This window comes from Sphingobium sp. TomMM35A (assembly GCF_054771735.1).
On the sequence record NZ_BSRC01000002.1, the window covers coordinates 397,838 to 628,523 of the forward strand.

At 62.3% G+C, this 230,686-nt stretch carries 202 protein-coding genes, 1 riboswitch and 1 other annotated feature (2 of these 204 cut by a window edge); of the genes, 92 read left to right on the plus strand and 110 right to left on the minus strand.

The window, feature by feature from the left end; translation table 11 throughout:
• The 5 genes in view from ACYU8T_RS14935 to ACYU8T_RS14955 are tightly spaced (at most 15 nt apart) and all read left to right on the plus strand, a layout consistent with a single transcriptional unit that may run on beyond the window.
• Positions 1-388: the end of an SDR family oxidoreductase gene (locus ACYU8T_RS14935; RefSeq protein ID WP_461160091.1), read on the plus strand. The gene continues 404 nt to the left of window position 1, outside the view; the window shows 388 of its 792 coding nt (coding positions 405-792); its start codon lies off the left edge, out of view; the stop codon is at positions 386-388.
• Positions 389-393: 5 nt separating this feature from the next.
• Complete coding sequence (locus tag ACYU8T_RS14940; protein WP_461160092.1) at positions 394-855, plus strand: MaoC family dehydratase; 462 nt, start codon at positions 394-396, stop codon at positions 853-855.
• A 3-nt stretch (positions 856-858) separates the two neighbouring features.
• Positions 859-1,299 carry a nuclear transport factor 2 family protein gene (locus ACYU8T_RS14945; protein ID WP_461160093.1) on the plus strand — a complete coding sequence of 147 codons (441 nt, stop codon included), beginning with the start codon at positions 859-861 and terminating at the stop codon, positions 1,297-1,299.
• 15 nt (positions 1,300-1,314) lie between these two features.
• Complete coding sequence (locus ACYU8T_RS14950) at positions 1,315-2,517, plus strand: acetyl-CoA C-acyltransferase (protein WP_461160094.1); 1,203 nt, start codon at positions 1,315-1,317, stop codon at positions 2,515-2,517.
• A 3-nt stretch (positions 2,518-2,520) separates the two neighbouring features.
• Positions 2,521-3,693, plus strand: a complete 1,173-nt coding sequence (locus ACYU8T_RS14955; RefSeq protein WP_461160095.1) for an acyl-CoA dehydrogenase family protein — start codon at positions 2,521-2,523, stop codon at positions 3,691-3,693.
• 130 nt (positions 3,694-3,823) lie between these two features.
• Here ACYU8T_RS14955 and ACYU8T_RS14960 read toward each other — a convergent pair whose 3' ends face one another.
• The 4 genes from ACYU8T_RS14960 to cofH all read right to left on the minus strand — a co-directional run bounded on the left by ACYU8T_RS14960 (position 3,824) and on the right by cofH (position 9,612).
• Positions 3,824-5,065: a CaiB/BaiF CoA transferase family protein gene (locus tag ACYU8T_RS14960; RefSeq protein ID WP_461160096.1), complete on the minus strand. Its 1,242-nt coding sequence runs from the start codon at positions 5,063-5,065 to the stop codon at positions 3,824-3,826.
• Positions 5,066-5,221: 156 nt separating this feature from the next.
• Complete coding sequence (locus ACYU8T_RS14965; RefSeq protein ID WP_461160097.1) at positions 5,222-6,334, minus strand: helix-turn-helix transcriptional regulator; 1,113 nt, start codon at positions 6,332-6,334, stop codon at positions 5,222-5,224.
• 51 nt (positions 6,335-6,385) lie between these two features.
• Positions 6,386-7,231 (minus strand): HpcH/HpaI aldolase/citrate lyase family protein, encoded by an 846-nt coding sequence (locus ACYU8T_RS14970; protein WP_461160398.1) that lies wholly within the window; start codon positions 7,229-7,231, stop codon positions 6,386-6,388.
• Positions 7,232-7,302: 71 nt separating this feature from the next.
• The gene (gene cofH, locus ACYU8T_RS14975) at positions 7,303-9,612 is read right to left on the minus strand and encodes a 5-amino-6-(D-ribitylamino)uracil--L-tyrosine 4-hydroxyphenyl transferase CofH (protein WP_461160098.1); all 2,310 of its coding nucleotides are present in this window, start codon (positions 9,610-9,612) and stop codon (positions 7,303-7,305) included.
• 245 nt (positions 9,613-9,857) lie between these two features.
• Here cofH and lptB point away from each other — a divergent pair, with 245 nt between their 5' ends.
• Positions 9,858-10,643, plus strand: coding sequence for an LPS export ABC transporter ATP-binding protein (gene lptB / locus ACYU8T_RS14980; RefSeq protein ID WP_201516397.1), 786 nt, complete (start codon positions 9,858-9,860; stop codon positions 10,641-10,643).
• Positions 10,644-10,694: 51 nt separating this feature from the next.
• Positions 10,695-12,203 (plus strand): RNA polymerase factor sigma-54, encoded by a 1,509-nt coding sequence (gene rpoN, locus ACYU8T_RS14985; protein WP_461160099.1) that lies wholly within the window; start codon positions 10,695-10,697, stop codon positions 12,201-12,203.
• Positions 12,204-12,231: 28 nt separating this feature from the next.
• Here the strand turns inward: rpoN and ACYU8T_RS14990 are convergent, their stop codons facing one another.
• Together ACYU8T_RS14990 and mgtE are read right to left on the minus strand one after the other, a co-directional pair.
• Entirely contained in the window at positions 12,232-12,630 is a 399-nt protein-coding gene (locus ACYU8T_RS14990; protein ID WP_097093289.1) for a DUF1489 family protein, read from the minus strand.
• Positions 12,631-12,670: 40 nt separating this feature from the next.
• Positions 12,671-14,119: a magnesium transporter gene (gene mgtE / locus ACYU8T_RS14995; RefSeq protein WP_247233836.1), complete on the minus strand. Its 1,449-nt coding sequence runs from the start codon at positions 14,117-14,119 to the stop codon at positions 12,671-12,673.
• Positions 14,120-14,276: 157 nt separating this feature from the next.
• Here mgtE and ACYU8T_RS15000 point away from each other — a divergent pair, with 157 nt between their 5' ends.
• On the plus strand, positions 14,277-14,729 hold the full coding sequence (locus tag ACYU8T_RS15000) for a peptidylprolyl isomerase (protein ID WP_247233838.1): 453 nt from the start codon (positions 14,277-14,279) through the stop codon (positions 14,727-14,729).
• 112 nt (positions 14,730-14,841) lie between these two features.
• On the opposite strand, the gene ACYU8T_RS15005 is transcribed toward ACYU8T_RS15000, so the two are convergent.
• The 3 genes from ACYU8T_RS15005 to ppc form a co-directional block, all read right to left on the minus strand.
• Positions 14,842-15,498, minus strand: coding sequence for a hypothetical protein (locus tag ACYU8T_RS15005; RefSeq protein ID WP_247233840.1), 657 nt, complete (start codon positions 15,496-15,498; stop codon positions 14,842-14,844).
• Positions 15,498-16,058 (minus strand): hypothetical protein, encoded by a 561-nt coding sequence (locus ACYU8T_RS15010; protein ID WP_461160100.1) that lies wholly within the window; start codon positions 16,056-16,058, stop codon positions 15,498-15,500. Before ACYU8T_RS15010 ends, ACYU8T_RS15005 begins: the two co-directional genes overlap by 1 nt.
• A gap of 254 nt (positions 16,059-16,312) precedes the next feature.
• Positions 16,313-19,009, minus strand: coding sequence for a phosphoenolpyruvate carboxylase (gene ppc / locus ACYU8T_RS15015; RefSeq protein WP_461160101.1), 2,697 nt, complete (start codon positions 19,007-19,009; stop codon positions 16,313-16,315).
• A gap of 218 nt (positions 19,010-19,227) precedes the next feature.
• On the opposite strand from ppc, the gene ACYU8T_RS15020 reads away from it, so the two are divergent.
• The 4 genes from ACYU8T_RS15020 to chrA all read left to right on the plus strand — a co-directional run bounded on the left by ACYU8T_RS15020 (position 19,228) and on the right by chrA (position 23,790).
• The gene (locus tag ACYU8T_RS15020; protein ID WP_097093285.1) at positions 19,228-20,682 is read left to right on the plus strand and encodes a helicase HerA domain-containing protein; all 1,455 of its coding nucleotides are present in this window, start codon (positions 19,228-19,230) and stop codon (positions 20,680-20,682) included.
• The gene (locus tag ACYU8T_RS15025; RefSeq protein WP_461160102.1) at positions 20,679-21,140 is read left to right on the plus strand and encodes a low molecular weight protein-tyrosine-phosphatase; all 462 of its coding nucleotides are present in this window, start codon (positions 20,679-20,681) and stop codon (positions 21,138-21,140) included. Before ACYU8T_RS15020 ends, ACYU8T_RS15025 begins: the two co-directional genes overlap by 4 nt.
• A 317-nt stretch (positions 21,141-21,457) precedes the next feature.
• Positions 21,458-22,393 (plus strand): chromate resistance protein ChrB domain-containing protein, encoded by a 936-nt coding sequence (locus ACYU8T_RS15030; RefSeq protein ID WP_461160103.1) that lies wholly within the window; start codon positions 21,458-21,460, stop codon positions 22,391-22,393.
• Positions 22,390-23,790 (plus strand): chromate efflux transporter, encoded by a 1,401-nt coding sequence (gene chrA, locus ACYU8T_RS15035; protein WP_461160104.1) that lies wholly within the window; start codon positions 22,390-22,392, stop codon positions 23,788-23,790. The genes ACYU8T_RS15030 and chrA overlap by 4 nt, the downstream gene beginning before the upstream one ends.
• Before the next feature lie 128 nt (positions 23,791-23,918).
• On the opposite strand, the gene ACYU8T_RS15040 is transcribed toward chrA, so the two are convergent.
• Positions 23,919-26,015, minus strand: coding sequence for a malate synthase G (locus tag ACYU8T_RS15040; protein ID WP_461160105.1), 2,097 nt, complete (start codon positions 26,013-26,015; stop codon positions 23,919-23,921).
• A 111-nt stretch (positions 26,016-26,126) separates the two neighbouring features.
• On the opposite strand from ACYU8T_RS15040, the gene ACYU8T_RS15045 reads away from it, so the two are divergent.
• The 5 genes from ACYU8T_RS15045 to ACYU8T_RS15065 all read left to right on the plus strand — a co-directional run bounded on the left by ACYU8T_RS15045 (position 26,127) and on the right by ACYU8T_RS15065 (position 31,377).
• Complete coding sequence (locus tag ACYU8T_RS15045) at positions 26,127-27,020, plus strand: LysR family transcriptional regulator (RefSeq protein ID WP_461160106.1); 894 nt, start codon at positions 26,127-26,129, stop codon at positions 27,018-27,020.
• Positions 27,021-27,198: 178 nt separating this feature from the next.
• Positions 27,199-27,378, plus strand: coding sequence for a hypothetical protein (locus tag ACYU8T_RS15050; RefSeq protein ID WP_097093279.1), 180 nt, complete (start codon positions 27,199-27,201; stop codon positions 27,376-27,378).
• A 211-nt stretch (positions 27,379-27,589) separates the two neighbouring features.
• Positions 27,590-27,836, plus strand: a riboswitch (cobalamin riboswitch).
• A gap of 240 nt (positions 27,837-28,076) precedes the next feature.
• Positions 28,077-30,035 carry a TonB-dependent receptor gene (locus ACYU8T_RS15055; protein WP_461160399.1) on the plus strand — a complete coding sequence of 653 codons (1,959 nt, stop codon included), beginning with the start codon at positions 28,077-28,079 and terminating at the stop codon, positions 30,033-30,035.
• A 232-nt stretch (positions 30,036-30,267) separates the two neighbouring features.
• Complete coding sequence (locus ACYU8T_RS15060) at positions 30,268-30,510, plus strand: hypothetical protein (RefSeq protein ID WP_141397879.1); 243 nt, start codon at positions 30,268-30,270, stop codon at positions 30,508-30,510.
• Between the two features lie 123 nt (positions 30,511-30,633).
• A complete protein-coding gene (locus ACYU8T_RS15065) occupies positions 30,634-31,377 on the plus strand; it encodes a cytochrome c oxidase assembly protein (RefSeq protein ID WP_461160107.1) in 744 nt (247 codons plus the stop codon).
• Here the strand turns inward: ACYU8T_RS15065 and ACYU8T_RS15070 are convergent.
• From ACYU8T_RS15070 to ACYU8T_RS15110, 9 genes are read right to left on the minus strand one after another with little or no spacing between them, the layout of a single operon-like run.
• Positions 31,350-31,778 (minus strand): c-type cytochrome, encoded by a 429-nt coding sequence (locus ACYU8T_RS15070; protein WP_461160108.1) that lies wholly within the window; start codon positions 31,776-31,778, stop codon positions 31,350-31,352. The two genes, ACYU8T_RS15065 and ACYU8T_RS15070, sit on opposite strands and share 28 nt — an antisense overlap.
• A complete protein-coding gene (locus ACYU8T_RS15075; protein ID WP_247233860.1) occupies positions 31,775-32,059 on the minus strand; it encodes a hypothetical protein in 285 nt (94 codons plus the stop codon). Before ACYU8T_RS15075 ends, ACYU8T_RS15070 begins: the two co-directional genes overlap by 4 nt.
• Positions 32,056-32,670, minus strand: coding sequence for a cytochrome c oxidase subunit 3 (locus tag ACYU8T_RS15080; RefSeq protein ID WP_461160109.1), 615 nt, complete (start codon positions 32,668-32,670; stop codon positions 32,056-32,058). The genes ACYU8T_RS15075 and ACYU8T_RS15080 overlap by 4 nt, the downstream gene beginning before the upstream one ends.
• Positions 32,667-32,798, minus strand: coding sequence for a hypothetical protein (locus ACYU8T_RS15085; RefSeq protein WP_461160110.1), 132 nt, complete (start codon positions 32,796-32,798; stop codon positions 32,667-32,669). The genes ACYU8T_RS15080 and ACYU8T_RS15085 overlap by 4 nt, the downstream gene beginning before the upstream one ends.
• Positions 32,795-34,540, minus strand: coding sequence for a cbb3-type cytochrome c oxidase subunit I (locus ACYU8T_RS15090; protein WP_461160111.1), 1,746 nt, complete (start codon positions 34,538-34,540; stop codon positions 32,795-32,797). Before ACYU8T_RS15090 ends, ACYU8T_RS15085 begins: the two co-directional genes overlap by 4 nt.
• Positions 34,537-35,499 (minus strand): cytochrome c oxidase subunit II, encoded by a 963-nt coding sequence (gene coxB, locus ACYU8T_RS15095; protein ID WP_461160112.1) that lies wholly within the window; start codon positions 35,497-35,499, stop codon positions 34,537-34,539. The genes ACYU8T_RS15090 and coxB overlap by 4 nt, the downstream gene beginning before the upstream one ends.
• Entirely contained in the window at positions 35,496-35,930 is a 435-nt protein-coding gene (locus ACYU8T_RS15100; protein ID WP_461160113.1) for a hypothetical protein, read from the minus strand. Before ACYU8T_RS15100 ends, coxB begins: the two co-directional genes overlap by 4 nt.
• Entirely contained in the window at positions 35,927-38,221 is a 2,295-nt protein-coding gene (locus ACYU8T_RS15105) for an FdhF/YdeP family oxidoreductase (protein WP_461160114.1), read from the minus strand. The genes ACYU8T_RS15100 and ACYU8T_RS15105 overlap by 4 nt, the downstream gene beginning before the upstream one ends.
• Positions 38,222-38,275: 54 nt before the next feature.
• On the minus strand, positions 38,276-38,728 hold the full coding sequence (locus ACYU8T_RS15110; RefSeq protein ID WP_201516417.1) for a MaoC family dehydratase: 453 nt from the start codon (positions 38,726-38,728) through the stop codon (positions 38,276-38,278).
• A 362-nt stretch (positions 38,729-39,090) separates the two neighbouring features.
• On the opposite strand from ACYU8T_RS15110, the gene ACYU8T_RS15115 reads away from it, so the two are divergent.
• The 3 genes from ACYU8T_RS15115 to ACYU8T_RS15125 all read left to right on the plus strand — a co-directional run bounded on the left by ACYU8T_RS15115 (position 39,091) and on the right by ACYU8T_RS15125 (position 43,518).
• Positions 39,091-39,840, plus strand: coding sequence for a helix-turn-helix domain-containing protein (locus ACYU8T_RS15115; protein ID WP_097093269.1), 750 nt, complete (start codon positions 39,091-39,093; stop codon positions 39,838-39,840).
• A gap of 293 nt (positions 39,841-40,133) precedes the next feature.
• Positions 40,134-42,602: a TonB-dependent receptor gene (locus ACYU8T_RS15120; protein WP_461160115.1), complete on the plus strand. Its 2,469-nt coding sequence runs from the start codon at positions 40,134-40,136 to the stop codon at positions 42,600-42,602.
• 25 nt (positions 42,603-42,627) lie between these two features.
• Entirely contained in the window at positions 42,628-43,518 is an 891-nt protein-coding gene (locus tag ACYU8T_RS15125) for a Coq4 family protein (RefSeq protein WP_097093344.1), read from the plus strand.
• Between the two features lie 75 nt (positions 43,519-43,593).
• Here the strand turns inward: ACYU8T_RS15125 and ACYU8T_RS15130 are convergent, their stop codons facing one another.
• The 5 genes from ACYU8T_RS15130 to bktB all read right to left on the minus strand — a co-directional run bounded on the left by ACYU8T_RS15130 (position 43,594) and on the right by bktB (position 50,300).
• The gene (locus ACYU8T_RS15130; RefSeq protein WP_461160116.1) at positions 43,594-44,118 is read right to left on the minus strand and encodes a VOC family protein; all 525 of its coding nucleotides are present in this window, start codon (positions 44,116-44,118) and stop codon (positions 43,594-43,596) included.
• Between the two features lie 59 nt (positions 44,119-44,177).
• A complete protein-coding gene (locus tag ACYU8T_RS15135) occupies positions 44,178-45,929 on the minus strand; it encodes an N-acyl-D-amino-acid deacylase family protein (RefSeq protein ID WP_461160117.1) in 1,752 nt (583 codons plus the stop codon).
• A 194-nt stretch (positions 45,930-46,123) separates the two neighbouring features.
• The gene (locus tag ACYU8T_RS15140) at positions 46,124-48,508 is read right to left on the minus strand and encodes a PAS domain S-box protein (protein WP_461160118.1); all 2,385 of its coding nucleotides are present in this window, start codon (positions 48,506-48,508) and stop codon (positions 46,124-46,126) included.
• 124 nt (positions 48,509-48,632) lie between these two features.
• Complete coding sequence (locus tag ACYU8T_RS15145) at positions 48,633-48,944, minus strand: hypothetical protein (protein ID WP_461160119.1); 312 nt, start codon at positions 48,942-48,944, stop codon at positions 48,633-48,635.
• Between the two features lie 174 nt (positions 48,945-49,118).
• On the minus strand, positions 49,119-50,300 hold the full coding sequence (gene bktB / locus ACYU8T_RS15150; RefSeq protein ID WP_461160120.1) for a beta-ketothiolase BktB: 1,182 nt from the start codon (positions 50,298-50,300) through the stop codon (positions 49,119-49,121).
• Positions 50,301-50,477: 177 nt separating this feature from the next.
• Between bktB and ACYU8T_RS15155 the strand changes: the two genes are divergently transcribed.
• Both ACYU8T_RS15155 and ACYU8T_RS15160 read left to right on the plus strand, forming a co-directional pair.
• Positions 50,478-51,137: a TetR/AcrR family transcriptional regulator gene (locus tag ACYU8T_RS15155; RefSeq protein ID WP_176502300.1), complete on the plus strand. Its 660-nt coding sequence runs from the start codon at positions 50,478-50,480 to the stop codon at positions 51,135-51,137.
• A 130-nt stretch (positions 51,138-51,267) separates the two neighbouring features.
• Positions 51,268-51,987 carry a TetR/AcrR family transcriptional regulator gene (locus tag ACYU8T_RS15160; protein WP_461160121.1) on the plus strand — a complete coding sequence of 240 codons (720 nt, stop codon included), beginning with the start codon at positions 51,268-51,270 and terminating at the stop codon, positions 51,985-51,987.
• Positions 51,988-51,994: 7 nt separating this feature from the next.
• Here the strand turns inward: ACYU8T_RS15160 and ACYU8T_RS15165 are convergent, their stop codons facing one another.
• Both ACYU8T_RS15165 and ACYU8T_RS15170 read right to left on the minus strand, forming a co-directional pair.
• Positions 51,995-53,251, minus strand: coding sequence for an MFS transporter (locus tag ACYU8T_RS15165; RefSeq protein ID WP_461160122.1), 1,257 nt, complete (start codon positions 53,249-53,251; stop codon positions 51,995-51,997).
• A 535-nt stretch (positions 53,252-53,786) separates the two neighbouring features.
• On the minus strand, positions 53,787-55,037 hold the full coding sequence (locus tag ACYU8T_RS15170) for a TetR/AcrR family transcriptional regulator (protein WP_461160123.1): 1,251 nt from the start codon (positions 55,035-55,037) through the stop codon (positions 53,787-53,789).
• Between the two features lie 122 nt (positions 55,038-55,159).
• On the opposite strand from ACYU8T_RS15170, the gene ACYU8T_RS15175 reads away from it, so the two are divergent.
• From ACYU8T_RS15175 to ACYU8T_RS15190, 4 genes are read left to right on the plus strand one after another with little or no spacing between them, the layout of a single operon-like run.
• Entirely contained in the window at positions 55,160-56,020 is an 861-nt protein-coding gene (locus tag ACYU8T_RS15175) for a TauD/TfdA dioxygenase family protein (protein WP_461160124.1), read from the plus strand.
• Positions 56,021-56,033: 13 nt separating this feature from the next.
• Positions 56,034-56,888: a Coq4 family protein gene (locus ACYU8T_RS15180; RefSeq protein WP_097093261.1), complete on the plus strand. Its 855-nt coding sequence runs from the start codon at positions 56,034-56,036 to the stop codon at positions 56,886-56,888.
• Positions 56,885-58,609, plus strand: a complete 1,725-nt coding sequence (locus ACYU8T_RS15185) for an N-acyl-D-amino-acid deacylase family protein (RefSeq protein ID WP_097093260.1) — start codon at positions 56,885-56,887, stop codon at positions 58,607-58,609. Before ACYU8T_RS15180 ends, ACYU8T_RS15185 begins: the two co-directional genes overlap by 4 nt.
• A gap of 2 nt (positions 58,610-58,611) precedes the next feature.
• Positions 58,612-60,057 (plus strand): FAD-binding oxidoreductase, encoded by a 1,446-nt coding sequence (locus ACYU8T_RS15190; protein WP_461160125.1) that lies wholly within the window; start codon positions 58,612-58,614, stop codon positions 60,055-60,057.
• Positions 60,058-60,085: 28 nt separating this feature from the next.
• On the opposite strand, the gene ACYU8T_RS15195 is transcribed toward ACYU8T_RS15190, so the two are convergent.
• Entirely contained in the window at positions 60,086-61,405 is a 1,320-nt protein-coding gene (locus ACYU8T_RS15195) for an MFS transporter (protein WP_097093259.1), read from the minus strand.
• 217 nt (positions 61,406-61,622) lie between these two features.
• Here ACYU8T_RS15195 and ACYU8T_RS15200 point away from each other — a divergent pair, with 217 nt between their 5' ends.
• Complete coding sequence (locus ACYU8T_RS15200; protein WP_097093258.1) at positions 61,623-61,904, plus strand: hypothetical protein; 282 nt, start codon at positions 61,623-61,625, stop codon at positions 61,902-61,904.
• 64 nt (positions 61,905-61,968) lie between these two features.
• On the opposite strand, the gene ACYU8T_RS15205 is transcribed toward ACYU8T_RS15200, so the two are convergent.
• From ACYU8T_RS15205 to ACYU8T_RS15240, 8 genes are all read right to left on the minus strand, one after another.
• Positions 61,969-62,763: an SDR family NAD(P)-dependent oxidoreductase gene (locus ACYU8T_RS15205; RefSeq protein WP_201516431.1), complete on the minus strand. Its 795-nt coding sequence runs from the start codon at positions 62,761-62,763 to the stop codon at positions 61,969-61,971.
• Positions 62,764-62,781: 18 nt separating this feature from the next.
• Positions 62,782-64,017, minus strand: coding sequence for a serine hydrolase domain-containing protein (locus tag ACYU8T_RS15210; RefSeq protein ID WP_461160126.1), 1,236 nt, complete (start codon positions 64,015-64,017; stop codon positions 62,782-62,784).
• A gap of 61 nt (positions 64,018-64,078) precedes the next feature.
• Positions 64,079-64,840: a 3-hydroxyacyl-CoA dehydrogenase gene (locus ACYU8T_RS15215; RefSeq protein ID WP_201516433.1), complete on the minus strand. Its 762-nt coding sequence runs from the start codon at positions 64,838-64,840 to the stop codon at positions 64,079-64,081.
• A 17-nt stretch (positions 64,841-64,857) separates the two neighbouring features.
• Positions 64,858-65,277 (minus strand): nuclear transport factor 2 family protein, encoded by a 420-nt coding sequence (locus ACYU8T_RS15220; protein WP_097093254.1) that lies wholly within the window; start codon positions 65,275-65,277, stop codon positions 64,858-64,860.
• Between the two features lie 21 nt (positions 65,278-65,298).
• A complete protein-coding gene (locus tag ACYU8T_RS15225; protein ID WP_097093339.1) occupies positions 65,299-66,183 on the minus strand; it encodes a crotonase/enoyl-CoA hydratase family protein in 885 nt (294 codons plus the stop codon).
• 2 nt (positions 66,184-66,185) lie between these two features.
• Positions 66,186-67,160: an NAD(P)H-dependent flavin oxidoreductase gene (locus tag ACYU8T_RS15230; protein WP_449469763.1), complete on the minus strand. Its 975-nt coding sequence runs from the start codon at positions 67,158-67,160 to the stop codon at positions 66,186-66,188.
• 18 nt (positions 67,161-67,178) lie between these two features.
• The gene (locus ACYU8T_RS15235) at positions 67,179-68,237 is read right to left on the minus strand and encodes a phosphotransferase (RefSeq protein WP_461160127.1); all 1,059 of its coding nucleotides are present in this window, start codon (positions 68,235-68,237) and stop codon (positions 67,179-67,181) included.
• On the minus strand, positions 68,234-69,412 hold the full coding sequence (locus ACYU8T_RS15240) for an acyl-CoA dehydrogenase family protein (RefSeq protein ID WP_461160128.1): 1,179 nt from the start codon (positions 69,410-69,412) through the stop codon (positions 68,234-68,236). Before ACYU8T_RS15240 ends, ACYU8T_RS15235 begins: the two co-directional genes overlap by 4 nt.
• Positions 69,413-69,548: 136 nt before the next feature.
• Between ACYU8T_RS15240 and ACYU8T_RS15245 the strand changes: the two genes are divergently transcribed.
• The 6 genes from ACYU8T_RS15245 to ACYU8T_RS15270 all read left to right on the plus strand — a co-directional run bounded on the left by ACYU8T_RS15245 (position 69,549) and on the right by ACYU8T_RS15270 (position 76,204).
• A complete protein-coding gene (locus tag ACYU8T_RS15245; protein WP_461160129.1) occupies positions 69,549-71,144 on the plus strand; it encodes a class I adenylate-forming enzyme family protein in 1,596 nt (531 codons plus the stop codon).
• A gap of 135 nt (positions 71,145-71,279) precedes the next feature.
• The gene (locus ACYU8T_RS15250) at positions 71,280-72,326 is read left to right on the plus strand and encodes a hypothetical protein (protein WP_461160130.1); all 1,047 of its coding nucleotides are present in this window, start codon (positions 71,280-71,282) and stop codon (positions 72,324-72,326) included.
• 59 nt (positions 72,327-72,385) lie between these two features.
• Positions 72,386-73,453: a hypothetical protein gene (locus ACYU8T_RS15255; RefSeq protein ID WP_461160131.1), complete on the plus strand. Its 1,068-nt coding sequence runs from the start codon at positions 72,386-72,388 to the stop codon at positions 73,451-73,453.
• Positions 73,450-74,196, plus strand: coding sequence for a glucose 1-dehydrogenase (locus tag ACYU8T_RS15260; protein WP_461160132.1), 747 nt, complete (start codon positions 73,450-73,452; stop codon positions 74,194-74,196). The genes ACYU8T_RS15255 and ACYU8T_RS15260 overlap by 4 nt, the downstream gene beginning before the upstream one ends.
• Positions 74,197-74,404: 208 nt before the next feature.
• Positions 74,405-75,310: an NAD-dependent epimerase/dehydratase family protein gene (locus ACYU8T_RS15265; RefSeq protein ID WP_461160133.1), complete on the plus strand. Its 906-nt coding sequence runs from the start codon at positions 74,405-74,407 to the stop codon at positions 75,308-75,310.
• Positions 75,311-75,409: 99 nt separating this feature from the next.
• Positions 75,410-76,204 (plus strand): hypothetical protein, encoded by a 795-nt coding sequence (locus tag ACYU8T_RS15270; RefSeq protein WP_461160134.1) that lies wholly within the window; start codon positions 75,410-75,412, stop codon positions 76,202-76,204.
• A gap of 39 nt (positions 76,205-76,243) precedes the next feature.
• On the opposite strand, the gene ACYU8T_RS15275 is transcribed toward ACYU8T_RS15270, so the two are convergent.
• Complete coding sequence (locus ACYU8T_RS15275; RefSeq protein WP_461160135.1) at positions 76,244-78,196, minus strand: flavin-containing monooxygenase; 1,953 nt, start codon at positions 78,194-78,196, stop codon at positions 76,244-76,246.
• 173 nt (positions 78,197-78,369) lie between these two features.
• Here ACYU8T_RS15275 and ACYU8T_RS15280 point away from each other — a divergent pair, with 173 nt between their 5' ends.
• The gene (locus ACYU8T_RS15280) at positions 78,370-78,990 is read left to right on the plus strand and encodes a cysteine hydrolase family protein (RefSeq protein WP_461160136.1); all 621 of its coding nucleotides are present in this window, start codon (positions 78,370-78,372) and stop codon (positions 78,988-78,990) included.
• Here ACYU8T_RS15280 and ACYU8T_RS15285 read toward each other — a convergent pair.
• Complete coding sequence (locus ACYU8T_RS15285) at positions 78,984-79,823, minus strand: helix-turn-helix domain-containing protein (protein ID WP_176502296.1); 840 nt, start codon at positions 79,821-79,823, stop codon at positions 78,984-78,986. The genes ACYU8T_RS15280 and ACYU8T_RS15285 overlap by 7 nt on opposite strands.
• 190 nt (positions 79,824-80,013) lie before the next feature.
• On the opposite strand from ACYU8T_RS15285, the gene ACYU8T_RS15290 reads away from it, so the two are divergent.
• Positions 80,014-80,919 carry an alpha/beta fold hydrolase gene (locus tag ACYU8T_RS15290; protein WP_461160137.1) on the plus strand — a complete coding sequence of 302 codons (906 nt, stop codon included), beginning with the start codon at positions 80,014-80,016 and terminating at the stop codon, positions 80,917-80,919.
• Between the two features lie 9 nt (positions 80,920-80,928).
• Here the strand turns inward: ACYU8T_RS15290 and ACYU8T_RS15295 are convergent, their stop codons facing one another.
• The 9 genes from ACYU8T_RS15295 to ACYU8T_RS15335 form a co-directional block, all read right to left on the minus strand.
• Positions 80,929-81,735, minus strand: a complete 807-nt coding sequence (locus ACYU8T_RS15295; RefSeq protein ID WP_247232737.1) for an SDR family NAD(P)-dependent oxidoreductase — start codon at positions 81,733-81,735, stop codon at positions 80,929-80,931.
• A gap of 31 nt (positions 81,736-81,766) precedes the next feature.
• Complete coding sequence (locus ACYU8T_RS15300) at positions 81,767-83,248, minus strand: class I adenylate-forming enzyme family protein (RefSeq protein WP_461160138.1); 1,482 nt, start codon at positions 83,246-83,248, stop codon at positions 81,767-81,769.
• A 28-nt stretch (positions 83,249-83,276) separates the two neighbouring features.
• Complete coding sequence (locus ACYU8T_RS15305; protein WP_461160139.1) at positions 83,277-84,467, minus strand: amidohydrolase family protein; 1,191 nt, start codon at positions 84,465-84,467, stop codon at positions 83,277-83,279.
• A gap of 91 nt (positions 84,468-84,558) precedes the next feature.
• Positions 84,559-85,434, minus strand: coding sequence for an alpha/beta hydrolase (locus tag ACYU8T_RS15310; protein ID WP_461160140.1), 876 nt, complete (start codon positions 85,432-85,434; stop codon positions 84,559-84,561).
• Positions 85,431-86,522, minus strand: coding sequence for a Zn-dependent alcohol dehydrogenase (locus tag ACYU8T_RS15315; RefSeq protein ID WP_461160141.1), 1,092 nt, complete (start codon positions 86,520-86,522; stop codon positions 85,431-85,433). Before ACYU8T_RS15315 ends, ACYU8T_RS15310 begins: the two co-directional genes overlap by 4 nt.
• A 2-nt stretch (positions 86,523-86,524) precedes the next feature.
• Positions 86,525-87,421, minus strand: coding sequence for an IclR family transcriptional regulator (locus tag ACYU8T_RS15320; RefSeq protein ID WP_461160142.1), 897 nt, complete (start codon positions 87,419-87,421; stop codon positions 86,525-86,527).
• Positions 87,422-87,431: 10 nt separating this feature from the next.
• A complete protein-coding gene (locus tag ACYU8T_RS15325) occupies positions 87,432-89,318 on the minus strand; it encodes a flavin-containing monooxygenase (RefSeq protein ID WP_461160143.1) in 1,887 nt (628 codons plus the stop codon).
• Positions 89,319-89,451: 133 nt separating this feature from the next.
• Positions 89,452-90,243, minus strand: a complete 792-nt coding sequence (locus ACYU8T_RS15330; protein ID WP_461160144.1) for an enoyl-CoA hydratase-related protein — start codon at positions 90,241-90,243, stop codon at positions 89,452-89,454.
• Positions 90,240-91,055 (minus strand): enoyl-CoA hydratase, encoded by an 816-nt coding sequence (locus tag ACYU8T_RS15335; RefSeq protein ID WP_461160145.1) that lies wholly within the window; start codon positions 91,053-91,055, stop codon positions 90,240-90,242. The genes ACYU8T_RS15330 and ACYU8T_RS15335 overlap by 4 nt, the downstream gene beginning before the upstream one ends.
• Positions 91,056-91,209: 154 nt before the next feature.
• Here ACYU8T_RS15335 and ACYU8T_RS15340 point away from each other — a divergent pair, with 154 nt between their 5' ends.
• The 6 genes from ACYU8T_RS15340 (at position 91,210) to ACYU8T_RS15365 (ending at position 99,892) form a co-directional block, all read left to right on the plus strand.
• The gene (locus ACYU8T_RS15340; RefSeq protein WP_461160146.1) at positions 91,210-93,297 is read left to right on the plus strand and encodes an acyl-CoA dehydrogenase family protein; all 2,088 of its coding nucleotides are present in this window, start codon (positions 91,210-91,212) and stop codon (positions 93,295-93,297) included.
• Positions 93,298-93,419: 122 nt separating this feature from the next.
• Entirely contained in the window at positions 93,420-94,775 is a 1,356-nt protein-coding gene (locus tag ACYU8T_RS15345; RefSeq protein WP_461160147.1) for a spinster family MFS transporter, read from the plus strand.
• Positions 94,776-94,850: 75 nt separating this feature from the next.
• Positions 94,851-95,780, plus strand: coding sequence for a phytanoyl-CoA dioxygenase family protein (locus tag ACYU8T_RS15350; protein WP_097093232.1), 930 nt, complete (start codon positions 94,851-94,853; stop codon positions 95,778-95,780).
• Between the two features lie 189 nt (positions 95,781-95,969).
• Positions 95,970-97,328 (plus strand): spinster family MFS transporter, encoded by a 1,359-nt coding sequence (locus ACYU8T_RS15355; protein ID WP_461160148.1) that lies wholly within the window; start codon positions 95,970-95,972, stop codon positions 97,326-97,328.
• 23 nt (positions 97,329-97,351) lie between these two features.
• Positions 97,352-98,026 (plus strand): SDR family NAD(P)-dependent oxidoreductase, encoded by a 675-nt coding sequence (locus tag ACYU8T_RS15360; protein ID WP_461160400.1) that lies wholly within the window; start codon positions 97,352-97,354, stop codon positions 98,024-98,026.
• A 177-nt stretch (positions 98,027-98,203) separates the two neighbouring features.
• Positions 98,204-99,892 (plus strand): FAD-binding protein, encoded by a 1,689-nt coding sequence (locus tag ACYU8T_RS15365; protein WP_461160149.1) that lies wholly within the window; start codon positions 98,204-98,206, stop codon positions 99,890-99,892.
• A gap of 164 nt (positions 99,893-100,056) precedes the next feature.
• Here the strand turns inward: ACYU8T_RS15365 and ACYU8T_RS15370 are convergent, their stop codons facing one another.
• Positions 100,057-100,560, minus strand: a complete 504-nt coding sequence (locus ACYU8T_RS15370) for a lipocalin-like domain-containing protein (RefSeq protein ID WP_461160150.1) — start codon at positions 100,558-100,560, stop codon at positions 100,057-100,059.
• A gap of 96 nt (positions 100,561-100,656) precedes the next feature.
• Positions 100,657-103,227, minus strand: a complete 2,571-nt coding sequence (locus ACYU8T_RS15375) for a TonB-dependent receptor (RefSeq protein WP_247232813.1) — start codon at positions 103,225-103,227, stop codon at positions 100,657-100,659.
• Between the two features lie 451 nt (positions 103,228-103,678).
• Here ACYU8T_RS15375 and ACYU8T_RS15380 point away from each other — a divergent pair, with 451 nt between their 5' ends.
• The gene (locus ACYU8T_RS15380; protein WP_461160151.1) at positions 103,679-104,635 is read left to right on the plus strand and encodes an NAD-dependent epimerase/dehydratase family protein; all 957 of its coding nucleotides are present in this window, start codon (positions 103,679-103,681) and stop codon (positions 104,633-104,635) included.
• A 21-nt stretch (positions 104,636-104,656) separates the two neighbouring features.
• Positions 104,657-105,658 carry a cyclase family protein gene (locus ACYU8T_RS15385; RefSeq protein ID WP_461160152.1) on the plus strand — a complete coding sequence of 334 codons (1,002 nt, stop codon included), beginning with the start codon at positions 104,657-104,659 and terminating at the stop codon, positions 105,656-105,658.
• Between the two features lie 17 nt (positions 105,659-105,675).
• Here ACYU8T_RS15385 and ACYU8T_RS15390 read toward each other — a convergent pair whose 3' ends face one another.
• Together ACYU8T_RS15390 and ACYU8T_RS15395 are read right to left on the minus strand one after the other, a co-directional pair.
• On the minus strand, positions 105,676-106,344 hold the full coding sequence (locus tag ACYU8T_RS15390; protein WP_461160153.1) for a TetR/AcrR family transcriptional regulator: 669 nt from the start codon (positions 106,342-106,344) through the stop codon (positions 105,676-105,678).
• Positions 106,345-106,483: 139 nt separating this feature from the next.
• Positions 106,484-106,942: a nuclear transport factor 2 family protein gene (locus ACYU8T_RS15395; RefSeq protein WP_097093222.1), complete on the minus strand. Its 459-nt coding sequence runs from the start codon at positions 106,940-106,942 to the stop codon at positions 106,484-106,486.
• 141 nt (positions 106,943-107,083) lie between these two features.
• Between ACYU8T_RS15395 and ACYU8T_RS15400 the strand changes: the two genes are divergently transcribed.
• From ACYU8T_RS15400 to ACYU8T_RS15410, 3 genes are read left to right on the plus strand one after another with little or no spacing between them, the layout of a single operon-like run.
• Complete coding sequence (locus tag ACYU8T_RS15400; protein WP_461160154.1) at positions 107,084-107,830, plus strand: SDR family NAD(P)-dependent oxidoreductase; 747 nt, start codon at positions 107,084-107,086, stop codon at positions 107,828-107,830.
• Between the two features lie 40 nt (positions 107,831-107,870).
• Complete coding sequence (locus ACYU8T_RS15405) at positions 107,871-109,046, plus strand: sulfotransferase family protein (RefSeq protein WP_461160155.1); 1,176 nt, start codon at positions 107,871-107,873, stop codon at positions 109,044-109,046.
• A 2-nt stretch (positions 109,047-109,048) separates the two neighbouring features.
• The gene (locus ACYU8T_RS15410) at positions 109,049-109,990 is read left to right on the plus strand and encodes a haloalkane dehalogenase (RefSeq protein ID WP_461160156.1); all 942 of its coding nucleotides are present in this window, start codon (positions 109,049-109,051) and stop codon (positions 109,988-109,990) included.
• A gap of 41 nt (positions 109,991-110,031) precedes the next feature.
• Here the strand turns inward: ACYU8T_RS15410 and ACYU8T_RS15415 are convergent, their stop codons facing one another.
• Complete coding sequence (locus ACYU8T_RS15415; RefSeq protein ID WP_461160157.1) at positions 110,032-110,919, minus strand: helix-turn-helix transcriptional regulator; 888 nt, start codon at positions 110,917-110,919, stop codon at positions 110,032-110,034.
• 103 nt (positions 110,920-111,022) lie between these two features.
• Between ACYU8T_RS15415 and ACYU8T_RS15420 the strand changes: the two genes are divergently transcribed.
• The 3 genes from ACYU8T_RS15420 to hsh3 are packed head-to-tail and all read left to right on the plus strand — an operon-like array spanning position 111,023 to position 113,354.
• Positions 111,023-111,787, plus strand: a complete 765-nt coding sequence (locus ACYU8T_RS15420; protein WP_461160158.1) for an SDR family oxidoreductase — start codon at positions 111,023-111,025, stop codon at positions 111,785-111,787.
• Between the two features lie 59 nt (positions 111,788-111,846).
• Positions 111,847-112,608: an SDR family NAD(P)-dependent oxidoreductase gene (locus ACYU8T_RS15425; protein WP_461160159.1), complete on the plus strand. Its 762-nt coding sequence runs from the start codon at positions 111,847-111,849 to the stop codon at positions 112,606-112,608.
• A gap of 26 nt (positions 112,609-112,634) precedes the next feature.
• On the plus strand, positions 112,635-113,354 hold the full coding sequence (hsh3, locus tag ACYU8T_RS15430) for a 7-beta-hydroxysteroid dehydratase Hsh3 (protein ID WP_247232837.1): 720 nt from the start codon (positions 112,635-112,637) through the stop codon (positions 113,352-113,354).
• 119 nt (positions 113,355-113,473) lie between these two features.
• Here hsh3 and ACYU8T_RS15435 read toward each other — a convergent pair whose 3' ends face one another.
• The 3 genes from ACYU8T_RS15435 to ACYU8T_RS15445 all read right to left on the minus strand — a co-directional run bounded on the left by ACYU8T_RS15435 (position 113,474) and on the right by ACYU8T_RS15445 (position 116,218).
• Positions 113,474-114,382, minus strand: a complete 909-nt coding sequence (locus ACYU8T_RS15435) for a Coq4 family protein (RefSeq protein WP_461160160.1) — start codon at positions 114,380-114,382, stop codon at positions 113,474-113,476.
• On the minus strand, positions 114,379-115,503 hold the full coding sequence (locus ACYU8T_RS15440) for a Gfo/Idh/MocA family protein (protein WP_461160161.1): 1,125 nt from the start codon (positions 115,501-115,503) through the stop codon (positions 114,379-114,381). Before ACYU8T_RS15440 ends, ACYU8T_RS15435 begins: the two co-directional genes overlap by 4 nt.
• Before the next feature lie 76 nt (positions 115,504-115,579).
• Positions 115,580-116,218, minus strand: a complete 639-nt coding sequence (locus tag ACYU8T_RS15445) for a TetR/AcrR family transcriptional regulator (RefSeq protein ID WP_461160162.1) — start codon at positions 116,216-116,218, stop codon at positions 115,580-115,582.
• 112 nt (positions 116,219-116,330) lie between these two features.
• On the opposite strand from ACYU8T_RS15445, the gene pncB reads away from it, so the two are divergent.
• Together pncB and ACYU8T_RS15455 are read left to right on the plus strand one after the other, a co-directional pair.
• Positions 116,331-117,635 (plus strand): nicotinate phosphoribosyltransferase, encoded by a 1,305-nt coding sequence (pncB, locus tag ACYU8T_RS15450; RefSeq protein WP_461160163.1) that lies wholly within the window; start codon positions 116,331-116,333, stop codon positions 117,633-117,635.
• Between the two features lie 97 nt (positions 117,636-117,732).
• A complete protein-coding gene (locus tag ACYU8T_RS15455; protein WP_461160164.1) occupies positions 117,733-118,002 on the plus strand; it encodes a hypothetical protein in 270 nt (89 codons plus the stop codon).
• Between the two features lie 110 nt (positions 118,003-118,112).
• Here ACYU8T_RS15455 and ACYU8T_RS15460 read toward each other — a convergent pair whose 3' ends face one another.
• Together ACYU8T_RS15460 and ACYU8T_RS15465 are read right to left on the minus strand one after the other, a co-directional pair.
• Positions 118,113-118,730 (minus strand): CC0125/CC1285 family lipoprotein, encoded by a 618-nt coding sequence (locus ACYU8T_RS15460; protein WP_461160401.1) that lies wholly within the window; start codon positions 118,728-118,730, stop codon positions 118,113-118,115.
• A gap of 167 nt (positions 118,731-118,897) precedes the next feature.
• On the minus strand, positions 118,898-119,665 hold the full coding sequence (locus ACYU8T_RS15465; RefSeq protein WP_461160165.1) for a S8 family peptidase: 768 nt from the start codon (positions 119,663-119,665) through the stop codon (positions 118,898-118,900).
• Positions 119,666-119,796: 131 nt separating this feature from the next.
• Here ACYU8T_RS15465 and ACYU8T_RS15470 point away from each other — a divergent pair, with 131 nt between their 5' ends.
• Together ACYU8T_RS15470 and ACYU8T_RS15475 are read left to right on the plus strand one after the other, a co-directional pair.
• Positions 119,797-120,162: a hypothetical protein gene (locus ACYU8T_RS15470; protein ID WP_461160166.1), complete on the plus strand. Its 366-nt coding sequence runs from the start codon at positions 119,797-119,799 to the stop codon at positions 120,160-120,162.
• A 65-nt stretch (positions 120,163-120,227) separates the two neighbouring features.
• Entirely contained in the window at positions 120,228-121,532 is a 1,305-nt protein-coding gene (locus ACYU8T_RS15475; protein ID WP_461160167.1) for a L,D-transpeptidase family protein, read from the plus strand.
• Here ACYU8T_RS15475 and ACYU8T_RS15480 read toward each other — a convergent pair.
• Both ACYU8T_RS15480 and glf read right to left on the minus strand, forming a co-directional pair.
• Entirely contained in the window at positions 121,529-122,380 is an 852-nt protein-coding gene (locus ACYU8T_RS15480; protein ID WP_461160168.1) for an MBL fold metallo-hydrolase, read from the minus strand. The genes ACYU8T_RS15475 and ACYU8T_RS15480 overlap by 4 nt on opposite strands.
• Before the next feature lie 111 nt (positions 122,381-122,491).
• Positions 122,492-124,732 carry a UDP-galactopyranose mutase gene (gene glf / locus ACYU8T_RS15485; protein WP_461160169.1) on the minus strand — a complete coding sequence of 747 codons (2,241 nt, stop codon included), beginning with the start codon at positions 124,730-124,732 and terminating at the stop codon, positions 122,492-122,494.
• Between the two features lie 319 nt (positions 124,733-125,051).
• On the opposite strand from glf, the gene ACYU8T_RS15490 reads away from it, so the two are divergent.
• The 3 genes from ACYU8T_RS15490 (at position 125,052) to ACYU8T_RS15500 (ending at position 129,125) form a co-directional block, all read left to right on the plus strand.
• A complete protein-coding gene (locus tag ACYU8T_RS15490; protein WP_461160170.1) occupies positions 125,052-127,241 on the plus strand; it encodes a sugar nucleotide-binding protein in 2,190 nt (729 codons plus the stop codon).
• Between the two features lie 134 nt (positions 127,242-127,375).
• Positions 127,376-128,443 carry a cellulase family glycosylhydrolase gene (locus tag ACYU8T_RS15495; protein ID WP_461160171.1) on the plus strand — a complete coding sequence of 356 codons (1,068 nt, stop codon included), beginning with the start codon at positions 127,376-127,378 and terminating at the stop codon, positions 128,441-128,443.
• Positions 128,444-128,591: 148 nt separating this feature from the next.
• Positions 128,592-129,125, plus strand: coding sequence for a hemerythrin domain-containing protein (locus ACYU8T_RS15500; RefSeq protein WP_461160172.1), 534 nt, complete (start codon positions 128,592-128,594; stop codon positions 129,123-129,125).
• A gap of 120 nt (positions 129,126-129,245) precedes the next feature.
• On the opposite strand, the gene ACYU8T_RS15505 is transcribed toward ACYU8T_RS15500, so the two are convergent.
• Positions 129,246-130,160 (minus strand): ZIP family metal transporter, encoded by a 915-nt coding sequence (locus ACYU8T_RS15505; RefSeq protein WP_461160173.1) that lies wholly within the window; start codon positions 130,158-130,160, stop codon positions 129,246-129,248.
• Here ACYU8T_RS15505 and ACYU8T_RS15510 point away from each other — a divergent pair.
• The gene (locus ACYU8T_RS15510) at positions 130,150-130,803 is read left to right on the plus strand and encodes a glutathione S-transferase family protein (protein WP_461160174.1); all 654 of its coding nucleotides are present in this window, start codon (positions 130,150-130,152) and stop codon (positions 130,801-130,803) included. The two genes, ACYU8T_RS15505 and ACYU8T_RS15510, sit on opposite strands and share 11 nt — an antisense overlap.
• Here ACYU8T_RS15510 and maiA read toward each other — a convergent pair.
• Positions 130,800-131,438, minus strand: a complete 639-nt coding sequence (gene maiA, locus ACYU8T_RS15515) for a maleylacetoacetate isomerase (RefSeq protein WP_461160175.1) — start codon at positions 131,436-131,438, stop codon at positions 130,800-130,802. The two genes, ACYU8T_RS15510 and maiA, sit on opposite strands and share 4 nt — an antisense overlap.
• Before the next feature lie 16 nt (positions 131,439-131,454).
• Positions 131,455-132,312 carry a phenylalanine 4-monooxygenase gene (gene phhA, locus ACYU8T_RS15520; protein ID WP_461160176.1) on the minus strand — a complete coding sequence of 286 codons (858 nt, stop codon included), beginning with the start codon at positions 132,310-132,312 and terminating at the stop codon, positions 131,455-131,457.
• A 343-nt stretch (positions 132,313-132,655) separates the two neighbouring features.
• Between phhA and ACYU8T_RS15525 the strand changes: the two genes are divergently transcribed.
• Positions 132,656-133,309 (plus strand): TetR/AcrR family transcriptional regulator, encoded by a 654-nt coding sequence (locus ACYU8T_RS15525; protein ID WP_461160177.1) that lies wholly within the window; start codon positions 132,656-132,658, stop codon positions 133,307-133,309.
• A gap of 384 nt (positions 133,310-133,693) precedes the next feature.
• Here ACYU8T_RS15525 and ACYU8T_RS15530 read toward each other — a convergent pair whose 3' ends face one another.
• The gene (locus tag ACYU8T_RS15530; protein WP_461160178.1) at positions 133,694-134,503 is read right to left on the minus strand and encodes an SDR family NAD(P)-dependent oxidoreductase; all 810 of its coding nucleotides are present in this window, start codon (positions 134,501-134,503) and stop codon (positions 133,694-133,696) included.
• A 253-nt stretch (positions 134,504-134,756) separates the two neighbouring features.
• Positions 134,757-136,871 carry a TonB-dependent siderophore receptor gene (locus ACYU8T_RS15535; protein ID WP_461160179.1) on the minus strand — a complete coding sequence of 705 codons (2,115 nt, stop codon included), beginning with the start codon at positions 136,869-136,871 and terminating at the stop codon, positions 134,757-134,759.
• A gap of 121 nt (positions 136,872-136,992) precedes the next feature.
• Between ACYU8T_RS15535 and ACYU8T_RS15540 the strand changes: the two genes are divergently transcribed.
• Together ACYU8T_RS15540 and ACYU8T_RS15545 are read left to right on the plus strand one after the other, a co-directional pair.
• Entirely contained in the window at positions 136,993-138,141 is a 1,149-nt protein-coding gene (locus ACYU8T_RS15540; RefSeq protein ID WP_461160180.1) for a JmjC domain-containing protein, read from the plus strand.
• Between the two features lie 4 nt (positions 138,142-138,145).
• Positions 138,146-138,685: a pseudouridine synthase gene (locus ACYU8T_RS15545; RefSeq protein WP_176502290.1), complete on the plus strand. Its 540-nt coding sequence runs from the start codon at positions 138,146-138,148 to the stop codon at positions 138,683-138,685.
• A 14-nt stretch (positions 138,686-138,699) separates the two neighbouring features.
• Here ACYU8T_RS15545 and ACYU8T_RS15550 read toward each other — a convergent pair whose 3' ends face one another.
• Positions 138,700-139,071 (minus strand): polyketide cyclase, encoded by a 372-nt coding sequence (locus ACYU8T_RS15550; protein ID WP_461160181.1) that lies wholly within the window; start codon positions 139,069-139,071, stop codon positions 138,700-138,702.
• Positions 139,072-139,131: 60 nt separating this feature from the next.
• Positions 139,132-140,742, minus strand: coding sequence for a PAS domain S-box protein (locus ACYU8T_RS15555; protein WP_461160182.1), 1,611 nt, complete (start codon positions 140,740-140,742; stop codon positions 139,132-139,134).
• 181 nt (positions 140,743-140,923) lie between these two features.
• On the opposite strand from ACYU8T_RS15555, the gene ACYU8T_RS15560 reads away from it, so the two are divergent.
• The 5 genes from ACYU8T_RS15560 (at position 140,924) to ACYU8T_RS15580 (ending at position 147,144) form a co-directional block, all read left to right on the plus strand.
• Positions 140,924-142,507 (plus strand): hypothetical protein, encoded by a 1,584-nt coding sequence (locus tag ACYU8T_RS15560; protein WP_461160183.1) that lies wholly within the window; start codon positions 140,924-140,926, stop codon positions 142,505-142,507.
• Positions 142,508-142,578: 71 nt separating this feature from the next.
• The gene (locus ACYU8T_RS15565; protein WP_461160184.1) at positions 142,579-143,001 is read left to right on the plus strand and encodes a GlcG/HbpS family heme-binding protein; all 423 of its coding nucleotides are present in this window, start codon (positions 142,579-142,581) and stop codon (positions 142,999-143,001) included.
• Between the two features lie 189 nt (positions 143,002-143,190).
• The gene (locus ACYU8T_RS15570; RefSeq protein WP_461160185.1) at positions 143,191-143,748 is read left to right on the plus strand and encodes a PRC-barrel domain-containing protein; all 558 of its coding nucleotides are present in this window, start codon (positions 143,191-143,193) and stop codon (positions 143,746-143,748) included.
• Positions 143,745-146,903 carry a DEAD/DEAH box helicase gene (locus ACYU8T_RS15575; protein ID WP_461160186.1) on the plus strand — a complete coding sequence of 1,053 codons (3,159 nt, stop codon included), beginning with the start codon at positions 143,745-143,747 and terminating at the stop codon, positions 146,901-146,903. The genes ACYU8T_RS15570 and ACYU8T_RS15575 overlap by 4 nt, the downstream gene beginning before the upstream one ends.
• Positions 146,904-146,949: 46 nt before the next feature.
• The gene (locus ACYU8T_RS15580; RefSeq protein WP_461160187.1) at positions 146,950-147,144 is read left to right on the plus strand and encodes a hypothetical protein; all 195 of its coding nucleotides are present in this window, start codon (positions 146,950-146,952) and stop codon (positions 147,142-147,144) included.
• 6 nt (positions 147,145-147,150) lie between these two features.
• Here the strand turns inward: ACYU8T_RS15580 and ACYU8T_RS15585 are convergent, their stop codons facing one another.
• Positions 147,151-147,732, minus strand: coding sequence for a DNA-3-methyladenine glycosylase (locus ACYU8T_RS15585; protein WP_461160188.1), 582 nt, complete (start codon positions 147,730-147,732; stop codon positions 147,151-147,153).
• Between the two features lie 142 nt (positions 147,733-147,874).
• On the opposite strand from ACYU8T_RS15585, the gene ACYU8T_RS15590 reads away from it, so the two are divergent.
• From ACYU8T_RS15590 to ACYU8T_RS15600, 3 genes are all read left to right on the plus strand, one after another.
• Entirely contained in the window at positions 147,875-148,198 is a 324-nt protein-coding gene (locus ACYU8T_RS15590) for a hypothetical protein (protein WP_461160189.1), read from the plus strand.
• A 103-nt stretch (positions 148,199-148,301) separates the two neighbouring features.
• Positions 148,302-148,814 carry a DinB family protein gene (locus ACYU8T_RS15595; RefSeq protein WP_461160190.1) on the plus strand — a complete coding sequence of 171 codons (513 nt, stop codon included), beginning with the start codon at positions 148,302-148,304 and terminating at the stop codon, positions 148,812-148,814.
• A gap of 124 nt (positions 148,815-148,938) precedes the next feature.
• On the plus strand, positions 148,939-150,234 hold the full coding sequence (locus ACYU8T_RS15600) for a family 1 glycosylhydrolase (RefSeq protein WP_461160191.1): 1,296 nt from the start codon (positions 148,939-148,941) through the stop codon (positions 150,232-150,234).
• A 101-nt stretch (positions 150,235-150,335) separates the two neighbouring features.
• Here ACYU8T_RS15600 and ACYU8T_RS15605 read toward each other — a convergent pair whose 3' ends face one another.
• Positions 150,336-151,082, minus strand: coding sequence for an SDR family NAD(P)-dependent oxidoreductase (locus tag ACYU8T_RS15605; protein WP_461160192.1), 747 nt, complete (start codon positions 151,080-151,082; stop codon positions 150,336-150,338).
• Positions 151,083-151,507: 425 nt separating this feature from the next.
• Here ACYU8T_RS15605 and ACYU8T_RS15610 point away from each other — a divergent pair, with 425 nt between their 5' ends.
• The 4 genes from ACYU8T_RS15610 to ACYU8T_RS15625 all read left to right on the plus strand — a co-directional run bounded on the left by ACYU8T_RS15610 (position 151,508) and on the right by ACYU8T_RS15625 (position 155,885).
• Positions 151,508-153,454: a flavin-containing monooxygenase gene (locus tag ACYU8T_RS15610; RefSeq protein WP_461160193.1), complete on the plus strand. Its 1,947-nt coding sequence runs from the start codon at positions 151,508-151,510 to the stop codon at positions 153,452-153,454.
• Between the two features lie 146 nt (positions 153,455-153,600).
• The gene (locus ACYU8T_RS15615) at positions 153,601-154,782 is read left to right on the plus strand and encodes a cytochrome P450 (RefSeq protein WP_461160194.1); all 1,182 of its coding nucleotides are present in this window, start codon (positions 153,601-153,603) and stop codon (positions 154,780-154,782) included.
• 27 nt (positions 154,783-154,809) lie between these two features.
• A complete protein-coding gene (locus ACYU8T_RS15620; RefSeq protein WP_247232969.1) occupies positions 154,810-155,184 on the plus strand; it encodes a group III truncated hemoglobin in 375 nt (124 codons plus the stop codon).
• Positions 155,185-155,294: 110 nt separating this feature from the next.
• On the plus strand, positions 155,295-155,885 hold the full coding sequence (locus ACYU8T_RS15625) for an Hsp20/alpha crystallin family protein (protein ID WP_201516176.1): 591 nt from the start codon (positions 155,295-155,297) through the stop codon (positions 155,883-155,885).
• A gap of 56 nt (positions 155,886-155,941) precedes the next feature.
• Here the strand turns inward: ACYU8T_RS15625 and gdhA are convergent, their stop codons facing one another.
• The 12 genes from gdhA to ACYU8T_RS15685 form a co-directional block, all read right to left on the minus strand.
• Entirely contained in the window at positions 155,942-157,291 is a 1,350-nt protein-coding gene (gene gdhA / locus ACYU8T_RS15630) for an NADP-specific glutamate dehydrogenase (protein WP_201516177.1), read from the minus strand.
• Positions 157,292-157,317: 26 nt separating this feature from the next.
• Positions 157,318-157,728 carry a nucleoside diphosphate kinase regulator gene (gene rnk / locus ACYU8T_RS15635; RefSeq protein ID WP_461160195.1) on the minus strand — a complete coding sequence of 137 codons (411 nt, stop codon included), beginning with the start codon at positions 157,726-157,728 and terminating at the stop codon, positions 157,318-157,320.
• A gap of 222 nt (positions 157,729-157,950) precedes the next feature.
• Entirely contained in the window at positions 157,951-160,437 is a 2,487-nt protein-coding gene (locus ACYU8T_RS15640) for a fimbria/pilus outer membrane usher protein (protein ID WP_461160196.1), read from the minus strand.
• An 8-nt stretch (positions 160,438-160,445) separates the two neighbouring features.
• Positions 160,446-161,204, minus strand: a complete 759-nt coding sequence (locus ACYU8T_RS15645) for a fimbrial biogenesis chaperone (protein ID WP_461160197.1) — start codon at positions 161,202-161,204, stop codon at positions 160,446-160,448.
• Between the two features lie 140 nt (positions 161,205-161,344).
• A complete protein-coding gene (locus ACYU8T_RS15650; protein ID WP_461160198.1) occupies positions 161,345-161,512 on the minus strand; it encodes a hypothetical protein in 168 nt (55 codons plus the stop codon).
• 60 nt (positions 161,513-161,572) lie between these two features.
• Positions 161,573-162,130 (minus strand): hypothetical protein, encoded by a 558-nt coding sequence (locus tag ACYU8T_RS15655; RefSeq protein WP_461160199.1) that lies wholly within the window; start codon positions 162,128-162,130, stop codon positions 161,573-161,575.
• Positions 162,131-162,279: 149 nt separating this feature from the next.
• Entirely contained in the window at positions 162,280-163,317 is a 1,038-nt protein-coding gene (locus ACYU8T_RS15660; protein ID WP_461160200.1) for a hypothetical protein, read from the minus strand.
• Positions 163,314-163,640: a hypothetical protein gene (locus ACYU8T_RS15665; protein WP_461160201.1), complete on the minus strand. Its 327-nt coding sequence runs from the start codon at positions 163,638-163,640 to the stop codon at positions 163,314-163,316. Before ACYU8T_RS15665 ends, ACYU8T_RS15660 begins: the two co-directional genes overlap by 4 nt.
• A gap of 60 nt (positions 163,641-163,700) precedes the next feature.
• Positions 163,701-164,306, minus strand: a complete 606-nt coding sequence (locus tag ACYU8T_RS15670) for a hypothetical protein (RefSeq protein WP_461160202.1) — start codon at positions 164,304-164,306, stop codon at positions 163,701-163,703.
• Positions 164,307-164,442: 136 nt separating this feature from the next.
• Entirely contained in the window at positions 164,443-165,069 is a 627-nt protein-coding gene (locus ACYU8T_RS15675; protein WP_097093173.1) for a response regulator transcription factor, read from the minus strand.
• 138 nt (positions 165,070-165,207) lie between these two features.
• A complete protein-coding gene (locus ACYU8T_RS15680) occupies positions 165,208-166,512 on the minus strand; it encodes an NtaA/DmoA family FMN-dependent monooxygenase (protein ID WP_247233022.1) in 1,305 nt (434 codons plus the stop codon).
• A 197-nt stretch (positions 166,513-166,709) separates the two neighbouring features.
• Positions 166,710-167,984, minus strand: a complete 1,275-nt coding sequence (locus tag ACYU8T_RS15685) for an MFS transporter (RefSeq protein ID WP_461160203.1) — start codon at positions 167,982-167,984, stop codon at positions 166,710-166,712.
• 313 nt (positions 167,985-168,297) lie between these two features.
• On the opposite strand from ACYU8T_RS15685, the gene ACYU8T_RS15690 reads away from it, so the two are divergent.
• Positions 168,298-169,344, plus strand: a complete 1,047-nt coding sequence (locus tag ACYU8T_RS15690) for a hypothetical protein (RefSeq protein WP_461160204.1) — start codon at positions 168,298-168,300, stop codon at positions 169,342-169,344.
• Between the two features lie 151 nt (positions 169,345-169,495).
• Here the strand turns inward: ACYU8T_RS15690 and ACYU8T_RS15695 are convergent, their stop codons facing one another.
• Together ACYU8T_RS15695 and ACYU8T_RS15700 are read right to left on the minus strand one after the other, a co-directional pair.
• A complete protein-coding gene (locus ACYU8T_RS15695) occupies positions 169,496-171,799 on the minus strand; it encodes a TonB-dependent receptor (RefSeq protein ID WP_461160205.1) in 2,304 nt (767 codons plus the stop codon).
• 447 nt (positions 171,800-172,246) lie between these two features.
• Positions 172,247-173,230 carry an alpha/beta hydrolase gene (locus tag ACYU8T_RS15700; protein ID WP_461160206.1) on the minus strand — a complete coding sequence of 328 codons (984 nt, stop codon included), beginning with the start codon at positions 173,228-173,230 and terminating at the stop codon, positions 172,247-172,249.
• A gap of 177 nt (positions 173,231-173,407) precedes the next feature.
• Here ACYU8T_RS15700 and putA point away from each other — a divergent pair, with 177 nt between their 5' ends.
• Positions 173,408-177,013 (plus strand): trifunctional transcriptional regulator/proline dehydrogenase/L-glutamate gamma-semialdehyde dehydrogenase, encoded by a 3,606-nt coding sequence (gene putA, locus ACYU8T_RS15705; protein WP_461160207.1) that lies wholly within the window; start codon positions 173,408-173,410, stop codon positions 177,011-177,013.
• Positions 177,014-177,053: 40 nt separating this feature from the next.
• On the opposite strand, the gene ACYU8T_RS15710 is transcribed toward putA, so the two are convergent.
• The 5 genes from ACYU8T_RS15710 to ACYU8T_RS15730 form a co-directional block, all read right to left on the minus strand.
• A complete protein-coding gene (locus ACYU8T_RS15710) occupies positions 177,054-178,688 on the minus strand; it encodes an FAD-binding protein (RefSeq protein WP_461160208.1) in 1,635 nt (544 codons plus the stop codon).
• A gap of 114 nt (positions 178,689-178,802) precedes the next feature.
• Positions 178,803-179,255, minus strand: coding sequence for a MaoC family dehydratase (locus tag ACYU8T_RS15715; protein ID WP_461160209.1), 453 nt, complete (start codon positions 179,253-179,255; stop codon positions 178,803-178,805).
• Positions 179,255-181,099, minus strand: coding sequence for an acetyl/propionyl/methylcrotonyl-CoA carboxylase subunit alpha (locus ACYU8T_RS15720; protein WP_461160210.1), 1,845 nt, complete (start codon positions 181,097-181,099; stop codon positions 179,255-179,257). The genes ACYU8T_RS15715 and ACYU8T_RS15720 overlap by 1 nt, the downstream gene beginning before the upstream one ends.
• A gap of 4 nt (positions 181,100-181,103) precedes the next feature.
• Positions 181,104-182,705 (minus strand): carboxyl transferase domain-containing protein, encoded by a 1,602-nt coding sequence (locus ACYU8T_RS15725; protein ID WP_461160211.1) that lies wholly within the window; start codon positions 182,703-182,705, stop codon positions 181,104-181,106.
• Complete coding sequence (locus ACYU8T_RS15730; RefSeq protein WP_461160212.1) at positions 182,702-183,850, minus strand: isovaleryl-CoA dehydrogenase; 1,149 nt, start codon at positions 183,848-183,850, stop codon at positions 182,702-182,704. The genes ACYU8T_RS15725 and ACYU8T_RS15730 overlap by 4 nt, the downstream gene beginning before the upstream one ends.
• Before the next feature lie 128 nt (positions 183,851-183,978).
• On the opposite strand from ACYU8T_RS15730, the gene ACYU8T_RS15735 reads away from it, so the two are divergent.
• Complete coding sequence (locus ACYU8T_RS15735; protein ID WP_461160213.1) at positions 183,979-184,872, plus strand: LysR family transcriptional regulator; 894 nt, start codon at positions 183,979-183,981, stop codon at positions 184,870-184,872.
• Between the two features lie 6 nt (positions 184,873-184,878).
• Here ACYU8T_RS15735 and ACYU8T_RS15740 read toward each other — a convergent pair whose 3' ends face one another.
• Entirely contained in the window at positions 184,879-186,825 is a 1,947-nt protein-coding gene (locus ACYU8T_RS15740; protein WP_461160214.1) for a cellulase family glycosylhydrolase, read from the minus strand.
• Between the two features lie 339 nt (positions 186,826-187,164).
• Between ACYU8T_RS15740 and ACYU8T_RS15745 the strand changes: the two genes are divergently transcribed.
• From ACYU8T_RS15745 to ACYU8T_RS15755, 3 genes are all read left to right on the plus strand, one after another.
• Complete coding sequence (locus tag ACYU8T_RS15745; protein WP_461160215.1) at positions 187,165-189,480, plus strand: TonB-dependent receptor; 2,316 nt, start codon at positions 187,165-187,167, stop codon at positions 189,478-189,480.
• A 269-nt stretch (positions 189,481-189,749) separates the two neighbouring features.
• Positions 189,750-189,914: a hypothetical protein gene (locus ACYU8T_RS15750; protein WP_461160216.1), complete on the plus strand. Its 165-nt coding sequence runs from the start codon at positions 189,750-189,752 to the stop codon at positions 189,912-189,914.
• Entirely contained in the window at positions 189,914-191,635 is a 1,722-nt protein-coding gene (locus ACYU8T_RS15755; protein WP_461160402.1) for a PAS domain-containing protein, read from the plus strand. The genes ACYU8T_RS15750 and ACYU8T_RS15755 overlap by 1 nt, the downstream gene beginning before the upstream one ends.
• Positions 191,636-191,719: 84 nt before the next feature.
• On the opposite strand, the gene ACYU8T_RS15760 is transcribed toward ACYU8T_RS15755, so the two are convergent.
• A complete protein-coding gene (locus ACYU8T_RS15760; RefSeq protein WP_461160217.1) occupies positions 191,720-192,451 on the minus strand; it encodes an aspartate/glutamate racemase family protein in 732 nt (243 codons plus the stop codon).
• Between the two features lie 77 nt (positions 192,452-192,528).
• Between ACYU8T_RS15760 and ACYU8T_RS15765 the strand changes: the two genes are divergently transcribed.
• Positions 192,529-193,326 (plus strand): SDR family NAD(P)-dependent oxidoreductase, encoded by a 798-nt coding sequence (locus ACYU8T_RS15765; protein WP_461160218.1) that lies wholly within the window; start codon positions 192,529-192,531, stop codon positions 193,324-193,326.
• 76 nt (positions 193,327-193,402) lie between these two features.
• On the opposite strand, the gene ACYU8T_RS15770 is transcribed toward ACYU8T_RS15765, so the two are convergent.
• The 3 genes from ACYU8T_RS15770 to ACYU8T_RS15780 all read right to left on the minus strand — a co-directional run bounded on the left by ACYU8T_RS15770 (position 193,403) and on the right by ACYU8T_RS15780 (position 197,604).
• Positions 193,403-195,913 (minus strand): TonB-dependent receptor, encoded by a 2,511-nt coding sequence (locus tag ACYU8T_RS15770; protein WP_461160219.1) that lies wholly within the window; start codon positions 195,911-195,913, stop codon positions 193,403-193,405.
• 179 nt (positions 195,914-196,092) lie between these two features.
• Entirely contained in the window at positions 196,093-197,157 is a 1,065-nt protein-coding gene (locus tag ACYU8T_RS15775; protein WP_461160220.1) for a hypothetical protein, read from the minus strand.
• Positions 197,158-197,190: 33 nt separating this feature from the next.
• Positions 197,191-197,604 carry a VOC family protein gene (locus ACYU8T_RS15780; protein WP_461160221.1) on the minus strand — a complete coding sequence of 138 codons (414 nt, stop codon included), beginning with the start codon at positions 197,602-197,604 and terminating at the stop codon, positions 197,191-197,193.
• 503 nt (positions 197,605-198,107) lie between these two features.
• Here ACYU8T_RS15780 and ACYU8T_RS15785 point away from each other — a divergent pair.
• On the plus strand, positions 198,108-198,863 hold the full coding sequence (locus ACYU8T_RS15785; RefSeq protein WP_461160222.1) for a TetR/AcrR family transcriptional regulator C-terminal domain-containing protein: 756 nt from the start codon (positions 198,108-198,110) through the stop codon (positions 198,861-198,863).
• Between the two features lie 80 nt (positions 198,864-198,943).
• Here the strand turns inward: ACYU8T_RS15785 and ACYU8T_RS15790 are convergent, their stop codons facing one another.
• Entirely contained in the window at positions 198,944-200,206 is a 1,263-nt protein-coding gene (locus tag ACYU8T_RS15790) for an amidohydrolase family protein (protein ID WP_461160223.1), read from the minus strand.
• Here ACYU8T_RS15790 and ACYU8T_RS15795 point away from each other — a divergent pair.
• A complete protein-coding gene (locus tag ACYU8T_RS15795; protein WP_461160224.1) occupies positions 200,205-200,870 on the plus strand; it encodes a TetR/AcrR family transcriptional regulator in 666 nt (221 codons plus the stop codon). The two genes, ACYU8T_RS15790 and ACYU8T_RS15795, sit on opposite strands and share 2 nt — an antisense overlap.
• A 287-nt stretch (positions 200,871-201,157) precedes the next feature.
• Positions 201,158-202,177, plus strand: coding sequence for a zinc-dependent alcohol dehydrogenase (locus tag ACYU8T_RS15800; RefSeq protein ID WP_461160225.1), 1,020 nt, complete (start codon positions 201,158-201,160; stop codon positions 202,175-202,177).
• Between the two features lie 155 nt (positions 202,178-202,332).
• Here the strand turns inward: ACYU8T_RS15800 and ACYU8T_RS15805 are convergent, their stop codons facing one another.
• Positions 202,333-203,286, minus strand: coding sequence for a FecR family protein (locus ACYU8T_RS15805; RefSeq protein WP_461160226.1), 954 nt, complete (start codon positions 203,284-203,286; stop codon positions 202,333-202,335).
• A 44-nt stretch (positions 203,287-203,330) separates the two neighbouring features.
• The gene (locus ACYU8T_RS15810) at positions 203,331-203,864 is read right to left on the minus strand and encodes an RNA polymerase sigma factor (protein ID WP_268933205.1); all 534 of its coding nucleotides are present in this window, start codon (positions 203,862-203,864) and stop codon (positions 203,331-203,333) included.
• 358 nt (positions 203,865-204,222) lie between these two features.
• Here ACYU8T_RS15810 and exbB point away from each other — a divergent pair, with 358 nt between their 5' ends.
• The 3 genes from exbB to ACYU8T_RS15825 are packed head-to-tail and all read left to right on the plus strand — an operon-like array spanning position 204,223 to position 206,231.
• On the plus strand, positions 204,223-205,023 hold the full coding sequence (gene exbB / locus ACYU8T_RS15815; protein WP_201516224.1) for a tonB-system energizer ExbB: 801 nt from the start codon (positions 204,223-204,225) through the stop codon (positions 205,021-205,023).
• 1 nt (position 205,024) lies between these two features.
• Positions 205,025-205,447, plus strand: coding sequence for a TonB system transport protein ExbD (gene exbD, locus ACYU8T_RS15820; protein WP_201516225.1), 423 nt, complete (start codon positions 205,025-205,027; stop codon positions 205,445-205,447).
• Entirely contained in the window at positions 205,422-206,231 is an 810-nt protein-coding gene (locus ACYU8T_RS15825) for an energy transducer TonB family protein (protein WP_461160227.1), read from the plus strand. Before exbD ends, ACYU8T_RS15825 begins: the two co-directional genes overlap by 26 nt.
• 25 nt (positions 206,232-206,256) lie before the next feature.
• Here ACYU8T_RS15825 and ACYU8T_RS15830 read toward each other — a convergent pair whose 3' ends face one another.
• Positions 206,257-206,727, minus strand: coding sequence for an Lrp/AsnC family transcriptional regulator (locus tag ACYU8T_RS15830; RefSeq protein WP_461160228.1), 471 nt, complete (start codon positions 206,725-206,727; stop codon positions 206,257-206,259).
• 116 nt (positions 206,728-206,843) lie between these two features.
• Between ACYU8T_RS15830 and ACYU8T_RS15835 the strand changes: the two genes are divergently transcribed.
• Complete coding sequence (locus ACYU8T_RS15835; protein WP_461160229.1) at positions 206,844-207,095, plus strand: DUF6356 family protein; 252 nt, start codon at positions 206,844-206,846, stop codon at positions 207,093-207,095.
• Positions 207,096-207,101: 6 nt separating this feature from the next.
• Complete coding sequence (locus ACYU8T_RS15840; RefSeq protein WP_461160230.1) at positions 207,102-208,130, plus strand: YeiH family protein; 1,029 nt, start codon at positions 207,102-207,104, stop codon at positions 208,128-208,130.
• A gap of 92 nt (positions 208,131-208,222) precedes the next feature.
• Here ACYU8T_RS15840 and ACYU8T_RS15845 read toward each other — a convergent pair whose 3' ends face one another.
• From ACYU8T_RS15845 to ACYU8T_RS15860, 4 genes are all read right to left on the minus strand, one after another.
• Positions 208,223-210,157 carry a S9 family peptidase gene (locus ACYU8T_RS15845; RefSeq protein WP_461160231.1) on the minus strand — a complete coding sequence of 645 codons (1,935 nt, stop codon included), beginning with the start codon at positions 210,155-210,157 and terminating at the stop codon, positions 208,223-208,225.
• A gap of 38 nt (positions 210,158-210,195) precedes the next feature.
• Positions 210,196-211,953 carry an ABC transporter ATP-binding protein/permease gene (locus ACYU8T_RS15850; RefSeq protein WP_461160232.1) on the minus strand — a complete coding sequence of 586 codons (1,758 nt, stop codon included), beginning with the start codon at positions 211,951-211,953 and terminating at the stop codon, positions 210,196-210,198.
• 95 nt (positions 211,954-212,048) lie between these two features.
• Positions 212,049-213,305 carry a thioredoxin gene (gene trxA / locus ACYU8T_RS15855; protein WP_461160233.1) on the minus strand — a complete coding sequence of 419 codons (1,257 nt, stop codon included), beginning with the start codon at positions 213,303-213,305 and terminating at the stop codon, positions 212,049-212,051.
• A gap of 122 nt (positions 213,306-213,427) precedes the next feature.
• A complete protein-coding gene (locus ACYU8T_RS15860) occupies positions 213,428-216,031 on the minus strand; it encodes a TonB-dependent siderophore receptor (protein ID WP_461160234.1) in 2,604 nt (867 codons plus the stop codon).
• 253 nt (positions 216,032-216,284) lie between these two features.
• On the opposite strand from ACYU8T_RS15860, the gene ACYU8T_RS15865 reads away from it, so the two are divergent.
• Both ACYU8T_RS15865 and ACYU8T_RS15870 read left to right on the plus strand, forming a co-directional pair.
• Complete coding sequence (locus ACYU8T_RS15865) at positions 216,285-217,547, plus strand: glycoside hydrolase family 1 protein (protein ID WP_461160235.1); 1,263 nt, start codon at positions 216,285-216,287, stop codon at positions 217,545-217,547.
• An 80-nt stretch (positions 217,548-217,627) separates the two neighbouring features.
• Entirely contained in the window at positions 217,628-217,924 is a 297-nt protein-coding gene (locus tag ACYU8T_RS15870; RefSeq protein ID WP_461160236.1) for a hypothetical protein, read from the plus strand.
• Between the two features lie 298 nt (positions 217,925-218,222).
• Positions 218,223-218,278 (plus strand) — a sequence feature (sul1 is cis-regulatory element that is thought to sense ions involved in sulfur or methionine metabolism; They are found in Alphaproteobacteria).
• A 144-nt stretch (positions 218,279-218,422) separates the two neighbouring features.
• Here the strand turns inward: ACYU8T_RS15870 and ACYU8T_RS15875 are convergent.
• Positions 218,423-218,575 (minus strand): hypothetical protein, encoded by a 153-nt coding sequence (locus ACYU8T_RS15875; RefSeq protein ID WP_461160237.1) that lies wholly within the window; start codon positions 218,573-218,575, stop codon positions 218,423-218,425.
• 49 nt (positions 218,576-218,624) lie between these two features.
• Positions 218,625-219,944, minus strand: a complete 1,320-nt coding sequence (locus ACYU8T_RS15880; protein WP_461160238.1) for an Hsp70 family protein — start codon at positions 219,942-219,944, stop codon at positions 218,625-218,627.
• A gap of 162 nt (positions 219,945-220,106) precedes the next feature.
• On the opposite strand from ACYU8T_RS15880, the gene ACYU8T_RS15885 reads away from it, so the two are divergent.
• A complete protein-coding gene (locus ACYU8T_RS15885) occupies positions 220,107-220,562 on the plus strand; it encodes a YaiI/YqxD family protein (RefSeq protein WP_461160403.1) in 456 nt (151 codons plus the stop codon).
• Positions 220,563-220,620: 58 nt separating this feature from the next.
• Here ACYU8T_RS15885 and ACYU8T_RS15890 read toward each other — a convergent pair whose 3' ends face one another.
• The 7 genes from ACYU8T_RS15890 to ACYU8T_RS15920 all read right to left on the minus strand — a co-directional run bounded on the left by ACYU8T_RS15890 (position 220,621) and on the right by ACYU8T_RS15920 (position 226,809).
• Complete coding sequence (locus tag ACYU8T_RS15890) at positions 220,621-221,004, minus strand: hypothetical protein (protein WP_461160239.1); 384 nt, start codon at positions 221,002-221,004, stop codon at positions 220,621-220,623.
• An 86-nt stretch (positions 221,005-221,090) separates the two neighbouring features.
• Positions 221,091-221,717: a glutathione S-transferase family protein gene (locus ACYU8T_RS15895; protein WP_461160240.1), complete on the minus strand. Its 627-nt coding sequence runs from the start codon at positions 221,715-221,717 to the stop codon at positions 221,091-221,093.
• Between the two features lie 87 nt (positions 221,718-221,804).
• A complete protein-coding gene (locus tag ACYU8T_RS15900; RefSeq protein WP_461160241.1) occupies positions 221,805-222,176 on the minus strand; it encodes a hypothetical protein in 372 nt (123 codons plus the stop codon).
• 70 nt (positions 222,177-222,246) lie between these two features.
• Entirely contained in the window at positions 222,247-224,211 is a 1,965-nt protein-coding gene (locus ACYU8T_RS15905; protein WP_236575214.1) for a response regulator, read from the minus strand.
• A gap of 121 nt (positions 224,212-224,332) precedes the next feature.
• Positions 224,333-225,835, minus strand: a complete 1,503-nt coding sequence (locus ACYU8T_RS15910) for an ATPase domain-containing protein (protein WP_461160242.1) — start codon at positions 225,833-225,835, stop codon at positions 224,333-224,335.
• A 145-nt stretch (positions 225,836-225,980) separates the two neighbouring features.
• Positions 225,981-226,286, minus strand: a complete 306-nt coding sequence (locus tag ACYU8T_RS15915; protein WP_461160243.1) for a hypothetical protein — start codon at positions 226,284-226,286, stop codon at positions 225,981-225,983.
• 16 nt (positions 226,287-226,302) lie between these two features.
• Positions 226,303-226,809 carry a hypothetical protein gene (locus tag ACYU8T_RS15920; protein ID WP_247230196.1) on the minus strand — a complete coding sequence of 169 codons (507 nt, stop codon included), beginning with the start codon at positions 226,807-226,809 and terminating at the stop codon, positions 226,303-226,305.
• 198 nt (positions 226,810-227,007) lie between these two features.
• Here ACYU8T_RS15920 and ACYU8T_RS15925 point away from each other — a divergent pair, with 198 nt between their 5' ends.
• The gene (locus ACYU8T_RS15925) at positions 227,008-227,397 is read left to right on the plus strand and encodes a nuclear transport factor 2 family protein (RefSeq protein ID WP_461160244.1); all 390 of its coding nucleotides are present in this window, start codon (positions 227,008-227,010) and stop codon (positions 227,395-227,397) included.
• A gap of 42 nt (positions 227,398-227,439) precedes the next feature.
• Here the strand turns inward: ACYU8T_RS15925 and htpG are convergent, their stop codons facing one another.
• Entirely contained in the window at positions 227,440-229,320 is a 1,881-nt protein-coding gene (gene htpG / locus ACYU8T_RS15930; RefSeq protein WP_461160245.1) for a molecular chaperone HtpG, read from the minus strand.
• A gap of 81 nt (positions 229,321-229,401) precedes the next feature.
• Between htpG and ACYU8T_RS15935 the strand changes: the two genes are divergently transcribed.
• Complete coding sequence (locus tag ACYU8T_RS15935) at positions 229,402-229,980, plus strand: cupin (RefSeq protein WP_461160246.1); 579 nt, start codon at positions 229,402-229,404, stop codon at positions 229,978-229,980.
• 4 nt (positions 229,981-229,984) lie between these two features.
• Here ACYU8T_RS15935 and ACYU8T_RS15940 read toward each other — a convergent pair whose 3' ends face one another.
• Positions 229,985-230,686, minus strand: partial view of a ShlB/FhaC/HecB family hemolysin secretion/activation protein gene (locus ACYU8T_RS15940; RefSeq protein WP_461160247.1) — the end only. The gene runs 897 nt beyond the window's last position; 702 of the gene's 1,599 nt are visible here — the last part of the coding sequence; its start codon lies beyond the right edge, outside the window; the stop codon is at positions 229,985-229,987.

A 230,686-nucleotide genomic window follows, 5' to 3' on the forward strand; every position in this document is an offset into this window, starting at 1 on the left:
CCGCATGACCCGCGCATTCCTCCCCTCCATGTACGCCGCCAAGTCGGGTGTCATGGTCAACAATGCCTCGGTCCTTGGCTGGCGCGCGCAAAAGGGCCAGGCCCATTATGCCGCCGCCAAGGCAGGGGTCATGGCCTTCACCCGCTGCGCCGCGATCGAGGCGGCCGAACATGGCGTGCGCATCAACGCGGTCTCGCCCTCCCTTGCCATGCACCCCTTCCTCGCCAAGGTGACGACGCAGGAAGCCTTGGACAAGCTGGTCGAGAAGGAAGCCTTCAAGCGTCCCGCCGAGGTCTGGGAAATCGCCAATGTCATGATGTTCCTCGCCTCTGATCTCTCCTCCTACATGACCGGCGAAATCGTCGCGGTCTCGAGCCAGCGGGCGTAAGGCAGATGGCAACCATCTTTGAAAATCCGCGCGATCTCCTCGGCAAGGAGGGCACCCGCCTCGACACCTCCGACTGGCTCACCATCGAACAGTCGCGCATCGACGCCTTTGCCGACTGCACCGGCGACCATCAGTGGATCCATGTCGATCCGGTCCGCGCGAAAGACGGCCCGTTCGGCGCGACCATCGCGCATGGTTATTTGACCCTCTCCCTCGTCAACCTGTTCATGCCGCAGATCGTCGAGGTCCGGCGCTTTTCCGCAGGGGTCAATGTCGGCATGGACAAGACCCGCTTCCTCACCCCCGTCCTGGTCGGCTCGCGCATTCGCGGCACAGGCGAGATCGTCTCGGCGCAAGAAGTGAAGGGCGGCGCCATTCAGGCGGTGATCCGCGTCACCGTCGAGATCGAAGGAAAAGACAAGCCCGCCTGCGTGGTCGACACCATCAACCGCTATTTTCCGGAATAGCGCTTGGCCCGCGCCCTCTTCGCCCTCACATTGAGCCTGCTCGCCACCAGTCCCGTTGGAGCCAAGACCATGCCCGATCCCATCAAAATGGAAGCCGCCGTCAACGCCTATGTCGCAGCGTTCGAAGCAGGCAGCGCCGACCAGGTCGCGGCCCTCTATGCAGCGGATGCGACCGTTGAAGACCCGATCGGCTCGCCCATCCACAAGGGCCGCGAAGCGATCCGCGCCTTTTACGCTGAATCGATGAAGACCGGCGCGAAGCTGAAGCTCGAAGGCCCGGTCCGGGTCGCGGGCGACTATGCCGTTTTCCCCTTCTCGGTGAACCTCAATTATGACGGCGGCCACAAGCGCATCGACGTCATCGACACCTTCCGCTTCAACGAGGCGAACGAGGTCGTCGAAATGCGCGCCTTCTGGGGCCCCACCAACATGCACGGCTTTTAAGTAAAGGACCATTCGATGCGTGAAGCAGCCATCATCTCGACCGCCCGCACGGGCGTCGGCAAAGCCTATCGCGGCGCGTTCAACGACACCGAAGCGCCGTTCATGTCCTCTCATGTGGTCGACGCCGCCATCGCCCGCGCAGGCATCGATCCCGCCCGCGTCGACGATGTCTATCTCGGCGTCGCCAACCAGTGGAACACCCAGAGCTACAATGTCGGGCGCCTCACCGTCCACGGATCGGTCCTCCCCGACACCACCAGCGGCTTCTCGATGGACCGCAAATGCTCGTCCGGCCTCAACGCGCTTGCCTTTGCCGCGCGCGGCATCATCGCCAACGAGATCGACTGCGCCGTCTCGGGCGGGGTCGAGAATGTCTCGCTCACCATCGACAAACATTATCCCGCCTTCCGCAACCGCTCCGAGTTCATCAAGGCGCGCGATCCCAACGCCTATATGGTGATGATCGAGACCGCCGAGATCGTCGCGGAACGCTATGGCATCAGCCGCGAAGACCAGGACCGCTTTGCCGCCCAGTCGCAGCAGCGCGCCGCCGCCGCCCAGGAAGCGGGCAAGTTCGATGACGAGATCGTGCCGATCACGGTCACCAAGGCCCTGTTCGACAAGGAAGGCAATGAGACCGGCAAGGAAGAACTGACCCTCACAAAAGACGAGGGCATCCGCGCTGGCACCACCTATGAAAAGCTTTCTGAACTGAAGCCCGTGTTCAAGAACGGCACGGTCATCAAGGAAGGCAAGCATGTGACGGCCGGCAATGCCAGCCAGCTCTCCGACGGCGCCTCGGCGCAGGTCGTCATGGACCTTGCCACCGCGCAGAAGGAAAACCTCCCTATCCTCGGCATCTACCGCGGTTTTCAGGTCGCAGGCTGCGGTGCGGACGAGATGGGCATCGGTCCTGTGTTCGCCATCCCCAAGCTGCTTGAGCGCACCGGCCTCAAGATCGACGACATTGGCCTGTGGGAACTCAACGAAGCCTTTGCCAACCAGGCGATCTACTGCCAGCGCACGCTGGGCATCGATCCGGAAAAGCTCAACGTCAATGGCGGGGGCATCGCCATCGGCCATCCCTTCGCCATGACCGGCTCGCGCCTCGTTGGCCATGCCCTCATCGAAGGCAAGCGCCGCGGCGTCAAATATGTGGTCGTCTCCATGTGCGTCGCTGGCGGCATGGGCGCGGCCGGTCTGTTCGAGGTCGCCTGATCCATGCAGCTTGCCTTCGCCCCTGAACTCAAGGCCTTCCGCGAGGAGGCCGCCAGCTGGCTCAATGAGCAGCTCTCCGGCCCGTTCAAGGCCATTCGCGGCCAGACCAACCAGGTCGACAATGTCGAGGAGCGCCGCGCCTGGGAAGCAGCGCTGGGCGAGGCGCGCTGGAGCGTCATTGGCTGGCCCGAGCAATGGGGCGGGCGGGGTGCCTCGATCGCGCAGCAGATCATCTTCGCCGAGGAATATGCCCGGGCCAAGGGTCCGCCCCGCGCCGGGCACCTAGGGGTCGAGCTGCTCGGGCCGACGCTGATCGCCATGGGCAGCGAGGAGCAGAAGGCCCGGTTCCTCCCCGACATCGCCACCGGCAAGGCGATCTGGTGCCAGGGCTATTCCGAACCCGGCGCCGGCTCCGACCTTGCCAATGTGAAGACGAGAGCCCGGCTCGAGGGTGACAAGTACATCATCGACGGCCAGAAGATCTGGACCTCGATGGGCACGATCGCCGACTGGTGCTTCGTGGTCGCCCGCACGGAACCGGGCAGCGTCGGCAACAAGGGCCTCTCGTTCCTCATGGTCCCCATGGACCAGCCCGGGGTCGATGCCCGCCCGATCCGCCAGATGACCGGCGAAGCCGAATTTGCCGAAGTGTTCTTCGACGGCGCAGAGGCGCTCGCGATCGACCGCATCGGAGAGGAAGGCGAAGGCTGGAAGGTCGCCATGGCGCTCCTGGGCTTTGAACGCGGCGTATCCACCCTCGCCCAGCAGATGCAGTTCAGGAACGAACTCGACGACATCATCGCCATCGCCAAGGCCAATGGCTCGGCACAAGACCCGCTCACCCGCCAGAAGATCGCCAAGGCCCATGCAGGCCTCAAGATCATGCGCTACAACGCCCTGCGCATGCTCTCAGGCGGCGAAAACAACCCCGACCTCACCGGCGCCGCCTATACCTACAAACTCTACTGGTCCCAATGGCACAAATCCCTGGGCGAACTCGCCATGGAGGTCATGGGACAACAGGGCGAAACAGGCATCAACGAAGAACGGTTCGACAGCCTCACTACCATGTACCTCATGGCACGATCCGACACCATCTACGCAGGTACAGACCAAATCCAGCGCAACATCATCGCAGAACGCGGACTAGCTATGCCAAGAGAACCAAGAGGGTGACGATAAAAGGGGGTAAAGCTGACCAGCTTTACCCCCAAACTCAACTCGCGCCCAATCAGGCACAATAATGGCCTGCATAGAGTCACGATAAGTGCGCCCGGCGGCCGGAAGCCGCCGGGATCCTGGCAGATCAGATGATCTTCATCTCTCGCAATTCGTCGATGCGCACCGCGTCATAGCCCAGCTCGCCCAGCACCTCGGCGCTATGTTCGCCAAGCAGCGGCGGCGCACGGCGGATCGTCGCCGGAGATTCCGACATATTGGCCAGCGGGCTGGCGATCAGGTCGACAGTCCCAGTCTCTGACCATGGATGCGGCGTCGTCACCCGCAGGCCGCGATGCTGCACCTGCGGATCTTCCCACACTTCTGGCAGCTCATTGTAGCGCGCCGCGGGGATGCTCACCTCATCGAACTTCGCCTGAAGCTCTTCCGAAGTGAAACCACGGCTCCACTCATTGATGATGTCCATCAATTCGAGCCGGTTCAACTTGCCCCGCTTGTAATTCTCGTCGAACCGCGGGTCCTGATAGAGTTCAGGCTGCCCCATCAACACCGTCAGGCGACGCCAATGTTCGTCACCCCCCGCCGTCAGGTACAGCATGCCGTCCTTGGTATGGATAAGGTCCGCAGGCCCGCCGCCATTGCCGCCATTGCCAAGCCGAGGCGGGGTAACGCCGCTCAGCAGATAATCCTGCATGATATGGCTGATCATCGCCACCGAACTATCCAGAAGGGCAATATCGATATGCTGCCCTTCACCGGTCTGGTTACGATGCTGAAGCGCAGCAAGAATGGAAATAGCCACATTATGGCCCGTGATGAAATCCACCAGGCTAGGCCCGGCCTTGAGCGGCCCAGCCCCCGGCTGCCCTTCCGGAATTCCGGTGACCGCCATCATCCCGCCGGTAGCCTGGAACAAACCGTCATAGCCAGGCCGCGCCGCCATCGGCCCCGTCTGCCCGAAACCGGTCACCGAACAATAGATAAGGCGCGGGTTGATCGCCTTCAGGCTCTCATAATCCAGCCCGAAGCGCTTGAGATCGCCGACCTTGTAATTTTCGATCAGCACATCGGCGCCCTGCACCAGCTTGCGCAGGATTTCCTGGCCTTCAGCCTTGCTATGATTGAGCGTGATCGACCGCTTGTTGCGGTTCGCCGCCGCGAAAAAGCCCGCCTGGCGGATATTCATCCCGTCTTTGCCCTTCACCTCGGCAAGGCCGTAGACGCGTCCATCATCGCCAACCCCCGGGCGTTCCACCTTGATCACATCCGCGCCCAGATCGCCCAGTATCTGCGCGCCGATGGGCCCTGCGAGAACGCGGGTCATATCGATGACGCGAATGCCTTCAAGGGCTGCCTTGTTACTGCTCATGGTCGCCTGCCCCTCCAAATTGATATGCGTAGCGTTGGGCGGCCCCTTATCCACTTTTCCGTCAAAGCGCCAGACAAGAGGCCGCGAAACTTGCAGGGAAAGGGAGATATTTCTGCTGTTTCAAGGCTATGGAAATTCGCCGTACCCTGCGCCTAATCAGGCGAAGGGAGCAAGCCCCGTCAGGATCAGCCGGACCAGGTCGGCCTGCCCCTTCGCGCCTGACTTTTCATAGATTCGCTTGGAATAGTTGCGCGCCGTTTCGCTGGTCAGGCGCAGCTGCTCACCCGCGCTGACGATGCTCTCCCCCAGGCTCAATGCATGAGCCAGCGCCGCTTCGCTGCTCGACAGTCCGTGCAGTGCCGCCAGGGTACCCACCGCCGCCTGCGCCGCTTCGCGCCTTGGGGTCCGCACGATGCCGATCACCGCTGGCAAGGCGCAAGGTTCGCTCAACGCCAGATCGGATTTCCGCAGCAGCAGGTCCAGATCCCGGCTCTCATCAATGCGGATCACCCGGGTCGCGCCCGGCGGCGCCGACGCCATTTCCGCGCAAGCCCGGTTGAGCGCATGAGTGGTGTCGGGCAGTAATTGCAGCCGCCGCTCCGCACTTGGGCCGGGCTTCATGGTGAAGCTCAGCATCGCCTCCGCCGCGGGATCGGCTGCCATCACCCGGCCACCCCAATCGAACGCCAACTGCGCCACCCCCAGCCGCGCCAGCGCGCCCTGCGCCATCGCCACCTGCAATCGCGCCTCGATCAAGGCCACCAAAGTCCGCAAGGCTGCGGCGAAATGCGGGGCGATGCTGGACAGCACGGCGACGGCGGAGGCAGAGAAATCCTCCCGTTCGCGCACCAGCAAGAAATGCGCATCCGCCACGCCCCCAGCCGCTACGCGCAACCAGCGGCCATAGCGAATATTCATCTCATTGAGCGCCTCGCGCTGCCGCGCCAGTTCGCCCGCATCATCATAGTTGAGCATCTCATCCAGCGCATAGACGCGCCCTGGACGCAGCGATCCATAAGGATGCAGACGCAATGCTTCGAGTCGGCGGAAATCGAGGGGCGGTTCCTGCGACGCACGCGGCGCGGCGATGTGGATCACCGTGGGCTCCTGTTCCGGCATGGCATTGGCCAGTGAAATGATCAGAAAGGCCCGCCGCGCATAGGTGCGGCTGACGAGATTACGGATGAAAGCGCCAAAAGGCGGGCTTTCATGAATTCCGTCCACCAGCGGCAGGAACAGCTCGTTCTGATCGGCCCAGAGAGAACCCATGCCCCGCCTCTCCCATATGGGAGATAGGCCGTCAAGCTGACTGGCGGTGGTTCAACAGCGGGCGAGCAGCGCCTGCGCCTTTATCAGGTGCGGCCGGTCGATCATCTTGCCATCCAGCGTCAGGACGCCCGCGCCAGGATTGGCGGCAAATGCATCGACCACTGCCTGGGCACGGGCGACTTCCTCTTCCGATGGGGTGAAGGCCGTGTTGATCACCGGCACCTGATCGGGATGCACGGCCATCATGCCCAGAAAGCCGTCGCGCGCGCCGCGCTGCGCATAAGCGGCGAGCCCCTCCAGATCGCGAATGGCCGGATATACCGTCTCGATCGGCAGCACCCCTGCCGCGCTTGCGGCGAACAGGGTAAGCGCGCGCGCCATTTCATAGGGCGGCGTGTAGCTGCCATCGGCATGCCGGGCGGTCAGCGCGCCGACCGCCGCGGGCAGATCCTCCGCGCCCCAGGTAAGGCCAGCCAGCCGCTCCGGCACATCGGCATATTCACTCAGCCGGAACAGCGCCTTGGGCGTTTCCGTCGCGATCGGCAGGATCAGCGCGCGATCATCACCGCGCTGCCGCAGCCGCTCGTCCAAACCCTTGATCGACGCGGCACCTTCCGCCTTGGGCAGCATGATCCCCGCCGGACCCGCTTGCACGACTGCATCCAGATCGGCGTCTGTAAGACCGCCGTCGAGCGGGTTGACGCGCACGAACAGCAGGGTTTCGCCATCCGCCGCTTCCTTCAGAAAGGCCCCGATTTCCGTGCGAGCCGCCGCCTTGCCAGCGAGCGCCACTGAATCCTCAAGGTCCAGGATCAAGGCATCGGCGCCGCTGTTCAGCGCCTTGCGCATCCGTTCGGGCCGATCACCCGGCACGAACAATAATGACCGCAAACGCATCGGCCGCCTGGCTTCCATTCCCTCAATCATCCCCACGCCTTATCGTCACCGGCACGGCTTGGCAAAGCAGATCAGGCCGCCGCCTCCTGCCTCACCTGCCCGTAAAGCGTAGTGCGCTGCCTGGCAAAGCGCCCGGCCGCCTCTGCTGTACGATGCATGCGATCAACATCGAACAATTGGCCGTTAGCGCCGCCTGCCGCGCGTGTGATGGATTCGTCCATCAGCACGCCGCCCAGATCATTCACGCCCGCGCCTAGCGCCGCAATAACGCCCTCTTCGCCAAGCTTCACCCAGCTCGCCTGGATGTTCGAAATCGCGCCGTGCAGCGCAATCCGCGCCACCGCCTGCATCAGCATCGCCTCCCGAAAGCTCGGCCCGGACCGCGCCTTGCCCTTCCGCCATATCGGTGCTTCCATATGGACGAACGGCAACGGCACGAATTCGGTAAAGCCGCCGGTCTCATCCTGAAGGTCGCGCACCACGCGCAAATGCCTCGCCCAATGGCGATAGTCGTCCACATGCCCGAACATGATGGTTGCCGTGCTTTTCAGGCCGACCCGATGCGCCGCCCGCATCACCGCCACCCATTCATCGGTCGAAACCTTGTCGGGGCAGATGATCGCGCGCACCTCCTCATGCAGCACTTCGGCCGCCGTGCCGGGCAGGGTGGACAGCCCCGCTTCCTTCAGCATCGTTAGATAGGGCTCCAGTTCCATTCCGAGCGTCGAAGCGCCATGGGCGATTTCCAACGGGGAAAAGGCATGGATGTGGATACCCGGCGCAGCCTCCCGCACAGCCTTCACGATCGACAGATAGGTATGGCCGTCATAATCGGGATGGATGCCGCCTTGCAGGCACACTTCGGTTGCACCCCGCGCCTGCGCCTCGGCCGCCCGCCGCCCCACTTCCTCCAGGTCGAGCCGGTAGGCAGGCCCGCGCAAGGCCTTCGCCGTCCCCTTGGAAAAGGCGCAAAAGCCGCATCGGTAGCTGCAAATGTTGGTATAGTTGATGTTGCGATTGACGACATAGGTCACGGCATCGCCCACCGTTTCGCGCCGCAATCGATCGGCGGCATCCATAACCCGACGGACATCGGAACCAGCCGCTTCGAACAGCGCGACCATTTCTCCTTCCTCAAGGCCGCGCCCCATCGCCGCCCTGTCCAATATGGCCTCGATCCGCCCGGTCTGCATCGTCTCCCCGGCGGCAGGCAGCGATGGCGGCGGCTCACCCGTTCCCGCGCGCCAGCGTTCGATGATCGGCAAGCCCCTGGCATCCACTTCCCGCCGCACCTTCAGCGCGATTGCAGGCTCCAGCCACTGTTCCGGCTCCTTGGCATAGCGCGGACCCGCCGCCAGCCTTTCGGTCAGCACGCGCCCGGCCGCCGCCGTTGCAGCGCCAAGCGCCATCAGATGCGGCCAGGGGGCTTCGGGATTCACATGGTCCGGCGTAACCGGCGAAACCCCGCCCCAATCATTGACCCCCGCCCGCATCAAACCGGCGAGGCCGTCGGGTTGGAGGTTCGGCGGCGCCTGGATCGTCATCTCCGGCCCCAATATCAGCCGGGCGGCAGCGATCGTCCAAAGATGCTCCTCCAGCGGCGGCTCGGCACGCCCTGCCATCCGCGTGTCCGCCTTGGCCCGGAAATTCTGGATGATGACTTCCTGGACATGGCCATGCCGCGCATGAGCATCGCGGATCGCAATCAATGCTTCGATCCGCTCCATCCGCGTCTCGCCGATGCCGATCAGCAAGCCGGTGGTGAAGGGCATCCGCGCCCGTCCCGCCGCTTCGATCGCCTCCAGCCGCACCGCCGGGACCTTGTCGGGCGAGCCATGATGCGGTCCGCCCCTGGCGCACAGCCGCTCGGACGTGCTTTCGAGCATCAGTCCCATGGACGCCGCCACCGGCCGCAGCATCGCCAGATCATCATCGTCCATGATGCCGGGGTTCAGATGCGGCAGCAGGCTCGTTTCAGCCAGCACCGCCGCCGCTGCCTCGCGCAGATAGCTCAGCGTTGATCCATGCCCCAATCCCGCCAGCGCCGATCGCGCGACCGCATAACGGTCCTCCGGCCGGTCCCCCAGCGTGAACAGCGCCTCCCGGCATCCCGCCGCTTCGCCCGCCCGCGCGATGTCCAGCACTTGCTCGATCGACAGATAGGGCGAACCGGCATTGCGCGGCGCCTTGGCAAAGGTGCAATAATGGCAGACGTCGCGGCACAGATGCGTCAGCGGGATGAAGACCTTGCGCGAATAGGTGACGGTCGCGCCAAAAGACGCCAGCGTCATGGCTTCGGCCTGTTCCATCAAGGATTCCACGGACTGCGGGATCAGCGCACGCGCCCATCCCTCCGCCGTACCGGCTTCTGTTATCCTCATTCCTCGCCTATCCTATTGCATCAAATTGTACAGCAGCGGACAGTTTTGCCCTGCTCCAACTCGATCCCGAACTTGATGCAGCACTGACCCTTGTGGCGCGCCAAATCAAGCATTGAACGGCCTTTCAGCGGGGATCGCCGATTTTCCCCTTGCCCCGGACGCGATCCCATGCACAAAGCTTGCCAATTGCCTCGGCCGCGCCGCTATTTTACGTGGCGTTAACCATGTCGCAGCAAGGATGAGTGATGGACGATGTCGTAATTCAGGATAGGCAGGACGCCGAAAGGCGCAGGGCAGCGCAGGAATCGAGCGACGGCCTGTCGGTGATTTCCATCGCCAAAAGCTATGACAAGCGCACGGTCCTGACCGATGTCTCGCTGACGGTAGGAAAGGGTGAGGTTGTCGGCCTGCTCGGCCCGAACGGCGCGGGCAAGACGACCTGTTTCTATTCGGTGATGGGCCTCGTCCGCCCGGATCATGGCCGCATCATCCTGGACGGTCAGGACATCACCGGCCTTCCCATGTACCGCCGCGCGATCCTGGGCCTTGGCTATCTGCCGCAGGAAACGTCGATCTTCCGCGGCCTCACCGTCGCCCAGAATATCAGCGCGGTGCTGGAACTGGCCGAACCGGACAAGGCATCGCGCGAAGCCCGCCTTGCACAGCTGCTCGATGAATTCGGCCTCACCCGCCTGGCCAATTCGTCCGCCATGGCGCTCTCCGGCGGTGAACGCCGCCGCTGCGAAATCGCCCGCGCGCTTGCCGCCAATCCCTCGATCGTCCTGCTGGACGAACCCTTTGCCGGCATTGACCCGCTCTCCATCGCCGACATTCGCGACCTTGTGAAGCAGTTGAAGACGCGCGGCATCGGCGTTCTCATCACTGACCACAACGTCCGCGAAACGCTGGAAATCGTGGACCGCGCCTGCATCATCTATGGCGGCCAGGTGCTTTTCACCGGCAGCCCGACCGAACTGGTCGCCAATGCCGAGGTGCGCCGCCTCTATCTGGGCGAGAATTTCTCGCTCTGAAATGACCGCGCGGCGCCCCTCTCTCCGGCGTGACGAAACAGGCACCGGCTGATGTCGCTCGCGCCCCGCCTCGACCTGCGGCAAAGCCAATCGCTGGTGATGACGCCGCAGCTTCAGCAGGCAATCAAGCTGCTGGCGCTTTCCAATCTCGAAATCGACGCCTTCGTCGCGGCGGAACTGGAAAAGAACCCGTTGCTGGAGGCAGGCGGCCCGACCGATCCAGCGCCCCCCGCCGATGGCATAGACGCGCAGATAGACCTTCCCGCCCTCGCGCCAGAAGCAGGCGGCATCGACGCCCTCATCGGGCAAGGGCATGCCGAAACCGACGCCCCGCTCGACGTCGATTATGGCACGGAAACCTTCATTGACGATGGCCCGTCCGATCGCGCCGTCAGCGCCATGGGATCAGGCGGCCACGATCTTTCCCAAGGCAGCGGCGAAGCGATCGACTTCGACAGCTTCGCCAATCCGGAGATCGGCCTTCAGGAACATTTGATGGATCAAGCGCGCAATGCGCTCTCCGGCATGGACCTGCTGATCGCGACCCAACTCATCGGCCAGATCGACGAGGCCGGCTATCTGGAGGCCAACCTCCTCGAAACCGCCCATGGCCTCGGCGTCCCTCTTGTCCAGGCGGAACAGGTGCTGAGCATCATCCACGGCTTCGACCCCACCGGCGTCGGCGCCCGATCGCTCGCCGAATGCCTGACGCTTCAGGCCAAGGAGGCGGATCGCTATGACCCCTGCATGGCGAAGCTGCTCGCCAATCTGGACCTGCTCGCCCGTGGAGCCCTCCCCCAACTGCGCCGCATCTGCGGCGTGGATGAAGAGGATATGGCCGACATGATCCGCGAGCTGCGCGCCTATGATCCCAAGCCGGGCCTGCGCTATTCCAACGACCGCGCACCCCCGGTGACGCCCGACCTGTTCGTGAAGCCCGCAGGCGATGGCTGGTCGATCGAGATCAACAGCGCGACCTTGCCCCGCCTGCTCATCAACCGCAGCTATTATGTCGAACTCGCCTCCGGCCCGCAGGATCGCACGTCAAAGGCGTGGCTCGCCGACTGCCTCGCCAGCGCCAATTGGCTGGTCAAGGCGCTCGACCAGCGGCAGAAAACGATCATCAAGGTCGCCACCGAAATCGTCCGCTGCCAGGAAGATTTCTTCCGCCAGGGCGTCGCGCACCTGAAGCCCCTGACGCTCAAGATGGTCGCCGAAGCCATCGGCATGCATGAATCGACCGTCAGCCGCGTCACTTCCAACAAATATCTCTCCTGCCCGCGCGGCGTTTATGAGCTTAAATATTTCTTCACCAGCGGCGTGTCGACAGCAGGCGGCGATGGCGCCGTCTCCGCCGAAGCGGTGAAGAGCCACATCAAGGCCCTGATCGCCGCAGAAACCGCCGACGCGATCCTGTCCGACGATACGCTGGTCGACCTGCTCCGCGGCAAGGGTATGGACATCGCGCGCCGCACCGTCGCCAAATATCGCGAGGCGATGGGCATCGGCTCATCGGTGCAAAGGCGGCGGCAGAAAGCGCTCCAAGGAAAGGCAGCTTAGGACGGAAGCGCGGGCGGCGGCCGAAACCTCAAACCAACCCCAATCGCGTCAACTCCCCCAGCATAGCGGGCGGCATCGCCTCCAGATCATCCACCTCACCCGACCCCAGATCAGGCGGCGCATCCTTCTCCTCCAAGTACCGCCAACCCTGATGCGCGCGCTTGGGCGCCCCGCGCACCGCGATCAATCGCGGCTCCAGCTTGATCCAGAAGCGCCCCTGCCCGGTCTCTTGAAAACCGATCAACGGACTACGCCCCACCAGCCTGTGCTGATGTATCCAGTAAAGCGACCCACCCGCCATCTCCGCCACCCGCTTGGGCAGGTAGCGGGTCGTCAGCCGTGCCTCGCCGGAATGACTTTCAAGCCACGCGCGCAGCGTCGCCGGGCTCTCGCTGCCAAAGGCAATCTTTGTGATGTGAAGGGGCATGGATCAGAAAATGGGCTCTCGACGCACAGGGTCAAGCCCGTCACAGACCCCAGATCGTCGCCAGTCCCAGGAAAGAGAAAAAGCCCATGATGTCCGTCGTCGTCGTCACGAACACCGCCGATGATACAGCCGGGTCGACATTGAACCGGTCCAGCGTCACCGGCACCAATATGCCCGCCAGCCCCGCGACCAGATTGTTGATCAGCATCGCCATGGCAATGACAAGGCCAAGATCATGATTGCCATAGATCAATCCCACGGCCAGGCCGACCATGATCCCGAGCGCCGTGCCATTAGCGCTTGCGATGCGAAACTCCCGCGCGATCTGCCGGATCGTATTCGAACTTGTCAGCTGATTGGTAGCCAGCGCGCGCACCGCGACCGCCATGGTCTGCGTCCCCGCATTGCCGCCCATGCCCGACACGATCGGCATCAGCACGGCCAGCACGACATATTTGGATATCGTCGCCTGGAACAGCCCGACGACCGACGCCGCCAGCACCGCCGTGCCCAGATTGACCACCAGCCAGGACAGGCGCGTGCGCACCGTTTCCAATATCGGCTGATTGATGTCGCCCTCGCCCGCACCCGAAAGGCGCAGGATATCCTCGCCCGCTTCCTCGGAAATGATGTGGACGATGTCATCGACCGTGATCATGCCGACCAGCCGCCCGCTGGCATCCACCACAGCCGCTGAAATCAGCGCATATTTCTGGAAGCGCAGCGCCACTTCCTCCTGGTCCATGTCGACCGGGATCAGCGTCTGCTCGCGCTTCATGACATCCGCCATGGCGATCGAGCGCGGGCAAGTGAGGATCCAGCTCAACTGGCAGGTGCCGATCGGCTTGTGCGCCTCGTCCACCACGAAGATTTCCCAGAAATCCGTGGTCAGGTCGCGATTGTCGCGCAGATAGTCGATCACTTGGCCGACCGTCATATGCTCGGGCACCGCGACCAGATCGCGCTGCATCAATCGGCCGGCGGACTCCTCGGGATAAGCGAGCGCGCTTTCGATCGCCGCGCGATCTTCCGGCTCCATCGCATCGAGGACGGCCTGCTGATCGGCCTCCTCCATATCCTCGATGATCGCAACGGCGTCGTCGGTATCGAGTTCAGCGGCGAAGTCCGCGACCTGCTGCGGCTCCAGCGCATCGAGCAGGTCGTCGCGCACATAGTCGTTAAGCTCGGACAGCACTTCCGCGCCGACCAGATCGCCCAGCGCCGCCGCCACTTCGCCCCGCCGCTCGGACGGCGTCAGTTCCAGAAGGTCGGCAATATCCGCCGGGTGCAGCGGCGATACCAGTTCGCGCGCCCGATCGCGGTCGCCATCCTCCACCGCGTCCAGCACGGCGGAAACAAAGTCCGGCCTCAGCCGGTCATCCTCGTCATGACGGGATTCCGCCTGCTCGGCGGCACGTCCATCAACGACTACGTCGTCAATAGGCAGTTCGTCCGGCCGGGGCTCGGCCATATCGGCTCGCTCGCTCATCGCGTCCCCTACTGTCCGGTTCCTGTAACATTTGGCTGCTTTTGCTCATGATCGGGATAAATGCAATGCCTCAAACATTGATTGAAGCGCTTCCATCCCGGTCCTAACGCTCTATATGGACCAACATTTCCCCACTCCCCCGAAAGAGGAGATTTCCATGGCCGACGAAACGCTCACCCTCACCCTCGACAGCGGCGGCGATGTCGTCATAAAGCTGCGCCCCGATCTGGCGCCCGGCCATGTCGAACGCATCACCCAGCTGGCCAAGGAAGGCTTCTACGACGGCGTCGTCTTCCACCGCGTCATCCCCGGCTTCATGGCGCAGGGCGGTGACCCGACCGGCACCGGCATGGGCGGGTCGAAGCTGCCTGACCTGAAGGCCGAATTCAGCCGCGAACCGCACATCCGCGGCGTCTGTTCCATGGCCCGCGCAGCAAACCCGAACAGCGCCAACAGCCAGTTCTTCATCTGCTTCGACGACGCCACCTTCCTCGACGGCCAGTACACCGTCTGGGGCGAAGTCACGTCCGGCATGGAACATGTCGACGCCCTGCCGAAGGGCGAACCGCCCCGCACCCCCGGCAAGATCGTCAAGGCAACCATTTCCTGACAAGAGCGAAGGGGCCGATCGAAAGATCAGCCCCTTTCTTCTGTTAGCGTCATCCCATTCGCTTCGAACGCAGTCGAAAAGCGGACACCGCTAGCCAAGCTTCCCGCGCCGACTACTCCGAACCATTCGCGACGGCGGCATCGCCAGCCTCGCCCTCAACCGGCGCGACATAAGGTCCGATCGACTCGATGTGCCACCGCCGGTCAGCCTCGCTCGATCCCGGCACGTCATTGACTCGCCGCAGCGTCACCTGCCGCAGCTTGTACCAAGGCTTCCCATTCACCGCGAGCCGCCCATAGACTTGCACCGGCACGGTCACATAGGAAGAGCCCGCCGCGCCCTCCATCTCACCGGGCGCACCGATATTGGCGTGGATTTCGCTAAAGTTGCGGAAACGTCGGGCAAAAGCCTCGTCATCCTCCGCGCCGATCGCGCCCTTCTCGTTCCAAAGGTCCTGCGCGTCGTCGAAACGCCGCTGTTCCAGCAGCGCATAATAGCCCTGCACGACCTGGGCGGCGCCCTGCGGTCCCTTAGGGTCGATCGACCCTTCCTCGATCGGGGCGGCATCTGGCGGCAAGCCGCCGGGCGTACCCGGCTCGGGCGGCCGCAGCGGTTCGAGCACCTCCCGCGCCTCCGCGCGGAAGCTGTTCTCAACCTGCGCAGCGTTGGCACCGTTGGCCAGGTTGTCGATCGCGCTTTCCTCCCGCCCGTCACAGGCGGCGAGCGAGAGGGAAATGACCAGCGTTGCAGCGCCCCACCCAGCCCGCATCAGCGACGCAGCGTCCCGCGCCAGTGCGTTCCATCGGAACGGGTCGTCGTGGAACCAGATGCACCGCTCGACCGGCCGCCGCTCCAGCTGCCGCGTGGGCTACCCGCGCGCGGCTGGCTCTGAACGACCGGAGGAGCAGCCGTGGCATTGTTCCTGTCCCGTCCACGCCATTGGCCATCTCTAACCCGGCGGCCATCGCGATAAAGGCGGCCTTCTTCCGGCCGGGCCAGACTGCCGCGCCAATGGTCGCCACGCTCGTTGCGCCGACCTTCCCAATAGCGCCGCTGGTCGTTGTTCCAGCGGTGACGGCGTCCACCCCGGTCGTAGACATAGTAGCCGCTGCCCGGATAATAATAATCGCCGTACCAGCCATAGCCGGGGCCGTAATAGCCTGAACCATAATAAGCGGGGCCATAATAATCGTCATAATAGCCACCGCCATAATAGCCTAACCCGACGCTCACACCGCCATAATATCCATCGTCATAGGCGCAGCCGCCCAGTGCCACCGCACCGGCAAGGCTGATCGCAGCCAGAAACCTTCGTCCGGACCACGTCATTGCCTCTCTCCTTTTCTCCAATACAGGCAGGATAACGCGTCCCGGTTGAATTGGTTGTGAATGAAAACATCGACTCTGCTCACCGCATGGGCCATCGACGTTCATCCGGCCTTCATCTTCTTGGCTGGATTAGCTTTTTTCTGAATTTGGCCAGGTTGCTTTTGTCGCCCGGCTCTCCGGCTCGCGCCCTCCTTCACGGGGAGCGCCAGGGGTTCGGGGCGGCATTGGACTGCTAGCCGTCCCGGATTCACCCTCTAGCCGCTGTTGCGCAGCGCCGTGGCGATGGCGTTGATCGACAGTTCGATCCCTTCCTTGATGCGCGGATCATCCTCCCCACCGCGATGGCGCTTCATCAGTTCCACCTGCAACAGGTTCAGCGGCTCGATATAGGGCAGCCGCAACCGGATCGATTCATCCAGCTTCGGATTCTTCTCCAACAGCCGCGACTGGCCCGTCGCCGCCAGCAGCCCGTCATGGGTCAGCTGCCATCCTTCCCGGATGCGCTCGAATATCGCGCCGCCCACCGCCTGATCCTCGACCAGCGGCAGATAATGCGCCGCGATCCCCAGATCCGACTTCGCCAGCACCATCTCCAGATTGGCGAGCGCGGATTTGAGGAAGGACCAGCTCTGCGCCATATCGGCCAGCAGCGCCTTGTCCTCGAACGCCTCGAACGCCTGTCCCATGCCGTACCAGCCGGGCAGCATCACCCGCGCCTGCGACCAGCTGAACACCCATGGAATGGCGCGCAAATCCTCGATCCGCGTGCTCTTGGTTCGGCTGGCGGGCCGTGACCCGATCTTCAGGCCGGAAATCTCCTGAATCGGCGTCAGCTGCCGGAAGAATTCCTTGAACCCCTCCGTCCCGTAGACAAGGTCGCGATAAGCGGCGAAGGCGGTCCTGGACAGTTCGTCCATCGCCCCGGCAAAGCGCGCTGCGTCCCGATCCGAAATCCCCTCCGGCTCCAGGCTCGCGAGCAGCGTGGCGCTCGTCATCGCCTCCAGATTGGTCATAGCCACGTCGCGCGTGCCGAACTTCGCCGCGATCACCTCACCCTGTTCGGTGATGCGGATGCGCCCCTGCACCGTACCGCGCGGCTGCGCCTGGATCGCCGCGAAGGAGGAACCCCCGCCACGCCCCACCGCGCCGCCCCGGCCGTGGAACAGCTGCATCGCCGTGCCCGCATCCTCGAACACCGGCGCCAGCGCCTTGCTCGCCTGATACAGCCCCCAGGTCGACGTGATATAGCCGCCATCCTTGTTGCTGTCGGAATAGCCGATCATCACTTCCTGATGACCCCGCTCGCGCACCACCCCCGCAATCTCGGGCAGGCCGAAATAGGCCGCCATGATCATGGGCGCCGCCTCCAGATCCGCGATCGTCTCGAACAGCGGCACCGCCATGATCGCCGCTCGCGCCGGTCCGCCATCCTTCCCCGCGCGCCACAAGCCCGCCTCCTTCAGCAGCAGGTTGACCTCCAGCAGGTCCGAAACGCTCTCCGCCTTGGAGATGATATAGTGGCTGATGCACGCAGCCCCGTAAGTCTCATGTGCCTCCGCCGCCGCCTGCACGATCGCCAGTTCGGACGCGGTCTCCTCCGAATATTCCGAAAAGCGCGAACCCAGCGGCCGATTGCTCGCCAACTCCGCCCGCAGCAGAGCAACCCGCGCCTCCTCATCCAGCGCGGCATAATCCGCCTCAACCCCCGCGACCTTCAGCATTTCAGCAACCACGCGCTCATGCACATCGCTATTCTGCCGCATGTCGAGCGTCGCGAGGTGGAACCCGAACGTCTCGACCGCCCGGATCAGCCGCCCCAGCGCCCCGCCCGTCGCCAGCGCGCCGTCGCCCTCGCTCGCCAGCCCCTGCGCCACCGTCACCAGATCGCGCCGCAAATCCCCCGGCTGCGCATAGGGCTCTCCCGACAACCGCGAAGGACGGGGCGGCTCTTTGCCCACCAATTCCCGATAGGTCGCCGCCAGCCGCGCATAAATCCCCGACAGCGCGCGCCGATAGGGCTCGTCCCCGCGGCTGGGCGAGTTGTCCCCGCTCGCCTCCGCCAAGTCCAGCACTGCCTCCGGGACATGCGCCAGCTCGGTGGATAGCGACAGCTCCGCCCCCAGGGCGTGCACCGCCTCCAGATAATAAGCGATCGCCGCCTCGCACCCACGCCCGAGCGCCGACCGCAACTGGGGCGCCTGCACGAACGGATTGCCGTCCCGGTCCCCGCCGATCCAGTTCCCCACCCGCAGGAAACTGGGAGGCCGCACCCCCAGCACCCGCTCCCACCGCGCATAAAGCGCAGGCAGCACCGGCAGGAACACGTCCCGGAAATAGGTCAGGACATTGTCGATCTCATCCTGCACGAACAGCTTCTGCCGCCGCAAAGGCCGCGTCTGCCATAACAGCGCGATCTGCCGCGCGATCGCCTCGTCCAGATTCTCCCCGTCCTCGGTCTCGTCGCGCCCCGCATCCTTCAACATCATCAAGTCGGCGATGCGGTTCTTATGATCGATCATGCTCTTGCGCCGCACTTCGGTTGGGTGGGCGGTCAGCACCGGCACGATCAGCGAATGGTTAAGCAGCGCCAGCACCGCGTCCCGCCCGATCCCATGCGCCTCCAGTCGCTCGATCGCCGAAGCCACATCCGCGTCCGGATCGGCCGCCACCCCCTGCCGATCCTCCGCCAGATTGGCGAGCATCGAAAACAGCATGAACCCGCGCACGAAGGACAGCGTGTCGTCCAGGCTCAACGCCTCCAGCCCGGTATCCACCACATCCGCGCCGTGCAGCCCCCGCGCCCGGTCGACCGACGCGGAGCGGATATATTCCGTCTGCCGGTAAAGCCGATCCCCGCCATAGGCCCGGATCACGTCGCCGAGCAGACGGCCAAGGTAACGAATGTCCGGATTTTGCGTAACCGGCGGAGGAGGAGAGGAAAGAGTCGCCATGAAATCGATGCTGCGCCGCAACAATCGCCGGGTCAAGGAAATCCGCTCTCGCCCTGTGCATCCTACCTATCCCCGTTCGCCCTGAGCCTGTCGAAGGGCTTTTCTGTCCTTTGAAGAAGAGAAAGTAGGGGCTTCGACAAGCTCAGCCCGAACGGGAGAAAGGAAGTTCCCAGATACCACCCTTGCGCGAATCCCACCGCCTGGGCCAAAGGACAGATGTGACCGCCACCATCAGCATAGGAACCGACGGCAACGGCAACCCCGTTCCGATCGACGTAGAGGAATTGCTCGCCACCCGCTTGCTCGTCCAAGGCAATTCGGGTTCCGGCAAGTCGCACCTCCTCCGCCGCCTGCTGGAAGAAAGCGCCGCCCTCGTCCAGCAGGTCGTGATCGATCCCGAAGGCGACTTCGTCACGTTGGCCGACGAATATGGCCATGTCGTCATCGACGCGGGCGACTATAATGAACGCGAAATCGTCAAGATGGCCGCGCGCATTCGCGAACATCGCGCGTCGGTGGTCCTCAGCCTCGAAAGCCTCGAACTCGAAGCGCAAATGAAATGCGCCGCCACCTTCCTCTCCACCCTGTTCGACGCCCCGCGCGACCATTGGTATCCCGCCCTCGTCGTGGTGGACGAAGCCCAGATGTTCGCCCCCGTCGCCGCCGGTGACGTCTCCGACGAAGCCCGCCGCCTTTCCCTCGCCGCCATGACCAACCTCATGTGCCGTGGCCGCAAGCGTGGCCTTGCGGGCGTCATCGCCACCCAGCGCCTTGCCAAGCTCGCAAAGAATGTCGCCGCCGAAGCGTCCAACTTCCTCATGGGCCGCACCTTCCTCGACATCGACATGGCCCGCGCGGCTGACCTGCTCGGCATGGAGCGCCGCCAGGCCGAACAGATACGCGACCTGGAGCGGGGCCGCTTCCTCGCGCTTGGCCCCGCCATCTGCCGCCGCCCGGTCGCCGTGAAGATCGGCACGGTAAAGACCAGCACGCGCGGCGGCACCCACAAGCTGATGCCGCCCCCCGCAGCCGCGACTGAAAATATGCAGGAGCTGCTCTTCGCCAGCGCAGGCGACGAAGACACACTGCCCCCTCCGCCACCGCGCGCCGAACCCCCACCGCTCCCCGCCGAAGAACTGATGCGCGCCCTCGCCGCCGCACCCCTTGCCAAACCTGCCGCTCCCGAACTCGACTTCGGCCAGAATGAACCCGTGGTCATCGCCGTGCTGGAAGAAATCGTCGCCGACCTGGGGGATGCGCAGCCCAGCGTAGCCACCCTCTATCAGGATTTCGGCGTCCGTTGCCGGATGAAGGGTCTGCGCACACCTCCGCTCGACCTCGCCGCCTTCCGCAAGCGCTTCGCCATGGCGCAGGCAGGCATGTTCGACGCTGCCGACCCGCGCTGGGACGACGCGATGAAGGCCGCGCAGCCCCTGCCCGAAGACATGCTCGCTCCCTTCCTCCTCATCGCCCGCGCCGCGATGCAGGGCCTGCCCTGCCCCGACGATGCCGCCCTCGCCCGCGCCTATGGCACCAGTTCGCCGGGCCGCGTCCGCCGCCTCATCGACTATATGGAAAAGATCGGCGTTATCGTCGCCCGCACCGACTTCGGCGGCCGCCGCTCGATCGGCGTGCCGCACCTCGGCCTCTCGACAGCGGCAGCCGAAGGATGAGCGTCTCTGTCCTCTTCGTCTGCCTCGGCAATATCTGCCGCTCGCCCCTTGCCGAAGCCGCCCTGCGCGCCGAAGCGGAAAAGGCGCGCCTTCATGTCGAGGTCGATTCAGCAGGCACCGGCGACTGGCACGTAGACTGCCCGCCGGACAAGCGCGCCCAGGCCGTCGCCCTGCGCAACGGCATCGACATATCCACCTATCGCGGCCGCCAGGTCACGCCGGACGATTTCCACCGCTTCGACCATATCTTCGCCCTCGACGCGGAAAACCTCAAAAACCTCCGCCGCATCCGCCCCTCGGACGGCACCGCCCACCTCCGCCTCCTCATGGATCTCGTCCCCGGCCGCGAAGGCACCAGCGTCACCGACCCCTATTATGGCGAAGATGAAGGCTTCGACGAAACCTGGTCAGATGTGACAAGCGCGGCCAGAGCCCTGATCGAACAGCTTAAACGCTGACGCAGCGCGCTCCTGCGCAAGCATGAGCCATCCCCTTTGGTTCACGCGGAGGCGCGGAGACGCGGAGACGCGGAGGCTTACAGGCCCGCGCAGCGTAACAATCAAACCCCAGCTCAGTTGCAAGGCCACGCCTGTTCAAAGCCTTACCCTTTCCCCACAACTCTCCGCGCCTCCGCGTCTCCGCGTGCAAAAATTGTTCGCGCAGAGGCGCGAACTGAACAATGCAACTTGTCCCCTGACGGGAACCAGACAGAAGCATATCACCGCTGAATGATATAGCTATTTCCCACATACAATTCATATGATACACCTGCATCATGAACTCCTGGCTAGCCCTCCTCCATCAGCTCCCGGCCAAGCCACCCTATCTGCGCGTGAAAATCTGGCGCCGCCTCCAATCGATAGGCGCGGTTCCGCTCAAAAATGCCGTCCATGTCCTCCCTCATTCGGACGCGTCCGAAGCCGCCTTCCGCACCCTACTGGATGAAATCACCACCGGCGGCGGCGAAGCCATCCTCACGGAAATCCGCCTCCTCATCGGCCAATCCGACGCCGAAGTCCGCGCCCTTTTCGACACCGCCCGCGATGCCGATTATGACGACCTCGCCCAATCCGCGCGCCGCCTGCTCGAAACCGGCCCCGCCACTGCCGCAGACATCGCCAAGCTCCAGAAGCGCCTCGAAGACATCAGCCGCATCGACTTTTTCGGCGCGCACGGCCGCCAGGAAGCCGAAGCGGCGCTCACCGAACTTGACCGCCGCCGATACCAGCATCCGGACGTCACCCGCACCGAACCGGCCGAAGCCCCGGCGATCCTCACCAACCGCATTTGGGTCACGCGCAGCGGCGTCCATGTCGATCGCATCGCCTGCGCCTGGCTTATCCAGCGCTTCATCGACCCCCATGCCCGGTTCCGTTTCGTCGACAGCCGCTCCCATGATCCGGAGCCCGGCGAGCTGCGCTTCGACATGGCCGACGCGGAATTCACCCATGAAGCCGACCGGTGCAGCTTCGAAACCCTGCTGCTGCGCGCGAACCTGACCGACGAACCCGCCCTGCAAGCCATCGGCGAGATTATCCACGAACTCGACATAGCCGACGGCAAGTTCGCGCGTCCCGAAACCGCTGGTCTCGGCGCGATGCTTTCGGGCGTCTGCGCCTCCACCGACGATGATCTTCAGCGCATCGCCCTCGCCAGCGACGCCCTCAACCAGTTCCACGCCTTTTTCAGCAATCGAAAGACCGATCGATGAGCAGCAACGCCTCGACCCTCTCCGCCGCCGCCACGCCCTTGCCCGATCACGGCATCCCGCTTGGCGAAGCCACCCGCATATGGGCAAAGATCGCGGCCTTGAGCTTCGGCGGTCCCGCAGGCCAGATCGCGGTGATGCACCGCATCCTTGTCGAGGAAAAAAAGTGGATCGGGGAGGAGCGTTTCCTCCACGCCCTCAATTATTGCATGCTGCTCCCCGGCCCGGAGGCGCAGCAGCTCGCCATCTACATCGGCTGGCTGCTCCACAGGACGAAAGGCGGCCTGATCGCAGGCATCCTCTTCGTTCTCCCCGGCTTCCTCGCCATCCTGGGCCTGAGCTATATCTATGTCCTTCTCGGCAAAGTCCCGCTCGTCGAAGGGCTCTTCTTCGGCCTGAAGGCCGCCGTCCTCGCCGTCGTGGTGCAAGCCGTCGTCCGCGTCGGCTCCCGCGCGCTCAAGAACAACGTCATGCGCGGCATCGCCGCCGCCGCCTTCGTCGCCATCTTCTTCCTCGATGCACCTTTCCCGCTGATCGTCCTTGCCGCGGGCCTCATCGGCTATCTCGGCAGCCGCAGCGGTATCGCCCAGTTCAAGGGCGGCGGCGGCCATGGTCCCGCGTCCGGCAACGTCATCCACGATCGCGACACAGCGCTCGGCGAAGCCCTTCCCGATCATGCCCGCCCGAACCTGCGCTGGTCGCTCCAGATCTCGACGGTGCTCCTGGTGCTCTGGCTCGCCCCCGTCCTCGCCCTCTTCCTCGCGCTCGGCCCCGACGATGTCTTCGCCCGCATCGCCAGCTTCTTCAGCCAGATGGCGGTCGTCACCTTCGGCGGCGCCTACGCAGTCCTCGCCTATGTCGCGCAGGAAGCGGTCGGCACCTTTGGCTGGCTCCGCCCCGGCGAGATGCTCGACGGCCTCGGCATGGCGGAAACAACGCCCGGCCCGCTGATCATGGTGACGCAATTCGTCGGCTTCCTCGCCGCTTTCCGCGACGCCGGGATGCTGCCGCCGCTCGTCGCCGCCACGCTCGGCGCGATCCTCACCACCTGGGTGACCTTCGTCCCTTGCTTCCTCTGGATCTTCGCAGGCGCGCCCTTCATCGAACGCCTGCGCGGCAACCGCGCGCTATCCTCGGCCCTGACCGCGATCACCGCGGCGGTAGTGGGCGTGATCCTGAACCTCGCCCTCTGGTTCGCGATCCACACCCTCTTCGCCAAGGTCCACGCCGTGCCGACGCCCACCGGATCGCTCGACGTGCCCGTCCTCGCCTCGATCAACCTTCCAGCCGTGGCGCTTTCAACGGCAGCCCTGATCGCCGTCCTGCGCTTCAAGGCCGGAGTCCTCCCCGTCCTCCTCTGCTCAGCCGCAGCTGGCGCCGCCTATGTCCTGTTGGGGTAAGCGACCCTAGCCAAAACCGTCATCCTGAACTCGTTTCAGGATCCATTGTGCCTCTACACGCCTTCCGCTCGTGGGGAGAAATGGATGCTGAAACAAGTTCAGCATGACGGCGAAGTAGAACGAACATCCTACCCCTTCACCCTCACCCGATAGGCATGCAGCAGCGGTTCGGTATAACCATTAGGCTGCGCCACCCCCTCAAACACCAGCGCCCGCGCCGCCTGGAAGGCGATGCTCTCCTCCTCCCGCCCGCTCATCGGCTGGTAGAGCGGGTCGCCCGCATTCTGCGCATCCACCTTGACCGCCATCCGCCGCAGCGCCGCGTCCACCTCCTCGGCCGAACACACGCCATGCAGCAGCCAATTGGCGATATGCTGCGAAGAAATCCGCAACGTCGCCCGATCCTCCATCAGCCCCACGTCATGGATATCCGGCACCTTCGAGCACCCTACGCCCTGATCCACCCAGCGCACGACATAGCCCAGTATCCCCTGCGCATTATTGTCCAGCTCGTCCCGAACATCCTGCGCCGACCAGTTCACCCCCGCCGCCAGCGGTATCGTCAGCAGCGCATCGAGCGAAGCCACCGCCTCCGCCTTCCGCTCCTCCTGCCGGGCAAAAACATCGACGGCGTGATAATGCGTAGCGTGCAAGGTCGCGGCAGTCGGCGAAGGCACCCAAGCCGTATTCGCCCCCGTCATCGGATGCCCGACCTTCTGGTCCAGCATGTCCGCCATCCGATCCGGAGCCGCCCACATGCCCTTGCCGATCTGCGCCCGGCCCGACAGCCCGCAAGCCAGTCCGATCTGCACATTGCGATCCTCATAGGCCTGGATCCACGCCGCGCCCTTCATGTCGCCCTTGCGGATCATAGGCCCCGCCCGCATCGACGTATGGATCTCGTCGCCCGTGCGATCCAGGAAGCCAGTATTGATGAAGACGATCCGGTCCCGCACCGCATGGATGCAGGCGGCAAGGTTGGCCGAAGTCCGCCGCTCCTCATCCATCACCCCGACTTTCAGCTGATGCCGCTCCAGCCCCAGCAAATCCTCGATCGCATCGAACAGATCATTGGTGAAGGCGACCTCCTCCGGCCCATGCATCTTGGGCTTCACGATATAGATGCTGCCCGCCCGGCTGTTGACGAAGCGCCCGCCGCGCCGAATGTCGTGCAAGGCGATCAGGCTGGTGACGATCCCATCCAAAATCCCTTCCGGAGCCTCCGTCCCATCCGCCAAGCGAACCGCAGGCGTCGTCATCAAATGCCCGACATTGCGCACGAACAGCAATGACCGCCCCGGCAGCGTGAACCCACTTCCATCAGGCGCAACATAGGACCGGTCGCCATTCAGCCGCCGCGTCATCATCGCGCCATTCTTCTCGAAGCTCTCCTCCAGGTCGCCCTTCATCAGCCCCAGCCAGTTGGCATAGGCCGCCACCTTGTCCCCCGCATCCACCGCCGCGACCGAATCCTCCAGGTCGCAGATGGTCGACAAAGCCGACTCCAGCACGACATCGGCCAAATGCGCCGGGTCATCCCGCCCGATCGGATGCCCCGCATCGATCACCAGTTCGATATGCAGCCCATGATTGCGCAGCAGGATATTATCCCCTGCCCGTCCTGCGAGTTGCGAAGCATCCCGCAACACCGGCTCGCCCCCGGTCCACTCCGCCCAGCTTCCCTCCGTCAGCGGAACCGCCCGGTCCAGAAACGCCTTGGCCCAGGCAATCACCTGCGCGCCCCGCGCCGGATCATGGCCCTTGCCCGCCGCCACGCCCGGGATCGCGTCCGTCCCATAAAGCGCATCATACAGGCTTCCCCACCGCGCATTGGCCGCGTTCAACAGGAACCGCGCATTCAGGATCGGCACCACCAACTGCGGCCCCGCCAAGCTCGCAAGCTCCGCATCCACCCGGCCCGACCCGATGGAAAAGGGCGCAGGCTCCGGCACCAGATAGCCGATCTCCGTCAGGAAAGCCCGATAGGCCTCCGCATCGAAAGGCCGCCCCGCATGCTCCCCGTGCCAGGCATCGATCTGCGCCTGAAGAGCATCACGCTTCTCCAGCAAAGCCGCATTGCGCGGCGCGAACCGCGCGAAGATCGCAGCAGCGCCTCGCCAGAACGCATCCGCCACGATCCCCGTCCCCGGCAGCACATCCTCATCGATAAAGCGCGCCAGTTCGGCGGCCACCATCAGGCCCGATTTCTCGATCATACCGTCCATCGGCAACTCTCCATCACGAAAAACTATGGCCAAAATCTATAGACCCGCCGCCATCCTCGCACTAGATGATAAAGGTTCAAAGCATCTGTTCCTCACAGGAAAAGATCATCGATGGACCCCGACTATCTTCTCTTCGCCCGCGCGGTGGAAGCAGGCAGCCTCTCAGCCGCTGGCCGCATGCTCAACATCTCGCCCGCGATGATGTCGAAACGCCTCTCTCGCCTCGAAGCCCGCCTCGGCGTCCGCCTCATCCATCGCACCACGCGCCGCCTCGCCCTGACGGAAGAGGGCGCCAGCCTTCACCGCGATCTCGTCGCCATCCTCGACGCCATTGCCCACGCGGAAGAGCGCGTCACCAATCGCCACCGCACCGCGTCAGGCCCGCTGCGCATCTCCGCCCCCACCTCCTTCGGCCGCCTCCATGTCGCCCCCCATGTCGGCCGATTCCTGGAACAGCATCCGCGCGTCGACCTCCAACTCAACCTGTCCGACGCCTATGAAGACCTGCTCGCTGAACGGATCGACCTTGCGATCCGCATCACCAGCGACATTCCCGCCCATCTGGAGGGGCATCATCTCGCCGCCAACCGCCGCATCCTCTGCGCGAACCCCGCCTATCTCGCCGCCCACGGCACGCCGGAAGGGATAGCTGACCTCTCCCGCCACCGTCTGCTCGCCGCCGAAGGACAATTGCCATGGCGATTGGTCAACGGGCGCGCGCGCAAGCTGATCGACGGCCAAAGCCATGTCCGCACCAACAGCAGCGAAATCGTGCGCGAACTCGCCCTGACCGGCGTCGGCATCGCCCTGCGCTCGCTCTGGGACGTGGGCGATCTGATCGCGGACGGACGCCTCGTCCGCGTCCTTGAACCTTGGGAAGGCCCCGCCGACCTCGCCGTCCACGCCGTCCACCCCCGCGCGGCGGGCCGCCCTGCCGCCGTGGACACCTTCATCGCATTCTTGCGCGAAAGCTTCCGCGCCGCGCCGTGGAACAGGGGCGGTTGATAGAAAAAGGCAGGCGGGCTCCCGCTCAACCCGCTGAAAAGCCAAAATTCCATTATGCGAAAATTCGCCAGGCTCCTGTCAAAAAATAGAAGCTTTCCGGCGTTAACCTGCGTAATGGCAGCGGGAAAGGCCGATGTTATCGTTCGAGCCATAAGAAACTTGAGAGAGGATATGGGCCATGCGCCCCAATGACGCGTCACATTTTTCCGCCTGCGCCGCCCAGGAAGCGCGGCAAGCCAGGGAAGCCCGCCTACGCGGCGCCGACCAGGCAACCATCGCCCTCCACAATGAACGCGCCGTCCGCTACCAGGCCATGGCCCTCCGCCTCCAGCGAGAACGAGGCACGACCCTGAACTGATCTTGGCGCGAAGGCCCAGCACCACCATTCCCCTCTCCCCTTCAGGGGAGAGGGTGCCGAGCGAAGCGAAGGCGGGAGAGGGGACTGTAAAGCAACCAGCGCCGCCCCCCTCTCCCCACCCCTCTCCCCTAAAGGGGAGAGGGAGCAATCCCCACCACCCCCCCTTGCCCCACACCCCCACCTCCGCTATCGCCCCCTCACCCGGGCAACCCCCGGGCATGATCGCGCCGGTGCCTCGAAAGAGGCTTAAAAGGGAACATGGTAAGGAAGGCATCCGCCTCCCCAAGCCAGGGCTGTCCCTGCAACTGTAAGCGGCGAGCGCGATGCACATCGCCCCACCTCACAGGCAGGTTGGGGCAAGTCACTGGGCCGGACGCTAAATCCTGCGAGGCCTGGGAAGGCCGTGCATCAAGCGATGACCCGCGAGCCAGGATACCTGCCAGCGTCTGGTCGCTCTTGCCTTGGTCCAGGGGATGGCCGCGGCACGGTGAACTCCGTCTGAGCGACGAATGAGCGGCAAGAGGCCGCTTCGGTGACGCTGGCGGCCGCCTTGGGGGCGTCCGGCCGTCGGCGTGCGCCGGTCGTCGCCTGACGACAGGTCTCTTGCCGGATGTCGCCAGACGCCCGGAGTGCATGATGTGAAACTTCCCGATCATTTCCACCGCGCCGCCTGGGCGCTGACCGCCACTCTCCTCCCCCTGCCAGCCTTTGCCGCCGAAGCGGCCGACGCGGGCGAAGACGCCAGCGCCATCATCGTCTTCGGCCGGGGCGAGGACAAGATCGGCACCGCCCATGCGGCGAGCGAAGGCAGCGTCGGCGGCGCTGACCTTCTCGTCCGCCCGCTGCTGCGCGTCGCCGAACTGCTCGAAGCCGTGCCGGGCATGGTCGCGGCCCAGCATTCGGGCAGCGGCAAGGCCAATCAATATTTCCTGCGCGGTTTCAACCTCGACCATGGGTCGGACTTCACCACCTATATCGACGGGGTTCAGATGAACTTCCGCAGCCATGGCCACGGCCAGGGCTATCTCGACCTCAACGGGCTCATCCCGGAAATCATCGCGCGTGAGGATTTTCGCAAAGGTCCCTATCGCGCCGATGGCGGCGACTTCGCGCTTGCGGGCGCGGCCTATATGACCACGATCGACGGCTATGACCGGCCATGGGTCGCGGCGGAGGGCGGCTCCTTCGGCTGGCGCAGGCTGGCGTCGGGCGGGACCGTAAAGGCGGGCGCGGGCCATCTCACCCTGGTCGCGCAGGCCAAGGCCTATGACGGGCCATGGCAGGAGCCTGAACATCTGCGCCATTATGCGGGCTTCGCCAAATATACGCTCCCCACAGGGGCCGGGAAGATCGACGCCACGCTTCACGCCTATCGCGCGACATGGCGCCCGACCGAGCAAATTCCCGAGCGCATCGTAGGCACGCCGCTCTGCCCCGATGTCTTCTGTTCGCCCGATCCGTCCGCGCGCGGTGAAACCACCCGCATTATCGGCAATCTCGCCACCATTCAGCCGACATGGCGCGCCAATCTTTATGCCCAGTTCTACGACTGGACGATGTTCTCGAACCCCACTTACACCGACCCCGACGGCACCAGCGCGCAGATACAGCAATTCGACCGCCGCTGGGTTCTCGGCCTCACGGGCGAAAAGCGCTGGGATGCCGATCCAGCGCTGCAACTGAAGCTCGGCACGGAAAACCGTTATGACGCGATCGGCAATGTCGGCGTCAACCGAACCGCAGGGCGCGCTTTCCTCTCCTCGCTTGGGCGCTATCGCGTCAACCAAGGCTCGGCCGCGCTTTATGGCGAAGCGACCGTCACGCCCCTTCCCGGCCTGCGCATCACCGGCGGGGTGCGCGGCGACTATTATCATTATGATGTCCGCAGCCGGGACGCCGTCGCCGCCGCGTTGGGTGAAGGCAGCGGCTCGGACACGCTCGTCTCTCCCAAGGCGTCGGCCGCATGGGCAATTACCCCGCAGGTCGAACTCTATGCCAATTGGGGCCGGGGCTTCCATTCCAACGATGCGCGCGGCGCGGTCAATGTGGACACGCCTGTTCCCATGCTCGTGCGCGGCACCGGCAAGGAACTGGGCGGCCGCCTTCAGCTTCCCGGCTTCACCTTCACCGCAACCTATTGGTGGCTGAACGTCGGCAGCGAGTTGCGCTTCGTCGGCGATTCCAACGCGGTCGAACCCAGCGGAGCCAGCCGCCGCCATGGCTATGAGCTTGTCGCCTTCTGGCGGCCACTCCCCTGGCTTGCCTTCGACGGCAATTACACCGCCAGCCACAGCCGCTACACCAATGGCGATCATATCCCCAACGCCTTCAGGAACGCAGCGTCCGCCGGGGCGGCTATCGTCCTCGATCCATGGGAAGCCAGCATCCGCGTCCGCCATCTCGGGCCCTCTCCCCTGATCGAGGATAATAGCGTGCGCGATCCCGGCAGCACTGTCGTCAATGCCCGCGCCGCCTGGAAGGGGAAGCGGGTGCAGATCTATGCCGAACTGCTCAATATCCTGGGCAGCCGGGACAAGGACATCGCCTATTATTACGAATCCTACATCCCCGCCGCCGATGCGGAGCCGGTCGAAGGACGGCTGAGCCGCGTCGTCGAACCGCGAACGGTGCGCGGCGGCGTCAAGTTCCTCTTCTGACAGTTGAAGGCGAAGGCTGGTCGTTGGCAGGAGACCGGCCTTCGCGATCAACGACTTACTTATGGGACGGAAGTGTTCGTAAAGTAAAAGCCAGACATTCTTTATTTAAACAGGTTAAAAGTCTTGGAGTTCAGCATGGAAATTTTGGGCTATGGTTGACGCGCTTTCGCCGCTGTGCAACTTTCCCTTACGGCAATCTGGACAAAGAATCAGTTGCCAGGAGAGGATGTCCATGACCCACCCACCTTTGCGGGGCGCCGTTTTTCACGCCATCTTGCGCGACTGCCTGGAAGCGCAGCGCGCGCCCAAGGAAACCGAAATACAACTGGTAGCCTGCAAGATTTGGCAGGACAGTTTCGCTGCAATATCGCACAAGAACTGGCATGATCTCGTGCCGGGCAGCGAAGAATATGAATATACGCTCAACGCCGCCCGCATGGCCTTTGGCATCCACGCAGCCAACAGCGCCGCCTGAATTTTTGACCTTCAGGTTAATTTTCGGCCCCAAATCTCCAAAAACCCTTTCAATTCACCATTTCCTTCATGGGAACGATCCTCCCCCTCACGACTTGGTGATGGAAACAGAGGATCGTCCCGGTTGGAAAATCCCACCCCCTATTGCGGCACCGCTCCCCTGCCCGCGGAGTTCTGGACCCGGTGGAACTGGGACCCGCTATTGCTGCTGGCCATCGCCGCCACACTCTTTCTCTCCCTGCGCCTTCCTCCCCCTTCCCGAAAACCCGCGATCGCCTTCACCGGCATCTGGGCGATCCTCTACATTTCCCCTTTCTGCGCGATCGGCTCGGCTCTCTTCTCCGCCCGGTCAGTCCACCATCTCGTCTTGATCCTGATAGCCGCCCCCCTGCTCGCCCGCGCGGCAGCCATGCTCCCCAAACGCGGATCGCTCGCCAGCTGGACGGTTCTTCAGGCGCTGGTCCTCTGGTTCTGGCACGCTCCGCCAGCATATGATCTGGCGCTGTCCAATTCCGCCGCCTTCTGGCTGATGCAACTCAGCATCCTTCTCTCCGCCACCGGCTTCTGGCACGCTCTCGCTCGCTCGGAACTCCCCGGCCGGATCATCGCCCTGTTCGCAACCATGATGCAGATGAGCTTGCTCGGCGCGTTGCTCGCCTTTGCCCAAAGCGCCCTCTACCGCCCGCACTGGCTGACAACCCAGCCCTGGGGCATGAGCCCGCTGGACGACCAGCAGCTTGCAGGCATCCTCATGTGGATTCCCGGCGGCACGCTCTATCTCGCCGCCGCCCTCTTCTACGCCTGGCACATGCTTGCCGAACAGCAGGATGACGGGCCAGCCTATGTTTCCCTGGGCGAAAGGGTATAGAGATAAGCGGCGATGTCGCGCGCTTCCTTCTCCCCTATGCCCATGTTCGGCATGGCGTTGCCCGGCACCACCGATTGCGGATAGCGGATCCACCGCACCAGCGCGTCCGGATCGTTCCGCAGCATCCCCGCCACGGTTTTGCGCGCGGCGAAACCAGCCAGGGAGGGGCCCACCGCCCCACGCGATGCCGCTATGCCAGGTATCTCATGACAGGCGCTACATTGCCTCGCCACGATCGCCCGCTCGCCCCGTTCCACAACGCCGCCCGTCAGCGCCTGCGCATGCTCTTCCTGCCTGCTCATCTCCTGCCGCTGTTGCACGGCGAAGCTGCCAATCGCTCCCACGGCGCCAAAGCCAGCCAACACCGCTACAAGCCACAAGCTGCCAGGAACGCGCCTCATGCCCGGCACCCCTCCAGGATCAGCAGAGCCAGAGCCTGGAACATCAACGCCAGAAAGAATATCCCGACCCACAACAACGCACCCCATTTCCCCGGCGCCAGCCTCACCAGCCCCCAGGAAGCAGCGCCAGCGATCAGCAAAAACAGCGCAATCCCAGCGCCCGGCCAATATGTGCCCGCTCGGCACCAGGCATGCAGGAAAAAGCTGATCCCCTGCTGGCTCGCGAACCAGAGCAGCGGAGGCCCGGCGAAAAGGATGGCGTAGCGCGCGTTCCTGCTCATGCCAGCCTCGGCGCCCAGTAGATCAAGGCATAAAGCGGCAGCCAGCTGAGCTCGACGAACCGCCAGTAATTCGCATTGTCCTCCACATCAGCAAACTGCCGGTCGCCCACTTCATGCGTGTGCAGCCAGAGCGCGAGCACCAGCGTGTCTCCCCAGTCGGTGATCAGATGAACCGTGTGCAGGATCATCAGCATCCACAGCACCGACCCATAGGCATGCTCATCCCAGCGCAGCCCCAACGCAGTGAACTCCAACGCACGCGGTATGAACAGGAGAAACGCGGCCAGCGTCATGATGATGATGCCGATACGCACAGCTTTCTCATCCCTCGCCCTGGCCTTCTTGATCAGCCAACGGTTCGGAATTTCACTGAGCAACAGCCCGATCGTGAAGACGATGCCCCAGACCAGCTGCGGAGGCGCGAACCCCTTCGGCGGCCAATCGGAACCCGCCACCATCAGGTAGAGATAAGACCCGCCCGCCAGCAAAAAGGCGGTTCCTTCGATCAGCATGAAACCGGCATTGCCCCACCAGGCAAGGCTTGCCGGACCATCCTTGCTCTCCGGCAAGCTCGACAGGTCCCCCTGCACATAAACTGGCCGATCGGTCATGCCCGCGCATCCTTCCGCCGTGGCCGCGTGGGCCAGAACCAGGCCGTCAACGCCAGCGCCAGCGGCACAGCGCCCCAAACCAGCGCCCAGGGCGTGTAGATGCTGCCCACGAACAAGGCTGATGTCACCAGCGCAGCGACCAGCGGCCAGATGGACGGCCCGGGACTTGGCTGGCGATATTGGGGATTGGCGTCCACCAGGGACGTGACCAGCGCTTCCCGGCATCGGCCGAAAGACCCCGCATCACCGGGAAGGGCTCAAGCGGATTGTCCCACATCGGCGCGGCGCTCTTCACCACCGGCACGTCGGCGAAGGCATAGTTGGGCGGCGGCGAACGGGTTGCCCATTCCAGCGTCGACCCGCCCCAGGGGTCCGCGCCTGATCTTTTCCCGCGCCAATAGCTGATCAACGCGTTCGCCACGAAGATCGAAGCTCCCACCGAAGCGATAACGGTTCCCCCGGTCGCCACCAGGTTCAGATCACCCCAGCCCATCTCCGGCCCATAGGTATAGATGCGGCGTGGCATGCCCATCAGGCCCAATATGTGCATCGGAAAAAAGGCGATGTTGAAGCCGCCAACGATCAGCGCGCAACTTACGATGCCCCAGCCATCGGACATCAACCGGCCCGTTGCCTTGGGATACCAATAGGTGAAAGCGCCAAATAGCGGGAACATCGCTCCGCCGATCAGGACATAGTGAAGGTGCGCGACCACGAAATAGGTGTCAGTGAGCTGCAGGTCGAGCGGCGCCGACGCCGTCATGATGCCGGACAGCCCACCGACCACGAAGGTCAGGATGAATGCGATGATCCACAGCAATGGCGTGCGGTAACTTGGCTTGCCAAGTGCGATCGTAGCGATGAAGCAGAATATCTGGATACCGGCAGGCAAGGCGATCGCCATGCTCGCGGCCGTGTACAGCGCGTTACCGACCTTCGGCAGGCCGACGGCGAACATGTGATGCACCCAAAGCCCAAATGCCAGGATCGCGATGGCGAGCATCGACAGCACGACCGGCACATGACCGAACAGGCGGCGGCGGGAGAAGGTCTCGACGATCGCCGACACGAAGCCTACCCCCGGCAGGAAGATGATGTAGACTTCTGGATGGCCAAAGAACCAGAAGAGGTGCTGAAACAACAGCACGTCGCCACCGCCAGCCGGGCTGAAGAAATGGGTGGATACCAGCCGGTCCGCGATGAGCATCGACGTCACCAGCATCACCGCTGGCAAGGCGACAATCGTCATCACCGCCGACACCAGCATGGCCCAGAGAAAGGCTGGCATCTTCGCCAGCGTCATGCCGGGCGGCCGCATCTTCAGGATCGTGACCGCGACATTGACCGACACTGCCAGCGCCGCCACCTCCGTAAAGGTGATCATCTGCGCCCAGATGTCGGCGCGGTGGCCGGGCGAATAGGATGGGCCCGAGAGTGGAGGATATTCGAACCAACCCAGGTCCGGCGTCACGCCCAGCGTGTGCGGCACCCACAGCATCATCACCCCGCCCAGGTACAGCCAGTAGCTGAAGGCATTGAGCCGCGGGAAGGCCATTGTCCGCTGCCCCAGCATCAAAGGCACCAGCCACATGGCCATGGCTTCCATGACCGGCACGGACACCAGAAACAACATGGTGGACCCGTGCAGCGCAAAGGATTCATTATAAAGCTGCGCCGTCATCCGATGCATCTGCGGCTGGCTGAGCTGCACCCGCATGTCGAGCGCCAAAAGTCCGGACAGGATCAGCAACGCCATCGCCGTCAGAACATATCGGGCGGCGATCCGGCGCGGATTGACGGTGGTCAGGAAGCCCCAGATGCCGGGCGGGTCCGACCATGTCGCCTGAAGCTGCTCATGGTGCTGGCTCATCGCAGCGTCTCCAGATAGCTGGCGACGGCTTCGGCGTCCTGCGGCGACAGGTCGCTCGGGGGCATCGACGTCCCCGGCTTGATCGCCTGCGGCTGAATGATCCAGCCACGCAGGCTGCCATGGGTCATCGGCGCAGTCCCAGCTGCAATGGTCCGGCGAGATGCCACATGCGTGAGATCAGGCCCGACCCGCCCCCGCGCCTCGGTGCCGCGCACTTGATGGCAAACCGCACAACTGGCGCTTTCGAAGACCTTACGCCCAGCAGCCACGCCTTCCCCGGGCGACACAGGTCGCGCCTGTTCAGCGAGCCAGCGGTCGAACTCATCGACCTGCTCGACCTTCACGGCCAGCGCCATATTGGCATGCTGCGTCCCGCAAAATTCGGCACATTGCCCCCTGAACCAGCCGTTCGTGCGGCCGGTCACGGTCATTCTGTTTATCTTGCCCGGGATCATGTCCATCTTGCCCGCGAGGTTGGGCACCCAGAAACTATGGATCACATCCGCCGCACGCAGTTCCAGCAGCACGGGCACGCCAGCGGGCAGGTGGAGTTCATTCGCGGTCTCTATCCACCGCCCATTTCCCGCCTGATATTCGATTCGCCACCACCATTGATGCCCGGTGACGCGCACCTGCAACGGGACTTGCGGTCTCTGCCCCAGCGACCGGTCGGCGAGAAAGCTCGCAACTACCAGCAGGATGAGGCCGAGCAGTATGAACCCGACCCATCCCGCCATCAGCTTGTGATAAGGCTGCTCGCTCGTATCCGCCGCCGATCGTCTGCGGATCAGCCCCCATCCGAGGAACAGAATGACCAGCAGATAGGCAATGCCGCACACCCACATCATCAATCGGAACAGGGACATCAACGTTGCCGCCTGATCGCCTGCGGCATGCATCGCGGATTGCTGCCCGGCGCATCCCGCGAGCAACAGGGTAATGAGAGCAAAGGCCCTCATAACGGCCCCTGCCACTGTCCGGCGGTCGGCTCGCCCTTCTGATCCACCGCTTGCCGGTGCCGCTTGGCCGCGTCGGTGACGGTCAGCGAATTTAGATAGGCGCTGATCTGCCATCTTTGTTCCGCAGCTATCTTCCGGTCATATCCGTTATGCCCGATGCGCGCATAATAGGTGACGAACGGCAGCCGCGGCGGCCAGCCCGTCTTGGGCTCCCCATGGCAGGAGGTGCAGCCATACCAGGTGAAATAGCGCCCACCCTGCGAAATCTGGTAGAAATTGCCCTTGATCGCTGCGATCCGTGGATCATCAGGTCCGGTGGGTGGGGATGTCGGCTGCGCGGCTACCAGCGTGCGCTGCTCGGCGCTGCAACCGGCCAGGAGGATCATCCCGATGATCCAACCAGAACATAATCGCATGGAAGGCAGGCTCATCCCTCCCTTCTGATAACCACCGGCACCGATTTGGCCGCGGGGACATGGCTTTCTTCGGCATGGTGCTCGATCGGGATCAGCACATTGCATTCGGGATAGTAGGCGCCAAGGCACCCACGCGGAATATTGTAGACCGTGGCGATCAGGCCTGGCCGCCGACGCACGCGCCCATCTGGTGACGGCGCTTCAAGGGCAATCACATCCCCTTCCTTCACGCCTTCCGCCAACATGTCCTCAGCATTCATGAACAAGACGTCGCGCGTGCCCTTCACCCCGCGAAACCGGTCATGATAGCCATAGATGGTCGTGTTGAACTGGTCGTTGGACCGGAGGGTGATCAACCGATATTGCCCACCCTTGTCCTCAAAGCCGGTGGCGGACAGGCCAGAAGGCGGCAGGAACTCCGCCTTGCCGCTAGGCGTCTGCCAAATCCGCTCGGCCGCCTTATTCCCTTTCCAAAAGCCGCCCGGCTCGAACAACCGCTTGTTGAAGTCCTTGAACTTTTCAGGATAGGTCGCCTCGATCGCGTCCCTGATCCGGGCGTAGTCCGCGACCCAGCTGTCCCAATCCACATGCGGATTATGCGGCAGCAGTCGCTTGGCGATCGCGCCGACGATAGCCGGTTCGGACAATAGGTGCGGGCTGGCGGGCTCGGCCTTGCCCAGCGAGCCATGGATACAGCTGGTCGAATCCTCCATCGACACGGCTTGCGGGCCATTCTGCTGAACATCCTGCTCGATCCTGCCCAGACAGGGGAGCAACCACGCCTCATGTCCGGGGAAAAGATGGCTGCGGTTGAGCTTCGTCGCGATGTGGACAGTAAGATCCAGATCGGGCCAGGCCGCTTCCATCTTCTCCGTATCGGGTATTGCGCGGAGGAAATTGCCGCCAAGGCCGACAAAGGCCCGAACCGACCCATCGACTATGCCCGTGCATGTTTCGACGGTGTCCAATCCCTTTTCGGTTGGCGGATCAAAGCCATAAAGCTCCTTCAACTTCTCGACCGGCGCGAGTTCCGTCTTCTCCGTAATGCCAACGGTGCGCTGCCCCTGCACATTGCTGTGACCGCGCACCGGCGTCGGCCCAGCTCCCGGCTTACCGATATTACCCCGCAGCAGGAGCAGGTTGACGAGCATGCGGACATTTTCGACGCCCTTCACATGCTGGGTGAGGCCCATGCCGTAGATGCCCAGCACTGCCTTGGACCGCGCATAAACCCGCGCCGCCTGCTCCAGATTCCAACGGGTCAGGCCGGATTCTTGTTCAATCGCATCCCAATCTGTCGCGCGCACCTTGTCCGCGAACAGGTGGAAGTCCTTCGTATGCTGCTCGATAAATTCGTGATCCAGCACGGCAGGATCGCCGACCGCCTTGGCGGCATCGTCCCACTCGATCAGGAACTTGGCCAGACCCATCATCGCCGCGATGTCGCCGCCCGCTTTCACCTGATGATATTGGGTCGATATGCCTGTCTCTTTGAGCGTCGCCATCTCGATCGGATTTTGTGGATCGGTGAACCGCTCAAGACCACGTTCGCGCAGGGGATTGAACGTGATGATCTCGACACCCCGCTTCCGCGCGCGTCGCAGGTCGTGGAGCATGCGGGGTGAGTTGGACCCGACATTCTGGCCGAAGAACAAGATCGCATCGCAATCATCGAAATCCTTCTGCTGGGTCGTGCCAACCGCTTCCCCAATCGCCGCCTTCAACCCGACCGAGGTCGATTCATGACACATGTTCGAACTGTCAGGCAGGTTCTGGTTGCCATACATGCGTGCCATCAGCCCATACATGTACGAGGCCTCCAGGCTCGTGCGCCCGGAGGAATAAAACACCACCGATTTGGGATCCATCAGCCGCAACTTCGCAGCGATTGAGTCGAAAGCTTCTTCCCATGAACAGGCCACATATTTGTCCGCAGCTGCATCATAGCGCAGCGGGTGCGTCAGCCGTCCATGCTGTTCCAGATCATAGTCCCGCCAACCGCGCAGGCTGGTAACGTCATGCTCCAGGAAAAATTCAGGCGTCGTGCGAAGCTTCGTCAGTTCCCACGCGGTCGCCTTTGCGCCCTCTTCGCAAAATTCGGCAGGATGCGGGCTCGCCGGTTTCGACCAGGCGCAACTGACGCACATGAAACCATCGGGCTTGTTCTGCCGCGCCAGTTCCCGCATCCCCTCCGCCGGGAAATGTTCGCGAGGCAGAATCTCGGCCAGCGACCGCACCGAACCCCAACCTCCCGCAGGCCCCTTGAAGGGCTTGATGCGAGGTTTCTCTCCCTTGGTCGCTGCCATTTTTGTTTCCGATTTGTGTCTGGTCAGGCACAAACGGATTGGCGGGGCTTTGGTTCAAAGCTTGAACTGGGTAATCCATTCGCAGATCAGCGCGGGCTTGTCCTCACCCTCGATCTCCACAGTGGCTTCTGTGGTAAGTTGTATTTGGCCTGGCCGCTTTTCGACGACCTCCAGCGACTTGAACCTGCCACGCACATGTTTGCCCGACCGGACCGGCGACAGGAAACGGAGCTTGTTGCTGCCATAGTTGATTTCGGTCGCGCCATCCGGGACGATGTCGCCGCGCGCATCCGCACACAGATAGGGCAGAAGGGAAAGCGTCAGGAACCCGTGAGCAATCGTCCCGCCGAAAGGAGACTGCTTTGCGCGCTCCGGATCGACATGGATATATTGGTGATCCTTCGTCGCTCCCGCGAACTGGTCGATCATCTCCTGACTGACGAGGACCCAGTCCGACACATCTTCCTTATCCAGTCGCGCCTGAAGATCGTCGAAAAACTGGGTCATAAGTCCACCTCTCCTGCCAGTACTGATCACCGCCTGACCAACATGGCAGGAGGGCCTCAAGCATCTTCGTCAAAGCTATGCTCAAGCCTTGCCGATTGCGACAGGAAAATGCTCCAGAGCGAACGATGCGCTCACTTCCGTCTTGTAAGCTGCATCGTGCCCCTTACCCTTCTGCGAAAGAAAAAAGCTGGAGAGACCATGATCTGGAAAGGTAACAAGCTTCGGCTGCACGGATATCGTGCAGCCGAAGAGTCGAGGGATGGATATCGATCACGGAAACGTCCGCGATCAAACATCGCAGTCCGCAATCTAGCGCCATGGCTGGAAGACATCATCCTCCGAGCAGCGAAAGGGATCATCTGATGAGCCCCCCTCATCCCTCCAGCGACCCCTTCGGCATGGAACATGAACTCCTGCTCGCGGCGCTGCGCCGCCGATTGAGAGCGGCGGGACTCACCCAGGCAGATGTTTCGCAAAAGCTGGGTGTGGGCACCGCAACGGTGAAGAGATGGCTGCACGGCCGGGGCCTTGGCCTGCGCACCTTGTCGCAACTGTGCGCTCTCGCCGACACCACCCTTACCGAAATCGCCGAAGAGGCGGCTGTCCGAGACCGGTCATCCGACAAGCTTACGCTGGCCCAGGAAAAGGCGCTGACCGCCAGCCCAGAACTATCGACTGTCTTCTTCATCATCGTCACGGGATGGCCGGTGTCGGAGGCCGAGGAGGGGTTCGGCATTCCGCCCGAACATATCGCACAGCATGTCGAAAGGCTGGAAAGGCTGGCCCTCATCGACCGGCTGCCCGGAGGACGGCTCCGCGCACGGCTAGATCCCGCGCACGTATGGCAACGCGAACCAATGCGGCGACATTTTGAGCAGCATATGAAGCATCTGTTCTTCAATCTGGATTATGGCGATCCCGATACGATCTTCGGGGTCGAAACCGTCAAACTCTCGCCCGTCGGCATCGCGCGCGTTGCTGAACGCATCGAACGGTTTAGGGCAGAATTGCGTGAAATCGCGCAGGTGGACCGCCGCACGTCCGCTCTGCCTGGCGAATGGCACGCCATCCTGGCCGTCGCCTCGCCGGTCACTCCGCTCATACCACGTTGATCGCTGATGGTGCTTGACGAAGGGATCATTTCAAGACACGCTGCATGCAAACAAGATAGCGCGGCCGAAGACTGATCGTTGGCTGACGCTATCAGGAGAGGATGCAGAAAGGGCTCGCGGCCATGTGCCGGCGACTAGGCTGCATCAGGAAGAAGATAATGGCGGCACACCGCCAAGCGTCCGTTGCCGGATGCGCATAGGCGCATTTGGTCGCGGTCGAAGGTCCGGGCTCTTAACAGGGAGTGCGGCCGTATCGAGGGATGGCATCGCCCGACGAAAGGAAGGGGATTGCCATGCGTTCATTCATTGCCGTTGCGTTAGCGGGCATATCATCGTTCGCCACGACAGCGGCCCTGGCGCAGACTGCCGACCCGGCCGGGCAGGCCACGGTTCAGGGGCAGCTGGCCGACATCATCGTGACGGCGCAAAGGCGCGAGGAGAGCCTGCAAAAGGTGCCCGTCGCCGTGACCGCCATCGGCGCGGAGCAACTCGATCAGCTGCGCGTCACCAATGTCCGCAACCTGGCCGGATTGGCGCCCAGCCTTCAGATCAACACGCAGGGCCTACAATCCAATCCCACCATCATCATTCGTGGCGTGGCGTCCGGCACCTCCAACAATGCCGTGGATCCAAAGGTCGGCATCTATCTGGACGGCGTCTATATCGGGCGAACGGTAGGATCGATCTTCGATCTGTCCGACATTCAACGCGTCGAAGTGCTACGCGGCCCACAGGGCACCCTTTTCGGACGCAACGCCACCAGCGGCGCAATCAGCCTTGTGACGGCAGCTCCATCGGGTGAGTTCGGCGTTCGCGGGACCATTTCCTATGGCAATTACGATGCGTTTCGCACGAAAGTCTCCGTCGATCTGCCCGCCTTTGGCCCTTTGTCGGTCAAGCTGTCCTATCTGCACGACGAGATTGAGGGCGATTATCGCAACCGGCTGGGGGGCCGCACGATAGACCTGCGCCAGCGCGATCCGTCCTTCGGCGTGCAACGCATTGCCGACCGGCTGGGCGAACGCAATGTCGATGGTATAGGCGTCGCGGCAAGACTGGATTTGGGCGACCTCACTGCCGACTATCGCTTCGATTATACCGACGCCCGTTCCACCGGCCGCGCGATACAAAGCTTCGGCGTCATCCCGGATGCATCAGGCCAATTGCTGGCGCCGATCATCGCTTTCCAACCGCTGTTCGGCGGGATCACCAATATCTCGACCGACCGGCTGACCTCAGTTGCCAACGCCACAAGCGCGGAACATGTGGTGACGCAAGGGCATAGCCTCACTTTCACCTATCCCGTGAGCGATGAGATCACGATCAAGAGCATCACTGCCTATCGCAAGTTCCGACAGGACCCGAACATCTACGACCTTGGCGCCACAGGCGGCCTGCGCTTCACGACCGCACAACTGCAGGCACTGCTGGCTGGCAATGTTGCGGGCGTACTTGATCCCGCTAATGCGCCGGGACCCAACGACTCCTTCTTTTCCCTGCTAACATCCCGATCAACCAGTCAGAAACAATTCACCCAGGAATTTCAGGTCCAGGTCACATCTGAAGCATTCGACCTGACTGCGGGCCTCTTTTACTTCCATGAAAACACGCCCGCGACCGACATATTGGGTATTTTCCAGCCCGTCGCGAACGGCGTCGTCCTAAATACATCGACCGTGGGAGTGATACCCGGGCTTCCCGTCGGACAGCTGCCTTTCGACATCAATGGCGACGGCGTTATTGATGCGGCGGACTTCAACCCGTCGCTCGACAGCATATTCGGCAGCGGCCTGACCCGCACCCGCGCCACCAATGACAGCTACGCAGCCTATGGCCAGCTCACCTACCATCTGACCGACACGCTCGATCTGACCGGCGGCCTGCGTTACACCATCGACAAGCGCGAAAACCGGATCTTCGCGGTATCAGGCGGCCAAGGCGGGCAGCTGGGCGTCGGTGACTATAAGGTCGATTACAAGAAGGCGACCTGGGCGGCCATCCTGACATGGAGGCCGAACAATAATGTAACCGCCTATGGCAAGGTCTCCACCGGCTACGTGACTGGCGGCATCTTGAGCGGCATCCCCTATAAGCCGGAAACGCTGACCGCCTATGAGCTTGGCCTGAAGACGCAAAGCTGGGGCAACAGGCTGCGGACCAACATCGCCCTGTTCTACAGCGACTATAAGGACCTTCAGACCCAGAACTTCATCAACGGCCGCCAGTTCTTCGACAATGCGGGCAAGGCGAGCATCAAGGGCTTCGAGCTTGAGGCGGACCTGGTTCCGGTACGGGGGGTAACGCTCAGCGGCAATTTGAGCTACACTGACCTTGATTATAAGAGCTTCATCCTGAACGGGGTCGAAGTTGCCGATATTGCACGCACCACTTTCGCTTCCAAATGGCAGGGCCGCGCCTCCGTCCAGTATGACAGCCCGGACATGAACATGGGCGGCCATATCTCGGCTCGGGTGGACGGGCGTTATCGCAGCCGCGCGCCACTCGTCTCGACACCCTTCTTCGACCTTGCAGGCAATAGCGCCGACCTGAATCGCTACGCCTACACCAAGGCATATTGGCTGGTCGATGGACGGATCGGCTGGGTGGACATGCCCTTGGGCGGAGCGAAAGCGTCGCTCTCTTTGTTCGGCCAGAACCTGTTCAATCAGCAATATAATCCATTCGGGTCGCCCGTCCTGCAACTCATAACCAGCTACGAGCGCGGGCGGACCTATGGTGTCGAGCTTGGGGTAAGTTTCTGAAGACAGAATGTAGAGGAGAGAGATGATGGAAAACGACATTTCAGCGCGCGTCAGCAGCGCGGATTTTGCATATTATAACGGCTCTGGGCCGGGTTTCACGACCGAAAGCTCGGTCCTGATAAGTTCCTCGCCCTATCTCAACCATCCGCAATTGCGGGCTTTGATCGCACAGGAAATGCTGCGGCGGAACGGCGCGGAACTACCTAATACCGCCTATATCCCGGATGTCGTGAAAATATTGATGGAACTGGAGGACTGGCCCCGCATCTTCCAGCTGTTCGAGGAAGAAAAAGCACGGCTACCCGAGTTCAAATCATGGCTGGACGGAAAGAAGGTATCACTGTTCAAGACTGAGGAGCTTGCAGGCGCGGAACCCGGAACCCTCCGAGCCGTGATCTACGACTTTGTCGTTAACAGCGGCTATAATATGGACCATTTCTTCCAGGGCATGGAGATCAAGACCGACTTCGACTTCTACATGAAGGAGCGGACTCATACCCATGACATTGAACATATGATCACCGGCTTTGAGACCAATCATGCCGGCGAGGTTGCCCTTATCGCAGCCAATATGCGGGCGCTCTATCAATATTTCGTGCCCGAACTCGCGTCCTTCTTCAACCGGGTCAGCTCTTATCTGCGTGCCAAGACGATGATGAAGAGCGGCCTCTTCTATCCAGAGGCGGTCAAGGTGGAACTTGAAGCGGAGGACATCGGCGCGGCGCAGGGCCGGAACTGGAAGCATCCGCTCTTCCTCATCCCCTATCGCGACTATCTCGATTGGCAGGTGCAGGACATTCGCGAGGAGTTCGGCATCACCAACCCGCCCAAGTCAGGTGAGTGGGCATGGACCACCGCGATCAGCGAAGACCCGAGACCAAACCACCAAGGCATGACCTCCATGGCGGCGGAATAAGTCCAAGCGGCGCTGTCCCTGTAAATCAGGGGCAGCGCATAGCTCTTATGCTGTCAAATCATGGGAGAGTCGCCGTCAGACGGCGGCGAAGTCAATCACAGTGACGGGATCGGCTCCGTCCCAGTTACGAGCAGCGGCTATCCCCGCATCGCACATGCCGCGCATGTCCGCGCCGCAGATAAATTCGAACAACTGCCCGGGCTGACCCGGAGCGCGCAGATAGGCGACGCGCGTCGCGGGATTATGGGCGGTGAACAGCAATTCCATGCCGCCTTCCACCGCCGTTTCGACTGCGGCGTCCAGATCATCAACTATGCGGGCGACATGATGAAGCCCTAGCAATCGCTCGCCATCATCGGAACGATAGGGCGACGGGGCATCATTCGTCGCCTCGATCAGTTCGATCTGCACACCGTCCTGATAGGATAATCCGACATGCATCGTCACCCGCGTCGGCTGGCCGCAATATTTACCGTCCAGGGCGACATTGCGGAATACCGTCCAGGGACCCACGCCTGAGTGACTGATCCAGCTATCGATGCTGGCATCCAGATTTTCCACCAAAATGCCGATCTGGTCGATAGCACCGAATTTAGCCAACCCCCATCCCCTTCGCAAGGCAGGATGCGGAAGACGTCAGCCTCCCGCATCCCCTTCTTTTACTCGGCCGCTTCCAACGAAGCCAGCGCGTCATTCGCCGCCGCCGTCGGTTGCAGATATTCACCCGGACGAGCGCCGGTGTAGCTGCTGCCGTCAAAGGTCTTGACGCCATTCACCAGCGTGAGCCGCATCGGCGCGGCCGGGCGGGTGAAGCGCCACGTCGTGCCTCCGTCACCATCGGGCACGTCGAACCGCTTCTCCATGTTGCGATATTCAACCTCGCCCAGATTGAACACGGCAATGTCAGCGCGGCGGCCGACCTTGATCTCGCCCGTGTCATGCAGGCCGAAGAAATTGGCGAGCTTGCCCGTCTTCACATGGATCGCCTGCTCCAAGGTGAGCAGCCCTTCGCGGACATATTTGGTGAAGAGCAAGATATTCTCGCCGCCACCGCACAGCATTTGAAGATGCGCGCCAGCATCGGAGATATTGCCGACCGTCTGCGGGTCCAGCATCAGTTGGATCGTCAGATCCTCATCCTTCGGGAATGGAGCCATGTGCACCGTGGATTTGGTGCCATTTTCAAGGATCCACTGCGCCATCGCGTCAGAACGATGCAGCCCGCGCGCTTCCGCGAACTCCTTCAGCGTCCCGCCTACCGGCCCAGCGCCATTTTCGCTGTCCAGCAGATAAAGGTCCTGCGGATTGTTCATCGGCGAATGCGGCCAGGCCTTGGTGTCCCAGCTCTCCCGGGCCCGCGCCCGCCAATCGGGATCAGCCAGCAACCGCGCCTTTTCCTCATGCGTCTCGGCGAGGACGACCTCGTGCCAGACATAGTCATTGGACTGGGCGAAGATCAGCGACTTGACGAGGCTGAGCGTGCTGGTCGGCGAAACATGCGCATAGCCGGGCCACACATCGATCCCTTCTTCCTTCAGCTTAGCAAGCGTGTCCTGCAACCGAGGCAGAATATCCTTCTGGAATTCCAGCGTCGGGACAGCCCCTGCCACCTGCATCCGGATCGCCCGGCCCTTCGTCAGTCGCCCAAGCCGTTCCAGGCTCTCCGGCCCGGTCTTGCGCATGAAGGTGTCGATGATGACCTGGTAGGTGGTGCCGGGATAACGTTCCATCACCGAAAACAGCGCCTCGAACTCCGCATCATCGGCAAGCAATGTGGGAATGGCGCGGTCGTCGCCATCATGGTCGTGCAGATTGTCCGACAGGCCAAGAGCGCCAGCGGCCAGCGCGTCCTCCAGCAGTTCGGCCATGCGGGCAATTTCTTGTGGAGTCGCCGCGCGGTCCCATGCCTCGACGCCCATGGCCGCAAGGCGCAGGGCAATATGACCGACGAAGGCGGAGTAATTGGCGGGCAGGCTGATGTTGCGCGCCATTGATGCCTTATATTCCGACCACTTCTCCCAATCCCAGGGGACGTTCTGAAGGAACGGCTTCAACGGGATATCCTCGAAGAAGGAGAAGATCTTGATCATCTCCAACTGCGCGGCCTTTTCCTTCGAAAGCGGCGCGGCGCTAAATCCGCAATTGCCCAGAATGACCGTAGTCGCGCCATTGCCGGGCAGCGGATCAAGGTCCGGCTGCCACCACATCGTCGCGTCATAATGGGTATGGCTTTCGATGAAACCCGGCGTCACATAGCAGCCGTCAGCGTCAACGACCTCCTCACCGGCGGCGGCTGTCAGGCCCGCGCCAATCTCGGTGATCCTGCCGCCTGCCACGCGTACGTCGGCAGGATAGCCGGGCGCGCCTGTTCCGTCGATCACAGTGCCGCCACGGATCAGAATGTCCGTCATCTCTCTCTCCTCTTGAGGCTTGTTTTCCCTCGAGCCGAAGCCATTGCATCTGTGTCGCCTGTCTACGGGCGATCGTGCTGGACACAGGCTATCGCGAGCGGGACGGCCGCCGCAAGTTCACCTTCAAACAAGTCGGCGATGGGATCATGTCATGATCCGCCGTGGTATTGAGTGATGATCCCGTCCGGCTTGGCTCAGGATGCGTCGGTAAGCATCGACCTTATCCGGGTGGCCAGCGCTTCCATGGCGAAGGGCTTCGTGATCATCTCCATTCCGGGCTCCAGAAAACCCGATGCAAGGGCAGCATTTTCCGCATAGCCGGTCATGAACAGGACCTTGAGCGACGGCCGCAATTCCCTCGCCGCATCGGCCAGTTGGCGGCCGTTGAGCCCCGGCAATCCGATGTCGGTGATCAACAGGTCGATCCGCCGCTTTGATCTCAGCATTTCCAGGCCGCTAGTGCCATCGACAGCCTCCAGCGCGGCGTAGCCGAGTTCATGCAATTCTTCCAGGATCAGCCCGCGCACGACCGACTCATCCTCGACGACCAGCACGACCTCACCCTCCTCCGCATGATGCATCGGCCCGGGTTCTGGAAGCGCCTCCTCATCCTCGGCGCTGCCATGATGACGGGGGAGGTACAGCTTGAACGTCGTGCCCTGACCCACTTCGCTGTAGATTTTCGCATAGCCTTCGGACTGCTGCGCGAACCCATAGATCATCGATAATCCGAGCCCGGTGCCCTGCCCGATCGGCTTGGTTGTGAAAAATGGCTCGAATGCCTTGCTGATGGTATCGGCACTCATGCCGATGCCTGTGTCGCTGACACAGAGGCAGACATATTGCCCGGGCCGAACGCCCCGCTGGCGAGCCACATAGGCGCGGTCCAGATGCGCGTTGCAGGTTTCGATGGTCAGCTTGCCGCCATCCGGCATCGCGTCCCGCGCATTGATCGCAAGGTTGAGTATGGCGCTTTCCAACTGGTTCGGGTCGCATTTGGTGACCCACAACCCACCTGCTAGCACGAACTCCAATTCGATCCTTTCGCCGCTCGTCCGGCGAAGCAGATCCTCCATGGATGCGACCAGCCCATTGACGCGCACGGGCTTGGGGTCGAGCGGCTGGCGGCGGGAAAATGCCAGCAGACGATGCGTCAGCGCAGCCGCCCTGTTGGCTGCAGTGGACGCGCCACTGATGAAACGGTCCAGCTCATCGACGCGCCCTTGAGCAACACGCCGCTGCACGATCTCAAGGCTGCCCGTGATCCCCTGCAAAAGATTGTTGAAGTCATGGGCAATACCACCTGTCAGCTGCCCGACCGCCTCCATCTTCTGCGACTGGCGGAGCGCTGCTTCGGCCTCGGCCAGCGCGGCAGCGGCCTCGACCTCCGCTGTGATGTCGCGCCCGAATCCATAGAAGGTGTCGTTTTCCGGCACCGTCGTCCACTGAATGATCCGCTGGTCGCCATCCTTTGTTCGCAAGGTGGTGCGATAATCCAGCAGCGGCATGCCTTCGCGCAAGGAATCTACTCGCTGCTGCCAGCTGTTTTCATCCTCCACCATAAAGTCAGTGCTGCGCCTGCCCAGCGTCTCTTCGCGCGACCAGCCGAGCTTCTGCGTCCATGACGGATTGACGTCGGTGATATGGCCCTGCGTGTCCGTCACGACCTTTAGGACGGGCGACAGGTTCCAGATGCGATCCCGGTCTCGCGCCATGTGCCGTTCTTCGGTGATGTCGCGGCCGACGGCGTGGATACGCCCCGCGTCAGGCACAGCCGTCCAGGCGAGCAGCCGGTATCCGCCATCACGCATGCGATAGCGATTTTCAAACGCCAGCGTCGTGATGCCTTCGCCTAGTTTCTCAATCTCCTGACTAGTGCGATCCACGTCGGCAGGGTGGATGAACTCGGCGAGTTGATGGCCGATCATCTCGTCCTCCGCCCAGCCCAGCATGCGCGTGGCGGACGGGTTGACCGCTGTGATCCGTCCGTCGAACGTGCAGACAAGCAGCAGGTCGCGCGATATCGCCCAGAGCCTGTTGCGATCATCCTGAAGGCGGCGGTTCGCCAGCACCTTCTCGGTAGTCTCGATGACGATCGCCACCACGCCGATCGCTGTGCCGTCCTCATCAAGAACAGGGGAATATTCCAGGTCGGTCCATAATTGCTTGGGCGTGCCGTCGCGGATCAGGGTCAATTCCTGATCCTGGTAGGACAACGTCCCGCCCTCGCGATATACCTTCTGCATCACATTGGCATTGAAGTCGGCAACCTCGTGCCAGCCTTCCAGGACATTGGTGCCCAGCAGAGCGGGATGACGGCCACCCGCGAACGTGCGATAGGCGTCATTATAGATCATCACGCCCTTGTCGCCCCAAAGCGTGACGATCGGCACCGGCGATCGCAGCACGAAGGCCAGCATGCTTTTCATGGCGGTTGGCCATATATCGATCGTGCCGATGCTGGTGACGGACCAGTCGAACTGGGCGATGCGGTCGCCCATTTCACCGCCCCCACCCAGAAAATCATTATAGTTGCCGCCCGCTTGCCCGCCCAAAATCGTCACACGCTTCACACCCATTAGGCCACAGCGCCAGTTTTATGGCTTAGCGGCGGCCGCTTCCGACCGACCGGAACTCCTGATCGCTCAAGGAGTTCCGCAGGCTGGCTGCAGCGCGCCTCGCTCAACTTTTCATTCGGATGGGTCAGGCAGCGGACTGAAGCTTCACCGTTTCGCTGGCCTCTGCCACATTCGCGCCATGGGCACGACGCTCAGGCTCCATCATCAGCTCGATAAAATGCCACCATGCCGGAGCGGCAGGACGCATACTCAACAACTGACCTTGGCGGTGCACAGCGATCCAGCGGCCATCTTCCCGTTCATATTTCCAGTGCGGATCGCAGTTCAGCGGGACTTGCTCAAATTCGTCCGCACGATTTTTCTGGGATCCGATCGCGCGTAATTGGCTTGGAACTTCGCGGCAGACGCCGCCAGGAAACTCGACGAGAACGGACATGATCTACTCCATGCCAGCGGTTCATCAACCGCCGCCCCGTCTAAACGCACGACAAGTGATTGAGTTCTCAAAAGAAGGTGAGGTTTAACATAGATGACGGATCATTGACGTCCGCCGCCAGCATGAGCGAAGGAGCCGAACGCCGCATCACGGCATTCGGCTCCTCCTCAATGATCAGCCGACATTCTCGATTACCAAGGCAATGCCCTGGCCGCCACCGATGCACATCGTTATGAGCGCATAACGACCACCGGTCCGCTTCAGTTCGTAGGCAGCCTTGATCGTCAGGATCGTGCCCGTCGCACCGACAGGGTGGCCAAGCGCGATACCCGACCCGTTCGGGTTCAGCTTGTCGCGATCGAACGCCAGCGCATTGGCAACGGAAAGAGCTTGCGCCGCAAAGGCTTCATTGGCCTCGATCACGTCCATCTGATCAAGCGTCAGTCCAGCGCGCTTCAGCGCCACGGGCGCCGCCTTGATCGGCCCCTCGCCCATATATTCCGGCTCTACGCCCGCATGTCCCCAGCCAAGAATCTTCGCCAGCGGCTTCAATCCCCGCCTTTCCACTTCGCTGCCGGTAGCCAGCACGACGGCCGCCGCGCCGTCATTGATGCCGGACGCATTGCCTGCCGTGACCGTGCCGTCCTTCTTGAACGCAGGGCGCATCGCCGCCAGCGTTTCGATGATGGTGTCCGCGCGCGGATGCTCGTCCGTATCGAAGATGGTGACGCCCTTGCGCGTCTTGATCTCGACAGGAACGATCTGCTCCTTGAAGCGCCCTTCCGCAATCGCCCGCACCGCACGCTGATGCCCTTCAACCGCCAGCGCATCCTGCTGTTCGCGCGTGATGCCGTGGCGTTCGGCGCAATTCTCTGCGGTTACGCCCATATGATAGCCGCCGCTTGCGTCCTGAAGCCCGCAAACCAGCGCATCCTCGACCGGGTTGTCCCCCATCTTGCGGCCCCAGCGTGCGCCGTGATCATGATAGGGCACGTTCGACATGGACTCAGCGCCGCCAGCCACGGTGATCGCCGCTTCGCCGAGCTTCATCATCTGCGCCGCCGACACGATCGCCTGTACGCCCGACCCGCAGAGCCTGTTCAACGTCAGGGCGGGCACCTCGAGCGGAACGCCAGCCTGCAATGCTATGGTGCGCGACAGCATGCCATCGCGAGCGCTAGTCGGCATGACCTGGCCGATGACCACATGCTCGACGTCAGACGCCGGAACGGCAGCACGGGACAGCGCTTCCTTCACGACGATGCTGCCAAGCTGCGACGGCATGAAGGGCTTCAAGGAGCCGCCGAAATCGCCGATCGCCGTCCGAGCGCCGCTTACGATATAGATATCTTCCATCATCTGGTCCTCTGCACGATTGGGGTGCCAGTGCTGCACTTGCACGCGCTCATGCGCCCCTGTGCACGGGTGTCAAGAACAATGCGCATCTTGCCGCGCCGATGTGGGGCTCTCGCCCATCCTCCCTCAATGCGCGCCATATGGCCAAAGCACCAGCAGCCGGTTAGGGTGAAATCCATGACCAGCATCGCCCAAGGCGCCATCAGCGAACCGATCGTCCAACGGACCAGCAAGGGCCAACGCACGGCCGACAGGTTGCTCGATACCGCCGAATTGCTGTTTGCGCAGAAAGGCTATGACGCGACTGCGTTGCGGGACATCGCTGCGGCTGCGAACATCCAGCAGCCCGGGCTCTACAAATATTTCGAAAGCAAGGACGCCCTGTATCGCCAGGTCCTGCAACGCGCATTGCAGCCATTGGCCGACGAGATGGAAGCGACCATCACCAGGTCCCCGCAGGAGGCCTCATTCCGCACCTTGACCGATCGGCTGGTCGATGTTCTGACGCAGCATCCTAATGTCTCCATGCTGCTCATACGCTCAATCCTTTCCTCCCCGTCGGACCGTGACGAAATCGGCATGGCATGGGTGGAGCGGCTGATCGATTATGGACGACGCATCACGCAGGCGGCGGAGTTGGAGCCTGCGGCAGAGGATTTGATCCTTCAGACTGTGGCGATCTTCAACCTGATGTTCGGTTATTTCTGGGCCGCACCCGTGTCGCGGAGCTTGGCAGGTATCGACCCGCTCTCACCAGCCATGATCGAACGGCAAAAGGCTTTGCTCAGCCGCTTCATAGCGACGATCGAACAAGGTAAGCCGCTCAGCGACCCGTGACGGCGGCGAAAGCGCCTCGCCCTCAAAAGGAGCAGATGGCGGCAGCAACTTGTATCCCTTCCGTAAAGCCTTAGACTTTACCATCGTCGCCTGCCGCGACGCTGCCTGTTCCCGGAGTATATTTCCACCAATGCCAGCCACCCGTCTCTCCAGCGCCGGTCGCCGGGCCTCCATCATCGCTGCGGCCAGGGCGGTTTTCGCGCGCCACGGGCTTGAAGGCGCACGGACGCAGCAGATTGCGCGCGCTGCTGGAGTGTCGGAGGCATTGCTGTTCCGTCACTTCCCGACGAAGACGCATCTCTACCGCGCCGTGTTGCGCGAGGTCATCACCGATCAGAATATCGTCATGCGCTCATTTGGCGAGGCAGAGGCAAGTAGCGAGGGCCTGCTCGAAATACTGCGCCGCACGTTCAGCTATGCGATGGCGGGCATGCATGCCGTCAACGCGGAAGGATTGCGCATGGTCGTGGGCAGCCTTGCTGGTGACGGAGGCTATGCCCGCCTCGTCTATCGGCGCGCATTGCGCATGACGCTGCCCAATCTGGAACGGGCGATCGAAGCGGCGAGGGCTGATGGAGGCATCGCCGGAGAGACGCTTTCAGTCACCAATGCCGGGGCCTATGTGGAACATGTCAGCACGATGATGATGATGGCCCGCTGCCATGACAAGGTCGCGATCCCCTATGACGAAGACCGCGCCTTGCGCGACGCGATCCTCTTCTGCGCGCGGGGCTTGGGCGTGGACGAAGGGCGCATCCTGAAATTCCTCAAGCAGATGAAGCCGAATGAACCTGGGGATGCATCCTTTGTGAAACCTGCTGCCAGCGTCCCACCTTCAAACGCCGACTGAGTGACTCCTACTCTGCAAGTCGGTTTGCGGAGCGAGATGCGGTTGCCCGCGCCATCGCCACGAAAATTATGACCACGAGCGCGCAGCCGCCGATGATGATCAAGGCGACTGGCGTATACCCCCCGACCGCGTCACGCAGCACCCCTGCAAGCGGCGGCAGGAAGAAGGTCAGCGGCAGGGTGACGAGGCCGAACAGACCGACGACACGAGGGAGCGACTGCTGACCGAACAAGCGGCCCGAGAGCATGTTGATCGCCGGGAACACTCCGGCGCCCCCTGCCCCCAGCATGAGCGATGCCAATGCCATGATCGGAAAGGAGATGGTCGAAAGCAGAGATGCCCAGCTGATCGCCAGACCCCCCGCAATGAGAGCCAGTGCCAAGGGTGCCCCCAACCGGCCACACAGGAAGCCGATCGCAAGCGAACCGATCACCGCTGCTCCACCCATGATCGACAGCAGCCCCGCCGCCTCATCAGCCGCCACCCCGCGTTCAGCGACAAAAGCGACAAGGTGCGACACCCCGGTGATGCCGACGGCATTCAGGTAACCAGCGCCAAGGCACATCACCCAGAAGGCAGGGCTTCGCAGCACGGTGCGATTGGGCAGCATTGCACTCGACTCCCCGGCATGCGGGTGTCCCGGCTGCTCCCCGCCGTCCTGCGGCCCGTCCGCCACGCCCAGCATCACCGGCAATAGCAGGACGTGCAGCGCCGCCAGGATCAGGTAAAAGGCGGACAAGCCATGGTCGCGCAGGATGAAGATGCCCACCATCGGCAGCAGCGCTACGAACAGCGGCATGTTAGCGACGCCAAGTGCTGGCCCAGGATTATGCCTGAACCAGTTGCTGGCGAGAACGCTCGACGGAAATGGGCCGAACATGGCGAGGCCCACCCCAATGGGCAGGGCATAAAGCAGCAGCACGACAGGCATGCTTGGCGCGATCGCCAGCAAGGCATAGCCGATACCCGACATCAGCGTACCCATCGTCATCGTCCAGCGCAGCCCGATCCGCCCGATCAATGTCGCCACAAGCGGGCTGACAAGGCCCATCATCAGAACGGCCAGAGCCAAGGCAAGCGTCGTCGCGCCCCGACTGGCCCCATGGAGTTCCTGCAACGGCAGAACGGAGATCCCGAAACCGCCAAAGGCGCTGCCCACCGCAACATTCTGCGCGAGGAAGGCGCGGAACACCATCATCCGCGCTCGCCCACCATGGCCGCCCGCAGCAGTGCCCGCGGCAACAGCGCCCGTCATCCCATTCATTCATGAGTCTCCTGCTGGACTTTGGAGAGCTAGGCCAGTTCACCCCTCTTCGCTGGCAAAAAGCAGTCCATCCGTCACCTATTCACGCGATATGGCATGCCCGCCAGAATAAGCGGACACCATTATCGGCCGCAGCCGAACAGACGGTGTGTATTCGTGATAATCATGCCTCTCTCTCCCGAGACTCCGGCCTTTTGCCCGATATTATGTTCTTGATGAGAACTGTCGATGCTGGCCGCCGCGCAAGCAATGGGACGAATTCAAATCTGTCCCGCTCAGCTCGTTTTCGCGAATATCCAGCCTCCTCTGCATGTCTCGCCAGACGGGCGAAGATCATGTCCTTTGCACATTCTCCGACGCGCTTGGACGAAAGGATGATGACGGGGCTGCGTAGCTTTGTCAAAGCACTATTTGCCGCCAAAACCTCCATCGGGGATCAGGCATATTCCTATGCGGCGGGGTTCATAGATTTGGCTGCGCATTGCAGGCTTGGCGGTCCGCCTGGCATCGCTGGGCCAACGGGATGCCGACAGAATCACAACGTCGCCAAATATCCGTGCAGGAATATGGTTGCTGCGCGCTCGGCATAATATCGCCTATCGGACTCCGCGACCGGATGACCTCCCGCAAGCAGGCGGTTACCCCTCATGGCGAGCACCAGAAGTTGTCGCGCGTGCCACTCAGCACTCTCCTTGATGCCAAGGCTTTCCAGCCAAGGGATTAGACCATTTACCCAGGGCTTGCGCAGGACGAGATACACCTCCCTCGCCAAGGCCGCATCGCGCCGCGACTGGCTGATAACGGCACGATGCAGGCGGATGGATGTGGTAGAGGTCAGGCTTTCGAGCGCCGCCTCCACATATTGACGGAGTGCAACGGCATCATCCCGACCCAAGGGAAGCACGGGCGGTTTTGCCCCACAAGCGCAGTCGGAGGCCAATATCCGCATAGCTCCTGCGAAAAGCCCGGCCTTGCTCCCGAAATGCCGGTAGAGCGTACCACGCCCGACCCGCGCCTCCTCCCCGATGAGGTTGAGGTTCGCGCCCTCAAAGCCTTCCTGCAAAAAATAGCGCCCTGCCACGTCCAGCAAGGTCCGGATATGGGGAAGCGGTTCCTCGAATGGCGAAAGCCTCATATCCGCCAAAGGCTCGGGCGGCGGCAATCCGGCCGCTCCGCCACCCCCGGCCCCTTGCACAAATAGCGCAACGGCATGGCGCGCGGCCCACTCACGCCCTTCCGGTGAGGGGGCAGGAAAGCCCATGAGCACGACCGGCCCCTCAACCGCGAGCGATCCGAAGTCCAATGCCAGTTCCAAGGGGACCGGGCGGTCGATGCCCTTCTCCCGCGCATGATCCTCCAAAGCCTGCCGCACGGGCTCCAGGCGCATCCCCTGACCACTCTGCAATGATGCTGCCAGGTCCGGCATCTTGTGCGCCACGCCAGCGGCAACCCAGAGCGCACTGAACATGCCTTGGTCCAGCGCCGAATCGAGAATAACCCTAGCAAGTCCTGCCAGTTCAGACCCGCCCGTCGCTACACTTTCATGCACCGCCGCCGCGCGCGCGTCGAACTCCGCTCCTTGCGCTTCCAGAGCCGCGCGGAACAATGCTTCCTTGTCGGCGAAATAGCGGTAGATGGTTTCCTTGCTCACCCCGGCGGTGCGAGCGATCGAATCGATGCTGACGGCATCGAAGCCCCGCTCCACAAATTGCGCGCGCGCCGACAACAGCAAGTGACGGACGCGCGGCGATGACACCTCGCCCCTCCCTTCTGCCACCAATTTCATCCAGAATCCTTGCGCATTGTCGGGCTGCTATACCAGCCCGTCGCCCGGATACACCCATTGTTGTTGACGGCAACCGAACGGTTCGATACCGTTCGTCGGAGAAAAAGACGGAGAGGCATGAAATGGCACTGCCATGGACGGAACGGCCACTGGAGCCGTTCGGTGTTGAAATCGGCATCGGGTTGCAATGGCCGCTGCCCGACGGTTTCGAACAACGGCTGACCGAATTGTTCGATCGCCACAAGTTGATCCTGTTCCGTAACCAGCAACTCGACGAAGCCGATCAGGTCAGGCTGCTCGAAAATTTCGGCCGGGTCCTGGGATCACATGGCGAATATCGCGAAATCTCCAGCGATGGCGCGCTGGGCTCCGGGCCGCTCACCTGGCACAGCGATCTGGCTTTCACGGAAGAGCCCTTCAAGATCATCTCGCTGCACGCCGTTGCCGTTAATGACGGACAAAGCTGGACCGACTTCGCCAACGGCGCGGTTGCGGCCGCCGCCCTGCCATCGCAGTTGAAAGCCGCCGTCGCGGCCCGGGAAGCGGTCACAATGATCGCGCCGATCCAGACGCACCGGTCGGTCGGCTACGACAGTTCGGCCGACATGCCGCACCAGGTTCGCCCGGTCATCATCCCTCATCCCCGGACTGGCGAGCCGATCCTCTACATCAGCGACATGCAGACCGCTCGTATCGTCGGCATGGACCAGCCGGACAGCGACGCCACGCTCTCAGCCCTGTTCGCCGAACTCTATCGCGACGATCGTGTCTACCGCCACCATTGGAACAATGGCGACCTCGTCATCTGGGATAACATCGCTCTCCAGCATGCCCGCGGCGACTTGACGGGTATGACGCCTCGCCGCCTCCAGCGCATCGTCGTCGCGGACAAGAGCTTCTTCGACCTCCTGCCGCAATTCAAGGTGGGCGATGAACGGATCAGCGCCTGGGGTTCAGGCAACAAGCAATTGGTTTTGGATTGAAGGAACGAGAAACATGGTCGACATTCCCTATCTCGCGCGCGGCCTGATGCCTGTGGAAACAGACAGCAGCATACTCATCTCTTCGTCCAAATATCTCAATAATCCCCGCCTGCGCGAATGGTTGGCGATGATCCTGTTGCGTCGCAACGGACCGGACGTGCCGCCTCCTGCGGAAATGTATGAATTCCTGCCGATCCTCGATTCACTGCGCGATTTCGACGCGATCGAGGACATGTTCACGCAGGAAAGAAAGGTAAATCCCGAACTGGATGCATGGTTCAGCGAAGGCTTCATCTCCACATATACGATCGAAGATTTCAAACAATATGAGCCCGGCTCTCTCGGCGGCATCTTCTACCAGCAGATGACGGCCGGAGATTATGAAATCCAGATCACGCCCTGGAAAGAACCGGAAACGCAGCTTCAATATTATAATCTGCGTTCGGGCCAGACGCACGACTTCGAACATATCCTATGCGGCGGCGGCTTCAACTTCATGGGTGAGCTGGTGCCTTACTGGTATCGCCTCACCAACGTGCCCAAGCATATGCGCAACCCGCATCTGGCGGCGGAGGTGAACATGATCCAGATATTCGGGTCGCTCCGCTACACCGTGCGCACGATGCTTCACTATCCCGAAGTCTGGCCGACCGCCGTCAACGCGATCCAGCGGGGCATGAAGGTGGGGCAGCAGAGCGACGCCCTCTTCATGAAGAAGCTCGAAGCCGTGTTCCACCTGCCGCTGGCGGAAGCGCGCGAGGCGCTGGGCGTGCGCGGCGTCGAAGATGTCGACACCTCGCAAGAGGGCGCCTTCTGGGCGTCGGACGGCAAAACCAGCCTTGAACCCATCGCGAGGGCCGCCGAATGAGCGCATGCGACCTGCTGATCCGGGGCGGAACGATCGTCGACGGCAGCGGCGGTGAGCCGTTCGTCGGCGACGTCGCGATCGCAGACGGGCGGATCGTCAGCGTCGGCACCTTTACCGGCGATGCCCGCGAAGTGATCGATGCGGCGGCCCTCACCGTCACTCCCGGCTTCGTCGATATCCACACCCATTATGATGGTCAGGCCATCTGGTCGGAGGAACTCTCCCCCTCCTCCTCCCATGGCGTGACCACGGTCGTGATCGGCAATTGCGGCGTCGGCTTCGCGCCATGCCGCCCTGCCGATCACGACCGTTTGATCCGCCTGATGGAGGGTGTGGAGGACATTCCCGGCGTCGTCATGGCAGAAGGGCTCAGCTGGGATTGGGAAAGCTTCCCCGACTATCTGAACGCACTTGAAGCTCGCCCCCGCGACATCGACGTCGCTGCCCTTCTGCCCCATAGCCCCTTGCGCGTGTTCGTGATGGGCGAACGCGGCGCGCAGCGCGAACTCGCGACGCCTGCCGACCTCGAAAAGATGCAGGCCCTCACCCGCGAGGCGCTGGATGCGGGCGCGATTGGCTTTGCGACCTCGCGCCTGCTCATCCACCGCACCAAGGCGGGAGAGAATATCCCAAGCTATCAGGCCGATGTGGAGGAACTGAAGGCCATAGCGGGCGCCATGCGCGACGCCGACACCGGCGTCTTGCAGATGGTGCTGGACGCCCCCTTCTCCAGCTGGCCCGACGAACTTGCCCACCTTCTCACGGTCGCAAAGGCAGCGAACCGGCCCGCGACCTTCACCCTGGGCACGTCGAACACGGGCGAGCCGGTCTGGCAGGAGGCGCTGCGCATCTGTGAGGAAGCCAATGCGCAGGGCCTGAAGATCAGCCCGCAAATACTTCCACGCCCCGTCGGCATGATCTGCGGCTTTGAACTATCCAGCCACCCCTTCTCGCTCTGCCCAAGCTATGAAGCGATCGCCGCCCTGCCGCTCGACCAGCAGCTCACGCATCTGCGCGATGGCGATTTCCGCGCCAGGCTCACCACCGAGAAGCCGCATGAAGGCCATCCATTGGCGATGATGACCCGCAACTGGGACTGGATATTCCCGCTCTCCGACCCACCCAACTATGAACCCCCGGCGGAAAGCAGCGTCGGCGCGCAGGCCCGCCGCCTCGGCATCACCCCGGAAGAAGTCGCCTACGATCTCATGATGAACGGCGGCGATGGCCGGGGAATGCTCTACAACACACTCGGCAATTTCTATAATGGCCGCCTCGACACGGTGCATGACCTGATCACCCACCCTGACACCGTCATGGGACTTGGCGATGGCGGCGCTCATTATGCCGCGATCTGCGACGCAAGCTACCCCACCTTCCTGCTGACCTACTGGACCCGTGACCGAGCCGGGCAAAAGCTCAGCATCCCTCAGGCCGTCCGCGCGCTCACCTCCCGCCCGGCGGAGACCATGGGCCTGCGCGACCGGGGCAGGATTGCTCCTGGCTACAAGGCGGACATCAACATCATCGATCTTGAAGCGCTGCACCTCCATGCCCCGCATGTGCGACACGATCTGCCCGGAGGCGGTCGTCGGCTGGACCAGAAAGCGACCGGCTTCGTCGCGACCATCGTGTCAGGCGACGTCATTCGCCGCAGCGACGGCGCGACGGGTGCACGACCGGGAAGGCTCGTCAGAGGCGCTCAGACTGCCCCAGCTTGAAGATGGTGGAGCAACATGCCGAACCGCTGTATCGTATCTCATCGACCACGGGAGAGACGCAGATGGCGACGGCGGCAAAGATCCAGCAGACCGATTGGACTGCGCTGCGCACGATCTTCGGCGACCGGTTCAGCGACAGCGCGGCCGTACGCGATCATCATGGCCGGGCAGAAACCTTTTATCCTGCCATGCCGCCGGACGCGGTGGTCTATCCCCTGAACACTGAGGAAGTAGCCGCCGCCGTCAGCTTCTGCAACGAACAGGGAATTGCCGTTACGCCTTACGGCACCGGCACGTCGCTTGAAGGCAATTTCCTTGCCGCACGCGGGGGTCTCTGCATCGACCTCTCCCGCATGGATCAGGTGCTGCGCGTCAGTACGGACGACCTCGACTGCACGGTTCAGGCAGGTGTCACGCGAAAGCAGCTCAACACTGAGCTCCGGGACACCGGCCTGTTCTTCCCCGTCGATCCCGGCGCAGACGCATCCCTTGGCGGCATGGCTTCGACACGGGCGTCGGGCACGAACGCCGTCCGCTACGGCACCATGCGCCAGAATGTGCTGGGACTGACCGTCGTCCTTGCGGATGGGCAGGTCATCCGCACCGGCGGGCGGGTCAGGAAATCCGCTGCCGGTTACGATCTTACCGGACTTTTCGTCGGGTCTGAAGGCACATTGGGCATCATCACCGAAGTCACCCTGCGCCTATATGGTCAGCCGGAAGCCATCTCCGCTGCCGTCTGCGAATTTGAAACTCTGCGGGGCGCGGTGAACGCCGTCATCCAGACGATCCAGATCGGCCTCCCCGTCGCCCGGATAGAACTGCTTGATCCGCTACAGATCCGCGCGATCAACGCCTATAGCCGCATGAATCACCGCGAATGTCCCACCTTGTTCCTGGAATTCCACGGCACGCCCGCAGGCGTTGCGGAACAGGCTGAAAGCTTCGGCCAGGTCGCCACCGAGAATGGCGGCGGCAATTTCCACTGGGCGACGAATACCGAGGATCGTACCGCCCTGTGGGACGCCCGGCATAAGGTGCACTATGCCAACCTCGCTCTGCGGCCCGGTTGCAAGGCCATCGCCACGGATGTCTGCGTCCCCATCTCGCGCTTGTGCGACTGTATAGAGGAAACACGCCGCGCCATCGACGACAGCGGACTGACCGCGCCCATCGTGGGTCATGTCGGTGACGGCAACTTCCATGTCGTCCTCGTCTTCGATCCGAACTCGGCGGACGAAACGCAAAGGGCAAAGACGTTGTCGGAACAGATCGTCGCAATCGCCCTCGCCATGGAGGGGAGTTGCACTGGCGAACATGGCATCGGCATCGGCAAGAAGGCGCATCTCGTCACGGAACATGGCCCCGCCGTCGAGGTGATGCGCCAGATCAAGCGGGCGCTTGACCCGGCCGGGATCATGAATCCGGCGAAGGTGATCGACGTCTGACGCAGCTCACGCCGCGCAAGCCCATTCTTCAGGCAGAAGGCAGTTGGCTTTCGACCAGTGAGCCGCCCGACTTCCCTCGCTTCCAACTGATGACCAGAATGGACAGCAGGTGCCCCACGGCAGGGCCGATCGCGAAGAACATATGCATGCCCGTGATCCCCTCTGTGCCGGATGACCGGGGGTCGAAGCCCAGGAACCCGACGACCGACAGGGCTATTCCCACCGCCACCGCATAGGCCGCGTTGGTCGTCACGTTGAACACGGACGAAAACAGCCCTGCCCGTTCGACGCCGCTCGCCTCGCGATGGCGGTCCGCCACGTCATATATCATCGATCGCAGCATCAGGTTGCCCGATCCCTGCGTCAGGCCCTGTCCGATGATCAGCAGGATGAACAGCCACATGCGGTCAGGCGTCAGGAACAGGACCATCAGGTTGATCACGACCTGGACGCCCTCGGCCATGATCAGCGTCCTTAGCCGCCCGAACCTGTAGCTGATCCGCGCCCATAGCGGAGCCGCAAACATGCCGAATGCATATTGCAGCATCAGCAGCAGGGCAGGCGATGCCATGCCCATGTAGCGCGTCACGAAAAAGAGGAATACGGCAGTCCGGAAACCCTGCCCGAGCGCAACGAAGAAGTCCGACGCCACGATCCGCCAGAGCGCATGGTCGGTCAGCACCGTCCTGATACCCTCGCGCCAATTCGCTGCCACCGATGTGCGCGGACCAAGCGGCGGCTCGCGGAACAGCAAAGCGATCAGCAGCATGCCAATGGCAAGGACGACCGCCACCAGCGCTCCCATCGATCCTACCCGCGCCTCCGGATTGCCGCGCCCAAGAGCGTCCAGCACTGCGGGCAAGACCAATACCAGGAAGATGCCGATGGACGAGCCCGTCTGTATATAGGCCTGGATACGCGCCCGCTCGACTGGCGACGACGCCATCTCCCCGCCCCAGGCGTAAAGCGGCGTGGATGTCGCAGTCCACCCCAGGCACAGCAGCAACAACCATCCGCCTAGATAGAGCGGCGTGGCTCCGGCAGGTGGTGAAAAGACCGCCAGGAGCGACAGCAGGAACAGCAGGCCGCCGCCCAGGATCCAGGGCTTGCGCCGCCCGATCCGCGTGCGGGTATGATCCGATGCCCACCCGATCATCGGGTCGGCCGCCGCGCTCCACAACCGGCTGATCATGAAGACCAGGCCAACGGTCGCCAGGTCCATGCCGATCACAGTCGCGTAAAATGCAGGCAAATAGGTTTGAAGCGGGATGTTGAACCCGCCCGTCGCGATGCTGATAACTGAAAATCCGGCGAGGCGTGGCCCCGACTCGCGCGTCTGGCTGGTCATGCACGATACCCCTTGGGCCGCTGGACAAGCTCTTCAATCATCCTGCCTGAACCCTCTCCACAGTGCACATCGAAGCTTTCCCAACCGCCTGTACCACCGAAATCCGCCGAATTTCCGAACCGGAAACGCAAATTGCATTTTTTGCAACAAGGGGTGTCTTATTTTTTCTTCTATCGCGTGCTATCGGCCCGGCCGTCCATTTAAAAGGGGTTCCATCATGAAGTTTTCCTTTGCTTTCGCGGCGGCTCTGTCGCTGTCCGTTTCTGCAGCCGCTATCGCTGCCGACGCACCTGTCATCAAGCAGAACGCGCTGGTGAAGACCGCTGACGGCCGCAAGGTCGGTTATATCGACCGCATCCTCAAGGACAGCGCTGGCGTGCCGACCGCCGTCCAGATCATCTACAGCGGCCGCTTCGTCGTCATCCCCGCCACCACGCTCAGCGCGGCGGAAAAGGGCCTGGTCACCAGCCTGACGGCCAAGGAAGTAAACCGCCTCTAAATCTTGCCAGAGGGCGCTGCGTCTCGAACGCGGCGCCCTTTGCCGGAGGTGGTTCTGCCGCCCCCTATTGCCGTTGCGAGTTGATGTTTCCGCCGTCGACGACGATTTCCGCGCCAGTCATATAGCTCGCCTCGTCCGACATCAGGAACCGGATCACGCGCCCCAACTCTTCGGGCGCACCATAGCGACCTAGCATGATCCGCCGCTCGAAATGGCCCGGCAGTTGGGCCTTCGTTTCCGCGATGATCGGCGTGTCGATCATGCCTGGACTTACAGCGTTGATGCGCACCCCATCCGCCGCCAATTCATCGGCCATCGAATGGACGAGCGAGATTACAGCGCCCTTCGCCGCGCTGTAAATCGGGATCATCCCATTGCCGAGCGTCGCATTGATGGACGAAAGCGCCACGATCGCGCTCCCTGGCAAGGACCGCAAATCTTCGCGGAAAGCCTGTGTCATCAACACGAGCGAACGAACATGAAGCGCCAGCCCCGCGTCCCAATTTTCCGGCGTCACCCCGTCTATGCCCGTCGCTTCGGCGGTTCCCGCGCAATGGACGATGCCGCCGATCGCGCCGATCGCCGCGCGGGTCGCTATCGCCGCCGGTGTCACGGCCTGCGGGTTGCGCAGGTCAACGCTAAGCCCCGCCGCACGGACGCCGTAGCGGCCCTCGATGATTCCCGCCGATCCGGCCGCGCCTTCTGCATTGATGTCCCACAGCGCCACGGGCCGCCCCACCGCAGCCAAGGCGTGAGCCGCCGCCAGGCCGATACCGGACGCGCCGCCCGTGATGACAACCCCGGTGCCCGGTGATCCCAGGCTTGGCGTGAAATCGGCGTCGTTATCCAGTACCGGCATGGCAGCCGCTCCTCCTTCCTATTGTTTCTCCAAATCCCGGTAGGCCGCCGCGACGATCTCCGGCCGCATGCTGCCGTTCAGCCAGGACGGCCAATATTGCGTCAGGTACAGCAGGAAGAACTTTCGTTCGGGGTCCATCCAGCATGCCGTCCCTGCCGCGCCCGGCCAGCCGAACACCCCGGCGGGCACCGCGCCGGGCCAGTCGAAGAAGCTGTTGGTCTGCTCGCTTGCCTGCAAGGACACGGACATGCCCGCGCCCATGCCGACATTCGACAGCGTGTAGCCGATCGGCAGGTCGACATGTGTCACCGCTTCGGGCAGCAGGTTCGACCGGGCGAGCCGCACAGTTTCCGGCTTCAGCACGCGCACGCCATCCAACTCACCCTCGTTGAGCAGCATGGCGGCAAAGCGGGAATAATCATGCGCCGTCGACACCAGGCCACCGCCACCAGACGGATAATAGGGCCGCGCGTAGAGGCTGTCCGCCGCATCATCGGCCAATGCCCATGTCCCGTCCTCCTCCTGCTGTGGGAGGTCGGCAAAGCGGGCGGCTTGATCCGCCGTGATCGAAAAGCCCGTGTCCACCATGCCGAGCGGATCGAACAAGCGGGTCTTCAGGAATGTCTCGAAGGGCATGCCCGATGCCACTTCGATCACCAGCCCCAGAACGTCGAGCGCAACGCTGTAGTCGAACCGTGTACCGGGATCGGTCGCCAATGGCAGCGCGGCGATGCGCTCACCCAGTTCGGCAAGGGTCGCCGGAACCGGGAGGTCACCCGGACCCGGCACCCACTCCCGCGTGCCAGGCGTCACGCCATGCTTGGCATAGAGGGCGCCAAGCGTCATGCCGTCCATGCCGAAGCCTGCCGTATGGGTCAGCAGGTGGCGGATGGTGATCGGGCGGGCCGCGGGCCGCGTCACTTCCGGGTCTTCCCCTTCGATGACGCGCATCTCTGCGAAGGGCGGCAGTATCTCGCCGATCGGCTGGTCCAGGCCAATGACGCCATCTTCGATCAGCATCATCGCGCCGATGCCCGTAACCGGCTTCGATTGGGAATAAACGCGGAAGATGGACCGCTCGTCCACCACATCCTTGCGCGCATAGCCCAGCACGCCTTCGCCATGATAGCGGACCGGACCATTTGCCGTTCCCCAGGCAAGGATACCGCCCGATATGACGCCCTGCTCGACAAACTCGCGCAGCTTCGCCTCGGTTTCCGGCAAATTGGTCACATCCCGGCTGATCTCGTTCACGGCAGCAGTCCTTCCCACATTCTCCAAGAAGGCGATCCGCCTCCTCATTCAGTACAGACGGTCAGCGCGGTCCCATGCGGATGGCGCCGTCCAGACGGATGACTTCCCCGTTCAGCATCGGATTTTCAATGATATTCTGAACCAGCTTCGCAAATTCTTCCGGTTTGCCCAGCCGCGACGGATGCGGGACTTGCTTGCCCAGCGAATCCTGCGTTGCCTGTGGCAGGCCTTGCAGCATCGGCGTCAGGAAAATGCCCGGTGCGATCGTCATCACGCGGATGCGATGCTGTGCGAGGTCACGCGCGATCGGCAGCGTCATGCCCACCACACCGCCTTTGGATGCAGCGTAAGCAGCCTGCCCAATCTGCCCGTCAAAGGCGGCGACGGACGCGGTATTGACGATCACGCCAGCTTCCTCCCCGTCCAACCCCGCGGCGGCAAGCTTCGCGGCAAAGCGGGAAATGACGTTGAAGCTGCCGATCAGGTTAATCTCAACGGCCTTGCGGAATGCGTCCAGCGGATGGGGCGAACCATCCTTGCCCACGACACGGAAGCCGGGCGCGATGCCAGCGCAGTTCACCAGCACACGCGGCGTCCCCAGCTTCGCCTCCGCCGCTGCCAGCCCGGCGTCCACGGACTCGGCGCTGGTCACGTCCACATGATGGAAGCTGCCGCCCAATCGCTCAGCAAGACGCGCGCCAGCTTCCTCGTTCAAATCGAAGATCGCGACGCGCGCGCCAAGTTCCGACAGCCGTTCGGCAGTTGCGCTGCCCAGCCCCGAAGCGCCGCCGGTGATGACGACGCACAGATCCTTGATGTTCACGACCGCTCCTCCGTGGCTTAGAAGTCCAGGCTGAACGACTGGTCGAACTGGATGAAGCGGTGGGCGATCTTCCACCCTTCGCCCGTCTTCACGACAGTATCGCGCTGGCGGCCGCTGACGACGATCTTCGCGTCCATGGGAGCTTTGCCCGCATTGACGTTCATGAAAGCATATTCCGCATACACCGCGCCATCCTTCTCTGACACGATCATGTTGAAATTGAAGTGGCGGTTCTTGCCCTCGGCCTGCCGGTCGGACTCCTTGGCATGTTCGACCTGGGCCTCCACACCAGTGTAACGGATCTCCAGGCCTTCCATCTCCACCTCGACATCAGGCGTGTAAACGGTGGCCAGGCCTTCCCAATCACCATAGTCGGAGCAGCGGGTGAAGCGCGCGATCAGTTCCTGAATCGCGATCTTGTCTTCCAATGTGATCATCTTGCATCCTTTCCGTTCGAATTACTTGTCGCCATACCAAGGGAAGAAGGACGGCATTTGCGACGCCTTCCCCGTAAACTCCGCTGGCCGTTTTTCATTGAAGGCGCGAACCCCTTCGCGGCCGTCCGCCTGGCTGGTGTAGAATACCGCCAACGATTCCGTCAGATGGGCCTGCCACGGATCGGGCTGCGCGCTGTTGCGGTTCAGCATCTGGCGGATCAGCGCGATCGATACGGGCGATCGGTCCTTGACCAGCGAGCGGGCAAAGGCCTTCGCCTCCTCGACCAGCGTCTCAGCCGGGAACACGGCGCGAACCAGTCCCTTCTCATGCGCTTCGGCGGCATCGAAGATATCGGCCTTGTAAGCCCATTCCAGCGCCTGCTCCAAACCGACGATGCGCGGCAGGAAGAAGGAGGAGCACGCCTCCATCGTGATGCCCAGCCGTCCGAAGACAAAGCCGAAGCGCGCCTTTTCCGACGCGAAGCGGAAATCCATCGGCAACAGCATGGTCGAACCGATGCCGACCGCCGCGCCATTCACCGCCCCGACGATCGGCTTCAGGCAATCATACATGGCCATCGCCACGCGACCGCCGGTGTCTCGCACGCCCTTCAGGATCGCCGGATCATCGCCGCGCTCGCGCAGATCCTCCATGGTCGGCGTCATGCTCTCGTCCAGGCCGAAGACATTGCCGCCGACCGACAGGTCCATCCCCGCGCAGAAGGCGCGGCCCTCGCCCGTCACCACGATCACCCGGACGGCATCATCCTGGCTCGCCCGGCCATAGGCATCGATCAGCTCCTCGCACATCTCGACGGTGAAGGCGTTGAGCTTGTCCGGCCGGTTCAGCGTCAGCAGCAGGACGCCATCATCCTCGACCTCATAGCGGATCGTATTGTAGTGCATGCTCATGCCTCCCCGGTCAGCGCCACGGCGCGACCCAGCGCCTCGCGGCATTCACCCACGATGCGCTCGATCAATTCGGCGCAAGTTGGAATATCGTCCATCAGGCCGATGCCGAGCCCGGCCCAGACCAGCCCGCCATCCACTTCGCCGCTTTCCAGCGCCGCGCGCCCTCGCGCGCCTGCCACGAGCGGCCGGATGTCCTCGAACGTCGCGCCGGGTTCCCGTTCCTTGACGTTCACCTCCTCGGCAACGGCATTGCGGAACACACGCGCCGTGTTGCGCAGCTGGCGGAAGATCAGCGTCGTGTCGCGCTCCGTACCCTGCACCACCGCCTGCTTGATCGCCTCATGGATAGGGGCTTCCTTGGTCAGCATGAACCGGGTGCCCATAGTCACGCCTTCAGCGCCCAGAGCCAGCGCCGCCGCCATGCTGCGCCCGGTAGCCATGCCGCCTGCCGCCAGGATCGGAATGTCCAGCGCCCGCGCCGCAGCGGGGATCAGCACCATGCCCGGAATATCGTCCTCGCCCGGATGGCCCGCCGCTTCGAACCCGTCGATCGACACCGCATCGACCCCTGCGCGCTGCGCCGACAGCGCATGGCGCACGGCCGTGCATTTGTGCACGATCTTGACGCCCGCCTGCTTGAACCGCGCGATGAACTCGGCGGGACTGCGCCCGGCGGTCTCGACCACGCCAACGCCCGATCCGGCAATGACTTCGGCATAGGCTTCGTAAGGGACCGGTTGCGCGGTCGGCAATATGGTCAGGTTCACGCCGAACGGCTTGTCGGTCATCGTCCGGCACCGCTCGATCTCGGCGGCCAGCGCTTCGGGCGTCGGCTGCGTCAGCGCCGTCAGGATACCCAGACCCCCGGCGTTGGACACCGCTGACGCCAGTTCAGCGCGGCCCACCCACTGCATGCCACCCTGGATAATGGGATAGCGCGTGCCGGTAAGCTCGGTAATCCGGGTCTTCATTCCACCATTCCCCTTTGATCAGGCCGCTTCCGCCTCGCTCCATCCCAATTGGGCGAGCAGCGGATATTGCGCCGCCAGTTCTTCTGCATGCGCCGATGCGGCCGTGCCGCGCAGTGCCCTTGCCTTAATGCCATGATAGATGGCCGCAAGCCGGAAAAGAGCGAAGGCGCGGTAAAAGCCGATATGGCCGATCCCGTCCCGCCCGGTCCTGCGGCAATAGGCGGCGATATACGCCTCCTCCGGCATCAGCTTCAGCGCGGCGAAATCGGCACCCCGCAAGCCGGACAGGATGGTGGGCGGCAGCCGGTACATCATCAGATGATTGACGAAGTCGGCAAGCGGATGACCCAGCGTTGAAAGCTCCCAGTCCAGCACTGCCGCCACGCGTGGCTCAGTCGGATGGAACACCATGTTGTCGGCACGATAGTCGCCATGGACGATCCGGCTTTCATCGCCTGCCGGAATATTCGTCGGCAACCATTCGATCAGCCGGTCCATGTTTGGATCGCGGCCAGCCGCTTCGTCGCTCAGATATTGGCGCGACCAGCGCGCGATCTGCCGCTCGAAATAATTGCCCTTCTTCCCGAAATCATCGAGACCCAACGCCACCGGATCGAAATTGTGAAGCTGCGCCAAAGTCGCGTTCATGGCGTCGAAATACGCAACCCGCTCTTCCGCCGCGACGGTCTCGAAACGTGAATTCCAGAAGACGCGTCCTTCGACGCACTCCATCACGTAAAACCAGCTGCCGATCACCGCATCGTCCGTGCAAAGGCCGTAAATGCGGGGCACCGGAAAACCCTGCTTGCCAAGCGCGCCTATCACCCGCGCCTCTCGATCCACGGCATGGGCACCGGGCACCGTCACGCCGGGCGGCTTGCGGCGCATGACGAAGGATCGTCCTGGCACGTCCAGCCGGAAAGTCGGATTGGACTGCCCGCCCTTGAACTGGCGAACGGTCAGCGGGCCTTGCGCTTCGGGCACATTCTCGCGCAGCCATGCCTGCAATGCGCCCTCATCAAAACGATGCGCCTCGCGCACGTCGGAAAGCCCTGCGTTCAGCTCCTCGGCATTCATGACTTTGCCAGCGCCTCTCGCTTGATCTTCTTGGCGAGCGACCATTTATGCACCTCAGTCGGCCCATCATAGATGCGGAAGGCGCGAATTTCGCGGAATACCTGCTCCACGATCGTGTCATGGCTGACCCCGGTCCCGCCCATCACCTGAACGCAACGGTCCGCCACCCGGAACAGCGTTTCCGATACGGCGACCTTCGCCATCGAGCTTTCAGTGATCGCCTTTTCGCCTGAGTCCAATACGTCCGCGCACCAATCGATCATCAGCTCGCACTGTTTCAGGTCGATCAGGTTGTCGGCCAGCATGAAGCCGACGCCCTCATGATCGATCAGCGGCTTGCCGAACGCCTGCCGCTTGACCGCATAGTCCGTCGCAATCTCGTTCGCCCGCGTGGCAGCGCCCAGCCAGCGCATGCAATGGGTGAGCCGCGCCGGGGCGAGCCGGACCTGCGCATAGGCAAAGCCCTCATGCGGCGCGCCCAGCACCGCGTCGGGCGGCAGGCGCAGATCTCCCACCTTCACCACCGCATGGCCGCCCGGCATCGAGCTGTCGATCGTACCGATCAGCCGTTCCTGCACCAGCGCGGGATGCGGCAGCGGGACGAGGAACATCGTTGCAGCGGCCGCGCCGTCATCCCGCTCCGTCTTGGCCATCAGGATCGCGAAGCTGGCTCCGGCAAACCCGGTAGCGAACGCCTTGCGCCCGTTGATCACCCACTCGCCACCCTCCAGCCGCGCAACGGTTTGCATCATCGACGGGTCCGATCCGGTTCCGCCCTCCGCCGCCGGCTCGGTCATCAGGAAGCAGGAGCGTCCGTTGCCTGCGACCATCGGATCGAGATAGCGGCGCTTCTGCTCCGCCGTGGCGACTTTGCCCAGCAGGAACATATTGCCTTCGTCAGGCGCATTGGTGTTGCAAGCGAGCGGCCCGAGCGGCGAAAGCCCCGAAGCGCGCAGCACGCGCGCCGTCGCCCGGTGGCTAATGTGCGTTCCGTCGGCGCGGATATGCGGCGTCAGGACGCCTGCCTCACGCGCCTTGGCGCGCATTTCCTGCACCAGCGCGTCCAGCGGGCCATGATCGTCCCGCCGGTCATCCTTCTCATAGGGGATCACCACGTCGCGGACGAAATTCTCGACCTTGCGGACGATCGCCGCATCATCCTCATGATCTGCCATGGCTTGTCTCCGCTCCTTTTCGTTGGCTGGCGCTTGCCAAGGGAAGAAGCACAATGCAAGGTGTAATTAGAAAGCCCTGTAAGGGCTTCGTCACCGGCATAGCATAACAGGCCGGATGGAGAGGACCGATAAAGAGATGAAGCATCTGCAACTCCGCAAGGAAGTGCATCACGGCAGGCTGGTCTATTGCCATCAGGACCGCCCCGCAGACATTTACGCCATGTTCCTGGACGCCGTCAGCCGGTCGCCCGAAGCCATCGCGCTGGTCGATGGCGAAGAGCGGTGGAGCTATAGCTTCCTCGCCGCCCGCGTCGCCATCTGCGCGGCGCGCCTCACGTCCCTGGGCCTGGCAGCGGGCGACCGGCTCGCCATCCTTCTGTCCAACCGCGCAGACTATTCGACCCTGCTGCTGGCGGCGGCAAGGCTGGGCCTGATCGCCGTGCCCATGAATATCCGCCAGCGTGCCCCCGAAACCGCCTATGTGCTGAATGACAGCGGCGCGGCGGCGATCATCTTTGACGACGCGCTGGAGGACCAGCTGCCCGACCGATCCGACCATCCTCAGCTGCGCCACTGGCTGCGCTATTCCGACGAAGCCGCTTCATGGTCCAACGCTGAAGCCGAGCCGCCGACCGACGCCCCGCACCGCTCCGCCGTTGGCGAAGATGATCCCTTCTGCATCCTCTACACCTCCGGCACCACCGGCCGCCCCAAGGGCGCGGTGCTTACCCACCTCGGCCTCGTCACCAACTGCATCGGTAGCCAGCAGCATCTTGGCTTGCGCGATGGCGAGTCGATGATCCTCGCCGTACCCGCCTCTCACGTAACCGGCATCGCGCTCATCCTGATGCTCGGCATCCGGGTCGCGGGCAAGGTGGTGATGCAGCAGGCGTTCAAGGCCCGCCCCTTCCTGGAACTCGCCCAGGCCGAACGCATGAGCTACGCCATCATGGTCCCGGCCATGTACAAGCTGTGCCTGATGGAGCCGGACTTCGCTGGCTTTGACTTGTCGAGCTGGCGGATCGGCGCGTTTGGCGGCGCGCCCATGGCCGAATCCTGCATCGAAACGCTTGCCGCCCAGCTCCCCCAACTGACGTTGGTGAACATCTACGGGTCGACCGAGACATCCTCCCCGGCGGTCATGATGCCGCTCGGCGACTGTCCCGCTCATCCGGACAAGGTCGGCAAGGCGCTGCCTTACGCCGACATCCTCATCATGGATGAGGAAGGCCGCGAGCTCCCGCGCGGGGCGCAGGGAGAAATCTGGATCGCAGGGGCGATGACCATAGCCCGCTACTGGAACAATCCAGAAGCGACGGAGCGCGGTTTCACCGGCGGCTATTGGAGGTCCGGCGACATCGGCACCATGGACGCGAACGGCTATATCCGCGTGCTCGACCGGATGAAGGACATGATCAATCGCGGCGGCTTCAAAATCTATTCGGTGGAAGTCGAAAACATGCTCATGTCGCATGAAGCCGTCACCGAAGCCGTTGTCGTCGGCAGGCCCTGCCCGGTACTCGGCGAACGAGTCGAGGCTTTCGTGGTCGCCCCCGGCCAGTCGGATGGCACGGCCCTGCGCGACTTCTGCGCGCGCAATCTTTCCGACTACAAGGTGCCCGACCATGTCTACATCGTAGAGGGGCCGCTCCCCCGCAATCCCAACGGCAAGTTGCTGAAGACCGCAGTCCGTGAATGGCTGCCCGAGATGTCGGCGGACCAACCTGCCTGAAGTACAGCATGTGTTGTCATATCTTGCGAACCCCGGAAGAATAAGTTAGGATTCACTCAGTAACCGAACCGCCACAGCTCTCACGGGCTGCAAACCAAACGGCGGACGGCGATGTAGGTACTCAGGAGAGTTGACATGACCACCCAGTTCCGCCCCGTGGCCCCGCCGCAGATCATCGAAAACGCCTATACCGACGACCAGCATCGCCGCATGCTGAATGTCGTCCGGGAAAACGGTCCCTGGTCCTTGATCCTGGCACAGCATTTCAAATCACCCGAGGAAGTCGTGGCTACCACCTCCGGCGGCCTTCCAAAGGGCTTTACGCCCACATGGGACATGTTCCTCTCGCCGGTATTCCGGGGCTATTTCGCGCAAGGATCAACAGTCCAGCATCCAGAGATCGAAGATTGCTTCTTCAACCATAAATTCCTCGATTTGGTTCGCGGCTACTGGAAAGCGGACTATGCTCGCCCCGACAATATGCTGTTCAACATTCAGGGCCCCTGCCGTGGCAGCGAGACGCCCCATGTCGATGCCACCCGTTTCCGCGGCATCTCCATGCAGACGTCGCCGGTTTGGCTGATGAACATCATGGTGAAGTCGGGCCTGTTCGAACATTGGCGCGCGAAAAAGGCGCAGGTGATCACCTGGTATTACAAGGGCAAGATCGGCGGCGGCTTCAACTATTGGCCCGATGGTCCGCAGGGCAAGCCCGCGCAGATCAAGGCACCGATGTGGAGCCGCGCCGTCGTCGTCGAAAATGAAATGATGTACCACACGGCCGAAGCCAGCGGCCCTGCCGCCCTTCGCCAGCCCGAAGGACTTGCGATCAACTCGCTCATCAGCGCCGACCCCGAAGATCCCAATGGCTGGCAGATCACGACCGACGGCAAGGTCATCCAGAAGATACCCGAAGACGAGTTCCGGTTCCTCATCCACTGGGGTGCGGACATCTTCATGGATTATAGCGAACTGAAGCGCTCGCTCGACCACACCGACGACATCAGCAATGATCAGGTGTTCGACATGCTGATCGCCGATCTGCGCGCCCGCGGCGCCACTTTCGAGGTGCCGAGCGACCCGCTCACCGATCAGCAGTTCATCCGCCTGCTGGTCCAGACCTATGATCCCGGCAAGCCATCCATCTTCCCGCCGGAACCGGAGGAAGCACTGGCCGCCTGACGAAGAAATGCATTGAGGGCGGCGGCAGTATAAAGATCGGATGATAACGGAGAGGACCCATGGAACCATCGAAGCGCCGCCGCCCCATGACGCCGATCGTGCCACCACGGCCGATCAGCGACATCTTCACAGATGCTGAAAATGCACAGATGATGGACATCTTGCGCACCCAGGGTCCGTGGAAGTTGATCCAGGCCATCCACTTCAGTTCAGCGGAAGAAATGCTCGCCGTTTCGACGCCCAAGGGCGAACGAAATCAAAATATCACCTTGGCGGACCTTCTGACCCCGGCGTTTCGCGGCACCTTCGGCAATAATGGCCTGCCCTATATCGATGAAGCGCATGACATATTCTACAGCCGCAGGTTGCTCGATCTGGTCAGGCAAATGCACGGAGCGCGATACGGAGCGCCCTATCTCTTCCAATTCAACATCAACGCACCCTGTCACGGCTTTGACCCGGGTCATATCGACGGTCGCAGCTGGCGCGGGCTCGATCCGACCAACATGCCCGCATGGCTGGGCGCGGTCATGGCGAAATCCTGCCTCTTCGACTCATGGGAAGTGAAGGCGGGCCAGGTGATCGCCTGGTATTATGACTGCGACATCGATGGCGGCTTCACCTACTGGCCCGATGGCCCGGATCGCGCGCCGCAGCGCCTGACCGCACCCATCTGGAACAGCGGCCTGGTAACCGACAATCAGCATATGTTCCACCGGGGCGAGGCATCCGGCCCGCGCGAAAAGCGCGACATGGCGGTTGGCATGACGCTTCAATCGATGATCGAAGCGGATGGCGAAGATGGATGGCGCATCATCGACGGCGATCGCATCGTCGCCCGTTATGAAGCCAGCGACATGCGCATGCTCTTCCACTACAGCGCGCATGTGTTCACCGACATGGCGGACCTGAAGCGCTTCTACGATCACACCGACGACCTCACCACCGATCAAGCCTTCGACATCATGATCGCGGACCTGAAGGCGAAGGGCATTCCAGTAACGGTCCCGACAGACCCGATGTCCGACCCCGATTTCATCGCGACGCTGGCGGCTGCCTATGCCACCAGCCCCACCAGCTATCACCCAGATGCGCCGCTGGAGTCCCGGCACAAGATGGCTGCATGACGGCACGCACCTTCGGGCTTGAGGGCAGGACCGCGCTCATCACCGGCGCAAGCAGCGGACTCGGCGCGCATTTCGCGCGCACGCTCGCTGCAGAGGGTGTTGAGCTGGTCCTGACCGCGCGCAGGGGCGACCAGCTGGAAAGCCTCGCCGCATCGCTCCCCAACGCGCGAGCCATCACGCTCGACGTGCAGGACGCCACCTCCATCGATCGCTTGTGGGATGCGGTTGGCGCCGTCGACATCCTGATCAACAATGCGGGCATCGCCACCACCGGACCAATGCTCGATCAGGACGTGACCCAATTCGACCGCGTGATGGATACCAACGCGCGCGGCGCTTATCTCGTCGCGCGCGGGGCGGCGCGCGCGATGGTCGCGGCAGGCACGCCGGGCAGCATCATCAACATCGCCTCCATCCTGGGCCTTCGACAAGGGGCTCAGCTTGGCCCCTACTCGATTTCCAAGGCCGCCGTGGTACAGATGACCAAGGCAATGGCACTGGAATGGGCGCGCCACAGCATCCGCGTGAATGCCCTCTGCCCGGGCTATATCGTCACGCCGCTGAACGAGCATGTCTGGGAAACGGACACGGGCAAGGCGATGATCAACAGGATCCCGCAGCGCCGCATTGGAAGTCCGGAAGATCTTGACGGCGCCCTGCTCCTGCTCGCGTCGGACCTTGGCGCTTACATCACCGGCGCGGAACTGGTGGTCGACGGCGGCCATCTCGTCAGCTCGCTTTAGCGTAAGATCAGTTCTAAATAATCGTCACCCCGGACTTGATCCGGGGTCCCACTTTTTGTGTCACGCTGCCGAAAGAGCGGGACCCGGGAGTGACGGCAAGAACCTGATTGCGGACGCTCCCCTGTCGCCTCCGCCTCTCCGGAACGCACGGCCCGGCTCTTGACGCGGGGCGCATCGCTGTTGCTTCCTCCCGCGCGGAAGGAACCCGATGCGCATTCTCGTCCTTGGCGCGACCGGCTATCTCGGATCGCACATCGCCCGGCATTTCAGGGCATCCGGCCATCAGGTCAGCGGCCTCAGCCGTACAGGCGAAGGCGATCGGACGCTCGCCGATCATGGCATAACCCCCTTGCGGGGCGACCTTTCGCATCTGGACGCGGTGATCGACATGATGCGCCATCACGATGCCACCATCTACGCAGCCCAATTGCTGCTTCAGCAGGAGCATGACGCCGTCAAAAGGCTGCTGAATGCCGCCGACGGGCGCGGCCATCACTTCATCTTCACCAGCGGCACCGGCCTTTTGTCGCAACGCACCGATGGGCTCTGGAGCGAGGACAGTTTTGCGGAAGACGACCCGTTCGAGCCCTCCAAATATATCGGCCTCCGCCTTGAGACCGAAACCATGGTCCGTCGCGCCGGATCGGCGGGCAGCGCGCGCGCCATGGTGATCAGGCCGCCGATGATCTGGGGACATGGCGGCTGCGGGCATCTGCGCATGTTCTACGCCGATGCGGGGCGCACCGGCGAAGTCGGCTATCTCGGGGAAGGCCTCAACCTCTACTCCAACGTCCATGTCGATGACCTTGCAGAGGTCTACCGCCTCGCGCTGGAGCGGGGTTCAGCCGGAGCCCTCTATCACGCGGTCGCGGGCGAACTGAACAACCGCACTCTGGCTGAAGCGGTCGCGCGCGACCTCGGCATCGAGGCGCGCAGCATCGATTTTGCCGAAGGCGTCCGCCGCTGGGGGAAGTTCGAAACTTTGATCGGCATGGCGACATGCAGCCGCTCGCGCAGCCCCCGTACCCGCCGGGAACTGGGCTGGACGCCCCGCCATTTCGATGTGCTGAGCGACATCGGCCACCCCGCCTATCGCGCCCTGGCAGGCCGGTAGCGCCACCCGCGACCTTCCGCCGACCCGGAAGAGGCGCCGCACTGCTTTAATCCGGCTCCCGCGCACGCTTCAGTGCGCCATCAATTTCAGGAGAGGCCCATGCAAAGCTGCGAAACCTTATATGAGAGGGCCGACATAGCGCGCGCCGACCGGCCGATACGCTTGGGCTCCCTGCTCTTCACCATGGTTGAACCGCGCCCCGGCTATGAGGTCGCCTATAATCGCTGGTATGAGCGCGATCATTTCTACAGCGGCTGCATGATCGGCGCCTACACGGTTTCAGGCGGCCGCTACGTCGCCACCCGCGCGGAAAAGGCGAAGCGCTTCGGTTCAGGCACCATGGACCTGTCGAAGGGCTCCTATCTCGCACTCTACTGGATCCTCGACGGGCATCACAAGGATTGGGACGCGTGGGCGGTCAAACAGGTCAATGATCTTCACGCCGCCGGCCGCATGTTCAAGGAACGCGACCATATCCACACCAGCTTCTACAATTTCGACGCGGAATATAATGCGCCCGGCAGCACGATGCCGATCGAACTCGCGCTTGATCGCCCTTTTGGCGGGCTCGTCGCCTTCATTGTCGATCTGAACCCCGGCAAGACCAGCGCGGACCTCTCCGCCCTGCTGCGCGCCCGCGACCTGCCGGGCGACGTGGCACTCACCGGCTCCCCCTTGCCGCTCGATCCGACCAGCCCCAAGGATGTGCCGGTAGAGGTCAATGACCGCGCGGTCTTCCTCAGCTTCTCCGTCGAGGACCCGAAAGCCGTCTGGGACAGCGCCTATGTCCCCCTCGCCCAGGCGATCGAGGAAAGCGGCATCGGCCGCATCGCGATCGCATCGCCCTTCATCCCGACGATCCCTGGCACGGACACCTACACCGACCAGCTTTGAAAGCTAGAGGGGCGGCCCAGCAAGGCCGCCTCATTCCATTCACAGCAGTTCAAAGTCTTCCTTGCGCGGTCCCTGGCACTCGTTCCAGAAATCGATGAGCCGCCACGGCCAGGACAGAAAGTTCCGCTTCTTGCTATTGTTATAATAGCTGTAGGCGCGCGGATGGCTCCAGATCATCTTGACCATCTGCGTCTCGACCTTGGTCTGCCATGCGTCGAAGGCGGACCGGCTCGGTTGAAGCGCCTTCTTCTCCTGCGCATTGACCCAGTCGAGGCATTCGATCGCATAATTGACCTGTCGCTCCGAAATCAGGTTCTGCCCCGCCGCATGATTGGGCGCGCTGTTGGGGCCCACCGTGTGGAAATAATTGGGGAAGCCCGGCACCAGCATCCCGAAATAGGCGCGCGGATCTTCCGCGCCCCATTCGCTGCGCAGATGCTTGCCACCAATGCCCACGATCTCAAGATCGCCCAGCATGTTTGCCACATCGAACCCGGTCGCGCAGATCAGCACGTCCAGCTCGATCTCGCGCCCATCCTTCAGCACCAGCCCCTTGGGCGTGACCTCTGTGATGGCAGTCTGCTCCAGGTGCACATGCGGCTGGAGATAAGTGGGGAAGTAGGGACCGCGATCCAGAATGATGCGCTTCGAAAAGACCGGGAAATCGGGCGTCAGCTTTTCCTTGAGGTCCGGCCGGTCGGCGAACATCTTGTCGATATAGCCGACCGCGAACTTGCGCATCGTCTCATTGACGGCAGATACCGATGGCGAATCCTCCGGCCATTCGGGGTCCAGCAGCACATTGGGATACAGGCCGTCCGCCGCATACCAGTAGATGCGGAAACGAAACCATTCCAGATAATGGGGAATATGCCGCATCGCATATTTGACGCCGTCCGTGACCTCGTCATTCCCGGCCGGGCTCGGCATCACCCAGTGGCGGCTGCGCTGGAAGACGTGCAGTTCACTCACATCGCCAGCGATCGCGGGGATCAGCTGCGCCGCGCTCGCGCCCGTGCCGATCACGCCGACGCGCTTGCCCTTGAGGTCGATCGAGCTATCCCACGCCGCCGTATGCAGCCGCGTGCCCGCAAAGCTTTCCAGCCCCGGGATGGCGGGCCACTTCATCCGGTTGACCGGCCCATGCCCGTTGATCACCGCATTGGCGCGGATCACCTCCGCGCTGCCATCCTTCTTGCGCACGGTGACGTTCCACACCGCCGCATCCTCGTCCCACACCAGCTTTTCGACCCGCGTGTTGAAACGGATGTTCGGCCGCAGCTCATAATCATCCGCCACGCGCTTCAGATAAGCGAACATGTCGGTGCCCAGCGGATGATAATTATGCCATTCCGAATTCAGCGCGAAGGAGAAGGAGTAGAAATGGCTCGGCGTATCGACGCCCACGCCCGGATAGCGGTTTTCCCACCAGGTGCCGCCGACTTCCTCATTCTTCTCGATGATTTCCCATTCATAGCCCGCTTCCGCCAGCTTCACGCCCGCCGCGATGCCCGTCATCCCCGCGCCGATCACTAGCACCTTGAACCCGGCGGGCGCAGGCTTCCGATCTTTGCGCTCGCGGCGGGGCTGCTCGGGGCGAAAGCCGATCTGGTCGAACAGCAGCGGCAGGAACTCGTCCGCCACCTCCTCCGCCAGGCCAGCCGACATCATCCGGTGCATCAGCGCGTCGGACGGCTCCTCGTCCATTGCAGCGCCAGGCGTGGTCAGCACATGAAGCAGCTTGTCCTTCAGCTCCTCGACCAGGTCGCCGGGAATCTCTTCTGGCGGATAGGCGTAGGGCGACTTGATGTGCGGCACGAACTTGTCCAGCATCGCCTCGTCGCCGCTCAGATGAACATAAGTCATCAGCAGCGTGTGTATCTCGCCCTCGGCCAGAGCCTGACGCAATTCCGGGCTGTTCTTCAACGGCAGCTTGCGTGCCCGTAAATCGGCACGGGCAGTCCCCGCCACATCGGCATATTTCGCGGCCATTCACCAACTCCTACGCAAATTCACTCTTCTATGCCCGCATGTCTACCGGCAGCGGGACGGCAACCAACCGCCAACCCCGCCTTTCCGTATCTGTGGAGCGGCCCGCTCCGCTGTTGCCGAAGCCGCGCGCGCGGCGCTCCTTGACCATCGGAATTTGTTCAGGAGCCAAGACTTTGCCCGTTTCACTTCACGGCCGCCCGGCCCTGATCATCAGCGAATGTCAGCGCGGCATCGTCGAACCCGGCATGGGCGGCTTCCCCGGCCTCATCGCCCAAGTCAATGAACGCGGCATCATCGCCCGCATCGCCGATCTCGCCGCCCGCTTCCGCGCCGCCCGCCTCCCGGTTTTCCACCTCACAATCGCCCATCGCCCCGACTTTGCGGACGTCCAGCGCAACAGCATGCTTGCGGCAATGGCGCGCAAGGGCGGCTCGCTCGTGACCGGCAGTCCAGCGGCGGAGATCATGCCCCAACTCGCCCCTGCCACTGAAGATTTCATCATAGAGCGTAGCTCCGGCCTCATCGGCTTCCATGGCACCGCCCTGGACGCCCTGTTGCGCCGCCTGCACATCGGGACGGTCGTCATTACGGGCGTATCCACCAATGTCGCCGTCGCAGGCTGCACCCTGGCAGCGACCGACCTTGGCTATCACGCGATCGTCGCGGAAGATTGCATCGCGGCGGCCGATCCCGCCACCCACGACATCATCGTGCGGGATCAACTCCGCATGGTGGCACGCATCACCAGCGCCGCTGACATAGCGCAGGCACTCACCCCGCCGAATAGCTACTGAACGCTGACGGTCGTCTTGCGGCGGATGCGATCATTATAGCGGTAGATGACCGACTGCATGCCCGACAGCATCTGCCGCACATCATTGTCGTTCACGAACAGCGGATCGCCGACCACGCCGATCGCGTAGGAGGCGACGCCATGCGGCACCCGCAGCGGCACGGCGATCGAGTCCACAGGAATGGACGCGCTCCGGCGGCACAGGGCGAACCCGCGCGCCCGCGTCGTTGAAATCCGGTCCACCAGATGCTTCATCAGCGTCGGCCCCTTCGGACCCAGGCCCAGCTTTTGCGTCCGGGTCGCCAGCTGGATGATGTCGACATTGGATTGCTGCGCCAGCATCGCGGCAGCGAAATTGGTGCCCGGCCGCCAACTGTTACGCTGAAAGCAGATCATCTCGGTGGGATAATAAGGCTCGACGTCCGGCTTCGCCGCCCAGCCGCCGGACATCTCCGCGACGCTTTCAGACCAGCAATCATTCTGCTGCGTGACGAAGACCGACCCGCCGGTCTCGCGCCGCATATCCTCCATCACCTCATTGATCCGGCCGCTTCCAAAAAAGCTCTGCTCGATCGCTGTGGCATTGGCGATGATCTTGTAGGACGGCGCATAAAGCTTCGTCGCCTGGCTATAGCTCAGATAACCCGTGCTCGCGAGCGTCCGCAAAATCTCGTCCGCGCTCGAATTGGGAATGCCCAATGCTTCGCTGATCTCGATCGTGCGCGCAGGCTCGCCCGACTTCATGAAATATTCCAGCACTTCCAGGGTGCGCAGGCACGACTTGACGCTACCCCGGCCGCCAGACCTGCCTTCCGTCTGTGAGTTAGCGCTCATCCCGCCTCCTACATCGTCCTTGCGGGCGCCGGTTCTGCCGGTCACCGGAATTTTGGTGAAGACTACCATATTCTGAGCGCAACAGGGATTCAAGCGTCCGGAATCCGCTACGACCCGCGCGGTTACGCGAATATGGAAAGCCGCCATTGCCGGTCGCTAGTGCATCGTCGCTCATCTCTAAACTGCCAGCATGCATGACAGACAACGCCGCTCCCCTATCAAGACAAAGCCCGTCAGGCGACGCTTCCTCAACGGCCGCATGCCGCTCAGCTATACCGAATGGGCGCAGGAGGGCGCGCCGCTCGCCATCCTCATGCATGGCAGCCGTGATCATGGCCGCAGTTGGGACGCGCTGGCGGATGCCCTGCTGCCCGACTATCACATCATTGCCCCCGATCTTCGCGGCCATGGCAACAGCGGCTGGGCGCAGGACGGGCGCTACGACTTCGCGGCCTATCTGGCCGATCTCGACGCGCTGGCGGAGCATCTGGCGCTGGGTCCCCAGCGCCCGGCCTTCCTGATCGGCCATTCCCTCGGCGCGCACATCGCCTTGCGCTTTGCCGGAACCTATCCCGACAGGATCAGCCGGATCGTCGCGATCGAGGCCGTCGGCGCACCGCTCGCGATCGAGACGCATCGCTCCAGCCAAAGCATCGACCAAACCGCCCGCAACTGGCTCGGGGAGCGCCGCGCCGCCTCCCGCACCGCCCCACGCATCTTCGCGTCGGTGGACGAAGCGGTCGAACGGATGCGGGGACGCCATGCCTACCTCACCTCCGCGCAGGCGCGGCACATGACGCGCCATGGCTTGCGGCGGGCTGGCAAGGCTGGATGGCAATGGAAGCATGATCCCTATCTCGCCGTCTGGGCATTTCCCGACATTCCGATGGAGGATGTCAGGGCCTTGTGGCGCAACATCGCCTGCCCCACCCTTCTCCTCTATGGCGAACGCAGCTGGCCTTCCAGCTTGCCCGCCGATTTGCTCACCCATATCCCCGGCGTGCGAGAACTGCGCCTGCCCGAAAGCGGCCACTGGCCCCAGCATGACGCCTTCGGCACATGCCTGTCTGCGATCAGGCGCTTCCTTGCGGAGTGAACGTCATTCCTATTCGTTGCTCTTCTTGGTCGCCATGACCCTCGGGTCGAAATGGTTCGCGGCCATCCATCCGCCATCCACGAACAGGCTGTGACCGGTCACATATTCCGACAATCCCGACGCCAGGAACAGCACGGCCCCCGCCACGTCCCGCGTCGTGCCCGGACGTCCGATCGGCAGCACGCTCGACTCCATCAGAGCGCGCGATTCCGCCGTTTCGGGCAGGCGCGGCGTCGTGATGCTGCCCGGAGCCACGGCATTGGCGCGAATACCATGCCGCCCCCATTCCGTCGCCATCGACTTCACCAGATGCATGAGGCCCGCCTTCGCCGCGCCATAGGGCGCATGCATCGGCGATCCGACCGCTCCATCCACCGACCCGATGCAGATCAGCGATCCGCCCACCCCGCGCGCAATCATCGATTGGGCCACCGCTCGCGCCGTCACGAAGAAATAGCGCAGGTTCCGGGATTGGTCATAATCCCATTCTTCCAACGTCACGTCGAGCAGCGGTTTGAACAGCGCCTGCCCCACGATCGTCACCAATATATCAAGCCCGCCCAGCGCGCCTTCCGCATCCGCCACCGCTTTCTTGACTGATGCCTCGTCCAATATATCGGCCTCGATCGGAATGCCCGCCCGCCCTATCGCGCGTACTTCGCTGGCGACTTGCTCGGCGCGTTCCATCACGCTGTCCAGCACGGCGATGTCGCATCCGGCCTCCGCCAGCAGCAGCGCGCTGGCCTCGCCCATGCCGCGCCCGCCACCGACGATCAGCGCCTTCTTTCCTTCAAGGCCCAGCAATGACACGGTCATCCTCCCCATCCTCTTCGTTATGCGCGCCCGCTTATGCGGCGTCGGCCAGGAACATCTTCTTGATCTCGGTCAGGCTGACCTTCAGCGATGGCGTGCGGGGCAGCGCATCGACGATCCGGATCTCCACCGGCACATGCGTCGGCGGCAATTCGGCCCGCACATGCGCCAGCAGCGTCTGCTCATCCACCACCTCGGCGCTCTGGCTCAATTCGACCGCCGCAACCGGCACTGCGCCCAATCGCGCGTCGGGTATTCCCACGACCGAAGCATCGACCACCGCCGGATGCTGCCGCAGCACGTCGACCACACGCTCGGGCAATATCTTGAAGCCGCCCCGCACGATCGCCCCATCATGCCGCCCGCGATGAAAGACATATCCGTCCTCATCGATCATCACCAGGTCGGTGGTCCGAACCCAGTCAGGCCGCACCGATGGGCAATGCACCTCCAGCAGCCCTTCCGCCCCGCGCGGCACTTCCGCGCCGCTTTCGGGATCGATGGCGCGTATCTCCACGCCCGGCATGGGAAGGCCCGTGCTGCCACGCTTGCTGTCCCCGCGCTCCGCCCGCATCTGCGGCGTCCAGCGGACGATAGTGCCGCAAAATTCGGTCGCCCCCATTCCCCAAAGGATCGGCAGATCATAGCGCGTCTCGAACCGCTCCTGAAGGTCGGGGTCCAGATAGGCTGATCCGCCAGACACGCTCTTCACGCTCGCCATGTCTTCTGGCGACACATTGGCGTCCATGATCATCGCGATCGCCGTGGGATTGAGGCCCAGCGTGTCCGGCCTGTGGCGGCGCAGCGCATCCACCAGCCCATCGACCGTGAAGCGCTCCATCAGCACCAGCGGCGTGTTGTTGACGGCAGCGCCGGTCAGCAGGCACACGCCGCCCACACCGCCCAGCGGCCAGATATTGATCTGCACCGGCGGCGCGCTGCCGGACTCCGCGCCCGGCGCGCTCATCACCGCCCGCTCCAGCAGCTTCAGCGGCATCGGAATGCGCTTGGGCGTCCCCGTAGTCCCGCTCGACAGCACCTCTATCCCGCCATCGGGCAGGGCATTGTCGAACGAGGATCGCCTGCACTTTTCCAGCCCATCGACCAGTCTTGGGGCGTCGTCGATCCCGCCAAAGGCTACCCCTGCGCAGCCCGCCTGTCCCGCTGCTTGCGCGAAATTCGGCCAATCCTGCTGGTCCGCCAGGATCGCGGCGGCTCCCAGATTCTCGACATTGTCCGAAATCGCGGTCGCGGGGAGGAAGGGATAGACGAAGCTGACCGACCGCCTGTGCGCCAGCAGCCCCACTACAGCCGCCGCATGGGCGAGGCGGTTGCGGATGATGATGCCGACCTTCGCCGATGGCGGGCAACCGGCGGCGTCGAGCAGCGCGACCACGGCATCACCATAGTGCGCCACCTCGCCCCAGCTCACCCAGCGGCCCTCGAACTCAATGCCGCGATCGTCCTGATGGTCGCGCAGATTGGCGCGAAGCTGCTCGATAACGTCCTGGCTCACTGATGGTAGTCCTAACTGGCCGCCTTCCTTAATTGCGCACGCCTTCCAGCAGGCCCTTGAGGTTCGACGACATCACCATTTCCTTCTCGGCCATGGAATAGTTCGTCAACTCATGAAGGAAGTCGAGTGGGTGTTCAGTCCCCTCAGGGTGCGGATAGTCGCTGCCGAACAATATGCGATTGACTTGCATATGCTCTTTCAACTGCCCGAAATCATCCTCGACAAAGGGTGTCACGAAAATATTCCGATGAAATTGTTCAACGGGATCATTCATGAATTTCTGCGGCATCTGCCCATAAACATGCTTTAACTGCTCGATCAGCGGAATGACCCACTTCGCGCCATTCTCGACACTGACGATCCGCACTCCCGGGAAGCGATCGAACACGCGGCCGCAGATGATCGCCGCGATCGTGTCGGAAATCGCCCGCTCGATGATCCTCAGGCAATTGACGAACGGATCGGATTCAAACGGGAGCCACTCCGCCCCGCCGGTCCACATTTCGATCAGATGATCATAATCGGAATTGGACGCATGGATTGACACGAAGATCTTCGCCTCCTCGATCCGCGCCCAGAATGGATCGAAATCCTTGAGGCCCATCGACCGCCCGCCGCGATAGCCCGGCACGGGAGACGGCCGGATGCAGATCGTCCGCGCGCCTTGCTTGATCAGCCAGTCCGTCTCCGCCAACGCCCGGTCCATGTCGGCCAGCGATACCACCGGAACGCCGAACAGACGATCCTCCCGCGCAAAGCCCCACTCCTCGCTCGTCCACTGATTGAGCGCATGCAGGGCATCGTGCAGGAACTCATGGTCATAGCTCATCCACTTTTCGATGACCGAAAAGAGGGTGGGGAACATGAGCGCCGCGTGCACATTATGCCCGTCCAGCACCGCCAGCCGTTCCTTGCCCGTGCGCCAGGATTCAGGCGGAGCGATCGGCTTTCCCGTCATCTGCCGCATGGTCAGGCCTTCAGGATTCTCGGCCTTGTAATATTTGACATGCGTCCCCGGCGCCGCGACCCGTTCGAAGGTGGGATTGGGGATATAATCCGAAATCTGCCCCTTGATCGCCAGACGCTTGCGGCCATCCACTTCCACGAAGCGGAAATCCTTGTGCCACTTCTTGGGCAGATGCCGGAACAGCGCATCCTCCGGCTCGTAAAAATGATTATCCGCGTCATAGACGGGAAAGGGAAGGCTGGGCGTCGTCATCAGAATGTCTTTCGGTCAGCTATGATAATTTGATGCTACACTTGTCCTGCACCGGCCCGCTTCCGGTCAATTGAGCGGACCGGCTTTCCGGCTACATGGAAACCCCGGATCGAGCCGGTTCCAGCGCTTTCACAAAGCCCGCAATCGCCGCGACCGCATCCCGCGCTTCGCCAGTTTCGGGCGCCAGCAAGGGCCAGACATGCCCCATGCCGGGCGCAACATGCAAAGTGACCCGCCGATCCCCCAGCGCCAGCCGAGTGGCAAAGGCAACCGCCTCATCCAGCAACACCTCCGCGCCGCCCGTCAGCACCAATGTCGGCGGAAAGTCCGCCGGGTCAGCCTCCAGCGCCGAAACCAGCGGATCGCGCGGATCATGCCCCTGCAAATATAGCTGCGCGCTATCCAACACGGCCGCCTTGGAAAACATCGGGTCACGCGCCGCATTACGGTCAAGGCTCTCACCGCGCGCCGTCAAATCCAGCATCGGCGACACCAGCACGGCACCCGCAGGCCTCTCACCAGCACGCGCCGCCATAATGCAGAGCGCCGCCGCTAGCCCGCCACCGGCAGAGTCGCCCGCGACCACCACCGACTGCCTGTCCTCCAGCCCCCGATAAACCGCGACAACAGCGTGCAACGCCGCCGGAAAGGGCTGCTCGGGAGCCAGCGGGTAAAAGGGCAGGATGATCCGCCACCCCGCCTCATCCGCGATCCTTTGCGCATAATCCACATAGGCAAGCGGCGACCCCAGCCGATACCCCCCACCATGCAGATAGATCATCTCCCCCCGCGCATCACACCCACGCGGCTCGATGACCAAACAACGCACGCCACCAATCACCGCCTCGCCCGCCCGCTCCACAGCATCAGCAGGACCAGCCGCCCGCGCCCGCCGCTCGATCAGCGCGTCATCGGCGGCATAGCCCTCTCGCAGCCGCGGCAGGTTCCAGGCACCGGCCGCGGTCACAGCACGAACACCCCGCGCGCCAGCTTGCCCTCCTCCAGGTCATGGAAGGCCCGTTCGAAGTCGGCAAGATCGTAACGCTGCGTCACCAGCTCATCCAGCAGCAGCTTACCCTGCCGATATTGCGCGATATAGGACGGGATATCCTGATGCGGCCGCGACGCCCCATAGCGCGCACCCATGACGCCGCGATCAACAAAGGAGAGCGGCGTCAGCGAAACCTCCGCCATCGTGCCCATCGCGGTCGTCCCGACGATCACGCAATTGCCGCCCCAGCCAAGGCTCGCCATGGCATCGTTCAGCACGCGCGTATTGCCGACGCACTCGAACGCCCAATCGACGCCGCTGCCATGATCGGGATTGCCGCCGGACACGATGTCCTTGATCCGCTGCGGCACATCGCCCTGCGAAGCATCGATGAAGTCGGTCGCCCCAAACTCCCGCGCCTTCGCCTCGCGCGTGGGCAGCAAATCGATCGCGATGATCCGGCTCGCGCCCGAAAGCCGCAAGCCCTGCAGCACGTTGAGCCCAATGCCGCCGATGCCGAACACCGCCGCCGTCTCGCCTGGTTTCACCCGCGCCCGGTTGACGACCGATCCAACCCCCGTCAGCACGCCGCATCCCACCACGCAGGCAATGTCGAGCGGCACCGTCGGATCGATTTTCACCGCCTGATTGGCCTTCACCACCGTCTTCTCGACAAAGGTCGATGTCGCCGCAAAGCTCGACACCGGCTCTCCGTTACGGCTGAACGGCTGGGCGCGGTTGCCATAGGATTGGCGGCAATGGGTCGGCCTGCCGCTCTCGCACGGGCCGCAACGCCCGCAATTGGCCAGCGTATGCAGCGCCACATGATCGCCCACCGCCAGTTCGGTGACGCCCGGCCCCAGCTTCTCGACGACGCCCGCGCCTTCATGGCCCAGCACCGCAGGCGCAGGCCAATCGATGGTGCCGTTGATGACCGAAATGTCCGAATGGCAAATGCCGCTCGCCGCGATGCGCACCAGCACTTCGCCCGCGCCCGGCTCACGCACTTCGACATCCTCGACAAAACGGATCTTGCCCGGCCCTTCGTAGATCAGCGCCCGCATGTTCAGCCTCTCCCAACTTCATTCATCTGCTTGTCCGGATCACACGGCATCCCGCTCGCCGCCCGGCAGTGCCGCGCGACTGCGTCGCCCAGCGCAGCGATCCGGCTCAGCGGCAGCGGCCGGTCGAAACCAAAAAGCGACAATGTACAAAGCACCGCGCCGTCCGCGCCGAACACTGGGGCGGAGATCATCATCACCGGATGCAGCCGGTCGGGTTGCGCCTCGATCATCAGATAATCCTCGCCCATCTGCCCGATCCGTTCAGCGACGCGCGTCTGCCAGTCTCCGGCCAGCGGTTCCTCCGCCATGCCAAGAACGGCGAGCCCCGTCGCCGCCTGCTCGGGGCTGCGTTGCGTGACGGCATAGCCGCGCTGCCGCACCATCGCGAGCGACTGGCGCAGCCGGTCGGCATCGATCGCCCCCGCCGCCTTGGCGAGCCAGCTATCCACCTCCCGCTCACCCGCCCAGGCGAGGAAGGGCGTGCCCAATGGCGGGATCAGCGGCACCCGCTGCCCCACCGCCAGGCCGGGCATACGCCCCGGCCCTTCCGACGCAAGCGCGATCAGCCGGTCATCCAGCCGCGCGGTGAGCAGGCTGTCCAGGTCCAGCTCAGCCGACAAAAGCGCGATCTGGTTCCGCGCAGCCGCCACCACCGGATGGCATTGTAGCGCCGCATGACCGATCGCGATCAACGCCGGGCCTAGACGATAATCCTTCCCCCGCTGCGCGCGGACCAGATAGCCGTCCCGCGTCATCGCGCCCAGCAGCGCGTGGCAAGATGCGGGATTGAGGTCCAGCTGCCGCGCCAGCTCCGTCAGCGAATAGCCGCGCAAGGGCGCTGCCGCCATGAAGTTCAATATGTCGATGGCGCGTGACGCAGCCAGGGCCGGGCGGGGCATCGCCGTTCCTTCAACTCAATTCCAGATCGTCCCAGTTCACCACCGTGCACATGCGGTGGTAATCGGGGCTGAGCCAAGGCGCGTTGACCTGAAGCCTGCGATGCTCCCGGTTCACATAATAATTCTTCTCGATACCGCCTTCGGGCGTCATCTGAAGCCAGTTCTGCGCCTCGGCATCCAGTTCGCGATTATAGCGCTCGAACGCCTCGGGCTTCACATCGACGCGCCGCTTGTCTTCCTTCAGCATGCGCATGACGCATTGGGCTGCATAGCTCGCCCAGATCAGCCACCATTGCGGCAGGCCGGTGCCTCCCGTCAGCGGCTGCGAATTGGGGCCGTACAGCATGAACAGGTTCGGGAATTGCGGCACCATCATCGACAGATAGGCACGCGGCCCATCGCCTGCGTCCCAGGTGTCGTGCAGGTCCTTGCCCTCCAGCCCCTTGTACCGCGCGGGCCACAGATATTTGAGCACGTCGAAACCGGTCGCGGCAATCACGACCTCTAAGTCCCGCTCCGTCCCGTCCGCCATCACAAAGCCGCTCTTCGTGAAGCGCGCCACCGATCCGGTCAGCAACTCCACATTGTCGCGGGTCAGCGCGCGATACCATCCATTGTCCACCACCGGGCGGCGCGACATGGGCGCATAATCGGGTATCAGCTTTTCGATCAGGTCTTCGCGTCCACCAGTTTCCTGCCGGATATAGTTGGCCAGGAAGGCGCGCAGGTCGTCATTGGCCTTGCTGACCTTGCCCCCCTGAGCCTGCCATTCGCGATCGACGCGCTGTAACCGATCGATGTCGAACAGCGGCATCGTCGCGGTATAGCGGGACCAGTTCCAGTAGCCGGGCATATTCTCGTTGAGCCACGCCAGTTCCGGCTCGATCGGCGCGCCATATTTTTCGCGCGGGCTGATCCATTGGGGGGTGCGCTGCACGACACTGACATGCCCCGCCTTTTGCGCTACCGCGCTCAACAATTGCACGCCGGTCGACCCATTGCCGATAATGGCGACCCGTTTGCCGCTAAGGTCCAGCCCCTCTGGCCAGGCGGACGGATGGATGATCTGCCCGCCGAAATCATGCACGCCCTCGATGTCGGGCAGCTGCGCATTGGCGAAGGTGCCGCAAGCGGTGATCACCACATTGGCGACGATCTCCTGACGTCCGCCGGGCGTTTCGACGTCCAGCTTCCAGACGTTGCGCCCTTCGTCAAACACCGCACCCTTCACATCATGGCCGAACCGGCTGTTCACCATCACCCCATATTTGCGCGAGACATGCTGGAGGTAGGTGCGCACATCCTCGCCCCGGTTAAAATGCTCGCCCCAGGGATAGAGTTTTTCGAAGCTATATTCATAGGTGATCGACGGCGTATCGACCCGCACATCGGGATAGCGGTTGATCGTCCACGTGCCCCCCGCCTCCGGCTGACGATCGAGCAACAGATAGGGCAGGCCCAGCAACTCACATTGCACCCCCGCCGCAATCCCCGCCGGGCCGCTGCCGATGATAACGATGCGGAAATCCTCGGGAATCTCCGGCTTCTCGCCTTCCCATTCGACGGCGCAGGGAACGGCACGGAAGGCCGGAAGATCACGCCGCGCCTCGAACTCGACATCCGTCATCTCGCCCGACAGCATCGTCATAAGGCGGCGCAGTTCGTCCTCGGGCGGCTCTGGCAGATCCACCGGACCGGCATTGTCCGCCAACCATTCGACTGCGCGCTCCTTCAGCAGCGCCTTCTGCCCGTCGCTCATCTGCGCAGCAGCGGGCAGAGCGCCAATCTCCTCATCCCCGCTATTCTGATAGAGCGCGATCCGCAGAGCATTGAGGTCCGCCAGTTCAACCGCGCGCTGGATGCTATCATTGTCGATCGCCTTTGCCGCCGTGGCCATTCATCCCGTCCCATTCTTTTCGGACGCGTCCGAGTGCGCCCGTCTCATTTTTTGCAATATCGAAACTTTGGCGCGAGGTAAGCCGAACCCGCGCCATTTCCGCAATACCGGAACGGATGCTTTTCGCAGGTCCTCAGTAGCCCAGGAAATTGGGCGGGCGTCGCTCCATGAACGCCAGCGCCGCTTCATTCGCATCATGCGACAACAGGCTGATCTGCGCATTCGCAGCCGCCTCCTGCGCCATGCTTTCCTCCAGCGCGATCACTCCCGCCGCGTTGAGGTTGCGCTTCATCGCCGCAAAAGCCGCCGTCGGCCCGCTGGCGAGCTTCGCCGCCAGGGCGGCACACTCACCCTCCAGCGCATCGTCCTCAACCAGCCGATTGACCAATCGACTCGCCAGCGCTTCGTCCCCCAGCATCGGCTCGTCGAGCAGAAACATCTCCCGCGCCCGCGCCGCGCCGAGCAGCCGGGTCAGCAGATAGCTGCCCCCCGGATCGCCGCACCGCCCGGCGCTGGCAAAGGCGAGCTTGAACTTCACCGTGCGCGAAGCGATCCGCAGGTCGCACGCCGCCGCCATGACCAGCCCGCTCCCCGCCACCGGCCCACGCAAACAGGCAATCGTCGGCTTGGGCATGCGGTGCAGCAACAGCGGAATCTCGGCATGAATGCTCATCCGCGCCGCAGCCTCATCGGCCCGCATCGGCTCGTCCCGCGCCGCCTTGCCATCACCCGACAGATCATAGCCCGCGCAGAAACCGCGCCCCGCCCCCGCCAGCACCACGCAACGCACCGCCGGATCGACCGACCAGCCACGCAGCGTCAACGCAATCTCGTCCAGCATCGCCTCCGTCACCGCGTTCAGCCGGTCGGGCCGGTTCAGCGTCAGCGTGGCGATGCCCCCATCAACCTGCGTCAGGATGCTCATGAGTGCGACTTCACCTTGTCCATGCCCGCCACGATGAACTCGCCGGTCTGGCCATAGGCCGACGCATGGCCCAGCTGGTGGATATCGAAACAGCTTTGCAGCGCCGCGCTCTGCCCCATGATGTCGAGCGTCTGGTTCACCGCCCGCTTCGCCATGGCAAGCGCATGGGGGTGCATCTGCGCAATTTCGCGCGCCAGCGCCAGCGCCTCGGCATCCAGCTCCGCGCGCGGCACGACCCGGTTCACCATGCCCCGCCGTTCCGCCTCCTGCGCGTCGATCGGCTTGGCGGTGAACAGCATCTCCTTCGCCTTGCGCGGCCCCAGCTCCCACGTATGCCCATGATATTCGACCCCGCCGATGCCCATCAGCACCACCGGATCGGAAAAGCGCGCATCGTCAGCCGCGATGATCAGATCGCACGGCCATGCAAGGAGCAGCCCGCCCGCGATGCAGGCGCCCTGCACCGCCGCGATCGAAGGCTTGGGAATATCCCGCCAGCGTTTGGAATAGCCGAGATAATGTTTGGCTTCCCATTCATGGATGCCCAGCAGCCCGCGCTCTGGGATCGTCTCGCGGATGCGGTTGAACGACCCGTCGCGAATGGCCTCCGCGCTCACATCATGCCCGGCGGAAAAATGCTTGCCCTCCGCACGCAGCAGGATGACGCGCACGGACTCGTCCGCCGCCGCCTTTTCCCACGCTTCGTTCAACTGCTGCAAAAAAGGTTCATTCTGCGCGTTCGCCCGGTCGGCGCGATCCAGCGTGATCGTCGCTACCCGTTCCTCGACCGCGTAACGGATATATTCTACCATCTGACTTACTCCTGGACCGCTGGTTGCGCGCGATCGGCGCTGCGGACATCCGTTACCCGCGCCCTTCCGCACTGCCGGAAGCGCGCCGCCGCCAAATTGACATCTTGCGCTTCAGGATGGCCAAGCAGAAGGGCGCGAACAAGGTGAAAACGGCATGAATCTCGAACTTAGCGAACAGCAGGCGATGATGCAGGAAGCAGCCCTGCGCTTCTTCGATCGCGAAGAAGTGGTGCAGGCCGCCCGCGCATCCAAAGGCGCCATCGACGCCAACCTCTGGAGCCAAGCCGCCGAGATGGGCTTCATCACCATGCGCGCGCCCGAAGATCGTAGCGGCCTTGGCATGGGCCTCATGGAAGCCGCGCTGATCTGCGAAGCGGCAGGCCGGGGCGCGGCCCCCCTCCCGATCGCGGACGGCATCGCCGCCTGCGCGCTTCTGGGCCAGCTTGAGGGCGAAGCCGCCGCCGCGCTGCTCGAACAGGCATCCTCTACGCCCATCAGCTTCGACGCGCAGGACGGCTGCATCCAGCTCAGCTGGCAATCCGACGCCATCCACGCCGCCATGCCCAATGGCGAAGCGCGCATCATCGCCAGCGGCAATGCGGCACGGCAGTCATACGAAGCCGCCCTCACCGAACGAACCCTGCTCCGCTCAGCCTGGCTGGTCGGCGCAGGCACCCGCGCGATCGAGATGGCCGCGGCCTATGCCACCGAACGCAAGCAGTTCGACCAGCCCATCGGCGCATTTCAGGGCGTCGCCTTCCCCCTCGCCGACTCCATCACCGACATGGAGGGCGGCCGCCTGCTGCTATGGCGCACCATTTGGGGCGTCGCCCAGCAACAGCCCCAAGCAGGCGCGCTTACCGCCATGACCAGCTGGTGGACCGCCACCACCGCCCGAGCCGCCGTGCGCCGGGCGCTGCGCACATTCGGCGGCTATGGCCTGTCCGACGAATATGACATCCACCTCTATTTCCTCGCGATAGACCGCGTGGCCTTGGCTGAAGGCGACCCGGAGGACCGGCTGGTTGACGCGGGCGATCGCCTCTGGGCAGGCACAACGACGGCCCTGCCCGATGCAGGCGATCCCGGCCTGGACATGGGCTTCACCGCAAACGAAGAAGCCTTCGCGGCGCAAGTGCGCACCTTCCTCGAAACCGCAATGACGCCCGAACTGCAAAGCGCAGCCGCCACCTCCACCGACGGCCACCTGCCCGACCTCCACCGCCAGCTCGCCGCCGCTGGCCTCGCCTATCCCGATTGGCCGCGCGAATGGGGCGGGCAAGACCGCAGCCCCATGGAAGTCACCGCGCTCGGCCGCGTGTTCGAGGAATTCGGCATCTCCCGCATCCCCATCGGCTGCACCAACATGGGCGCGCGCATGACGATGAAGTTCGGCTCGCCCGAACTGAAGGCCGAAGTGCTGCCGCGCCTCGCCGACGGGTCGGCCCTCGCCTGCCTTGGCTTTACCGAACCGGCATCAGGATCGGACATGTACGCCGCCCGCACCCGCGCCGTGCGCGATGGCGATGACTGGATCATCACGGGGCAAAAGATGTTCACGACCGGCGCCCATATCTCCGACTATATATTGATGCTCGCCCGCACCGATCCCGACGCGCCCAAGCATAAGGGGATCACCATCTTCTTCTTCCCCATGAGCCTGCCGGGCATCACGATCCAGCCGGTCGACACACTCCAGGATGAACGCACCAACATCACCTTCTATGACGAAGTGCGCGTGCCCGATCGCTACCGGCTCGGGGAAGTCAATGGCGGGCTCAAGGTCATGGCCGCCGCCATGGAAATCGAACATGGCGGCGAAGGTTATCACATCTATCACCACAGCCTCATGCGCGCCGCGCTCGATTGGGCAGGCAGCAGCGACGCGGCGGGCAAGCGCCCGATCGACAAGCCAGCCGTCCGCGCCCGCCTTGCCCGCGTGCGCACCCATCTGGAAATCGCCGACCTCATGTGCCGCCGCGTTACCTGGGCGATAGAGGCAGGCCGGATGACCCGCGCCATCGGCCCGATGGCCAAGATGTTCACCACCGAAATCTACATGGCTGACGCTGCCGATCTCGCCGCCCTTGCCGCGCCCGGCACGCTCACCCACAAAACGCCTGCCTTGGCGAAGATCGAGGAATCCAACCGCCAATCAATCGGGCAGACCATCTATGGCGGCACCAGCGAGGTTCACCGCACCATCATCGCGCAGCATCACCTCGGCCTGCCCCGCGCCTGACCTGCGGGCTTCCATATGCGCGGAAAGTTGCGCACCCGCGTTGATCCTGATCGCGATCCGATGATCTTGGCTCCCATGACCTGAACCGTTGCGCATGTGGCGGCTCCCTGGGAGACAAGCTGATGACGAACCCGGCACCGCTGACCATGTCAGATGCCCTCCCGGCGGTTGGACCGGACGCTATCGCCGCATCACCCCCGCTCCAGGGCCGACGCCGCACGGCAATGCTGCTGATGCTCGCCTTCATCTACAGCCTCAACTATCTCGATCGCCAGATCGTCGTCATCCTTCAGGAACCCATAAAGGCCGACTTCAAGCTCGCTGACTGGGAACTCGGCCTGCTGACCGGCGGGGCCTTCGGCATCTTCTACACCTTGATGGGCATCCCCATCGCCCAGCTGATCGACCGTGGCGTCAATCGCGTGCGGCTGATTGCGCTGTTCACCGCCAGCTGGAGCGTCATGACGGCGCTCTGCGGCCTCACCCGCAGTTTCGGCGCCTTCTTCGCCGCGCGCATGGGCGTGGGACTTGCCGAAGCAGGCTTCGCCCCCGCCGCCCACTCCCTCATCTCCGATCTCTACCCGCCCCGCGAGCGCCCCGCTGCGGCAGGCCTCTTCGCCATTGGCGTGCCGGTCGGCGTCATGGCGGGCCTTTCGATCGGCGGCATCGTCGCGCAGGCGACGGACTGGCGCACGGCTCTCCTGCTGGCGGGTGTCCCCGGCATCCTGACCGCGATCCTCTTTCCCCTCATCGCCCGTGAGCCGATCCGTGGCGGAACCGAAGACCCCTCCGATCAACCGGCACAAACGCCAGAGTCGCTGACTTTCTTCCAGAGCCTGCGTGTGCTGGCGCGGCGGCGGGCCTTCGTCCACATCGTCGCCGGTACGGCGATCATGGCCTTCGCCCAGACCGGCATTTCGACCTGGCTGCCCTCCTTCCTCATCCGCAACCATGGCATGAGCCTGGCGCATGTCGGCATCGGCCTTGGCCTGCTGACCGGCATATGCGGGGCGATCGGCACATGGGCAGGCGGCTGGCAGGGGACGCGCCTTGCCAAGTCAGGCCTCCACATGGCGCTCTGGCTGCCGATTGTCGGCATGCTCCTCTCCATACCGCTGGACATTGTCGCGCTCAGCATGGCGGATGGGCAGAGCGTTCTCCTCATCCTGATCCCGAGCTACATTGTCGGCTCCTTCTGGACCGCGCCCTCCATCGCCCTCATCCAAAGCCTCGCGCCGGTGTCGATGCGCGCGCGGGCGAGCGCCGTGAATATCGTGGCGGCGAACCTGATCGGCGTATCGATGGGACCACTTGCCGCAGGCGTGCTCAGCGACGCCTTCGCCTATCTGCGCGGGGGCGACGCGGCGCTTGGGCTGCGCGATGCGCTGATCTGCCTTACCGCGTTCTTCCTGTGGGCCGCCTGGCACTGGACCATGGCGGTGCGCGCCCTCAAGCAGGAAAGTACAACGGTCGTTTGAATTGATTGCGTGAGGCCGGGATTATAAAATAAGGACGATCCGGAACACGGACGAATAGGAGAGAGAGGATAAGCCATGGCCACCGGAAACGCGAAACGCCAAGTCACGCACAATATGGGCGCGATGGACACCCGCCCCGTAAAGCATCTGGAATTTGACGGTCCTCTGCCGCAACCGACCAAGGACATGGACCAGATCCGCGCCGATCTCGACCGCGCGGGCTATGCGATCGCGGCAGAGGTCGTCAGCCGGGACAAGGCGCGCGAGATGCGCGACTTCCTCGCCGCCGAAATCGCCCGCGAAGAAGCGATCGATGAAGAGCGCGTGCGCCGTTTCTACACCGACAACGACGATCTCAACCGCCGCATGTCGGGCTGCCATCTGATGAACCGGGAACGCTTCTTCCGCGACATTCTGGAACATGAAATGCCGCTTCAGCTCACCCGCGAACTGCTGGGGCCGCAGACGCTGGACGAATCATATCTGGTGCACAGCTATGGCGCCAACGTCACCCGTCCCGGCAGCGCGCAGCAGGGCATTCACCGCGACCGCAGCGGCGCGATGCCTTTGTCCGCCGGTGCCGCGCAGACCCGCTTCATCTGGTGCCTCGATGATTTCGTCGAAGCCAATGGCGCGACCCGCATGGTCCCGGGCAGCCATCGCGATACGGAACCGCAATCCTGGGCGGTCCAATATGAATCCGTGCCTGCCGAAGCGCCAGCCGGGTCCGTGCTCATCTACACCGACCTGCTGCTGCACGGCACGGGCGCGAACACATCGACGGACCTGGAGCGCGCTGGCGTGATCGTCGGCTATTGCCCGCCCTGGTGGAAGCCCATGATCAACTTCCCGATGACGATCGACCCTGAAGTGATGAAGGGCTCGTCCAAGGTCCTGCGCCAGATCCTCGGCTACAGTTCGGTCTCCGTCGGCTTCGAGGAACCCTGGACCTATGCCCCTGACGCCGTGAAGGACCTGATCGTCCCGCCAGAGATGGAATGGTGAGGTAAAGGAGAGGTTTGCCGGGACCGGACCGCCCGGGTGCGCCCGTCCGGCGCCGCTCCACATTTGCGGATCAACGCACCTCAGCGCTTGCGAATTTGATGCGCCTGCGCCATGCCTCCTCGGATAATTGCACCCGGCCATGAAGTTTCAGCTGCGCGGACCGGGTGCCCGCAATGTGAGGAGAGAATGATGGCGCCCACGGAGGAAAGGCCGGCCCGCCCGGCCTATGCGCTCTATATCTTGCTGCTGCTGCTGGCGATCAATTCGCTTAGCTACGCGGATCGCCACGTCTTCTCCGTCCTCATCCCGGCGATCAAGACGGAATTCGGCGCGTCCGATTCGCTGCTTGGCCTCGTCGGCGGGCCCGGTTTCGTCGCCAGCTATGTGTTGTTCAGCATGCCGCTCGCCCGTTTCGCCGACCGATGGTCGCGGCGCGGGGTCCTCACCCTGTCGGCCACGCTCTGGAGCGCGGCGACGGCGGCATGCGGTGCGGCTGGCAACATGCTGCAAATGAGCATTGCCCGCCTGATGGTCGGCATCGGCGAGGCGGGCGGCCTGCCGCCAGCGCAATCGCTCCTCGCCAGCCTCTATGACGAACGCCGCCGGTCGAGCGCTATGGGCGTTCTTTCCGCCTCCACTTATATCGGCGTCGTGCTCGGCCTCACCGGCGGCGCGGCCGTCGCCGCGATGTGGGGCTGGCGCTGGGCCTTTTTCGCGCTCGCCATCCCCGGCTTTCCCTTGGCGCTCCTGCTCTGGCTCACCGGCCCGCGCCGCAGCAAGGCCGCGCAGACGCCCAGCGATGAGCCGTCCGAAAGCCTGTGGCGGGCCATTCGGCGCTGCTGGTCGATCCCTTCCCTGCGCCTGCTGGGCCTGGGTGTCGGGACGTTCAACATTTTCGGCTATGCCGCCGCCATTTGGAAGCCCGCCTTCTTCATGCGGTCCCATGGCATGACCATTGTCGAAGCAGGCTCCTGGCTTGGCATCGGCGCGGCGATCGGCGGCATCACGGGCAGCTTGCTCAGCGGCGTCATCGTGGACCGCCTGCGCGTGCGTGGCGAAGAATGGCAGCTGCGCGTCCCGGCCATCGCCTTCCTGCTCGCCTTCCCGCTCTTCATCGTCATGTTCACGCTGCCCGGCGGCGCCGCCGTCCAGATCGGCGGCCTGCGCGTCCCCGGCGTCGCGCTGCTTTCCATCCTCACCGGCATGATGGCCGCGATGTGGGCGGGCCCTTCCTTCGGCGCAGCCGCCCGCCTCGTCCTGCCGCACCAACGGGCCCAGGCGACCGCGATGCTGGTCGTCATCATCAACGTCATCGGCAGCGCCTTCGGCCCCGTCCTGGGCGGCATCGTCAGCGACTTGCTCGCTGACCGGTTCGGTGCCGAATCCCTCCGCATCAGCCTCTTCTCGCTTTCGGTGCTGACGATTTTCGGCGGGCTGCTTTTCTGGCGGGCGTCCGTCCATTATCCCCACGACCTGACCCGCGTCGGTCGCTCCGATGAGGCCCCCTCACTGTCCGGCGAGGGACAGTTAAAGGAATCGACGCTCTGATCGCAGAGACAGGAGAAGACATGATGAAAACGCACGCGATCGTAACCGGCGCTGCTGGCATATTGGGCCAGGCCGTCACCCAGGCGCTGGTCCAGGCAGGCTACAAGGTGACCGGCATCGACCGCGCCGACAGCGCAGGCACGGGGACGCAGGGCACTTATCTGGGCGGCGTCGACCTGGCGGACGCTGACGCAACAGCGGCCGCCGTCAACCAGGCGATCGACGCCAACGGCCCCCTCTCAGCCCTCGTCAACGTCGCGGGCACCTTCCGCTGGGAAACCGTCGCCGATGGCGATGTCGCGACCTGGTCGACGCTGTTCGACATCAACCTGCGCACCGCCGTCAACGCTGTGCGCGCCGCCCTCCCCTCGCTTCGTGAAGGCGGCGGCGCGATCGTCAGCATCGGCGCGGCCTCCGCGATCAAGGCGGGGGCGGGCATGGGCGCCTATGCCGCCAGCAAGGCGGGCATCGCAAAGCTCACCGAAGCGCTCGCCGAGGAAGAAAAGGACAATGGCGTCCGCGTCAACGCCGTGCAGCCGTCGATCATCGACACGCCCGCCAACCGCGCGGACATGAGCGACGCCGACTTCAGCCGCTGGGTCTCGCCAGCGCAGGTCGCCAGCGTCATCGCCTTCCTCCTGTCGGACGGCGCGGCCGCTGTCACCGGCGCCTGCATCCCGGTGACGGGCCGCTGCTGATCTACCGCCAAACCATCGCCCTTGCATGCTAAAATCGCGCTGCAGCTACGCAAGAGTTGACATTATAGCCGGTAAGGTCACAGTTCGCGTGAATATTGCGGGAGGGGATTGGCGCAGCGGCCTGTTCGCGGCAGCGCCACCCGTCCGCTTGGGAACCCGGATCGGAATGGGGCTGTAATGAGTAATTGGGACAAGGAAGTCGACATTCTGGTGGTGGGGTCGGGCGCGGGCGGCCTCCTCGCGGGCCTTGTCGGAGCGCACAACCGCGCCGATGTGCTGATCGTTGAAAAGGCCGATCTTTGGGGCGGCACGTCTGCCACGTCAGGCGGCGGCATCTGGATCCCGGGCAGCGATGTGGCCAAGGCGGCGGGCTTCGAAGATAATCTCGACAACGCCTTCACCTATCTGCGCGGCCTTTCGGCGGACAATGTGCCGGACGAAAATATCCGCGCCTATGTCGATAATGCCGCGCCCATGCTGCGCTGGGTCATGGCGAACACGCCGGTCCAGTACATGGCCTTCCCCTATCCCGATTATCATGCCGAAAATCCCGGCGGGTCGGCGCAGGGCTATCGCACCCATCTGCCCATGCCCATCGACGGCAAGCCGCTCGGCAAGGAAATCCGAACCCTGCGCTTCGCGTCTCCTGCGGCGAGCCTGTTCGGCTATCTCAACTGGCATTTCAGCGAAACGAGCGAACTGCTCTACCGCACGAAGGGCTGGATGAAGAACCTCGTCGTCAACATGTCGCGCTACTGGCTCGACCTTCCCTTCCGCCTGACCTCGCGCAAGGATCGCCGCTTGACGCTCGGCAACGCGCTGACCGGCGGCCTGCGCATGGCGCTCGACAAGGCGGGCGTGCCCGTTTGGCTCAACACGCCGCTTAGCGAACTCATCCGCGAAAACGGCCGCGTCACTGGCGCCGTGATCGAAAAGGATGGCAAGCCCTACCGCATCGGCGTGCGCAGGGGCGTGGTGCTCGCCGCCGGTGGTTTTGACAAGAACCAGACGATGCGCGACGCCAACTCGCCCCTTTATCCCACGTCCCGCTATTCGGGCGGCGTCACCAGCAATACCGGCGACGCGATCCGCGCGGGCGAAGCGGTCGGCGCCAACATGCTGAACCTGCAATCGGCCTGGGCCGCGCCGGTCTTCTACGTGCCCGGCGAAGATCGCGGGCGGCTATGCACGGTCGAACGGGCGCTGCCCGGCTGCCTGATGGTCAACCAGAGCGGCAAGCGCTATCTGAACGAAGCCGCCTCTTACCATATCGTCGGCCAGCAGATGGCGCGGCGGGAAGCGGAACATCACGATGCCAGCCCCAGCTGGATGATCTTCGACCACAAATATCGCCACCAGTTTCCGATGGGCCCGCTCTACCCGCTCATGCCGACCTTCATGCATAATAAGGGCGTGCGCAGCATCCTGAAGCAAGGCCGCTCGATCGAGGAACTGGCGGGCAAGATCGGCATCGATCCGGCGGCGCTCTCGGCCACCATCGCACGGTTCAATACCCATGCTGCCAAGGGTGAAGACCCCGAATTCCATCGCGGCGAAGCGGCCTATGACAAAATGTATGGCGACTTCCGCCACGGCCCCAACCCCTGCCTGCGTCCGCTCGACAAAGGCCCCTTCTACGCCATGCCCATCTATCCCGGCGACATCGGCACCAATGGCGGCCTGCTCACCAATGCAAAGGCCCAGGTTCTGGATGATGCAGGCGCGCCCATCCCCGGCCTTTACGCGGTCGGCAACAATGCCGCCTCAGCCATGGGGGAAAGCTATCCCGGCGCGGGCGTCACCATCGGCCCCGCAATGACCTTCGCCTATGTCGCCGCCCGCGACATGACCGGCGCGAACGCGTGATCCTGACCAGATGGAGAAATGGCGTGCATGGCTGACCGGCAACGGCAGCTTGTGCGCCATTTTTTCAACCATTTACCCAACAGCCGTTCGGGCTGAGCCTGTCGAAGCCCTTTCCTTCCACTCAAAGCCACCAGTCACATAAGGCACTACCAACGCCCCCGACCTCACACGCCACTCATCTCCCGCGCCCGACCCGTAACCACGCGCCGCCACTCGATCCGCACCAGATCATCACCAATCGCGGCTTCCAGGAACAGCCGATCACCCTCGAATGCATAATGGCGCGGCTGGTCTGATCCGATCCAGTCGGGATACCACGCCCCATCGACATGGTGGATGATCATCCCGGCTTCCGCGTCGATCGAAAAGCGCCCGAAATAGCCGCTATAGCCCCGGATCGATCCCCCGAGCGCCTCGTCGCTCACCTGATACACGCTGGGCTTGCCGAACAGGGGCCGGTTCGCCTGCATCAGGTGACAGCTCATATGCCCATCGGCGCTGTACATGATCTGGCCGAGGGCATCCGTGCCAAAGGGATGATCCCGCGAGCCATCGGGATGAAAGGTCGTCCACAGGACCAGCTGCCACCCGCCAATAAACGCGGCAAACGCCTCCTGCGCACTCATCTCCGGGCGGGTGAGCCGCTCCGGCAATCCGTTTGCAACCATGCACCCTCTCCCGGTCCGATCTATCGATACCGATGATGCCTTGGCCGCCTGGCATGTCCACAAAGAAAAAGGGCCGGGTTTCCCCGGCCCTCTCTTTCACTCGCCGCCGAAGCGATACTTCAGGCGCAGCCCGTACATGCGGGGTTCGCCATAAAGGCTCGTTTGATACAGCAACCCGCCCTGCTGGTACACGTTGCTGTTGCTGATGCGATAAAGCTTGTTGGTCGCATTGGTGACGAACAGCCCCACATCGAACCCGCTGCCCGCGACACCGTTCCAATCGAGCGACATGTTGAGCAAGCCGAACGCTTCCAGATAGGCGCCCGGCTGCTGCGCAGGCACGTTGCCGGGATCAGTATACTGACGCGAACTGTGCGAATAATTCACGAAGAAGTTCAAATCACCCATGTCATCGCCAACCGGTATCGTGGCATTCGCATGAATGCTCCAGATGTATGGCGAAACATATTGGAAGGGCAGGCAGCTCAGGTCCACAGTGCCGCCCGGCGCCACGCCACCGTTACAGCCGAAGCCACCGGTGCTCGTGGTGAACTCATATGTCTTGTACTTCGCGTCAGTGTGGCTGAAGTTACCACCGATCTCCAGGCCCTTGAACGGCTGCATGGAAGCTTCGACTTCGACACCCTTGATCCGCGCGTCGGCATTGCGGACGACCGCGCCACCAGCAGCCGACGCGGGATTATAGTCCGCCCCAGCCCGCTGAATGTCCTTGTAGTCCAGCAGATAGGCGCTGGTATTCAGACGGAATGGCACATCGGCAATCCGGAAGTCGGCTTTGAAGCCAGCTTCATAGGATGTGACCTTTTCCGGCTGGAAGGTTCGGGTGTTGGTGAACACGGCCTGCTGGTTGAACCCGCCTGCTTTGTACCCACGGCTCACCTTGCCGAACAGCAGCACGTCGCGCATCACCTTGTAATCAAGTCCGATCAGCCAGGTCGAAGCCTTGCTGTTCAGTTCCGCGGTGTAGGTGCAATCCGCGATGGCAGTCGCAAGAGGCACGGTCAGACCACTCGATGCGCAAGTCGCGTCAGTTCCATTGATCTCCGGTACGAATGCCGTCGAAAAACCACGGATCTTGTCCCAGGTGTGACGATAGCCGCCGGTCAGACGCAAGCTCTCCAGAGCAGGCGACACCGCTCCGAAATCGAATGTTGCCTGAGCGTAGAGGGCCTTCGACGTCTGGGTCGTGCCGTAAGTGCTGTAGTTTGACGGACACACGATATTGGATCCGGTGAACGCAGCCGGGCAGTAGACGATCGCTGCGCCAACCTGCTTGCCGCTCGGCCGCTGGTCATAATAGAAACCGCCGACCGTGTACGTCAGATGCTTGTCGAGGGTGGATCCCTGCAGCTGAAGTTCTTCCGTGAACTGCTTCAGATCGTCACGCGGGAAGCCCGGATCCGACGCATTGAGATATGTCAGCGGCGTGTTGTCACCTGGCAGCAGGACCTGGCCTGGAGCGGGCAGGCGATTGGGATCAACATCATGCTGCTGCAGGATCGTGCCGTCGCTGTCATAGGCATAATCCAGCTTCAGTTTCTGGAAGCTGACAATGTTGCGCAGCGTCAGTTCGTCGCTCAACTCGATATCGGTCGTGTTGGAAACGCCCCACGTCTTGGTGCGCGAGAAGATATCGACCCCGAGTGCGGTCTTGCGCGGGCCCAATGCATTGGCCTGTGCCGATGCAGCGCGATACACGTCGCAGGATGCGACCGCGTTCGGAATGGTTGGCCCTTCGATGCAGAAGGGGGCCGGCGAGCCATCGGCAGGGTTCACCAGGCTCTTGAGCCCTTCGATGTTGAAGCCCTTGTGAACGAAGCCCGCGCCATTGTTGCTGGACTTCGCACCATAAATCATGGTGTAGTTTTCGATGGTCTCGGTCGGCTTGAAGGTGATGCCGATGCGGCCTGAATACCAATGTTCGTCGTCGCGATCCTTGTTCCATACGACATCGCGCGTGAAGCCATCGCGATCATGGAATGCGCCGACGACGCGGACCAGCAGCTTGTCTTCGATAACGGGAACATTGACCGCGCCTTCGACATAGCGGCGGTCGTAATTGCCGATCTCGCCCTTGATCCAGCCGCCGAACTCGTTCGTCGGCTTCTTGGGCACCAACAGCACGGCGCCACCGGTCGTGTTGCGACCGAACAGCGTGCCCTGCGGGCCGGACAGTACCTGCAGATTCTCAAGATCGACAAAGTTGCCAGGGCCGCCCTGCTGGCTGAGCGTGATGCCAGCGGGCAGCGGCACTTCGTTCATGTAAACGACGACGCCAGGCGATGCCTGGAAGGTGGCGCCTTGGCCGCGAATGGTGAAGGACTGCGATTCACGCGATCCCTGACCGTTGGGACCAACGACCAGCGACGGCACGCTCGCCTGAAGGTCCTGCTCCTTGGCGATGCCCTGTTGCTCCAGCCGATCGGCGGACAGCGCGGTGATGGCGATCGGAACATCCTGGTTGCGTTCCGCGCGCCGGTTGGCGGTCACGACGATGTCAGTGAGGCCGATATTCTCGCCCGCGCCCTGCGGTTGGGCTTCGGTTTGGGCCAGGGCGGCCGGAGCCACGATCGACACGACAACACCGGCCATCATGCTGGTGGCAAGCAACGGCAATCGACGCCGCGCGCGGATAACAGACGACATTCACACTCTCCTATGCATGTGGTGCAGAGGCCTGCGGCGTCCACCGCAGCCCCAATCCTCTCCAGACGTTTTTTACTGAATTGATTTTTGTTACCGATCCGACCGGATCAGCCTATGCAGGCAAGGGTAAGATTAGGCGCGCGCGCTGGCGATATTCGGGATAGGTGCTGCTGCGGCGTCTCTGCCGGTCATCTTCATGATGTCATACAGGCCGCACATCTGGACTCCCCTTTTTATGGTTCAGCGCCACCTCCGTTGACCGGAACGTTATGTAAGCACTCACTTCGCGCGGCCTAATAACATGCCCTGATGTGAAATCAATATCCTAACTGTGGCCAATTCACCATTTCATCCATTAATTAGAGCCACATTTACGCCACTCCGTTACGGAAATGCGTAGAACCGCACTCCTCGCTACGGTCCGCGCCGCGTCTCGCCTACGCTTCGGATCATGGCATCATCTCCCACGCTTCAAGGACGCAAGATCCTGGTCACCGGCCCCGCCGGCCAGATCGCCTTTCCGCTTGCCCGTTCCCTCGCGCTTTTCAATGAAGTCTGGGGCATCGCCCGCTTCAGCGATCCTGCGCAGCGACGGGAAGTCGAGGATGCGGGAATCAGGACCCTAGCCGTCGATCTCCAGCAGCCAGACTTTTCCGACCTCCCCCGCGACTTCACGCATGTCCTGCATCTCGCCGCTTCGGTCGAAGGCAGCGATTGCGATCAGGCGATCACCACCAATGCTGAAGGAACCGGCCTGCTCCTGTCCCACTGCCGCAATGTCGAAGCGGCGCTCATCATGTCGACCGTCGCCGTCTACAAGCCGCACCCCGACCCGCGCCACGCCTATAGCGAAACCGATCCGCTCGGCGACGCCATGCTGCCGGGCATGACCGCCTATTCGGTCGCGAAGATCGCGCAGGAAGCGGTTGCCCGCTATTGCGCGCGCGAGTTCGGCATACCCGTCACCCTCGCCCGGATGGGCGCGTCCTACGGCCCGCGCGGGGGATTGCCGACACTGGTCGCACAAGCCGTGGCGGAAGGCCGCCCATGGATCACGCGGTCCGATCCCTGTCCCTATAATCCGATCCATGACGACGATCTGCTCGCCCAACTGCCCGCCCTCCTCGATGCTGCGAGCGTCCCCGCGACCATCGTCAATTGGGCAGGGGATGACATGGTGAGCGCGCAGGACATGGCCGCCTATGCCGGAAGTCTGCTCGGCCTCCCTGCGCGTGTCGAGATCGCTCCCGCGGCCGGCGCGCAGCCCGGCTCCGGTGTCGACAACGCACGGCGTCTCGCGATCACCGGACCTTGCCGGGTCCCTTGGCGCGAAGGCTTGCGCCGGGTCATGATGCAGCTTTACCCCGGCCGCAAGAGCAGCCACGATGCGCCTGCATCCCAAGGATGACAGAATAAGAGGAGAGTGGAGATGCCGCGCTGGGTGAACCGGCCCGAAGGGTCGAATTGGGGCGACTTCGGTGAGGATGACCAGATCGGCCGGATGAACCTGATCACGCCGGAACGCCGCCGCGCCGCGATGGCGGAGGTCCGGGAAGGCATCGCCTTCACGCTCAGCCTGCCGCTCAACGTGCCCACCATTCCCCTCACGCCTTTCCGCCGCCCGCCGCTGCTCAGCGCGGCCTGCGATGAGGAAGGCGACATGTACAACCGCCTCGACCCCAATGGCGAAGAATCCACCTGCGACGACAGGGTCCTGCTATACACGCAGCACTCAACGCAGTGGGACGCGTTGTCGCATCGGGGCCGCACCTTCGACGCGGACGGAGATGGCATAGCGGAGTTGGTCTATTACAACGGCTTCCGCGCTGGCGATCATGTCAGCGGTGGTGAAGGTGCCGCTGAGGCGCCCTGCGCCCGCGCGCTCGGCATAGAGACCTTGGCGACAGCCGGGGTGCAAGGGCGCGGCGTCCTGGTCAACCTGAAGGCCGCCTATGGAACGGAGTACCGGCCGGTCACGCGCGAGGATCTGCTGCGCGCGATCGATGCCCAGCGCGTGGAGGTGCGCACAGGGGATTTCCTGCTGCTCTACACTGGTGTCGATCGCATGCTGCTCGACCGGGAAGCGAGCGGCGAGGATGTGCCGCTTGCAATGGCCGGGTGCGCGCTCGACGGGCGCGACGAAAGCCTGCTCCAATGGATCACCGACAGCGGCATCACCGCCATCTGCTCGGACAATCTCGCGATCGAGGCGCTCGACCTCATTCTCTCGCCCGAACCGCCGCCGATCCGCCTGCCTGTTCATGACCTCTGCCTGTTCCGCCAGGGCATCTTCCTGGGTGAACTCTGGTATCTGGAAGAACTGGCCCAATGGCTTGGAGAACGGGGCCGCCATGCTTTCCTGCTCACCGCGCCGCCACTCCGCCTGCCCGGCAGCGTGGGCTCACCCGTGACGCCGATCGCTACAGTCTGACGGCCCGGCAGGTCCGGTCATGCCTTGCGGGTGCTCGGATCCTCGTTGGACATGCCGCTGGCGCCATTCAGGAACAGGTTCGTCACGGTTTCGGCATTGGCCCTGATCTGCGCCGGGGTCATCGCCTTCTCATTGTAGATGATGCGGTTCTGCCACCGCCGCAGCAGCAGGGCGACATAAAATTCCGCCAGCGTCGTAGCCTGCGCCTTCGCAAAACCATGCGCCGTCAGGATATTCTGCAGCGGTTCCAACTGAAACCGCTCAAATTGTCGGCGGGACACTTCCTCCAATTGAGGAAAGCTGATGCATTCCCGGAAAATGATGCGGGCCAACCGTACCTGTCGGTCCTCATTGACGCGGCTGCTGACGTGCAGCGCATATCGCATCAACTGTTCACGCAGCGTGCCTTTCCCATCTGTCGGAACATGATGGCGGATCGCCGACATCTCCAGACAGGCTTCGAACAGCGCGACTTTGTCCGTGTAACGGTTATAGACAGTGCGCGTCGACACGCCCGCCCGCTCGGCGATGGATCGCACGGACGCACCATGAAATCCATGGCTGGAAAACTCCTCCAGCGCCGCCTCCAACATCGCCTCATGCTTCAGCTCGGCTTCACGGGCATTGGGCCTGCCGACCCGCCTCTTCGCCCCCTCTTCGATTTTTTCTGCCTCGCTGCTGATCATCGGCTGGCGTCGTCCCCCTCTTGGCCTGGCACCATGACGCTGCACGAATGCCGTGCAGCTGACGCCAGCTATAGGACATTTTGGCCGGTGCAGATAGAGGCAGCGCGGGCCGCGGAGCCCGCAAGCAGGCGCGAGACCGTCAAGCCGGGACGGGCGGGATCGGCGGCATCTCGGGCACATTATGGGCGTAGCCCATTTCCTCGTACCGCTCGGCAATCCGCCAGCCCTCGCCGGTCCGCACCAGCTTGTCGCGATACCAGAGGCCGATGAAGAACACCTGCTCCTTGCCATCGTCACCCTTGTAGACCATCGGGTTGAACAGCATGGTCCGGCTGCGGGCCGTGTCGCCGTCCAGTTCCAGCTTCGTCGTCGCGACCATATGCTGGAACAGGGGGAACCGCTCCATGGCAACCGGCAACCATGCCTTGATCTGCGCGACGCTGCCCTTTGCTCCGCCCGTCTCGCTATAATCGATCACCGCGTCAGGCGTGAAGACTTCGTCCAGTCCGTCCCAGTTCCGCTCATCGATGGCGTAGCTGTAGCGGGACAGAAGATCCTGAATTTCAAGCCGGTCCGAAATTTCCTGGAGCGAAAGCATCAGACATCCTCCTTCTGATTTTATGAACCAGATCAGGCCTGCGAGGTTCGCGCTTGTCAAGTTTTTCCGTGCATGAGCCTTGAATTGCGTAGCAAATTGACGCAAGCATCGATCAACAAATTAAAAGATGAGGAGAGGTACATGCGTCTGGATGGCAAGATCGCGGTTGTGACCGGCGCAGCGTCCGGGATCGGCTTGGCGGTGGCAAGGCGGCTCGCGGCAGACGGCGCAAAAGTCGTCATCGGTGATCGCAATGCGCAGGGTGTCGAGGACGCCGCGCAGGCCATTGGACCGGCGGCCACCGCGTTGGCGCTCGACGTCGCGGATGAAGCATCCTGCAAAGCCATAATCGATCGCGCTGTCACGCTTCATGGCGGGCTCGACATCCTCTGCAACATCGCTGGTGTGCTGGACTTCGGCCGCTTCGAAGATGTCGATCGCACCCGTTGGGATCGGGTTATCTCAGTGAACCTGACGGGCGTCTACCAGATGTGCCGTGCGGCCATGCCCCATCTGGTCGCGCGGCGCGGCAATGTCGTCAACATGGCTTCCGCCGCCGGTCTTGTCGGCGTGCCCTATAATTCGGCCTACACCGCATCCAAGCATGGCGTGGTCGGCTTGACCCGCGCGCTGGCGCTGGAGTTTTCGAAGGAAGGCGTGCGCGTCAACGCCGTCTGCCCGGGCGGCGTGGACACGCCGATGCTGCATCAGACGCCGCCGGACAATATCGACTGGCAGATGGTCATGCGTTCGGCCTCCTGGCTGGACAGCGGCGCGATGGCGACGACCGACGACATTGCCGACACTGTTGCGTTCCTTGCATCGGCAGAGGCCAAGCGCATCACCGGCGTGGCCTTCCCCGTCGACGGCGGCCAGACCGCAGGCTGACCTACCCCAACCTTTAAGCTTTTGAAGAAGAGTGACGACCATGGCGACCCAGCCCGACCAGATCCAGACCCAGCCCCTCGAACGGGAGGCGCTGCTGCAACAGGCGCGCGAGCGGGCAGGGCTCTCCGATTTCGGGGACGAGTGGTTCTTCGAACCGATGGACCGCTATATCGAGGCATCGAACCGCGAAGGCCGCCTCACCCCCGCCGGGCGCGCTTTGACGACCGAGGTCATCGTCAAGGGCCTGGTCAGCCGCCTGCGCATGGTGGAGGACATCAAGCGCCACCCGGAAATCCTCGACGAAAAGGTCGATGTCGCGGGCATCATCCTGGGCCTGCCGCGCACCGGCAGCACCATCTTCCAGCGCCTGCTCGCCAGCGCGCCCGGCATGACGGGCCTGCGCTGGTACGAGGCGCAGAATTTCGCTCCTTTCCCCGGCGAAGAACGCGGCAATCCGGTCGAACGCCGTGCCTATGCGCAGGCGATGATCGATGGCTGGCTGCAGCTTTCGCCCGAACTCGCGTCCATCCATCCCCTCGAACCCGACGCGCCGGACGAGGAAATCCTGGTCCTCGGCCAGATGTTCGTCAGCACGATGATAGAGGGCATGAATTATGTGCCAAGCTTCAGCCGCTGGCTGAACACATATGACCAGTCCAAAGGGCATGAGGACCTCAAGACCATCCTCAAATATCTTCAGTGGCAGGACCCTTCGCGCAAGGGCCGCAAGTGGATTTTGAAGAGCCCCTCCAACCTCCCCTATGCGGAAGTCGCGGCAAAGGCTTTCCCGGACGCGCTGCTCATCATGACGCACCGCGACCCGTTGCAGACCGTGCCCTCCTACGTCTCCATGCAGGCGGCGCTGTACAAGCTCAGCGCCACCCTTACTGACGCGGAAGTCGGTGCCTTCTGGTTCCCGCGCCTTGTAGAATGGATGCGCCTGTTCGAAGCAGCGCGTGAACGGATCGGCGAAGACCGCTTCATCGACATCGACTATCGCGAAGTCGGCAAGGAACCGATGGCGCAGGCAGAGCGCGTGCTGTCTCGCATGGGCATCCCCGTCGATGCCCAGCTGGAAGAAGTGCTGGCTGAATTCCTCGCGGGCAACAAGCGCGAGCAGCGGCCGATGCACGACTATTCGCTCGAACGCTTCGGCCTTGATGAAGAGGCGATCAAGCGCGAATTCGCCACTTATCGCGAACGCTACATCCTTTGACGATGGAAGTCCGGCCCGGCATCCTGCGTACGCCGCAAGCCTGCTTCGACGCTCTGCCGGGCTATGACTTCGCGCCCCATTATGTGGAGGTGGAAGACGCCCGCCTCGGCCCCTTGCGCATGCATTATGTGGATGAGGGGGACCGCGAAGCCCCCATCGTCCTCATGCTGCACGGCAACCCGACCTGGAGCTATCTCTACCGCCACATGATTGGCCCGGTCGTGGCAGCGGGCTATCGCGTCATCGCGCCCGACATGATCGGCTTCGGCAAGTCGGACAAGCCTGCCAGCCGCGCCCATTACGGGTTCGACCGCTTCGTCAAATGGATGCGGGCCTTTGTCGAGACGCTCGACCTCACCGGCATAACCCTCGTCTGCCAGGATTGGGGCGGCCCCATCGGGCTGCGCGTCCTGTCCGAATGTCCGGAGCGTTTCAGCGCCGTTCTCGCCACCAACACGCTGCTGCAAAATTGCGATGCGCCGCCGCTCGGCGTGGCGGATTGGCCGGGCGAGCAGATCGCCGCCTGGGTCGAAACCTGCCGCACCAGCGAAGACTTGCCGCTCGACCTGCTGGTCGGCCGCGCCTGCGCTACCGATGTTCCGGCAGACGTCCTCGCCGCCTACGCCGCGCCCTTCCCCGACGCGTCCTACAAGAAAGGCATGCTCCAGATCACCTGTGGCATCCCGATCGCTGAGGGCGCCGAAGGCTTGGAGGCAAACCGCGCCGCCTGGCGCTTCCTTGAAAGCTGGGACAAGCCCTTCCTCACAGCCTTCAGCGATCAGGACCCGGCCACAATTGCCTGGGAAGAGGTTTTCCAACGCCGCATTCCCGGCACCAAAGGGCAGCCGCACACGCGCATCCCCAATGGCGGCCACTTCGTCCAGGAAGACCAGGGCGCAGCACTCGCAAAAGTGTTGATCAGCTTTCTACGCGCCAACAACTAGCTCCCGTTCGCCCTGAGCTTGTCGAGGGGCGCGCAACGCCCCTAGTGAAACTCCTGCCGGAACGCGCGCGGGGTCAGTCCGGTCGCGCGCCTGAACGCGGCGCTGAACGCACTCGCGGTCGCAAAGCCCAGTGCCTCCGCGATGCGGTTCATCGGCAGCACGCCGCCCCGGATCATGTCCTGCGCCCGCTCCATTCTGATCGCGGCTGCATGGTCGGACAGCGCCAGGCCCGCCGTCGCGGCAAAGGATCGCGACAGGTGCGACCGGCTGATCCCGCACAGGCTCGCAAGCGCCTGCGTCGTCGGCCATTCTCCATCGCTGGACCGTAACGCTTCCTCGATCCGGGCAAGCTGCCATGGCGCAAGTCCGCCCTGCGCGGCGTCAGCCTGCCGCGGCCGCCGGAACAACCGCGCCAACTCCACCATCGCCAGCTGCACGAGCGCCTCGACCGCCATCTCCGCGCCAAAGCCCGGCGTCACCGTCTCCTGCTTCAGCCGCTCCGCCAGCGCCATCAGCACCGGTGAGCTGATCGACGCGCATCGGCTGAGCCGCCGCGAATCCCAATCGGACAGCCCCGTAACCGCCGCGAAGCGCACCGGATCGAAACGGCAGGTCAATATGTCGAGCGTGCCCCCATCGCCCCGCGAGTGCATCGCTATGCCGCCGGGCCGCAGCATCAGCCGGCCGACCTTGTGCCGCCGCCGGTCGCCCAGATCGAACATGATCTCGCCCTGCGTGCCTTCGGCGCGGGGCATGACGATCGACAGGATCGGCGCTTCGTCCAGTTCCCACATCTCATTGGGCCGGGGCAGTTCATAGCGGCGCAGTTCGACGCGCGCGGCGCTGCTCGTCACGACGGCCAGCACCGTCCACGGCCCAGCCGCGCTGCCCAACGGAGCCTTGGGGCCGATCAGAACCTGCTGCGTCATATGCGCAACGATAATCTCATGCACGCAAGAGAACAAGCACTGGCTATGCGCAGAAAAAACTGCCATCTACAACGCAACAAAGCAAAAGACGGAGAGTGTTTTCATGAGCAGAACCATAGTCGTGACGGGCGCCGCATCGGGAATAGGCGCCGCTACCCGCGACCGGCTGGAACGCGGTGGTCACCGCGTCATCGGCGTCGACCTGCGCAATTCCGACATCGATGCTGATCTGGGAACGGCGGAAGGTCGGACCGGCATGGTCGATCAGGTCACGCGCCTAGCCCCCGATGGCATCGACGCGGTGCTTGCCGGGGCAGGCATCTCGGCTCAGGGGATGGAGCGGGAGACCATCGGCATCAACTATTTCGGCGCGGTCGCCACGCTGGAAGGACTGCGGCCCCTGCTCGCGAAGTCCGCCCGTCCGCGCGCCGTCGCCATCTGCTCCACCGCAGCCATATTGCCGTCCAACGCCCAGGTGGTCGAACTCTGCCTCGCGGGCAAGGAAGAGGCCGCGCGCGAAGCCATGGCGAATGATGGAGGCAACGCCTACTCCACGTCGAAAAACGCACTGTCGCAATGGGTCCGCCGCGCCGCGGTGCAGCCCGAATGGGGCGGCGCAGGCATTTTGCTGAATGGCATCGGGCCTGGCGTGGTGAAAACGCCGATGACGACACCGCTGCTCAGCCAGCCGGACATGGTCAAGCTCATCAATCAGAGCAATCCGATCGCCGTCAAGGAGTATGCCGGGCCGGAACAGATTGCTGAACTGCTCGACTTCCTGCTCAACATGGAAAATAACTATCTGCTGGGTCAGTTGATCTTCATCGACGGCGGCAGCGACGCGATCTTGCGGCCGCGCCAGGTCTGACATCCAAGGCGCGGCAACGCGCAAGACACAGAAACAAAATGAAGGGAAAGGATAGAGCGATGTCGGCTCTCAAAGGCAAGGTTGCCCTGATCACCGGGGCGGGACAGGGCATCGGGCAGGGCATCGCCACAGCCCTTGCGGCTGAAGGCGTGAATCTGCTGCTGGCAGGGCGGACGCTCGAAAAGGTGCAGGAAACCGCACGCCTTGCCGAAGGCCATGGCGTTCGCGCCATCGCCGTCGCCTGTAACGTAAAGGCAGCGGACGATCTCGCCGCTGCCGTCGACCGGGCGGTCAGCGATCTTGGCGGCGTCGATATCCTGATCAACAATGCGCAGGAAGTGCCGCTTGGCCTGCTCGATGAAGTGACGGACGAGGCTTTCCTGGCAGGATTTGAATCTGGCCCCCTCGCCTCGTTCCGCCTGATGAAGCTGGTGCGTCCCCATATGGCGGCGCGCGGCGGCGGCACCATCTTCAACTTCGCTTCTTCCGCTGGCATCCGCTGGGACATGACCGGCTATGGCTGCTATGGCGCTGTGAAGCAGGCGACCCGTGTCCTTACCCGCGCGGGCGCGGCGGAATGGGGGCGGCAGAATATCCGCGTCCTCACCATCGCTCCGCACGCCGAATCGCCGGGCCTCAAATGGTGGATCGAGAATAATCCCGAGGAGGCAAAGGCCTTCTTTCGCACCATCCCGCTCGACCGCATCGGCCGGCTGGAGGAAGATATCGGCCGCGCCATTGTCGCCCTGTGCGGATCGGACCTGTCCTATCTGACGGGCGCCACCATCCCGCTTGACGGTGGACAGGCCAATTTCGACTGACCTGAAAGATTGATGGAGAGATCTGAATGGAAAAGCTGATCTGCGCTCTTTGGGCGCCCGAGGGCGTCACCCGCGCCGACTATGCCGAACAGTTGAAAGCCGCGCTCCCCGCTGCGCTCAAGGATGCGGGCGCAACTGCGATCCGCCTGAACCTGCGCGACGCGACCGTGGAACCAGCTGCCCCCCTCCTGCAAACATGGCAGCAGCCGCAGCAGGATGCGGTGGTGCAATTCTGGCTACCCACCGCCAATGCCCATTTCCGCGGACCCATTGACGACATCCTGGCCGAACATAGCAGCCGCTTCGAGCTGTGGGTCGTTGCTGAATCCACCATCATTCCCAACCGGGATCATGCGCCGCAGGCCGGGTCACGCACCTGGGGCTGGTCGCAGGCGAGCTTCATCTCCTTCCGCTCGGACATGAGCTGGGACGATGCCGTCGCGCACTGGCACCGGCACCACACCCGCGTCGCCATCGATACGCAGGCGAATTTCGAATATGTCCAGAATATCATCGTTCGCGCGCTGACGCCCAATGCACCCGACTATGATGCCTTTGTCGAGGAATGCTTCACGCCAGAAGCGATGACCAACTCTCCCGCCTTCTTCGACGCAGTCGGCGATGATGAGAAATTCGCCCGCAATACAAAGGATATGGCGGACAGCTGCGCAGGCTTCATCGACTTTTCGCGCATCGACATCATTCCGACGAGCCAGTTCGACTTCGCCCATCTCGACGGGAAGTAAGATATCGGGAGGGGGCTAAGCGCCTCCTCCCATTCTGTTCTGTCCGGAACATACAAGCACCGTTCAGACTGAGCTTGTCGAAGTCCTCTTCTTCCCTTTCAAGAACCCGCGCCACAACTTCAGGGAATGATCTCCCGCCCCTCGCCAAAGATCATCGACGCCTGCCTACTATCGACGCCCTCCCGGTGCCCGCGCCAGCCCAGCGCCGCCCGCGCCTCGGCGGGTGAAAGGTGCATGATCTCCTCGAACTTCGCGGTGAACAGCGCGTCCGACTGCTGCCCCACCTCATAGCCATAGGACAGGTTCCGCCACAAACCCGGCCACGCCCCCGGATAATGCAGCATCGTCCGCGTCATCCAAGGGAACATGATCAGCGTATTGACCGTCATCAGAGCGCCCGCCAGTTCCGCGCCCAGATGCCGGAACACATTGCCCGTGACCACGCCGGTGATGAAATATTCGGCGACTGATCCAAATCCTACTTCGCCCAATATATGATAGGCATCATGGGTCTGTCCCATGCGCAGGTTCCAATAGTCTAGCGTATTCGCTGGCTTCCAATCAGGATTGTCCAGGATGCGGGAGTTGAGTTCAGGCGAAAGGTCGAACTCATCCATATATTCGAACAATTGGCGGCCGACCGAACCCTCCGGATATTCCTTCAGATCATCCTTGCTGTAGGTCGACACAAAAGCTTCGTTCAGCCACTGGTCGAATGCCGGGTTACAGAGGCGTTCCTCCGCCACCAGCCTTTCGGCCTCTTCGACATCACGCACCTCATCGACCGCCTGCATCAGCGTCGGAAGACCATAGAGCAGCGGATAATCATGACCGTTGCGCCGCAAATTTTCGGTCGAGATCCACTCGCGCACCCGCGCATCGTTCAGCCACCGCGAAGAGCTGACCAGCACACTGCTTTCCGTCCGCACCTTGCGGCGGCCGTTCAGGTAGAAGATCGCACTACCCGACGTGACCTCTTCGGCATTGTCGGCCTGCGCGGTATCGGCGATTTCCAATTCAGCTTTCATGGCGTAACTCCGGCAGCTTGTGCACATGCACGGGGAGAGCTTGCGCCGTCCAGACGGGCAAGCAGGTTCTGGATGGCGGCCGCCCGATCGAAATCTGGCTCAACCTCTGCGTCGTTCACTATGGCTTCGCCCAGACGCGTATAGAGATTGCCGATGGACGACAGCGCCTCGCGCGATGCGAAGCTGCCCGGATAGGCGCTGTAGCGGTCTGGTTCAGCAGGTATCGCCGCGCATTCCAGGGCAGAGGGGATGGCGATCGGCTCCATCGCGCCACCCCCTCGTACGCCATGCAGCACCAAGGATTCTATCGCGGGAAGGCTTGGGTCGCGCGTCGATAACAGCAATGACCCTTCGCTGCCCTCGATGCGCCACTCGCAACCCATGCCGCTCATCGACACGCCTGCAAGGTTCATCTGGAACAGCGCGCCACCCCGCAGCCTGCCCTCGAACAGCAAATGATCGTCGGCATCCCGATCAATCGGCGCACCATTTTCATCGACCGGCGGCAAATGGATCGCCCCGCGCACATCGACATCCTCGATCGCGCCGAAATGATGGTCCATGGCGTCGATCAAATGTCCGCCATAGATGGACAGGAGCGTCGTGCCGCCTGCCCGCATCGCCATCGCCCGCATCACCGGACCGAAAATCCGCGCATGCAGCGTCACGCTGTCGAGCCTGCCCACATAGCCTTCCGCGACCAAGTTGGCCGCATGGGTCATCACCGGTGATCCGCGCAGATGGAGGCCGATCATCGCCTTGACGCCCCGCCGCCGCGCCAGTGCCGCCAGTTCCTCCGCTTGCTCCACGCTGATCGCCAGCGGCCATTCGCAATAGATATGCTTGCCCGCGTTCAGCGCTGCCCTGGCAATCGCATGATGATGCGGCACCTTCACGCAAATCGCGACGAGATCAATGTCGGGATGTTGCGCCAGCACTTCGGCATCAGTGAACCACAGCGGCGCCCCGAACCTGGCGGCGGCCTCCCGGGCGCTTTCCTCCCGCGTCGTGCATACGCCTTGCAGCGTGAAGCCCGGCAATCGTTCGATCACCCGGCGGTGAACGCCAGAGCCCCAGCCGTAATCGGGGCTCGCACCCACAATGCCTACCCGGATCACCACGGGCGCTCTCCTACTCCTGTTCTTTTTGAAACCATACTCTCAGTCTGGTTTCAAGTCTACCGGCTTTCACGGCCCGTCAGGCAGCCGGTTTCACGAACCGGACAATTTCCTCTGCCATCAAATCCAGGCAGATGTCGGATTGCACGCCAAACTCGCCCCGGGCCACCTCCGCGCACACATGCGCAATCTGATTGAACAACAGCCGCACCTTGATGCGCTGCCGATCGTCTGTGCCTGCCTTGGCAAAGGCATCGACGCCTGATCCCGCCACCAGGTCGATCAGCACCTCGGTATCCGCCAATATTCGGGCTCGAAAGCCAGTTTCGAACAATTGCAACTGCGCGATCAGCGGCGTCACATAGCGATGTTCCAGATGGATACCGACAAAGTCCGCCAACCACTCCCTGACCGCTGACCGATCCTGCCCCGCCAGCAGCGGCAGCCGTTCGAACAAGGCTCGCGTCTGCGGCACCGTCTCCTCATAGATGGCGCTGGCAAGCTCCAGCTTCGATTCAAAATGCGAATAGAAAGTGGCCCGGCTGACTCCAGCCGCGCCCAATATGTCGTCGATCTTCGCATCGACATAGCTCGCTTCGGCAAACACCTGCCGTGCCGCCCGGATGATCCCGTCGCGCGTCGCCGCTCGCCGCCGCTCCAGATAGGCCGCACGACTGCTAGCGGGCTTTTCCGCCATGTCCTTGGCCAAAATTGTCATCCTGCCACTTCACTCCTCCAAGCGCGGATCAATGATGCGGCACATTGCCGATGGGCACAAGAAAATGGATCCCCGGAACCGCCTTGGCCGTTGACCCCCGACAGGATGGCCCATGGTTTTCACGGACATAGCGACCCGCACCTATAATCATAATTGGCGGCTGGATCCCATCGTCCGCAGCCTGCTCGACACCGACTTCTACAAGCTGCTGATGCTCCAGATGATCTGGCGTCTTTATCCGGACGTCGAAGTCACCTTCCAGCTCATCAACCGCAGCCGCTCGGTCAGGCTTGCCGACAGCATCGACGAAGGCGAACTCCGCGCGCAGCTCGACCATGCCCGATCGCTGTGTTTCGCGAAAAAGGAACTGATCTGGCTCGCAGGCAACAGCTTCTATGGCAAGACGCAGATGTTCAGCCCGGACTTCATCGCATGGCTCGCCGACTTCCGCCTGCCCGACTATGAACTGAGCGGGGCGGACGGCGAATATCAGCTGCGCTTCACCGGCCCATGGACGCATGCGACCATGTGGGAAATTCCCGCGCTCACCATCATCAACGAACTGCATTCCCGCGCGGCGATGAAGGATCGCGGGCGCTTTGCCCTGGACGTGCTCTATGCCCGCGCCAAGGCCAAATTATGGGAAAAGGTGGAAAGGCTAAGCCGTCTGCCGAACCTCGTCATATCGGACTTCGGCACCCGGCGCCGCCATGGTTTCCTGTGGCAACGCTGGTGCGTGGAAGCCTTGAAGGAAGGTCTCGGGCATCGCTTCATCGGCTCGTCCAATGTGCTGCTGGCGATGGACGCCGACCTTGAGGCAATCGGAACCAACGCGCACGAACTGCCGATGGTGCTGGGGGCCTTGGCGGACAGCGATGAAGCATTGGCAGCGGCACCCTATCGCGTCCTTCAGGATTGGCGGGCCCTTTATGGCGGCAACCTGCTGATCGTGCTGCCCGATGCATTCGGCACCGCTGCCTTTCTGCGCGACGCGCCGGACTGGGTCGCGGACTGGACCGGCTTCCGCCCCGACAGCATGCCGCCGATCGAGGGCGGGGAGCAGATCATCCGCTGGTGGCGCGACAAGGGGCGCGACCCTCGCACCAAGCTGCTGATCTTCTCCGATGGCATGGATGTCGATGCGATCGAACAGACCTACCGGCATTTCGAAGGTCAGGTGCGGATGAGCTTTGGCTGGGGCACCAACCTCACCAACGACTTCCGGCAGTGCGCACCATTTCCAGGCGACGGACTCGACCCGATCTCCCTCGTCTGCAAGGTGGTGGAAGCAAATGGAAGGCCCGCCGTCAAATTGTCCGACAACCCTGAAAAAGCGACGGGCAACGCGGCGGAAATCGCGCGCTATCTCCGTGTCTTCGGCGACACCGGCAGGAAACAGGCGCCCGTCACCGTCTGAACGCCGATGGCATTAACCCACTATTGTCAAAAGCCTGTTCCCCGGAACAGCCGCGCCCATGGCCGGTTGCTTGCCATGCCAGAACAGGAGAGATGAAGTGCCAAAATCCCTTCCCATCATGATCATCGCCATGGGCGTCGCGGCCTGCGCTCCGTCGGACCAGGCCGATTCCGGCGACTCCACCTTCGCGCCCAGCAACACCACGGTTGGGACAGTTCCTGACGGTATTCCAGGCGAAGGCGCCGGGAGCGCCATGACCGATGGCGAGACAAGCACGCGGGGCGCCGTCTCCGGCACCGATGCCCCAACCAGTGCCAGGGGATCTGCCGGCACGTCCGCGCCCGGACAAAGCGGCTCTGGCCGCTGACGCCTGCGGTCGCATGCACGGAATTGAGCCTTGGACCGTCGGTGGGTCCAAGGCTCAACCATATTCATCAACCCGCCGCGCCCCCTGCGGCCATCATCCAGGCAGCCTGGTCACGTAGGGCGCATTATATTGGGTCCGAGATTTCGTAGAACCTCGCTGGCATCAAAGGCGCGAACGTCATTCATTGGCTTGCGCCCACGGCCCATGACGATCTCGGCCGTCGCCTCATAACGATCCACGGTGCGTACATCGATGCTGTTGTCCCAAAAAGGATCGCCCCAGAATGGGTCCCAGGTCCGCCAGCCGAACCCACGGCCATAATAGCGCCACGACGGGCCCCAATAGCCGTACATGCCCGAACTGAACGGCCGGTCCACATAAGTCCTGCTGCGCCGTTCCGTCGCCCGGTCGGCCATGACGAACCAGTCATATCCCTGTTGCCGCGTCAATTCGGCGGCCCGATACAGCAGATAGCGCTCAACCGTGTCACGCGAAGTCATGCTGTTGCCGGAAAATGTGACCCTGAACCGGTTCGCTTCCACCTGTTCATCGGAAAAGCCGCCGGTCACCGATCCACGTTCCGCCAAAGGCTGATAGGGAGTCGCCGTCGTACACGCGGTGAGTGCGAGCATGCAGGCGCTCGCCAATGTCCATCCTCTTCCTTGGGTCACTTCATGTGCCCCTTTTACAGATGAGAGGATGCGGCTTGTCGAACCGGCGCAAAACACCGGCCTCCAGATCATTGTCGAATAACAAGGGGATGAAGGACAACATCGACAAGCCGCCTCAATTCCATCTCACAGGATTATAATCGGCGCCCCAAGCATTTTGTTCCTGATCAAGTCAATTTAGACGAAGCTTGCCTCAATAACGGCCAAAAGAAGCTGATATGGCTTCAGGAAATCCCGTTGGCGGTCCGGGAGGAAGCCCGAACCTGCCCGATGGTCCGCAACAATCGTGCAGTCTCGATCGGCGCGGCGAAGGATGTGCCCGTGCCACGCACCGCGCTTCCATCGGCAGCGGCCGTGGGCACTTTGACGCCAGGCTGCCAGACATAATTATAGTCGCGCGGCGTAGGTCCCGGCCGGTTCGTGCCGCTCCACGGATGGCCCGCGCCGTCCAACGCGCCAACCAGCACGGCAGCGGGAAAAGCCTCACGCGCAGGGGCGAGATTGCCGGGATGATCCCATCCCTCATTGCCCGCGGCCAGCACGACCTTGATCCCCTTCGCTCCGGCCTCCCGCACGGCTGCCGTAATGCCGTCATCCTGGCCCAGCGCGAGCGAGATGTTGATGGCGTCGACCCTCAGCGCCGTGGCCTTCCGGATTGCGGCCGCGACCGGCGCAGGATCATTCTGGCAAGGCGGGCTGACATTCGCCGGGCATCCTTCAGGATCATCAATGCGAATGGATATGATCCCGACATCGCGCCCAGCGGCGCGGGCGAGGATCGTCGCGACCATCGTGCCATGATCATAACGCGGATGAAATGGCGCCCTCGCCGGGCGCGCCGCCACGTCATATTCCGCGACCAGCAGCGGCGCGAGTTCGGCGGTCATCGCAACACCGCTATCGATGATCGCCACGGTCGGCCGTTCCACCGGCAGCGTCGCCGCGGACCCGCAAGCGAAGGCTGCGACGAGCAGCAATGTCCGGAATGTCAAGAAGCCCCCCAACCCAAACGTAAGCGTAACAATTAAACGCGTAACTCAAGTTAAAACAAATATTCATGCGCGGAACGACAGTGTAACCACCTCGTTTCCCCGGCCCCACCCAAGTAGAGGGAATCTATGATATGTTGAAAAGACTTGCAATAGTCGGCGCGCTCGGCGCTCTGACCGCAGGCGGAATTGCGTTGGCGCAGAATGCAGGCACCACTAGCGGGAGTGGCAGCGGCAGCGGTACGGCGCAATCCGGAACTTCAGGCACGATGAGCGGCGGCACCAGCGGCACGACCTCGTCGGGATCGACCGGGACAATGGGTAGCGGCAGCTCGACCGGCTCGACAAGCGGCACCAGCGGCACCTACGGTTCAGGCCAGGCTGAAAGCAGCACCGGAACGACCGGCAGTGGCTCGATGAGCGGCGACCAATATGGCACGACCGGATCAGACAGCAGCACTGGCGGCTCGGCGGTATCGCGTGCTGGAGAACGCGGCTGACAGCCAGAACGGATGACGCCGCTGCCGTAACGCCGCGACCAGGCGGCAGCGGCCCGTCCGCTTCAATGCCAAGGACACAAATCGCCGGGATGTGCATCGGCGCGCTGGCGGTTGCTGCACTTCTGGGCTTTCGAAGCGACAGCCCCGCGATCGGCCATGCGCCCACAGCCGGTACGCCCGCGATAATATTGGAAGGCGCAGCGGCAGATGCTGCCGCAATCCAGCAATTTTACCGCGCCCGCGCTCACCGTCCCTTCTGGACGGATGCGGCTGCGGACATGTTCCGGCGCGTGCTGGCGAATGCAGGCGAAGACGGCCTCGATCCCGAAAGCTTCAGTGCGGCCATAACCGCCACACGGCAGAAGGGGATGGATCGCGAAATCCTGCTGACGCAAGCCCTGCTCAACTATGTCCGCGCCCTCCGCACGCCCTCTGAAAGCAACCGGGTCTTCTATGTGGACGCCGGTCTCGCGCCGCAAACCAGCGCCGACACCTTGCTCCGCGCAGCCGCCGATCCGCCTTCCGCCACAGCCTACCTCGCCCAGGTCCGGCAGATGCACCCGCTCTATGAGCGGCTACGCAAGGCGCTTGGCGACTATCGCCGCACCGGCATCAATCCGACAAGGCTCCCCAATCCGGATTATGAGCAGGCCCTCCTCATCAACATGGACCGGCTCCGCGCCCTTCCCGCTGATCCGGGCCGCCGCTACATTCTTGTGAACAGCGCATCGGCCAAGTTGATCATGGTTGAAAACGGCCAAAACGTGGGCGAAATGCCCGTCATCGTGGGCCGCAAGCAGCATCAGACGCCGTCGCTTGCCGGGCTGATCCGCTTTTCCGTCCGCAACCCCTATTGGAACCTCCCGCCTGATCTCATCCAGGCTCGGGCAGCCCGTATCGCTTCGGACGGCCCCGCCCTTCTGGAACAGGAGCGGTTGGAACTGCTGTCGGGATGGGGCGATGACGCCCGCATCCTCCAGGCCAACGAGGTAGACTGGCCGGCGGTTGCAGCGGGCACCGCCAAGCTGCGCGTGCGGCAACTGCCGGGTCCGGATAACATGATGGGCGCGGTCAAGTTCATGCTGCCCAACCGGCTCGGCATCTATCTGCATGACACACCCGCCAAGCAGAATTTCGCCCGCAAGGATCGTCTGCTGAGTTCCGGCTGCGTCCGCGTGGCGGACGCAGAACGCCTCTACACCTGGCTCATGCACGGCAAAGCCATGGGCGCGGTCAACGCCACCGAACTGCGCGTCCCCCTTCCTGAATCGGTGCCCGTCTATATCCTCTACCTGACCGCCTTTCCCGACGGCGGCAGCGTGGTCCTTCAGAATGACGGCTACGGCCGAGATCCTTCGCGGCGTAGCTAGAGCAGCCGCCCCGCCGTTGCACGGTCGAACTCCACCCGGTCATGCGCGCAGAGGATGGATAGCTCATGCCGCTGCTCGATGGATAATCGGCGCAGGCGATCCTGATTTTCCAATCGCGCCCGCCGATCGACCTCCATCATATTCTGGTAAGCGCGCAGGCCCGGCGTGCAATGCCTCGCCGCCCCTCGCATCTCACCCCTGTAGAAATAGGCGTCTCCCGCATGCAGCAGCCAGCGGCCACCCGACTGGATCGCAATTCCCGCATGGCCCCAGGTGTGGCCCGGCAAGGGGACCATCAATATTTCAGGCGGCAATCCTTCCAGATCGCGCACGGCGTCGAACCCGAACCATCTCTCTCCGCTTGCGCCGTAGCGCCGCCATTGCCGGACGTCATTCCACTGCGCTGGCCGGTAACGGTTGCGCGTGACAAAGCCACGGCGCGGGCCAGTCGCTGACCTGTATTCGGCATCCATCACATGGATCTGCGCCTGCGGGAAATCCTCCAGCCCACCGGCATGATCGAAATCGAGATGCGTGAGCAGGATGTGCCGCACGTCGGACGGGGAAAGGCCGATCCGTTCGATCTGCCGATATGCTGTCTCCTCCTCCTTCAACTTGATGTTGAGAAGGGCGCGCATCGTGCGGGTGATACGGGAATGGGAGCCCGCATGGGGATGATGAACATCCCGCAATCCATAGCCCGTGTCGATCAAAACCAAGCCATGGCCGTCCGTTTCGACCAGCAGGCAATGGCACACCAGCCGCCCTGTCAGGCCATGGCTGGTCCCATCGAACAGACTGCCGCCCAGCGGGCAATCCGTGCCGCAATTAAGATGATGGATACGCATTGCAGCTCCCATGTCATCGGGCAGCGCTTTTGAACGAGCGGAGCGTGATCCGATCAGAGAGAAATCGGATCACGCTCCGGCCGCATCCCCGGCAACAGCGGCGGGGAGCAGCTAAGCCGCGCCCGATGAAGGCCTTAGTTCAATGGCTGCCGGGACAACCTGCTCGCGGATCTGGCGCTGGGCCATCTTGCGGTAGGTGGCCAACGCCTGCCCGACGACCTGATCCATATTATAATAGCGGTAGGTCGCGAGACGTCCGACGAAGCTGACGTCCGGCTGCACCATCGCCAATGCTTCATAGCGTTTGAACAGCGCCTGGTTCTCCGGCCGGGGGATGGGATAATAGGGGTCCCCTTCTGCAGCCGGATATTCATAGGTGATGCTCGTGCGGGGGGACTGCTGCCCGGTCAAATGCTTATATTCCGTGATCCGGGTATATTCGGTCGCGGGCGACGGGTAATTGACCACCGCAACCGGCTGGAACTGTGCCTGGTCCAGCTGCGCATGCTCGAACTGCAAGGACCGGTAGGGCAGCTTGCCGAAACGATAGCCGAAATATTCGTCGATCGGCCCTGTGAATACCAGATGATCATGCGGATAGGCATCGCGCGCCTCGCAATAATCGACACCCAGCAGGACATCGATATTCGGATGGTCCAGCATGCGCCCGAACATCCGCGTATAGCCTTCCAGCGGCATTGCCTGGAACTTGTCGGTGAAGTAGCGATCGTCGGTATTGGTCCGCGTCGGCACGCGCGACGTTACCGCCTTGTCGAGTTCCGACGGGTCTAGCCCCCACTGCTTGCGCGTATAGCCTTGGAAGAATTTCTCATACAGCTCCCGGCCGACAGCCGATATCACCACATCTTCCGACGTGCGGACGACCGATACGGGTTCCGCCTGCGCGGCCAGGAAGGCCGCCGCATCCTCTTCCGTCTTGAGGTCAAGGCCGTAGAGCATGTTGAGCGTCGTGCGGTTGATCGGCATCGGCACCAGCATGCCATCGACGGCCGCCAGCACCCGATGCTCATAGGGCCGCCACTTGGTGAAGCGCGATAGATAGCTGAATATCTCCTCGCTGTTGGTATGGAAGATGTGCGGCCCGTACCGATGGATCAGCACTCCATTGGCATCATATTCATCGAAGGCATTGCCGCCGACATGCGGGCGCCGGTCGACCACCAGCACCTTCTTGCCGCCATCGGCCGCCAGCCGCTCCGCCATCACCGCGCCGGCAAAGCCTGCGCCCACCACCATCACATCATAATGATGCGACCGGCTGCTGCTCCAGGACGTGGGGGAGACGATCGGATGAGCGTGGACGCTGCGCGACAGCGCATCCTTGATCAGCCTGTCCATCTGCTGGAAGCTCTTGTCCCAGGACATGCCCGCAAGCAGCTGGTCCGCTTCCTTCAGCCACTGCCCATTGCCGCGCGCCAAGGCCAGCGCCTCGTCACAGGCGGCGATGAAGCCTTCCCCGCGCGGCGCGATCTTCACCGCTTCGATGTCGCCATAATGGCGGATCACGTCCGCGATCGGCGTGGACACGACCGGCTTGCCAGCAGCCAGATATTCGGGCGTCTTTGTCGGACTGATGAAGCGCGTCGCGTCGTTGATGGCAAAGGGCATCAACGCAACGTCCCATCCCGCGACGCAAGCGGGCAAATCCTCATAGGACCGGCCGCCAAGGAAGCGCAGATTGTCGCGGCGGGGCAGATCATCCTCGCTGATCTTCACCACCGGACCGATGATCTCCAGCACCCATTCCGGCCGCGCATCCGCCAGCGCGGCGAGCAGCTCCACGTCCATCCGCTCATCGACCACGCCATAGAAGCCAAGGCGCGGGCGCCCATCGTCATTGGCCGGGCGGGCAAGGCGCGCCTTCGCGAAATGCTGGGCATCGACGCTCGACGGGAAGGGATAGACGGCGGGATGCTTGTCCCGCTTCGCTTCATACAGGCTGTAGCCGCCGGTAAAGACAAGGTCCGCCTGCGACAGCAACCGCTGCTCCAACGGCAACAGTTCGGGCGGCGCACCCTTGAAATTGGCAAGCTCGTCCATGCAGTCGTAGATGATGCAGTCCGCCATCACATGTTCGGAAAAGGGCAGCATCATCGGCGTATAGTACCAGCGGATGAACGGCCCCGGTTCCCCGGCGAGATAAAGGTCGAGCAGCTGCTTCAGAACCTCGCACTCCTGCTCCCTGGGCAGCCCGGCGGGCAGCTGCGGCGTAACCACCGTGACCCCTGTTTGGGCGCAGGTTTCGACATGCAGGTCGGGCGCCTTCAGCTCAGCGACATGGTTGGGCTCCTCCCAGAACAGCACCTGGGAGTGTGCGGCAAAGCGGCTCATCAAATGCTGCGGGCGCTGGAATACGAAATTCCAACGAAGATGACTGAAGCAGATTAACGTATGAGCGCCGGGTTTGGGACTTGGTCCTGTTCCATGCCGAGTGGACGAATGGGGCGGGACCATAAGCGCGTACCTTTCTGGATGATGAATGCAGACACAACCCCGGGAGTAGCTTACGCGTTCCTGCCCTGCCGCTGATATAAGTTGGCGGAAGGATGCTATTTAGAGGCATCCACTTGAACGGCTGGACCGTTTCGACCTACTCGGGGGCACCGTCAGAACCGCTTCCTCTTCCAAAAGCCATCAGAGGGGATCCGAAATGACCAAATTTCCGCAGCTATGGGGCGGCCTTGAGTGCACCGTGAACCGGGTGCACGAACATTATGGCGATCAGATCCGCCTGAGCGGCCATCAGGATCGGCTGGAGGATCTCGACCGCTTCGCCGAACTCGGCATAAAGGCGATCCGCTACCCTGTGCTCTGGGAACGGACCAGCCCGGATCATCCCGATCAATGCGATTGGGCGTGGAGCGACCAGAGGCTCTCCCGCCTGCGCGAACTCGGCATCCGGGTCATCGCGGGACTCATCCACCATGGCAGCGGGCCGCGCTATACCAGCCTCGTCTCGGACGATTTTGCCGAAGGTTTGGCCACTCATGCCCGCCATGTCGCCGAACGCTATCCCTGGATCAAAGACTGGACGCCCGTCAACGAACCCCTGACGACCGCGCGCTTTTCGGCGCTGTACGGGCATTGGTATCCGCATCTGCGTTCCGAACGCGACTTCTGGCTGGCGCTGCTCAATCAGGTCGATGCCACCCGCCTGTCGATGCGGGCCATCCGCCGCATCAACCCTGCTGCACGCCTGATCCAGACGGACGACCTTGGCCGCACCTACGCCACCGCCGCGCTCCGGGATCAGGCCACATTCGACAATATGCGGCGCTGGACCGGATGGGATCTTCTTTGCGGAAAGATCGACCGCAGCGATCCCTTCTGGAAACGCATCGCGGCGTTCGGGCTCGAACATCGGCTGCAAACGATCCTCGACGATCCCTGCCCGCCCGACGTGATCGGCATCAACCATTATCTCACCAGCGACCGCTTCCTCGATCATCGCCTGCAACGCTATCCCCGGCATCTGCATGGCGGCAGCGAGACGCAGCTTTACGCGGATGTGGAGGCAGTGCGCGTGCTCGATCCACCTTCGCAGGGGCTCGAAGGCGCGCTGCGCGAAGCGTGGGAACGCTATCGCCTGCCGGTCGCCATCACCGAAGTGCATAATGGCTGCACCCGCGAGGAACAGCTTCGCTGGATGGCGCAGGCATGGGACATCGCAACCCGTCTCAATGATCAGGGCGTGCCGGTGGAAGCGGTGACCATCTGGTCCCTTCTCGGCAGCACCGGCTGGAACACGCTTCTCACCCGGCCGGGCGTCTATGAGCCGGGCGTCTGGGACGTGAGCAGCGGCCAACCTCGTCCAACCGCCATGGCTTCCCTGGTGAAAGCGCTGGCGACCAAGGCCGCTCGTCCGCCTGTCACGACAGAAGCGGGCTGGTGGCATAGGCCCGTCCGCATGGTTCATCCGCCTGTTCAACGGCCCGCGCCGATCACGCAGCACATCGCCGGTTCTCGCGGTCCAACATCGCCTCAACCCCTGCTCATCTGTGGTGCGACGGGCACCTTGGGACAGGCGATGGCCCGCGCCTGTTCGCTCCGCAACATCCCCTTCATCCTTACGAGCCGTCAGGATCTGGACCTCTCCGACCGCGCCAGCATCGGCGCGGCGCTGGAAAGGCTGCGCCCCTGGGCAGTGGTCAACGCCGCCGGATGGGTGCGGGTCGACGAAGCAGAAACTGAGGAATCCGCCTGCATGCTCGCCAATGCACTGGGCGCCATCGCGCTTGCCGAGGCCTGCGAGCGTGAAGGCATCCCGACGCTCTCCTTCTCCAGCGACCTCGTTTTCGACGGCACCAAAGGCACTGCCTATCTCGAGAGCGATGCCGTCTCCCCTTGCAACAGCTACGGGCGCAGCAAGGCGCGGATGGAAGCAGGCATCGCGGAGCTTTCCGGCCAGCACCTGATCGCGCGCACCGCAGCCTTCTTCTCTCCCTACGACCAATATAATTTCGCGACTGCTGTCGTCTCGGCGCTTGCACGGGGCGAGGAATTTCACGCGGCGTCTGATCTTGTCGTCTCACCGACCTATGTGCCGCATCTGGTGACGGCATCGCTCGACCTGCTGATCGACGGAGAGGCGGGCCTTTGGCACCTCACCAATGGCCAAGCTCTTTCCTGGGCCGATTTCGCAAAAAGCATCACTGAAATATGCGGCCATGACCCCTCACGCGTCCATGCCGTCGCTCATCACGTTTTCGGCTGGCCCGCCCCCCGTCCCGCCAACGTCGCGCTCGCCACGGCCCAAGGTCCGCAGCTTCCCTCGCTCCTTTCGGCCATGGAACATTTTGCCCAGCATTTCCGGGAACAATCGATGCAAAACGCCGCTTAAAAATCGATCGGAATCGATCGAAAATTCCACTTACTCATATCCAGTTAACCCTCTTGTTCTAAATTAGCGGGGTTCGTAGTGGCGCGCCATTAAAGAGCCGTCGAATCGGACGGGGGTCGTGAGCGGGTACAGTTATGAGTGAACGTTGGACGCCGGAAGCGGCACATGCTTGGTTCAAGGCTCAACCTTGGTTGGTTGGCTGCAATTTCACACCATCCAATGCGATCAATCAGTTGGAGATGTGGCAGGCGACCACCTTCGACCTGCCGACCATCGACCGCGAACTCGCCTTGGCGGCGTCGGTGGGCATGAACTCGGTTCGTGTCTATCTGCATGACCTGCTGTGGCTGGAGGATGCGCAAGGCTTCCTCGACCGCATCGAGGCCTTCCTTGGCGTCGCCGACCGCCACGGCATCCGCACGATGCTGGTGCTGTTCGATTCCTGCTGGCACCCCGAACCGGCGCTTGGGCCTCAGCCCGAACCGCGCGAAGGCGTCCATAACAGCGGCTGGGTGCAATCGCCCGGCATGCCGACGCTGATGAACGCCGACGAACATGATCGTCTGGAAGCCTATGTCCGGGGCGTCGTTGGCCGCTTCGGCCAGGACCCGCGCGTACTCGCCTGGGACATCTGGAATGAGCCCGACAATGGTCCTGAAGTCGCGCTCTGCGATCCCGTCGCGTTGCAGGCCAAGGCTGATCTCGTCGTGCCGCTGCTGGTCGAAGCATTCGGCTGGGCGCGGCAAATGAATCCGATACACCCGCTCACCAGCGGCATCTGGCTTGGCGACTGGTCCGCGCCTGACCTGCTGAGTCCGATCCAGCGGACCCAGACCGGGAATTCGGATGTCATCTCCTTCCACAACTACGGCATCGCCGAAGATTTCGCACAGCGCGTGAAATGGCTTAAGACCATGGGCCGTCCGCTGCTTTGCACCGAATATATGGCGCGGCCGGCGGGCAGCACCTTCCAGGCGATCCTCCCCGTGGCGAAGGAGCATGAAGTCGGCACCTTCTGCTGGGGCCTGGTCCGTGGCAAGACGCAGACGCATCTGCCATGGGACAAGTGGGAAAACCCCAACATCGATGGTCTGAAGGAACGCTGGTTCCACGACATCTTCCATGAGGACGGCACGCCTCATGACGAAAATGAGGTGGAGTTCCTGCGCCTGATCAGCGAACTGGACAAGATCGCGGCCTGACGGGGCCGCGCATCCGCCTTTGCAATCTGGGTTAGCGGCGGCGCGCTTTGCCGCCCGGCCCCGGAACCCTGCGAAGCCTGCGAGGATTGCTGGAATGTCAGGCCGTGCCTTTTTGCACGGCCGATCCGTTCAGCAATAGGAGCATGCAATGTCCGTTCTCGACAGGATCGTCGCGGCAGTCACGCCGCCGGAATCCGAGGAAGATCGTGCCGAAGCGCGGCAGAAAGCGCGTGCCGCGGCAGCGCCCGGCGACTGGCTCGACCAGATACTGCAACATCATCAGCAGATAGAGGCCGCCTTCTCCGAAGCAGAAGCCGCCGCCGATGCGCAGAGCCGGACGAGTGCGCAAAGAAAGCTCGCCGCCCTGCTGACGAGCCATTCCAGCGCTGAAGAAGCCGTCATCTACCCTCAACTGTCCAAAGACCATAAAAGCCATATGGCCATGGCCTACGAAGAACAGCAGGCCGCCAAGGTCCAACTGGCGCTCCTGGAAGAACTCGATCCGCTCAGCCACGACTGGCAGGAAAAGCTTGAGCATATCAAGGGCGCGGTCGCTCATCACGTCTATGAAGAGGAAAATGACCGCTTCCTTCATCTGAAGGACGAGCTACCCCCCGCCGATCAGGATCGGATGACCGCGCGCTATCGCGAGGAAATGTCGCGCTACGATAGCGAACTCTGACAGCGCTCCGCTGCAAGGCGGGCGGGCGCCCACCTGGGCATGATCATGTTCGAATAATCGTCACCCCGGACTTGATCCGGGGTGACGGAAAAGCAACTCGGATATGATGCTTCCCATATCTCATCCGCCCATCTTCGAAAGCACGAACGCCAACAGGAATCCCGCGACCGCGATCAGCCCTGAAAATTCATGCGTCTCTTCGGTCGCTTCCGGTATCATGGTATCGACCAGCATCGCCAGGATCGCGCCAGCGGCGACCGCCATCGTCGCCGCGATCACCTCATTGCCCGCGTCGGCCAGCACCACATTCCCGATCAGCGCCGCAAGCCCCGACGCCAACGCGATCCCGCCCCACACCAGGAAGATATAGGCAGGCTTGCGCCCGGCCTTCTTCATGCCCGCGGCGCTCGACAGCCCCTCGGGCACGTTGGACAGGAACACGGCCGCAACCGCTGCCATGCTGACACCTCCTCCTTCCAGCAAGCTGACGCCGATGACGATGGACTCCGGTATCCCATCCAGCAGCGCGCCGATCGCGATGGCCATGCCCGATCCCGCATCGGCCGATTGCTGGCTCTGATCCGGGTTGGAGCCTGACCGCTTCCGATGCATCGCCCCATTCCGCGTGACCAGAATGTTGGCGAAGGTATAAGCGGCCGCCCCAGCCAGAAAGCCCAAGGCGGCGGAATCGAACCCGCCCTTTGAATAAGCTTCGTCCATCAGATCGAACGCAACTGCAGAGATCAGCACCCCCGCGCCCACCGCCATGATCGCCGCGATCAGCCGCTGCGGCAGGGCAACCAGATATCCGACCATCGCTCCCAGAAGCAGCGCGGAACCGCCAACCAGTCCCCAGAACCCCGCCTGCAGCGCCATCCAGCTCATATGCACCCCATGATGGCGCCGTGCCATGCGACCATGACAACCCGCATCCGTCCGGATCGGTTGCGTACCGATCGCGCCATTCGACTTTGACGGTTCGAAGAGGTAATTTCCATGCACCGATGCCAGCCGGAGTTGAAGGATGACCATCACCATCACCGCCTTCGAACGATCCCCCGATCGCGGCCGGGGCATGGCGCGCGACATGCGGGTGCGATGGGCGCTGGAAGAGGCTGGCCTCCCCTACCAGGTCAGGCTCCTCTCCTTTGCGCAGATGAAACAGCCCGGCTACCTCTCCTCCCAGCCCTTCGGCCAGATCCCGACCTATGAGGAAGATGGCCTCACCCTCTTCGAATCCGGCGCGATCATCCTGCACATCGACGACCGGCATGGCGGCCTCTGGCCTGCGGACCTCCATGGCCGCGCCCGCGCCACCGCCTGGATGTTCGCCGCCCTCAACACGGTCGAACCGCCGATCCTTGAACGGGAAATGCCCAAATATCTCGAACGCGACGAAAGCTGGTATGAAGCACGCATGCCCCTCCTCGATGCGCGCGTGAAGCAGCGCCTGTCGGAACTTTCCAACTGGCTCGGCGACCGCGATTGGCTGGAGGGCGACTTCAGCGCCGGAGACCTGCTGATGGTCACCGTCCTGCGCAGGCTCACCGGGTCAGGGCTTCTCAAACTCTACCCCAATCTTCCACCCTATATCGCCCGCGCCGAACAGCGCCCCGCCTACCAGCGCGCCTTCGCCGATCAACTCGCCGTCTTCAACAAGTCCGAACAGACGGCCTAATCCGCGTCCGGCTGCCGATCCGGATGCGCCGCCTGCACGGCGGGCAGCGCCAGCGCAGCCTCACCCGCCGCCATCAACCTTGGATAGGGCGACAGGTCGACCCCGAACCGCTGCGCACTATAAAGCTGCGGCACAAGATAGCAGTCGGCCAATGTCGGCGCGCGCCCAAAGGCGAACCCCGCCCCATGCCGCGCCACCAACTGCTCCAGCGGCGCAAAGCCCTCCGCGATCCAATGCCGCACCCATAGCTTCACCTGATCCTTGGACGCCCCGAATTGGCTCTGCAACCGATTGAGGACTCGCAGATTGTTAATCGGGTGGATGTCGCATCCGACCAGCGCCGCCATCGACCGCACCACCGCGACCTCATCCGCATCCCTTGGCAGCAAAGGCGGATCGGCCCATTTGCTCTCGATCCATTCCAATATCGCCGGACTTTCGATGAGCGTCCTGCCGCCCACCTCCAGAGCGGGCACCAGGCCATGCGGCGCGATCGCAAGATAATCGGCGCCCCGCTGCTCCCCCGCGCGCAGGTCATGGCTGACCTGATCATAGCCAATGCCTTTAAGGCTAAGCGCGATGCGAACACGATAGGCCGCCGACGATCGCCAATATCCGTGCAGCGTTACGCGCATGCTCACGGCTGCTTCGTCAGGCTTTGGATCTGGCATAATCCTGTGTTCCCCGGTTGAAGACATGATCCTCGTCGATGATCTCGTCCGCCTCTATGGTGCTTTCCTGCTTCAACTCTTCATAAAGTGGCGCGAAATCCATCTCGACAGTCTGACGCAGAAGATCATCGAAACTGTCGATCACGAAATAGGACTGCTGGTAATCGTCGATCCGATATTTGGTCCGCATCAGCCGCTTGAGGCCGAACCCGATGCGATTAGGCGACGGATCATCCAGCGCGAACAGGGACTCGCCATAGGACGAAACGATCCCCGCGCCGTAAATCTTCAATTCCGCATCCTGCCGGATCAGCCCGAACTCGACCGTATACCAATAGAGCCGCGCTAGCTTTTCGATCGCACCCAATCCATCCGCACGCAGCCCACCCTCGCCATAAGCCTGCATATAATCGGCGAAGACCGGATGCGCGAGCAGCGGCACATGACCGAACACATCATGGAATACGTCCGGTTCCTGAAGATAATCCAGCTGGTCGGGCCTGCGGATGAAGCGCCCCGCGACGAAGCGCCGGTTCGCCAAATGCTCGAAAAACACATCGTCCGGCACCAATCCCGGCACCGCGACCACTTGCCAGCCGGTTCTCTTCATCAACCGTTCGGACAGGTCCTCGAAGTTCGGAATGCCCGGCTTCGCGATGCGCAATATGTCCAGCCCGTCGATGAACTCCTTCACCGCCCTTCCCGGCAGCAGGGCGGCCTGCCGCGCGAACAGCGCATCCCAGACGGCATGATCCTGCGGCGAATAGCTGTCCCAATCCTGTGGGATCGTCCAATCCTCCGCAGCGCCTGCGGGGCGATCGACAGTGAGTCCGGTCATGGCCTCTTATCGCACAAAAACCGCGCGATGTGGTTCCAATATCGGCCGCAATGACCGGAATGACGAAACACGCAAATCGCCATGGCCTTGGCCGATGAAAGAATCTCATCACATCGCCGGTTCGGCCCGTCCCCGCCAGTGGCTGATCTTCTCGGGAACTATCAACGGCTTAGCATGTTTCCCTTTCCGGACGCGGCCCGCGCACGGTTTCCCGGGGGCGGCCTGCGACCGTCGGAGCGTCCCGTCCCGCCTTCTGGGGCAAGGCGGGACGCTTTTTCTCGTACAGCTGGGCCTTGCGCTCCGCCCGCGATCAAGCCAAGCCATCACCATGCACCAGGGGAAAATGCGAAGCGGCGCGGGCCGTCCGCGCGCGGCAGAGCTTCAAGAACGCGCCGAAACACTGCTCCAGGCGGCCGAACAAGCGCTGATCGAACTTGGCTATGAACGCGCCACGCTGACACTGATCGCTCAGCGCGCCAGCGTTTCCAAAAAGACCATCTATGCCAAATATGGCGGCAAGCCCGGACTGCTGCGCGCCGTTCTGGACCGGATCGCGGACAGGCACATGGCTGCCGACCTGCGCCTGCTCGACCGGGACGATCCGGTAGAGGGCCTCTATGAATGGGCCCGCATGATCATGCGCAGCACCCGGACCAAAGCCGCGCATGCCGTGACCGCGATCAGCATGCGCGAAGGCTTGCGCTTCCCCGAGTTTCGCGATGCCATGGGTGAGGCACGAACCGCGCGCCAGCAGGCGCCGCTCCGCGCCTATCTGGAACGGCTTCAGGAACGCGGCCTGATCCGTACCATTGATTGCGAGGAGGTCGCATCGATGTTCCTTTGGCTATTGTCGCAGGACATGGTCGATGCTGTCTCGGCAGGCACGGCCGAGCCCCTGACCGAGGAACAGGCCGATGCAAAGGCCCTCCGCGTCGCGGAACTGATCGCACGGGGCCTGATGCCCGTCGCGGACAACGCTCGTACGCGTCCGGGCTGAGCCTTCCCAAACGCAGGGCCGCTGGCTGTCGCATACAACATCGCAATGTCTGAATGTTTGTCACCCCGGACTTGATCCGGGGTCCCGCTTCCTCCGATGCTGCCCAAGCATCACAACGGGGAGTCAATCCTGAGGGTGACGCAAAACGCCTGACGCGAGTCCCTTAGTGTAAGACGGTCACGCCTCGACCCAAGCGCTAAGGCTCCCACCAGTCAATTGATGGCTGCGAGCCCGCCACGGATCAACAGCTCAACTTGCGCAGAAGCGAAGACCAACAATATTAGCTCTGCCTTCAGGCCAACGCCCGCCCATGACAACAGCAAACAGCACAAAAATCTTGAAACATGACAAGGGGCAGCCTCGGCCGCCCCTCATCAATCCCGCTTAATATTGACGGCCGAGCCCACCGTCATGATAGATCGATGCGCCAGTTACGAAGCGTGACTCATCCGATGCCAGATAGACAAAGGCATGCGCCGCATCTTCCGGGAAGGCTTCGATGCCGAGCGGACACATTTTCACAAGTTCCTGAATACCCGCCTCGGCGGATTCATAAAGGCCCATCTGTGCATAGCCCTCATAGCCTTCCCTCAGCAGCGGCGTGGTCGTCTGCCCCGGATGCACCGAATTGACGCGGATGCGCTTGGGGCCGAATTCGATCGCAGCGCACATGGTCAGCATGCGCTGCGCCGCCTTGGACACATGATAGCTCAGATTATTGGCATTGGGCATGTGGGACGCCATCGACACGGTGTTGACCACCGATCCGCCGCCGGGAAAGCGCTTCACCGCTTCCGCCAGTGCAGGGGCGCAATGCTTGATGCCCAGGAAACCGCTATCATGGTTGACCGCCATGACCTTGTGCAGGTCTTCCAGCGACGTGTGCTCGATACCGCCGTGGATGGAAATGCCGGCATTGTTCACCAGCACGTCGATCGCGCCATATTCGGCCATGACCGACGACACCAGCTTGGCCCAGTCGGCCTCCTGCGTCACATCCTGCGCGACGAGCTTGAACCGGCCAGCGCCATGCTTGCCCTCCATCTCGCTGCTGACCGCATCTTCGGTCCGCAGATCGGTGGCGATCACGGCTAGCGCACCTTCCCGCAGAAATGCGTCGCACACCGCCGCGCCGATATTACCCTGACGGCCCGCGCCTGTGACGATCGCGACCTTGCCTTCCAAACGCGCCATTATTCCTCATCCTTTCCCATATTTCGCAAAATGGGTATCGGTGAGTTCCATAATGAGTCAAGGCCAGATTAGCACAGTAGCCCCTCCCGCACGCGGGACGGGCCTACCTCACTGCTCCCCTCCCGCAGAGCGGGAGGGGCTGGGGGTGGGCATGATTGCGCCAGCAATCGCTCACAACGCTCAAAGGTCAAAAGCTCGCTACCGCTCGCCCCACCCCTAACCCCTCCCGCCTGCGGGAGGGGAACAGGCGAGATCAGAACCGATAACTGACCGTCCCCATCACATTACGAGGCGCGCCCACGAAACAATCACCGCGCGCCAGGCAGGACGCGAAATACTGCTTGTTCAGCAGGTTGGTGGCATTGACCGCAAAGCGCCAATCCTTCCAGCTGATTTCCGCCAGAGCATCGACCAAGGTGTAGCTCGGCGTCACCAGCGTCCAGGCCGAACCGATGGAGGTGCGCTTGCCGGTATAGTTGACGCCCGCGCCGAGCCGCAGCTGCGCGCCATCTTCCAGGCCGAACGTCTTCGTCGTCCACAAGGACGCCGTATGACGCGGCAGATAATCGAAGGTCGCCGTATCGTGCGACACCAGCTTGTTATAGCCGTAATTGGCCAGCAGTTCGAAATTGCCGGGCAATTGGTGGCTTGCTTCGATCTCGATGCCCTTGCTGGTGATCTCCCCGGACTGCGTGATGGAGCCAGCCGAGCCATAGATGATGCGGTTGATTTCCTTGATATGGAAGCCGGTCACCGTGATCAGCGTGTTGCGTTCAGGCTGCCACTTGAAGCCAACCTCATATTGCGTCCCGCGCTGCGGCCGGGCCGGGCTGCCGCCATCGACCGTCATCGCGATCGGCAGGAAGCTTTCGGTATAGCTGAAGAAGGGCGAGAAACCCGCACCCACTTCGCCGATGATGCCCGCACGGAAGGTGGTCGCCTTGTCCCTGACCGCCGTTCCCGAAGTCGTCACCCGGTCGCGCCGCGCGCCCAGAACCACCGAGACGCGGTCCCAGAAGCGGATCTGGTCCTGCACATAAATGCCAAGCTGCTTTTGTGAAGCGTAGGCAAATGGACCGCTCGGATCATAGGTCTGCAGCGCGTCATAATCGATGTCGTAAATGTCGATCTTTTCGACATTATCCAGCGTGAAATTTCCGTCTGCGTCATAGAAGCCTGGCGTTACAGCTGCTCTCTTGCCGACCTTGTTCCAGCTATAATCAACGCCGACGAGCAGCTTATGCTCGATATTGGCGCCGGTATTGAACTTGAACTGAAGATTATTGTCCGTCGAAAACACGTTCATACGCGCATCGCTGGCATCGGCTATCAGGCCGATGGTGCGGCCATAAGTGCCGTAAGGCGCGTACGGCAAAAACGGGTCAGTCGGGTTGGTATAGCTGTCGGCATAATGGGTGAAATATTCGACATTGCTGTCGATATACCGCGCCTTGACGTTCAACTGCACATTGTCGCCAAAGCGCTGGGTAAGCGATCCACCGCCCTGCAGGGTGCGACCATCATAGCGATCCCAACCCGGCTTCCCCACGAACAGGAACGGGTCCAGCTTCTCACCGTTGTTCGGGTTTGGCCGGAAGGTGCCGACGACGGGCAGGAACTGCGACGTCGATCCGCTCTTGTCCTTCTGGTACAGCCCCTGCAGCACCAGATCGGTGTCCGGCGTCGGCTGCCAGCGGACGGACGGGGCGAACATCACCCGGTCGTCCCGCACATGATCGACATAGGTGTCCGCGTCGCGCACCCTGCCGACCGCGCGCACCGCCAGCGTATCGGACAGTGCCACATTGACGTCGCCCATGGCTTCCTTGCGGTCATAGCTGCCATAGACGATCGACGCTTCGCCGCCGGTCTGGAAGGTCGGCGTCTTGGAAACCAGATTGACGAGGCCGCCGATCGATCCTTGTCCGAACAGCACCGATGCCGGTCCGCGCACGATCTCGACTTGCGAGAAATTATAGGGGTCGGACGTGATGCTGGCATAATAGCTGAAAATGTCGCGCATGCCGTCGCGGAACTGCAGCGCGTCGATCCCGCGGATGACGAAATTGTCGACGCGCGTGTCGCGGCCATAGGCGTTGGCGGTGACGCCTGCGGCATATTTAACCGTATCGCTGATGCTGATCGCGCCTTGCGACAAATAGGTGCGCTCGCTGATCACCGTGACAGGCTGCGGCACTTCCAGCGGCGGCGTCTCGGTCTTCGTCCCCGCGCGGGCCGTGACGATGATTCCCTGTTCGCTTGCGCTCGCCTCACCGGCGGCGGGCGCCGCGTCCTCTGCCATGGCCGGATATGTCAGAGCCAGCACGGACAGCGCCACGCTCAGCTTCAGGATTGTGTGATTCGTCATATCTGTTCCCCCAGGGATCGCTCGTTGCGGGCGCTGCTAATGACATTGCGACCGATTTTCAATAGCACGGATCGCAAAAGTGGCTTTTGACACCCGCCCCCAATCCCCCCATGTGCACCCCATGCATCGCAAAAACTTTTCAATTGACGATTTCCTTCACGACTTCTGGCAAAAACGCCCCCTCCTCATCCGCAATCCATGGGACAATTGGCACAACCCGCTCGACCCGGACGAACTCGCCGGCCTCGCCTGCGAAGAAGGCATAGAATCGCGCCTGATCACCGGACCAGCCGGTAAACTGACGGTGGAAAGCGGCCCCTTGCCGGAAACCAGATTTGGCGAACTGAGAACCAGCCCCTGGACATTGCTGGTGCAGGCCGTGGACCATCATGTCCCCCACGTCGCTGCACTGATCGAACCCTTCCGCTTCATACCCGGCTGGCGCATCGACGATGTCATGGTGAGTTACGCCACCAACGGCGGCGGCGTCGGCCCTCACTATGATCAATATGACGTCTTCCTGATCCAGGGCCTCGGCCGGCGGCGCTGGCGTGTCGGCCCGCGCTGCGATGCTTCGACGCCTTTGCTTCCCCATGACGATTTGCGCCTGATCCGGGATTTCAACGCCGAGGAAGAATGGATTTTGGAGCCCGGCGACATGCTTTACGTGCCTCCCGGCTTCGCGCATGACGGCGTCGCTCTCGTCGATGATTGCATGACCTATTCGATTGGATTTCGCGCCCCTTCCCGCGCCGACCTCGTCGAAGGCTGGAGCGCTCATCAGGCCGATGGCATGACGGAGGAAGATCGTTATGCCGATCCCGACCTCATCCTCCAGTCCAACCCGGGAGAGATCAGCCCGGCGGCCCTCGACCGCATGCATGCGATGGTGATGGAAGCGCTGAGCGATCGCGACGCCTTCGCCCGCTGGTTCGGGCTTCACAACAGCCTACCCAAATATGCCGACGCCGACTGGCGGCCGGAGGAACCAATCGCTCCCGATGAAGTGCAGGCGCTGCTGGCCCAAGGCGCCACGCTCAGCCGCAATCCGGCAAGCCGTTACGCCTTCATCCGGCAAGGCCCCTCCGTCCTGCTGTTCGTCGATGGTCATTGCTTCGACTGCGGCGAAGACACCGCGCCTCTCGCGGAAAGGCTATGCTCCGTCTCCACCGTCGCGCCAGATCCAAAGCTTGCTCAAGCGGCCGGAGCGATCGCCCTTATCAAGGCACTGATCGACCAGGGCAGCCTCGCCTTCGATGAGGAGGATTGATCCTGTGACGCTGATCCTCTTCAACAAGCCCTATGGCGTGCTCTGCCAGTTCACGGATGACAGCACGGGTCCGCCGCGTCCAACGCTTGCAAGCTTCATCGACAGGCCGGGCGTCTATCCTGCGGGGCGGCTCGACCTTGACAGCGAAGGCTTGTTGCTGCTGACCGATGACGGGCGATTGCAGGCGCGGATCGCCAACCCGCGCTTCAAGATGCCCAAGACTTATCTGGTGCAGGTCGAAGGCGACCCTTCCGATGCGGCACTTGAGCCATTAAGGCGGGGCGTAAAGCTGAAGGACGGGCTCACCCTGCCCGCTGAGGTCGAGCGGATCGATACGCCAGACCTATGGCCACGCGATCCGCCAGTCCGCTACCGCAAGAGCGTGCCCGATTGCTGGCTCCGCATCACGATCCGGGAGGGACGGAACCGGCAAGTCCGGCGAATGACGGCCGCGGTGGGGCATCCAACACTGCGCCTGGTGCGATGGCAGATCGGCGACTGGACATTGGATGGCATTGCGCAGGGCGAATGGCGCGAGGCCTGATGCGCCCGCCCTGATCAGGCCTCCACCAGCCTCTTCAAGCTTTTGAGATCACGGTTGACCCACTTGATGTCGGCGGCAAATCGCTCGTCATCCATGCCGGGCTGGCGAAACAGCGTCAGCATGACTTCCGCGCCTTCGCCATTCTGCACCACGCGCAAGGGGACATGAACCTCTTCACCGCCACCCAAACCCACATAATGGTCCATGACCCCAAGGTCGTTGTGAGGGGTGAAGCGGATGCGCACAGGCCCCTCCGCGCCGTCGGCCAACCAACTGTCCCCATCCTGGCGCAGCGCCGATTCCGCCAGGCCAGAGGCCCACTCGGGGAAAAACTCCGGTCGCCAGATCTTCTCATAGAGAGCGCGCCATTCCTGTTTTATCGACACGCTGAACGTCCGGGCTGGTAGCACGATGGTCTCCTGTAACAGTGCGGCGCCCTATACTCCCTACCCTGCCAAAGGAAGAGAAATGGACCAGCGCACGCCGCCGGAGCGGAACTCCAGCCTGGTTTCAGCGCCCAGGCGATAGGCAAGCGCGTCCTCGATCAACTCGCGGCCAAATCCCTGACGCGAAGGATTGACGGAGATGGCGGGCACGCCTCTTTCAGCCCAGCACAGGTGAAGCTTGGATGCCCCCCCATCATCCATTTCGACGTGCCAGGAGATATTCAGGCGCCCGTTCGGAGCCTTCAGCGCTCCATATTTCAGCGCGTTGGTCGTGAGTTCGTGGAATGCCAATCCCAATGTCTCGCCGATCTTGGAACTCAGGGCCACGTCCGGACCCTCGATCTCGACCGCCGGACCATCATGGACGCCTACGCTCAGCAGTTCGTCCCTGATGAGATTTTCCAGATCCACCGTCTGATCGACACTGCTCGTGACGATCACCTGCGTACGCGCCAGTGCGTCCAGCCGTCCGACGAAATGATCGACCAGATGATCGATATTCTCGCTCGTCTCCGCAGTGCTTGCGAACATCGAGCGGACGACCGTCAGCATGTTGCGAACCCGATGCTGGAGTTCAGCGACCAGCACACGCAGGCGGTCCTCGCTTTCGCGCAGCTCCTTCTCGCTCCGGCGCTGTTCACTGATGTCCTGGAATAGCACGGCGACGGTCTTGTCGTCGGGGTTGCCCACCTGAAAGGCGAAGAGATTGAACGTCCGCCCATTAAGTGCCTGCGAGTCTTCCTCGAACCGGAGGCTTTCGCCCGTCTCCGCGACATGCGCGTAGATATCGACCCATTTGGGTTCGATCGCCGGTTGCAGTTCCCGCATGGTCCGGCCCACGGCATTGCCAAGCCCGTTATGCTTTTCGAACGCCGGATTTACTTCCAGGAAGCGCCAATCGACCGGGCGGCCCGCTTCGTACAGGATCTGGATGATGCAATAGCCCTCATCCATCGAATTGAAGAGATCACGATATTTTAGCTCGCTTCTCCTCAAGGCAGTCTCCGCCCGGGCACGCTCCACGGCAATAAGCGTCCGCTGGGCCGTCTCCTCGATAATCGAGATTTGGGCAGGCACGCCATCGCCGACATCCTCGGCATAGCCCACGCGCGCCGCGCCCAGATATTCGCCAAGCAACCGCTGGGCGAATTCCTGAACCTCAACCGGCTCTGCCAGATCGCGCAGCCCTTCGCTAAGGTTCAGCAAAAATGCCTGCCGCTCCTCGGCTGCGCGCCGCGCGGTGACATCGCGGCCGATGCAATAGGCGAGACCGTCCGCTTCCCGGACCGCGGCGTGCCACGAAATCCAACGGTAGCTGCCATCCTTGCACCGAAGCCGATGCTCAAATTCGAACAACGAAGCCCCGCGATCAAGGTCAGCGCTTGCTGCCTGTGTTCGCTCCAGATCGTCAGGATGTACCAACGGTGCAATAAGGTGACCGATCAGATCGGATTTGCTCCACCCCAAGATACGCTCAAAAGCCGGATTGACGCTGCGCCACGTCCCGTCGTCGGACGAAGCGGTAGCGAGCATGTCCACGGACAATTCGAAGAAATGCTGAAATACTACAGCAGCGTCCGAAGACATATTCTCATCAACCAAATGCGTCATCCATCATATCAACATTGTCGCAGCTGCGGCAATCGGCAACTTCTGTAACCCAAGGTAGTGGCTCAGCGTCGCAGGCACTCCAACGCGCGCGACGCACATTCTGCCTCCCTCCAGAGCTTCGTGAGCAAAAATTTCCTCGGTTTCTCTTGACGATTCGGCTCTCCCGCGCAGGGAAGAAGACATGACCTATCGCTGGATTCGTTCGACGCGCATCTGCATTCTTGCGCTGACTACAGCCATGCTTCCCGTTGTCGCCGCGGCGGCGGACCCAGCGCCGTTCGACCTGCCCGGACCGGAACTGTCCGTCACGGTCACGCGGGCGGGACGGACTTTGCCAATCGGCCAGGTGCCCGCACTTGCAACCGGAGACATCGTCAGGATCGACGCGAACCTGCCTGAGGATCAATCGGTCCGCTACCGGTTGATATCGGCTTTCCTGCGCGGCGCCATCAATCCGCCGCCGAAGAAATGGATTTCAAGCGCGGAAACATGGGAGCGGAAGGAGCGGAAACGGAACCTGAAGCTGACCGTACCCGATCATGCTCGCCAGCTGGTGCTGTTCATGGTTCCCGACACGGGCGGCGACCTCAGCACCATCAGCGATGCCATCCGCGGCCGCCCCGGTGAATTTGTTCGCGTGACACAAGACATCAACAAGGCGTCGCTCGACCGCACCCGGCTCAACGCCTTCATCCTGGGTATCCGGTCACAGGAAAACAGCCACCCCGAATATCTGAGGAATGTGGCGCCGGTCCTGTCCTCCAGCCTCGCCGTGAAGCTCAATCCGGATTGCCTCGCGAAGATCGTCGAGTTTCAGGCGGCTTGCCTGGTCGAAAACCGCGACAGCCTTGTGCTGGGCGACATTCACAGCAACTCGTTGACGGAGACCATCATCGGCGCTCCCACCGATCTTGCCCTGCAGCTGAGCGCCACGCGGGAAGGGGGCTATGGTTTCTACAGCCCCTATATCGGCGTCGTGCGCGACCTTGCCCGCATCTTCGGCGCGTTCAACAATCCTGAGTTCAACTATCTGCCAGCGCTCGGGATCGCGAACGGCAAGTCCCTGTCGCTGCTGCTGAACAGCGCACCTTCCTTCCGCAAACCGAAGTCCGTCCTGGTTGCGGCACTGCCAGCGATCGAAAAGAATGTCCCCCCGCCGCTGCGCCGCAGCAGTGATGCGCCGATATGCGGATCTCGGCCCGGCGTGGTGCTGGGAGTCGATGGAGCGCCGCTTATCTTCGCCACCGACTATGCTCATGACATGACCCTGAGGCTGACCGGCAAGGATGGCCGCAGCGTCGAAGCACCCGTCGTCGCGCGGGCGGACAAGGGCGGCTACATATTCGCGCCTTCTTTCGAAGCCGAAAAGATGAGCGGCCCGATGACGGGGCGCTTGCAAGGACATTGGGGCTTTGACGCATTCGAAGGACCGGAGTTCGCACTCCAGTTTCCGCAGGCGGGCAGCTTGCAGGCCGTGGCTGGCCAGCAACTGATCGCCGGAAAGAACGGCAAGCTGCTGGTGAGCGGACCTACCACCGCCTGCGTCAAGAATGTCTCCGTCCAGCTGCCGGGCGGACGGAGCATCGGCGTGAAATGGCAGGCGCCGGGTCCTGACACGATCGCGGTCGACATGCCCCTGGCTGAACTTGCGGCAGCAGGCGATGCTGTGATCGCCATTCAGTCCTTCGGCAAGGACAAACCCGAATTGCTGACGATCCCCGTGCAATCGGATCAGCCCGCCATAGAACAGCCTGCCCCGCTATAATGCTGGCAAGATGGGCGGCGGGTGATAAGGCGCCTGCTCCATCAAGCGCCCCGGCGCCTTCAACAGCGGGTATGAACAGGATGAAGACGAAGCACTGTCTGGAAGCAAGCGATGTAAAGGCGATCCTCGCCGCAGCCGAGGCCGAGGCGCTGGCGAATGGCTGGGCAGTCACGATCGCAGTGGTCGATGACGGCGCGCATCTGCTCGGGCTTCTCCGCCTGGATGGCGCGGCGGCGAGCACGGCCAAGATGGCGGAATCCAAGGCTTCGACGTCGATGCTAGGCCGACGGGAATCGAAGGTTTACGAAGACCTGGTGCTCGGCGGGCGTGTTTCGATGCTGTCTGCGCCCGGCATGGCTGCCATGCTGGAAGGCGCGGTTCCGATCGTCATCAACGGTGATTATGTCGGGGCGGTCGGCGTGTCAGGCGTCAAGTCGGACCAGGACGCGCAGATCGCGCGCGCGGGGATCGCCGCGATCCTGCCGCAAGACTGATAGAGCCCACAGCCGGTCCTGACCTCGGATCGGCTGCGCACCTTCACATAGGTTAGCATAGATTTTTCTCGGGCCCTGCCGTCCGCCGCCACCAACCGGATCGGCGCGCGTTGAAGCGTCGTTCGATGCCGCTGATCGTGGGAGCTTGTTCTGGAAGATGTTGCTGGCTGGGTCGCGCCGATTGCGACCATGATCGCCGCGATGATGACCGCCGCCAATCTGGGCGCGCGCGTCACGGGTTGGGGCTTTGTCGTATTCACCGCCGGATCGATCGCCTGGTCGATCGTTGGTATATCGTCGGGGCAGACGAACCTTGTCGCGACGAACGGCTTCCTCACGCTCGTCAACCTCGTCGGCGTGTGGCGATGGCTCGGCCGCCAGCGCGCCTATGAGGATGGTGGCAAGTCGGCAACTCAAGCGAGCCGCCGTTCCGCCTATCCTACGCTCTTTACCGCAACCGGCGTAGCGGGCTTGCCGGTCACCGCTCCGGATGGCGAAACAGTCGGCAAGGTCGTGGAGGCGCTTGTCACCTGCGAAAGCGGGAAGGTCAGCTATGTCGTCATCAGCGCCAGTGGCGTTGGTGGGCTGAATGAGGTCCTCCGCGCCGTGGCCCGCGAGGATCTCGGCTTTTCCTGCGACGGTTTCGCGCTGAAGCGAGACAGAGCGTGGTTCGAGGCTCTGCCGCCTCTTGCGGACGGGGACTGGCCCGCCGCGCCTGCTAAACTGCCAAAGGGCGATGCGGCATGAGTGCGGCGCGCGGCTTGGGCGAAACGGCGCTCCTATTGTGGCAATTGGTGCAGGAAGAAGACCTTCTCTATCTGGCGGACGATGAGCAGGAGGCGGAGGCGCTTGCCGCCGCGCTTGGGGTTCTGGCGCCTGACAGGCCCGTTATCTTCCTGCCTTCCAGCGACACATTGCCGGGCGACGACGCACCCGCCTCGCCTGCGAATATCGGGAAGCGCGTTGCTGCCTTGCGGAGCTTGCGCCGCTTGAATGAGGATGCGGACCGGGCACCGCTGGCCGCGATCATGAGCGGGGAGGCCGCCGCGCGCCTTTACGCCGCGCCAGAGGCTTACGACGCCGCACCGCCAAGCTTGGCGAAAGGCGATCCCATCGACAGCGGCCGTTTCGCTTCAGAGATGGAGGCGATTGGCTACATCATCGACGACCGGGTGGATGAGCCGGGCGAAGTCGCGGTGCGCGGCGACGTCATCGATATTTTCCCCGCCGATGCCGGAACACCCGCCCGCATCGACATAGCAGAGGGGCGGATCAGCGGCATCCGCCGCTACGATCCGGTAACGCAGCTGACGACCGAGGAATGCGAGCGGCTGGAGATCGGCCGGGCGGCAGAGCCTGAATGCGCGGAGAAGGTGAGCATCCTGGCTCATCTGGGCCGAGGGACCATCGTCAAGTCGCCCAAGGCTGAGGAGCGGCGGCGCAGGTTCGTCCGGCTGGCGGCGCAAGTGGCCAAAGGTGACGATGCCGTTGATGAGGATAGTTGGGCGCGGACCACCAAGTCCTGGGCAGAAGTCACATTGGATGAGCCGGTGACGGAGGTTCCTCGCTTCGCCTTGCAACCTTCGCCCTTGTCCGCGATGGCGCGCTTCGCCCGCCCGCTGCTGGCGGATGGGCATCGGCTCCTGCTCGTCGGCAGCGAACGGGACTTGCGCTTCCTGCGGCCGCGGATCGAGCGGAAGCTGAAAATCTCGCTCGCCGAGGCCGCCAGCCTTGCAGAGGCGCGGGCGCTGCCGGAACAGGAAGGCGCGGCGCTGATTTCGCCGATCGATCGGGGCGCTGTCGTGGACGGCATCGTCATGATCGCCGCCGCCGATCTTCTGGGAAGCCGGGCGCTGATTGGCGAGGCGCCGGAAGCGGTTTCCAATGTCCTCGCGCGGAATGGCGGAGAGGTGCGGGCCGGGGATGTCGTCGTGCATGAGGATCATGGCGTTGGCCGCGTCGCCGGGCTGGAGCCTGCGCCGGACGGTTCCGGTTCGGAGGTGATTGCGCTCGAATATGCGGATGGAGCGCGGCGTTTGGTGCCGGTCGGGGAAGCGGGGCGGATGTGGCGCTATGGCGCGGATGCCGATGCGGTGCGGCTGGACAAGCTGGATGGATCGAGCTGGGAGAAGCGGCGGGCGCAAATTCATGAAGCAATTAGCGAGAGCGCGCGAATTTTGCTGGAAGTGGCCGATGAGAGGTCGCGGTTGGAGGCGGCGGTCATAGCGCCTGATCCGTCACGATATGAGCAGTTCGTTCATGGTTTTCCGTTCAACGAGACCGCCGACCAGGCCCGCGCCATCCAGGCGGTGCGCGATGACCTGGCATCGGGCAAGCCGATGGACCGGCTGGTCATCGGCGATGTCGGCTATGGCAAGACCGAGGTCGCCCTGCGCGCCGCGGCGCTCGCCGCGCTGGCGGGATATCAGGTCATCCTGGCCGCGCCGACCACGGTGCTCGGCAGCCAGCATATCAAGACGTTCGAGCGGCGCTTTGCCGGCAGCGGGATCAAGGTCGCAGGCCTGTCCCGCCTATCGAGTGCGGCGGAGAAGAAGGCGGTGAAGGCGGGCCTGGCCGATGGATCGGTGCAGATCGTGATCGGCACCGGCGCGGTCATGGGCAAGGATGTGCGCTATGCGAACCTTGGCCTTGTCATCATCGATGAGGAACAGCGGTTCGGCGCGGCGGACAAGGCGAAGCTGCGCAGCCGCGCGGACATCCACCTGCTCGCGATGAGCGCGACGCCGATCCCGCGCACGCTGCACCGCGCGATGATCGGGCTTCAGCAGATATCGATCATCGCGACCCCGCCCGCACGCCGCCAGCCGATCCGCACAAGCTTGGTCGAGCCCGACGACAACCGGATGAGGACGGCGCTGCTGCGCGAAAAGTCACGCGGCGGGCAAAGCTTCGTCGTGGTGCCGCGCATCGAGGATATCGGCCCGCTTTGTGAGCGATTGGAGCGCATCGTCCCGTCGCTCAAGCTGGTGACGGTCCATGGCAAGATGCCAGCGGCGGAGATCGACCGGGCGATGGTGGATTTCGCGGATGGCGCGGGCGACATACTGCTCGCCACCAACATCATAGAGGCGGGGCTGGACGTGCCGAGGGCCAACAGCATGATCGTCTGGCGCGCGGACCGTTTCGGCCTGGCCCAGCTGCACCAGCTGCGCGGCCGGGTTGGGCGCGGCAACCGGCGTGGGCAGGTGATGCTGGTGACGGACGGCCCCGGCATCGCGGAACGGACGATGAAACGGCTGCGCACCCTTTCGACCTATGACCAACTGGGCGCGGGGTTCGAGATCAGTGCCGCCGATCTCGACCAGCGGGGCGCGGGCGACCTGCTGAGCGATGCGCAGGCCGGGCATATGAAGCTGATCGGCGTCGACCTGTACCAGCATCTGTTCGAGGCGGCGCTCCGGCAGGCGCGTGGTGAAGATCCCGGCCTGTGGCTGCCGGAGGTCAATATCGGCGCAGCAGGTGCTTTCCCGCCGGAATGGATACCCGAGGACGACATCCGGCTGGGCCTTTATGTACGGCTGGCCCGTATCAGCGACGAGACGGAATTGCAGGGGTTCGAAGAGGAAATCATCGACCGTTTCGGGGCCATGCCGCCCGTCGCGGAGGCGCTGGTCGCTAGCGCCAGGATCGCGATATTGGCGCGGGCGGCGCATGTCGCGCGGGTGGATGCAGGGCCAGCGGCGATCGCCCTCACCCCCCGCAACAAGGCCGCGTTCGATCCAGGCGACGCGGAATTGGCCGAAAAGGATGGGCGCTGGTTGCTGAAACAGCAGACAAGCGATGAGGAACGCATCACCTGCGTTACCGATCTGCTGGAAACCGTCGCGCGATCAGCGCCGCCGCCTGAGGCACGTGGAACCTTGGCGCTCGCCAGCGCTTGACGGCACTCACCCCAAAAGCTCGGCAGACCCCCGCAGGAGGACCTTCATGGCTGACAAGATTTCCGGTTTCGAAATCACACGCTCCGGTGAGGAATATCTCATCAGCTTTGAAACCGAGGATGGGCCACGCCTGGAACTGAGCGCATCCTATGAGCAGCTGGACCTGATCGCCGAGGCGATCGATGCGCAGCTGGATGGCGACGAAGAAGATGCATTGGGCGTCGAGCCCGACGAAGACTGACGGGCGCTATGCCGGAAAGGGGCGGCTCACATATGGAGAGCCGCTTGCGCCGAAGCGCCATGGCGTTTCCACGCCCCGGCTGATGCCGATGCGCGGGCCGGTGGCGATCGGCGCCGGACCTGCCGGTGGATGGAGCGCAAAAGGTGGCGCGTGCAGGGAGGCGCCGTTCAGCGAGCCATCGACGGAGAGCGCCTGGCACAGGCGTCCGGGGCCTGAGCAGAGCTTCAAGGGATTGGTGATGCCGCGCCGGACGATCATCTGGTCGACGCCCTGCAACGGCTCCAGCGCCCGGATGAGGACGGCACTGCCCGGCGGCCCGGCGACGATATTGAGGCACCAGTGCAAGCCGTAGATGCGATAGACATAGGCGTGGGCGATCGGGCCGAACATCGCTCCATTGCCTGCCGTCTGCCCCCGGAAGCTGTGGGAGGCTGGGTCGCCGCTGTCATAGGCTTCGGTTTCGACGATGCGGCCGCCGACGCCGTTCACCAGCAGCGTCGCGCCGATCAGGCCGCGCGCTACCGCTGCGATGTCCTGACGGAAAAAGTCCGGGGGAAAGGCTCTCTTCGCGCCTGACAAGCTGTTCAAATCCCTGCCTCTCCTGCCGCCATCGGCCACTCTCCCACGATCCCGGTTGCGGACGCAGCCCGCCGTTCGTCGCAAATCCGTTGCCTTGGACGAAACGGATCGCGAATAGCAGAGACAAGGGAATGTAAGGGGGCAAGGATCCATGAAGGTCAAGATTTTCGCATGCGTGGCCATGCTGGGCGCCGCGATGCTTCCGGCTGTGGCGCTGGCCGATGATCCCCGTGATCCGACGATGCGCAGTGCGGCGGCGCGCGAGCGGGACCGTGCGATAATCCGGCGGATGAACCAGCAGCAGCTTGCCTATGTCCGGGACCGCGATGCACGGATCATGCGGGACTATCGCCGCGCGCAGAGCGGTGGTTCGGGCTATGCCGATGCGCGCGCGGACTATGAGCGCAAGATGGCGTCCTGGCGGCGCGCGGTTGCTGCCTGCAATGCGGGGCGCTGGGAATATTGCGATAATTGAGGCGCGCCGATGGGTTCGGCGATCTTTTTGGAAGCTAGTCGGCGGTCCTGAAAAAGCGGCCTGAGATCCCGGCCTGCGCCGGGATGACGGGGTGGAGAGATGCATGACTGTGTCGGCCAAAATGCAGCTCGCGCAGATGGCGCGCTATCATGCCTGGGCGACCGAACGGCTTTTGGCCTCCGTCAAAGAGATAGCGGACGAACAATATCATCAGCCATGTGGGCTGTTTTTCGGATCGGTCCACGGGACCCTCAATCATCTGCTGCTCACCGATAGCGGAATTTGGTATCCCAGATTTGCTCAGTTACCAGTTACGGGCTTGGGCCTGGACGCGGAAGTTGAGGCTGATCGGGCTGAATTGGCATCCAGTCTGAAGGCGGCGACGGCACGCTGGTCTGCATATATTGACGGGCTTGATGAAGCCGCTGTCGCCGGGGACCTTTCCTACACGATGACGACAGGCCAAGCGCGCGTGCTGCCTATGGCAAGCGCGCTTCTCCACGTCTTCAATCACGGTACGCATCACAGGGGCCAGATCACGGCTGCTATTTCGATGCTCGGCTTTGCATATGAGCCGCTCGACCTGCCCTTCATGATCTTCTCGGAACCCCGATAGTTAGCGCGGTCGTCGTCTCCCGCGCGTCCGTGCAGGAGACTGCAACGACATTTCACGGAAACCATGGCCCGCCCCGGCGTTTCGACAGGCAGATGCTGCCGGGAGAGAGCCGATCGCCAATTTCATGTTCGCGACGGGCGTCGAGAATAGTGTGCCCACCATCGACAATGGCCGGGTGCGCGTCGACGAGATGGAGAGTTGCCACCATTATGAGCGGTGGCGCGAGGACTTCGCGCTCGTTCAGGAAATGGAGATCGGCTACCTCCGCTATGGCCCGCCGATCCACCGGACGTGGATGGGGCCCGGCCGTTACGACTGGGATTTTGCTGACGAGACATTTGCCGAGCTGAAGCGGCTCAACATCGTGCCGATCGTCGACCTGTGCCATTTCGGCGTGCCCGATTGGATCGGCAATTTCCAGAACCCGGATTTTTGCGACCTGTTCGGCGTCTATGCCCGCGCCTTTGCGGAGCGCTTTCCCTGGGTTCAGCTTTATACGCCGGTCAATGAAATGTTTATCTGCGCCACCTTTTCAGCGCGCTATGGCTGGTGGAACGAGCAGCTGAGCAGCGACGTGGCGTTCGTCACAGCGCTGAAGCACATCGTGCGCGCCAATGTGATGGCGATGCGGCAGATATTGGAAGTGCGGCCCGACGCGATCTTCATCCAGAGCGAGTCTTCGGAATATTTTCACGCCGAATCTCCGTCCGCCATCAAGCCCGCGGAAATCATGAACTCGCAGCGTTTCCTTTCGCTGGACCTGAATTACGGGCGGCGCGTGGATTCGGAGATGTACGAATATCTGATGGATCACGGGATGACGCGGGAGGAATATCATTTCTTCCTCGACAACCGCCTGAAGCAGCACTGCATCATGGGCAATGACTATTATGTCACCAACGAGCATCGGGTTGCGGCGGACGGGCACACGCGGGCTTCGGGAGAGATTTTCGGCTATAGCGAGATCACGCGCCAATATCATCAACGCTATCATTTGCCGGTGATGCACACCGAAACCAACCTGTCCGAAGGTCCGCTGGGCACGGAAGCGGTCGATTGGATGTGGAAACAATGGGCCAATGTGCTGAGGGTGCGTAATGACGGCGTGCCGATCGTCGGCTTTACCTGGTATTCGCTGACGGATCAGGTGGATTGGGACAGCGCGCTTCGTGAGAAGAATGGCAACGTCAATCCGCTCGGCCTGTTCGATCTCGACCGCAAGATCCGGCCGGTGGGCAAGGCGTATAAGCGGCTGATCCAGCAGTGGCGCGACGTGCTGCCGACGCAGAGCATGTGCCTGGCGGTGCCGCTGGTGATGCCGAGCGATGCCGAGCGCGCCTATGCGGTCGAGCAGCGCGCGCGGGCCAAGCATATGATCAGGTCGCCGTCCGCAAGCCCGGCAGTACAGGATGGCAAGTGATGGAACGGCGGCTCGCGGGCAGGCCCTTGATCGTCAGGCGCAGGCGCGCGAATTGGCCCGGGAGCCAGGCTGCTGACGGCCCCCGGGGCATGGGAGTGCGGCTAAATCTGCGCTTCGCCGCCGTCGACGAAATAGTCCGAACCCGTCACATAGCTTGCTTCATCCGAGAGCAGGAACAGGGCGACCGCCGCTGCCTCTTGCGCGGTGCCGAGGCGGCCGAGGGGGTTGTTGCCCGCCATCTGCTGTTCGATGGCGCCCAGATGTTCCGGGGGCAGGCCGAGGCGGTTGAAAAAGTCGGTGGCGATCGGCCCGGGGCTCAAGGTGTTCACGCGAATGCGGCGCGGGGCGAGTTCCTGGGCGAAGCCGCGGGCCAGCGAGCGGACGGCGCCTTTGGTGGCGGCATAGAGGGCGCTTGCCGGCAGCCCCTTGTCCTTGGCGACCGAGGCCGTGATCAGGATGGAGCCGCCGTCGCGCATCAGAGGCGCCATCGCCTGGGTGCCGAAGACGGGGCCGCCGATGTTGAGGTCCATGAGGTTGCGGTAGAGGTCCGCGCTGATATGGCCGAGCGGCGCGCCCGCGCCGACGCCTGCGTTCAGGAAGAGGCCATCGACCTGGCCGAACAGGCGGGCGGCTTCCTGCGCCAGGGCCTCTGCGGCTTCGGGCCGGGCGGCGTCATTCTGCAGGACATGCACGCCGGGAAGCGCGGCAGCGGCGCTTTCCAGTCTTTCGCTGTTCGATCCGGTGATCAGTACCGATCCGCCTTCCTCCATGATCCGCTGCGCCGCCGCGAGGCCGATGCCGCTGGAACCGCCGGTGATGACGATGGCCTTATCCTTGAACCTTTGCATGCCCTTTTCTCCGTTCGCCTATCTGTTCTGATCCGTGGCTCGTCCGCCTGGCGGAAAAGCTGGCGGCGAAGGTGGACGCAGTTGCGCCCTTGATCAACAAGGATATGCGGGCACTGGGAAACAGGAGAAGCCACCGATTCAAATCGTTGACGATGATCAACTTTTTGGATAGGCCTGCTTCCTGCGAACGGGAATGATCGCTGGCTTTACCGCCAAGGAGCCCGACGCGCTGGCCTAATGCGTCCTGGCGCATAGCGGCAAGCATGTCGAGCCCGATTCGCAAATGCCCGAACCGGACGTGCGCGTCCTGTTCGTCAGCGACCTGAAGGACGGTTGAGCGAGAATGTGGAGATGACGGCGCGATAACGGCAGGGCAGCACGGCCCCCGCGTCCCCGGAAGACCCGCAGCTCTCATGGAGAGACATATGGATATGAGAACGACGACTTTGCCGAACATGCTTGACAGTGGCAGCCGCCCCCTTCCCCTCGCAGACGGTCCGGAACTGCGGGAGGCGCTGAAGGCGGCCAATCTCCAGACCCTGCTGATGGTCTATGTGCACCTGACGCATGATGAATCGATGCTGGAAACCTTCAAGGTCCACATTCACCCGCCCTACACCAATCCCGACTATGTGATGCCGCAGGACTGCATCGACGACCTGCATGAAAAGCTGGTCCATGTGCTGACAACGCCGGGCGCGGCGAAGTCCGAAGATCCGCCGATCGAACTGATGCAGAAGATGATGAGCGTCGGCGTCGGCGAGCCGGTGACGGACGAGTTCGTTCCCATGGTCATGGAGCAGGGCGGATTCCACCGCAGCCCCGTGCGCAAGGAACTGTCGGAGCGCACCCCTCCCCCGGCTGGTTTCAAGGTGCTGGTGATCGGCGCGGGCCTGACCGGCATCCTCGCCGGGATCGAGCTGGAGCGTGCTGGTTACGAGCATGTGATCATCGAGAAGAATGAAGAAGTCGGCGGTACCTGGTGGAAGAACCGCTACCCGGGCGTCGGCGTGGATACGCCCAGCCACTTCTATTCCTATTCCTTCGAAATCAGCCCGGAGTGGAACCATTACCACCCGCACGGCGCCGACATGCGCGAATATTTCCGCGCCGTGGCCGACAAATATGACGTCCGCCGCAACATCCGCTTCAAGACCATGGTGCACAGCCTGGTCTTCGATCAGGACGAAGCCGTGTGGAACGTCACGGTCGAAGACCTGAACAGCGGCAAGCGCGAAGTCATCAAGGCCAATGCCGTGTTCAACGCGTTCGGCACCACGGATCGCTGGAAGCTGCCCGACATCAAGGGCATCGAAAGCTTCCAGGGCATCATCACCCACTCGGCCGACTATGACGAGAATATCGACCTCAAGGGCAAGAAGGTCGCCGTCATCGGCACCGGCGCCAGCTCCGCGCAAATCGTGTCCACGATCGTCAAGGAAGTCGACGAACTGGTCGTCTTCATGCGCACCAAGCACTGGATGATCAACAATCCAGAAGTGAAGGCGGAAGTGCCCGAGCCCGTGAAGTGGGCGATGCGGCACATCCCCTATTACAAGGAATGGTTCCGTTTCCGGGTGTTCTGGTTCGCGGCCGATGGCCTCTACCCCAATGTGGTGAAGGACCCGTCCTACCCCGAAGACGGCATCGCCGTGTCCGCGCTCAACGAAGGCATGCGCCAATATGCCTTGTCGCACATGCATCACAAGCTGGCGGGCCGCCCGGACCTGATCGAGAAGCTGACGCCCGATTTCCCGATCTTTTCCAAGCGCGTCGTGATGGACGCGGGCTGGTACGATGCGCTGGTGCAGTCGCACACGACGCTGGAGACGGCGGGCATCGCGGAAATCCTGCCCAACGGCATCCGCACGAATGACGGCAAGGTTTACGAACTGGACATCATCATCTGCGCGACCGGCTTCAACGCGTCGTCGCTGGTGCAGGATCTGGAGATCAAGGGCCGCGACGGTCACGATATCGCGGTGGACTGGGCAGACGAGGAAGAGCGCGCCTATATGGGCACGACCATCCCCGGCTATCCCAACTACTTCCTGTCGACCGGCCCCAATATCGGCCCGAACCACGCAGGCGGCCTCAACATCGTCAGCGAGTCGCAGGTCCATTATCTGATCGAATGCCTCGATGAGATGATCGCTCGTGGCGCGCGCACGGTTGAAGTGACCGAGGAAGCCTTCCTGCGCCACAACAAGCGGATCGACGACCAGATGAAACACATGATCTGGACCCACCCCAAGTCGAAGAGCTATTATCAGAACAGCAAGGGCCGCCCGGTTGGTCCCTGGCCGTTCCGCCTCGTCGACATGTGGAACGAGCTGCAAAAGCCCGTTCTGGAAGATTATAAGTTCAACTGATCATGAAGCGGGAGGCGCCGGGCTGCCTTGCGGCCAGACGCCTCCCCACCTTCCCGCATTGAAGATCAGGACAGGCGCGGCCTTGACCGGCACCGGGCTACTCCTAAGTTAGGAGCCCGTCGTGCACATATGAGGGGTCGAAGCTGATGGAGGCTCGTCTTTCAGGCGCCTGTCCTTTTCATCGCGAAAGCGATGATCGCAAGTCCGCCGCCGCGTCGAGTGCGGGTGGGACCGTAGACCCCGATGTCCGCACGGGCAATTTTGCCCAAGCGCGCGCCATCCTGCGCAACCAGAATGTGCGGCAGGCGGGTTTCCTGGCCGAACAGGTCGGCCGGATCGGCAGTGCAACGCGCCAGCCCATCCTGTTCCTGGAAGGCGAAGCCCATCGCGTGCAGCGTAGCGCCACGGCGCGTTTCTTCACCCCGCGCATCGTCACGACTCATTATCGCGAACTGATGGTCGAACTCAGCGATCAACTCATATCCCGCTTCAAAAAGGAAAAGACCGGCTTCCTCGACCAGCTCAGCCTGGAGCTGGCCGTCGCGGTCGCGAGCCATATCGTCGGCCTGACCGATAGCGATCCCAAGGGGCTCGCCCGCAGGCTGGACGTGTTCTTCACCGGCGATTTTCGAGCCCACCCCAACAAGGTCACGTCGCTGATCAAATTCGTGCAGGCCCAATATCGGGTCCTGTCCTTCTACTATCATGATGTCGCCCCGGCGATCCGCGCCCGGCGCAAGCAGCGGCGGGACGATGTCATTTCCCACCTGATCGACGAGGGCTATAATGGCCGGGAGATATTGACCGAGTGCTTGGTCTATGGCGCGGCGGGCATGGCGACGACGCGCGAGTTCATCGTGATGGCCGCGTGGCACATGCTGGAGCGGGAGGAGGTTAAGACCGCCTTCCTCGCCGCCGATGAGAAAGGCAAGATCGCCTTGCTGGAGGAATTGCTGCGGCTGGAGCCGGTGGTCGGCTATCTCTATCGCCGCGTCCCCGCCGAAGAGACGGGGGCCGATGCCCCTCCGGGCGCGGCCGTTGCCGTCGATGTTCGCGCGGCGAACACGGATATGGCGGCCTTTGGCGAGCGGCCCTGCGAACTGGTGCCGGGCCGGGAAGTCAGCGCCAAATATGGCAATGCGGGCCTGTCCTTCGGCGATGGAGAACATCGATGCCCCGGCGCCCAGGTCGCGCTTCAGGAAAGCTGCATCTTCCTGGAACAGCTGTTGCAGGTGCCGGGCCTGAAGCTGGACCGCGCGCCGACACTGACGTGGAATCCCCTCGTCACGGGCTATGAGCTGCGCAATGCTGCCATTTCCTGTGACTGAGGACATGCCGTTACCGGTTGCCGATAGATGAGCCAGATAAGTGAGGAGGATATTGGCCGCCTCGTCCCGGCCTTTTACGATCGGGTGCGTGCCGACCCGGTGCTTGGCCCGATATTCGATCAGGCGATCGACGACTGGCCGCTGCATCTGGAGAAGCTGAAGGCATTCTGGTCATCGGTGATGCTGGGCACCGGCCGATACAAGGGGCAGCCCATGGTCGCGCATGTCCGGCACGAACCGCATATGACAGAGGATAATTTCAGCCGCTGGCTGGCGCTGTGGCGGCAAACGAGCGACGACATGCTTGCGCCGGAAGCGGCGGCCGCCTTTCAGGAAAAGGCCGATCGGATCGCCGAAAGCCTGCAATTGGGCGTGCAATTTTACCGCGAACGGAAATCCTGAAGCGGAGCGCTGCGGCGGAACCAGCCTGTTTTCCAATCGTTTTTGGCGCGGTCCCTGCGGCGGGCCGCTCCGTCGTCAGGGCCTTGATACTCTGGACAGGAGGTCTTTCGATGGCTTCGCATTTCATGACACCTTTTGGTGGTCGCGGCCTGTTGAACCGCGGCGACCCCTTTCTCGACCTGCATCGCGAGGTGAACCGGCTGTTCGATGACAGCTTCCGGGCCATGGGCAGCAGCCCCGGCGGACATGGCACGATGATGGGCATGCCGCGCATCGACGTGCATGAGGCGGGGGACAAGCTGGAGATCACCGCCGAACTTCCGGGCGTCGCCCAGGAGGATGTGGATCTTCGACTGGAGGGCGAGATGCTGATCATCAGCGGAGAGAAGCGGCGGGAGCATGAGGACAAGCAGGCACATGTCCTCGAACGCTCCTATGGCGCATTCTCCCGATCGATCCAGCTGCCGTTCCAGCCAGATCCCGATCAGGTCCATGCCGATTTCAACAATGGCGTGCTCAAGATAAGCTTGCCAAGGCAGGGCAGTCAGGAGCGCAGCCGCCGTATCCAGATCGGCAATGGACAGATCGGTAATGGACAGGGCGGCCAGGTGCTGGAGGGACGCAGCGGCGATCCCGGCGGTGAAGCTGGCGCTGCTTCACAAGGACAGCAGGGCGGTGGAGGCTCCGGCCAGCCGCATTGACGTCTTTCGCCGGTCCGACGCATGCGCGCCTGGACCGGCGAAAGCCCGCGCTGTCCCTAGATAACGCCCATTGCTTCCATCGCTTCGGCGACGCGGACGAAGCCGGTGATGTTCGCGCCGAGGACGTAATTGCCGGGCGCGCCATATTCTTCGGCGGTCTCGGCGCAGCTGTCATGGATGCGCCGCATGATCGCGGCGAGGCGGGCCTCGGTTTCCTCGAAGGTCCAGCTGTCGCGAGACGCGTTCTGCTGCATTTCCAGCGCGGACGTAGCGACGCCGCCCGCGTTGGCCGCCTTCGCAGGGCCGAACAATATGTTCGCATTCTGGAACAGGCGGACAGCTTCGGGGGTGCAGGGCATGTTCGCGCCCTCTCCTACGGCGATGACGCCGTTGCGGATCAGGGTCGCGGCATCATTTCCATTGAGTTCATTCTGTGTCGCGGACGGAAGCGCGACTTCGCACGGAACGTCCCACACGACGCCTTGCTCGACAAAATAGGCGCCTGCCCCTTTCAACCGCGCATATTCGGAAATGCGTTCGCGGCGGACAAGCTTGATTTCCTTGAGCAAGTCGAGGTCGATGCCTTCGTCGTCGACGATGTAGCCGGAGGAGTCCGAACAGGCGACCGCCTTGCCGCCGAATTCCTTGATCTTCTCGATCGCGAAGATGGCGACATTGCCGGAGCCTGACACCACCGCCCGCTTGCCTTCCAGGCTTTCGCCACGAGTCTTTAGCATCTGGTCCACGAAATAAACGGCGCCATAGCCGGTCGCTTCGGTGCGCGCGCGGGAACCGCCATAGATCAGGCCCTTGCCGGTGAGCACGCCCGCTTCATAGCGGTTGGTGAGGCGTTTATATTGGCCGAAGAGATAGCCGATCTCCCGCGCCCCGACGCCGATGTCGCCGGCCGGAACGTCGGTATACTCGCCAAGGTGGCGGTATAGTTCGGTCATGAAGGACTGGCAGAAGCGCATGATTTCGCCATCCGAGCGGTCGCGCGGATTGAAGTCCGATCCGCCCTTGCCGCCGCCGATGGGAAGGCCGGTCAGCGCGTTTTTGAAGGTCTGTTCAAAGCCAAGGAACTTGATGATGCCGACATTGACCGATGGGTGGAAACGCAGGCCGCCCTTATAGGGGCCGAGCGCCGAGTTGAACTGCACGCGGAAACCGCGGTTGATGTGGGTCTGCCCCTTGTCATCGACCCAGGGCACGCGGAAGATGATCTGGCGTTCCGGCTCGCAGATGCGCTCGATGAGGGCGTTGTCCATATATTGAGGATGCTTGGCGACGACGAGCCCCAGGCTTTCCAGCACTTCTTCGACAGCTTGGTGGAATTCGGTTTCACCGGCATTCCGCCTCAACACGTCTTCGAATATCGGCAGGAGTTTCTCGTCGATACGGGGCAATGTCTTCTCTCCTTTTTGTGGATGCATCAGATGCGGGTGGGCTGCGTCACCTTGACGACCGTCAGCGTCCGGGTGCGGCCGTCTCGGTCGGGCCAGTTGATGGATTGCCCCTCGCGCAGGCCGATCAGCCCGGCGGCGATGGGGGTGAGGATGGAAATGCGGCCAGCGCTGATGTCTGCCTGGGCGGGGTAGACGATCTGCACCGTGCGATCAGCGCCGCTCGCTTCGTCAACAAATTCGACGGTCGAATGCATGGTGACGACATCGGGTGCTATGCGCGAGGGCGCCTGCACCTTCGCGCGGGTGATTTCGCTCAGCAGCAGGTCGCTGACGTCGGGCATGCTGTTGGCGACGCCCAGGGCCAGATTGGCGAGGTTGTCGGCTTCGGAATCGATGAAATAAACTGGCGGGTTTCCCCGGCTCAAGGATCTGGTCATGGCGCTGGCTTTCGAAAGGACTGGGCGCACATCTGTTCGACGTGCTGCAATCTACCGATTTGCCCCGGGCCCGGGGCATGACGCGCCGTAACCCGGGGCTAGATGCCCGCGAGAAGCTGACCCCCCTGGTAGCGAAAACGCACATGATCACTGCGTGAATGCATGATGAGTTCATTGCATGGCGCAATGCCCCGAGTCAAACCCGGCGGCGGCATGGCGCGGCTATTGTCCCTTGGGGCGCAGATCCCCGGCGGGAACGGTCGCGGTGGCGCCTGCCGGAATGACGAGGTCGTAGCTGGTCTTGTCGGCATCGGCCATGAGGATGGTCCAGCGGCCGGGCGCGAGGCCGGTCGCGCCGAAGCGGCCAGCGGCGTTGGTGAAGAGCGGGATGGGCTCGCGGTCCGGATGCGCTGCCTCGACCGCCTGGCCCGCGACAAGGGAAAGCGGCTGGCCATCGGTGCCGATCAAGCGGCCGACGACGCTCACCATATAATCGGAGCCGACGGTCAGCTTGTAGCCGCCGCGATAGGGCGGCAGGAGGCGGAAGGAGCCTTCGCCAAGGTCGAGGCCGAGCGGTGCGTCGGGCGCGGTTGTCAGCACGTTGCGCTCGCTATAGCTGCTGAGGCTGGGCTGGATCGCGGTGCCAAGGCGGCCGGTGCGGGCGGTGTAGCTGTCGCCGCTTTCGTCGATGAAGATGTCCGCCCCTTTGAGCGAAGGGTGGGCGCGGACGATGGCGAAGGCGTCCTGGATGGGACGGCCTATGGAGAAAGCGCCGTCCGCCAGCGCCAGCGCTGTGCCGAAGCGGAGGGAGGTTCGCTGGCCGGTCGATCCGCTGAGTTCACGATCGAACGTGCCGAAGTGGCTGAAGCCGAGTTCGGCGCGGTTGGCATAATAGACGCCGCTGGCGCTCACCCCTGCGCCGATATCGCTGCGTTCGACATCAGCGCTGAGATTATAGGCTCCGGTGCCGGAGCCGCTGTAGCTCTGGTAGCTAAGGCGGCTGCGGTTGTTGCGGCTGTCATAATCCGTGCGCAGGCTGGAAGAGCGGTCGAGGCGGTAGGTAAGCGAGAGGAAGGCCGCCAGGCGGTTGTTGCGGCCCGCCCGTTCATAGCCCACATCGGCGGTGAAGTTGAGCGCGGGGGAAATCCGCCATCCGCCGGTCAGGCGCACGCTGCCCGCGTCGGGCTCTCCGTCGCGGCCGCGCGAATAGCGGGCGTCGAGCCCGGCGTAGAGGGATTCGGTTATGCCGCTATTATAGCTTGCCCCCGCGATATAGCTGTAGGGGTTGAAGGGCGTGATGGTGCCGATCGGCGCGAATTTCCGGCTGCGCGCCTCCAGCGAGAGTGACAGGGCGTCGGCGCGGTCGCTGCTGCGGCTGATCGTGCGCTGAAAGGTCAGGATGGACGCCCAGCCTGATCCCGAGCCCTCCACATGGGAAGCGGACGCAAAGCTGCCGAATGTGCCAATTGAGGTGGCGACGACCGACTCCACGCCGCCCATCCAGCCACGGCCATCGGCCTGGGCATTGGCGCCGAGCGTCAGCCGGTCGCTGACGCCCCGCCGGTAGAAGCCGCTGAACGCCAGATCATTGGTATAAATCGGCCCGCGCCGTCCAAGCGGCGAGCGCACGCCCGCGTAAAGGCCGAACTCGCTAAGCCCCTTGGCAAGCTGGGCCTGGTCGAGAAAGATGCTGAAATCCACCGTCTCCTTGCGCCCGGCATCGTCGGTGATGGTCAGCTTGACGTCGTTTGACCCTTGGGTGAACGGAAAATCGCGCAGGTCGAAGGTGCCGGGGTCAAGTTCCATCCGGCGGACAAGCTGGTCGTTTACGCGCACCTCGACAACCGAGCGGCGCTCTAGCTGGAAGCTGCGGCTGCCGCGCGGGCGGATGATGGTTTGCGGATCGAGCAGCGAATAGAAGCGCGAGACGGACAGGCCAGCGATTTCGGGCGCGGACTGAAAACCGCGCGCGAGGGTCTGAAGATCGCCTCCGGCCCAGCGGACAAGGTTGCGCCGGTCGTCATAGACGAGCCGGGTGCCCCGCCTTTGCAGGTCCGGCCCGGCGACGCCCGCCTGCCAGTTCGCCTCACTTTCCAGCACCACGCCACCGGCACGGATGGCGCCGTCGAGATAGGTGATGGGCGCGGCGAGGCCTTCGTCCGAACCCTGCTGGACCCAGTCGAGCGACCCCCGGATGTTGAGATAGGCGCTGACATCGGCGGGAGGGGCATAGGTGACGGGGCCGCGCCTGTTAGCATCGCCAAGATCGAGCGAACGCGCCGCCCGGCTGGGCGCCGCGATATCCAGCGTGACTTGCAGCGCTTGCGGATCATAGCGGATGCTGACGCCGACGCCGCGCAGGTCCGCGCCGTCCAGCTGGCCGCTTTCCCCAAGCCGGGTGCGTAGGCGCGCCACCAGGGGAGCGGCGATGCGCGGTTCAAGCAGCGTCAGCAGGCGTTCGGCGGAAAAGCTTGCCCGCCCGCCGGGGTCCAAGGTGACGGTCGCATCGCCGAGATAGGCTTGCCCGTCCATCACCGGCGCGGTGAGAATGACGGGCTTGCCGGTCGGGTTTATGCCAGTTGCGTTTGCATCGGGATCGATCAACACCAGCGCGGGCAAGGCCGTGCCAGTCTGCGCGCGCGCGCCAGGCGGGATGAGGCAGGCGGCGAGCAGCAGCGCCCCGGCGGCGGCAGTCGGCTTTGCGGACAAGAGTAGGCTCAGCTGTCGGGCGTGAACTGCGCCTCGACCCTGCCGCTGGGCTGTGGAAGCGTGACGGGCAGCGTCACCCGGCGCGTCTGTCCGCCGCCGATCAGGCCATAGCCGATCGTCTGCTGAAGCTCTGGCCCGGTCAGCTGCTTGCGCAGCACTTCCTTGCCATCGGGGCCGAACTGGACAACGCGGACCCGGCCGCGCGACAGATAGCCATGCGCGACGGAGGTGTTCGACACGGTGATGACAGGGGCAGGCGCACCTTCCGCATTCTTCCCGATTTCGGCCGACGCGATCGACAGAGCGGGCTTTGCACCATCAGGCGAGATGCTGACCAGCACCTGGAAATTATAGAGCAGCTGGATGTTGGATTGGGTGTCGCTGGTCTGCACCGGGAGCTGCGCGACGGTCACGAAATAATGTTTGCTGCGCGCGAGGGCAGGATCACCCACATATTGGACGCGGAAATTCTGACGCTGGCCGGGCTGAATCAACGCCTGCGGGGGGAAGACGGCGAGTTCGCCGCTATCCTTGCCGGTCGGCTTCGCGCCATCGGCGGTCAAGTCCAGCGTTTCGATACGCAGTTCCACCGGTAGCGGCTTGTCGAAGCTGTTTTCGACCGTCACCACCTGACTCATGCTGCGGCCGGAGGTGGTGAGATCAATGACCACCGGCTGGACCGTCATCGCATCCGCCGCCGGGGCAAGGCCGATTGCCGCCATGCAGGCCAGGAGCGCAGTGACGAAGGATCTAGGCTGAAACTTCAAGGGCTTGTTCCTAACAGCTTGGGCCGGTTCACCGGTGCGGCTGGCAAGGTGATGAACTTATGAGCCGCCGCCGCCAAGACAGAAAAAGCCTGAATCGCCCAGATGTTCATCCGGAAAGGAGGCACTGTTGCACTGTAGCATCATCGGGGCAGGCGGACCCTCACCTGCTCCCCATCCGGCGAAAGCGGGGCCATGTCGGCCATCCGCTCATATTCAGCCGCAAGGAACAGCAGGTCGGCACGTTGCTCCGCCGGGGCATCCGCTGCCCTGATCCGGAGTTCCGTCGCCAGTGCGAGAGGATCTTTCAAGTCCATGCCCCTGAGCTAGATCAGGCAGGCCCAATGATCAGGCCTGCCCGAAGTCCTGGATCAAGCGGCCGGAGCAACCGTGATTTCGACCTTGCCCGCATAGGTGCCAGCGTCGAGGATCGCGGCGGAGTCCGCCGTCAGGCCGCTGCCGACAGTGAGCGAGAGATTGTTCGAAACCGCCGCCAGACGATCGCCGACCTGGCCCGAGGTCGCGCCGGAGCTGAGCGACTGATCAGCCACGGTCGCGCTGCCGCCCTTGGCACCGGTTGCGACGACCGTTGCGGTATAGTGGACCGTGTTGGTGTAGCCGTTGGGCGAGTTGGTCGCCGCAGCGTTCACCAGCGGCTTGGCTTCGACCGTCAGCTTGGGGTTGGCGCCGTTGCACTTGATGGTGAAGGTGCGGCTGAGCCCGCCCGTATTGCCAGCGAAGGCGGGATCGACGGTGCCGTCAGCCTTGGCAAGTTCGCCCAGCGTTATGCTGCCGCTGATCGGCGTCACGGCAGAGCATTTTGCCGCGACGGTGCCGCTGACATCCACCGAACCGCTGGCCTGCGCGAAAGCCGGAGCGGCAGTGGCGACCGAACCCAACATCAGGGCGGAAACAAGCAGCTTCTTCATCTTCATATCTCCAAAATGATTGGGGTTGCGATCGCCCCGACGAGATTGGAGATACGGCCATTCACGCGCCCAACCCATTCAGCGGCCAGAGAAAAACGCCCTAACTTCAGGAGATAAGCCGCTATACCGGACGATATAGCGGGAGGACCCTAGAGCCCGGCGCAGTTGGTCGCCGATGCGGCGGACACGATGGGGGTGAAGGTGATGCTGATGATGTCGGCATAGTTGGTGGCGGGTGTCTTGGCCGCGCCGCCTTCCTTCAGCGTGGCGCGCAAGGGGAGCGTGCCCGCTTCGCCGCCGACGCCCGCGCGGGCGCAGGTGCGCGTGCCGAAGGATGCGTTGGACGTGACCTCCTGCCCCAGGAAGCGGGCGCTGTAGCGGATCGTTTGCGCGGCATCGCCCAGATTGCCGCCGGGGAAGGTGAGGCGGAAATCATTTTGCGATCGCACCTGCACTTCATAGGCGCCCGAACTGCGGACCTTGAGCGCATTGGCCGATGATGTGGTGTAACGGTCCGGCGCGGCCTGGACCTGCGTGGTCGTCACATCGCCGATTTCGCCGAAGTCGAGCGCCGCGCCTGCATAATAGGCCTGGAGCGCGCTGACGGTGTTGACGTTGATCCTGATCGACCCCGTTTCCCGCGTGGGCACCGGCACGCTCAGCATCCCGCCTTCCCCCGAACAGATGTAGAGCATGTCGAGGATGATCGGATCACCAGCGGACAGGTCCGTGCCGGGGGGCACCGACACGCGCAGGTTTAGCGCCGCCGACAAATCCGAGGAGAAGAGACCGCCGAAGTCGTAGCGGATCTCTCCCGCTGCGCCCGCGCCGCCATCCTTCGAATCGAGCGAGCGGGGACGCCCGGCGGTCGATCCTTCGGGGTAGAGGACGCGATAGCCGCGGTAGGTAATTTCAAGCGGTGGCGTGCCCGATGGAGCGGTAAGGACGAGGCTGACCTCATTCGTGCGGCCAGTGAGCAGACCCCGGTTGCGCCGCAGGATCAGCGGGATGGTGACTTCGGAAAGGCCGGTGGGGGAGAAGGGGTCATAGGTGATGCTGGCAGGCGCGGTGGCATTCCCGGTGACGCCGCAGACGGAGGATATTTGCGTCTGCGCCTGCGCGGGGACCGCCGTCAGGATCGCGCCGGACAAGGCGGCGATGACCAGTCCAGCTTTCCAGCCGATCACAGTTGCGGCGAGACGATGATCTCCAACGCGGTGCGGGCCGACAGCTGCGGGCCGAGCGGCTGTGCTGTTCCGGGAGTTTCCAGCACCCGGACGCGCGATTGCAGGGCGGGACGGGCCTGATTGCAGATCGCGCTGCCCTGCGTGGCGGGTTGCGGCAGCAGGGCCGCGTTCGAAACCCAGCATCGCGGCGCGACATGACCGACCACGTCGAATTGCGCCCCTGCCTGCGCCTGAACGGGCGTGAGGAACAGGATCGCCGCCATCCAGGCGAGCGGGCGCTTGACTGTCTGGCTGCTGGCCGGAGGGGAGATTGTCCGCGTCATCGATCATGACAATGCTCTCCAATCGTGAAAGATCACTCATTCTAACTACTTATCAGCATTTTAAGGAGAAACGCTAACCGTGATGGACAATGTGTCGCTGTAGCGGCCCGCGACCAGCGTGTCGGCCCCGGAATAGGAAGGCGCGCTGACGCGGAGATAGGAGCCGTTCGCCTTCGTCGACGCGCCCGCAAGGCGCAGCCCCTTGGTCTCGCCAGCCACGCCGGCAAAGCTGCAAGCGCCGCCCGAAGCCAGCGCCGAAGCATCGCAGGAGGCAGAAGCGCTGGTCCCATTATCCGCCACCATGCGCAGCGCGACTTGATAGGGCGCCTTGGCGGCATAGCCCTGCCCGCCCGTCGCGGACACCGCCATGCCGCCATTTGCCGAGGAAATGGCGATGCGCGACGCACCGCTGCAATTGAGCTGGATCGCAAAATCCCTAGTGAAGCCGGTCTGGTCGAAATCCGCCTGGTCGATGCTGCCCGAGGGCGCGCCGCCGGTCGCAAAGCCGCAACGGCCGCGCACGGAAGCGCGCACGTCGACGCCAACGGTGATGCTGTTCACCGATCCCTGACCCGCGGCATAGGCGGTCACCTGCGCATGCGCGGGCTGGCCGGCAAAGCCGAGCGCCGCCACCATCGCCATGCAGAGGATCAGAAACCGCGTCATCATTCGCCCATCATGCGCGGTCCACGACCGCTGCCATGATCGGCAAATGCCCGCTGTGCCACGGGACGGCCATTCAACCCGTGGCGAGAAGCGCGCTTACCTTCGGATGAAAGCGCCTATCTCTTTGGGTATAATGTCAGTCCTCGCGGTCCTGGCCGAGCAGGATGAGTTCGGTCCGGCCGCGCAGCCCGAGCTTTTCGAAAACCTTGTGCAGATGGACCTTAACCGTCCCTTCGGTCAGGCCCAGTTCGTCGGCGATTTCCTTGTTGCGCAGGCCCCGCTGGGCGAGCGAGGCCACGGCCCGCTCGCGCCCGCTCAGCACCGCGAAGGGATCGCGCGGCGCGTCCGGCGACATCGCCAGTTGCATAGCCCGCTGCATGACTTCCTGGTCGAGCCAGCGCCGCCCCTGCGCCACGGTTTCCAGGCATGTCAGAAGGTCACGGGGCGCGGTCGATTTGATGACGATGCCGTCCACGCCCAGTTGCATGGCCTCCTTCGTCGCCTGGTCGTTGATGCCGCCGGTCAGCAGGACGACCGGGCGATTGTCGCCGCGATGACGCAGCGTCCGCAACACGTCGAGGCCGGTGCGCTCGGGCATGCTGTTGTCGAGGATCAGCATGTCCGGCCGCGCCTTGGGCAGTGCGTCGAGCGCCGCCGTGCCGGTGTTCACAGTGGCGACCACTTCGAAGTTGGTCTTGTCCAGCAGCATACCGATGCCGCTTAATGTCAGCGGATCATCCTCTGCCACCAATATGCGCGTCATTGCGACCTCTTTATCGTGTTTTTTCAGTTCAATGCATTATCATCCCGTTCCTTAGACGCACAATATGGTCTTGCAAGAGGCGAGCGGCCAGTCGCAACAGGCCGCTGTTGGCTGAACGAAGGCCAGTCCGCCGCGAGACTAAAATTCCCGCAGGATCTCGCGCAGGGTCGTGCCCTCATATTCGGTGCGGACGGCACCCGCCTTCTGGAGTGCGGGAATGACGCCATCGAGCAGGGCTGGAAGCTGGTGGTTGTAGCCCGATCCTTCGATCAGGATGCCGTCGCCGCCCACTTCGTCCATCACCGCCATCAGCTGGTCCGCGACCTGCTGCGCCGTGCCCCTGAAGCGCGCATTGCTGCCGCCTTTACCCGTAGAGAAGAGGTCGCGCAGGGACTTGCCCTCCTCCCGCCCGGCCTTCTTCATATGCTCAAGCGCGCTGGTATGGCCGCCAGCGACAATGTCCTGCGGCACGGGCGCGTCGAGATCATATTGCGAGAAGTCGATGTCGAGCGACGACGACGCCATGACGATATTATGCTCGAACGCGGCCTGCTTGTCCGCCTCCGTCATCTCGCGGACTTCGCCATTTTCGGGGAGGATGTTGAGAGGCGTCAGGAAGAAGACCTTGATGTCGTCGGGATTGCGGCCCTGCTTTTCGGCGCGGTTCCGGATGTCATCGCGATAGGCCTTCATGCCCTTGACGCCGCCCGTCATCATGCCAAGCACGACCTCGGCATTTTTGGACGAGAAATCCCGCCCGCGATCGGACGCGCCCGCCTGCGCCAGGACAGGATAGCCCTGCGGCGATCGCAGCGTGTTCAGCGGACCACGCGAACGGAAATGCTTGCCCTCGAAGTTGACGGTGTGGACCTTGGTATGATCCACATAAACACCGGTTTCAGTGTTCGCGACCAGCGCGCCTTCTTCCCAGCTGTCCCACAGCTTCTTGCACAGTTCGACGAACTCATCGGCGATGTCGTAGCGTTCGCTCGGCGGGAGCAGCTTTTCCAGGCCGAAGTTCAGGGCGGCATTCTTCTCGCTCGACGTCACCATGTTCCAGCCTGCTCGCCCCTTCGTCAGGCTATCAATGGTGGAGAGCAGCCGAGCGAGCAGATAGGGCGGGTAGAAAGTCGTGGAGGCGGTCGCGATCAGGCCGATGTGCGACGTATCCTGCGCCATCAGGGGCAGGAGCGGCAACGGGTCGAGCTTGGGCGCCAGGGTGGCGTTCTTGAGATCCAGCTCCATGGAGCCGCCATAGCGGTCACCCACGATCGTCGTGTCCTCGAAGAAAATGAAGTCGAACTTCGCGGCCTCCAGCATCCGGGCCAGCTCTTTATGGTAAGACCCGTCCGCCCATTGCGAACCGAACTCCGTGCCGTCGCCGGGCCAGGAGGTGGCGCCGAACTTGGTGAAATAGCCGAGGTGGAATTTCTTGTGGGCCATCTCCGGAAAACCTCTCTTGCGATCATCTCAATCCGACTTTCTCCCTCCAATCTTCTGAAGGGCGGGTCCGCCAAGGCCGTATGACTAGCGCTTTACCGCTCCTCAAAATTCTCAATCGTTGGCGTTGTTCAACATTTATCAAGCGCGCGCCGAGCGGTCGACCGGCAGCCTGAAATGTTCCGGATGGCTGGAAGAATTCAGGTCGGGTTGACGGGCGACAGGACGGCTTCCGGCATGTCGCTCCCCGATCCACCGTTGCGCGCAAGATATCTGCTGATGCCGAAGAATATGGCGGCCGCCGCGCCGCTGGCTATCACCACTGCGATGAAGACGGGTTCATAATTGCCCGCATAGTCGCGCAGCCAACCAGCGGCGGGAGACATGAGGAAGGTGAAGGGAAGCGTCATGACGCCCAGCAGGCCGAGCACTTTCGGCAGCGCCTCGGCCCCATAGATCTGCACCACCAGCGCGTTGAGCGGCGGGAACACCGATGCACCGCACAGACCTATGAGGAACGAAGAAACAACCAGGGCAGGCATCCATCCGGTAATCGCCAGAAGGACCCAGGCGATGGCGAAGCCTACTCCGGCCAGACCCAGCGTATTGGCAGCACCGATGCGGTCGCAGGCATAGCCGGAAAACAGGGAACCCATGATGCTCGACGCGCCGGACACAGCGAGCAACATGGCTCCTGCCTCCATCGACGCCTTATATTCCGTGACGATTGGCAAAATGTGCGCGCCCCCGGTAATAGCGGTGCCGTTCAGGATGCCGTCTGCCACCGCGATCATCCAGAACATCGCGCCGCCAAGGATGACGATATGGCGAGAACCCAAGCCCGGGCTTTCGGCAGGCCCTTGATCGTCCAGCGCCTCCATCGGCGGATCGACCACGCCCAGCATCAAGGGCAGCAGCAACAGGTGCAGGGCGGCAAGCGAGAGAAAGAAGACCTTCAGCCCATAAGTCTGGACGATGCTGACGCCCACCACCGGAATGACTGTCGTAAACAGGGGCAGATAGGTGATGCCCATCACCTTGCCGCGCGCTTCGGGATACCAGCCGCCCGCCAGTACAGCTGGCGGAAGGGCGGCAAACAAGGCCGCGCCAGGTCCGATCAGAAGACCACAGGCCGCGAGTGCGAACAGCATGCTCGGCGCATAGGCAAGGGAGATATATCCGATGAGGGAGAGCAGCACTCCTGCCGGCATGATCCGCCGCAGACCCCAGCGGGCGATGGCACCCGCGATCAGCGGGCCGAACGCAGTCATGGAAAGAACGGCAAGGGAAAGCGCCATCGCCGCCATGCCCAAAGATGCGCCATAACGATCCTGCAGCGCGAGAACGGTTATGGCCAACCCGCCGAAAGCGCAGCCGGTGCCGGTATTCTGCGCAAGCATGGCGCGAACCAGCATGCCGCGTCTCAGTCGCGCCGTTCCCGTATCAAATGCATCCGCGCGCACATGTTCCATCATGCAGTAACCGCCTTATCCGACCGGCGGGCATCCCGCGGCCGTTCCAACATTTTCCGGAAGACGGCACTCGCTTCACTCAACTCGCGCACTGCTTTCCCGAAGCCCGCGGAATTGTTGGTCCACGTCAACCTTTAGTCAAGCCCCTCTTTTCACTCTCGGCGAGGACATGACCTTTGCAGCACGGGATTGACAATCGTTGAGCTTTGTCCACTCTTTCCCGGCGCGGGATTTAGGCTGTCAGGGCGCAGCGATCCGCAGCGCCGCAATTTTGTGCGCCAGTTAGAAGAAGCCTTCGGGCTATGAGGAAACGGCCATGAACAACAACGCATTCCTGCGACCCGTCGCAGAGCCGCAGCTGGTAGAAGCCGCGTTCAGCGAGGATCAGCGCCAGAGGCTTTTCAACGTCATGCGCGACAAAGGTCCGTGGAAAACGATCCTGTCGCAGGAGTTCTCTTCCCCTGAAGAAGTGATCGCCACGACGTCGGGAAGCCTTCCCGAAGGCTTTGTGCCCACATGGGACATGTTCCTGAGCCCCGTGTTCCGCGCGACCCTGGGACGCGGCCATGCCAGCCTCTACCCCGAAATCGAGGATTGCTTCCTCAATTTCAAGTTCCTTGAACTGGTGCGCGGCTATTGGAACGCCAAATATGCGACGCCGAACCTGATGCTCTGCAACATCCAGGGTCCTTCGGGTTCGGGCGGCACGCCTCACGTCGATGGCGCTGACTTCCGCGGCATCACGATTCAGAATTCTCCGTCCTGGCTCGTCGGACTGATGACCAAATCAGGGCTGTTCCGCGAGTGGCAGATCAAGAAGGCGCAGGTTCTGACCTGGTATTATAAGGGGCAGATCGGCGGGGGATTCACTTACTGGCCCGATGGTCCTCAGGGCCAGCCCAAGCAGCTGTACGCGCCGATGTGGGGGCGTGCCGCCGTGGTCGAGAATGAGGTCATGTATCATGGCGCCAACTCCTGTGGTCCGGAGCATATGCGCAGGCCCCAGGGCCTGGCGATCGACTCCGTCATCGCAGCCGATCCGTCATCCATCGACTGGCAGATCAAGACCGATGGCAAGGTCATCCAGCAGCTGCCCGCCGACGAAGTCCGGTTCCTGGTCCATTGGGGAGCGGACATTTTCATGGACCTGGATGAAATGTCGCTGGTGCTCGATCATAGCGATGACCTGTCGCAAGAGCGGGTGTTCGACATCTTTCTGTCGGAACTGCGCGCTCGCGGCGTCCCGTTCAAGATGCCGACGGACCCGCTGCACGACGGGGAGTTCATCCAGTTGCTTACCGCCCATTTCGATCCCGGCCTACCCACGATCATGCCGCCGGAATATGGCCTGGCGGCTGAATAGGACCTAAGGACAGGCACGCGGCTGCCCCGCATGCCGCCGCCCTTACCGAAGATCGAAGAGAGGGCCCGCAGCTTGCGCAGCGGGCCCTCTCTTTTGCCTTGGCTCTGAGATTCACCATGATGCCCGCCCCCTGTTGGGGGCGAGCCCATGATCAGAAGGAAAGCCGCGTCTGAATACCGAATTCACGGCGCTGATCATAATTGATCGCCGTGTAGCCAGTCGGCGTGCCGAACAGGTCGAAGATTTGGCCCGGATCGACATTGTCCCGGCGCTGGTCGAAGACATTGCGCACGAAGAAGTTCACCTCCGCACCGATCGGCGTCCTGACGCCCGCGAACGCATCCAGCTTGAAGGAATTGGGGTAGCGGATGTTGGAGTTCGGGTTGACCCGCTTGCCTTGATAGCGGCCCAACAGGCGCACGAAGGTCTGGAAATCGTCCGGCAGATCTATGCTATATTCCGTGTTGAACGACGCCTGGAACTTGGGCAGCGCGGACAAGGCGCTGTTGGACGAACAAACGCTGTAATAGCGCCCGGGTTGTACTGCGGGTGCTCCGCCGAAGTCGGGGTTGCCGTCATTGTTATAGTCGTTGCAGGGAATTTCTGCATTGTCATATTTGGCGTCAGTATAGGATGCCGAAAGCTGAGCATTCCAGTTGCGCGTGATCTGCCCGCGCAGCTCCATTTCAACACCGCGCACGATTGCATCACCATTATAGGTCAAGTTGGTGGCGGAACATCCGTTCTGAGTCCCCGGTGTCGAGGGATCATAGTCACAGGCGATGCCGTTGACGCGATTAATGAAGTTGTTGAACTTTTGGTAGAAGGCCGCCACGGCATAGGTCAGGCGATTATTGAACAATGTGCCTTTCGCGCCGACTTCGAATGAATCGGATTTTTCCGGGCTCCATCTGAAGAGGGAGGTGGGAATGCGATTCTGCCCTCCATTAGTGGCAGCCTCGGTCGTGTCAAACCCGCCGGGGCGATAGGCACGTCCGTAATTGCCATAAACGATCAGGCTGTCGGAAAACTCATGCTTGTAGCTCGCCGTGCCAGTCCAGGCGTCATATTTTGAGGGATTGGTCGGGTCATTGATCTCGTTGGTTGAATAGCGCAGGCCGACGTCCAGCGTGTCCTTGTCAGTGAAGTTGAAGGTCTGCGTCGTGAAATAACCCCGATCATGCGATTTCGTCGGAGTGCCTCCGCCCAACGCCAGACAAGGCAAGCCGAACCCGGCCAGTGGTCCGGGCGTAGCTTCGCAGTCACCGTTCGCACCCGTATAGTCGACGAGGCCAGTGAAAGGCGACTTCACGTCGTTGAAGTAAACACCGAAGCGGTAGATCCAGAAATGATCCCCAGTCCGCTCGAACCGCAGTTCGTTCGTCAAGGTCTTCGTCTTGATGTCGATCCGCTGGAACAGCTGAACCGGGAGTCGGAACCCAGGACCGAACGAGAGCAGCCCGTTGCCAAGATCAAGATCGCGCACAGTGTTGAAGTCGTTGTTCTGATAGCTTCCGATGTAGCTGAGCAAATGCCCGCCGAAATCATAGCTTGCATTGACGATGGTGGCGCGTCCCTTTGTGACGAACAGATTGTCGCCATCAGTGATCGCGGCGCGGTCATCCGGGCCGATAAAGCCGAACTCACCAACAGGCGCACCTTCCGCGCTGACTACGGGGCGGAGCTGCCTGACCTTCGAGCGGAATTGCTGGTGCATCACGAGGATGTCGAGATTTTCTGTCGGATGCAGCAGCAAGGATATGCGACCGGCGTAAGAGCGGGAGCGGTCGGTGTCGCCCGTGAGGATGTTCCTCACGCCATTCCCATAATTGAGGTCGTAAAGGCCCGCGACGCGAAGGCCGACCTTGTCCGTCACCACGGGGATGCTGACGCCGCCCTGCAAATTGACGGCCTCGCGATCGCTATAGCTTGCGCTACCGCTTACCTCGAACTTCTGCAGGCTGGGCTGGCGCGTGCCGATCAATATCGCGCCGGACGGACCCGTCCCGCCCCGCAGTGTGCCCTGGGGACCACGAAGCACCTGGATGGACCCGATGTCGAATTGAGCCTGAAGCGCCTGTGTGGGATCGAACGGGACTTCATTGAGATAGATGTCGACCGACCGGTTCGTCTGGCTGTCCTGATCGAATGCCACGCCGCGCAAAGACACGGCCTGCTGACGCCCGTCGCCCGACGAGATCGACAGACCCGGCACGAACTTCGCGACATCTTCAAAGCGCGTGATGTTGAAGCGCTCCAGCTGTTCGCCGTTGACCACATTGACGGTCTGCGGCGTGTCAATCAGACGCTCGACGCGCTTCTGCGCCGTCACCACGATATCGGCGGCGTTACCGCTACCCGCGGCTGCTTCGACGTTCTGCACCTGCGTTGCCGGCTGCGCGAAAGCGGGCGCGCTCGTCAGCATCGTACCAATTAAAAATAGAGCTTTCCTCACATTCATCCTCCCTGAATTTGCCCGATATGAAGCCGGGTTTTTATGGCCTTCCCAGCTGTCTCAACCTGCAAGACAGCGTTGTCACGATTCCGCCAGAGAATTCCGGACGACTGAGCCTTGCCCCAGCGCCCGGATGGCCAAACCCATTCTGTTTACTTCAGCATCTCTCTCCTGCCCGCAGCGATAAGGGCAGATTTACTCGAAATCAAGTCGATGGCGTTCGATTTCAAGCTATGTGAGTAACTAATGGCCTAATCAAATCCCCGTTGACGCTGTCGTTGCCTTGTCACGTCCGAGCAAGGCAGCATCATTTACATGGGTCGGCAAGATCAATTCTTGAAGCTGTACCGTAACTTAAAGCCGAACCGGCCCACGCCGCAGAAAGGGCTAGGCCTTCAGCGATGCGCCGCACGCCCGCTCCGCCTGAAGCCTATGCCCTCCCAGGCATCAGCCTTCCGACCTGTCGATGTCGGCCAGGAACTCCACCATGCGGGCACTGACTTCGGCCGCGCGCTCCATCTGGAGCATATGTCCAGCTTTGGGCAGGATCTCGACGCGGCGCAGGTCGGCATATTGGCTTGGCAATTTCGCCAATGGATCGTCACCATGGAAAGCTTCCATGTCCGTGTCATTCTCGCTTGTCAGGAAATAGAAGGGCACGGGGTTGGGTATATTCTCGAACTTGCGGCGATAGGCCCAGCGCAGGTCCATGGCGCGATACCAGTTCAGCCCGCCCAGAAAGCCGGATCGGGCATAGTCGCTCACGAAAAACTCAAGCTCCAACTCGCTCAGCCAGGGCCATGGCAATGGCGGCGCTTCGGGCAGGGCATCGAGATAGGATGTGCCGGGCGGGTGCTTCCAAACGTCGACATAGTGATAATCGCCGGAGAGCGCATAAAAGACCCGCTTCAGAAACGCGCGCGGTTCTGCATCGAGCGCGGCTTCGGCAACGCCCGGCTGCCGGGTGAAATAGTCGAGATGATAGAAATGCTTTTTCGCCACGTCGCGGGCGGCGGTCAGCGGCGAGCAGTCCGGGTCATGAGGCCAGGCCGGATTGCCCAGTCCGATGATCGCCCGCATGCGTTCGGGCCAGTGATAGGCCATGTCGTAAATGGCGAAGAGCCCGAAATCCAGCCCGGCAAAGACGGCCCGTTCCTCGCCAAGATGGTCGAGCAAGCCGACGAGATCGCCCATCGTATGCTGAACGTCATAGGCTTCCACTTCGATCGGGGCGCTTGTCTGCCCCATGCCGCGCAGATCGAAGGCGACGACGCGATATCCCGCGGCGGCGACGGCCGCGATCTGGTGCCGCCAGCTGAACCAGCTGTGCGGAAATCCGTGCGCCAGCACCACCAGCGGCCCCTGACCCTGCTCGACATAATGCATGGTGAGGCCATTGATATCGGCCCAATGATGCCGCCACTCAGCCATTGGCCTCTCCTCCCTAGGGCAGCAGTTTCTTGCCCGGACGCCAGTAACTACACGCTCGCGCTCGCATGCGCAAAGCGGGACTAGCTCACTTGCTGTACATTTTGCGTTGCGGGAAGTCGGAATTCAGGGCGTTCTATCCCTATATGACGCCTAAGATCTTTGGATAATTTGCTGGCCATGCCCCATCACGCCGTCTTCGACGCCTTCGCGCCCCCGATCCGCTCGCAAAGCCCGCTTCGGCAGGCGATCACGGCCGCCTATCGCCGCGATGAAGCGGCATGCGTGGCGCCGCTGCTGGAGGCCGCAACTTTGGATGGGCCGGACCGGGAAGCGATCAGGCAAATCGCCCGCCAGCTGGTGACGACGCTCCGCGTCCACCGCAGCGGCAGCGGCGTGGAAGCGCTGATCCAGGAATATTCGCTGTCCAGCGAAGAGGGCGTCGCGCTGATGTGCCTTGCCGAGGCATTGCTGCGTATTCCTGACGACGCGACCCGGGACGCGCTGATCCGCGACAAGCTGGCTGGCGGCGACTGGAGCGCCCATGTGGGCGGTGGCAAATCGTTGTTCGTCAATGCGGCCACATGGGGGCTGGTCGTCACGGGCAAGCTGGTCGGCAGCGTCGATGACCGTGGGCTTGGCGCCGCGCTGACGCGTCTGGTGGCGCGCGCCGGGGAGCCGGTGATCCGCCGTGGCGTCGATCTCGCCATGCGGATGATGGGCGAACAGTTCGTCACTGGCGAGACAATCGCGCAGGCCTTGAAGCGCGCGCGAAGCCTGGAGACGAAGGGCTTTCGCTACAGCTATGACATGCTGGGCGAGGCAGCGGCGACCGCTGGGGATGCCGACCGCTATCATGCCGACTATGAACGCGCCATCCACGCGATCGGAAAGGCGGCCGGTGGGCGCGGCATCTATGAAGGGCCCGGCATTTCGATCAAGCTGTCCGCGCTTCAGCCGCGCTATGTCCGTGCGCAGGCGGAACGGATCATGGGCGAACTGCTGCCCCGGGTGAGGCAGCTGGCCCTGCTCGCCAAGCGCTATGACATCGGCCTTAATATCGATGCCGAGGAAATGGACCGGCTCGAACTTTCGCTCGACCTTCTCGAAAGCCTGGCAACCGATCGCGACCTTGCCGGATGGGACGGCCTGGGCTTCGTCATCCAGGCCTATGGCAAGCGTTGCCCGTTCGTGATCGACTGGATCATCGACCTTGCCCGGCGTTCCGGGCGCCGCATCATGGTTCGTCTGGTAAAAGGCGCCTATTGGGACGCGGAGATCAAGCGGGCGCAAGTGGACGGCCTTGCCGACTTCCCGGTCTATACGCGCAAGGTGCATACCGACGTCGCCTATATCGCTTGCGCGCAAAAGCTGCTTGCGGCACCGGACGCAGTCTTCCCGCAGTTCGCGACGCATAATGCCCAGACGCTCGCGACCATCTACCGCATCGCCGGGCCGGATTTCAGGAGCGGCCAATATGAGTTCCAGTGCCTGCATGGCATGGGCGAGCCGCTGTACGAGCAGGTGGTGGGCAAGGACAAGCTTGACCGGCCGTGCCGCATCTATGCGCCGGTGGGCACGCATGAGACGCTGCTTGCCTATCTTGTCCGCCGCCTGCTTGAAAATGGCGCCAATTCCTCCTTCGTCCACCGCATCGGCGATCCGGCGGTTCGGCTGGAAGATCTGACCGCTGATCCAGTCGAACTGGTCCGCGCCATGCCCCATCCAGGAGCCAGGCATGACCAGATAGCGTTGCCTGCCCATATCTATCCCGATCGCCGCAATTCGGCGGGTTTCGACTTGAGCGACGAAACAACGCTCGCCGCCCTGTCGCTGGCCCTTCGTGAAAGCGCAGAGATCGGCTGGACGGCGGCCCCGACTTTCGGGTCAGGCGAAGAGCGAGCGATCGTCAATCCCGCCGATCATCGGGACAGGGTCGGCACGGTGATGGAAGTGGCGGCGGAAGATGCCGCCGCCCTTGTCGCCCACGCCGCCTCATCGGATTGGGGCAGCAAACCCGTGGAGGAGCGCGCAGCGATATTGGAGCGCGCAGCCGATGCGATGCAGGCGCGCATGCCGATCCTGCTCGGCCTGCTGATCCGGGAGGCTGGAAAATCGCTTCCCAATGCCATCGCGGAAGTGCGCGAGGCGATCGATTTCCTGCGCTATTATGCAGTGCAGGCACGCACCAGCTTCGGCGCCGAGCAGCAGCCCTTGGGCCCCATCATCTGCATCAGTCCATGGAATTTCCCCCTGGCGATCTTCACCGGGCAAGTCGCCGCCGCTCTGGTCGCGGGCAATCCTGTGCTCGCCAAACCGGCGGGCCAGACGCCGTTGATCGCGGCGGAGGCCGTGCGCCTGCTGCACGAGGCGGGCGTACCGGCCCATGCCCTTCAGCTGACCCCCGGCGATGGGCTGTTGGGCAGCGCCCTTGTGGCCGCGCCGGACACGGCAGGCGTCATGTTCACCGGCTCAACCGCTGTCGCGCGGATGATACAGGGCGAGCTTGCAAAGCGGCTATCCCCTGCGGGACGCCCTGTCCCGCTGGTTGCCGAAACGGGCGGCCAGAATGCGATGATCGTCGATTCATCCGCCCTTGCAGAACAGGTGGTGGCGGATGTGCTGGTGTCGGCCTTCGACAGCGCTGGCCAGCGCTGCTCCGCGCTTCGTGTGCTGTGCCTGCAGGAAGAGGTGGCGGATCGCATCCTCCTGATGCTGAAAGGTGCACTGCGTGAAATGCGGGTCGGCCGGCCCGACGCGCTGAAGGTCGACATCGGTCCGGTGATCACAGAGCAGGCCAAGGCCGGGATCGAAAAACACATCGCCAGGATGCGCGAGCGCGGCGCGCATGTCGATCAACTCGCCCTTCCTGTCGAGGCGGCGCATGGCAGCTTCGTCGCGCCGACAATCATCGAAATCGGCGATATCGCCGAGCTTGAACAAGAAGTTTTCGGCCCCGTCCTGCATGTCGTGCGGTTCCGGCGCGAGCGGCTGGATGCGCTGATCGATGCGATCAATGCGACTGGCTATGGCCTGACCTTCGGCCTGCACACCCGACTGGATGAGACCATCGATCATGTCACGGCGCGCGTTCAGGCGGGCAATCTCTATGTGAACCGCAACATGATCGGCGCGATCGTGGGCGTCCAGCCGTTCGGCGGGCGGGGGCTGTCGGGAACAGGCCCAAAGGCGGGCGGGCCGCTCTACCTTGGCAGGCTGGTGGCACGGCCGCCCGTCCTGCGTCACCGGGAACGGGGTGCCGCTTCGCCGATCCATGATTTCGCCGACTGGCTGGAAGCGAAGGGCGAATGGGCCAGCGCGGCAAAAGCTCGCGACTATGCCGCTGCCTCTGCGCTGGGAACCAAGCTTGCGCTGCCCGGGCCGGTGGGGGAAAGCAACCTCTACAGCCTTCACCCCCGTGGCCGCATAGGGATGAAGCCCCAGACGCCGCATGGCTTGTTCGAACAGATGGCGGCGGTGCTGGCGACCGGCAACCAGGGCGTGGTCGAAGAGCCGCTGCCTGACGATCTGCCGCCCCATGTCGCCGCTGCATTTTCCGCTTGGGCGGACGGCCCCTGTTCCGTCGTCCTGGTGGAAGGCGACGGAATGACGGTCGCCCGGGCGGTCGCCGAAGCCGCGGCGATGCCCGGGCCGATCATCCCGGTCCATGCCGCCGACCAGGACCAGCCCCTCGCCTATCATTGCGACTGGTTGCTCGAAGAGGTGTCGATATCGATCAACACCACTGCCGCTGGCGGGAACGCCAGTCTGATGATGATCGGCTGATGTGCGCGTGATTTAGAGCCGCCATGGCTCGGCGAAAGGCTTACCCGGCCCTTGTGGCGGCATGCTTCCCGGCGATCCAGGCAAATACCATGGATGGCCCCAGCGTTGCGCCCGCGCCCGGATAGGTCCGGCCCATCACTGGCGCGGCGCAGTTGCCAGCGGCGTAAAGTCCTTCGATCACGCTGCCATCCGCGCGAAGGACCCGCGCATGTTCGTCCGCCATCAACCCGCCCTTGGTGCTGAGATCGCCCGGATAGAAGCGGGTGGCGTAAAATGGTGCTTTGTCGATCAGGCCGAAGGAGGGATTGGGCCGGTTGTTGGGATCGCCATAATATTGATCATAGACATTGTCGCCACGGCCGAAATCTTCGTCGACGCCCTTTTGCGCCATGGCGTTTACGCGTTGCACCGTCCGGTTCAATCCCTCCGCGTCGATGCCGCATTTCTCCGCCAGTTCGCCAAGCGTCGGCGCCTTTATGAAGAAGCCGCTCTTCAAAAATTCGCCATTCACTCCCGGAGGCGTGGAGCCGAAGAAATAGCGGCTGCGATAGCGGTTGTCGAAGATGAGCCAGCTTGGAACCGCGCTGACGCTCTTGTCACGGTCCAGCATGGCACGGCCCGCATTCACATAGGACGCCGCTTCGTTCGTGTAGCGCTGGCCGGACGCATCGACGATGATCGATCCGGGCAAGGTGCGCTCCCAGATCCCGGCATTGATGGTGCCATCGGGCAGGATCGATACCGGATACCAGGTGGCCGCGTCCATCAGCGCGAGATCGGCGCCAGCCTGTGCCCCGATCTGCTGGCCATCGCCCGTGTCGTCGGGGCTGGCCGGGCTCCATCGGCCGTCCACTTCCTGAAACTGCCTGCGATAGCTGCTGTTCTTTGCGAAGCCGCCGGTGGCGAGCAACACGCCGTGCGGGGCCATGAACCGTTGTTCGGCAGGCCCTTCGCCCGCGACCACGCCCACGACCCGGTCGCCATCCTGAATCAGCGATTTGATCGGCGTATCAAGCAGGACGGGGATTCCCAGCCTTTGGACGATCGCCATCAGCTGCGCGACCAGCGTCGGGCCCATCGAAAGAGGTTCGCGCCCGCGCACCCGCCAGGCCAGCGTCCGCCCCATCATGCGCATGGCGGCGGAAAAGGACTTGAACGACCGCAGCATGGTGGGAACCTGGGGGGCGTCATCCGTGCTCATCACCATCGACGGCATGCCGGACGTGCGCATGGTTTTGAGCCAGCCCGCCAGTTTCTTCCCGTCGAAGCTCACTCCCTCCAGCGTGCGGCCGACGCGCGCGCCCGGCTGATCCTGGTGATAGTCGGGGTATCGCGGCGCCCGGCGCCAGCCCAGCCCCTGTGCTTCCAGGCCCCGGACCATGTCCGGACCGGCATTCAGATAAGCGGTCTTGCGTTCGCGGCTGCTGGCCGGGCCGACATCGCCGATGGTTGCTTCCATATAGGCGAGCGCGGCGTCGAAACTGTCTTCGATCCCGTCCCGCTGCATCAGGTGGTTGTTGGGAATCCAGACGCCGCCGCCAGAAAGAGCGCTGGTGCCGCCCCAGCAGGACGCCTTTTCGATGATGATCGGGTTGAGCCCGCTGAGCTTGGCGGAAATCGCACCCGCAAGGCCGCCCGCGCCCGTCCCCACCACGATAAAATCCGCTTTCGCCATCATCGAACGCCTTGCCCCTTTTCGCGGCTCTGCCGCTGCTAATCGCACTCTCGCGATCGATTCTGACAGTCCCTAACGTAAGGGCCTTTGGCGATGCAAGGAAATGGCGCAATTTCAGCTATTGCTGCCCTTGATCAAGGTCATCCGCAGGCATTGGCACACGATTTCGTCACGCTGGTTGATCATGCGGTGCGCGAAGGTGACAATTCCAGCGCCCGGACGGGACTTGCTGGCTTTTAGCTCCATCACCTCGGTTTCCGCGCGGAGCGTGTCGCCAATGAAGACCGGCTTTGGCATGACCAGCTTGTCATAGCCAAGGTTCGCGATCAGCGTGCCAAGCGTCGTGTCGCCAACCGTCAGGCCGATCATCAGCGCAAAGGTGAAGGTGCCGTTGACCAGGATCTGGCCAAACTCGCTCGCCTTGGCCGCCTCCACGTCGATGTGCAGCGGCTGCGGATTATGCGTCATCGTCGAAAAGAGGAGGTTGTCCGTCTCCGTCACAGTGCGGCGGATTTCATGGCGCAGCGTCTCGCCCACCTGCCACTGGTCGAAAAACTTGCCCGCCATCAGGCCGCATCCCCCTTCTCTATCTTCACCAGCAGCGCGCCCTCGCTCACCTGTCCGCCTTCGCTGGCGTTGAGCTGCGCGATCGTGCCGTCGAAGGGCGCGACGAGGCTATGTTCCATCTTCATCGCCTCCAGCGTCAAGAGCTTCTGCCCCTTGGTAACCGCCTCCCCCGCCGCGACAGCAACGGCGATGATGCGCCCCGGCATCGGCGAAAGGACCGCGCCGTCCGCCGCGTCCGCCCCCGCCGCTCCATCGGCGCGCCATGGCGCGAGGCGCCAGACCTGGCCGCCCTCCGCCACCAGCACATCGTCGGCACGATCGCCACCCTGACGCGGATCATAGGTGATCGTCACCGCCTCCCCATCCAGCAGGAACATGCCTTCGCGCCGCACCGGGGCGTTGAGGCGAAAGCCAGCGAGGCCGCCGCCCCGCGACAGGCTGGCGGCGGCATCGGCGAGCGCTTCCTCGCTTGGCCGGGCGGGCGGCATCAGCGCCTCGCCCGCACGCTCGATCAGCCCCGTGTCCAGCCGCGCGGCGGCGAAATCGGGATGCTCCAGCGCCTTCACGAGAAAAGCGGCATTGGTCTTGAGCGGCCAGACCGCGCTCTCATCCAGCGCCTGCGCCAGCGCTGATCGGGCGGCATCGCGGGTCGCGCCATGCGCAATGACCTTGGCGATCATCGGGTCGTAGAAAGGGGAAATTTCCGCGCCCTGATTCACACCGGTATCGACGCGCACGTTCCGGTCGCTGAGCTCAAAGACATCCAGTCTGCCGATCGAGGGCAGGAACCCCTTGGCCGGGTCCTCCGCATAGAGGCGCGCCTCCATCGCCCAGCCGTCGATCGACAGTTCCTCCTGGCTTTTCGGCAGCTTTTCTCCGCAAGCGACCCGAAGCTGCCATTCGACCAGGTCCTGGCCCGTGATCGCTTCGGTGACGGGATGCTCGACCTGCAACCGCGTGTTCATCTCCATGAACCAGATGCGGTCGGCCTTCAGACCCTCCGAACCATCGGCGATGAATTCGATCGTGCCCGCGCCGGCATAGTTTACCGCCTTCGCCGCATTCACCGCCGCCCGGCAGACCGCAGCGCGCGTGTCCGCATCCATCCAGGGTGCGGGTGCTTCCTCGATCACCTTCTGGTGACGGCGCTGGAGCGAGCAGTCGCGTTCGAACAGATGGACGACATTGCCATGAACGTCGCCGAATATCTGCACCTCGATATGGCGCGGGTTGGTGATCCACTTTTCCAGCAGCACGGCGTCATTGCCGAAGCTCGACGCCGCCTCGCGCTGGCAGGAGAGCAGCGCGTCGGCAAAGTCTGCGGCGCTTTCGACCTTGCGCATGCCCTTGCCGCCGCCGCCCGCCACCGCCTTGATGAGGACGGGATAGCCGATCGCGTCCGCCTCTTGCCTCAGCCGCTCCGGGGACTGATCGTCGCCCAGATAGCCGGGCGTGGTCGGCACTCCCGCATCCTGCATCAGCGTCTTGGCCGCGTCCTTCAGCCCCATGGCGGTAATCGAAGAAGGATTGGGCCCGACCCAGATCAGTCCCGCATCAATGACGGCCTGCGCAAACGCGGCATTTTCCGACAGGAAGCCATAGCCCGGATGGATCGCCTCCGCGCCGGTTTGCCTGGCCGCGGCGATGATCCTTTCGCCCAGCAGATAGGATTCCCGAACCGGCGACGGCCCGATATGCACCGCCTCGTCGGCGGAGCGAACATGCAGCGCTTCCGCGTCGGCATCGGAATAGACCGCGACGGTGCGGATGCCCAGCCGCCGCGCGGTGCGGATGATCCGGCAAGCGATTTCGCCGCGATTGGCGATCAGAAGAGACTGGATCATCGGATCACATCCTGAAGATGCCGAACTGCGGCCGCTGAGCGATCGGCGCGTTCAGCGTCGCGGCGAAGGCGAGGCCCAGTACGTCGCGGGTCTGCGCCGGATCGACGATGCCATCGTCCCACAGCCGCGCGGTGGCATAATAGGGATTGCCTTCCTGCTCATATTTTTCGCGGATCGGCGTCTTGAAGGCTTCGGCTTGCTCGGGCGACCATTTGGCCGCATCGCGATGCACGGTGGCGAGTACCGACGCGGCCTGCTCCCCGCCCATCACCGAGATGCGCGCATTGGGCCAGGTGAAGAGGAAGCGCGGCTGATAGGCCCGGCCGCACATGCCGTAATTGCCCGCGCCGAAGCTGCCGCCGATCAGCAGCGTGATCTTGGGCACCTGCGCCGTCGCGACCGCCGTCACCAGCTTCGCGCCATTCTTGGCAATCCCCTCCGCCTCATATTTGCCGCCGACCATGAAGCCGGAGATATTCTGGAGGAACAGCAGCGGAATACGCCGCTGACAGGCAAGCTCGATGAAATGCGCGCCCTTCACCGCGCTCTCGCTGAACAGCACGCCATTATTGGCGAGGATCGCGACCGGCATGCCCCAGATATGCGCAAAGCCGCAGACGAGCGTGGTGCCGTAAAGCGCCTTGAATTCATGAAATTCGCTGCCGTCGACGATCCGCGCGATCACCTCGCGCACGTCATAGGGCGCCCGGACATCCTGTGGCACGATGCCGTAGAGATCGCGCGGATCATATTGGGGCGGCTTCACGTCGCGCAGATTGACGCCGGGCTTCAGGTCCGGCTGAAGCGTCGAAACGATGTCGCGCACGATCGAAAGCGCATGGTCGTCATTGTCCGCGACATGATCCACCACGCCGGACTTGCGGCCATGCAGGTCGCCGCCGCCCAGATCCTCGGCCGAAATGACTTCGCCCGTGGCCGCCTGCACCAGCGGCGGCCCGGCCAGGAAGATTGTGCCCTGATCGCGCACGATCACCGTTTCGTCGGACATAGCGGGGACATAGGCGCCGCCCGCCGTGCAGCTTCCCATCACGCAGGCGATTTGCGGGATGCCGCGCGCCGACAGGTTCGCCTGATTGTAGAAGATGCGGCCGAAATGCTCCTTGTCGGGGAAAACTTCCGCCTGGTTGGGCAGGTTCGCGCCGCCACTATCCACCAGATAAATGCAGGGCAGCCGGTTTTCGAACGCGATCTCCTGCGCGCGCAGATGCTTCTTCACGGTCAAGGGATAATAGGTGCCGCCCTTCACCGTCGCATCGTTGCAGACGATCATCACCTGACGGCCGGACACCCGCCCGATGCCCGTAATGATGCCCGCGCCCGGCACTTCGTCATGATAGAGGCCGTTGGCGGCAAGCTGGCCTATTTCCAGAAAGGGCGATCCTGGATCGAGCAGCCGTTCGACCCGATCGCGGGGCAGCAGCTTGCCGCGCGCCACATGTTTGGCACGGGCATTTTCCGAACCACCCAAGCCAGCGGCGGCGACCCTCTCACGCAGTTGCTCGGCCAGCTCGCGATTATGCGCGGCGTTCGCACGAAAGCCCTCTCCTGCCCGCGAAAGCTTCGTGTCCAGAACCGGCGCGCTCATGCCCCGATCAACTCCCGGCCGATCAGCATCCGGCGGATTTCATTGGTCCCCGCGCCGATATCCAGCAGCTTGGCGTCGCGCATGTAGCGTTCGACCGGCCAGTCCTTGGTATAGCCCGCCCCGCCCAGCGCCTGCACCGCTTCCAGCGCGGTCTTCATCGCATTTTCCGACGCCAGCAGGATCGCGCCCGCCGCATCGAAACGCGTCGTCCTGCCCGCGTCGCATGCCTTCGCCACGGCATAGACATAGGCCCGGGCGCTGTTGAGCGCGACATACATGTCCGCGATCTTCGCCTGCATCAGCTGGAACGCGCCGATCGGCTTTCCGAACTGCCTGCGCTCCCGGACATAGGGCAGCACCACGTCGAGGCAGGCCTGCATGATGCCGAGCTGGATGCCCGACAGCACGGTGCGCTCATAATCGAGCCCCGACATCAGCACACCCGCGCCGCCGTTCAACGGGCCCATGATATTCTCTTCCGGGACTTCGCAATCTTCGAACACCAGTTCCGATGTGGGCGATCCGCGCATGCCGACTTTCGCGATCTTCTGCCCGATCGAAAAGCCCTTCATCCCCTTTTCGACGATGAAGGTGGTGATGCCCTTCGATCCTTCGCCGGTCTTGGCGTAGACGATCAGCGTGTCGGCATAAGCCGCGTTGGTGATCCAGAATTTGGTGCCGTTGAGAATGTAGCGATCGCCCTTCTTCTGCGCCTTCAGCTTCATCGACACGACGTCGGAGCCCGCGCCCGTTTCCGACATGGCAAGGCTGCCGACATGCTCGCCAGAGATCAGCTTGGGCAGATATCTGGCCTTTTGCGCTTCATTGCCCCAACGGCGCAGTTGGTTGACGCAAAGGTTGGAATGCGCGCCATAGGACAGGCCGATGGAGGCCGATGCCCGCGCCACCTCCTCCTGTGCGACGACATGCTCCAGATAGCCAAGGCCAAGGCCGCCAAACTCCTCTTCCACCGTGATGCCGTGCAGGCCCAGATCGCCCATCGTGGTCCATAGTTCGTCGCGGGGAAACCAGTCCTTCTCATCGATCTCCGCCGCGAGGGGGGCGATCCTGTCAGCGGCAAAGCGGGCGGCGCTTTCCCGGATCATGTCGGCATTGTCGCCCAGGGCGAAATCGAAATCGGTCATGGAAAACTCTCCTGCCGCCATGCTTATCATCCCTTTGCCCAGGCGATAAATTGAAGTTTCGCCATCCATGCTATTAACGCTATCTATAATGATCAGACTCGATCCGAGGTCCGCGCTCCATATCCACGATGCTTGACCGCTATCTCCTCCGCTATTTTCTGGCCGTCGTGGATCAGGGCAATTTTTCGCGCGCCGCCGCGCATTGCAATGTGTCGCAACCCACGCTGTCGGTCGGGATCGCGAAATTGGAACGCACCCTCGGGACGCCGCTGTTCGTGCGAACCAACCAGCGCGTCGAACTGACCGAAGCGGGGAGCCGTTTCCTTGTCCATGCGCGCAGAATAGAGCGGGAATTCAACCTCGCCATTGGTTCGATGAGCCCGGCCGATCATCCACCAACCCTGCGGCTGGGCGTTCTGGGCAGCGTGCCGAGCGCGCTTGTGGCGCAGGCGGTCGCGGCGACACAACCGATGAAACAATACCGCTTCGAACTGATCTTCGGCAGCGAACGGGAACTGACCAGCCATTTGGCGAAAGGCCGGATCGACATGGCGTTGACCCTGGTCCAGCGCGGCGGCGAACGGTTCCTGGAAAAGCCGGTCTGCACCGAAGGCTATGCCCTGGCGATGCCCGCCGATCACCCCTTGGCCGGGCAAGAAAGCATCGCGGCAGAGGAACTGGCCAATGAGGTGATGATCGTTCGCCGTCATTGCGAGGCGCTGTCCGACACCAGCCGCCATTTCACCGAACGGGGCGTGCGGCCGCATTTCGCTTTGCGGTCCACTGATGACGATCGCGTCCTGAACCTGATCGCCGCGGGCCTGGGCATCACCGTGATGCCGCTCTGTTACCGGCGGGAGGGGGTCGCGCGCCCCCTCCTCGCAGGGTTCGACCTCAAGCGCACTCTGGGATGGGCTGCATCGGCGGAGGCGGAGCATCTGCTCAATGCGCCGCCTCCCCTGTTCCTGGCCATCGAACAGCAGCTGGCCGATCGCGGGACGGGATTTCCCCGACCCGCATAGGCTGCCTTATTTCGGCAGCGCCGCCAGCGCCTTTTCGATCCGGTCGAGCGCCGCGTCGGTCAATATCTCCGGCATGGCAGGCTGAAGCGCGCGCAGCCGCGTCTGGGGAAACAGTCCTTGCTGAGAAGAGGTCGACAGGCCCGGAGCCTCGCGGTCGAGGATGGCGCGGGCACGCGGATCGGCGAGCAGGTCGCTGGTGAGGGACTCGGTGCTCAGCCGGTCTGCCGCCTGAACCCTGACCGGCCCCGCCACGACCTTCAGCGTGGCAAGCTCCGCCTCGATCTGCTTCATCTTCGCCTGGTTCAGCGTATTGCTGTCGAACTGCTGGACGCTGGCGAGCGTCATCTTCTCCCACCCATGAACATGGCTCATCCCCGCGAGCATGCCCGGCACCTGCCGGTCGAGCAGCGCCCGCCCGCCCGGTGTCACGACGATATGGCCCAGAAGGGAATTGCGCGTGAGCGGACCCGCCGGGATCGGCGGCAGCGCGCGCAAGGCGGCCTCGCTCCGGTCGGGCTCGCCCTTGCCCGCCGGAAGCGGCGGCAATTCCCCGACGCGGCTGAGCGTGACCGTCACGTCCCTGGCGCCCCGCGCATTCGCTATCCGCAGGACCGGCGCGTTCTTTGCCGAACGGACCGTGCCCCCGCTTACCGTGACAGTGTAGCCGCCTGGATAGTTGACGGCCGGGATGCGGATCATGGTCTCGCCCTTCGCCGCGCCACCACCGGGCGGTGCAGAGGTATAATGATATCGCATCATGCCCTTCGCGCCGTCGAAGCTCATCGTCACCGGCGTGCCCGCCGTCGCCTCTGCATAGGGGCGCGCATAGGCGCGCAGCAGCGCGACGCGATTGCCATTGCCCCGATCAGGCAGCTTGGGATCGACCAGAGCCTCGAACGCGCCCCGCGTCCAGGCGAGCCAGGATATGTGGCGCATGTCGAAGTCGGCGGCCTGTCCCGCTATCTCGGCCGGATCGTTGCTGAAGCCCCACTCGGTATTGATGATCGCCGCCTTCTCCTGTTGAGCATGGGCCAGCGCGCCATCGTTCACCCGGTCGCGTATTTCTTTGACCGGGCCATAATTGTGGAATGAAAAGCCGCGCGTCCCCTGCGCGGCGGCAAAGGGCGTGTTGATCGGCGTGCCAAGAGCCCCCTGGAGCATGAAGGGCTCGACAAAGACGATCATCCGCGGCGCAGCTTCATTGATCGCCCGCGACGCCTTTTCGTAAAAGGGTTTCAGCAGTTCCTGTTCCAACTCCGGGCAGTTCGCCTTGGCCGGATCAGGCTGCGCACATCTGCTTCCAGTCGCTGGTTCATTCATGACATCGATGCCAATCACCGCCGGATCGTCCCGGAACCGCCGCGCCACCGCTGCCAGTCCCTCTACATAAAGATCCTGGACACCCTTCCCCGTGCCGGGAACCGGATGGTTCTTCCAGAAATTGTCGAAGGAACGCTGTACCGCAGGATCCTTGAAATAGCCCATCGGGAAATTCATGCCGGGGATACGCTGATGACCGTCTGCAAAAACCGCCCAATCCGGCATGCCCCGTACGCCAACCAGCGCAGAATATTGATCCTGATGGAAATCGATGAGGGTGTAGATCCCCGCTTCCTTGTACGCCGCCACGGTTTTCGCAATGCGCTCCATATAGGCTGTGTCGATGACGCCGGGTTGCGGCATCAAGCCCGACAGGAAGATGACGAGCCGCACGCCATTGAAGCCCTGTTCCGCCATGCGGGAGGGCGTCTCCGCACTCCATCGCTGATCATCGGAACCGCCAGCGCGGAATTCGGGAAGCGTGACATTGCCACCATGGATCATGATCGTGCGGCCAGCCTGATCCACGAACCAGCGGCCTTGCTGAGCAATGCGCTGCTCGGCTGGTGCGGCAAGAGCGGTGCTCGCCATGCACATGGCGACGGTCACCAGCAACGATTGGGGCATGTTCATGATCCTGGCCTCTCCTCAAACGATCTCTCATTATTCGAACGATTATGTACTAATAGCAAGTCCGTGATCGAGCCTTAACGCATTAGCTAGCTTCCCTCCCGGTCCTTCCTCCGCCGACCCGCCAAGCGACTCCGCGATCTGCAAATGGTCATATCAACAGCACTAATATGCAGTATTGATGGGATAAACCGTCAAATCCTCTGACCATCTGTTGCATATAAAGCACGGTTTCGTTCGAAAAATGCTGTCAGATGCTGAACCGGATTGCGGCTTGGCCACGCCGCGTCTAGCGGCGGCACCATTCGCGGGACCTAATCCCTGAACCTTGGAAAGGATGACATGAAAAAGGCGAATACCCTCGCTGCGTTGTTGTGCAGCGCCGCTCTGATCGCACCGGCAGCTGCTTTGGCACAGGATGCCGCCGGCAGCGAAGGCAATGACGTAAACGAGATCGTCGTTACCGCAACTCGTGAGGCGCGCTCGCTCCAGTCGGTGCCGATGACCGTCAACGTCGCGACCGGCGAGCAGCTCCAGAAGTTCAACATCTTCGACGCCAAGGACGTGCAGCAGCTCGCGCCGGGCCTTGAACTCACCAACACCTCAGGCCGCAACAACACGACCACCCTGCGCGGCGTGACCTTCGATCCGGACCAGGGCACGAGCCCGGCGGTGCAGGTCTATTACAACGAAATTCCGACCGACGCGCAAACCGTCTACACCGCCCTGTATGACATTCAGCAGATCGAAGTGCTGCGTGGGCCGCAGGGCCTGCTGCGCGGCCTGTCCGCCCCGGCCGGCTCCATCACCATTGCAACGCGCCGCCCGAACTTCGACGAGATCGAAGGCTATGCACAGGCGACCGCGACGTCGCGCGCTGGCTACAACGTCCAGGCAGGCGTTTCGCTGCCGTTCAACGACACGCTCGCGATCCGCGTTGCTGGCCTCGTCGATGGCAACCGCCTGAACAATGTGCGCAACATCACGCGCGACGAGCGCTCGCGCAGCCGCACCGAAAGCGCGCGCGTGACCTTGGGCTGGCGTCCGAGCAGCGATTTCACCGCTTATCTGAGCTACCAGTATCTGTTCGCCGACAATCTTCAGAACCAGCAGGTTGTTGGTTCCGGCGCTCTGGCAGATGGCTTCAACCGGTCGGGTCCGGCGCTCGACTCTTCGGACTATGCCGCAGTCTCGGACGGCCGCTTCCGCAACCAGAATGAGAGCCACATCGTTAACCTGGCATTCGACTATGATCTCGGTCCGGCAACCCTGTCGTTCGTCGGAGCTCATCAGTACAGCAGGCTGACTGCTGAGCGCGATCTCGACGCGGGCAACGCCATCCCGGATTATGTGTACGCATCCACGGTCCGCTCGCCTTACAAGGTGGACTCGGCTGAAGTTCGTCTTGCCTCCAACAACAAGGAAGGCTTCGGTTGGGGCGTAGGCGCATTCTACACGAAGCAGACTGGCACTGTTGTCACCAATCAGCGCGCAGATCAGTTCTTCGCTCCGGTTCCCATCGCGCTTGGCTTCTATCTGCCGATCGACACTGAAGTATTCACGCCCGTGAACACGCAAACATGGTCGTTCAACGGCAATCTACGATATCGTTCAAATGGCTTCTCGATTGAGGGTGGCCTTCGCTACTCGATCATTAAGAATGTCCAGACTACAGATATCTTCGTATCCTCCCCGGTGTTCGGAGCCCTTCCGCCCGAACAAGGCGTCCCGGCCGACCTGCAGCGGTTCACCAACAAGCCGCTGACCGGCGGTGTGACGGTTTCCTACGAGTTTAACCCGCGGCTCAATGCCTATTTCGCTTATGGGCATTCCTACCGCGCCGGTAGCACGGGCGTGGCGGTTCCACTGGGTGTGAGCCGGGACCTGATCCGTACACAGCCCGAAAAGACCGACTCCTTTGAAGTTGGCCTGAAGGGCAAGCTGCTGGACAACCGCGTGAACTTCACTGTAGCGGCTTTCTACCAGACTCTGGAAAATTACCTCAACCGCTTCACCGGCATCTATTATGAGTCGGCTACAGCCAGCCCGCCAACCGGTGGATTCGATTTCAACTATAATGGCGATGCAAAGATCAAGGGCGTGGAAGCGTCGATCGATGGCCGCGTCAACGATAACTGGGACCTGGGTGTAAGCGCTTCCTATGTCCGCGCACGCTACGATAATGCTGTCGTGCCCTGCAATGACTATGCCGGTACTGGTTCGCCGAACCAGGATGCAACTTCTCCCGCTGTCACGGGCCCCGGCAATGTAAGCTATTGCGAGACCAATGGACGATTGTCGCAGACGCCGGACTTCAACCTGACGGCCAATACGGAAATTCGTTTCCCGATGGGTCAGGTCACCCCGTTTGTACGGGCCTTGGTCAACTATCGTCCTGGCTTCTACGCTGACCAGGTCGATTACAACTATCGCTCCCGTACGCTGCTGAACATCTTCGCGGGCTTCCGCACCGAAGACGATCGTTTTGAACTCACCGCTTTCGCGAAGAATGTGTTGAACCAGAAGCGGATCACGAACACCAGCCTGGGCACCAGTCAGATCAACACGGCAGCAGGTATCGCTTACGACTCCGGCTATCGCATCGTAAACGTCACCAATCCGCGTGAGTTCGGTTTGACCGGAATGTTCCGCTTCTAATTTCGACGGAACTTTTATCTGAGATCGGGGCCAGCAGGATACCCTGCTGGCCCCTTTTTCATTTTAGGTCGTATCGACCGCTCAAGTGTCAGCTGAATAATGCCGTCAATATGGGACTCATACTGGTGAACTCGTCATCAACGCGCAGAAATATGCATATGGCGGGGCACCAAGGCCGATTTTGGTTGTTCTGGAGCAGCACCGCGCCCGATTCCGGCTTATTGTCGCTGACAAATGGATAGGATGTGGGCAACAGGCAGGGATTTGGATTGCGTAGGTTGAATGCCATGGTCAAAGGGCTGTCAGGGGTGATCGAGGATGATGACAACCGGCCGGGTCTGCGCGTCATCTTTTCCGCACCGGTTGATCCAACGCAGAACCTCAGCCATTCTTTAACACTGGTGCGTGCAGATATGGCGAGCGAGATCGAGTGATGGAGGAAGACAAGGCAGCCACCGGCACCCCATCGCGCGGCGAAATGGATACGCCGCACGACAATATATTGGGCAGCCAAAGCGGGCAGCATCACTGGAAGCAAAGCGTCATCACCAACCCGTCGCTCGACGAACGTGGCAGCGTCTTCTTCGCCGCGATCGAGATGACGCGCATGCCAATGATCCTGACCGATCCTGCGCAGGACGACAATCCGATCGTTTTTGCAAACAATGCCTTTCTCGATCTCACCGGCTATGACCTTGATGAGGTGGTCGGCCGCAACTGCCGGTTCCTGCAGGGCGCTCAGACCGACCGTGAAGTAGTGCGGCAATTGCGTGAGGCCGTCGCGGCACGTCACGCCATCAGCGTGGAGATATTGAACTATCGGCGCGACGGCTCCCCCTTTTGGAACGGGGTCTTCATCGGGCCAGTCTATGACGAGCATGGCGAGCTTCTCTACTTCTTCGCCAGTCAGCTCGACGTCACCGCGCGCAGGGAGGCCGAGGCCACCCGCTTCCAATCGCAGAAGATGGAATCCATCGGACAGCTGACGGCTGGGCTTGCCCATGACTTCAACAATCTGCTTCAGGTCCTCGGCGGCAGCCTCGACATGATGGCCGCGCGGCGGGACGATGATCGGACGTTCAGGCGCTATCATGCCGCTGCCACGCAGGCAGCCGAGCGGGGGACGAAACTGACCGCCCAGCTCCTGTCCTTTGCCCGCCGCAGCCGCCTGGAACCAAGGCGGATCGAACTGACCGGCCTCATCAGTTCCATTGCTGAACTGCTGGATTCAACGGTGGGGTCGCGTGCCGACCTGCAACTGAACCTGCGGCGGCGGCTGCCTGAGATCGAGGCCGATCCCAATCATCTGGAAATGGCCCTCATCAACGTCATCGTCAACGCGCGCGACGCGGTGGCCGCCGGTGGCGTGATTACGGTTTCCACCGGCACGGAAACGGTGGACGCAGAACATCCCGTGCCTGGCCTCGATCATGGGCAATATGTCGTGATGCGGGTGGATGATGACGGCACCGGCATGTCCGAAGACACGCTGCAACGCGCGATCGAACCCTTTTTCACGACCAAGCCGAAGGGAGCAGGTACAGGGTTGGGCCTCGCCACCGCGCACGGCTTTGCGCAGCAGTCGCGGGGGGCGCTGAAGATCGATAGCGTCGAGGGCCAGGGCACATCGGTCCGCTTCTTCTTCCCCATCCCTGTCGATGATGATCGGCAGATGGCTTTGGAACCCGACACCGGGGGCTTCCGGCCTGATGAGGTCGATCGGCAGAGCAGCAAGACAATCCTCGTCGTTGAGGACGAGCCGATGATCGCAGATATTGCCGAAGCGACTTTGCGGGAGGCGGGCTATCACGTCCGGGTCGCCCATGATTATGACCAAGGCCTGGCTGCCTTTGAGGAACTGACGACAAATGGCGGCGTCGCCCTCGTCTTTTCCGATGTGGTGATGCCGGGAACCCACAATGGCCTCGCCCTCGCGCAGGAGGTCAGGGCGCGCGCGCCTGAAGTCCCCGTACTGCTTACGACCGGCTATAATGACGAGATGGCTCTTCAGGGACCGCAGCCGGAAGCGCTAGACGTGCTTGGCAAACCATATCGTCGCAGCGAATTGGTCGCCCGCGTCCAGGCGGCGATCAGGCGTGGCGGGCGGGATCACCAGTCTCACCAGACATCCGACTTCGGGCACGCGCAAGGATGACGCGGACCTCGGAATCAACGAGGACTTGGACTAACCTACCTGAACCTTCTTGACGCGAGCTTGGTAACGGCGCTCCTCGGCCATTCAGTTAACAGGATCGGGTCCCGTGTGCCGCTCTGCCTCCTCGATCAAGCGCCGTATCTTGCGCACCGCCATGTGCGGCGTCGTCAATATTGGTTCAGATCGCAGCGTTCTCACGAGAGGGGCTGCGCGCGCCATGGAGAATTGCCCGACGACGATCACATCGACTGATGGCAATGTGGCGGCTGCGGCGGCGCTCAAGGCGTCATGCCGATCGCCGTCGCCTGCTTGGAGAGCCTCCAGCGCTCCGGCCGCGACCGCCGGTACGACAGTCGGATGCGCCTGACCCATCGCATCAGCCATGGCGTTGATCTCGGCCACCAGCGGCGCCACGGATCCCTGAAATGTGAGCAGCAGACCAATGCGGCCGCCCTCCGGCTTGTCGCGGCAAAGCCTCAGGGCTTCGTCGAAAGCGCCTTCATTGGGTGTAATGACTGGGATGTCGAGATCCGCCTTCACCTTTTCGATTGCAGGACGAAAGGCTGAACAGGTGAACAATATGCCTTGGGTCGGCGCGCGCCCATCACTGCTCGCGGCCGCATAGCGGCCGAGCGTCAAAAATCTTTCGTAGATATCGTCCGTGATCTCACCGAGCGCCGCATAATCACCCGCAAGCGAGTCATCGATCAGATTGTGGGCGCTGGCTTCCGGCCATTCTTCGCGAATTGCGTCCATCGCAGGCCCCGGTGATTGGGCAAGAGCGCTGATGAGCATGACGCGCGGTGGCTGGGACATTGCACTCTCCGCAATTAAGTTGTCATTACGCCATGGCGCTGCCATCCCCGTTCCGCAAGTGGGAAGGAAGGGGTTGGATGCTAAGGCTGGATAATAAAATCGCCATCGTCACGGGTTGCGGCTCTTTTGCGCCGGGTTGGGGCAATGGAAAGGCGATAGCCGTTCTGCTCGCGCGCCAGGGCGCAACCGTGCTGGGTGTCGATCTTGATCTGGATGCAGCCGCCGAGACTTGCGAGATCGTCAAAAGCGAAGGCCATGTCATGCACGTGGCAAGCTGCGACGTGACAAACGGAGAGCAGGTACAGGCGCTCGTTGACGACTGCGTCGGCCGCTTTGGCCGCCTTGACGTGCTGATCAACAACGTTGGCCGCTCGGAGCCTGGAAATCCCGAGACGATGGACGAAGCCGTCTGGCGCCACCAACTCGACCTCAATCTGACGAGCGCTTTCTTGACCAGCAAGGCCGCGCTGCCGGTGATGGCAAGCCAGGGCGCGGGCGCCATCGTCAACATCTCCTCTATCGCTGGGCAACGCTGGGTAGGCAAAGACCAGGTTGCCTATGCCGCTGCCAAGGCGGGCTTGATCCACTTCACCAAGGTTACCGCAGTTTCCTATGCCGCCAAGGGTGTGCGAATGAATTGCGTCGTTCCCGGACTGATGATGACGCCGATCGTTCAGCGGCTGGCGGACAAATATAATGCAGGCGACTATGAAGGAATGGTCGCTCGCCGTAACGCGCAGGTTCCCATGGCGCGGATGGGTGACGCTTGGGATGTAGCGCATGCCGCCCTGTTTCTGGCCTCCGACGAGGCGAACTACATCACTGGCACAGAATTGGTCGTTGATGGAGGAATTACAGCCTTCACTGGTGCTTGAGAAACGCGACTGCCAAAAATTAAGCAAAAAAACGGACGCTCATTGAGTGAGCGTCCGTCGATCTTTCAAATTCTATTTAGTTGTTGCCGAAGCTGTAGCGCAGCCTGATCCCATACATGCGCGGTTCGCCGTAAAGCGACGCGAAGATGCCAAGGCCGTTATAGCTGTTGGCATTTGCAACGCGATATAATTTGTTCGTCGCATTGGTGACGAACAGGCTCGCGTCCAAGCCCGTCTGGCGGATATTCCGCCAATCGAGAGACATGTTCAGCAGACCGTACGGCTCCAGCGTCGATCCCGGTTCGAAAGACGGGTCGCCAGTGGGCGACGTATGCTGCTTGGAAAAGTGGGAATAGCTGATGAGGTAGGACAATTCACCCATGTCCTCGCCCATCGGCAGCTTCGCCGTGGCACGGATATTGTAGATGTAAGGCGTCACGAACTGGAATGGTATGCAGCTCGCATCGACGGTGCCGCCGAAGGGAACAACTGCAAAGCCGCCACCTGGCAGGCAGGTGCGATCCGCACCGAGCGAGGTGAACTGATATTTTTTGTAGTCGGCATCGGTGTGGCTGAAGGTGCCGCCGATCTCCAGTCCCTCAAACGGGCGGATCGATGCTTCTGCCTCAACACCCTGGATCGTGGCAGTCGCCGACAAGATCTTGGCCCCGCCTGCAAAGGTGGTTCGGTTGAAGTCCGAACCCGGGCGTTGGATATTCTTATAGTCGGAATAGAAATAGGTGACATTCAGACGACCCGGCACCGAGCCAATGCTCCAGTCGGACTTGAAACCGGCTTCATAGCTGGTGAGCTTTTCAGGATCGAATGTCCGGAATTCGGAGTTTACTGCCACCGAATTGAATCCGCCTGCCTTGTACCCGCGCGTCACCTTGCCATAGACCATCAAGCCATCGATTGGCTTGTAATCCAGGCCAATGGTCCAGGTTGGAGCCTTTGTCTTCAGAGTCGCGTCAAAGCGGCAATCCGCGGGGCTGGGGCGCGGGATCGGACCCAACACCGAACAAATCACGGTGCCGTCGGCGCGGGGTGACCATGAGGTATTGAACCCCTTCACCGTATCCCAGGTATAACGATAACCTGCAGTCAATCGCAGATTTTCGAGCGAAGCAGAAAATGCCCCGAAATCTAACGTTCCCTGGGCGTACAAGGCCCGCGACTTGTTGGTAACCCCGCTCAGGGAACGAGTGCCCGCACAAGTGACCGGGTTGCCGGTATTATCCGGTGAGCAGAACTGGACAGCTGCGCTCTGCCACACCGACGCTGGCTTCGTGTCTATATAAAAGCCGCCGATCGCATAGGTGAGATGGTTATCGAGCGCTCTCCCCTGCAACTGCAGTTCTTCGGTAAACTGTTTCAGATGGTCGCGCGGCCCCGTAAGATTCACCGCATTGTTATATCCATTGACGGATATACCGAATTCATCAGTCAGCCCAGCGACGGGGAAGTCCGGGAAGTTCGCACTCTGCGAGATTTGATATGCCTGCAACGGCGTGCCATCATTGTCATTGCCGTAATCAGATTTAAGCTTCTGATAGCTTATGATGTTACGGAGTGTGAGTTCCTCACTCAGTTCCAAATCTGTCGTGTTGATCACGCCCCAGGCGTCAATATTGCTGTAGCTGTCAGCATCATTGCGGGTCTTGCGTGGACCGATCTGCTGAGAGATCTCCGTCTGTCGGTTATAGATAGCCGCACAGGTCGGCGTTGCGCAGTTCCCTGTAACCAAAGATCCGATCCGAAAGCCGCGATTGATATAGCCAGCGCCGTTGTTCCGCGATCTTGAACCATAGATCATCAGATTATTGGTCAGACGCTCGGTCGGGGTCGCCAAAATGCTGACCCGGCCAGTATACCAATGCTGGTTGTCGCGATCCTTGTCCCAGACGATGTCCTGAGTGTAGCCGGTGCGGTCATAATAGGCGCCAGCCACTCGAACGGCGAGCTTATCCTCGATCAGCGGGACGTTGAGCGCGCCCTCGATGTTCACAAGGTCATAATTGCCATAGGACCCCTGCACATAGCCTTCCACCCGATCGGTGGACGGCTTGTGCGCTGATAGCAGAACCGCGCCGCCAGTCGTGTTCCGGCCAAACAAAGTGCCCTGAGGGCCAGAAAGAACCTGAACATTCTCAAGGTCGACGAACTGGCCTGGACCTCCTTGAAGGCTGAGACTGATCGAAGCGATGAGTGGTACTTCGTTAAAGTAGGTCGCAACTGACGGTAGCGCGAGAAAGCCTGTTGATTGCCCGCGGATGGAGAAGCTCTGCACGTCTCGGCTCGCCTGCCCCTGGGTGCCGACGACCAACGAAGGAACGTTGCCATAGAGCTTTTGCGGCTCGGTGATATTCAGTTCGCGGATTCTCTCCGGCGAGAAGGCGCTGATGACGATCGGGACGTCCTGCGCGCGTTCTTCGCGACGTTGCGCCGTGACGATGATATCGCTGATCTGCGTCGTTTGCGCAGCCGCATCCGACGCTCCCGTCTGGGCCTGAGCTGGCACGATTGCACCTAGAAAAGCCGCGCCTGCCAATAACGGGACATCGAAGTTGTTCTTTACCCTTCTCATACACTCTCCCTCAAATTAATCTGATTTTTTGATATTATTATTGTATGTCGGCCCCTATGAGGCCGCTCTTTATAAAAGAGCAGAGTATTGATTTGCGGTTCATTGAAAGATTGATTTTTCCGGACATCCGAAAATATTCATTTCGATCATGAGCACTGTGAGCCTTTGTAGCCGCAAGTTTACGCGGCGATCTGCTCCTCATGAGGACCAGGCGCTTCACGCGGATAGATGCTCGGGCGTCCCATGTCGTAGGTCGCGGTAAGCACACGGATGAAGTCACGATCGTGCAGGAAGTCGGACGGCATCCCGAAGCTCACGCCCCGTTTGCGCAGATCCGCGCAGAACATGTCCAGCACCTGCTCATGTGTAAGATCATCCTTATGTTCAAGGATCATCTTCATCTCGTCCATGTCGGCATAGACATTAGCGCCCCAGTGAACCATCAACCGCACCTCGTCGGCGGAAATGCGATCGATCACGCGGTCGCCCGTCTTGATCCGCCAACCATCGGCGACCTCTGGGTCGGCTGAAATCACGGACTCGAATGCAAGCCCCTCGGGCTTGCGCCGGTGCAGCGGGCCGCATGCTTCGCCGCGATGGAACATCATTTCATTCTGTACGACGACGCCTCTGTTCCACATAGGCGCCGCAATTCGCTTGGGCGCGGCCTGCGGGCCGTCGGGCCAGTAAGTGAAGCCGCCACCAATAGTGCCGCGGTAGAACCAGGACACGATCTGCGCTTTCTTCACCAGCCACTTCTGAAACAAGCCAGATTTGGTCATGGTGTTCATGAGCCAAATGGGCGTGTTGCGATGGGTGATGCCGCGAAACTCGGTCGCATCAAGGTGAGCCGGATCGGACATATGCGCGGCACCCTGGATAATGAAGTTCATGGACTCCGGCGCCGCATATTTCGCATTCCAGTAGGAACGGACGCGCGCCATATTGCCGCTGTTATAGAATATGTCCTCAAGTTCCTCGAACTGGCACACGCCGTGCTGGGCGAAATAGCCGCGAAAATGTGGCGAAACGAACATGTCCAAGGTAGGCGTCACACCCTCCGGCATTGATCCAGAGCCAGTGGCGATCAGTTCCTCGACCGACTTGAAATGCTGTGCGAGCACGAGCTTCCACGGCCCTTCACGGCGGATGACATCCATCATCCGGGCATGTTGATCCTCCGTATAGACGCCATCCACGATGCGCGGCTCTGCGACGGGACGAATGACAAAAGGTGCATTCATGGCAGGCTCCTCAGTGTTGGACGTTTGACATGTTCACTTTGCCAGCAGCTCGACATTTTCACTCAGCCGCCCTTCTGGATCGGTGGTGAAGAGTACGCGCACGCCATGTTCCGGCATTGATTTGATGGGGCCGTTGTGCTTGCCGCCATGCGCCAAAACCCGCGAGGCAAGCGCATCCAGGTCATCGGTAATAAAGCCTAAAATAACTTCCTGGTCGCGAGGGGCCGGGCGATCGATAAGCTTGAACATAACCAAAGACTCCGAAGACATAGTGTCTCCTGGGCCCATGATGACTTCGCGTATCGCGCCACCCGCGCCACTATCGTCATTCTGGACGCGATGAAGCTTATTGAGGCCGTATACCTGATGATAATATTCGGCTTGAGCCTCTTCGTCGTCGACAATCAGCTTTGTGAATCCAAAGCTTGCTTTACGTGATTCCGTCATATGGATCGTTCCTTAAACATCATGTTTACGCTGCGCATCGTTGATGCTGCGGTATGTCGATTAGAGAGGTGACGGCTACGCAATCCCTCCGGCAACCAACGTATCTGAGAGATCGGCATGGTTTTAATCAGCCATCGCAATCAGCAAGGACGGCGTTGACCCATTGAACCGGAATAGAGTCAGGAGCAGCAGGGAGCGCGGCTTTTCAGTATCTGTGCAGCAGAGGATCAGCACGGCTTGAAAGAAGCCGGACGCGCATACTCGCCTCGAACTTAGCCGGTCTGCTTCACATATTTCCGGGTCCGCCATCGCCAACCTCTCCCAGCTCGCGATTTCTTGAAGGAGGGTTCGCGTAGCTTGATCCGTGAATATATCCCGGTTACTCGGGAAGCAACCTTTTTCGACCACATGGTCGGTAAATATCGGTAATGATGATGCGTTGGCGGCAGACCCAACTATGCTATCGGAAGATAAGCAACCATATGGCGCGAAACACCCGGATGATGACCAAGGATACTGGCTTGAAGGCCAAAGAGGCGGCGAAAGCATTGCCAAGGGGGCGCCCCCGTAAACTGGAACTTGGCCAGGTGATCGACGCCGCCTTAGCCGTCGGATTGCACCAATTGACGATGGCCGCCGTTGCGGAAAAGCTGGGTGTCGCGAAGGCGGTATTATATGGTTATGTCAAGGACCGCGACGAATTGGTCCGGATCGCCTCCGCCAAGGCGTCCCGCCGGCTTCATAACCCAGAAGATAATGGCCAGCACTGGTGCAGTTGGATCCTCGAAGACGCCCGGGCCTTGTACGAAGTGCTCACCATGGATGGGGAGTTGCTAGAAACATGGATCAATGGCGTCCAATCGCCGACCCTGGAAGTCGACTCCGGCGAGTCATGGCTGCAGGCGATGACCAAACGCGGATTCACCGGAGAGGAAGCGCTCCAGCTTCGCCGGATCGTTGCTCACCTTGTCATTGGCGCGGCCGCTGCATCGAAGCGGGACCGGACGCTTCGCAGGGAAGGGCGTTCACGTTCTAACACTATAAAGAAATCTGTTTTGAGCCGTTCGCCTGACGAGGCAGTGTTGCTGCGGCAGTTTATCGATGTCTTCGGCCGTGAGGTGACGGAAACCAATTGGGAATATGGGTTATATATCCTGTTACACGGCGCCACGGTCGCCCGCCGAGCCTTGGCGCTTCGCGACGGAGATTCTCAACGACCTTTCGAAGAATATCCGACATCAGACATGCCATCACTTTGAGCGAAGCAGGGAATTGATCCACGGAAGTTTCCCTCGCTAGGACACAGGGACCAGATAGCGGAACGCGTTATGGGATTGGGCTATAGCTTCAAAAGTTCCGCGGCAGATTTTCCAAAGAAGCTCTCCCGTGCCGATTGGCTCATCCCTTCCATCTGTGCGTCATACAGCGCCACTGCTTCCTGATGTCCTTCGACATGAGGAAAGTCGGATGAAAAGACGATAATCCCCTCAGGGACGCGATCAATCGTCGGGCGTAACACGTCCTGCTGGTGCACAACCGACACGCGTACCTGTCGCTGGACATATTCACTGGGTTTGAGCGGCAGGCTGTAAGGTGCGAAGCTGAGCATTCGCGGGCGGCTGTTATCGGCTTCTCTATCTATTGTTTCCAGGAAGTCGGGTATCCAGTCGATCCCAAGTTCCGACACAATGACAGCAAGATTGGGATAACGGTCCAGCACACCGCCAAAGATCATCGCCGCGACTGCCAGTTGCGGCACAAGACGCCGGGACAAATTGGCGAGCCTGTAGAAAGAGCTCAGGTCCCCGCCATTATTTGCCCAGCCGGGATGCATGGCCGCGCGGCCGCCGCCAACATGGAAAAGGATCGCCACGCCAAGATCCTCGCATGTAGCCCAGAAAGGTTCGAAGTCCGGGTGATTGAGCGCTTTTCCACCATGGGGGTCGGCCTTGACGAATACGGCGCGCGATCCTCTTTCACGGCCCGAGATAACCTGCGCAATCGACCATTCCACGTCGATCAGATCAACTACCACGGCCGGGATCAGGCGGTCGGTGTAACCGTACATCTGCTCCAATGCCCAACGATTGTACGTATCCAGCGCCGGAAGAGCCAAGGATGGATCGTTGCGCATGGCGTGCCGATAAGGATGATATCCGTTGGACGGCAACAAGATCTGCTTTTCGATGCCGCGCTTGTCCATCCATGCAATACGCGGCGCGGGCTGCCACGCCTCTGGGGCGAAGGCACCCGCATCCACCGCGATTTGCGGCGGCTCACCGCCAGCCAGCGATTTCTCATAAGCATCGAGCACATAGGGCGGGATCAATTTCAACGGATCCGGACGCAAGGCTGGCGGCACGGAGGAGAAAAGGTCTCCGACAACGATGTCGAGCAGTTGTTCGGCTACCGTCATCTTAGGCAGCTTGGCAGCGAGGCCGGGATTGGCTTGTACGAACCAGTCCGCTGGCTCGTTGAAATGGCTGTCGACGTCGATGATTCGCATATCTGTCGTTCCTCTCCTACCTTTTGATAATGGTACGATTTCGTTTTCATGTAAACAGGCTTGCAGTTTGGACGGTTTCTGCGAGGACCTGCCCATGGCTCGTGCGTCATCGATAAGGAATGATCCGTCACTCCGTGGTCGGCCCAGACGGCAGGATCTGGAACACCGTCACCACAAGCTGCTTGAAACGGCCATGGGGCTGTTCATCGAGAATGGCCTTGCGGTGACGATGGACACGATCGCCAGCGCAGCCACCGTTTCAAAAAGGACGCTCTACGCCAGCTACCCCGACAAGATATCCTTGTTCCTGGCGGTACTGGAGTGGTTATCGTCAGAGGGCACCAAGGCCGCGCTGAGCCTGCCGCCCGACATGCCGCTAGTCCCAGCGCTCGTCCGATATGGCGAAGCCTTGTTCGACCATTATTCAGCACCGCGTACAGCAGCTTTTCTGCGGCTGATGCAGAAAGAGAAAGAACGCGTACCGGATCTGGAGCGGATGATGCGGGAAGAGGTTGTCCGCGACCAGGTTATGCCGCTGGTCCACTATTTGGAGGCGCAGTTTCCGGAAACGCCCGATGATAGAAGATTGTTCGTGGCGGCACGCATGCACGTCCGCAATGTTATCGGGGAAATAAGCGATGCTTATGCGGATGGCCGCGTGCCGGACGCCATTGCCAGCCTGGGTTTCCTGCAATCGTCGGCGGAGATCCTTTCCCAAGGTATCCTTCGGAACGGCCTGACGGACCAAAGGGATGTCTGATGCAAACTGCCGAAGTTTTACGTGGTGCAGGCAGTGATTGGCTGGAACGGGATTTCCGCCCATGTCAAAAGTCCAACTATCGATCCGGCAAATTCCGCAGAATCGGGACTTCCTGCTCAAGCCATTTTGCGAGCTTTGACCAGCCGACGGCACGCTGATCGCGACGGCTTATCCTGCGTTGCGTTGCATATGGCGTAACGGGCCGTTACATGCGCCATAATGCCGACGCTTATCTATAGTCGGCCAACAAGCCTCCGGACGTGAACCGGTGGCAGGAGAGGATCATCGTGCGAGCTGCTGTTTTCGAAGGTGTGGGCAAGCCATTATCGATCCAGACGGTGGACGATCCCACCCCCGCGCCCGATCAGGTCATTCTGACGGTGGAAAATGCCGGTATCTGCGGATCAGACCTCCACATGACCGAAGGCGCGCATACGCCTGCCGGGCTCATTCTGGGCCATGAATTTGCTGGCACGATTTCTGCCGTCGGATCAGCAGTTAAAGGCTGGCGCCCCGGGGATCGCGTGACAGCGCTGCCGCTCAACGCATGCAACAGCTGCGACACATGCGACCAGGGTCTTCCTGCACTGTGCAGCCAGAACCTGTTTACGGGCTGCTTTCTCACTGCCCAAGGCGCCTATGCACAATATGTCGCGGCACGCGGCTCGATGTTGCAGCGGCTGCCCGACGGCGTGAGCTTCGCGGAAGGCGCCATGGTCGAGCCGCTGGCTGTCGGTCACCACATTGTCGGAATGGCCGAACTGCCACGCGGCGCATCGGTTCTGGTGCTAGGCGGCGGACCGATCGGCGCGGCTGTCACGCTTTTCGCGCGCCATGCCGGCGCGCGGCACGTCGTGGTCAGCGAGATGTCGGACGTCCGCCGGAATCGTGTTCTGGAAGTAGGTGCGACCGCCGTCATCGATCCGGCTCAAGAGGATGTGCTGGAAGCGTTTCGCAAGAATACTGGCGAGGCGCGTCCCGCTGTCGTCTTCGAATGCGTCGGATTGCCGGGCATGATTCGGCAAGCGGTGGACCTGGCGGCGGTACGCGGCTGTGTCGTCGTCGCGGGCGTCGTCTTCCAGGAGGACAGCTTCGCGCCGATCGTTGCCATGGGCAAGGAAGTGACGATCCGGTTCAGCCAGGCTTATACAGAAAGCGACTTCGCCGCCGTCATCGACGCGCTCGCCCGGGGAGAGGTCGAACCCCGGCCGTTGCACACGTCGACCGTCAGTCTGGACGAGCTTCCTGCCGCATTCGAAGCGCTGCGAAAGCCAACAGACCAGTGCAAGGTGCTCATCAAACCCTGATCTCTGCGGGGACGTACTTCGACAAAAAGCATGGCTATGCGGCATTGTCTCCGCGATCAGTTTCCCGCTGAAGGCTGATCCGTGCCGAACCTATCGAAGGGCATGCCGGAACCGGAATGTCCGAGCGAACAGCGCGCCAATGCACTGCAGGCTTGTCAGCTTATCAGGTGGAACTTGCCGATTGAATTCACTTTGACGAGATTGGTCTGGCTCAAGCCAGTGAGCCAGAGGTCAATACTGTCAAGTTGGACAACCGCACTCAAACGCTGATTGGCAGCCGTGGCATCCAGCAGGAATACCCGGCCGCGATAATATGGTCGTAACGCCGCGACGATATCGCGCAGCGGACGATCATTGAAGATCATCCGGCCCTTCGCCCAGGCAAGCTCCTGTGTCGGCTCAACCCGCCGCGTGCGAACAAAGCCTTGTCCATCGACAGAAGCCGACCAGCCCTGCCCCAGAGTAACCCGGCGATTGCGGCCCTGCGCCTCGACCAGGCCTTCCGCCACTACCATCTGGGAAGCCGCATTATCACGGGTGACCCCAAAAATGGTGCCGACATCCCGGTAATTTGCGGCACCGGCCGACACGATCATCGGCCGCGCATCGTCATGGACGACTTGCAGCATGATTTGCCCGCGCCCAAGGGTGATCCGGCGTTGGCCCCGCGAAAAGTCGACCTTCAGCGCGGTATCCGCGCCCAGCATCAGTTCACTGCCATCCGCCAACGTCACCGGGCGACGTTCGCCGACGCCGCTCACATAATCATATTGCCAGCTATGTTGATATTGATAGCTGAGCCCGATGGTGAGCGCCAGGGAGGCCGCGATTGCCAGCGTCAGGCGGCTGCGACAGAATTGCCGGAATGAATCGCGGCGGCGTAGACGCGGCAGAGCTTCGCCCGTCAGCCGCCAAGCTTCCCGGGCCTTCGCCAACGCTTCTCTGTTGCCGGAAGAACGGTCCCGCCAGCGCCGGAACGCGGCGACATCTTCTTCCGTCAAACGGCCTGACGTCAGGAGCACGACCCAGTTCAGGGCTTGTTCGTCGGCGTTGTCGTCTGACCGGGCAGAGGAGGAATGCACCAGCCGCATCATGTCATAATCGCTCACATTTGGATTGATGAAGAGCTACCCTACACATTATTATAAAACAACTATTGCAGATCGTTAGCAAGAAAATCGCGACAGTGGCGCAAAGCGCGAAGCTGATATTTTTCTATCAGGCTGACCGAAACGCCCAGTCGTTCGGCAATTTCCTTGTGCGTGAGGTTGGTGACGCGGGTCATCACGAACGCTTCCCGGCATTTGGGTGGCAGGTCGCCGAGCGCACGATCGATCCGACGCAGTTGATCTCGCGAGATCGCTATGGCCTCCGGCGACATGACCGCATCCTCGAACAGGATTTGCGCTCCGTCGATTATCGCAGACCGCCGGCTTTCGGTTCGCACATGGTCGATCGCCAAATTCTGCATCATCCTGTAGATATAGGCGCGTGCCTCGCCGTCGCTGTAGAGGGGCGTGCGGATCGACTGCAATTTCAAAAAGACTTCGTGGACCAGGTCAGCCGCTGTTTCAGGGTTCCCCGTCCGCCTCACGCCAACCGCCTGTAAATCGGGTTGCATATGACTGAAGAGGTCTGCCAGCTGCTGGACGGTCAACGGCTTTCTTGCGGTGAACAACCGCCTCATCGTGCCCGGCCGACGCTAAATTGAAACAAACTGGCTACATTACGCGATGTGATACAAGACATGACCCGCCCCGCGACCCGACGCCTGCCTTCTCTCCCACAGGACGGCGCAATCTGACAAGAAGGCGAACATTTCCTTTATCATCGGGGCCGTCAAGTGCGTATTATATCGGCGCGGCCTGCGCATGCGCAGTTTGCGCGAAGCTACCCTGGTTCGAACGCCCAAAACTTTCTTGCTGCCCGCTTTGCGGGAAGGCCCATCGCGGGTCGTTTCCTTACTGAGAGCGGCAATAGGATGATGGGTTTTCAAGATGACGCGATATCCACAAGGCAGATCCATATTCGCAGGGGCATGGGGCATGGCGATCAGTCTTGCGCTCGTTTCGCCTGCCTGGGCGCAACCGGTCGGCGGAGTTACGGTCAGCACGTCCAATAATCAGCTATTCGAGATCATCGCTCATGCCGATCCGGTGGTGAAGGGCGTGATGGCGATCCTGGTGATCGCGTCCATCGCAACCTGGGCAATCTGGTTCGTCAAACATGGCCAGCTTCGCGCTGCCAAGGTCGCGTTGAAGAATGACGTGGACCTTCTATCGCGCGCCACGTCGCTCGATGGGGCTGCGACCGTCCATTACCCTGCCATCAAGGAAATGGTGGAGATGGTCCGGTCGGAACTGGACGGCATCGGCAATTCACCGTCGTTCCGCGCGATTCGCGGCGTAGAGGAACGCGTCGGCGTCCGTTTCCCCATCATCGAAGCGAGGGCCATTCACCACATGCTGCAGGGCACGAACGTTCTCGCGTCCATCGGCGCAACCGCGCCGTTCGTCGGCCTCGCAGGCACTGTGTGGGGCATCATGCACAGCTTCCTCGGCATCGCACAGAGCAATTCGACAAGCCTCGCCGTGGTCGCGCCCGGCATTGCCGAGGCTCTGTTCGCAACGGCCCTGGGCCTTGCGGCGGCCATTCCGGCGGTGCTGATCTACAACACGCTGTCACGATCGATCGCGGGATATCGCCGGATGCTGTCGGAAGCGGCGGTGATGGTGGCCTGCGTTCTGGAGCATGAATCAGAGCGGCGGCACGGCCGTTCGCCTGAAATCGAGCTGCATCGCAATCCCACCTCCGACAAGGCCGGGTCGCTGGGCATGGAGGTCTGACGTGGCCATCCATATCGCACATGCGGATGACGGCCTTGCCGAAACGCACGAAATCAACGTCACCCCTTTCATCGACGTCATGCTGGTGCTGCTCGTGATCTTCATGGTTACGGTGCCGCTCAGCACGGTGGACGTGCCGGTCAATCTGCCGGTATCAAACGCCCAGCAGAAACAGCCCGAATCGAAGCCCGTCTATGTGACATTGCAATCGGATTTCGCTGTTTCCATCGGTGACAGGAAGGTCGATCGCCAGAAGATCGGGGACGCTTTGCTGGCGGAGACCAAGGGAAATCGCGAAACGCAGATTTTCCTGCGTGCCGATAAGGCTGTGGATTACGAACATTTGATGGGTCTGCTCAATGCCCTTCGCGACACAGGATATTACAAGGTCTCGCTCGTTGCCGTCAGCAGCGGAGCGGATTGAACCCCAGGCGCTGCCGGAAAGCGGGCGGATGACGGCAGGGGACGGACAGCGCTGGTCACGCGGCCTGATGATCTCTATCGGCGCTCACGCGCTGGTGGTGGCAGGCCTTGCAGTGGGCATCGTCAACACCCCCCCGCCTCCTTCCACATTGCCGCCAGCGATTGCGCTGACGATGGCGCCTGACCCAATGGCGATGCCGCAACCGCCCTCTCCGATTCCGCCCGGTCCCGAGGCGGAGCGATCAAAAGCGGTGGATGAACCGGTGCCTGAAAAGGAGCCGCTCGACATACCCGAGGTTCCCACTGCCTCCGCACCTGTCGTCACCCCGCCGCAGAAGAAGGTAACGCCGCGGCCAACGGTTCAGGACGATGCTCCGCGCAAGAAGCAGGAGTCCGACAGGGCCAGCGCTCCGCCGGTTCCGATCGCCCCGCCTGCCCCTGCGATGGCGGCTCCGGTTAAGGGGGCAGCCGCACAAGGCTTTGCCTCAGCCGAGAAGCGGTGGGAAGCGATGGTGGTGGCGACGCTGGACCGCAAGAAGAGATATCCTGGCGAAGCCCAACGGCGGGGCATCGAGGATATCGTCTATCTGCACCTGACGATCGACCGCTCCGGCAAGGTGCTGGACGCTTCGATCGAACGAAGCCGCAAGAATCCCCTCCTCGACCGTGCAACGCTGGATTTGGCGCGCCGCGCGTCTCCCCTGCCCGCTCCTCCCTCTAGCGAAGCAGGCGACCGGATCGATTTCGTGGTGCCGGTCGAATATAAGGTCGCAACCGCCCGATAGCCGGGCAAATGACAGTCCTGCCGCTTCACGATGAAAGCGGCAGGACCGTCGTCGATTTGATTTCCTGCATCGTGAAGGACGAGCTGACGTCGCTCAACTTCGCGATCTTGGTCAGTTTACGATAGATGCGGTCATAATCGCTGATGTCACGCACGACGATCTTCAACAGATAATCGATATCGCCGCTCATCCTGAAGAATTCGACCACTTCGGGGATGAGGGATACGCCTTCCGCAAATGTCTGCAGCCATTGGTCGCTATGATCGGCGGTCTTCACCGTGACGATCACGATGACGCCAAGGCCCAGCTGATTACGGTCGAGCAGCGTCACGCGCCCCTTGATCAGCCCTTCCCGCTCAAACCGCTTGATCCGTTTCCAGCACGGCGTCTGCGATAGTCCCACCTGATCGGCAATCTGCGCAACGGTGAGTGTTGCATCCTGCTGAAGCAGGTTCAGAATTTTGCGGTCAGTGTGGTCGAGAATGATATTCTCCATTTTCAGCATTTCCCTGGCATGATTTACTACCTTATCCCGTTTTCGTCGAAAAATAGAAAATCATTTCTCCAGGTGCGGGAGTAGGATCGCCTTATCGAAAAATCGGGGGTAAGACCATGATCCAGAAGCTGTTCACAGAACATCCTGCGGCCGTAAACGAGACTTATGGCGAACATTTCGTGATGGCATCGCGCTTCGGCTTCTCCATGGTGACAGCTGGCCTTGCCTGCATGGTGCACGCCATCATTCCGGGCCTATTCATCACCACCGGCAGTGACATGGTCGAACGGCTTCATGACGCAATGGTCCTGAAGCGCCGCAACAGCATTCACGAAAAGGGGCCGCTGGTCCCCAGCGGCGCGGAATAAAGCGTCATGCGGGCCATGATTGGCGCTGACCTTTATTGCGATGTGCCACCCCTCAAGCGATCCCGCGGAAGGGATTTTGCACCCGGGCTTGTCATCGTCGCGCTGGGAACGCTTGCGGCCGGATTCATGGCGGATCATTATGGCGCGCCGCTGACCCTGATGGCCTTGCTGCTCGGCCTGTCGCTCAACTTCCTATCCAGTGACGTCCGGCTGCAGCCTGGATTGAACTTCGCCGCCCGGTCACTGCTGCGCTGGGGCATCGTCCTGGCAGGCACCCGCGTCACCATAGGAGAAATCGCGGGACTGGGCCCGGTCGCACTTGTTTCCATCGCGGCAATCGTCGCAATCACCATTGCTGCGGGCATATGCGCTGCCCGGCTGGCGGGATATGACACGCCCTTCGGCCTCCTGGCTGGGGGGTCGGTCGCCATCTGCGGGGGCAGCGCCGCCATGGCGCTCGCCACCACATTGGGCCCCAAGCGCGTGAACGATGCGCAACTCACGCTCGTGCTCGTCGGCATATCCGCCATGAGCGCGGGCGCGATGGTGCTTTATCCCATCGCCGCTCATCTTTTGCATCTTCCTGATATAAATGCGGGCTTCCTGCTCGGAGCTTCCATCCATGACGTGGCGCAGGCGCTTGGCGCTGGCTATGCCTATTCCGACGGCGCGGGACAGATTGCGGCCATCGTCAAGTTGACGCGCGTGGCCCTGCTCGCCCCCGTCCTCGCCATTGTGCCGCTGATCGTGCGGCGGGAAGGCGCGTCTGGTGGAGGAACGCCCTTCCCCTGGTTCGTCGCCGGTTTCTTCCTGCTCGCAGCCGTCAATTCGACCGGCATCATCCCGTCTGCCATGTCGGTGCTTTCAGCCAAGGCGGCAACCGCGCTACTGGCTGCTGCCGTCACTGCGACCGCAATTCGATCGCCGCTTCCCAAGCTGATGGAGGCGGGCCTCAAACCCCTCATGGTCATCGTCGCGGCGACGGTGGTGGCCTTCATGTTGTCGTTAGCCGTGGCGCTGCTGCTGATCGGCTGATGACCGAAGCCGTTGTCTGCGACTTGAGGAGGCTGCAGACAACGGAAGCCGCCGCTTGCAGCTTGAGGAGGCTGCAAGCGGCGGTGGTGTTTTCAGGTCAATGAATTTTCGACGATGACCGCCGTATTGCCATCGACCTCTCCCGGAGCGAGCGGTTCGCTGCGTCCACCCAGGTTCTGCGCCAGAAATTCTTCGGTAATAGCCTGGAAACGGATATTGTTCGCAGGCCGGCGGAACCCGTGCCCTTCGTCCGGATAAAGGACGTACGTCACTGGCACCCCGTTGGCCTTCATCGCGGCAACCATCTGATCGCTTTCCGCCTGCTTGACGCGGGGATCATTGGCGCCTTGCCCGATTAGGAGCGGCCTGGCGATGCGGCCTGCGCGATGCACCGGCGAACGCTCACGCATAAGCGCACGGCCTTCGGTTGTCTCGGCATGACCGATCATCCGGTAAAGCTGGTTCTTCGCCGCTTCCCAATAGGGCGGGATCGATCCCGCCAGCGTTTCCAGGTTGGACGGCCCGACGATATCGACGCCGCAAGCATAGAGATCAGGATGGGCGGTCAAACCCCACAAGGTCGCATATCCACCATAGCTGCCCCCCATGATGCACAGCCGGTTACGGTCAGCGATGCCCTGCTCGACGGCCCAGTTGACAGCATCGACCAGATCGTCATCCATCTTGCCGCCCCATTCGCCATCGCCCGCGGTCAAAAACGACTTGCCGAAGCCGGTTGAAGCACGGAAGTTGACCGCCAGTACCGCATATCCGCGGTTTGCGAGCCACTGATGCGTGACGTTGAAGCCCCAGGCGTCACGCATGCGCGGTCCGCCATGGACGAGCAGGACAAGCGGCAACGGCTCTGAACTGGCCAGCGGCTGGCCTGGCACCTCGGCATGGCGCGGCAGCGTCAGATAGCTGACGAGCGGCAACCCGTCGCGGCTGGTGATCGTCAGGGCGTGCATATGCGCCAGCGGTGCCCCAGCGAGCTTGGGCAGCATGTCATAGAGCTTGGTCAGCACCATGCCGTCCCGTTCGTAAAGGTACATGCTGGGCGGATTGACGTCCGTCGCCGCGCGCAGTGTCCATGTCCGGTCATCCGAAGTCCGGCTGGCGACCGACCATTCGCCCAAATCCTGGCTGTCCAGAAACTTGACATCGGCCCTGATCTGGTCGCCGAGCAGATGGACCTCCCGCCGCTCGAACGTTGCTGTCCAGGCGATCGGCACATGGCTTTCAAGATCGGTCCACACGCCGCTGATGTCGGCACGCGGATGCTCTGCGATCAGCGTGCTCTGGTCCGGATCGCCCAACAGGTCGTAGCTGACCAGCGCGGCCGTATCCCGGCCCCGGCTATCCAGCATGTAGAGCGTCCTGCCATCCGCATGCAGGCTGGCGGGACGCGTGTTGGTGACATCGCATTCGTCAATGATGCGCCACGTTTCGCGATTGTCGCCGTCCAGCTTGACCAGCGCCATGCCACCATCAAGCTGCGGCTGCATGCCCAGGACTGGCCGGTAATCGTCATTGATGACGAAGCCGCCGAAGCCGCTATTTTCCAGCACCAGCGTCAATTCGCCATTGGCGAGGTCAAGACGGAAGATGTCAGGATAGCGCGGGTCGCGCTGATTGAGCATCACCAGCAGAGTTCCGGGATGCTTCCGTTCCGCCGGGAACGTCGAAGCGCGCACGCCGGGAAAGGGCGTCATGTCGCGCGTCTCTCCACCTGCTGCCGGGACAGCGAACAGGTGGACATTCTCGTCCCCATTGCTGTCCTGCATGAACATCAGATGGACCCCATCATGAGCCCAGAAGAATTCCGTGACTCCGCGCCCGCGATCGGCCGTGATCGGCCGCGCTTCTGCAAGATCAGCGCCGCGCTCGCATACCCAAAGGTTCATGACGCCATCGCGAGGCGCGGAGAAGGCAAGCCACCGGCCACAAGGGCTGATCTGGCACCCGCCGCGTTCAGGATTGCCGAAAAGGTCCGCACGGGGAATGAGCGCGGTGTCGGAAAGGGGCATGACAGGTCCTTGGGAGAAAGTGAAAAAGATGTGTCGCGTCAGGCGAGTTCTACATGATCAGCCGGATCGCTTTTCCTCTGGACGGTGTCGCCGCCCGGCAGCAGCTGGAGGACCCGGCTGTGATAGGCGAGCAATGTGGCGCGATGTCCGACGCTGAGATAGGTCGCACCACTTTGCGCCAGCGCCTCGTATAGTTGCCGCTCGGTTTTCCCATCCACCGCGCTCGTCGCTTCATCCAGCACGACATAGCGCGGCGCGGCCGCAAGCGCCCGGGCAAAGCCGATCCGCTGCTGCTCTCCCAGCGACAGCACGCGCGCCCAGTCGATTACGCTGTCGAAGCCGCCATGCATCGCCGCCAGATTTGGAAGGGACACCTTTTCCAGCAGTTCCTGCAATTGCGCCTCGGGCATGACCCGATCCGTGTTGGGGTAGAGCAACTGCTCGCGCAGGCTTCCGAGCAGCATGTAGGGCCGTTGGGGCAGGAACAGCATCTCGTCAGGGGACGGCATGCCGATCTCGCCCTTCCCTTCGCGCCAAAGCCCCGCGAGCGCGCGCAGCAGCGAGCTCTTGCCGACGCCGGTCCGGCCGACGATCAGGACATTCTCGCCGCCCTGGATCGTCATCGTCAAATCGCGCAGCAGCGTGCGCTCCTTGCCCGGCGTCTGTAGAGTCAGCTTGTCGATGCGGATATTGTCGTCATGGCTGAAGCGGATCGATCGGCTGCTATCGGTCGCGTTTTTGGCGACGGCGTCCGCCTTCTCCATGATCTCGACAAGGCGCACGACGTGCGGCGCGCTGTTGGCGAATACCGGCACGAAATCAGTGATGGTCTTGAAATTGTTCAGCAGCAGGGTCGCCGAAGCCGTCGCTTGTGCGATGGTGCCGAAGCTGATTTGATTGTCGAAATACATCGGCACCAAGATCATGGCCGGCAGCGCCAGCCAGACCGCGCCGAGCCCAGCTTTAATGCCGCCCATCACCACCTGATAGCGTGCCTGCGCGATCCCGATCCTGATGGCGCGCATCAGGCGATTGTCGATGCTGGCCGCCTCCGCCATCTCGCCGCGGTACAAGGCCACCGTTTCCGCGTTGATGCGGACGTGCAACATGCCAAAACGCAGGTCGGCCTCCGCCACCGTAGAATCGAAGCTGAGCCGGATAAAGGGGCGATAGATCAGGAAGATAACCACCGTCATCGTGACGCCGTAGATCAGAACGCCAAAGAACAGGACGGGCGTGATGCTATAGAGAATCCAGCCTTGGACGCTCAGTCCTGACAAGGACCCGAATATGACATTGGGCAGTAACGTGATCATACGGCACAACTGGCCGACTTCCGCCTGCATGCGCTGATCGACGTTATCGAGATCGGCATCCTGCTCGATCCGGTAATAGACCCGGTTACCGAGGAATCGGCCTACGAGATCGCGCGTGGTCCAAGTGCGCCAGTGCAGAACGAGCCGCTCGAACAGATAGTTGAACAGATGATTCAGCAGGCCGACATCCGGCGGGCGGCTAATCAAAAGTCCAACCAGTGCCAGCAACAGGAAATATTGCCAATAGGCGACCTCCTGCCGCTGAATGAGCGCGTCACTCATCTGTTTGGTCAGAAACGAAAGCTTCGCGCCCAAGGCGGTTTCGCCGAAGGCGAAGGCGATCCAGACGCCGAGCGCGCACCAAGAAGGCCACGCACCCTTGCGAGTCCAGTAGGGGCGCGAAAATACGAACATGCGCCGCAGGAACCGTCCGTCGATCCGGTAGTCTCTGCGATCGCGGAGCGTTTGGGCGGGAAGCATGAAACAGGCCTTTCGACGGCGGAACTGGAACGCTGGAGCGAAGGTTGAAGACAGAGGATTAGAACTCGATTTTTCCGGGAAATTCCGAAAAGCGCTTATTTACCGAGCAAAGAAAGGCGGCTGATCAGATCGTCCGCGATATGCCGGACGATGTTCAATCGAACCTTCATGCGGAAGACCAGCCAGGCGTCGTAGCGTCTCCATAGTTCGGGCTCGGCAAGACGCCTGTTCTGCCTTGCCTGCCGCATTTGCTCATCGACCAAATTGGACCAGCGCTCTGTTTCGGCGGGATTCTTGGGCCTGTCGCCCAGCTTTTCCCTGACGGCGTCAAAATCGTCCCGGTTCGCCGTTACGATCAGGGCACCATCTTCCCGGCTCCAATCGGGATAAACGTCAAAGTCCCGGATAGCCATATCTACGACCTTGCTGATCAGCATGGCGGGCTGCTGGCAGAGCGGATGGGCCAATTCCTCAAGGGCTTGAGAGGCACGCCCGCCGTCATCGGCTTGATCCAGCAAAATGGCTTCGCGCTGAAGCTTTTCCCACTCCGCTTCGGGGACTGCCTGATCCGCACGTTCCCGATCATGCAATGCCCGCACCTGTGCCAGCAAATCGACGGCCGTCTCGTCATTCAGATAATGGGGGATGTTCCACTGTGAATTATAGACGAAGTCATACAGAAACGCGAAGGGCACGCTGCCGGTATCGACACCTACCGGAATGGCCCGCACCACATGGGTGATCTGCTGGTGCACAAGATCGAGGGTCGACGGATCGCTCGAATCCTGCAGTATCCACATCATGTCCAGGATCGCGCCCAAGGCGGCCGGAACGCCAACGACATCCTGGAAGTCAGCCCCGTCTCCCGGCAATATGAGAGCAGGCGCGTTGGATATCGAAGGAACCTTGGCATTCTCCCAGCGAGATAGGCACGCAGCCTTCACAGCCTCATCACCGGAAAAACTACGCCACTCCTGCGATTTTGGCTTCGGCGCGTCGACCTCGGAGAGCGCCGCAGTGCCCTGTGCATCCAGCCCGAGTTCACTGAACCATTGCTCGACCGACACTTTGAGGCGCCCCGGCGTCGGACCGGTCACCCGCCCCTGTTCCTCACCGTTCGAGAACAGGATCAGGGTCGGTATGCTGCGGACATTGAACCGTGCCGAAATGGCGGGCCAGTCTTCGATATTCACCTTCACGATCTTCAGCCGGTCGCCATATTCCTCTTCGATCTTCTCGATATGAGGCAACAACGCGCGGCAAGGCCCACACCACGGCGCCCAGAAATCGACCAGCACGGGCACTTCGCCTTGGACATTCTGGTCAAAACTGCTTTCGTCGGTGTCGATCAAGGTCGATGCTCCATTTTCTTGCCGGGCGTCGCCGCCCGGCGGGACACGGCGATGCGCCGTTCATTTCAGTCAAATCACCGCCGGTGTGGACCGAGCCAAATCACCGGCGGATATGCGCGGCTTTACAGCCGCCCGCGCAAGGCGAGCATGAAGGCGCGCGGCTCTCCGTAGAAGTTGCCAAGCCGGGTGCTGTTGATCGTGCGGTAATATTTCGCGTTATTGATGTTCGTAACGTTCAATGATGCCGACAACGCGTCCGTGATGTCATAGGCGATGCGCGCATCGAAGACGTGATATTCCGGCTGGGTGAAGTTGAAAGGTGTGAACGGAACGGTCAAATTATCCCTCTTGCAGAGGCCCGAATTTGTGTCGAAGTCGCCGTTTATACAGGCTGTTCCGACGGTATATCGCGAGCTTTCGAGGCGGAAGCCCAAGCCGAGGTGGAGCCCCTTCAGCAACGATCCGGCATCATAGTCGCTCCACAACTTGATCTGGTGCTTCGGCTGCTGCGTAACGGATGCACCGCCAGCCGTATTAGCGACGTCCCGGTCGAAATCCTCCTTAACATAATTGTAGGACAATTGGACCTGAAGGTTCTTCAGCACCTCCCCGCCCACTTCGAAATCGATCCCCTTGTTCTGATACTGCCCGCCATTGACATAGCAGCAGCTATACCCAGGACGGATAGATCCAAAGCCTGTCTGAACGGCCCTGTTTTCGCTCATCTGCTTGTAAAAGCTGAGCGATGCATTGATCTTCCCGTCCATGAAGCTGCCCTTGACCCCAACCTCATAGGTGTCGCCGGTAACAGGCGGCAATGTGTCACCTTCGGCAGTGATAAAGGTCGCCTGAGGCGTGAAAATCTGGAACCAGCTTCCATAGAGGCTCAGATTTTTGGTGATGTCGAAGGAGGTTGAGACACCGGGACTGAGATGGGCGTTCACCTTGTTGGTCGGCGCCACGATAGTGCTGGTGAACGTTCCAAATCGAACGAAATTGGTAGAATCCAGTTCGAACCAGTTCAAGCGGGCGCCAAGGCTGAGATGCCAGAAGGACCGCGGTTTAAGATCCAGCTTGCCATAGACGCCGATTTGCCGCGCCTCTTGCGTGCGGATCGACCCGTCGGGAAGCGTGGAGGGAAACACAATCAGATCGGGATCATATTGGGCGAGCGGAAAGGTGTAGAAAACGTTCGCCTGATCGGCCGTATTCTTTTGCCTGGTCTTGAGATAGTCGGCGCCCAGCGTCACCTTTTGGGTTTGCCCGAAAAGATCAAATTGACCGGAAAGCGCCGCCGACGCGTTGAAGCTCGTAAGCTCATTTTCGAGCATCGCTGCGGTGGCCAGATGTCTGACGGGGATATTTACTTGGGTCGATGCGATGTTGTTTGAAAATGCGACCTGCCTCGCATCTCGCGTATATTTCTGCCACTCGCTTTTCACGACCAAGGACCAGCGGTCGGAAAACTGATGATCGATCTGCCCGAACGCGCCGTAAGTATGTGAGTTCTGGTAATCATCAGGCGAACTCAAGGAGAAGGATCGGCGAAGTTGCAGATCTTTTCCGTCATTGCCGAATGGCAGGCCGAAATTGATCGGTCCCTGAATATCACGATATTGGTAAGAGCCGCCCACGCGCACCAGCGTGCGCGGGCCGAGGTCCGCTTCGGCGACACCATAAAGGTTGATGGTGCTGGATTGCTCGAAATCGTAGAAAGCTTCCTTGTCCTGATAGGACAGGACAAAACGCTGGCGAACGCGGCCATCTTCAGTCAGCAGTCCGTTAGCGTCGATCACGCCCCGGTAATTGTTCCACGAACCGCCCTGCAGCTCGAATGAAAACTGCTGATGATCCAGCGGGCGTTTCCGCACAAGGTTTACGGTGCCGCTGGGATTGCCCGCGCCGCCGAACAGCGCATCGGCGCCGCGCAGAACTTCGACATGGTCAAATTGCGCCATGTCGGGTGCCGGAGCATCGCGCAGGAAAGTGCTGACTGCCCCGCCATCGGTCGCAAAGGAATCCACGATGAAGCCGCGCGACAGATACCTCTGCTGGCCAGTCTGCACGGTTTGCACAGTGATACCTGGCATTTGCTGCAAGGCGTCCTGAACATTGGTGATATTCTGTTGCTGAAGCCGCGCCGACGTGACGACGCTCGCCGACTGGGGAATATCCTTGAGCGCTACGGGGGTACGGCCGCCGACCGTGACACCGTTGCTTGTCAGGCTCCTCGTACCTTCGGTCGCCGTCACGTCCGAACTGCCGCTAGCCCCAGCACCGGAACCAAAGCCGTCAAGCGCAGCGAAGGCACCCCCGCCTGCACCATTTCCCGTCTCACGCGTTCCTTCGACCAGCACGCGATCGAATGTGCGAGCACCAGATGTAGACGCTTCGGGTGCACGCTCGATCACGATCACATTGCTGCTGCTGTAACGGAATGTCAGGCCCGTGCCCGCAAGCAAGCGGGCCAAGCCATCGGCGATGGGATAACGGCCGCGCACACCTGGGGAGGAAACGCCGTTCGCGACGCTGGAATCAAGGATCAACTGCACGCCCGCCGCCTGCGAAAAAGCGATGGCCGCACGGCTGACCGGGCCGGGGGGAATGTTCAACTCCACGCCAGTAGCCGCCGTTTGTTGCGCCTGCGCCCCAGCCGGCAGAATGCCGGTGCCAAGAGCCAAGCTGCTGACAACAGTGCCCAGGCACATTCTTTTGAAAAAGTTCATATTCCCCCTCGTCTCGCAACTGCTACACGGAGGAAACGTCTCGCCGCCCCCCGACCCGCAAACCACGGACGAACGAAAGTTGCTGACAGGATAATCGGCTGTTCTTCGGCACACATGCCGTCAGCGCTTGACTCACGCGGCGAAAGCACCGGTGTAATCGTTGCAATAAAAGAACGATCACGTTCCTTTATTGCAACGCCCGTGACGCCCAGCTACTTACCACAAGAGCGTGATTGCGAGAGGATCCCGAAAGATGTTGAACCGGCGCGATGCTATCGGACTAATGGGAATTTCCGCCGCCAACTTGGTGGCGCCCTCTTTCGCGCGCCCGTTGCCTAGGGCGAAGGATTTTCTCTGGGGCGCTGCCGGCTCAGCCTATCAGGTCGAAGGCAACAACATAAATAGCGACATCTGGCTGCTGGAAACTCTTCCAAATTCGCCCTTCAGGGAGAAATCCGGCGATGCATGCGACCATTACCACCTGTACGATCAGGACATCGCACTTCTGGCAAAGCTGGGACTCAACAGCTATCGTTTTGGCATTGAGTGGGCAAGGATCGAACCTGAAGAAGGCAGATTCTCTACTGCGGCGCTTGCGCATTATGGACGTATGCTCGAGAGCTGTCATCGGCATGGCGTGACACCGGTGGTGACACTCCACCATTTCAGTTCCCCGCGGTGGTTCGCGGCGAAGGGAGGGTTTGAGAATAGCGGCGCTCCGATGCTCTTTGCCCGCTATGCCGGGCGGGTTGTGGAAGCATTAGGAGATCGGATTGGCTGGCTTTGCACCATCAACGAGGCCAACCTGTCTTTCGGACCCGGAACAAGGGCCCTGGCGGCAGCTGCAGCCGCCACCAACGTCCCTCGCTTTTCCACCTTCCTCTTCTCAGACGAAAGCCGGTCCAAGCCGATTGTGCGAGAGTGTCATGGCGCAGCACGCGCTGCAATCAAGGCCGTTCGCCCTTCACTACCCGTCGGATACACGCTTGCGATGGATGATGTGCAAGATGCGCCGGGGATGGAAGGTCGCGCGGCGACCCTGCGTTCAGAAATGTTCGATGTCTGGCTCCGCCAAGCAAAGGGCGACGATTTCTTGGGGGTACAAAATTACACGCGTAGCGTAATTGGAAACCGGGGGCGACTTCCCGCGCCGCCCGGCGCGCTTGTAAGTCAGGTTGGGCAGGAATTTTATCCTTCGGCACTTGGCGGCGCTGTCCGTTATGCAGCGGCGAATGCCGGTGTACCTATTCTCGTTACCGAAAATGGCATCGGCATCGAAGATGATGCAGTGCGAATACAGTACATCGATGAAGCATTACGCAGCCTGAAAGCCGCAATCGACGATGGGATCGACGTGCGCGGATATATTCATTGGTCTTTGCTCGATAACTTTGAATGGCTTTTTGGCTATCGTCCGAAGTTCGGCCTGATTGCAGTGAACAGAGACACCCAGAAGCGCACTGTAAAGCCGAGTGCCCGGCATTTAGGGAGAATGGCGCGCCGAAACTGGAATTAGGAACTTTGCTGACTTTGATGATGGCGCGGAGCAAAGTCCGCTGTTGGACGTTAAGCTGGTTCAACAAAGGGAGCGAGATTATGAAGCGCACAACGACCTTGGCAGCTATTATCGGCATGGGCCTGACCCTTGCGGCGTGCGGCGGCAAGGGTGACGACAAGTTGGGCGAACAGGCGCAGGAAGCCGCAGAGAATAAGGCCGACAAGATGGACGCCATGGCAGACAATATGAGCGGCACTGCCGAGGACATGATGCAGGCCAAGGCGGACGCCACCCGCGAGGCGGGGGAAGCGCGCGAAGAGGCGATCGACGAGTCCGATATCAATGCCGAAGCGCTCACGCCAGCCGAGCGAGCGAAGGTGATCAACGGAAACTGAGACGCTGCCGCAAATTCGCGTTCCGGTCAATGCCACCGGAACTAGCAAAGGAGAGAGCGAATTAGGGCGTTGCGAACCCTTGTGCAGGAAGATGGCCGTGGGAAGCAAAGCAGCATAAATAGGCAGCTTTAGGTCATTGTAGCCCAATTTGGGAATCGAAGCCGAAGTATACAGGACCTATATTGGCATGACCAAAAAGATGACTGGCAGATCATAGGATTTGGCTCTCCGGCAAAGGCATTCTCCACGTGAAGAATAAAACCTCCCGACATGGAATTGCGTTGGACCTACGAGCGCCTTAGGAGCCGGTCAAAATTCGGGTGACTATTCTGGCCGCCGGTCCGCCGGACAACGCGACGGTGGTCGTTACCGTGGCCACGCAAGACCTGTCCGCAGGCGTCGCCGTCGGAGTGCTACTGAGCGGCGTGTTCATCGCTTTCGGTTAACGCATCTGATGGAGGTGCGGACTGCATATGACATTACGAGCGATACGCGCACCTATGTCGTCACCGACCAGATTTTTTTGCCAGCGCAGACATATCCGCTGACCAATTTGATCTGCGCGACACTGTCGGACGGGTCCGCATCGACCTTTGAAGCCATTTCGCCTTTCAGGTCCGCCTCCCAATTCACAGGCATCCCAGCTTGCATGCGCCAGATCCTGCGCTGCCTTCCCCTGGTAGCGGCGCAGGGCCATGGTTCAGACCTGCTCTGCTTCATCGTCACTCGCCGTCCATTCGGCGATACTGTCCTGCTGGCCGATAAGCGCCAGGCCATGGGCGATGGAGGTCAACTCATCGCCGCTCGCAATATGGCTGGTGGGGAAGCGCGCCTCGAACAAGCGACGCACGGCAGGAATCAACGAAGAGCCGCCGGTCAGAAAGACATGGTCTATCGCGTTCGCGCTGATCCCAGCCCGATCGAGCGCCACGTCGACCGTCGTAGCGATGCGTGCGAGGTCGGGGGCGATCCAGCTTTCGAAATCGGCGCGACTGACATCCGCCTCGACTTGCACCCCGGCGCTGTCGAAATGGAAATGCGCGTGCTCGTCGGTCGAAAGCGCCCGCTTCAACCGGCCGACCGCGTCATAGAGCGGATAGCCAAGCTCATTTTCCACCACGGCGATCATCCGGCCAATTGCCGCAGGATCGCTCGCCGCCCGCTTCAGCTTCTCCAGCTCGGCCAGGGTGCGCCGGTTGTGCATCAGCGCCAGCCGGGCCCAGTCGCCGAAATCGGCGAAATGGCCCGCCGGTATCTCCAGCACCTTGCCCATGGACGTATAGGTGCCGCCCTTGCCCAGCATCGGCAGGACCAGCTTATCCATGATGCGATAATCGAAGCGATCACCCGCTATGCCGATACCTGCGGAACCAAGCGGCGTGCAGCGTCGCGCGGCCCCCGGCGCTTCGATCCGCACGACGGAAAAATCGCTGGTGCCGCCGCCAAAATCGGCGACCAGCAGGGTGGCGGGCTCGTCCAACCGCGCGGCGAAACTGAAGGCGGCACCCAGCGGCTCATAGACATAATGGACTTCCCGTTCGAGGGCGGCGAACATGAGGTCGTATCGCTGGCGGGCAAGCGCGCTGTCCGGGCGCTGCCCCGCATAGCGCACCGGGCGGCCCACGACGACGCGCGACGGCAGATCCTTCAATGCGTCGGCGGCGTGCGCCCGTAAGCGATCAAGAAACACATGACCCAGTTCCTCGAAACGCAGCCGCTTTTCGAAGATGGTGGCATGTTCGAACGCCTTGCTCGCCGCGACGGATTTGAAGGATTGCAGGAAGCGGCTGCCTTGGGGAAATTCCAGGAATTCGGCGATGGCCCACGGCCCGGCTTCCTTTGCGACGCCACCGGCCGCGGCATCATCCTCCCAGAAGCACAGCGCGGAGCGGAAGATGGAGCCGCTGTTGCCAGGCGCCGGATAGCCCACCATGGTCGCCTCGCCATCCACGCCGCCGAGTGCAACGACCGAATTAGTGGTGCCGAAATCGATGCCGGCCGACCGAGCGAGCGAAGTCATGATTGCTGTCCATGCGATAGTAAGGATGAAGGCGGGCGCGCGGCTATTGCAGGCATGGGCGCGCGGCGCAACCAGCCGTCTGCACAGGTGCCTTCATCGGCAACGTTTCAGACATTGTCGAAGGCTCTCCCTTTTTCAGGCGATCGCCTCTACATCCGCTGGATGCCCCAGATCCTCATTGATGCTGATGCTTGTCCGGTAAAGGATGAGACCTACAAAGTCGCGTGGCGATACGACGTGCCTGTCATCGTCGTCAGCAACAGTCCCATTCGCATACCGGCACATCCGCTCATCTCGCGCGTGGTGGTGAGTGACGGATTTGATGCAGCGGACGATTGGATCGTGGAGCATGTGGATGCAGGCTCTGTCGTGATAACCGCAGACATATTGCTGGCCGACCGATGTCTGAAGGCCGGATGCGGGGCGGTGGTCGCGCCAACAGGTAGGCAATTCACCAGCGCTTCCATCGGCAATGCCGTTGCGACCCGGGCCATCATGGCGGATTTACGCGCGGGAGCGATGGGTGATGGTCTTGGTGGACCAGCGCCGTTCGCGAAGGCGGATCGGTCTCGCTTTCTCTCCATCCTGGATCAGACGGTGGTCCGGCTCAAGCGGTGACCCTGGGCGCTGACCAACAATTTATCGAACGCGAGCCGCGCACATCCATCGCGCTGGTTCACAGAGTTTGAACAAGTTCTACAGCGACGCCCTGATCTGTGCTTATCACCGCCATGCGGACTCCGGCATCGACATAGTCTTTCGCCTCCATAATGACCGTCGCATGCGCTGCTGTTGCTGCCACGACGGCCTCATCAACATTGATCCCCGCGATCTGGATGGTCGCTCCCGTAGCAACATTTGACCGGTCGCAAAGCTGAATGAATTTCAGCATCGGTCCTTTCCGACCGCCCAAGGTCATCACAATTTCCTCGAACGCCTCACCCGGCTTGCCACCATAACGGTGTATCACCTCGAAGCCGAAGACGGTGCCGAAGAAAGACTCGCACGCTGAAAGGTTTGACGTCTGCAACTTCACGGCCGTGAGTGCGGGCTCGTTCATGATGCTCCCCTCCTTATTATCGCATCTCTCATCTCGCGGCCGGCAGATCACCCTGATCCCTATGCTCGTCAGGCCATCTCCGGCGGCTACGCACCTGGAGGAACCACCGGGCCACCCAGGGCGACCGCCTTCTGATAGGCAGGCCTCGCCTTGAACCGGGCCACATAATCGCGCAGCTGCGGATATTCGGCAAGCAGGCCGGCTGGGTCCGCCAGTTCGATGAGATATGCGAGATGGATGTCGGCGATGGTGAACTCTGCGCCCAGCAGCCAGGGACCATCCCCAATCCGTTCCGCGATGTAGGCCAGTGTCTTGGAACGCTCAGGAATGACGAACCTCGATAGGCCCTCCTGCAGCCCTCCCACCATCCCGCCAATCAGCGTGAGCATGATCGGGAAGGCCGCGGATCCTTCGACATAATGCAGCCACTCGTCGTGCAACGCGCGCGCGTCGGTGCCTGGCACTGGCGCCAGGCGCCCTCCTCCATGGCGGTCGTTGAGATAAGTCAGTATCGCTCCGGATTCAGCAATCGTCAGACCATCGTCCATCAAGACCGGTGCTTTGCCAAGCGGATGCACCGCGGCCAGCTTCGGCGGTGCACGAAAGCTTTCATCCCTCTGGTACATGATCATTTCGTAGGGGATGCCTAGCTCTTCGAGAGCCCAGAGAATGCGGGTTGAACGGGAATAAGCCAAATGATGGAGCGTGATCATAGGGGAGCCTCAATTGCGCGGATCAATGCAAAATGGTTGTTGCTCAGATACAAACCGCAGATCATAGCTTCTACCTTGGGGAATAGTCTAGAAACGAGCCGGCGCAGTCTTGATCGGCACCGGCTCGGGCAATCGCCTCCAGCCCAAGTCTGCGATGACGTCGTTGCTTTGCACGGCTTGCCGGCCCCGGCTGCGGTCGAGGGACCAGGTGATGTGGAAGGTGCCGCCGTCAGGCCGCCCGCTGTTCCCGCCTACGACGACGATCAGGGCCTGAAGTCCTTCGCCGTCGCTGATGCTGCCGACGATCTCCGCCTGCTGCGGCTCGGGCAGCGGAGCGTCCTGCGGCACGCCGGACGCCAACGTGATGTGATCCGCAATGACGTCCGGCCAGAGGGGCGGAAAGCGATCAAGCAGGGAAGAGCGCTCCGCCTCATCAAGTTTCCAGCCGATCGCCGGCATGTCCTGCTCCTCACTTGTAGGGTATCAACGTTCCAGCGGCGCGTTGGTCGCATGGGGCGAGATCGGTCGATCAGCTTTCCAGCATTTCGCGGATGCGGGCGGAGAGCATTTCAATCTGGAACGGCTTTGTAATCATCTGCATGTTATCCGACAGGAAGCCGCCGCGCACCGCTGCCCCTTCTGCATAGCCGGTCACGAACAGGATCGGCAGGTCGGTCAGATGCTCCCGTGCGATTTCGGCGAGTTGCCGCCCGTTCATCCCCGGGAGGCCGACATCCGAAATCATGAGGTCGAAGCGGCGGCCTGATTCCAGGATGCGCACGGCCTGCTGCCCGTCTGCGGCTTCGGTCGCCTCGTATCCAAGCTCCTCCAGTACATCGCGTACAAGAAGTCGCACGGATTCATCATCTTCGACCAGCAGCACGGACTGACCGTCGCCATGATGGATGGCCGCGCTTTCGGCGGGCGCTTCATGGGGCTGCATATCGGCGACAGGCAGGAATATCTTGACCATCGTTCCCTCCCCCACCTGTGAATCGATGCGAACAAGTCCATTGGACTGCTTGGCGAAACCATAGACCATCGACAGGCCAAGGCCGGTCCCCTGCCCGATCGGCTTGGTAGTGAAGAATGGGTCGAACACCTTGTCGAGCGTATCGCCATCGATGCCGACGCCCGTGTCGGAAACCCCGACCATGATGTAGCGGCCCGGTGCGACACCCGGATTGCGGGCGCAGCATTCTTCGTCCAGTTCCACCTCTTCACAGGACAGTGTCAGTCGGCCCCCATCCGGCATCGCGTCGCGGGCGTTGATGGCGAGATTGATGATCGCGCTTTCAAGCTGGTTTGCGTCCACCAGCGCCGGAGGTAGCGTTGGCGAGGATGAGAGGATCTCCACCTCGATGGATTCGCTCATGGTACGGCGGAGTAAATCCTCCAGCGAATGGATCAGCTTGCACACATCGGTCGGCCGGCTGTCGAGCGACTGCCGCCGTGAAAAGGCAAGCAGCCGCGCGGTCAACCCAGCCGCGCGCTGGGCCGACGTGCTCGCGGCATCCATGAACCGTTCAAGATCGTCCAGCCGACCGCTGGCGATCCGGCGCTTCAATATGTCGATCGCTCCAATGATCCCGGTCAGCATATTGTTGAAATCATGCGCGATGCCGCCCGTCAGTTGGCCGACCGCCTCCATCTTCTGCGCCTGCCGCAGAGCTTCCTCTGCACGGGCGCGCTCTTCCGCTTCGGCTTCGAGCCGAGCGAGCGCATCGCGCAATTCACGCGTGCGAACATCGACTTCCTGCTCCAGCCGCTGAGCGGCCTCTGCGAGCGCCTGCTGGCCCCGTTTCTGTTCGTCGATGTCGACGATTACGGAAATGGAGCCGGTGACACGCGAGCCGCTGGGGTCCCGGAGCGGGACGCCGCTTACCCGCGTCCATACCGATGGCCTGTCTGGCGGGTGGTGGAGGAATTCGATGCCCCGCACCAGCTCGCCCCTGAGCGCGCGCATGGTGACGAAGCGATCACGCGTGATCCGGCTGCCATCTTCTTCATAACCTTCCCACAATTCCTCGGCATTGGGCAGCCGGGCGGGAATTTCGCCGCTGGGCAGGAAGCGGCGAAATGCAGGATTGGACAGCAGCGTGCTGCCATCGGCATTGACGAAGGCGACGCCCACCGGAAGGTTTTCCAGCAGCGTGTTCAGACGGCTGCGTTCGGCATCAATCGCTGCGAACTGATCACGGATCAGCAATTGCTTTTGACGTGCCCTGATGCCGGATGCGACGGCGCTGATGAGCGACTCTCCGCTGACCGGCCGCTCCAGCAGGATGACGCTCAGTGCATTGTCCGGCAGCCGCCGCCTGACCGCTTCGCTGGACGCAAACCGTCCCGCCTGCCGCCCTGCGAGAAGCACGAAGGGCACGTCGGACCAGGCAGGCTGCGCCTCCAACGCCAGCCGTAGCGGTTCGAGATTGGCCAACAATGCTTCTTCGGTGACCAGCACCACCCCGGTTTGCTCGTCGATGGCGTGCGCCACGTCAATTAACGTAGGGCATATTTGAACGGGATGCCCCTCGCCCTCAAGCAGGCGCGTGACGCTTTCTGCGTCGCTGCCATAAGGTGCGCTGACAAGGACCCGAAGGGACGGGGATGCGGCCTTATGCACGGCCGGGGCGGTCCTCCATCAACGGTGAGGCAGCGCCCAGATATTGCGGTGTGCCGGTGAGCACGCCCCGGAAGTCGGACAGGGGTGCGCCTACCCGAACACCGTGAGAATCGATGCGGAATTCACGGATCGAGTCCTCATGCGCGCCGCTGCGATGCTTGATCACGGACAGCGCCTTGCGGATGCGGCCCTCCGCTTCGAAGAAACGCAGGAGGATGACGATGTCGGCGATGTAGGACACGTTAAGTTCGTCGGCGCTCATCGATCCGAAGAAGCCCTGCTGCGGATTGACCAGCAAAGTCACGACGCCGCGATGGCTGAGGTAGGACAGCAGCTCATGCAATTGAAGGATGAGCTGCTGTTCCTGCGACATGGCCGCGAGATAGCCATTGAGGCTGTCGACAAGCACGATGCGCGCATTCCGATCCTCAACCTCGCGCCGGACCATTGAGGCAAATTCCCCGGGCGCCACCTCGGCTGGATCGATCTGGCGGATGACGAGCCTGCCGTCATCCATCAATGCCTGAAGATCGGTGCCGAACAATTTGGCGCGGCTGATCAGCGTCCCGATCCGCTCGTCAAATTCGTAGATGACCGCATTTTCGCCCCGTTCGCAGGCGGCAACCACATATTGCAAGGCCAGTGTCGTCTTACCTGCGCCAGCCGGGCCGGTGATGAGCGTGGTAGTGCCGCGCTGGGGACCGCCGCCCAGAATGGCGTCCAGTTCGGGGATCTTGCTCGGCACCGGATCACCCACGAACGGCGCATGATGATCGGACGCGATGAGGCGCGGAAAGATGTCGATGCCGCCTTTGCGAATGATCATGTCGTGGTATCCCGCGACGAAATCGACGCCCCGCATCTTCTGGATTTGCATCCGCCGCCGGGCCGCTCCGAAATCCAGTGTCAGCCGCTCTAGCGTGATGACGCCGTGGCACAGGCTGTGCAGGTGATTATCGCGGACGCCTGCGCCGCCGGTCAAGTCGTCCACCAGCAGGACAGTCGTGTCGATCTGAGCAAAGAACTGCTTCAGGAACAGCAGCTGGCGGCGATAGCGAAGCGGGTCCTGTGCGAGCAGCCGCAATTCGGAAAGACTGTCGAACACGATGCGCCGCGGCTTGATCCGCTGCACCTCTTCCCGGATCAGGTCGATCGTGCCGCCCAGCTCCATTTCCCAGCTGTGAAGTATGGACTGATCGCGCCCTATGCCAAGCACCGACTCGGCTGAAGCAAGTTCGAACAGGTCAACATTGTCGAGGCTCCACCCGTGAGAGGCGGCCACAACGGATAATTCTTCGCTCGTTTCAGAAAGGGTCACATATAGTGCCCGTTCGCCAGCCCTAACCCCTTCCAACAGGAATTGGAGGGCAAGGGTGGTCTTACCCGATCCGGGCGCACCTTCCACGAGATAGAGCCGCTGGGCAGGGAGGCCGCCGCCCAGCACCAGGTCCAGCCCAGCATTGCCGGTGGAAACGCGATCAAAAATTCCGGTCATTCAGCCATGCCTCCGCCACGGCCGTCACCATATCAATCGACGTGAGAAAATCCATTGCCTCCCGCCAAAGCGAGGAACGTGCCGCACCGCCAGTCATGCCGGCATTAACGCCTTTTCATGCAGGCGGTTGCATCTTTGTCGTGGCTTAGCGGCCAGGCGGATCGTGGGGAGCAGGCGCAGTGACGGGGCGCAAGCTTTCGCGGTCCTCGGGCGGGACGGGCGCGGTGGGATCAGGGCGATAATGCTCCTCCGCCCTGACGGTGCCATCGGGATGGCTGTCACCCAGCAGATCGGCGGGAACATGACCGGTCGAGGGCTCGGTAGACGCCTGACTGGGACGGGACCGCGCTGTTGTTGATCCGGGCGTTAGTTGCGCATCGGAGCGAGATCGGTCGAACAGCTTCTTGGCGATGAAGCCTGCACCGGCGAGAAAGGCGAGCTTGCGGATCATGGTAGCGAAATCCTCGTCAGTGGTGGGTCACTTCGGGCGCACGGACGAAGGGCATGTCCTCAGGCTCGATCGTGGTGGGATGATGATCAGCATCATGCATCTGGCGGCCGAGATGCCGCACCTGCTGCGTGCGGCTCGCATCCCGGCGGGCGGGGAAGGCCTTGCCCGTTTCCTTGTCGAGAGCCCGCGCCACAAGTGCGTCGATGATGGTGGCTCCCGCGACGAAGGCGACGGCTCCCCAGACGCCGCGATGGCGCGGCGCCCTGCGAGCGGCGAGGCCAAGGGCTGCCAAATCCATGGCGTCGCCTGCCACCCGGTTCCACACCAGCGTCGAATGCGCTGGCGCGGCGAGCAATCCTGCCCCGGCGAGCATCTCCCGCGCGCCGAAGACGCGCAAGGTGGTGCGCCCCGCGCGATGATCATTGCCCAGGGCGCGGGCAATCCGGCGGGTCGCGGCTATTTCGGCCACGCCCAGAGCAATTGAGAAAATTCCCAGGCCAAGGCTGATCCGCCGGGCATCCATGGTCGGCCTCCTATGCTGTATCTGCTGGGGCTAACGGCTTGGCGGGGAGCGTGTTCCCATCGTCGGAGCCCGCTTACCGGAGCAGCGCCAAAGCGACGGGAAAGAACGGCGGCCGGTTTTGCTTCGGCCCCTATCCTTGCGGCACAGCGGGCGCTCCGTCATAGCGGGTGACAGCGGCCAGTCAGATCGGAGTGATGCGTGACCCAATCCTGCGACCTTGCGATCCGAATGCAGCGGGCGGCGTTCAACCGCGCTCTGGCAGACATGGACCTGAGCGCGATTGGGCCGCTGCTGTCGTCCGGAGCGATACTTGTGACTGGCAGCGACAGCGGGGTCATCACGGGCCGCAGGGCGCAGTTGATGGCATGGAAGCGCGAATTCGCTTCACCCGGCCGCATTGTCTATGTTCGGATGCCGACCAGCATAACCGTCTCGCCGGTTGAGCCGATCGCGATGGAACAGGGTGAATGGAAGGGCGTTGCCGCAGACTCGCAGGAGCCCGCTGCGTCAGGCATCTACAGCGCGAAATGGCGTAAACTTCGTGGCGAGTGGCTGATAGAGGCCGAAATCTTCGTGACGCTCGCCTGATGCTGGCTGGCCCGGCAACGACGCCGGGCCAGCCGATCGTTTCTAGCCCAAAGCCTTCGCCATTACCCGCCCGAGCCGTTCGGCAAAGGCGCGCGGATCGGCGGGCAGTTCGCCATCGGCAATCCGCGCCTCGTCCAGCAGCAGCCACGCGGCATCCTCGCGCAGGCTGCTGCCGTTCTGGAGGCCGCTCAGCCCGACGATGAGGTTGTGGCGCGGATTGAGTTCCAGCACAGGCGCCGAAGCGCCGCCGCCCCGACCGGCAGCGGCCAGCAGCTTTTCCAGCTGCCGGTCCATGCCATGTTCGGCCGCCACGAGGCAGACGGGGCTTTCAGTCAGCCGTTCGGACACCCGGACATCCGATACCTGGTCCTTCAAAAGCTGTTTCGCGAAATCGATGAAGCTGCTGACTTCCTCCGACGCAACGGGCGCCTCCGTTTCACCCTCGGGCATAGGGATGAGGCTGAGGTCGGCAAGGCCTTGCGTCACCGACTTGAAGGGTTTGCCGTCATAGTCGACGCCAGCGGTGACCCAGAAGCTGTCTACCTGATCCGTCAGCAGCAGCACCTCGATACCGCGCGCGCGGAAACCTTCCAGCTGCGGAGAGGAAGCGAGCCGGTCGAGATCGGAGCCGGTGGCGTAGTAGATCGCCGTCTGGTTCTCCTTCATGCTCGCAGAATAGTCCTTGAGCGAACGCCAGCCTTCGCCGGATGCCGTGGATTTGAAGCGGGCTAGGCCGAGCAACTGCTCGCGCCGGGTGTAATCCTCGTACAGCCCCTCCTTCAGCACCGCACCGAAATTGTCCCAGAATTTGATATAGCCCTCGCCATCATTGGCGGAGAGCTTCTCCAGTTCGGTGAGCACGCGATTGCTGACGCCCTTCTGGATCGCGGCGAGAACGGGGCTCTGCTGGATCATCTCGCGCGAAACGTTGAGCGGCAGGTCGCTCGAGTCCACCAGACCACGCACGAAGCGAAGGTAGCGCGGCAATATCTCCGCCTCGTCCGTGATGAAGACGCGGCGGACATACAGCTTCATGCGGCCGGTGCGGTCCGGATCGAAAAGATCGAACGGCTTCATTTTGGGAATGAACGCGAGCACGGAATATTCGTGCAGCCCTTCGGCCCGATAGTGCAGCGTCAGCGCGGGCTGGTCAAACTGACCAGCGACGCTGCGATAGAAGTCGGTATATTCTTCGGCGCTGATCTCGCTCTTGGGCTTGGTCCAGAGCGCAGCACCATCCGCGATCTGTTCGGCCTCCGCATCGGGCTTTTCCTTGAGGAAGATCGGCACCGGCACATGGCCGGACTGATCCTTGATGATCTGCTGGACGCGATAGCGTTCAGTATAGGACGCCGCATCCTCCTTCAGATGCAGCAGGACGCGCGTGCCATGTTCCGGGGCTTCGCCTGTATCGGCGGATTGGACAGTGTAGGTGCCAAGGCCATCTGACGACCAGCGCGCCGCCTGATCGGAACCTGCCCGGCGCGAGAGGACATCGACCCGATCGGCCACCATGAAGGCGGAATAGAAACCGACGCCAAACTGGCCGATCAGCTGTGTGCCTTCCGCATCCTTGGCGCTGGCGACACGCTCCATGAACGCCTTCGTGCCCGAACGTGCGATCGTGCCGAGCGCCTCGACCAGTTCGGCCTCGCTCATGCCGATGCCATTATCCTCGATCATGAGCTGGCGCGCTTCGGGATCGAGCGTCACCGTCACTTGCGGGCTGCCGCCAGCAGCGAGCGCAGGATCGCTGAGGCTCTCATAGCGCAGCTTCTCGCAGGCGTCGGCGGCGTTGGAGATGAGTTCGCGCAGGAACACATCCTTGTCCGAATAGACCGAGTGCACCATCAGGTGCAGCAATTTGGCTACGTCAGCTTCGAAGGAACGGGTTTCAGGAGCAACGTCGGTCGGGTTCGTCATGGCGTTTCTTTCATGCCCTCCAATGAATTTTGGCCGCCGGACAGATGGCGCGGCACGGCTCGCGTTTCAAGCGTGAGAAGAATGACGGCGGAACCATGGATCGCGATTGCCGGTTCGGCGCTTTCACCCCCGATCACCAAGGAGGCGCGCGTGCAGGTCGAAACCTATTTGCTGGCGGAACATGATTGGGTGCCGAACAATGGCCGCCTGCCGGTCATCCTCTACCGGCGTGCGATTGCTCCCGCATCGTGCGAGGAGACGGCGCGCGCCTTTGAAGAGGCCTTTGCGCGGCATGGATGGCCCGCGCAGTGGCGCGACGGCATCTATGACTATCATCATTATCATTCGACTGCGCATGAGGTGCTGGGCATCGCGGCGGGCACGGCGCTGCTGATGATCGGCGGCCCCGGCGGGCGCGAGATCGACGTGAGCGCGGGGGACGCCCTGCTGCTGCCCACCGGCACGGGACATTGCGCGCTGAAGAGCAGCGAGGATTTCCTGGTCGTCGGCGGTTATCCCGAGGGGCAGCAATGGGACATATGCCGCGCCGCGCCTGACGAGGAGGCGCGGGAACGCATGACCACCCTCCCCTTCCCCGCCTCCGATCCGCTTGATGGACCCGGCGGGACGCTGAACGATCATTGGAAGGCGGCGCTGTAGCGCCTTAATGTCGCAGCTTCACATACCAGCCGATGTTGAAGCGCCAGCCGCGATCTCCGCCCGCAAAGGCCTGGTCGATCACCCGCGCGCCTTCCAGGCTGAGCGACGCGTGCGGATTGTAGACGATCCGTACCCCGCCGCCTGCCGAGGCAAGGTCATAGTCAGCGGCGGGCAGGGCCGCGCGTTCGAGCACGCGAATCTTTGCGCCATCGATGAAGCCGTAGACTTCGCTGTCCTTGAGCTTGGCGGCGATGTCGGGACGCCACGCCAGCTCCAGCGATCCTGCCGCACCTCGATCGCCGCTGAGCACCGCCGTATCGAACGCCCGGCCGAATTCGGGACCGCCGATCGCGAAGCGCTCGTTTCCTGAAAGCCGGTCCGCGCTATATTGTCCGGCGAGGCGCAGCCGTCCGACGAAACGCTTGCCCAGCATCCGGTCATAGCCCACCCGGCCCGTCACCTTGGTAAAGACAGGATCGGTAAAGCCCGGCGTACCGCGCGCGTCCAGGATATCGAGGCCGCGGCCAAGGTTAAGCGACGCGCTGAAAACGCTTTTTTCGTTGATAGCCGAGTAGCCGACCGCCGCGCGTGCTGCCCGAATGTGATCTGATGACAGCACCGAACCCAGTAGCGCAGCATCGCTGTTCAACCCGTCCAAGCCAGCGCTGACGGTAAGATTACGCTTGTAGCCTCGAATTATCGGGTA

Excerpts from the sequence above, each read along its gene's own strand:
- ACYU8T_RS14940 (WP_461160092.1), top strand. The coding sequence starts at position 394 with ATGGCAACCATCTTTGAAAATCCGCGCGATCTCCTCGGCAAGGAGGGC.
- ACYU8T_RS14950 (WP_461160094.1), top strand. The coding sequence starts at position 1,315 with ATGCGTGAAGCAGCCATCATCTCGACCGCCCGCACGGGCGTCGGCAAA.
- ACYU8T_RS14955 (WP_461160095.1), top strand. The coding sequence starts at position 2,521 with ATGCAGCTTGCCTTCGCCCCTGAACTCAAGGCCTTCCGCGAGGAGGCC.
- ACYU8T_RS14960 (WP_461160096.1), bottom strand. The coding sequence starts at position 5,065 with ATGAGCAGTAACAAGGCAGCCCTTGAAGGCATTCGCGTCATCGATATG.
- ACYU8T_RS14965 (WP_461160097.1), bottom strand. The coding sequence starts at position 6,334 with ATGGGTTCTCTCTGGGCCGATCAGAACGAGCTGTTCCTGCCGCTGGTG.
- ACYU8T_RS14970 (WP_461160398.1), bottom strand. The coding sequence starts at position 7,231 with ATGCGTTTGCGGTCATTATTGTTCGTGCCGGGTGATCGGCCCGAACGG.
- cofH (WP_461160098.1), bottom strand. The coding sequence starts at position 9,612 with ATGAGGATAACAGAAGCCGGTACGGCGGAGGGATGGGCGCGTGCGCTG.
- lptB (WP_201516397.1), top strand. The coding sequence starts at position 9,858 with ATGGACGATGTCGTAATTCAGGATAGGCAGGACGCCGAAAGGCGCAGG.
- rpoN (WP_461160099.1), top strand. The coding sequence starts at position 10,695 with ATGTCGCTCGCGCCCCGCCTCGACCTGCGGCAAAGCCAATCGCTGGTG.
- ACYU8T_RS14990 (WP_097093289.1), bottom strand. The coding sequence starts at position 12,630 with ATGCCCCTTCACATCACAAAGATTGCCTTTGGCAGCGAGAGCCCGGCG.
- mgtE (WP_247233836.1), bottom strand. The coding sequence starts at position 14,119 with ATGAGCGAGCGAGCCGATATGGCCGAGCCCCGGCCGGACGAACTGCCT.
- ACYU8T_RS15000 (WP_247233838.1), top strand. The coding sequence starts at position 14,277 with ATGGCCGACGAAACGCTCACCCTCACCCTCGACAGCGGCGGCGATGTC.
- ACYU8T_RS15005 (WP_247233840.1), bottom strand. The coding sequence starts at position 15,498 with ATGCGGGCTGGGTGGGGCGCTGCAACGCTGGTCATTTCCCTCTCGCTC.
- ACYU8T_RS15010 (WP_461160100.1), bottom strand. The coding sequence starts at position 16,058 with ATGACGTGGTCCGGACGAAGGTTTCTGGCTGCGATCAGCCTTGCCGGT.
- ppc (WP_461160101.1), bottom strand. The coding sequence starts at position 19,009 with ATGGCGACTCTTTCCTCTCCTCCTCCGCCGGTTACGCAAAATCCGGAC.
- ACYU8T_RS15025 (WP_461160102.1), top strand. The coding sequence starts at position 20,679 with ATGAGCGTCTCTGTCCTCTTCGTCTGCCTCGGCAATATCTGCCGCTCG.
- ACYU8T_RS15030 (WP_461160103.1), top strand. The coding sequence starts at position 21,458 with ATGAACTCCTGGCTAGCCCTCCTCCATCAGCTCCCGGCCAAGCCACCC.
- chrA (WP_461160104.1), top strand. The coding sequence starts at position 22,390 with ATGAGCAGCAACGCCTCGACCCTCTCCGCCGCCGCCACGCCCTTGCCC.
- ACYU8T_RS15040 (WP_461160105.1), bottom strand. The coding sequence starts at position 26,015 with ATGGACGGTATGATCGAGAAATCGGGCCTGATGGTGGCCGCCGAACTG.
- ACYU8T_RS15045 (WP_461160106.1), top strand. The coding sequence starts at position 26,127 with ATGGACCCCGACTATCTTCTCTTCGCCCGCGCGGTGGAAGCAGGCAGC.
- ACYU8T_RS15050 (WP_097093279.1), top strand. The coding sequence starts at position 27,199 with ATGCGCCCCAATGACGCGTCACATTTTTCCGCCTGCGCCGCCCAGGAA.
- ACYU8T_RS15060 (WP_141397879.1), top strand. The coding sequence starts at position 30,268 with ATGACCCACCCACCTTTGCGGGGCGCCGTTTTTCACGCCATCTTGCGC.
- ACYU8T_RS15070 (WP_461160108.1), bottom strand. The coding sequence starts at position 31,778 with ATGAGGCGCGTTCCTGGCAGCTTGTGGCTTGTAGCGGTGTTGGCTGGC.
- ACYU8T_RS15075 (WP_247233860.1), bottom strand. The coding sequence starts at position 32,059 with ATGAGCAGGAACGCGCGCTACGCCATCCTTTTCGCCGGGCCTCCGCTG.
- ACYU8T_RS15080 (WP_461160109.1), bottom strand. The coding sequence starts at position 32,670 with ATGACCGATCGGCCAGTTTATGTGCAGGGGGACCTGTCGAGCTTGCCG.
- ACYU8T_RS15090 (WP_461160111.1), bottom strand. The coding sequence starts at position 34,540 with ATGAGCCAGCACCATGAGCAGCTTCAGGCGACATGGTCGGACCCGCCC.
- coxB (WP_461160112.1), bottom strand. The coding sequence starts at position 35,499 with ATGAGGGCCTTTGCTCTCATTACCCTGTTGCTCGCGGGATGCGCCGGG.
- ACYU8T_RS15100 (WP_461160113.1), bottom strand. The coding sequence starts at position 35,930 with ATGAGCCTGCCTTCCATGCGATTATGTTCTGGTTGGATCATCGGGATG.
- ACYU8T_RS15105 (WP_461160114.1), bottom strand. The coding sequence starts at position 38,221 with ATGGCAGCGACCAAGGGAGAGAAACCTCGCATCAAGCCCTTCAAGGGG.
- ACYU8T_RS15110 (WP_201516417.1), bottom strand. The coding sequence starts at position 38,728 with ATGACCCAGTTTTTCGACGATCTTCAGGCGCGACTGGATAAGGAAGAT.
- ACYU8T_RS15115 (WP_097093269.1), top strand. The coding sequence starts at position 39,091 with ATGAGCCCCCCTCATCCCTCCAGCGACCCCTTCGGCATGGAACATGAA.
- ACYU8T_RS15120 (WP_461160115.1), top strand. The coding sequence starts at position 40,134 with ATGCGTTCATTCATTGCCGTTGCGTTAGCGGGCATATCATCGTTCGCC.
- ACYU8T_RS15125 (WP_097093344.1), top strand. The coding sequence starts at position 42,628 with ATGGAAAACGACATTTCAGCGCGCGTCAGCAGCGCGGATTTTGCATAT.
- ACYU8T_RS15135 (WP_461160117.1), bottom strand. The coding sequence starts at position 45,929 with ATGACGGACATTCTGATCCGTGGCGGCACTGTGATCGACGGAACAGGC.
- ACYU8T_RS15140 (WP_461160118.1), bottom strand. The coding sequence starts at position 48,508 with ATGGGTGTGAAGCGTGTGACGATTTTGGGCGGGCAAGCGGGCGGCAAC.
- ACYU8T_RS15145 (WP_461160119.1), bottom strand. The coding sequence starts at position 48,944 with ATGTCCGTTCTCGTCGAGTTTCCTGGCGGCGTCTGCCGCGAAGTTCCA.
- bktB (WP_461160120.1), bottom strand. The coding sequence starts at position 50,300 with ATGGAAGATATCTATATCGTAAGCGGCGCTCGGACGGCGATCGGCGAT.
- ACYU8T_RS15155 (WP_176502300.1), top strand. The coding sequence starts at position 50,478 with ATGACCAGCATCGCCCAAGGCGCCATCAGCGAACCGATCGTCCAACGG.
- ACYU8T_RS15160 (WP_461160121.1), top strand. The coding sequence starts at position 51,268 with ATGCCAGCCACCCGTCTCTCCAGCGCCGGTCGCCGGGCCTCCATCATC.
- ACYU8T_RS15165 (WP_461160122.1), bottom strand. The coding sequence starts at position 53,251 with ATGAATGGGATGACGGGCGCTGTTGCCGCGGGCACTGCTGCGGGCGGC.
- ACYU8T_RS15170 (WP_461160123.1), bottom strand. The coding sequence starts at position 55,037 with ATGAAATTGGTGGCAGAAGGGAGGGGCGAGGTGTCATCGCCGCGCGTC.
- ACYU8T_RS15175 (WP_461160124.1), top strand. The coding sequence starts at position 55,160 with ATGGCACTGCCATGGACGGAACGGCCACTGGAGCCGTTCGGTGTTGAA.
- ACYU8T_RS15180 (WP_097093261.1), top strand. The coding sequence starts at position 56,034 with ATGGTCGACATTCCCTATCTCGCGCGCGGCCTGATGCCTGTGGAAACA.
- ACYU8T_RS15185 (WP_097093260.1), top strand. The coding sequence starts at position 56,885 with ATGAGCGCATGCGACCTGCTGATCCGGGGCGGAACGATCGTCGACGGC.
- ACYU8T_RS15190 (WP_461160125.1), top strand. The coding sequence starts at position 58,612 with ATGGTGGAGCAACATGCCGAACCGCTGTATCGTATCTCATCGACCACG.
- ACYU8T_RS15195 (WP_097093259.1), bottom strand. The coding sequence starts at position 61,405 with ATGACCAGCCAGACGCGCGAGTCGGGGCCACGCCTCGCCGGATTTTCA.
- ACYU8T_RS15200 (WP_097093258.1), top strand. The coding sequence starts at position 61,623 with ATGAAGTTTTCCTTTGCTTTCGCGGCGGCTCTGTCGCTGTCCGTTTCT.
- ACYU8T_RS15205 (WP_201516431.1), bottom strand. The coding sequence starts at position 62,763 with ATGCCGGTACTGGATAACGACGCCGATTTCACGCCAAGCCTGGGATCA.
- ACYU8T_RS15220 (WP_097093254.1), bottom strand. The coding sequence starts at position 65,277 with ATGATCACATTGGAAGACAAGATCGCGATTCAGGAACTGATCGCGCGC.
- ACYU8T_RS15225 (WP_097093339.1), bottom strand. The coding sequence starts at position 66,183 with ATGCACTACAATACGATCCGCTATGAGGTCGAGGATGATGGCGTCCTG.
- ACYU8T_RS15230 (WP_449469763.1), bottom strand. The coding sequence starts at position 67,160 with ATGAAGACCCGGATTACCGAGCTTACCGGCACGCGCTATCCCATTATC.
- ACYU8T_RS15235 (WP_461160127.1), bottom strand. The coding sequence starts at position 68,237 with ATGAATGCCGAGGAGCTGAACGCAGGGCTTTCCGACGTGCGCGAGGCG.
- ACYU8T_RS15240 (WP_461160128.1), bottom strand. The coding sequence starts at position 69,412 with ATGGCAGATCATGAGGATGATGCGGCGATCGTCCGCAAGGTCGAGAAT.
- ACYU8T_RS15245 (WP_461160129.1), top strand. The coding sequence starts at position 69,549 with ATGAAGCATCTGCAACTCCGCAAGGAAGTGCATCACGGCAGGCTGGTC.
- ACYU8T_RS15250 (WP_461160130.1), top strand. The coding sequence starts at position 71,280 with ATGACCACCCAGTTCCGCCCCGTGGCCCCGCCGCAGATCATCGAAAAC.
- ACYU8T_RS15255 (WP_461160131.1), top strand. The coding sequence starts at position 72,386 with ATGGAACCATCGAAGCGCCGCCGCCCCATGACGCCGATCGTGCCACCA.
- ACYU8T_RS15260 (WP_461160132.1), top strand. The coding sequence starts at position 73,450 with ATGACGGCACGCACCTTCGGGCTTGAGGGCAGGACCGCGCTCATCACC.
- ACYU8T_RS15265 (WP_461160133.1), top strand. The coding sequence starts at position 74,405 with ATGCGCATTCTCGTCCTTGGCGCGACCGGCTATCTCGGATCGCACATC.
- ACYU8T_RS15270 (WP_461160134.1), top strand. The coding sequence starts at position 75,410 with ATGCAAAGCTGCGAAACCTTATATGAGAGGGCCGACATAGCGCGCGCC.
- ACYU8T_RS15275 (WP_461160135.1), bottom strand. The coding sequence starts at position 78,196 with ATGGCCGCGAAATATGCCGATGTGGCGGGGACTGCCCGTGCCGATTTA.
- ACYU8T_RS15285 (WP_176502296.1), bottom strand. The coding sequence starts at position 79,823 with ATGAGCGCTAACTCACAGACGGAAGGCAGGTCTGGCGGCCGGGGTAGC.
- ACYU8T_RS15290 (WP_461160137.1), top strand. The coding sequence starts at position 80,014 with ATGCATGACAGACAACGCCGCTCCCCTATCAAGACAAAGCCCGTCAGG.
- ACYU8T_RS15295 (WP_247232737.1), bottom strand. The coding sequence starts at position 81,735 with ATGACCGTGTCATTGCTGGGCCTTGAAGGAAAGAAGGCGCTGATCGTC.
- ACYU8T_RS15305 (WP_461160139.1), bottom strand. The coding sequence starts at position 84,467 with ATGACGACGCCCAGCCTTCCCTTTCCCGTCTATGACGCGGATAATCAT.
- ACYU8T_RS15315 (WP_461160141.1), bottom strand. The coding sequence starts at position 86,522 with ATGCGGGCGCTGATCTACGAAGGGCCGGGCAAGATCCGTTTTGTCGAG.
- ACYU8T_RS15320 (WP_461160142.1), bottom strand. The coding sequence starts at position 87,421 with ATGCCCCGCCCGGCCCTGGCTGCGTCACGCGCCATCGACATATTGAAC.
- ACYU8T_RS15325 (WP_461160143.1), bottom strand. The coding sequence starts at position 89,318 with ATGGCCACGGCGGCAAAGGCGATCGACAATGATAGCATCCAGCGCGCG.
- ACYU8T_RS15330 (WP_461160144.1), bottom strand. The coding sequence starts at position 90,243 with ATGAGCATCCTGACGCAGGTTGATGGGGGCATCGCCACGCTGACGCTG.
- ACYU8T_RS15335 (WP_461160145.1), bottom strand. The coding sequence starts at position 91,055 with ATGGTAGAATATATCCGTTACGCGGTCGAGGAACGGGTAGCGACGATC.
- ACYU8T_RS15340 (WP_461160146.1), top strand. The coding sequence starts at position 91,210 with ATGAATCTCGAACTTAGCGAACAGCAGGCGATGATGCAGGAAGCAGCC.
- ACYU8T_RS15345 (WP_461160147.1), top strand. The coding sequence starts at position 93,420 with ATGACGAACCCGGCACCGCTGACCATGTCAGATGCCCTCCCGGCGGTT.
- ACYU8T_RS15350 (WP_097093232.1), top strand. The coding sequence starts at position 94,851 with ATGGCCACCGGAAACGCGAAACGCCAAGTCACGCACAATATGGGCGCG.
- ACYU8T_RS15355 (WP_461160148.1), top strand. The coding sequence starts at position 95,970 with ATGGCGCCCACGGAGGAAAGGCCGGCCCGCCCGGCCTATGCGCTCTAT.
- ACYU8T_RS15360 (WP_461160400.1), top strand. The coding sequence starts at position 97,352 with ATGAAAACGCACGCGATCGTAACCGGCGCTGCTGGCATATTGGGCCAG.
- ACYU8T_RS15365 (WP_461160149.1), top strand. The coding sequence starts at position 98,204 with ATGAGTAATTGGGACAAGGAAGTCGACATTCTGGTGGTGGGGTCGGGC.
- ACYU8T_RS15370 (WP_461160150.1), bottom strand. The coding sequence starts at position 100,560 with ATGGTTGCAAACGGATTGCCGGAGCGGCTCACCCGCCCGGAGATGAGT.
- ACYU8T_RS15375 (WP_247232813.1), bottom strand. The coding sequence starts at position 103,227 with ATGTCGTCTGTTATCCGCGCGCGGCGTCGATTGCCGTTGCTTGCCACC.
- ACYU8T_RS15380 (WP_461160151.1), top strand. The coding sequence starts at position 103,679 with ATGGCATCATCTCCCACGCTTCAAGGACGCAAGATCCTGGTCACCGGC.
- ACYU8T_RS15385 (WP_461160152.1), top strand. The coding sequence starts at position 104,657 with ATGCCGCGCTGGGTGAACCGGCCCGAAGGGTCGAATTGGGGCGACTTC.
- ACYU8T_RS15390 (WP_461160153.1), bottom strand. The coding sequence starts at position 106,344 with ATGATCAGCAGCGAGGCAGAAAAAATCGAAGAGGGGGCGAAGAGGCGG.
- ACYU8T_RS15395 (WP_097093222.1), bottom strand. The coding sequence starts at position 106,942 with ATGCTTTCGCTCCAGGAAATTTCGGACCGGCTTGAAATTCAGGATCTT.
- ACYU8T_RS15400 (WP_461160154.1), top strand. The coding sequence starts at position 107,084 with ATGCGTCTGGATGGCAAGATCGCGGTTGTGACCGGCGCAGCGTCCGGG.
- ACYU8T_RS15405 (WP_461160155.1), top strand. The coding sequence starts at position 107,871 with ATGGCGACCCAGCCCGACCAGATCCAGACCCAGCCCCTCGAACGGGAG.
- ACYU8T_RS15410 (WP_461160156.1), top strand. The coding sequence starts at position 109,049 with ATGGAAGTCCGGCCCGGCATCCTGCGTACGCCGCAAGCCTGCTTCGAC.
- ACYU8T_RS15415 (WP_461160157.1), bottom strand. The coding sequence starts at position 110,919 with ATGACGCAGCAGGTTCTGATCGGCCCCAAGGCTCCGTTGGGCAGCGCG.
- ACYU8T_RS15420 (WP_461160158.1), top strand. The coding sequence starts at position 111,023 with ATGAGCAGAACCATAGTCGTGACGGGCGCCGCATCGGGAATAGGCGCC.
- ACYU8T_RS15425 (WP_461160159.1), top strand. The coding sequence starts at position 111,847 with ATGTCGGCTCTCAAAGGCAAGGTTGCCCTGATCACCGGGGCGGGACAG.
- hsh3 (WP_247232837.1), top strand. The coding sequence starts at position 112,635 with ATGGAAAAGCTGATCTGCGCTCTTTGGGCGCCCGAGGGCGTCACCCGC.
- ACYU8T_RS15435 (WP_461160160.1), bottom strand. The coding sequence starts at position 114,382 with ATGAAAGCTGAATTGGAAATCGCCGATACCGCGCAGGCCGACAATGCC.
- ACYU8T_RS15445 (WP_461160162.1), bottom strand. The coding sequence starts at position 116,218 with ATGACAATTTTGGCCAAGGACATGGCGGAAAAGCCCGCTAGCAGTCGT.
- pncB (WP_461160163.1), top strand. The coding sequence starts at position 116,331 with ATGGTTTTCACGGACATAGCGACCCGCACCTATAATCATAATTGGCGG.
- ACYU8T_RS15470 (WP_461160166.1), top strand. The coding sequence starts at position 119,797 with ATGTTGAAAAGACTTGCAATAGTCGGCGCGCTCGGCGCTCTGACCGCA.
- ACYU8T_RS15475 (WP_461160167.1), top strand. The coding sequence starts at position 120,228 with ATGCCAAGGACACAAATCGCCGGGATGTGCATCGGCGCGCTGGCGGTT.
- ACYU8T_RS15480 (WP_461160168.1), bottom strand. The coding sequence starts at position 122,380 with ATGCGTATCCATCATCTTAATTGCGGCACGGATTGCCCGCTGGGCGGC.
- glf (WP_461160169.1), bottom strand. The coding sequence starts at position 124,732 with ATGAGCCGCTTTGCCGCACACTCCCAGGTGCTGTTCTGGGAGGAGCCC.
- ACYU8T_RS15490 (WP_461160170.1), top strand. The coding sequence starts at position 125,052 with ATGACCAAATTTCCGCAGCTATGGGGCGGCCTTGAGTGCACCGTGAAC.
- ACYU8T_RS15495 (WP_461160171.1), top strand. The coding sequence starts at position 127,376 with ATGAGTGAACGTTGGACGCCGGAAGCGGCACATGCTTGGTTCAAGGCT.
- ACYU8T_RS15500 (WP_461160172.1), top strand. The coding sequence starts at position 128,592 with ATGTCCGTTCTCGACAGGATCGTCGCGGCAGTCACGCCGCCGGAATCC.
- ACYU8T_RS15510 (WP_461160174.1), top strand. The coding sequence starts at position 130,150 with ATGACCATCACCATCACCGCCTTCGAACGATCCCCCGATCGCGGCCGG.
- maiA (WP_461160175.1), bottom strand. The coding sequence starts at position 131,438 with ATGCGCGTAACGCTGCACGGATATTGGCGATCGTCGGCGGCCTATCGT.
- phhA (WP_461160176.1), bottom strand. The coding sequence starts at position 132,312 with ATGACCGGACTCACTGTCGATCGCCCCGCAGGCGCTGCGGAGGATTGG.
- ACYU8T_RS15525 (WP_461160177.1), top strand. The coding sequence starts at position 132,656 with ATGCGAAGCGGCGCGGGCCGTCCGCGCGCGGCAGAGCTTCAAGAACGC.
- ACYU8T_RS15530 (WP_461160178.1), bottom strand. The coding sequence starts at position 134,503 with ATGGCGCGTTTGGAAGGCAAGGTCGCGATCGTCACAGGCGCGGGCCGT.
- ACYU8T_RS15535 (WP_461160179.1), bottom strand. The coding sequence starts at position 136,871 with ATGACGAATCACACAATCCTGAAGCTGAGCGTGGCGCTGTCCGTGCTG.
- ACYU8T_RS15540 (WP_461160180.1), top strand. The coding sequence starts at position 136,993 with ATGCATCGCAAAAACTTTTCAATTGACGATTTCCTTCACGACTTCTGG.
- ACYU8T_RS15555 (WP_461160182.1), bottom strand. The coding sequence starts at position 140,742 with ATGACGCATTTGGTTGATGAGAATATGTCTTCGGACGCTGCTGTAGTA.
- ACYU8T_RS15560 (WP_461160183.1), top strand. The coding sequence starts at position 140,924 with ATGACCTATCGCTGGATTCGTTCGACGCGCATCTGCATTCTTGCGCTG.
- ACYU8T_RS15565 (WP_461160184.1), top strand. The coding sequence starts at position 142,579 with ATGAACAGGATGAAGACGAAGCACTGTCTGGAAGCAAGCGATGTAAAG.
- ACYU8T_RS15570 (WP_461160185.1), top strand. The coding sequence starts at position 143,191 with ATGATCGCCGCGATGATGACCGCCGCCAATCTGGGCGCGCGCGTCACG.
- ACYU8T_RS15575 (WP_461160186.1), top strand. The coding sequence starts at position 143,745 with ATGAGTGCGGCGCGCGGCTTGGGCGAAACGGCGCTCCTATTGTGGCAA.
- ACYU8T_RS15580 (WP_461160187.1), top strand. The coding sequence starts at position 146,950 with ATGGCTGACAAGATTTCCGGTTTCGAAATCACACGCTCCGGTGAGGAA.
- ACYU8T_RS15590 (WP_461160189.1), top strand. The coding sequence starts at position 147,875 with ATGAAGGTCAAGATTTTCGCATGCGTGGCCATGCTGGGCGCCGCGATG.
- ACYU8T_RS15595 (WP_461160190.1), top strand. The coding sequence starts at position 148,302 with ATGACTGTGTCGGCCAAAATGCAGCTCGCGCAGATGGCGCGCTATCAT.
- ACYU8T_RS15600 (WP_461160191.1), top strand. The coding sequence starts at position 148,939 with ATGTTCGCGACGGGCGTCGAGAATAGTGTGCCCACCATCGACAATGGC.
- ACYU8T_RS15605 (WP_461160192.1), bottom strand. The coding sequence starts at position 151,082 with ATGCAAAGGTTCAAGGATAAGGCCATCGTCATCACCGGCGGTTCCAGC.
- ACYU8T_RS15610 (WP_461160193.1), top strand. The coding sequence starts at position 151,508 with ATGGATATGAGAACGACGACTTTGCCGAACATGCTTGACAGTGGCAGC.
- ACYU8T_RS15615 (WP_461160194.1), top strand. The coding sequence starts at position 153,601 with ATGGAGGCTCGTCTTTCAGGCGCCTGTCCTTTTCATCGCGAAAGCGAT.
- ACYU8T_RS15620 (WP_247232969.1), top strand. The coding sequence starts at position 154,810 with ATGAGCCAGATAAGTGAGGAGGATATTGGCCGCCTCGTCCCGGCCTTT.
- ACYU8T_RS15625 (WP_201516176.1), top strand. The coding sequence starts at position 155,295 with ATGGCTTCGCATTTCATGACACCTTTTGGTGGTCGCGGCCTGTTGAAC.
- rnk (WP_461160195.1), bottom strand. The coding sequence starts at position 157,728 with ATGACCAGATCCTTGAGCCGGGGAAACCCGCCAGTTTATTTCATCGAT.
- ACYU8T_RS15655 (WP_461160199.1), bottom strand. The coding sequence starts at position 162,130 with ATGAAGAAGCTGCTTGTTTCCGCCCTGATGTTGGGTTCGGTCGCCACT.
- ACYU8T_RS15665 (WP_461160201.1), bottom strand. The coding sequence starts at position 163,640 with ATGACGCGGACAATCTCCCCTCCGGCCAGCAGCCAGACAGTCAAGCGC.
- ACYU8T_RS15670 (WP_461160202.1), bottom strand. The coding sequence starts at position 164,306 with ATGACGCGGTTTCTGATCCTCTGCATGGCGATGGTGGCGGCGCTCGGC.
- ACYU8T_RS15675 (WP_097093173.1), bottom strand. The coding sequence starts at position 165,069 with ATGACGCGCATATTGGTGGCAGAGGATGATCCGCTGACATTAAGCGGC.
- ACYU8T_RS15680 (WP_247233022.1), bottom strand. The coding sequence starts at position 166,512 with ATGGCCCACAAGAAATTCCACCTCGGCTATTTCACCAAGTTCGGCGCC.
- ACYU8T_RS15685 (WP_461160203.1), bottom strand. The coding sequence starts at position 167,984 with ATGATGGAACATGTGCGCGCGGATGCATTTGATACGGGAACGGCGCGA.
- ACYU8T_RS15690 (WP_461160204.1), top strand. The coding sequence starts at position 168,298 with ATGAACAACAACGCATTCCTGCGACCCGTCGCAGAGCCGCAGCTGGTA.
- ACYU8T_RS15700 (WP_461160206.1), bottom strand. The coding sequence starts at position 173,230 with ATGGCTGAGTGGCGGCATCATTGGGCCGATATCAATGGCCTCACCATG.
- putA (WP_461160207.1), top strand. The coding sequence starts at position 173,408 with ATGCCCCATCACGCCGTCTTCGACGCCTTCGCGCCCCCGATCCGCTCG.
- ACYU8T_RS15710 (WP_461160208.1), bottom strand. The coding sequence starts at position 178,688 with ATGGCGAAAGCGGATTTTATCGTGGTGGGGACGGGCGCGGGCGGCCTT.
- ACYU8T_RS15715 (WP_461160209.1), bottom strand. The coding sequence starts at position 179,255 with ATGGCGGGCAAGTTTTTCGACCAGTGGCAGGTGGGCGAGACGCTGCGC.
- ACYU8T_RS15720 (WP_461160210.1), bottom strand. The coding sequence starts at position 181,099 with ATGATCCAGTCTCTTCTGATCGCCAATCGCGGCGAAATCGCTTGCCGG.
- ACYU8T_RS15725 (WP_461160211.1), bottom strand. The coding sequence starts at position 182,705 with ATGAGCGCGCCGGTTCTGGACACGAAGCTTTCGCGGGCAGGAGAGGGC.
- ACYU8T_RS15730 (WP_461160212.1), bottom strand. The coding sequence starts at position 183,850 with ATGACCGATTTCGATTTCGCCCTGGGCGACAATGCCGACATGATCCGG.
- ACYU8T_RS15735 (WP_461160213.1), top strand. The coding sequence starts at position 183,979 with ATGCTTGACCGCTATCTCCTCCGCTATTTTCTGGCCGTCGTGGATCAG.
- ACYU8T_RS15740 (WP_461160214.1), bottom strand. The coding sequence starts at position 186,825 with ATGAACATGCCCCAATCGTTGCTGGTGACCGTCGCCATGTGCATGGCG.
- ACYU8T_RS15745 (WP_461160215.1), top strand. The coding sequence starts at position 187,165 with ATGAAAAAGGCGAATACCCTCGCTGCGTTGTTGTGCAGCGCCGCTCTG.
- ACYU8T_RS15755 (WP_461160402.1), top strand. The coding sequence starts at position 189,914 with ATGGAGGAAGACAAGGCAGCCACCGGCACCCCATCGCGCGGCGAAATG.
- ACYU8T_RS15760 (WP_461160217.1), bottom strand. The coding sequence starts at position 192,451 with ATGTCCCAGCCACCGCGCGTCATGCTCATCAGCGCTCTTGCCCAATCA.
- ACYU8T_RS15765 (WP_461160218.1), top strand. The coding sequence starts at position 192,529 with ATGCTAAGGCTGGATAATAAAATCGCCATCGTCACGGGTTGCGGCTCT.
- ACYU8T_RS15770 (WP_461160219.1), bottom strand. The coding sequence starts at position 195,913 with ATGAGAAGGGTAAAGAACAACTTCGATGTCCCGTTATTGGCAGGCGCG.
- ACYU8T_RS15775 (WP_461160220.1), bottom strand. The coding sequence starts at position 197,157 with ATGAATGCACCTTTTGTCATTCGTCCCGTCGCAGAGCCGCGCATCGTG.
- ACYU8T_RS15780 (WP_461160221.1), bottom strand. The coding sequence starts at position 197,604 with ATGACGGAATCACGTAAAGCAAGCTTTGGATTCACAAAGCTGATTGTC.
- ACYU8T_RS15785 (WP_461160222.1), top strand. The coding sequence starts at position 198,108 with ATGACCAAGGATACTGGCTTGAAGGCCAAAGAGGCGGCGAAAGCATTG.
- ACYU8T_RS15795 (WP_461160224.1), top strand. The coding sequence starts at position 200,205 with ATGGCTCGTGCGTCATCGATAAGGAATGATCCGTCACTCCGTGGTCGG.
- ACYU8T_RS15790 (WP_461160223.1), bottom strand. The coding sequence starts at position 200,206 with ATGGGCAGGTCCTCGCAGAAACCGTCCAAACTGCAAGCCTGTTTACAT.
- ACYU8T_RS15810 (WP_268933205.1), bottom strand. The coding sequence starts at position 203,864 with ATGAGGCGGTTGTTCACCGCAAGAAAGCCGTTGACCGTCCAGCAGCTG.
- exbB (WP_201516224.1), top strand. The coding sequence starts at position 204,223 with ATGGCGATCAGTCTTGCGCTCGTTTCGCCTGCCTGGGCGCAACCGGTC.
- ACYU8T_RS15830 (WP_461160228.1), bottom strand. The coding sequence starts at position 206,727 with ATGGAGAATATCATTCTCGACCACACTGACCGCAAAATTCTGAACCTG.
- ACYU8T_RS15835 (WP_461160229.1), top strand. The coding sequence starts at position 206,844 with ATGATCCAGAAGCTGTTCACAGAACATCCTGCGGCCGTAAACGAGACT.
- ACYU8T_RS15840 (WP_461160230.1), top strand. The coding sequence starts at position 207,102 with ATGCGGGCCATGATTGGCGCTGACCTTTATTGCGATGTGCCACCCCTC.
- ACYU8T_RS15845 (WP_461160231.1), bottom strand. The coding sequence starts at position 210,157 with ATGCCCCTTTCCGACACCGCGCTCATTCCCCGTGCGGACCTTTTCGGC.
- ACYU8T_RS15850 (WP_461160232.1), bottom strand. The coding sequence starts at position 211,953 with ATGCTTCCCGCCCAAACGCTCCGCGATCGCAGAGACTACCGGATCGAC.
- ACYU8T_RS15860 (WP_461160234.1), bottom strand. The coding sequence starts at position 216,031 with ATGAACTTTTTCAAAAGAATGTGCCTGGGCACTGTTGTCAGCAGCTTG.
- ACYU8T_RS15865 (WP_461160235.1), top strand. The coding sequence starts at position 216,285 with ATGTTGAACCGGCGCGATGCTATCGGACTAATGGGAATTTCCGCCGCC.
- ACYU8T_RS15870 (WP_461160236.1), top strand. The coding sequence starts at position 217,628 with ATGAAGCGCACAACGACCTTGGCAGCTATTATCGGCATGGGCCTGACC.
- ACYU8T_RS15875 (WP_461160237.1), bottom strand. The coding sequence starts at position 218,575 with ATGCAAGCTGGGATGCCTGTGAATTGGGAGGCGGACCTGAAAGGCGAA.
- ACYU8T_RS15880 (WP_461160238.1), bottom strand. The coding sequence starts at position 219,944 with ATGACTTCGCTCGCTCGGTCGGCCGGCATCGATTTCGGCACCACTAAT.
- ACYU8T_RS15885 (WP_461160403.1), top strand. The coding sequence starts at position 220,107 with ATGCCCCAGATCCTCATTGATGCTGATGCTTGTCCGGTAAAGGATGAG.
- ACYU8T_RS15890 (WP_461160239.1), bottom strand. The coding sequence starts at position 221,004 with ATGAACGAGCCCGCACTCACGGCCGTGAAGTTGCAGACGTCAAACCTT.
- ACYU8T_RS15895 (WP_461160240.1), bottom strand. The coding sequence starts at position 221,717 with ATGATCACGCTCCATCATTTGGCTTATTCCCGTTCAACCCGCATTCTC.
- ACYU8T_RS15900 (WP_461160241.1), bottom strand. The coding sequence starts at position 222,176 with ATGCCGGCGATCGGCTGGAAACTTGATGAGGCGGAGCGCTCTTCCCTG.
- ACYU8T_RS15910 (WP_461160242.1), bottom strand. The coding sequence starts at position 225,835 with ATGACCGGAATTTTTGATCGCGTTTCCACCGGCAATGCTGGGCTGGAC.
- ACYU8T_RS15915 (WP_461160243.1), bottom strand. The coding sequence starts at position 226,286 with ATGATCCGCAAGCTCGCCTTTCTCGCCGGTGCAGGCTTCATCGCCAAG.
- ACYU8T_RS15920 (WP_247230196.1), bottom strand. The coding sequence starts at position 226,809 with ATGGATGCCCGGCGGATCAGCCTTGGCCTGGGAATTTTCTCAATTGCT.
- htpG (WP_461160245.1), bottom strand. The coding sequence starts at position 229,320 with ATGACGAACCCGACCGACGTTGCTCCTGAAACCCGTTCCTTCGAAGCT.
- ACYU8T_RS15935 (WP_461160246.1), top strand. The coding sequence starts at position 229,402 with ATGACGGCGGAACCATGGATCGCGATTGCCGGTTCGGCGCTTTCACCC.